207 protein-coding genes, 1 tRNA gene and 2 pseudogenes (2 of these 210 running past the window's edge) are annotated in these 226022 nt (G+C 65.9%); 90 read left to right on the top strand and 120 right to left on the bottom strand.

What is annotated here, in order from left to right; genetic code table 11:
* From ABRP34_RS19770 to ABRP34_RS19740, 7 genes are all read left to right on the top strand, one after another.
* Positions 1–796, top strand: partial view of an ADP-ribosylglycohydrolase family protein gene (locus ABRP34_RS19770; RefSeq protein WP_353711472.1) — the 3' portion only. It extends 680 nt beyond the left edge of the window; 796 of the gene's 1476 nt are visible here — the last part of the coding sequence; its start codon lies off the left edge, out of view; it ends in the stop codon at positions 794–796.
* Positions 797–873: 77 nt separating this feature from the next.
* The gene (locus ABRP34_RS19765; RefSeq protein WP_353711471.1) at positions 874–1875 is read left to right on the top strand and encodes a sigma factor-like helix-turn-helix DNA-binding protein; all 1002 of its coding nucleotides are present in this window, start codon (positions 874–876) and stop codon (positions 1873–1875) included.
* A gap of 10 nt (positions 1876–1885) precedes the next feature.
* The gene (locus tag ABRP34_RS19760; RefSeq protein ID WP_353711470.1) at positions 1886–3451 is read left to right on the top strand and encodes a hypothetical protein; all 1566 of its coding nucleotides are present in this window, start codon (positions 1886–1888) and stop codon (positions 3449–3451) included.
* 134 nt (positions 3452–3585) lie between these two features.
* Positions 3586–5274, top strand: a complete 1689-nt coding sequence (locus ABRP34_RS19755; protein WP_353711469.1) for an NERD domain-containing protein — start codon at positions 3586–3588, stop codon at positions 5272–5274.
* A gap of 115 nt (positions 5275–5389) precedes the next feature.
* The gene (locus ABRP34_RS19750) at positions 5390–8092 is read left to right on the top strand and encodes a sigma-70 family RNA polymerase sigma factor (protein ID WP_353711468.1); all 2703 of its coding nucleotides are present in this window, start codon (positions 5390–5392) and stop codon (positions 8090–8092) included.
* Positions 8092–10728, top strand: coding sequence for a PD-(D/E)XK nuclease family protein (locus ABRP34_RS19745; protein ID WP_353711467.1), 2637 nt, complete (start codon positions 8092–8094; stop codon positions 10726–10728). The genes ABRP34_RS19750 and ABRP34_RS19745 overlap by 1 nt, the downstream gene beginning before the upstream one ends.
* A complete protein-coding gene (locus ABRP34_RS19740) occupies positions 10725–13919 on the top strand; it encodes a UvrD-helicase domain-containing protein (RefSeq protein ID WP_353711466.1) in 3195 nt (1064 codons plus the stop codon). The genes ABRP34_RS19745 and ABRP34_RS19740 overlap by 4 nt, the downstream gene beginning before the upstream one ends.
* 71 nt (positions 13920–13990) lie before the next feature.
* Here ABRP34_RS19740 and ABRP34_RS19735 read toward each other — a convergent pair whose 3' ends face one another.
* The 3 genes from ABRP34_RS19735 to ABRP34_RS19725 all read right to left on the bottom strand — a co-directional run bounded on the left by ABRP34_RS19735 (position 13991) and on the right by ABRP34_RS19725 (position 15527).
* A complete protein-coding gene (locus ABRP34_RS19735) occupies positions 13991–14116 on the bottom strand; it encodes a hypothetical protein (protein ID WP_353711465.1) in 126 nt (41 codons plus the stop codon).
* A gap of 38 nt (positions 14117–14154) precedes the next feature.
* Complete coding sequence (locus tag ABRP34_RS19730; protein WP_353711464.1) at positions 14155–14931, bottom strand: DUF6308 family protein; 777 nt, start codon at positions 14929–14931, stop codon at positions 14155–14157.
* A gap of 113 nt (positions 14932–15044) precedes the next feature.
* Positions 15045–15527, bottom strand: a complete 483-nt coding sequence (locus ABRP34_RS19725; RefSeq protein ID WP_353711463.1) for a hypothetical protein — start codon at positions 15525–15527, stop codon at positions 15045–15047.
* A gap of 139 nt (positions 15528–15666) precedes the next feature.
* Here ABRP34_RS19725 and ABRP34_RS19720 point away from each other — a divergent pair, with 139 nt between their 5' ends.
* Complete coding sequence (locus tag ABRP34_RS19720) at positions 15667–16110, top strand: phosphohydrolase (protein ID WP_353711462.1); 444 nt, start codon at positions 15667–15669, stop codon at positions 16108–16110.
* Between the two features lie 675 nt (positions 16111–16785).
* Here ABRP34_RS19720 and ABRP34_RS19715 read toward each other — a convergent pair.
* Positions 16786–17034 carry a hypothetical protein gene (locus ABRP34_RS19715; RefSeq protein WP_353711461.1) on the bottom strand — a complete coding sequence of 83 codons (249 nt, stop codon included), beginning with the start codon at positions 17032–17034 and terminating at the stop codon, positions 16786–16788.
* Positions 17035–17713: 679 nt separating this feature from the next.
* Here ABRP34_RS19715 and ABRP34_RS19710 point away from each other — a divergent pair.
* The 4 genes from ABRP34_RS19710 to ABRP34_RS19695 all read left to right on the top strand — a co-directional run bounded on the left by ABRP34_RS19710 (position 17714) and on the right by ABRP34_RS19695 (position 21826).
* Positions 17714–18295, top strand: a complete 582-nt coding sequence (locus ABRP34_RS19710; protein ID WP_353711460.1) for a hypothetical protein — start codon at positions 17714–17716, stop codon at positions 18293–18295.
* Positions 18296–18579: 284 nt separating this feature from the next.
* Entirely contained in the window at positions 18580–20265 is a 1686-nt protein-coding gene (locus tag ABRP34_RS19705) for a LuxR C-terminal-related transcriptional regulator (RefSeq protein ID WP_353711459.1), read from the top strand.
* A 105-nt stretch (positions 20266–20370) separates the two neighbouring features.
* The gene (locus tag ABRP34_RS19700) at positions 20371–20691 is read left to right on the top strand and encodes a hypothetical protein (protein ID WP_353711458.1); all 321 of its coding nucleotides are present in this window, start codon (positions 20371–20373) and stop codon (positions 20689–20691) included.
* A complete protein-coding gene (locus ABRP34_RS19695) occupies positions 20669–21826 on the top strand; it encodes an NAD(P)-binding domain-containing protein (protein ID WP_353711457.1) in 1158 nt (385 codons plus the stop codon). The genes ABRP34_RS19700 and ABRP34_RS19695 overlap by 23 nt, the downstream gene beginning before the upstream one ends.
* 3 nt (positions 21827–21829) lie before the next feature.
* On the opposite strand, the gene ABRP34_RS19690 is transcribed toward ABRP34_RS19695, so the two are convergent.
* The 3 genes and pseudogenes from ABRP34_RS19690 to ABRP34_RS19680 form a co-directional block, all read right to left on the bottom strand.
* The gene (locus tag ABRP34_RS19690; protein WP_307100291.1) at positions 21830–22210 is read right to left on the bottom strand and encodes a VOC family protein; all 381 of its coding nucleotides are present in this window, start codon (positions 22208–22210) and stop codon (positions 21830–21832) included.
* A 53-nt stretch (positions 22211–22263) separates the two neighbouring features.
* Positions 22264–22584: a GYD domain-containing protein gene (locus ABRP34_RS19685; protein WP_353711456.1), complete on the bottom strand. Its 321-nt coding sequence runs from the start codon at positions 22582–22584 to the stop codon at positions 22264–22266.
* Between the two features lie 222 nt (positions 22585–22806).
* Positions 22807–23328 (bottom strand): annotated as a pseudogene (locus ABRP34_RS19680) (MFS transporter); the annotation flags it as partial.
* Positions 23329–23569: 241 nt separating this feature from the next.
* Between ABRP34_RS19680 and ABRP34_RS19675 the strand changes: the two are divergent.
* The gene (locus ABRP34_RS19675) at positions 23570–24595 is read left to right on the top strand and encodes a DUF808 domain-containing protein (RefSeq protein WP_353711455.1); all 1026 of its coding nucleotides are present in this window, start codon (positions 23570–23572) and stop codon (positions 24593–24595) included.
* Between the two features lie 54 nt (positions 24596–24649).
* Positions 24650–25606 carry a lipid kinase gene (locus ABRP34_RS19670; RefSeq protein WP_353713417.1) on the top strand — a complete coding sequence of 319 codons (957 nt, stop codon included), beginning with the start codon at positions 24650–24652 and terminating at the stop codon, positions 25604–25606.
* Positions 25607–25782: 176 nt separating this feature from the next.
* Here the strand turns inward: ABRP34_RS19670 and ABRP34_RS19665 are convergent, their stop codons facing one another.
* Positions 25783–27297, bottom strand: a complete 1515-nt coding sequence (locus ABRP34_RS19665) for an MFS transporter (RefSeq protein ID WP_353711454.1) — start codon at positions 27295–27297, stop codon at positions 25783–25785.
* A 194-nt stretch (positions 27298–27491) separates the two neighbouring features.
* Between ABRP34_RS19665 and ABRP34_RS19660 the strand changes: the two genes are divergently transcribed.
* Positions 27492–27806, top strand: coding sequence for a hypothetical protein (locus tag ABRP34_RS19660; protein WP_353711453.1), 315 nt, complete (start codon positions 27492–27494; stop codon positions 27804–27806).
* A 76-nt stretch (positions 27807–27882) separates the two neighbouring features.
* Entirely contained in the window at positions 27883–28284 is a 402-nt protein-coding gene (locus ABRP34_RS19655; RefSeq protein ID WP_353711452.1) for a hypothetical protein, read from the top strand.
* A 6-nt stretch (positions 28285–28290) separates the two neighbouring features.
* On the opposite strand, the gene ABRP34_RS19650 is transcribed toward ABRP34_RS19655, so the two are convergent.
* Positions 28291–28458 carry a hypothetical protein gene (locus tag ABRP34_RS19650; protein ID WP_353711451.1) on the bottom strand — a complete coding sequence of 56 codons (168 nt, stop codon included), beginning with the start codon at positions 28456–28458 and terminating at the stop codon, positions 28291–28293.
* Between the two features lie 689 nt (positions 28459–29147).
* Between ABRP34_RS19650 and ABRP34_RS19645 the strand changes: the two genes are divergently transcribed.
* Positions 29148–29471 (top strand): hypothetical protein, encoded by a 324-nt coding sequence (locus ABRP34_RS19645; protein WP_353711450.1) that lies wholly within the window; start codon positions 29148–29150, stop codon positions 29469–29471.
* Between the two features lie 7 nt (positions 29472–29478).
* On the opposite strand, the gene ABRP34_RS19640 is transcribed toward ABRP34_RS19645, so the two are convergent.
* Both ABRP34_RS19640 and ABRP34_RS19635 read right to left on the bottom strand, forming a co-directional pair.
* A complete protein-coding gene (locus ABRP34_RS19640) occupies positions 29479–29826 on the bottom strand; it encodes a DUF6176 family protein (protein WP_353711449.1) in 348 nt (115 codons plus the stop codon).
* Positions 29827–29933: 107 nt separating this feature from the next.
* A complete protein-coding gene (locus tag ABRP34_RS19635; protein ID WP_353711448.1) occupies positions 29934–30971 on the bottom strand; it encodes a helix-turn-helix transcriptional regulator in 1038 nt (345 codons plus the stop codon).
* A 120-nt stretch (positions 30972–31091) separates the two neighbouring features.
* Here ABRP34_RS19635 and ABRP34_RS19630 point away from each other — a divergent pair, with 120 nt between their 5' ends.
* A complete protein-coding gene (locus ABRP34_RS19630; RefSeq protein WP_353711447.1) occupies positions 31092–31490 on the top strand; it encodes a DUF1304 domain-containing protein in 399 nt (132 codons plus the stop codon).
* Positions 31491–31567: 77 nt separating this feature from the next.
* Here ABRP34_RS19630 and ABRP34_RS19625 read toward each other — a convergent pair whose 3' ends face one another.
* Complete coding sequence (locus ABRP34_RS19625; protein ID WP_353711446.1) at positions 31568–32227, bottom strand: response regulator transcription factor; 660 nt, start codon at positions 32225–32227, stop codon at positions 31568–31570.
* Positions 32224–33537 (bottom strand): sensor histidine kinase, encoded by a 1314-nt coding sequence (locus tag ABRP34_RS19620; RefSeq protein ID WP_353711445.1) that lies wholly within the window; start codon positions 33535–33537, stop codon positions 32224–32226. Before ABRP34_RS19620 ends, ABRP34_RS19625 begins: the two co-directional genes overlap by 4 nt.
* A gap of 175 nt (positions 33538–33712) precedes the next feature.
* Between ABRP34_RS19620 and ABRP34_RS19615 the strand changes: the two are divergent.
* Together ABRP34_RS19615 and ABRP34_RS19610 are read left to right on the top strand one after the other, a co-directional pair.
* Positions 33713–34827: pseudogene (locus ABRP34_RS19615) on the top strand (ABC transporter permease).
* 50 nt (positions 34828–34877) lie between these two features.
* Positions 34878–35624: an ABC transporter ATP-binding protein gene (locus tag ABRP34_RS19610; RefSeq protein ID WP_353711444.1), complete on the top strand. Its 747-nt coding sequence runs from the start codon at positions 34878–34880 to the stop codon at positions 35622–35624.
* Positions 35625–35682: 58 nt separating this feature from the next.
* On the opposite strand, the gene ABRP34_RS19605 is transcribed toward ABRP34_RS19610, so the two are convergent.
* Positions 35683–36171 (bottom strand): helix-turn-helix domain-containing protein, encoded by a 489-nt coding sequence (locus tag ABRP34_RS19605; RefSeq protein ID WP_353711443.1) that lies wholly within the window; start codon positions 36169–36171, stop codon positions 35683–35685.
* Positions 36172–36296: 125 nt separating this feature from the next.
* On the opposite strand from ABRP34_RS19605, the gene ABRP34_RS19600 reads away from it, so the two are divergent.
* From ABRP34_RS19600 to ABRP34_RS19580, 5 genes are all read left to right on the top strand, one after another.
* On the top strand, positions 36297–37013 hold the full coding sequence (locus tag ABRP34_RS19600) for an SDR family oxidoreductase (protein ID WP_353711442.1): 717 nt from the start codon (positions 36297–36299) through the stop codon (positions 37011–37013).
* Between the two features lie 41 nt (positions 37014–37054).
* Positions 37055–37579, top strand: a complete 525-nt coding sequence (locus tag ABRP34_RS19595; RefSeq protein ID WP_353711441.1) for a PaaI family thioesterase — start codon at positions 37055–37057, stop codon at positions 37577–37579.
* Positions 37576–38577 carry a TDT family transporter gene (locus tag ABRP34_RS19590; protein ID WP_353711440.1) on the top strand — a complete coding sequence of 334 codons (1002 nt, stop codon included), beginning with the start codon at positions 37576–37578 and terminating at the stop codon, positions 38575–38577. The genes ABRP34_RS19595 and ABRP34_RS19590 overlap by 4 nt, the downstream gene beginning before the upstream one ends.
* 116 nt (positions 38578–38693) lie before the next feature.
* Positions 38694–39017: a hypothetical protein gene (locus tag ABRP34_RS19585; protein WP_353711439.1), complete on the top strand. Its 324-nt coding sequence runs from the start codon at positions 38694–38696 to the stop codon at positions 39015–39017.
* 10 nt (positions 39018–39027) lie between these two features.
* Positions 39028–39417 carry a hypothetical protein gene (locus ABRP34_RS19580; RefSeq protein WP_353711438.1) on the top strand — a complete coding sequence of 130 codons (390 nt, stop codon included), beginning with the start codon at positions 39028–39030 and terminating at the stop codon, positions 39415–39417.
* Positions 39418–39454: 37 nt separating this feature from the next.
* Here the strand turns inward: ABRP34_RS19580 and ABRP34_RS19575 are convergent, their stop codons facing one another.
* Positions 39455–40819, bottom strand: coding sequence for an MFS transporter (locus ABRP34_RS19575; RefSeq protein WP_353711437.1), 1365 nt, complete (start codon positions 40817–40819; stop codon positions 39455–39457).
* A 233-nt stretch (positions 40820–41052) separates the two neighbouring features.
* On the opposite strand from ABRP34_RS19575, the gene ABRP34_RS19570 reads away from it, so the two are divergent.
* Both ABRP34_RS19570 and ABRP34_RS19565 read left to right on the top strand, forming a co-directional pair.
* Positions 41053–42750: an amidohydrolase gene (locus ABRP34_RS19570; protein WP_353711436.1), complete on the top strand. Its 1698-nt coding sequence runs from the start codon at positions 41053–41055 to the stop codon at positions 42748–42750.
* Positions 42751–42859: 109 nt separating this feature from the next.
* Positions 42860–44038: an MFS transporter gene (locus ABRP34_RS19565; protein WP_353711435.1), complete on the top strand. Its 1179-nt coding sequence runs from the start codon at positions 42860–42862 to the stop codon at positions 44036–44038.
* A 19-nt stretch (positions 44039–44057) separates the two neighbouring features.
* On the opposite strand, the gene dctP is transcribed toward ABRP34_RS19565, so the two are convergent.
* A complete protein-coding gene (gene dctP, locus ABRP34_RS19560; RefSeq protein ID WP_353711434.1) occupies positions 44058–45119 on the bottom strand; it encodes a TRAP transporter substrate-binding protein DctP in 1062 nt (353 codons plus the stop codon).
* A 479-nt stretch (positions 45120–45598) separates the two neighbouring features.
* On the opposite strand from dctP, the gene ABRP34_RS19555 reads away from it, so the two are divergent.
* A complete protein-coding gene (locus tag ABRP34_RS19555) occupies positions 45599–45823 on the top strand; it encodes a hypothetical protein (protein WP_353711433.1) in 225 nt (74 codons plus the stop codon).
* A 440-nt stretch (positions 45824–46263) separates the two neighbouring features.
* Here ABRP34_RS19555 and ABRP34_RS19550 read toward each other — a convergent pair whose 3' ends face one another.
* From ABRP34_RS19550 to ABRP34_RS19540, 3 genes are all read right to left on the bottom strand, one after another.
* On the bottom strand, positions 46264–47046 hold the full coding sequence (locus ABRP34_RS19550) for a carbon-nitrogen hydrolase family protein (protein ID WP_353711432.1): 783 nt from the start codon (positions 47044–47046) through the stop codon (positions 46264–46266).
* Positions 47047–47122: 76 nt separating this feature from the next.
* Entirely contained in the window at positions 47123–48475 is a 1353-nt protein-coding gene (locus tag ABRP34_RS19545; RefSeq protein ID WP_353711431.1) for an APC family permease, read from the bottom strand.
* 10 nt (positions 48476–48485) lie between these two features.
* A complete protein-coding gene (locus tag ABRP34_RS19540) occupies positions 48486–49364 on the bottom strand; it encodes a carbon-nitrogen hydrolase family protein (RefSeq protein ID WP_353711430.1) in 879 nt (292 codons plus the stop codon).
* A 96-nt stretch (positions 49365–49460) separates the two neighbouring features.
* Here ABRP34_RS19540 and ABRP34_RS19535 point away from each other — a divergent pair, with 96 nt between their 5' ends.
* On the top strand, positions 49461–50252 hold the full coding sequence (locus tag ABRP34_RS19535; protein WP_353711429.1) for an FCD domain-containing protein: 792 nt from the start codon (positions 49461–49463) through the stop codon (positions 50250–50252).
* 79 nt (positions 50253–50331) lie between these two features.
* Here the strand turns inward: ABRP34_RS19535 and ABRP34_RS19530 are convergent, their stop codons facing one another.
* Positions 50332–50652 carry a GYD domain-containing protein gene (locus ABRP34_RS19530; protein ID WP_353711428.1) on the bottom strand — a complete coding sequence of 107 codons (321 nt, stop codon included), beginning with the start codon at positions 50650–50652 and terminating at the stop codon, positions 50332–50334.
* A gap of 299 nt (positions 50653–50951) precedes the next feature.
* On the opposite strand from ABRP34_RS19530, the gene ABRP34_RS19525 reads away from it, so the two are divergent.
* Positions 50952–51620, top strand: a complete 669-nt coding sequence (locus ABRP34_RS19525; RefSeq protein WP_353711427.1) for an HNH endonuclease family protein — start codon at positions 50952–50954, stop codon at positions 51618–51620.
* A gap of 29 nt (positions 51621–51649) precedes the next feature.
* The gene (locus tag ABRP34_RS19520) at positions 51650–52744 is read left to right on the top strand and encodes a hypothetical protein (RefSeq protein ID WP_353711426.1); all 1095 of its coding nucleotides are present in this window, start codon (positions 51650–51652) and stop codon (positions 52742–52744) included.
* On the opposite strand, the gene ABRP34_RS19515 is transcribed toward ABRP34_RS19520, so the two are convergent.
* Positions 52727–53413, bottom strand: a complete 687-nt coding sequence (locus ABRP34_RS19515) for a GntR family transcriptional regulator (RefSeq protein WP_353711425.1) — start codon at positions 53411–53413, stop codon at positions 52727–52729. The genes ABRP34_RS19520 and ABRP34_RS19515 overlap by 18 nt on opposite strands.
* Positions 53414–53572: 159 nt before the next feature.
* On the opposite strand from ABRP34_RS19515, the gene ABRP34_RS19510 reads away from it, so the two are divergent.
* Together ABRP34_RS19510 and ABRP34_RS19505 are read left to right on the top strand one after the other, a co-directional pair.
* Positions 53573–55330 carry an L-lactate permease gene (locus ABRP34_RS19510; protein WP_353711424.1) on the top strand — a complete coding sequence of 586 codons (1758 nt, stop codon included), beginning with the start codon at positions 53573–53575 and terminating at the stop codon, positions 55328–55330.
* Positions 55330–58194, top strand: a complete 2865-nt coding sequence (locus ABRP34_RS19505; RefSeq protein ID WP_353711423.1) for an FAD-binding and (Fe-S)-binding domain-containing protein — start codon at positions 55330–55332, stop codon at positions 58192–58194. Before ABRP34_RS19510 ends, ABRP34_RS19505 begins: the two co-directional genes overlap by 1 nt.
* A gap of 36 nt (positions 58195–58230) precedes the next feature.
* Here ABRP34_RS19505 and ABRP34_RS19500 read toward each other — a convergent pair whose 3' ends face one another.
* Both ABRP34_RS19500 and ABRP34_RS19495 read right to left on the bottom strand, forming a co-directional pair.
* Entirely contained in the window at positions 58231–59013 is a 783-nt protein-coding gene (locus tag ABRP34_RS19500; RefSeq protein WP_353711422.1) for a DUF2182 domain-containing protein, read from the bottom strand.
* On the bottom strand, positions 59006–59623 hold the full coding sequence (locus ABRP34_RS19495) for a DUF1326 domain-containing protein (protein ID WP_353711421.1): 618 nt from the start codon (positions 59621–59623) through the stop codon (positions 59006–59008). The genes ABRP34_RS19500 and ABRP34_RS19495 overlap by 8 nt, the downstream gene beginning before the upstream one ends.
* Before the next feature lie 307 nt (positions 59624–59930).
* Between ABRP34_RS19495 and ABRP34_RS19490 the strand changes: the two genes are divergently transcribed.
* On the top strand, positions 59931–60821 hold the full coding sequence (locus ABRP34_RS19490) for a potassium channel family protein (protein ID WP_353711420.1): 891 nt from the start codon (positions 59931–59933) through the stop codon (positions 60819–60821).
* Between the two features lie 159 nt (positions 60822–60980).
* On the opposite strand, the gene ABRP34_RS19485 is transcribed toward ABRP34_RS19490, so the two are convergent.
* Complete coding sequence (locus ABRP34_RS19485; protein WP_353711419.1) at positions 60981–61478, bottom strand: hypothetical protein; 498 nt, start codon at positions 61476–61478, stop codon at positions 60981–60983.
* A 486-nt stretch (positions 61479–61964) separates the two neighbouring features.
* On the opposite strand from ABRP34_RS19485, the gene ABRP34_RS19480 reads away from it, so the two are divergent.
* Complete coding sequence (locus ABRP34_RS19480) at positions 61965–62828, top strand: sugar phosphate isomerase/epimerase family protein (RefSeq protein ID WP_353711418.1); 864 nt, start codon at positions 61965–61967, stop codon at positions 62826–62828.
* A gap of 90 nt (positions 62829–62918) precedes the next feature.
* Here the strand turns inward: ABRP34_RS19480 and mmuM are convergent, their stop codons facing one another.
* Entirely contained in the window at positions 62919–63878 is a 960-nt protein-coding gene (gene mmuM, locus ABRP34_RS19475) for a homocysteine S-methyltransferase (protein WP_353711417.1), read from the bottom strand.
* A gap of 173 nt (positions 63879–64051) precedes the next feature.
* Here mmuM and ABRP34_RS19470 point away from each other — a divergent pair, with 173 nt between their 5' ends.
* From ABRP34_RS19470 to ABRP34_RS19460, 3 genes are read left to right on the top strand one after another with little or no spacing between them, the layout of a single operon-like run.
* Entirely contained in the window at positions 64052–64501 is a 450-nt protein-coding gene (locus ABRP34_RS19470; RefSeq protein ID WP_353713416.1) for a hypothetical protein, read from the top strand.
* Positions 64498–65250: a cyclase family protein gene (locus tag ABRP34_RS19465; protein WP_353711416.1), complete on the top strand. Its 753-nt coding sequence runs from the start codon at positions 64498–64500 to the stop codon at positions 65248–65250. Before ABRP34_RS19470 ends, ABRP34_RS19465 begins: the two co-directional genes overlap by 4 nt.
* A gap of 32 nt (positions 65251–65282) precedes the next feature.
* Positions 65283–66059 carry an IclR family transcriptional regulator gene (locus ABRP34_RS19460; protein WP_353711415.1) on the top strand — a complete coding sequence of 259 codons (777 nt, stop codon included), beginning with the start codon at positions 65283–65285 and terminating at the stop codon, positions 66057–66059.
* On the opposite strand, the gene ABRP34_RS19455 is transcribed toward ABRP34_RS19460, so the two are convergent.
* Positions 66056–66856, bottom strand: coding sequence for an IclR family transcriptional regulator C-terminal domain-containing protein (locus ABRP34_RS19455; RefSeq protein WP_353711414.1), 801 nt, complete (start codon positions 66854–66856; stop codon positions 66056–66058). The two genes, ABRP34_RS19460 and ABRP34_RS19455, sit on opposite strands and share 4 nt — an antisense overlap.
* A 125-nt stretch (positions 66857–66981) precedes the next feature.
* Positions 66982–68421 (bottom strand): amino acid permease, encoded by a 1440-nt coding sequence (locus ABRP34_RS19450; protein ID WP_353711413.1) that lies wholly within the window; start codon positions 68419–68421, stop codon positions 66982–66984.
* 296 nt (positions 68422–68717) lie between these two features.
* Here ABRP34_RS19450 and ABRP34_RS19445 point away from each other — a divergent pair, with 296 nt between their 5' ends.
* Together ABRP34_RS19445 and ABRP34_RS19440 are read left to right on the top strand one after the other, a co-directional pair.
* Positions 68718–69770 (top strand): homoserine dehydrogenase, encoded by a 1053-nt coding sequence (locus ABRP34_RS19445; protein WP_353711412.1) that lies wholly within the window; start codon positions 68718–68720, stop codon positions 69768–69770.
* Entirely contained in the window at positions 69763–71175 is a 1413-nt protein-coding gene (locus tag ABRP34_RS19440) for an aldehyde dehydrogenase family protein (RefSeq protein WP_353711411.1), read from the top strand. The genes ABRP34_RS19445 and ABRP34_RS19440 overlap by 8 nt, the downstream gene beginning before the upstream one ends.
* 5 nt (positions 71176–71180) lie before the next feature.
* Here ABRP34_RS19440 and ABRP34_RS19435 read toward each other — a convergent pair whose 3' ends face one another.
* Positions 71181–71648 (bottom strand): Lrp/AsnC family transcriptional regulator, encoded by a 468-nt coding sequence (locus ABRP34_RS19435; protein ID WP_353711410.1) that lies wholly within the window; start codon positions 71646–71648, stop codon positions 71181–71183.
* Positions 71649–71722: 74 nt separating this feature from the next.
* On the opposite strand from ABRP34_RS19435, the gene ABRP34_RS19430 reads away from it, so the two are divergent.
* The 3 genes from ABRP34_RS19430 (at position 71723) to ABRP34_RS19420 (ending at position 73751) form a co-directional block, all read left to right on the top strand.
* On the top strand, positions 71723–72454 hold the full coding sequence (locus tag ABRP34_RS19430) for an HAD hydrolase-like protein (RefSeq protein ID WP_353711409.1): 732 nt from the start codon (positions 71723–71725) through the stop codon (positions 72452–72454).
* A 112-nt stretch (positions 72455–72566) separates the two neighbouring features.
* Positions 72567–72716, top strand: a complete 150-nt coding sequence (locus ABRP34_RS19425) for a hypothetical protein (protein ID WP_175305011.1) — start codon at positions 72567–72569, stop codon at positions 72714–72716.
* A gap of 57 nt (positions 72717–72773) precedes the next feature.
* On the top strand, positions 72774–73751 hold the full coding sequence (locus ABRP34_RS19420; RefSeq protein ID WP_353711408.1) for an SAM-dependent methyltransferase: 978 nt from the start codon (positions 72774–72776) through the stop codon (positions 73749–73751).
* Positions 73752–73773: 22 nt separating this feature from the next.
* Here the strand turns inward: ABRP34_RS19420 and ABRP34_RS19415 are convergent, their stop codons facing one another.
* The gene (locus ABRP34_RS19415; protein WP_353711407.1) at positions 73774–74319 is read right to left on the bottom strand and encodes a flavodoxin domain-containing protein; all 546 of its coding nucleotides are present in this window, start codon (positions 74317–74319) and stop codon (positions 73774–73776) included.
* 187 nt (positions 74320–74506) lie between these two features.
* Between ABRP34_RS19415 and ABRP34_RS19410 the strand changes: the two genes are divergently transcribed.
* The 3 genes from ABRP34_RS19410 to ABRP34_RS19400 all read left to right on the top strand — a co-directional run bounded on the left by ABRP34_RS19410 (position 74507) and on the right by ABRP34_RS19400 (position 76931).
* Positions 74507–75583 carry a glycerophosphodiester phosphodiesterase family protein gene (locus ABRP34_RS19410; protein ID WP_353711406.1) on the top strand — a complete coding sequence of 359 codons (1077 nt, stop codon included), beginning with the start codon at positions 74507–74509 and terminating at the stop codon, positions 75581–75583.
* A 193-nt stretch (positions 75584–75776) separates the two neighbouring features.
* Positions 75777–76205 carry a DUF3592 domain-containing protein gene (locus tag ABRP34_RS19405; RefSeq protein WP_353711405.1) on the top strand — a complete coding sequence of 143 codons (429 nt, stop codon included), beginning with the start codon at positions 75777–75779 and terminating at the stop codon, positions 76203–76205.
* 57 nt (positions 76206–76262) lie between these two features.
* Complete coding sequence (locus ABRP34_RS19400; RefSeq protein ID WP_353711404.1) at positions 76263–76931, top strand: hypothetical protein; 669 nt, start codon at positions 76263–76265, stop codon at positions 76929–76931.
* 102 nt (positions 76932–77033) lie between these two features.
* Here ABRP34_RS19400 and ABRP34_RS19395 read toward each other — a convergent pair whose 3' ends face one another.
* From ABRP34_RS19395 to ABRP34_RS19370, 6 genes are all read right to left on the bottom strand, one after another.
* Positions 77034–78350, bottom strand: a complete 1317-nt coding sequence (locus ABRP34_RS19395) for a hypothetical protein (protein ID WP_353711403.1) — start codon at positions 78348–78350, stop codon at positions 77034–77036.
* 258 nt (positions 78351–78608) lie between these two features.
* Complete coding sequence (locus ABRP34_RS19390) at positions 78609–79688, bottom strand: TM2 domain-containing protein (RefSeq protein WP_353711402.1); 1080 nt, start codon at positions 79686–79688, stop codon at positions 78609–78611.
* 415 nt (positions 79689–80103) lie between these two features.
* Entirely contained in the window at positions 80104–80520 is a 417-nt protein-coding gene (locus tag ABRP34_RS19385; protein WP_043419443.1) for an ester cyclase, read from the bottom strand.
* 65 nt (positions 80521–80585) lie between these two features.
* Positions 80586–81722: a low specificity L-threonine aldolase gene (locus tag ABRP34_RS19380; protein WP_353711401.1), complete on the bottom strand. Its 1137-nt coding sequence runs from the start codon at positions 81720–81722 to the stop codon at positions 80586–80588.
* Entirely contained in the window at positions 81719–82477 is a 759-nt protein-coding gene (locus tag ABRP34_RS19375; RefSeq protein ID WP_353711400.1) for an SDR family NAD(P)-dependent oxidoreductase, read from the bottom strand. Before ABRP34_RS19375 ends, ABRP34_RS19380 begins: the two co-directional genes overlap by 4 nt.
* The gene (locus tag ABRP34_RS19370; protein WP_353711399.1) at positions 82474–83877 is read right to left on the bottom strand and encodes a DUF6421 family protein; all 1404 of its coding nucleotides are present in this window, start codon (positions 83875–83877) and stop codon (positions 82474–82476) included. The genes ABRP34_RS19375 and ABRP34_RS19370 overlap by 4 nt, the downstream gene beginning before the upstream one ends.
* Before the next feature lie 720 nt (positions 83878–84597).
* On the opposite strand from ABRP34_RS19370, the gene ABRP34_RS19365 reads away from it, so the two are divergent.
* From ABRP34_RS19365 to ABRP34_RS19345, 5 genes are all read left to right on the top strand, one after another.
* Positions 84598–86160 (top strand): amino acid permease, encoded by a 1563-nt coding sequence (locus tag ABRP34_RS19365; protein ID WP_353711398.1) that lies wholly within the window; start codon positions 84598–84600, stop codon positions 86158–86160.
* 219 nt (positions 86161–86379) lie between these two features.
* Positions 86380–86670 carry a DUF1508 domain-containing protein gene (locus ABRP34_RS19360; protein ID WP_353711397.1) on the top strand — a complete coding sequence of 97 codons (291 nt, stop codon included), beginning with the start codon at positions 86380–86382 and terminating at the stop codon, positions 86668–86670.
* Between the two features lie 157 nt (positions 86671–86827).
* Positions 86828–88564 carry a RecQ family ATP-dependent DNA helicase gene (locus tag ABRP34_RS19355; protein WP_353711396.1) on the top strand — a complete coding sequence of 579 codons (1737 nt, stop codon included), beginning with the start codon at positions 86828–86830 and terminating at the stop codon, positions 88562–88564.
* A gap of 140 nt (positions 88565–88704) precedes the next feature.
* Positions 88705–89460 carry an SRPBCC domain-containing protein gene (locus tag ABRP34_RS19350; RefSeq protein WP_353713415.1) on the top strand — a complete coding sequence of 252 codons (756 nt, stop codon included), beginning with the start codon at positions 88705–88707 and terminating at the stop codon, positions 89458–89460.
* Between the two features lie 153 nt (positions 89461–89613).
* Positions 89614–90810, top strand: a complete 1197-nt coding sequence (locus ABRP34_RS19345) for a TerC family protein (RefSeq protein WP_353711395.1) — start codon at positions 89614–89616, stop codon at positions 90808–90810.
* 55 nt (positions 90811–90865) lie between these two features.
* On the opposite strand, the gene ABRP34_RS19340 is transcribed toward ABRP34_RS19345, so the two are convergent.
* The 7 genes from ABRP34_RS19340 to ABRP34_RS19310 all read right to left on the bottom strand — a co-directional run bounded on the left by ABRP34_RS19340 (position 90866) and on the right by ABRP34_RS19310 (position 98001).
* Positions 90866–91759 (bottom strand): serine hydrolase domain-containing protein, encoded by an 894-nt coding sequence (locus ABRP34_RS19340; RefSeq protein ID WP_353711394.1) that lies wholly within the window; start codon positions 91757–91759, stop codon positions 90866–90868.
* A gap of 125 nt (positions 91760–91884) precedes the next feature.
* Positions 91885–92082, bottom strand: a complete 198-nt coding sequence (locus ABRP34_RS19335) for a hypothetical protein (RefSeq protein ID WP_353711393.1) — start codon at positions 92080–92082, stop codon at positions 91885–91887.
* A 120-nt stretch (positions 92083–92202) separates the two neighbouring features.
* Positions 92203–92826, bottom strand: a complete 624-nt coding sequence (eda, locus tag ABRP34_RS19330) for a bifunctional 4-hydroxy-2-oxoglutarate aldolase/2-dehydro-3-deoxy-phosphogluconate aldolase (protein WP_353711392.1) — start codon at positions 92824–92826, stop codon at positions 92203–92205.
* A complete protein-coding gene (locus ABRP34_RS19325; protein WP_353711391.1) occupies positions 92819–94219 on the bottom strand; it encodes a mannitol dehydrogenase family protein in 1401 nt (466 codons plus the stop codon). Before ABRP34_RS19325 ends, eda begins: the two co-directional genes overlap by 8 nt.
* An 86-nt stretch (positions 94220–94305) precedes the next feature.
* On the bottom strand, positions 94306–95247 hold the full coding sequence (locus ABRP34_RS19320) for a sugar kinase (RefSeq protein WP_353713414.1): 942 nt from the start codon (positions 95245–95247) through the stop codon (positions 94306–94308).
* A 38-nt stretch (positions 95248–95285) separates the two neighbouring features.
* Positions 95286–96497, bottom strand: a complete 1212-nt coding sequence (manD, locus tag ABRP34_RS19315; RefSeq protein WP_353711390.1) for a D-mannonate dehydratase ManD — start codon at positions 96495–96497, stop codon at positions 95286–95288.
* Positions 96498–96591: 94 nt separating this feature from the next.
* Entirely contained in the window at positions 96592–98001 is a 1410-nt protein-coding gene (locus ABRP34_RS19310) for an MFS transporter (protein WP_353711389.1), read from the bottom strand.
* A gap of 196 nt (positions 98002–98197) precedes the next feature.
* Between ABRP34_RS19310 and ABRP34_RS19305 the strand changes: the two genes are divergently transcribed.
* On the top strand, positions 98198–98929 hold the full coding sequence (locus ABRP34_RS19305) for a GntR family transcriptional regulator (RefSeq protein ID WP_003804462.1): 732 nt from the start codon (positions 98198–98200) through the stop codon (positions 98927–98929).
* Between the two features lie 57 nt (positions 98930–98986).
* Here ABRP34_RS19305 and ABRP34_RS19300 read toward each other — a convergent pair whose 3' ends face one another.
* Complete coding sequence (locus ABRP34_RS19300) at positions 98987–99532, bottom strand: YceI family protein (RefSeq protein WP_003804464.1); 546 nt, start codon at positions 99530–99532, stop codon at positions 98987–98989.
* 360 nt (positions 99533–99892) lie between these two features.
* Between ABRP34_RS19300 and ABRP34_RS19295 the strand changes: the two genes are divergently transcribed.
* Positions 99893–100660 (top strand): HNH endonuclease family protein, encoded by a 768-nt coding sequence (locus ABRP34_RS19295; RefSeq protein ID WP_353711388.1) that lies wholly within the window; start codon positions 99893–99895, stop codon positions 100658–100660.
* Positions 100661–100714: 54 nt separating this feature from the next.
* Here ABRP34_RS19295 and ABRP34_RS19290 read toward each other — a convergent pair whose 3' ends face one another.
* Both ABRP34_RS19290 and fdhA read right to left on the bottom strand, forming a co-directional pair.
* The gene (locus ABRP34_RS19290; protein WP_353711387.1) at positions 100715–101014 is read right to left on the bottom strand and encodes a hypothetical protein; all 300 of its coding nucleotides are present in this window, start codon (positions 101012–101014) and stop codon (positions 100715–100717) included.
* Positions 101015–101142: 128 nt separating this feature from the next.
* Positions 101143–102354, bottom strand: a complete 1212-nt coding sequence (gene fdhA / locus ABRP34_RS19285) for a formaldehyde dehydrogenase, glutathione-independent (RefSeq protein WP_353711386.1) — start codon at positions 102352–102354, stop codon at positions 101143–101145.
* Positions 102355–102676: 322 nt separating this feature from the next.
* Here fdhA and ABRP34_RS19280 point away from each other — a divergent pair, with 322 nt between their 5' ends.
* Together ABRP34_RS19280 and ABRP34_RS19275 are read left to right on the top strand one after the other, a co-directional pair.
* Positions 102677–102979, top strand: a complete 303-nt coding sequence (locus ABRP34_RS19280; RefSeq protein ID WP_003804472.1) for a DUF1540 domain-containing protein — start codon at positions 102677–102679, stop codon at positions 102977–102979.
* 131 nt (positions 102980–103110) lie between these two features.
* On the top strand, positions 103111–106923 hold the full coding sequence (locus ABRP34_RS19275; RefSeq protein WP_353711385.1) for a TM0106 family RecB-like putative nuclease: 3813 nt from the start codon (positions 103111–103113) through the stop codon (positions 106921–106923).
* Here the strand turns inward: ABRP34_RS19275 and ABRP34_RS19270 are convergent.
* Both ABRP34_RS19270 and ABRP34_RS19265 read right to left on the bottom strand, forming a co-directional pair.
* Entirely contained in the window at positions 106898–107200 is a 303-nt protein-coding gene (locus ABRP34_RS19270) for an acylphosphatase (protein WP_003804475.1), read from the bottom strand. The two genes, ABRP34_RS19275 and ABRP34_RS19270, sit on opposite strands and share 26 nt — an antisense overlap.
* Before the next feature lie 104 nt (positions 107201–107304).
* Positions 107305–108180 (bottom strand): glycosidase, encoded by an 876-nt coding sequence (locus tag ABRP34_RS19265; protein ID WP_353711384.1) that lies wholly within the window; start codon positions 108178–108180, stop codon positions 107305–107307.
* A 237-nt stretch (positions 108181–108417) separates the two neighbouring features.
* On the opposite strand from ABRP34_RS19265, the gene ABRP34_RS19260 reads away from it, so the two are divergent.
* Positions 108418–108717: a hypothetical protein gene (locus ABRP34_RS19260; RefSeq protein ID WP_353711383.1), complete on the top strand. Its 300-nt coding sequence runs from the start codon at positions 108418–108420 to the stop codon at positions 108715–108717.
* A 71-nt stretch (positions 108718–108788) separates the two neighbouring features.
* On the opposite strand, the gene ABRP34_RS19255 is transcribed toward ABRP34_RS19260, so the two are convergent.
* Positions 108789–109073, bottom strand: a complete 285-nt coding sequence (locus ABRP34_RS19255; protein ID WP_353711382.1) for a DUF2630 family protein — start codon at positions 109071–109073, stop codon at positions 108789–108791.
* A 308-nt stretch (positions 109074–109381) separates the two neighbouring features.
* Here ABRP34_RS19255 and ABRP34_RS19250 point away from each other — a divergent pair, with 308 nt between their 5' ends.
* The 3 genes from ABRP34_RS19250 (at position 109382) to ABRP34_RS19240 (ending at position 111901) form a co-directional block, all read left to right on the top strand.
* Positions 109382–110275, top strand: coding sequence for a glucose 1-dehydrogenase (locus ABRP34_RS19250; protein ID WP_353711381.1), 894 nt, complete (start codon positions 109382–109384; stop codon positions 110273–110275).
* 224 nt (positions 110276–110499) lie between these two features.
* Positions 110500–111474 (top strand): aldo/keto reductase, encoded by a 975-nt coding sequence (locus tag ABRP34_RS19245; RefSeq protein WP_353711380.1) that lies wholly within the window; start codon positions 110500–110502, stop codon positions 111472–111474.
* A 64-nt stretch (positions 111475–111538) separates the two neighbouring features.
* Entirely contained in the window at positions 111539–111901 is a 363-nt protein-coding gene (locus ABRP34_RS19240; protein WP_353711379.1) for a DUF6457 domain-containing protein, read from the top strand.
* Between the two features lie 38 nt (positions 111902–111939).
* On the opposite strand, the gene ABRP34_RS19235 is transcribed toward ABRP34_RS19240, so the two are convergent.
* A complete protein-coding gene (locus ABRP34_RS19235; RefSeq protein WP_353711378.1) occupies positions 111940–114243 on the bottom strand; it encodes an FdhF/YdeP family oxidoreductase in 2304 nt (767 codons plus the stop codon).
* 214 nt (positions 114244–114457) lie between these two features.
* Between ABRP34_RS19235 and ABRP34_RS19230 the strand changes: the two genes are divergently transcribed.
* Together ABRP34_RS19230 and ABRP34_RS19225 are read left to right on the top strand one after the other, a co-directional pair.
* Positions 114458–115279, top strand: a complete 822-nt coding sequence (locus ABRP34_RS19230) for a CPBP family intramembrane glutamic endopeptidase (protein ID WP_353711377.1) — start codon at positions 114458–114460, stop codon at positions 115277–115279.
* A gap of 108 nt (positions 115280–115387) precedes the next feature.
* A complete protein-coding gene (locus tag ABRP34_RS19225) occupies positions 115388–116011 on the top strand; it encodes a hypothetical protein (protein WP_353711376.1) in 624 nt (207 codons plus the stop codon).
* On the opposite strand, the gene ABRP34_RS19220 is transcribed toward ABRP34_RS19225, so the two are convergent.
* A complete protein-coding gene (locus ABRP34_RS19220) occupies positions 116008–116976 on the bottom strand; it encodes an adenosine deaminase (protein ID WP_353713413.1) in 969 nt (322 codons plus the stop codon). The genes ABRP34_RS19225 and ABRP34_RS19220 overlap by 4 nt on opposite strands.
* Before the next feature lie 168 nt (positions 116977–117144).
* Here ABRP34_RS19220 and ABRP34_RS19215 point away from each other — a divergent pair, with 168 nt between their 5' ends.
* Complete coding sequence (locus ABRP34_RS19215) at positions 117145–119808, top strand: excinuclease ABC subunit UvrA (RefSeq protein WP_353711375.1); 2664 nt, start codon at positions 117145–117147, stop codon at positions 119806–119808.
* Between the two features lie 221 nt (positions 119809–120029).
* Positions 120030–120707, top strand: a complete 678-nt coding sequence (locus ABRP34_RS19210; RefSeq protein WP_353711374.1) for a transglycosylase family protein — start codon at positions 120030–120032, stop codon at positions 120705–120707.
* A 237-nt stretch (positions 120708–120944) separates the two neighbouring features.
* Here ABRP34_RS19210 and ABRP34_RS19205 read toward each other — a convergent pair whose 3' ends face one another.
* Positions 120945–121571: a hypothetical protein gene (locus ABRP34_RS19205; protein ID WP_353711373.1), complete on the bottom strand. Its 627-nt coding sequence runs from the start codon at positions 121569–121571 to the stop codon at positions 120945–120947.
* Between the two features lie 166 nt (positions 121572–121737).
* Between ABRP34_RS19205 and ABRP34_RS19200 the strand changes: the two genes are divergently transcribed.
* From ABRP34_RS19200 to ABRP34_RS19190, 3 genes are all read left to right on the top strand, one after another.
* Positions 121738–122718 carry an MSMEG_6728 family protein gene (locus ABRP34_RS19200; RefSeq protein ID WP_353711372.1) on the top strand — a complete coding sequence of 327 codons (981 nt, stop codon included), beginning with the start codon at positions 121738–121740 and terminating at the stop codon, positions 122716–122718.
* A 7-nt stretch (positions 122719–122725) separates the two neighbouring features.
* Complete coding sequence (locus tag ABRP34_RS19195; RefSeq protein ID WP_353711371.1) at positions 122726–123586, top strand: NAD-dependent epimerase/dehydratase family protein; 861 nt, start codon at positions 122726–122728, stop codon at positions 123584–123586.
* 133 nt (positions 123587–123719) lie between these two features.
* Positions 123720–125951, top strand: a complete 2232-nt coding sequence (locus ABRP34_RS19190) for a DUF222 domain-containing protein (protein ID WP_353711370.1) — start codon at positions 123720–123722, stop codon at positions 125949–125951.
* 97 nt (positions 125952–126048) lie between these two features.
* Here ABRP34_RS19190 and ABRP34_RS19185 read toward each other — a convergent pair whose 3' ends face one another.
* From ABRP34_RS19185 to ABRP34_RS19175, 3 genes are all read right to left on the bottom strand, one after another.
* Complete coding sequence (locus ABRP34_RS19185) at positions 126049–126369, bottom strand: hypothetical protein (protein WP_353711369.1); 321 nt, start codon at positions 126367–126369, stop codon at positions 126049–126051.
* A 110-nt stretch (positions 126370–126479) separates the two neighbouring features.
* Positions 126480–128339, bottom strand: coding sequence for a gamma-glutamyltransferase (locus tag ABRP34_RS19180; protein ID WP_353711368.1), 1860 nt, complete (start codon positions 128337–128339; stop codon positions 126480–126482).
* Positions 128340–128413: 74 nt separating this feature from the next.
* Positions 128414–130972: a Tex family protein gene (locus ABRP34_RS19175; protein WP_353713412.1), complete on the bottom strand. Its 2559-nt coding sequence runs from the start codon at positions 130970–130972 to the stop codon at positions 128414–128416.
* Between the two features lie 265 nt (positions 130973–131237).
* On the opposite strand from ABRP34_RS19175, the gene ABRP34_RS19170 reads away from it, so the two are divergent.
* Positions 131238–131534, top strand: coding sequence for a hypothetical protein (locus ABRP34_RS19170; RefSeq protein WP_003804518.1), 297 nt, complete (start codon positions 131238–131240; stop codon positions 131532–131534).
* 9 nt (positions 131535–131543) lie between these two features.
* Here the strand turns inward: ABRP34_RS19170 and ABRP34_RS19165 are convergent, their stop codons facing one another.
* The 16 genes from ABRP34_RS19165 to ABRP34_RS19090 form a co-directional block, all read right to left on the bottom strand.
* Positions 131544–132323, bottom strand: a complete 780-nt coding sequence (locus ABRP34_RS19165; RefSeq protein WP_353713411.1) for a triose-phosphate isomerase family protein — start codon at positions 132321–132323, stop codon at positions 131544–131546.
* Between the two features lie 131 nt (positions 132324–132454).
* The gene (locus tag ABRP34_RS19160) at positions 132455–133858 is read right to left on the bottom strand and encodes an MFS transporter (protein ID WP_353711367.1); all 1404 of its coding nucleotides are present in this window, start codon (positions 133856–133858) and stop codon (positions 132455–132457) included.
* Positions 133859–133910: 52 nt separating this feature from the next.
* The gene (locus ABRP34_RS19155) at positions 133911–134066 is read right to left on the bottom strand and encodes a hypothetical protein (RefSeq protein ID WP_003804521.1); all 156 of its coding nucleotides are present in this window, start codon (positions 134064–134066) and stop codon (positions 133911–133913) included.
* A gap of 12 nt (positions 134067–134078) precedes the next feature.
* Positions 134079–134846 carry an SDR family oxidoreductase gene (locus ABRP34_RS19150; protein ID WP_353711366.1) on the bottom strand — a complete coding sequence of 256 codons (768 nt, stop codon included), beginning with the start codon at positions 134844–134846 and terminating at the stop codon, positions 134079–134081.
* Positions 134847–134960: 114 nt separating this feature from the next.
* Positions 134961–135929, bottom strand: a complete 969-nt coding sequence (locus ABRP34_RS19145) for a 3-hydroxyacyl-CoA dehydrogenase family protein (RefSeq protein ID WP_353711365.1) — start codon at positions 135927–135929, stop codon at positions 134961–134963.
* Entirely contained in the window at positions 135926–136414 is a 489-nt protein-coding gene (locus ABRP34_RS19140) for a ribose-5-phosphate isomerase (RefSeq protein WP_353711364.1), read from the bottom strand. Before ABRP34_RS19140 ends, ABRP34_RS19145 begins: the two co-directional genes overlap by 4 nt.
* A complete protein-coding gene (dhaL, locus tag ABRP34_RS19135) occupies positions 136411–138186 on the bottom strand; it encodes a dihydroxyacetone kinase subunit DhaL (protein WP_353711363.1) in 1776 nt (591 codons plus the stop codon). The genes ABRP34_RS19140 and dhaL overlap by 4 nt, the downstream gene beginning before the upstream one ends.
* Positions 138187–138233: 47 nt before the next feature.
* The gene (locus tag ABRP34_RS19130; RefSeq protein ID WP_353711362.1) at positions 138234–139229 is read right to left on the bottom strand and encodes a sugar phosphate isomerase/epimerase family protein; all 996 of its coding nucleotides are present in this window, start codon (positions 139227–139229) and stop codon (positions 138234–138236) included.
* Positions 139230–139512: 283 nt separating this feature from the next.
* Positions 139513–140244 (bottom strand): GntR family transcriptional regulator, encoded by a 732-nt coding sequence (locus ABRP34_RS19125; RefSeq protein ID WP_353711361.1) that lies wholly within the window; start codon positions 140242–140244, stop codon positions 139513–139515.
* Positions 140245–140500: 256 nt separating this feature from the next.
* Positions 140501–140785, bottom strand: coding sequence for a hypothetical protein (locus tag ABRP34_RS19120; protein ID WP_353711360.1), 285 nt, complete (start codon positions 140783–140785; stop codon positions 140501–140503).
* Positions 140782–141453, bottom strand: coding sequence for a signal peptidase I (locus tag ABRP34_RS19115; protein WP_353711359.1), 672 nt, complete (start codon positions 141451–141453; stop codon positions 140782–140784). Before ABRP34_RS19115 ends, ABRP34_RS19120 begins: the two co-directional genes overlap by 4 nt.
* A complete protein-coding gene (locus ABRP34_RS19110; protein ID WP_353711358.1) occupies positions 141440–142045 on the bottom strand; it encodes a hypothetical protein in 606 nt (201 codons plus the stop codon). Before ABRP34_RS19110 ends, ABRP34_RS19115 begins: the two co-directional genes overlap by 14 nt.
* Before the next feature lie 75 nt (positions 142046–142120).
* A complete protein-coding gene (locus tag ABRP34_RS19105) occupies positions 142121–142666 on the bottom strand; it encodes an alternate-type signal peptide domain-containing protein (protein WP_353711357.1) in 546 nt (181 codons plus the stop codon).
* A 194-nt stretch (positions 142667–142860) separates the two neighbouring features.
* Positions 142861–143934: an alkene reductase gene (locus ABRP34_RS19100; RefSeq protein WP_353711356.1), complete on the bottom strand. Its 1074-nt coding sequence runs from the start codon at positions 143932–143934 to the stop codon at positions 142861–142863.
* Positions 143935–144100: 166 nt separating this feature from the next.
* Complete coding sequence (locus tag ABRP34_RS19095) at positions 144101–145156, bottom strand: 2,3-butanediol dehydrogenase (protein ID WP_353711355.1); 1056 nt, start codon at positions 145154–145156, stop codon at positions 144101–144103.
* Between the two features lie 12 nt (positions 145157–145168).
* Positions 145169–146959: an NAD(P)/FAD-dependent oxidoreductase gene (locus tag ABRP34_RS19090; RefSeq protein WP_353711354.1), complete on the bottom strand. Its 1791-nt coding sequence runs from the start codon at positions 146957–146959 to the stop codon at positions 145169–145171.
* Between the two features lie 191 nt (positions 146960–147150).
* Between ABRP34_RS19090 and ABRP34_RS19085 the strand changes: the two genes are divergently transcribed.
* Positions 147151–148476 carry a GAF domain-containing protein gene (locus tag ABRP34_RS19085; RefSeq protein WP_353711353.1) on the top strand — a complete coding sequence of 442 codons (1326 nt, stop codon included), beginning with the start codon at positions 147151–147153 and terminating at the stop codon, positions 148474–148476.
* 16 nt (positions 148477–148492) lie between these two features.
* Here ABRP34_RS19085 and ABRP34_RS19080 read toward each other — a convergent pair whose 3' ends face one another.
* The 3 genes from ABRP34_RS19080 to ABRP34_RS19070 form a co-directional block, all read right to left on the bottom strand.
* Positions 148493–149437: a hypothetical protein gene (locus ABRP34_RS19080; protein WP_353711352.1), complete on the bottom strand. Its 945-nt coding sequence runs from the start codon at positions 149435–149437 to the stop codon at positions 148493–148495.
* A 2-nt stretch (positions 149438–149439) separates the two neighbouring features.
* Positions 149440–150114: a DUF6318 family protein gene (locus tag ABRP34_RS19075; RefSeq protein WP_353711351.1), complete on the bottom strand. Its 675-nt coding sequence runs from the start codon at positions 150112–150114 to the stop codon at positions 149440–149442.
* Between the two features lie 219 nt (positions 150115–150333).
* Positions 150334–152196, bottom strand: coding sequence for a hypothetical protein (locus ABRP34_RS19070; RefSeq protein ID WP_353711350.1), 1863 nt, complete (start codon positions 152194–152196; stop codon positions 150334–150336).
* A 204-nt stretch (positions 152197–152400) separates the two neighbouring features.
* Here ABRP34_RS19070 and ABRP34_RS19065 point away from each other — a divergent pair, with 204 nt between their 5' ends.
* Together ABRP34_RS19065 and ABRP34_RS19060 are read left to right on the top strand one after the other, a co-directional pair.
* Positions 152401–152835, top strand: a complete 435-nt coding sequence (locus ABRP34_RS19065) for a pyridoxamine 5'-phosphate oxidase family protein (protein WP_353711349.1) — start codon at positions 152401–152403, stop codon at positions 152833–152835.
* A gap of 26 nt (positions 152836–152861) precedes the next feature.
* Positions 152862–153287, top strand: a complete 426-nt coding sequence (locus ABRP34_RS19060) for a very short patch repair endonuclease (RefSeq protein WP_003804540.1) — start codon at positions 152862–152864, stop codon at positions 153285–153287.
* 17 nt (positions 153288–153304) lie between these two features.
* Here the strand turns inward: ABRP34_RS19060 and ABRP34_RS19055 are convergent, their stop codons facing one another.
* A complete protein-coding gene (locus ABRP34_RS19055; RefSeq protein ID WP_003804541.1) occupies positions 153305–154060 on the bottom strand; it encodes a response regulator transcription factor in 756 nt (251 codons plus the stop codon).
* 101 nt (positions 154061–154161) lie between these two features.
* On the opposite strand from ABRP34_RS19055, the gene ABRP34_RS19050 reads away from it, so the two are divergent.
* Entirely contained in the window at positions 154162–155832 is a 1671-nt protein-coding gene (locus tag ABRP34_RS19050) for an ATP-binding protein (protein WP_353711348.1), read from the top strand.
* Between the two features lie 9 nt (positions 155833–155841).
* On the opposite strand, the gene ABRP34_RS19045 is transcribed toward ABRP34_RS19050, so the two are convergent.
* Positions 155842–156390: a helix-turn-helix domain-containing protein gene (locus ABRP34_RS19045; protein WP_353713410.1), complete on the bottom strand. Its 549-nt coding sequence runs from the start codon at positions 156388–156390 to the stop codon at positions 155842–155844.
* 299 nt (positions 156391–156689) lie between these two features.
* Here ABRP34_RS19045 and ABRP34_RS19040 point away from each other — a divergent pair, with 299 nt between their 5' ends.
* A complete protein-coding gene (locus tag ABRP34_RS19040; RefSeq protein ID WP_353711347.1) occupies positions 156690–156992 on the top strand; it encodes a hypothetical protein in 303 nt (100 codons plus the stop codon).
* Here ABRP34_RS19040 and ABRP34_RS19035 read toward each other — a convergent pair.
* The 11 genes from ABRP34_RS19035 to ABRP34_RS18985 form a co-directional block, all read right to left on the bottom strand.
* Positions 156989–158245: a restriction endonuclease gene (locus ABRP34_RS19035; RefSeq protein ID WP_353711346.1), complete on the bottom strand. Its 1257-nt coding sequence runs from the start codon at positions 158243–158245 to the stop codon at positions 156989–156991. The two genes, ABRP34_RS19040 and ABRP34_RS19035, sit on opposite strands and share 4 nt — an antisense overlap.
* A gap of 52 nt (positions 158246–158297) precedes the next feature.
* Entirely contained in the window at positions 158298–160529 is a 2232-nt protein-coding gene (locus ABRP34_RS19030) for an AAA family ATPase (protein WP_353711345.1), read from the bottom strand.
* Between the two features lie 54 nt (positions 160530–160583).
* Positions 160584–160859 carry a hypothetical protein gene (locus tag ABRP34_RS19025; protein ID WP_245531554.1) on the bottom strand — a complete coding sequence of 92 codons (276 nt, stop codon included), beginning with the start codon at positions 160857–160859 and terminating at the stop codon, positions 160584–160586.
* Between the two features lie 2 nt (positions 160860–160861).
* The gene (locus ABRP34_RS19020) at positions 160862–161290 is read right to left on the bottom strand and encodes a thioesterase family protein (protein ID WP_043419468.1); all 429 of its coding nucleotides are present in this window, start codon (positions 161288–161290) and stop codon (positions 160862–160864) included.
* 56 nt (positions 161291–161346) lie between these two features.
* Positions 161347–163416, bottom strand: a complete 2070-nt coding sequence (locus ABRP34_RS19015) for an ABC transporter ATP-binding protein (protein ID WP_353711344.1) — start codon at positions 163414–163416, stop codon at positions 161347–161349.
* Positions 163413–165146: an ABC transporter ATP-binding protein gene (locus ABRP34_RS19010; RefSeq protein ID WP_353711343.1), complete on the bottom strand. Its 1734-nt coding sequence runs from the start codon at positions 165144–165146 to the stop codon at positions 163413–163415. Before ABRP34_RS19010 ends, ABRP34_RS19015 begins: the two co-directional genes overlap by 4 nt.
* 290 nt (positions 165147–165436) lie before the next feature.
* Positions 165437–167413, bottom strand: coding sequence for an MDR family MFS transporter (locus tag ABRP34_RS19005; protein ID WP_353713409.1), 1977 nt, complete (start codon positions 167411–167413; stop codon positions 165437–165439).
* 61 nt (positions 167414–167474) lie between these two features.
* Positions 167475–167972 (bottom strand): MarR family transcriptional regulator, encoded by a 498-nt coding sequence (locus tag ABRP34_RS19000; protein ID WP_353711342.1) that lies wholly within the window; start codon positions 167970–167972, stop codon positions 167475–167477.
* A gap of 190 nt (positions 167973–168162) precedes the next feature.
* Positions 168163–169785: a thiamine pyrophosphate-binding protein gene (locus ABRP34_RS18995; protein WP_353713408.1), complete on the bottom strand. Its 1623-nt coding sequence runs from the start codon at positions 169783–169785 to the stop codon at positions 168163–168165.
* A gap of 110 nt (positions 169786–169895) precedes the next feature.
* Positions 169896–171008 carry an agmatinase gene (speB, locus tag ABRP34_RS18990; RefSeq protein ID WP_353711341.1) on the bottom strand — a complete coding sequence of 371 codons (1113 nt, stop codon included), beginning with the start codon at positions 171006–171008 and terminating at the stop codon, positions 169896–169898.
* A gap of 164 nt (positions 171009–171172) precedes the next feature.
* A complete protein-coding gene (locus ABRP34_RS18985) occupies positions 171173–171748 on the bottom strand; it encodes a cupin domain-containing protein (RefSeq protein ID WP_003804566.1) in 576 nt (191 codons plus the stop codon).
* A gap of 291 nt (positions 171749–172039) precedes the next feature.
* Between ABRP34_RS18985 and ABRP34_RS18980 the strand changes: the two genes are divergently transcribed.
* The gene (locus ABRP34_RS18980) at positions 172040–173563 is read left to right on the top strand and encodes a sodium:solute symporter (protein ID WP_353711340.1); all 1524 of its coding nucleotides are present in this window, start codon (positions 172040–172042) and stop codon (positions 173561–173563) included.
* A gap of 196 nt (positions 173564–173759) precedes the next feature.
* Here the strand turns inward: ABRP34_RS18980 and ABRP34_RS18975 are convergent, their stop codons facing one another.
* Positions 173760–173996: a hypothetical protein gene (locus ABRP34_RS18975; RefSeq protein ID WP_003804569.1), complete on the bottom strand. Its 237-nt coding sequence runs from the start codon at positions 173994–173996 to the stop codon at positions 173760–173762.
* A 247-nt stretch (positions 173997–174243) separates the two neighbouring features.
* Here ABRP34_RS18975 and ABRP34_RS18970 point away from each other — a divergent pair, with 247 nt between their 5' ends.
* Positions 174244–175431, top strand: coding sequence for a VIT1/CCC1 transporter family protein (locus ABRP34_RS18970; RefSeq protein WP_353711339.1), 1188 nt, complete (start codon positions 174244–174246; stop codon positions 175429–175431).
* A gap of 138 nt (positions 175432–175569) precedes the next feature.
* The gene (locus ABRP34_RS18965; RefSeq protein ID WP_353711338.1) at positions 175570–176586 is read left to right on the top strand and encodes a matrixin family metalloprotease; all 1017 of its coding nucleotides are present in this window, start codon (positions 175570–175572) and stop codon (positions 176584–176586) included.
* A 55-nt stretch (positions 176587–176641) separates the two neighbouring features.
* On the opposite strand, the gene ABRP34_RS18960 is transcribed toward ABRP34_RS18965, so the two are convergent.
* The 5 genes from ABRP34_RS18960 to ABRP34_RS18940 form a co-directional block, all read right to left on the bottom strand.
* Entirely contained in the window at positions 176642–177775 is a 1134-nt protein-coding gene (locus tag ABRP34_RS18960; protein ID WP_353711337.1) for a Rossmann fold nucleotide-binding protein, read from the bottom strand.
* A gap of 94 nt (positions 177776–177869) precedes the next feature.
* Positions 177870–178646 carry an SDR family NAD(P)-dependent oxidoreductase gene (locus ABRP34_RS18955; RefSeq protein WP_353711336.1) on the bottom strand — a complete coding sequence of 259 codons (777 nt, stop codon included), beginning with the start codon at positions 178644–178646 and terminating at the stop codon, positions 177870–177872.
* Positions 178647–178681: 35 nt separating this feature from the next.
* Positions 178682–180049, bottom strand: coding sequence for an MFS transporter (locus ABRP34_RS18950; protein ID WP_003804579.1), 1368 nt, complete (start codon positions 180047–180049; stop codon positions 178682–178684).
* Positions 180050–180346: 297 nt separating this feature from the next.
* Entirely contained in the window at positions 180347–181054 is a 708-nt protein-coding gene (locus tag ABRP34_RS18945; RefSeq protein WP_353713407.1) for a FadR/GntR family transcriptional regulator, read from the bottom strand.
* An 82-nt stretch (positions 181055–181136) separates the two neighbouring features.
* Positions 181137–181604, bottom strand: coding sequence for a polyketide cyclase / dehydrase and lipid transport (locus ABRP34_RS18940; protein WP_353711335.1), 468 nt, complete (start codon positions 181602–181604; stop codon positions 181137–181139).
* A gap of 42 nt (positions 181605–181646) precedes the next feature.
* Between ABRP34_RS18940 and ABRP34_RS18935 the strand changes: the two genes are divergently transcribed.
* The 3 genes from ABRP34_RS18935 (at position 181647) to iolB (ending at position 184554) form a co-directional block, all read left to right on the top strand.
* Positions 181647–182642 (top strand): gamma-glutamyl-gamma-aminobutyrate hydrolase family protein, encoded by a 996-nt coding sequence (locus tag ABRP34_RS18935; RefSeq protein ID WP_353711334.1) that lies wholly within the window; start codon positions 181647–181649, stop codon positions 182640–182642.
* Positions 182643–182787: 145 nt separating this feature from the next.
* Complete coding sequence (locus tag ABRP34_RS18930; protein WP_003804588.1) at positions 182788–183528, top strand: GntR family transcriptional regulator; 741 nt, start codon at positions 182788–182790, stop codon at positions 183526–183528.
* A 120-nt stretch (positions 183529–183648) separates the two neighbouring features.
* The gene (gene iolB, locus ABRP34_RS18925; protein ID WP_353711333.1) at positions 183649–184554 is read left to right on the top strand and encodes a 5-deoxy-glucuronate isomerase; all 906 of its coding nucleotides are present in this window, start codon (positions 183649–183651) and stop codon (positions 184552–184554) included.
* A gap of 80 nt (positions 184555–184634) precedes the next feature.
* On the opposite strand, the gene ABRP34_RS18920 is transcribed toward iolB, so the two are convergent.
* Positions 184635–185945 (bottom strand): MFS transporter, encoded by a 1311-nt coding sequence (locus ABRP34_RS18920; protein ID WP_353711332.1) that lies wholly within the window; start codon positions 185943–185945, stop codon positions 184635–184637.
* 172 nt (positions 185946–186117) lie between these two features.
* Here ABRP34_RS18920 and ABRP34_RS18915 point away from each other — a divergent pair, with 172 nt between their 5' ends.
* Positions 186118–186567, top strand: coding sequence for a MarR family transcriptional regulator (locus ABRP34_RS18915; RefSeq protein WP_003804596.1), 450 nt, complete (start codon positions 186118–186120; stop codon positions 186565–186567).
* 106 nt (positions 186568–186673) lie between these two features.
* Here the strand turns inward: ABRP34_RS18915 and ABRP34_RS18910 are convergent, their stop codons facing one another.
* From ABRP34_RS18910 to ABRP34_RS18835, 16 genes are all read right to left on the bottom strand, one after another.
* Complete coding sequence (locus ABRP34_RS18910; protein ID WP_353711331.1) at positions 186674–188116, bottom strand: sugar porter family MFS transporter; 1443 nt, start codon at positions 188114–188116, stop codon at positions 186674–186676.
* Positions 188113–188988: a sugar phosphate isomerase/epimerase gene (locus ABRP34_RS18905; protein WP_003804602.1), complete on the bottom strand. Its 876-nt coding sequence runs from the start codon at positions 188986–188988 to the stop codon at positions 188113–188115. Before ABRP34_RS18905 ends, ABRP34_RS18910 begins: the two co-directional genes overlap by 4 nt.
* A 112-nt stretch (positions 188989–189100) precedes the next feature.
* Positions 189101–190114, bottom strand: coding sequence for a Gfo/Idh/MocA family oxidoreductase (locus ABRP34_RS18900; protein WP_003804604.1), 1014 nt, complete (start codon positions 190112–190114; stop codon positions 189101–189103).
* Between the two features lie 37 nt (positions 190115–190151).
* On the bottom strand, positions 190152–191063 hold the full coding sequence (locus ABRP34_RS18895) for a sugar phosphate isomerase/epimerase (protein WP_353711330.1): 912 nt from the start codon (positions 191061–191063) through the stop codon (positions 190152–190154).
* A gap of 70 nt (positions 191064–191133) precedes the next feature.
* The gene (locus tag ABRP34_RS18890) at positions 191134–192645 is read right to left on the bottom strand and encodes a CoA-acylating methylmalonate-semialdehyde dehydrogenase (RefSeq protein ID WP_353711329.1); all 1512 of its coding nucleotides are present in this window, start codon (positions 192643–192645) and stop codon (positions 191134–191136) included.
* A gap of 53 nt (positions 192646–192698) precedes the next feature.
* On the bottom strand, positions 192699–194648 hold the full coding sequence (iolD, locus tag ABRP34_RS18885; protein ID WP_353711328.1) for a 3D-(3,5/4)-trihydroxycyclohexane-1,2-dione acylhydrolase (decyclizing): 1950 nt from the start codon (positions 194646–194648) through the stop codon (positions 192699–192701).
* Positions 194649–194651: 3 nt separating this feature from the next.
* Positions 194652–195602 carry a deoxyribose-phosphate aldolase gene (locus tag ABRP34_RS18880; RefSeq protein ID WP_353711327.1) on the bottom strand — a complete coding sequence of 317 codons (951 nt, stop codon included), beginning with the start codon at positions 195600–195602 and terminating at the stop codon, positions 194652–194654.
* Entirely contained in the window at positions 195599–196612 is a 1014-nt protein-coding gene (gene iolC, locus ABRP34_RS18875; RefSeq protein ID WP_353711326.1) for a 5-dehydro-2-deoxygluconokinase, read from the bottom strand. The genes ABRP34_RS18880 and iolC overlap by 4 nt, the downstream gene beginning before the upstream one ends.
* Positions 196613–196835: 223 nt before the next feature.
* On the bottom strand, positions 196836–197240 hold the full coding sequence (locus ABRP34_RS18870; protein ID WP_353711325.1) for a tautomerase family protein: 405 nt from the start codon (positions 197238–197240) through the stop codon (positions 196836–196838).
* 232 nt (positions 197241–197472) lie between these two features.
* Entirely contained in the window at positions 197473–197946 is a 474-nt protein-coding gene (locus tag ABRP34_RS18865; protein WP_353711324.1) for an SRPBCC family protein, read from the bottom strand.
* Positions 197943–198302 carry a metalloregulator ArsR/SmtB family transcription factor gene (locus tag ABRP34_RS18860; RefSeq protein ID WP_353711323.1) on the bottom strand — a complete coding sequence of 120 codons (360 nt, stop codon included), beginning with the start codon at positions 198300–198302 and terminating at the stop codon, positions 197943–197945. Before ABRP34_RS18860 ends, ABRP34_RS18865 begins: the two co-directional genes overlap by 4 nt.
* A gap of 184 nt (positions 198303–198486) precedes the next feature.
* Positions 198487–199389: a succinate--CoA ligase subunit alpha gene (sucD, locus tag ABRP34_RS18855; protein WP_003804619.1), complete on the bottom strand. Its 903-nt coding sequence runs from the start codon at positions 199387–199389 to the stop codon at positions 198487–198489.
* Positions 199390–199419: 30 nt separating this feature from the next.
* A complete protein-coding gene (sucC, locus tag ABRP34_RS18850) occupies positions 199420–200586 on the bottom strand; it encodes an ADP-forming succinate--CoA ligase subunit beta (RefSeq protein WP_003804621.1) in 1167 nt (388 codons plus the stop codon).
* 223 nt (positions 200587–200809) lie between these two features.
* Positions 200810–201496: a hypothetical protein gene (locus ABRP34_RS18845; RefSeq protein ID WP_353713406.1), complete on the bottom strand. Its 687-nt coding sequence runs from the start codon at positions 201494–201496 to the stop codon at positions 200810–200812.
* A 56-nt stretch (positions 201497–201552) separates the two neighbouring features.
* Complete coding sequence (gene pcrA / locus ABRP34_RS18840) at positions 201553–204096, bottom strand: DNA helicase PcrA (RefSeq protein ID WP_353711322.1); 2544 nt, start codon at positions 204094–204096, stop codon at positions 201553–201555.
* A 110-nt stretch (positions 204097–204206) separates the two neighbouring features.
* On the bottom strand, positions 204207–205055 hold the full coding sequence (locus ABRP34_RS18835; RefSeq protein WP_353711321.1) for an inositol monophosphatase family protein: 849 nt from the start codon (positions 205053–205055) through the stop codon (positions 204207–204209).
* A gap of 88 nt (positions 205056–205143) precedes the next feature.
* Between ABRP34_RS18835 and ABRP34_RS18830 the strand changes: the two genes are divergently transcribed.
* Positions 205144–205788 (top strand): hypothetical protein, encoded by a 645-nt coding sequence (locus ABRP34_RS18830; RefSeq protein ID WP_003804629.1) that lies wholly within the window; start codon positions 205144–205146, stop codon positions 205786–205788.
* On the opposite strand, the gene ABRP34_RS18825 is transcribed toward ABRP34_RS18830, so the two are convergent.
* Positions 205785–206681, bottom strand: a complete 897-nt coding sequence (locus tag ABRP34_RS18825; protein WP_353711320.1) for a hypothetical protein — start codon at positions 206679–206681, stop codon at positions 205785–205787. The two genes, ABRP34_RS18830 and ABRP34_RS18825, sit on opposite strands and share 4 nt — an antisense overlap.
* Between ABRP34_RS18825 and ABRP34_RS18820 the strand changes: the two genes are divergently transcribed.
* The 3 genes from ABRP34_RS18820 (at position 206655) to ABRP34_RS18810 (ending at position 207698) form a co-directional block, all read left to right on the top strand.
* Positions 206655–206727: transfer RNA gene (locus ABRP34_RS18820), tRNA-Arg, on the top strand. The genes ABRP34_RS18825 and ABRP34_RS18820 overlap by 27 nt on opposite strands.
* 1 nt (position 206728) lies before the next feature.
* The gene (locus ABRP34_RS18815; RefSeq protein ID WP_353711319.1) at positions 206729–207283 is read left to right on the top strand and encodes a DUF6314 family protein; all 555 of its coding nucleotides are present in this window, start codon (positions 206729–206731) and stop codon (positions 207281–207283) included.
* A 10-nt stretch (positions 207284–207293) separates the two neighbouring features.
* Positions 207294–207698 carry an NUDIX domain-containing protein gene (locus ABRP34_RS18810; RefSeq protein WP_003804634.1) on the top strand — a complete coding sequence of 135 codons (405 nt, stop codon included), beginning with the start codon at positions 207294–207296 and terminating at the stop codon, positions 207696–207698.
* A 43-nt stretch (positions 207699–207741) separates the two neighbouring features.
* Here the strand turns inward: ABRP34_RS18810 and ABRP34_RS18805 are convergent, their stop codons facing one another.
* Together ABRP34_RS18805 and ABRP34_RS18800 are read right to left on the bottom strand one after the other, a co-directional pair.
* A complete protein-coding gene (locus ABRP34_RS18805; RefSeq protein WP_003804636.1) occupies positions 207742–209655 on the bottom strand; it encodes an ABC transporter ATP-binding protein in 1914 nt (637 codons plus the stop codon).
* Positions 209652–211316, bottom strand: coding sequence for an ABC-F family ATP-binding cassette domain-containing protein (locus tag ABRP34_RS18800; protein WP_353711318.1), 1665 nt, complete (start codon positions 211314–211316; stop codon positions 209652–209654). The genes ABRP34_RS18805 and ABRP34_RS18800 overlap by 4 nt, the downstream gene beginning before the upstream one ends.
* 196 nt (positions 211317–211512) lie before the next feature.
* Between ABRP34_RS18800 and ABRP34_RS18795 the strand changes: the two genes are divergently transcribed.
* From ABRP34_RS18795 to ABRP34_RS18765, 7 genes are all read left to right on the top strand, one after another.
* Positions 211513–212262 (top strand): hypothetical protein, encoded by a 750-nt coding sequence (locus ABRP34_RS18795; protein ID WP_353711317.1) that lies wholly within the window; start codon positions 211513–211515, stop codon positions 212260–212262.
* Positions 212259–212993, top strand: a complete 735-nt coding sequence (locus ABRP34_RS18790; RefSeq protein ID WP_353711316.1) for a hypothetical protein — start codon at positions 212259–212261, stop codon at positions 212991–212993. Before ABRP34_RS18795 ends, ABRP34_RS18790 begins: the two co-directional genes overlap by 4 nt.
* Positions 212994–213028: 35 nt before the next feature.
* Positions 213029–213760, top strand: coding sequence for a hypothetical protein (locus tag ABRP34_RS18785; RefSeq protein WP_353711315.1), 732 nt, complete (start codon positions 213029–213031; stop codon positions 213758–213760).
* On the top strand, positions 213757–214494 hold the full coding sequence (locus ABRP34_RS18780; protein WP_353711314.1) for a hypothetical protein: 738 nt from the start codon (positions 213757–213759) through the stop codon (positions 214492–214494). The genes ABRP34_RS18785 and ABRP34_RS18780 overlap by 4 nt, the downstream gene beginning before the upstream one ends.
* A 309-nt stretch (positions 214495–214803) precedes the next feature.
* Positions 214804–215625: an amino acid ABC transporter substrate-binding protein gene (locus ABRP34_RS18775; protein WP_353711313.1), complete on the top strand. Its 822-nt coding sequence runs from the start codon at positions 214804–214806 to the stop codon at positions 215623–215625.
* A complete protein-coding gene (locus ABRP34_RS18770) occupies positions 215626–216291 on the top strand; it encodes an amino acid ABC transporter permease (RefSeq protein WP_175305015.1) in 666 nt (221 codons plus the stop codon).
* Positions 216278–217114, top strand: coding sequence for an amino acid ABC transporter ATP-binding protein (locus ABRP34_RS18765; RefSeq protein ID WP_003804651.1), 837 nt, complete (start codon positions 216278–216280; stop codon positions 217112–217114). The genes ABRP34_RS18770 and ABRP34_RS18765 overlap by 14 nt, the downstream gene beginning before the upstream one ends.
* A 67-nt stretch (positions 217115–217181) precedes the next feature.
* Here ABRP34_RS18765 and ABRP34_RS18760 read toward each other — a convergent pair whose 3' ends face one another.
* The 8 genes from ABRP34_RS18760 to ABRP34_RS18725 all read right to left on the bottom strand — a co-directional run.
* The gene (locus ABRP34_RS18760; protein WP_353711312.1) at positions 217182–220208 is read right to left on the bottom strand and encodes a glycoside hydrolase family 38 C-terminal domain-containing protein; all 3027 of its coding nucleotides are present in this window, start codon (positions 220206–220208) and stop codon (positions 217182–217184) included.
* A gap of 178 nt (positions 220209–220386) precedes the next feature.
* Positions 220387–221259: a formate dehydrogenase accessory sulfurtransferase FdhD gene (gene fdhD / locus ABRP34_RS18755; protein ID WP_353711311.1), complete on the bottom strand. Its 873-nt coding sequence runs from the start codon at positions 221257–221259 to the stop codon at positions 220387–220389.
* Between the two features lie 46 nt (positions 221260–221305).
* Complete coding sequence (locus tag ABRP34_RS18750) at positions 221306–222832, bottom strand: molybdopterin molybdotransferase MoeA (RefSeq protein ID WP_353711310.1); 1527 nt, start codon at positions 222830–222832, stop codon at positions 221306–221308.
* Positions 222829–223176 carry a DUF6457 domain-containing protein gene (locus ABRP34_RS18745; RefSeq protein ID WP_353711309.1) on the bottom strand — a complete coding sequence of 116 codons (348 nt, stop codon included), beginning with the start codon at positions 223174–223176 and terminating at the stop codon, positions 222829–222831. The genes ABRP34_RS18750 and ABRP34_RS18745 overlap by 4 nt, the downstream gene beginning before the upstream one ends.
* Positions 223177–223212: 36 nt before the next feature.
* Complete coding sequence (locus tag ABRP34_RS18740; protein ID WP_353711308.1) at positions 223213–223806, bottom strand: NTP transferase domain-containing protein; 594 nt, start codon at positions 223804–223806, stop codon at positions 223213–223215.
* Between the two features lie 34 nt (positions 223807–223840).
* On the bottom strand, positions 223841–224341 hold the full coding sequence (locus ABRP34_RS18735) for an HNH endonuclease (RefSeq protein WP_003804664.1): 501 nt from the start codon (positions 224339–224341) through the stop codon (positions 223841–223843).
* A 220-nt stretch (positions 224342–224561) separates the two neighbouring features.
* Positions 224562–225347, bottom strand: a complete 786-nt coding sequence (locus ABRP34_RS18730) for an NlpC/P60 family protein (RefSeq protein ID WP_353711307.1) — start codon at positions 225345–225347, stop codon at positions 224562–224564.
* Positions 225348–225447: 100 nt separating this feature from the next.
* Positions 225448–226022, bottom strand: partial view of a C40 family peptidase gene (locus tag ABRP34_RS18725; protein WP_353711306.1) — the 3' portion only. It continues 28 nt past the right edge of the window; only the last 575 of its 603 coding nucleotides appear in the window; the start codon falls outside the window, past its right edge; the stop codon is at positions 225448–225450.

Here is a 226022-nt window from a genome sequence, read left to right as displayed (position 1 = left end):
ACGGTCCCGGCCGCGGGACTTCGCCCGCAACGGCTGGGTGGTGGAGGCATTCCAGGGAGCGTGGAGCGCAATCCACCACACGTCCGATTCGGCTACCAGCCCCGCGCATCTCCGGGCGGCCCTGGAGGAGGCCGTCCGGGGCGGCCGCGACACGGATACGGTGGCCGCCATCGCCGGCGGCCTGCTCGGCGCCGCCTACGGCTACTCGGCCGTCCCGTTCGAGTGGCGCCGGCACTTGCACGGCTGGCCCGGGCTGCAGGCCCGCGACCTGATGGCACTCGGGATGGAGCTGGGCCGCGGCGAAGGCCGCCGTCTGGAGTCCTGGCCGCGGGCGGTGACCCAGGACTACAGCATGTGGGGCCGAACCGATGCGCTGGTCCAGCACCCGCACGACGACGGCGTATGGCTGGGCGGTGTTGCTTCCGTCGCCCGGGTGGCGGAGCTGGGGATCGACGCCGTGGTGTCGCTGTGTCGGCTGGGCATTGACGATGTGCCGGCTGTCGGTGCTGCCGACCACGCCACGTTCTGGGTGGTCGATTCCTTCGATACCGGGGACAACGCTCACCCTGACTTCGTGCTTCGGGAGGCGGCGGCCGCCGTCGAACGCTACCGCGCGGAGGGCAAGACCGTCCTGCTGCACTGTGTACGGGCGGAGTCCCGGACGCCCACGGTGGCGGCGCTGTACGGGGCTCGGGTGGCTGGCGTGACTCCCCGGCGAGCGCTGGAGGAGGTGCGGCGCGTTCTGCTCGGGGCACGGCCGAACCCGTTGTTCCTGAAGCTGCTGGACCGTCCCTAATCACCAGCCGGCGGCGCGGCAGATAATCCAGCATCACATTTGCGAAATTGTCCGAACCTACTGATAAGAATGTGACCATGACAACAACTCCTGAACTCAGTCGGGAGCAGCGAGACGCCGCGATGGTGGAGCGCTACTCGAACGGTGAGACCCTCGACGCCATCGGGCAGAGCTTCGGCATCACCCGCGAGCGCGTCCGCCAGATCATCGTCAAAGTCGGCGGTGCAAACGCTGAGGAATCCCGTCGGATGCGAATAGCGGCCAAGGAAGCCACACTTAAGGCTGCGCGTGAATCTTTCCTTGCCCAGTACTTCGACCTCGCTCGTCAGATGGCCAGGCGCGGTGTCACCCGGCCGGACGCGATCCTGAAACTGCAAGCCCTCTACCCTGAGATTGACGTCGACTTGGCCGAGGATGCCTTGAAGTCGTGCACAATCGTCTTCGACAAGTACCAGGCCGAGGATATCTTTTCCAAGGAAGTTATCGCTGCCGGCATCTGGTACCTCCTAGGTTCGGAGCTGGGCCTGCCTCCCAACTTTGCTTACGCTGCTGTTCACCTTGACCTTGAGGTTGTCACCGAACTGCGGGCCGTTCTCTCTTCTGCGGAGGTCTCTGCGAGGGACACCGCCACAATCCTTGGAATCATCGGTGCCGCCCAGGAGCATGTAGTGCAGAACCCGGGCGTCAGCATCACCCGCAAGCGGTATGACGCCCTGCGCGAGGAGCTCGTGGGCGCCTTCGGGCTCGTGTCCAGGCAAGGTGCGACACCCTGGCCGCCCACTCACCAGACTGTGATCAAACGCTTCCACGGCTGGAATGACGCCTTGGAGGCCATGGGAATCGGAACATCCTCGCTCGGCCGCAGCAAGGGTCTCCTAAAATTCACGGAAACCCAGTACGCCGACGCCGTCAGCGACTTCTGCGTGGAGATGAACAGCAAGGGTCTGAAGCCCACAGTCGAGCGATACGACGCTTGGGCCAAACTCGAGATCGCTGCTGGGCGCAACAGGCCATCCGGCGCCTCGGTGCGGAATATCTACGGGACATGGCTGGAAGCTATCCGGTCAGGTCAGAAGTAGAAGGGATGTCATGGAGGCAAAAAATTCAGGCCCTGTCATGAGTGGCATCATTCCTCCGCCCGGCTGGTTCGTTGATCCTGGCGCGTTGAGGAAGGCTTATCGGAGCGGCGACCCGTTTCGAACACTTGCGGCAGCTTTTGGCGGCAGCGTCAATGACATCTCCTACACGATTACGGACCAGTCAGATTCCGGAGACCACCTCGAGCGTTCAAGATCTATTCGACGGCGAAGCCTTGCCACCACCGGGGTGCTCGCTGGCCACGAAGACATGGTCGAAAGGCTGTTTGAAGCTGACATTTCAAGGGAAGACATACCGAAAGTTCTGTCAGCCCTCGGAATCGATGTGGATGTTGACATCGCCGTCGAACTGCTACACATTCCGGGTGTCCCTGGAGGGCAGCTTGAAGAACCCCTCCCCCCGCGACGGGTGGGCGACAAACTCAGCCTGCTCTACATCACAGGTAAATATCACGGAATCGAACCGGACTACGAGCTTGCGCTAGGCAAGATCTCGGTTACCGCCGTTACCAAGCTCAGGGAGCTCTTGCACCCGAACATCCCCTACCGGCGCCTCGCTGAAATCCTGGCAGTCATAGAGACAACGGCGCTCGCGATCCGAGCCCGAACGATCACGACTCTCGCCTACGCCGATTACGATGAGACAGTCCAAACGCTCTCCCGGCATCGGGTCACAACCACAAACGATCCGGCAGATCCATGGCCGGTTCCAGCATCTACCCTCCGACGACGGTTCGCTTATGGATTCTGGGAGGAAGCGCTGAGGACAGTGGGTCTGCACCTTGCCACCGGCGAGGACCGCTTCAGCGAGCTCGATTATTTTGAGGCCCTCGACCGCTTTACCGAAGAATGCATCGAATTCGGGTATGCGATGGACATCGAAATCTACGATCGTTGGGTCATTGCCGAAACGGCGATACGTCACGAATGCCCCTCAGCGGTGGAATTGATCCGCCGCTATGGGAGCTGGGCTGCAGCGCTGGAATCCGTCCTTCCGCCGGAGTGCCAAGAGGAAACTAGACCAGACGACGGGGAGCCTGAGTACGTCGACTACGATTCCGGCTGGGGAACGTTGGAGGAGCTGGAGGAATGGGAGGAAAACCTGGACAACGACTGGCGGGCCGCCGGGAAACTCATAGGCCAGCTCATTGAAGCTATGCCTGCCGATTCTTTCCTGCACATTCGGTACGCCGCCCCCGAAGGTCGACAGCCCGCTCCGTACGCACGTGCGACCACCGGGACCGACGGGGTGTACTGCGAAATTGTCTCGGATGCCGGTCTGACCCCGCACCAATGGCGCCTAAGCACGCATCGCCTATCCGATGACGGCTGGTCGGCTCCAAACGAAAATAACGCGAACTGGCACAAGGCAGGCGTGCCTCGTACGGAGGCCGCTGCACAAATCCTCAACGAAATCCGCTTCGGCCGCGTCCCGGTAGAGGCGAGCGAGCTGACGTGGAGCGTCGGACAGGTTCCGGATGGTTCCGGCCCCACCAGCGGCGTCACGCTGGACGCTGCGCTTCGAGGAGTGGTACAGAGCGTGCGAAATGCCAGCTAAGTAACCGGGGCATCAGGACCATAGTAGTTAGGGCCGGACCGATGGCCTAGTTGAATGGATTTGGTTCGGGGCAGCGCTCGAGCAGCGCCGATTGACGTTGAATCAGCGAATGACGGAAAGGACAATTCATCAGCATGGGGGCAGCAGTGAGGTGCATTCCGGAGAAACCGGAATTCGGTGACGGCCAGTCGGCCGAACGGGCTGTGTGGGAGGCACTGAAGAAGAGCCTGCCGGATGACTGCCTGCTGGCGCATTCCGTCCAGGTGCGGGATGGCCGGGCCGAGCATGAGATCGATCTTCTGGTGGTGTGGCCAGGCGTCGGCATGGCGGCCATCGAGGTCAAAGGCGGCAAGGTCGGCGTCGAAAACGGGCAGTGGTACCAGTCCGACAAGGGCGGCAAGCACAGGATCCAGAGCCCGGTGGCGCAGTCCCAGAACTCGCAGCATGCGTTCAAGAACTGGCTCGAGAGCCGGATGGGTTCCAAACTCACCAGCCGCTTCGCCTATCTGGTCAGCCTTCCCTATACGGACGTCCCCAAGGACTGGGAGATGGCCGGATGCCCCCGCGCACTGATCCTCGACCAGACGGACATGAAGTCGCCGGCGGACCTGATCCGGCACGCCATCGAGCACGAAGGCAGCGGAGCCACCACTTTGGCGCCAGCGTTCGTGGACCGCATGCTGCGGCACCTCAGCGGTGATCTGAACACGGACTCCGGTTCATCGGATCCGCAGGAAGCCGAGGACGCACAGGACCACCTCACCGAGCGGCAGGCTGTGCTCCTGCAGGCCACCAGGTCGCTAAAGCGCGTGAGGTTCACGGGAGGTGCGGGCAGTGGCAAGACCTGGCTCGCCCTTGAAAAGGCCCGGCGGCTCTGCCGCGAAGGCAAGCGCGTGGGGCTCTTCTGCTACAACAAGGGCCTTGGACAGTACCTGCAGGCGCAGGTATCCGGCTGGCGGCACAAACAGCCTGTCTTCACCGGCGAATTCCACGAGTACGTCCGCGGACTGGGGGTGGAGGACGGTACGGGACAGGACTACTTCGACGTCGAGATGCCCCGCATGCTCAAGGAGCTGGGAGCCGGGCTTGAGCCGCATGAGCGGCTGGACGCCGTCGTCATCGATGAAGCACAGGACTTTGCCCCGCTGTGGTGGGAGGCGCTGCTCGCTTGCACCACGGATCCCGCGGACAGCGAGGTTTACGCCTTCATGGACGACCGCCAGGACGTCTACAAAAGATGGGGAGGCACGACGGCGGACCTCACCTTTGGCCCGACGGCCACCTTTGTTCCCATCCACATCGACGAGAACCTGCGCAACACGCGGAAGATCGCCGAGACGTTCAAGTCGTTCGCCGGCGAGCACTTCACTCCCCGGGGCGGCACGGGTCTTCCGGTCCGGCGAGTCGAGTGCTTTACCGACGACGCCCTCGGTGCCGCGGACGACTGCATCGACGCGCTCATGGATGAGGGCTGGGCGAGCAACCAGATCGCCCTCCTGACCACCAAGTCTCGGCACCCGGTCCATCAGGAGCGCTTCGACAACGGGTCTATCGCTGAGTATTGGCTCGACTTCCACGCCAACAACGACGTGTTCTACGGCCACGTGCTGGGGTTCAAGGGGCTGGAGCGTTCCGTCGTGGTGCTCTGCGTCAACGGCTTCAAGGACATGGAACGCGCAGCGGAGCAGCTATACGTGGGCCTGTCCCGAGCGCGGAGCCTGTTGGTGGTGGTCGGCGAGAGCGAACTGCTGGAGGAAGCCGGTGGCCGGGAGCTGAAGCTGGCGCTGTCGAAGGCGGAGGCATGGCTGCCACCTGTGGAGTGATCTTCTGGGCCTGAGCGCGCTACCACAACCTCAGATGTTGCGGGCATCACGTTTTTGTCAGACCTGCCATACAGCCTGCTTTCACTAAGTTCCAAACCGTCCAATGGGGGATGAAATGCCAGAACTTGCCGACGACGCGTCGCACCCAAGTGCCACGCTCACCCGGGTGCCTGAAGCGGTGCCTGCTGCGTCTGTTCCCGCCGAGTACGACTATGCCTTCCTTTACACCTGGCAGCAGGAAGCGCTGAAGGCATGGCATTCGAATTCCCGTCACGGCGTCATCGAGGCTGTCACCGGCGCGGGTAAAACACGTGTCGGCATCGCTGCGGCATTCGAGGCAGTCCGGCAGGGCATCAAGGTCCTCATACTGGTGCCCACCGCCGAACTCCAAACCCAATGGCTGTCCTCGCTCCAGCGCGACCTGGCGAAGGCCCGGCGCGGCGCGCTCGGCAACGGGCGCTCTGAATCCCTCGACGACGTCGACATCCTCGTGGCGATTGTGCACTCGGCTTCCAACCGCGAGACCCTACGCAGCCACAAAGCCGGGCTGATCATCGCCGACGAATGCCACCGCTACGCAGCGCCCATGTTCACCGGGGCGCTGCAGGAGGGATACGCCTGGCGCCTCGGACTCACAGCGACCTACGAACGGGCCGACGGCGAGCACGAGAACCTCCTGACCCCCTACTTCGGTGGAGTCGTCTACAACCTCTGGTACGACCGCGCGCTCAAGGATGAAGTGATCGCGCCCTTCGATATTGCCCTCGTTGGTGTGGATCTGACCGCCTCGGAACAGTCCGACTACGACGAGTTCAGCAGCACGATGACTGAGACGGCCCGTCATCTGGAGTCCTACGCCGGCATCCCCCGCAAGCCTTTCCACCAGTTCATCGCGGCGGTCGGAACGCTCGCGGCATCGGAGTCACCGAGCCGGGAAGCAACACTGGCCCGCAAGTACATGAAGGCCATGGCCTCCCGGCTCACGCTGCTGGCGGAGGCACGGACGAAGTATTTTGCCTTGGCCGCGCTGAAGGAGACCGTCAATCAGTCCCACGGGACTCTTGTCTTCACCCAGACCCAGGAGTCGGCGCGCCGTGCCGAGCAGGTCTACACCGCGCTGGGTTGCAGGGCCTCTGCGCTGTACAGCGGCATGGCTAAGGACGACCGGAAGCAGGGCATGGAGGACTTCCGCATGGGCGCCTCCCAGATCCTTGCTGCTCCTCGGTTGCTCGACGAAGGCATCGACGTGCCGGAGGCGGACCTCGGCATCATTGTGGCGGCCAACCGGAGCCAGCGGCAGATGGTGCAGCGCCTGGGACGCGTCATTCGCAAAAAGGCGGACGGACGCGTCGGCCGGCTCGTGGTCCTCTACTCCAAGGGGACGGTCGAGGATCCGGACGTGCAGGGTGAGGAGTTCCTCGGCAAGGTGCTGCCTTTTGCGCGCGAGTTCGACTTCTTCGACATGAAGAGCGACCTCAGCAGGCTGCAGGAGTTCCTTCGCCAGGAGGAGGTAGAGGAGGAGGCTCCGGTGCCGGCGCCCAAACCTTCGCCTAAGCCACGGCCTACAGATAACGACGGCGTCCCGGCGGGGGAAGATGCCTCAGAAAACTCCGAGTTCGAGCCCGGCGAAGATGTCTTTGACGACCCCGGACTGGAGGACTATCTGCCGCCGACCGGCTACGACGGTGAGGACGGGTCCGCACCGACTTCGTTCGATCTCGAAGAGCCTGACTGGCCGGAAGAACTGGCCGGGATGGAAGGCTTCAGCGAGGACGCCGTGCGGGACTATCTTCGCCGCGCCGGCCGCGCGGAGTTGCTGACGGCAGAGCAGGAAGTTGAACTGGCACAGGAGATCGAAGCAGGGCTCTACGCCGCACACCTCCTGGGCGACGGCACTCCACGAGGCCGCAAGCACTCCCGGGAACTTCGAGCGATTGCACTCTTGGGTCAGCGGGCCGGCGACGCCCTGCTGGAAGCAAACCTGCGCCTCGTCGTGTCGATCGCCAAGCGCTACTTGAACCGCGGTTTGGACTTCCTGGACCTGATTCAGGAAGGAAACCTGGGTCTCCACCATGCAATCTGCAAGTTCGACTTCACCAAAGGGTTCAAGTTCTCGACGTATGCGACCTGGTGGATTCGCCAGTCGGTCACCCGCGCCTTGGCGGATCAGGGGCGCCTGATCCGGCTTCCCGTTCACATGGTGGAGCAGATTCACAAGGTCCTGGCTGTGCAGCGCAGCGCGGCCATGGAAGGCATCACCTGCACCATTGAAGAAGTAGCTCACCGCGCCGGTACCACCGCTTCAAAAGTCGAGTATCTCCTGAACCTGGATAGGTTGGTGTATTCACTCGACGTTCTTGTTCCTGATTGTAGAGGCGGACTCGAACCCCTGGCTGAGCAATTAGTGGATCCCCTCGATGTGGATGTAGTAGAAGGGATTGCCAAGGAACAGCTCACAGTGCAGATCCACACCATCCTCGATACCTTCACCGAGCGCGAGGCCGGCGTGATCGCCATGCGCTTCGGTCTCACAGATGGCGAGCACAAGACACTCGATGAGATCGGGAAAATCTACGGCGTCACCCGCGAGCGTATTCGCCAGATCGAGAAGAAGACTATGGACCTGCTCAAGGATCCGGGCGTGTCAGCACCGCTGCGCAGCTTTCATTTCGACGGCGAGGAAGTAGAGGCCGGCACGACGCCCGACGAGTCAATCCGGGATGGCCTGCCTGCCCCTGCCTCCACGGATGAGACACAGTTGTCAGAGCCTGCCGCTAGCGTGGTAGAAACGACCACCAGTCAATGCATGGGGGATTAATGAAGATCGAGTTCGGGTGGCACCTGGACCGTGCGCCGTGGGCCTACACTCAGCCGGGCCTCAACCACGTCCGAGTGGGACGCAAGAACTTTACGGCGCTGCTGCAAACACGCTTGGGTATCACTCGCCCGGACACTGGCCATGCCGAGCGCGTCAGCCAGTACTTGGAGCGGCTTCGGGCCATTGACTCCCCCGGCGACTGGTTCCACGAGTCCTTCGAGGTTGACCCTTGGTCCACGGCTCAGGAGCTGCTCGCTGCCCGCGACGATGCCGTTGCCAATGGCTGGGACGGGACGACGCTTCCGGAGCCTGAGCCCGGCGCATCAGAACCGTCTCCATTGCTGCGGACGCTGGCGGCAGCGGAGAAGGCGGCCAGCCCGCTTGCAGCCTCCTTGGCAGATGACATTGCCGAGCTGGTGACGGCGCTCGACTCGCCCCTGCCACTAGGCATCGACGAGCTGATACTCCAGCATCCCGAGCGCAGCTTCCCGAAAGTCTGGCAGCTCATAATCGGAAAACTCCGGGACCGCGGAACCCGAATCAGCGAAGCAGTGCCCGCGAACAGCCAGCCACGGCTCACGATTCTCACCGCCGAAACGGAATGGGAAGCGGCGGAACACAGCGCCCGCTGGCTCGCTGCCGGTGACAATCACAGCACCGCCGTGGTCTCCTCGGACAGCACTTCCCTCCTCGATCATTTCCTGGCTGGGTACGGTCTGTCGGCCATCGGCGTCGGCTCCCCCTCCGTCTGGCGTCCCCAGGACCAGCTGATTCCGCTCTTTTTCGAGGTCATCTGGTCGCCGCCGAACGTTCAGCTCCTCGGCGAGCTGCTCACCCTGCCCGGCTCGCCCGTGCGGCGGGCCGCCGCACGGCACATCCTTGAGGCCTTGAAACAAGAGCCTGGCACCGGAGGCGAAGCGTGGAAGGCGGCAATCTCCGCCATCGCCGCAGACCCTCAGCTCGGTTCCGAACTCGCCGCCACGCTGGACGGGCTCTTTTGCACCGGCGTGCTCGTTGAAGACGAGGACGTGAGCGGCGCTGAGCTTGCTGAACGGGCAGAATGGCTCGCCGGCCGGTTGCGTGCCCGCGCTTCCCAAGACGACGCTGCCAAGACAAGAGCGTCACTGCTGCAACGCATCCTGGCACTGGTGACGCCGCTTCCCAGTGTCTCCCGCCGGGATCTTCGCCGGATCATCTCGGCCGTCATCGTCCCTTCGTCGGACACGCTCGTGAGCGCTGAAGCCGCGCCATGGCTGCGGCTCGGACACCTGGCCGAGTTGGCCGACGACGTCGATCAGGCGCTGTGGTGGGGCTTCCAGAGCAGCCGCACCGCGTCCGTCCGTCGCTGGGACGCCCACGACAAGGAGGCCTTGTCTCGGGTTGGCGTTCACCTGCCAACGCCTGAAGAACTCAGCGCCCTCGAAGTCAGCCAGACTCTTGCTGCGGCCAGCCGGACCAGGAATCTGATCCTTGTCCAGATCGAGCAGCGCGACGGCGAACGGGTGGAAGGAAGTCCGGTGTTGGAGGCCCTCATCGCCGCTCAGCCTGGCCAGACGGAGGGGTCGCTTTCCGACCGTCTCGCTCTGCTCACACGTAGGCCTGAAGCGCTGATTGACTCCACCGGCCAATGGGCACTCGCAGACCGCCGCATGCAGCTCGTTGCTGTCCCTCAGCACCGCCCTGTCGCTCCGCCCGCCGTCCACGACTTGGGCCCGAATCCCGCTCTCGTCCCGGAACGACTCTCCTTCACCCAGCTTTCTACGCTCCTGGGCTGCTCTCTGGCGTGGGTGCTCAGGCACAAGTCGCACCTGAGCGTTCCCGCCGCCGCCAGCGTCCCGTCCGACAACCAGATGCTCGGAATCTTCGCTCACAAGGTGGTGGAGGTACTTCAGAACCAGCTTCGTGCGCAGCACCGGGCGGTTCCAGACCAGCAAGAGGTGCTGGCCGCCGTCGAACGTCTCTTGCCTCAGCTCGCCTCGGAGCTGCTCCTGCCCGGCCAAAAGAGCCGCCGTGCCGGGGTTCAGGCCACCATCGAAACAACCGTCATGACCTTCTTCGAGCAGCTGCAGCGGGGCGGCGTCGTTCTGCAGGAGATGGAGAAGGAGTTCGCCAAGGACCTGCACTTCACGGCCGGCGGAGACAGCTACACAGTCGAAGTAAAGGGCCGCGCCGACGCGGTGGGCATTGATGCTTCCGGTCGCACCGCCGTCGTGGATCTCAAGTGGTCCAACAATGACAAGTACCGCCGCGAGGAAGTCCAGCGCGGCGAAGCCCTGCAGCTGGCGCTGTACCAGTGGGCGTTCAGCCCCGGCGACTTGCCGCCCGACGCACCCACCGCCTACTACATGCTGAAGCAGGGCAGCTTCGCCTCGGCCCACCCGGAGTTCGGTTCCGCCATCCAGGCCAGCCAGGATCCGTCGCAGCTGTGGCAACAGGCGGTCCGGGCCATCGGATTCACCGTCGAGGAGGTGCTCGCCGGACGGATAACGGCAACGGAGCCGGCAGCAAAATCCCTGGCTGAGGGCGAACCCGGCGCCGACGCGCTTGCAGCAGCCAGTGGACGCCTGCACATGAAGCCGAACTGCAAATACTGCGACTTCGGCACGCTCTGCGGACTCAAGGGGGACTACTCGTGAACCTGCTGGATAACGTCACCATGGTGTCGGCGAGTGCCGGCACCGGAAAGACCTTCACGCTCACGGGCAAGATCGTCGATCAGATTGCCGCCGGCCTGCCGGCCGGCGCCGTAATGGCCACCACCTTCACCAAGAAGGCCGCCGGAGAATTGCGTGAACGGATCGCGGGCCGCCTCCTTGAGCAGGCGGACAAGGCCGACGACGCCGATTCCGCCGCCGCACTGCGGCTTGCCTCCCAGCAGTTGCCCGCGAGCCTCATCGGCACGGTCAACAGCGTATGCGGCCAGCTGCTGCAGGAGCACGCCATCGACGCAGGCCTCTCACCTGCACTCGAGGTTATCGGCGAGGAACACCTCGCCAGTATCTTCCACCTTGCCACGGACGAAGTCCTGGCCGAGCACGCTCCGAGAATCCTGCCCATCGCGCGGCGCATGGGGACAGACGGCAACGGGGCCAGGGACGCGAAAACCTGGCAGGAGACCGTGCGGTCGATCGTGGATGCTGCACGTACCAACCTGCTGGAAGCGGACGACTTGGCAGCCTGTGCGGATCGTTCTTGGACCGGACTGCGCGACCTGCTCGACGCACCGGCTACGGATGACCGGTCCCAGTGGCGGTCTGCTCTTCGCGCCACGGTGACCGATCTGGAGACCATGGCCAGGGACAGCAAGACCCCCGCCGGCAAGAAGGTGGATACGGGCTCAGCAACCTTTACGGAGCATGTGCCGAAGATCCTTCACAAGATTGCCACCATGGGCGCGGTGGAGGACATCCCTTGGGAGACATGGCGCGGCGTGGTGGGCTCGGCAGCGCCGGCCGCCGTCAAGGCGCTCTTCACTCCCGTCACCGGAGCCATCAAGGAAGGCCTGCTCTCCAACCCGGCCTTCCATGACGACCTCGAGCAGTACATCCGGTTCCTGTTCGCCTGCGCTGAAGAGTGCCTCACGGCCTACTCCGATTTCAAGCGGCTGCATGGCCTGATGGACTTTGTGGATCAGGAGACCTTGGTCCTGGGCCTTGCCCGAAACAACGATGCTTTCCGCCGCTCCTTCCCAGGGCGCATCCGATTCCTCGTCGTAGACGAGTTCCAAGACACGAGCCCTCTGCAGCTTGAACTCTTCCTGCAGCTCAGCCGGCTCGTAGACGAGGCCGTCTGGGTAGGGGATCCCAAGCAGGCCATCTACGAGTTCCGGGGCACCGACCCTGATCTCATGGAAGCTGTAGTCAGGGAGGTGCGCCACCGGGAGCAGCTGTCCAATACGTGGCGCTCCCACCAAGCAGTCGTCGATCTAAGCAACGCCGTCTTCGAGCCCGTCTTTGAACAGCACGGCATGCCGGCCGATACCGTGCACCTCGAGCTCCCGGCTGCACATTCGGATTGGTCGCCCGGCTCGCTCGAAGCCTGGACACGGCCGCAACCCAACGATGGCGAGCGGCTGAGGGCTACGGCAGCTGGCGTGGCTTCGCTGCTGGAACGCCGGCCAGACCTAAATGCCGGGAAGGTGGCACTGCTGGCGCGGTCGAACGCCGACGTCGAGTCACTGTCCGCTGCCCTCGACGCTCTGGGAATCCGCGCAAGCCGCAATCCCCGCAGGCTGTCAGACTCCCGTGAAGTACAACTGGCCCGCGCCGGACTGGCATTCGTCGCGGACGGGTACGACACGGTGGCCCTTGCCGAGATCGTCGCCATGCACCCCGGGCATTCCTCCAACGGAACCTGGCAGCAGGAGCTGCTGTCGGCGGCCGATCCTGCGCCCGTGCTCGAAAAGTGGAATTCGGACCCGATCTTCAAAGCCCTCAATGCCCTTCGGAGCCGGGCAACAGCGGCCACGCCTACCGAGGTTTTCGAAGCTGTGGTCGGCGCGCTCGGGCTGACCCGGCTGATTGCGGGATGGTCCTCCCCCGCCACCCGGCTGAGAAACCTGGACGCCGTCCGCGGTGTCATCAAGACGTACTACGAGCGCTGCCTCGCCTTGCGCTCGCCCGCTACTCTTCGTGGCTTCCTCACGTTCTTCGGTTCTGAGGAGCAGCGATCCGCGGACAACGCCGGAACTGACGTCGTCAACGTGCTCACGTATCACCAGGCAAAGGGTCTTGAGTGGCCCGTTGTTGTTTTGGAGGGCCTTGATAAGGACCTTCGCTTCGCTGCTTTCGGCGCGGCCGTGGAACAGGACGGGAGTTTCGACCTGGCGCAGCCTCTGGCTGGCCGCTGGATCCGTTTCTGGCCCAGTCCCTTCCCCTATGGCGGGTCTACCCTGGATGCACGGGGAAAGACGAGTGACGTAGCGCTCCGGGCCGAGGAACGCGAGCGCAGGAACATGGCCAGGCTGATGTACGTCGGCATGACCCGGGCCGTTGAAACAACCGTTCTGACAGGCAAGAAGCCTGCGCCTGAGCTTCTCAACAACCTGGGCATCTCCTCACTGGTGACGTGGAAATCCGGCCCCGACGACACCTCCGACGGTGCCATACATGTCGCCGACGGGCTCGAACTGCCGGCGCGAGTGGAGGAGCTGGAACCCCTAGCCGCTGAACTCTCGCCCTCGGACTGGGCGCAGCGGTTCTCCAATGTTCCTGCTGATCCGTCAGGCGTTGTCTTCCCTCCAGCTCGCTTCGCGGCCTCTTCACTGGACTCTGCCGGGCACGAAGCCTCAGTCCGTGCGGTAGCGGAGTTCGGTTCCCGGCTCGCGGAGCACGGATCCGACGACTGGGGCGCAGTGGGCAGTGCCGTGCACGCTTACCTCGGAACTGAATTCTCGGTGCTCGACGCCGCCCAACAGCAGCACCTGGCGGAGCGGATAGTTGCCCGCTGGCAGGTCGAGGGCACCATCGACTGTTCCCTGCTGCTCACTGCCGGGGAAAGACTCGAGTCCTATCTGGACCTGGAGTTCCCAGGCTGGAGTCGGTACCGGGAAGCTGCCATCGGCTGGCGGCCCGACAACCAGGTCATGGAAGGCTGGATCGACCTATTGCTGGAGGGGCCCGACGGATTCGTACTCGTTGACCACAAGACCTATCCCGGCAGTGATCCCGGAGGCCATGTGAGGGAGAAGTACCTTGGCCAGATGGCCGCGTACCGGAATGCTGTTCTCGCTGCTACCGGCAAGCCCGTGCTGCGGACGCTGATCCACTTCCCTGCGCTCGGGCAGGTCTACGAGATTGAGCCTGTAGTGCCCCGCATCCCAAGGTAGGAGGTGTTCAGTCAGGGGCATCGCCCGTTGCCGGTTTGAGGGTCGTGGACCGGGGGAACAGCGGCGTGTCGTCAGGCTGCCCCCCGGTCCACGAACGCACCGCTGGCCATCCAATCGAGGCTGGAGACGTACCGCTTGTCCTTCGACTCCTCGTGGATCTTGCGGAGCTCGCCTACGGTCGCGTCACGGCTCCACATCCTTGTCCTCCCGAAGCTGCGGATGCATGTAACGGTAGCTACGCGTCATCTGGCTTTTCGTTCAGTGCTTCCGGGTCTAAGCGCGCCGGTCGATATTCCTGCTCTCTGCGATCCAGCCAGGAGTTGGCTGGACTTCCCGTACGGGACATCCGGTCATCCTGAGATGTCCAGACAATGATGTCAAGCAGCCGAAGGTCTGTTGTCTCGCTGATATCCGGCACGGCACGGGACACTTGCTTTCGGACCTGGGTAAGTTCTGGCTCTTGATTGCTCAGAATCCTCCGGTACGCCAATAAGGTTTGATGAATTCGCTGCCAGCGTGGTTCCTTACCCGAGCGAAATCCATCCCGATTGAAACCCATAGCCATTGCTACATGGCCATCGAGAACTGGAATTGCGTCAGGTCTGTAAAGAGCGAGCATCTTCGTCATCTTGGGCGCCCATACCCCAGGGAAGCCGTAACGGCACAGCTGGCTAACAGTTCCGACTTCGTCATCGTCCATGCTGGCGAGGTCCTTGGCGGGTAGGGCTTGGAGCCGCTCCAGCACCTCTGAGCGGCGCTCATGCGTAAAGCCGGCAATGTCCGCTACCGAAATTCGTCCGGCCAGCGTGCTGGCCCACAAGAGGGACCATGGCGCGATCTCATCAAAATGCCCGCGGTGGCGAGCCGCGGCGCCCAGCCTGTCGTAGGTGTGCCACCCGCTCCACGGATGCGTACAGAAGGAGACCACCCGTGCCACAGCGTCTTGGAGTGGAATGTTCCCAATCCCTTTCGGCATACCGGGAGACAGATCCAGTTGGGTATTTGTGCTCATGGCATTCCTTTGATCGGTCCAAGTGGTTGAAACGGGTGCATGGGGCGCTGACTCTCTAGGACCCAGTTTCTCCCAGTAGCAGTCTCGAGCTGCAGGAACCATCGGCTCCAAGGTCAACTGTAAACATGGAGTGCCGCCCCGTAGCCTAGCGGGAGCCCGTGGCCGTTCAGCCAGGACACCATCACTTCGCAAGCCCCGGCCAGGCTCAGGTTCTGTGACGGAGCGACTCCTGTGTGTGGCGCGTTCCCCGCCTCATCTGCCAAAGGTCCCAGTCCGATGCGCCAGTTATTGGTGACCCCACCGCTGACTATTGCAACCTCTACGTGGTAACCGCTTCCCGTGCTCATGGCCTGGGCGTACCTCCCGTAGTGCGTCAAATCGACGTGCCTAGTCTGCACAACCAGCCAGTCGCCGTCGTGGGAGACCCCTTGGATAAGGGCAACCAGATGGGAGGATGACTCCACGTCGTGCCAGCCCGTGTCCCACGTCCCCACCTGGGCTTTCCATTCCAACGCTCCCTCGGGCTGAAGCTCCAGCATTAGCTGCAGTGAGGACTCGGGAAGTGCGATCGTATCCAGCATGTCGGTGCCTTTCATCTATAACCCATGCCCTCATTGTCAGCGGCCCCACTGACATTTCTTCTGGCTGCGAGACAGCTCTGAATGTCGGCCCCGATTGATAGCCTGCGAGTGAAGAAGGATACGGGGCCAATGGCCCGGACTTGGGGGGGTTCCAATGGGAAATCAAGAAAGTAACCCAGAGGTGGCTGCGGCGAAAGCGATTGCAACCATCGCGCACCGCTTTCAAGTGGACAAGGTCGGCGTGCCATACATTGAACATCCGTGCCGGGTGGCAGCCCAGTTGGACGACCCGAAGCATGTTGCGGCGGCATGGCTGCACGACGTCATCGAGGACTGCGGGATCACAGCCAAGGATTTGGCGGCCGCCGGTATCAGCAACGAGGTGATTGACGCCGTCGTCCTGCTCACCCGCACCGAGGACAACAGCGGCAACGGATACTACAAAGCCATTCGCGAGAATCCCATTGCCCTAGCTGTAAAACTGGCTGACGTCGCGGACAATACCAATCCAGAGCGGACGGCGCGTCTGGAACCCGAAGTCCGGCGGCGGCTTGCAGGTAAGTACGAGAACGCGAAGAAGCTGCTCGGCCATGAATAGCTTGGCCGATATTGCCGCTTGCTGTCGCGCCCGTTGAGCATCGAAGCCGCTCCAGCAAGGCAAATCTGCTGTAGAAGCCTATAGGGTTGGCGGATGGCAGTACATGGGGGAATTCGTTGGTCGCGGGTAATCGCGCTGTTGCTGGTTTTGGCCAGTTCCGGAATCGCGCTTAGTGCCTGCGAATACTAGGACGCCAGCCCGGCTTCGCCTGATACGGCGGCCGCGACCTCCCCGCCAGCGCCAATCTCCCGGCCGGCGCCCCCGCCCGTGCCAAAGGCCGACCCCACTATTGCCCAAGTCCAGGCGAGAAACGGGACACAACTGGACAGGCGCCTGGGCCCTCCGCCTGACGGTCTTGTCTTGGGTGGATCAGGCGGACTGGGCAACGACGGGTTCCGATTGTCAGCCCCTGGAATACCAAAGGGAAGCTACACACTTACTGCCGAATGCGTGGGAATGCTCAAAGCATCGCTCGCTGTCTTCCAGTCCGACCGACGAGGAGGAACGACGCATGAAGTGTCCCTCGACTGCGGGACCACAGCGCATGCGAAACTGGATCTTGACGCAGGGCCCGTTTCCGTCCACATCACTCGCATGACCACCGAACCGGGCCGCACCGCCGTCGCCGGATTCTGGATGGCCCCGGCAGTCTGATGGGAAACGCTCCGCCAGCCATCACCACCAGCGGTGCCGGCACTCCGGGTTCTGGCATGCCCACTTAGGTACGCCAGATTCAACTTTGCCGGTGGCCGGATAGATCCGCACTTCCTCAGTCAGGCAGCAGCCGGCAAACTCCATCTTCGGGTTCTCGGCCATGACCTCTGGCATCACCATGCCGTAGGCGATCCGCCAGGCTTCCTGGCCGCAAACAGGGCATCTGCGGACACTCTCATGTTTCTTTGCGGGCTTCACATCGTTGGCCATGGGTGCAATGTATCCCCAGGCAGCGACAACTGCCGCAGTTACAAAAAGCGCTTAGCGGCTAAGCAATTTTTGTAACGGCAGCAGGCGGATGGGTCCTTGCGGCCGCGGAGACGCTATGGACTTTAGCTCGACAAAGTCAGACTCGGGCCGGACCGTTCTCGAAGCTCGGAGATGGTCGCCTTCTCGGGCGAGTTGACGGCACCATCCACAGTCGCCACGCAGTCTGCAACGTCGAGAATGTCGCTCAGATCCCCCGGTTCGGCAGGGTAACCCGGCGACCAGCACATCTGTTGACGGTGCCCCGTTGAGTTAAAACGCCCGCGTGTCAGTGTGTCAAGCGTTCTGGCCCCTCGGACGTGGGGGGCCAGAAGTGACGTCAAGCCCTGCTGCCCGTCCAACGGATGCACCCAGTCGCGGACGACGACTGCCCTAGCCCTGAAGCGTGCTATCGTTCACCGGCGGCAGGGAACCGGCTGCCCCATGTCAGCCCGACGCTTCGCGGCAACGGGCTGAGACTCGCTACACCTGCGGGAACCACCCGTTGCTGGCACATGCCGACTGCAAGAGCCTGCGCCGGTAACTGCAGCGACATAGCCGGGGTGGCTGGATAGGTTCCTGGGAACAAAAAGCATTGACTTCAACTGTAAGGGGCGGGAATTCCTTGGATCCATTGAGCGGCATGAGCCGTGACGAACTCAGCATCTTTTCTTGGGTTGCGGCCACCGTCTTCGCGCTTGCGGTCGGCGTTTGGCGTCCTCGCAGGCTTCATTGGACTGTGCTGGGATCGGTCCTGCTCTTCGCGGCCCTCAACGCCGGCGCCGGGATCTACGTCCTGAACCATGTCGGTGATCCGCGCTGGTCAGCGGGGGAACCGCCGCTGAGTGCTCCCTCGTTTTCCGGGACGCCCATGGTGGGGCAGTTTCTCGGCCCCCTAGACGACTCTCTAAACGCAGTGGTCGGCGGGGTGAACGCATTCCTGGCATTCAAACAGGCACTGCCCATAGCGCTGGGCTTCCTTGGAACGTCCGGCTGGGCCCTGCTGGTCTCGTTCCCGCTTGGCATCCTCGCCACCGTCATCAGCTACATCCTGGAGAGACGCCGAAAGGCGGACTTCGAGAAATACCGGGCCACCGTTGACCAGCTCAAGGTTGAGCTCGAGCAGGTCAAGCGGCAGATCTCGTCAGGGAATTCCTTGGACACCGCACTCCCTGCAGGGGACGAAGTCACCGATGTGCGCCCCGAACTGTTGCGCAGAGGATGATTCAGGTGGGTGCTGGAGGTGGCGTTCCTCCAGTTAGTCCCAGTTGGGCGACCCGGCGCGCAGTCGCGCCGTGATGGGAGAACGCCGGTGCTGATCCGCGGCAGCTGGGGCCAAGACAGACGGGCAAAACGACCAAACGGCAGGTCTCCCCCGCACCTTGCCGCCCTCTAAACCCCGGCGGTAGCCTGAAAAGCAGATGACGGGCCGCGCCCACCACCGGATCCGAGGGTGCCGGGCCCGGCAGCGCCCCAGGCTCGGACCCGCCACCGGGAACGGGAGACGCGATGTCTTCACTCGCAGAGGGCCGGGAAGCCTATGCCGAACGGCGCTGGCCGGACGCCGTCGGGCAGTACACCGATGCAGACCGCGACGCCGAACTGCCGGCCGGCGACCTGGAACAGCTGGCCACCTCCGTCATCCTCACCGGGCGCGCTTCGGAGGGAGTGGACATCCTGGCCCGGGCGCACCTGAAGTACCTTGCCGATGGCGACTACCCGGCCGCCGGCCGCTGCGCCGCCTGGACCGGGATGAACCTCATGCTGCTGGGCGAACCGGCCCGCGGCGCCGGCTGGCTGGCCCGCGCCCGCCGGATCGTCGAGGACCTGCCTGAGCCCTGCCCGTTCGAGGGCCTGCTGTCCGTCCCTGCCGGGCTGGGCGCCCTCTACCAGGGCGACGGCGCCGCCGCCGCGGAAGCCTTCACCCGGGCCGCCGACCTCGGCCGGGAACGGGGCGACGCCGACTCGGCGGCCCTCGGCACCCTGGGCCTTGGGCAGGCAAGAATCCTGCTGGGCCAGCTCGACGACGGCCTTGCCCTGCTCGACGAAGCCATGGTGGCCATCACCGTCGGGGAGATCTCCCCGGTCCCCGCCGGGATCATCTACTGCGCGGTGATCGAAACCTGCCACCTGGCCTTCGACCTGCACCGCGCCCACGAGTGGACCCGGGCGCTGGACCGGTGGTGTGACGCGCAGCAAAACCTGGTGTTCTTCAGCGGCCAGTGCCAGATGCACCGGGCCGAGCTGTACCGGCTGCACGGCGCCTGGGCCGAGGCGCTCGACGCGGCCAAGACCGCGCAGGACCTCGCCTTCCAGGGCGACCGGATGGCCACCTACGGCGGCTTCTACCAGGAGGGCGAAATCCACCGGCTCCGGGGCGACTTCGCCGCCGCCGAGACCGCCTACCTGAAAGCCCAGGAGACCGGCTTCCCGCCGCAGCCCGGGCTGGCGCTCCTCCGCCTGGCCCAGGGCAGGCCGGACCAGGCCCGGACCCTGCTCCGGCAGGCCATGGACGGCGCCGGCCCCGACTACCGGCGCCTGATGCTCGCCGCCGACGTGGAGATCGAACTGGCCGCAGGGGACGCACCGGCGGCACGGTCCGCCATGGAGGAGCTGGGCTCGCTCCGCGCCTCGATCGACATGCCCATGCTGCACGCCCTCGCCGAGCAGTCCGAAGCGGCCGTCCTGTTCCACGACGGCGACCCGCAGGCTGCCCTGATCCTGCTGCGCCGCGCATGGTCCCGCTGGCTCGGCCTCGACGCACCGTTCGAAGCGGCCCGCTGCCGTGCCCTTCTGGCCAGCCTCTGCGCGGCGCTCGGCGACGAGGAATCCGCCCACCTGGAACGTGAGGCGGCCAAGGCAGTGTTTGCCGAGCTGGGCGCCGTGCCGGCGCTCTCGGCGCTGGAACAGTCGGTGTCTGAGCAATCAGTTCCGGACGCTCCGGGGGCCCGGACAGTCCCGGTGCCAGCCGCCAAGTACGACGCCGGCCACTCCCCCGAAGCCGGGCCGCTCACCGCCCGCGAAACCGAGGTGATCCGGCTTGTCGCCGACGGACTGAGCAACCGCGACATCGCCGTCGAGCTGTTCATCAGTGAAAAAACCGTGGCCCGGCACCTGAGCAATATCTTCACCAAGCTGGGCCTGACCTCCCGCTCTGCGGCCACGGCCTACGCCTACCGGCACGGACTCGCCTGACCTCCCCTCTGCATAAAAGTACCCATCCTCCGCCGCCGGATTCCGCTCCGGAAATGGGTGATTCGCCCGATTCGCCGCGCCCCGGCGGAAAATAGCGTTAGTGGCATGAACGTTTCAGTGCTCGCAGGAATGGTGTCCACCGTCCTCTTCGCGATGAGCTACCTGCCCATGCTGCTCAAGGCCCTGCACACCAGGGACCTCGACTCCTACAGCCTCGGCTACCTCACGCTGAGCAACGTCGCCAACGCAGTCCACTCCGTCTACGTCTTCAGCCTCCCGCCGGGGCCGATCTGGCTGCTGCACTGCTTCTACGTCGCCGCCTCCGCGCTGCTGCTCATCTGGTACCTGCGCTTCAGCGTTCGCAACAACCCAACCGCACCTGCATCACCGAGGAGGCACCACCATGAACACCACCCCAGCAACTGACGCCGGCGGCACCGCCGGAACTGCCGCCGTCGACACCATCATCATCGGCGCCGGACAGGCCGGCCTGGCGCTGGGCTACTACCTGGCACAGCAGCACCGGAACTTTGTGATTCTCGACGCCGGCACCCGGGTTGGCGACGGGTGGCGGAACCGCTGGGACTCGCTGCGCCTGTTCACCCCCGCCAAGTACAACGGCCTGCCCGGCCGGCCCTTCCCCGGCGACCGCCTCGCCTTCACCACCAAGGACGAGCAGGCGGACTACCTGGAGGACTATGCCTCCCGCTTCCGTCTGCCGGTCCGGCCCAGCACGGCCGTCACCCGGCTGACCCACGACGGCCAGCGGTTCCACGTCACGGCCGGGGCGCAGCGCTGGACGGCGGCGAACGTGGTCCTCGCCACCGGCGCCTGCCACCTGCCCAAGACACCGGGCTTTGCGGCGGAACTGCCGTCCGGCGTCGTCCAGCTCCACTCCCACCACTACAGGAACCCCGCCCAGCTCCAGCCCGGCCCGGTCCTGCTGGTGGGGGCGGGCAACTCCGGGGCGGAGATCGCCCTGGAAACCAGCCGCACGCACGAAACTTGGCTGGCCGGCAGGCCAACTGGCGAGATCCCGTTCCGGCACGGCCGGACCGCGGCCCGGTTCCTCATCCCGGTGGTCCGCTTCGCCGGGATGCACGTGCTGAACACCAACACGCCGGTAGGGCGCAAGGTGCTGCCCAAGCTGGCCGGCATGGGCAGGCCGCTGATCCGCACCAAGACCGCGGACCTCCGCGCCGCCGGCGTCCAGCTGGTGCCGCGGGTCGCCGGAGTCCGGAACGGCGAAATAATGCTCGACGACGGCCGGAGCCTTCCGGTGGCAAACGTCATCTGGTGCACCGGCTTCACCGAGGCCTACCCCTGGATGGACATCCCGGCGCTGCCCGCGGACTGGCGGAAGCAGCAGCACCGCGGCATTGTGGATGCACTGCCGGGCCTGTACCTGCTGGGGCAGGACCTCCTCTTCGCGGCAGCATCGGAAACCCTCCCCGGCGTGTGCCGGGACGCCAGGTACCTGGCCAAGTGGCTGGCCGCCACCCGGGTTCCGGAGGACGAAGGGGAGGTCCAGCGGGGCCGAGTTGCCCCGCTCGGGAGTTAGCCGTTACGCACGCTGGGAGATGTTGAGGATGTTCCCTTCGCTGTCCAGGAACCAGGCGGCCTTGCCCCATTCATCCGTGGCAACGCCGTTCTCCGTCTTCAACCCGGGCTGGTCGTACTCTTCAAAGACGACTCCGCGGCCCCGCAACTCCTCCATTTCGCGTTCCAGGTTGTCCGTCACCCAGCCCATCTGGGTGTTCTTCGCCGTCCCCGCATTCTCTGTCTGATACACGAGGAAGCCCGTTCCGTGGCCGCCTCGGTACACCAGGCTGCCGTCCTCCGGGGACTCCGCAGGCTCCAGCCCCAGCTTGTCCCGGTAAAAGTCCTTCGCCCTGTTGATGTCCCTCGCGGGAAGGACAGCCATGATGTCTGAATCGGTGAGCATGATGATTTCCTTTGTGCGTTGTTCTGGTGGTGATGGCGATGCCCTCGCCAGCGCTACTGGCCCGGGGCGCGGTATGACGGTGTCTTTTTGACCGCTTCGTCGATGTCTTCCGGCGTCATGAGCGGCTTCAGCCGCACGTTCACGCTGCCGCTCGAATTGACGATTAGGGACAGGGCTGCGGCGCTGGCCTGGTCGGGGATATCAAAGACGCCCAGGACGTCGGTGTCCCCGAAGGCGTAGTAAAAGCTTTCCAGCGATCCGCCCACGGAATTGAGGGCGTCCACCAGGGCGGCACGCCGTTTGGTGCCGCCTTCGCGCATGAGTCCCTTGATTCCCTCACCCACGTAGTTCGCTTCAAACAGATATTTGGTCATGGTCTTTCCTGTTCCGTGATGGTCCAGGACGCGGGCACCAAGGGCGTGCCTGACACCCGTGACGGTGGGTCCTGGAGCGGTCCCCGGAGGGGGTCGTGCGCACAGCGTAGGCCTACTTCCGCGCGCTAACAACGGCTGTCTGCTAACTCGCGGACGGGAGTCCGCCACAGCCTGACTACACCGCCCGGGCGCTGTGCTCGACGTCGTCGCGACGCGCTTTTGTCACATCACCGTCGGCCTGTCAGGCCGGTCCCCATGCGAGGCCCGCGCCTCCTCGTAGCTGCTGTCGAACGGGAGCGTGTCCACCTCCAGCAGCGGGTTGTCATCCTGCGTCGCTACCAGTTCGCGGGCGGCTTCATCCGAGTCCCCGCTGGGCATGGAACCGGGCAGGTGCCGCTGGGCGGACTCCGGCAGGAAGTAGATGGCGACCGCCGCGATGGCCGAAGTCGCCATCAGGTAGAACGCCGGCATCAGGTCGTTACCTGTTGCCTGGATGAGCGCGGCGATGATGAACGGCGCGGTTCCGCCGAAGATCGCCACGGCAAAGTTGTAGGCGATGCCCATCGCGGAGTAGCGATGGGCCGTGGGGAACAGTGCAGGCAGCGCCGACGCGAGAATGGCGACGAAAAATGCCACGGGAAACGCGGGAAACGCCAGCACCACCGTACTGACGGCTCCAATCCAGAGCACAGGCCGCCGCCCGATCCTGTCCGAGAGGCGGCCGGTCAGCGGGATGCACAGGGACGAGGCTCCTGGGCGACGCGACGGTCATTGTCCGAGACCTTCACGCAGGGTTCGACCGCCTGCCATTCTCCGAGCCATCAGCGTCTGCTGAGCGAATGGATGCAGGCCTCGCAGGCCGCAGAGGCGGCGGTAACGGGCTAGCGAATGCCCGCCGTCGATATACTCCAAACATGCCAATCACACGCCTCGACATAGGCAGCCACATCCAGCCGTCCACCCTTGATCAGTACGGGGGCGATCTGTGAGCGGCGGTCTCGTCGCCCTGCTGGATGACGTCGCAGCCTTGGCCCGTATAGCGGCCGCCTCGGTGGACGACGTCGCTGCCGGGGCGGCCAAGGCGGGGGCCAAGGCAGCCGGCGTGGTAATCGATGACGCCGCCGTCACCCCGCAGTACGTGTCCGGCGCGGACCCGTCACGCGAACTGCCGATGATCAAGAAGATCTTCTGGGGATCGCTCCGGAACAAGCTGCTGATCATCCTGCCGGCCCTGCTGCTCGTCAGCGCCTTCGTGCCATGGGCCATCCCGTTCATCCTCATGCTGGGCGGCACCTACCTTTGCTACGAGGGTGCCGAGAAGGTCTGGCACAAGCTCCGTGGCCACCACACTGCGGAGGAAGATGCGCCGGCGGTTGAACGCGGCCCGGAGGCCGAGGCCAAGGTCGTCAAGGGCGCCATCACCACCGACTTCATCCTGTCCTGCGAGATCATGGTCATCTCGATGAACGAGGTGGCACAGGATTCCTTGCTGTCACGGGCGATCATCCTGGTGGTCGTGGCCCTCGTGATCACGGTGGCCGTGTACGGTGCCGTCGCTCTCATCGTCAAGATGGACGACATCGGGATGCACCTGGCCGCTAAAGATTCCGCAGGCTCCAAGCGCTTCGGCGAGCTGCTCGTCAAAGGGATGCCCGCCGTGCTGGCCGGGATAACCTTCATCGGAACGATCGCAATGCTGTGGGTTGGCGGCCACATCATGCTGCAGGGGGCCTATGACCTCGGCTGGCACGGTCCGTATGACCTGGTCCATGTCCTTGAGCACCCCTTCGAGGGGATCGCGGTGGTGGGCGGCTTCCTGGCCTGGCTCGTGAACACGTTGTGCTCGGCAGTCATCGGACTCGCCTGGGGCATCGTCGTCATGGCTATCGTGCATCCGCTGCTCAAAGTGCTGCCGTTCGGCAAGAAGAAGGGCGGGCACGAGGAGGGCGACATCCGCGCCGAACTTGCCGGCTACCGGCCGACGAAACGTGACGCCGATCCCGACGCTTAGCCAGCGGCCCGCGGGCTAGGAGAATTCACAGGTCCGGCACCTAACATGTCCCACATGAAGGCTGCTCGGGACGCCCGCTCTGCCGCCGTGGTGATCAACGCCGGATCACGCCGAGGGGCGGCGCACGAACTTGCGGTGGACACGATGCGCAAGGCAGGCGTGCCGATCTCCTCCGTGCACCACGTGCTGTCCGGCGGCGATCTGGCCGGGACGCTTGATCGAGTGATTGCGGACGGGCACGACCTGGTGGTTGTCGGCGGCGGCGACGGGACCGTGTCCTACGCCGCGGGGCGAGTTGCCGGCACCAACGTTGTGCTCGGCGTTCTTCCGCTGGGCACCGCCAACGACTTCGCCCGCACGCTGGAGATACCCAACAATCTGTCCGAGGCCTGCGCTGCCGTCGCGGACGGGAAGGTGGTGGACATCGACCTGGGCCGGGCGAACGGTGAGCCATTCCTCAACGTCGCGTCCGTGGGCCTGTCGGTGGCTGTTACCGAAGCCCTCAGCCCACGCCTGAAGCGGTACATCGGACCGCTGGCCTACGGCATTGCCACCCTGCGGGCTTATGCCGGGCACAAGGCGTTCCGGGCCCGTCTCGAGTTTCCCGAGGGGGACCACGAGCCGATGGAGCTCGAAAACCTGCTTCAGGTGGCCGTCGGCAATGGCCGGCATTACGGCGGCGGCAACACGGTCTCACCCACCGCAGGGATAGACGATCACACTCTTGACATCTACGCCATCCTGGCGGCGCCGCTCCGGGAGCACGTGAAGATCGCACGGTTGCTCAAGGACGGAAGCTTCATCGAACACGACCGGGTGTACCACCTGACCAGCCGACATGTCCGGCTTGTCACCGAGCAGCCGCTGGGCGTGAACCTCGACGGCGAGATCGCCACCAGCACGCCGGCCGATTTCACCGTCCAGCGCAACGCCGTCCACGTGGTGGTCCCCCGGAGCAGCACCAGCGCGTTGTTCGACGGACCTGGCGCCGCGGACTGGCCGTCCAGTTGAAAGCCAGCACGATGCTGCGCTAGTGGTCCCTGAAAATCCCCACCGGGCCGACAGAGCGGAACACGTGGCTGGTCTCGTGAGCCGCAGGAGCTCTGACTCTGGAACGAGATATCCACTCTAGATGTTCAACTGAAACAGAATTGCTAATGCCGATTTGGGTCTGATGAGTCGTCTGCTCACATCACCGTCGGCCTGTCAGGCCGGTCCCCATGGGACGCCCGGGCTGCCTCGTAGCTGCTGTCGAACGGGAGCGTGTCCATCTCCAGCAGCGGGTTGTGGTCCTGGGTCTCCACGAGCTCGCGTGCGGCTTCGTCCGAGTCCACGCTGGGCATGGAGCCGGGCAGGTGCCGCTGCGCGGATTCGGGGAGGAAGTAGATCGCGACGGCTGCGATGGCCGACGTCGCCATGAGGTAGAACGCCGGCATCAGGTCGTTGCCGGTTGCCTGGATGAGCGCGGCGATGATGAACGGGGCGGTGCCGCCGAAGATCGCCACGGCAAAGTTGTAGGCGATGCCCATGGCAGAGTAGCGGTGGGCCGTGGGAAACAGCGCAGGCAGCGCCGACGCGAGAATGGCCACGAAAAATGCCACGGGAAACGCGACCAGTGCAAGGCCGGCGAGCGTGGCCGGTACAGTTCCGATCGAGATCAGAAGAAACGCGGGAAGTGAAAACACCACCGTGCTGATAGCCCCGATCCAGAGCACAGGTCGCCGCCCGATCCTGTCTGAGAGGCGGCCCGTCAGCGGGATGCACAGGGACATGACCACCAACACCGGAACGGTCAGCAGCGTTCCGTGGATCTCGTCGTAGCCCTTGTTGGTGGTGAGATACGTGGGCATGTAGGACGTGAGGGCGTAGCCCACGGTGTTTCCGGCGGCCACGAGGATCATGGCCAGCAGGATGCGGCGCCAGTGGTCCTTGAAGATTCCCACCGGGCCCACGGGACGGAGGTCGTCGTCGGTCTCGTGGTGCTTGGCGGCCACGGCTTCGGCTTCCTGCGTGGCCTTAAAGGCGGGCGACTCCTCGATCTTCATGCGGAAATAGATGGCCACGATGCCCAGGGGCCCTGCGATCAGGAACGGGATGCGCCAGCCCCACGCCTCCATTTGGCCCTGACCCAGGATCAGCTGGAGGGCGGACACGAGCGCGGCACCGAGCGCAAAGCCGAGGTAGCTGCCCATGTCGAGGAAGCTGACGAAGAAGCCACGACGGTGGTCCGGCGAGTGCTCGCAGACGAAGGTGGTGGCACCCGAGTACTCGCCGCCGGTGGAAAAGCCCTGCACCAGCTTGGTGACGACCAGCAGAACGGCAGCCCAGATGCCCAGCACCGCATACCCGGGAAGCAGGCCGACGGCGAACGTCGCCGCGGCCATCATCATCAGCGTCATGGCCAGCACCTTCTGCCGGCCGATCTTGTCGCCCAGCCAGCCGAAGAAGATGCCGCCCAATGGCCGGGCGATAAACGTGGCGCCGAAGGTTCCCAGCAGGAACAGGTTCTGCACGGCCCTGTCCGCCTCGGGCAAAAACACCGGCCCCATCGTGGTGATCAGGTAACCGAACACCCCGACGTCGTACCACTCCATCGTGTTGCCGACGATGGTGCCGCCGAGCGCTTTCCGCAGCGTCCGGTGGTTGACGACGTTGACGTCGGACACGCGCAGCCGCCGCTGCTGCAGATGGTGCTCTGTCATGGCTCGGTCACCGTCCCTGTCTCTTGGACTGGACACGCGCCGCCGTTCTGCCGGCACCCCCAATAAGTGCCCAACTCTCCGACCATCTTCCCACTGGCCTTCTGACACAACAACGAAAACCGCAGCGTATTCACACGAGCGGGCCTCCGCCGTCGTCCGCTTCCGCGGGTTGCTGGCCCCTGTTCAGGCGACAGGTGACTCCTGTTGGCGTCGCCACCGCTATTGTGGCCAGCATGGGGTATGAGGAGAAGTGGTTCAGGGTCGTCGAGCAGAAGCGGTCCGGCCTCTTCGGCATGGGACGCAAGTCGACTTATCAGCTGCTCGGGGATGATCGGCGGTTCACCACACTTGGGCTGCTGGCTGAACTTCTCGGTCCGAACCAAGATGCGCGGCGGGATGCGTTCGAGTGTATCGACCGGGCAATTAACATCTTCCCGAACGGGCGGGGTGAGTGGGTGGGGTATCCATCCGGTGCAAGGCGGACCGATCCGAGTGTTTCGATACCCTAGCGTTTCGAGGCACGTAGGTTTCGAGAAACACGGAGATGAGGGATGGGGTACGCCCGCACTAGGGAAGACTAGCCCCATGACTCGACGCCTTCGCCTGCCTTTCGTCGCCCTTATCCTTGCAAGTGCCGCCCTCTCGCTGTCGGGTTGCGGCTACGAAGAAAAGGCCGCCTCCATCGAAGCAGCGCTAATCGAGGATGTTGAGCCCATCCCAGGTGTCATCACCGTCGATCCGCACGTCAACGCCAATCCCTCGGGGACGTTCATTACGCTGTCGGTCACGGCCGACAGCTACGACGAGGATGAAATCAAGCGTGTGGCAAGGGAAGCCCTCAAGGTGATTCTGAACGATCCTCGAATCGGATACGGGTCGTTCTCGATGGGTGTCTTCAGCCCCGATAAAACGATCAACATCGGCCCCTCCGATGTGGGATGTCATGGGACGGGAACCACGGACAGCCTCCGGGGGTGCGTCCTGTAACTGGACCTACCAACGCTGCTGGACGGCCAGCCTGTCCACCGATTTTGACGGCTTGTATTCCTGGCTTGCACGGATGCCGGGCCCACCCGGGATCAGATACCGTCCGGCGACGGGCCGGGGCCACTTTGCATCGGGTTCGGAGTCGAGTATCGCCAGGTAGCTAGGAATCCTCATTGGCGCCACCAGTACCACCGTAGCGGCATCCCCTGCCCTAGTCACCGGCTCTACTCCCTCCAGTTCCGGGTAGTCGAGGGCGAACTTCGACTCGGCCTCCTTCGGCGAAAGCAGGGGTCTGGTGAATGGTGTCCCGGCCGCCGCTGAATATGGTCGTACTGCCGTCTGGGTTGCGCGATGACGGTGCCTCCCGGAAAATCCACGTCCACCGAGTTCCCCCGTCTTATGGGAATAGCTGATCTGATGATCAATGCCCTAATTCCAGGAACGGACACCCGCCATTCACCGCTGACACAAAAACGCCTATTGCCGCTGCGATTCACATGTGGGGGTGTCGGACATGCTCGTATGCCCTGCCTCACTGCTCGTCCCGCATATGGCCGCCAAACGGAGCAACTGGCGGGTCTCATAACCCTTGGGATATGAACCGTCTCACCGGCCGAACGACCGCTTTGCCCTAATTTGCGTGGAGTCGCGCGAGTTCGTCCGCGACCCGTGACTCGTAACTATGTCTCATAACCCTCTGGTTGAATCGCCGCCGTGTACACCGTTAGTTACGAGACACATCGCAGCACTCCTGAGGAAGGGCGCCTCGATGCGTACGATGCGCGTGCCTGACGAGGGGCCGGTCGACCCCAGTAGGGGCCTGGGCAGTGAGCAAGCGCCCCGGCGCGCGGGATAATGGAAGCATGACCGATCGGGATCACGACGAGGATCTGTGGCAGGAGTTTGACCGGCTCCAGCCCGCAGGGCCCGACCGCGTTCAGGGACTGCCCGGCGGACTACCGCAGGGGTTTGGCTTCCGCACGGGCGTGCGCAGCGCAAAGGTGGCCCTCGGGTTCGCGGTCTACGCCCTGATCCTGGGAAGCGTGCTGGTCCTCACCGGCGCCGTCGTGTTCAGCACCCAGGGGCACTGGCTGATGCTCGGGCTGATGGTGCTGATCGAGGTGGTCTTCCTTCTTGCGTTCAGCCGGCTGGTGCGGCTGGCCCGTATCCGGCGCCTGGGGCACTAAGCGTGGCTTAGCCCTCGTCGCTGTGATAGTCGACGGCGACGATCGCCGGCGGGGGTGCCTGCAGCATTTCCGGTGTTAGTCCATGGAGCTCCATAATCTGGTCCCGAAACCACACGTCGTAGGGATCGTCCGATTGGGCGAGCACCTGGAAGGCCCTGGCGAGATCCTTGGCCTCTTGAAAGATGCAAGCGAAGTCCCCGCCCGGCGTTTGCATCAGTGATACAACTTCCCGGACTATTCCCATGCGCTTTCGCTGCCGGTCATAGTCGTCCCCCGTCTTTGTGCCCTCGGCGAATGCCTTCCAAGCCTCCAGCTTGCCGGGCAGAATCGGTGCGGACCACACGATGCACTCCATGGCAGTCTCCTTCGGTGCCGTAATTACGGCCCGATCCTATTTCTTTCGGGGGACGCGGTAAATGGTGTTTTGCCCTTCTCGGGTTTCGACGGCTCAACCACAAAAGGCTAAACCAGCAGCTTCGCCACCAATTCCCCGCGGCTGCCAACGCCCACTTTTCCGTAGAGAGCCTTCAGGTGGTCGTGCACCGTGTGCGGGGAGATGAATAGGTTCCGGGCGATGTCCGCCGACGGACTCCCGGAGAGGACCTCCAGGCAGACATCCCGCTCCCGGGCGGAAACCCCGTAGGCCGCCAGCAGAAGGCTGACCACGTCGTGCGAGCCGGCCGGCTCCACGGTGACCACCATCTGCTCCGGATCGTCGCCCGCGATCAGACGGCTGGCCTGCAGCACCACCCAGTTGCCGCCGGCGTCACGCATCCTGGCCCGGGCCGTGCCGGAGACGGAGGCGTGGGCCTGCGCCACCACGGAATACAGCACCATGGTGAAACCGCCCGGCGCCGCATCCTCCACCTCCGCCAGCCACCGGACCGCAGCGGGGGTGGCCGCCCGCAGCTCGCCATGGATCCCGGCGATCACGATCACCGGGCCACCCGCCGCCGGCCGCGCCCCGCGCTGCACCCGCACCGCCACCCGGGTGGCAGCAGCCAACGTGGCGGTGACGGCATCCAGGAATTCCACCTCACGGTCCGAGAAGTCCTGCCCGGCCTCCCGGAAGATGCTGCCCACACCCCAGCACGCCTCGTCCACCCGGAACGCCGCGCGCAGCTCATGATGCAAACCCTGGGGAGCCAGCAGGTCGTTGATCCGGACGCTGCGGACCACGTCCCGGTGCGGGGCGTCAGAAATCCTGGCCACGGGCCGCGGCCGCCGCAGCAGCTCCCTGAACGTGTTCGGCTCGGCACCGGTGTACTCGGTCTCGGCGAAGCGGGCGGCATACTCGTCCGTCACCGGCCACGGCCGCCAATTGGTCACGGACGTCATCCCCAGCGTGTCCGGGTCGACGCCGGCCCAACAGCCCTGATCGAACGGCACCGACCGCCGCACCACCTCGAGCGCCGCGGCGTACAGCTCAGCCAGGTCCAGTCCGCCGCCGGCCAGGTCCGCGATCTCGCGGCGGGCACGCTCGGCGCGTTCCTCCCACATACGTCCAGTATCCGGCCGGTCGGCCGGACCGCAATCCCCCAAACCGGGGATTGAGGAAGTCTCCCGGAACCCCCGGTGAGGGGATCGCAGCGGCGCGCGCCGCCGTCGTACTCTTCCCCCATGAACGCCGTATCCCAGCTCTTCGCGGTGGTGGCCGCCCTGATCTACATCGTGGTGTTCCCGCTGGAAAGCTTCTTCCTGCGGCACCCGGCGGCGCAGAAATTCCTCAGCACCCCCGCGCAGAACGTGCCCGCCGTGATGATGTGGGCCATCCCCACCGGGTTCCGCAACCTCCTGATCGGGCTGGGGAACATCGCCGGCGTGGTCGCAGTGAACACGGGCCACGTGGTGGTGGGCTACACCCTGGTGGTGTACTGCTGCGCCAACATGGTGCTCAGCGGCGCCACCATGGGCCTCGCGGACTGGCTGGGCCACTACCCCCGGAAGGGCGACAGCATCCCCGGCACGCTCGGTTCGACCGTCCCTCCGCTGATAGCCCTGGTGGCGCTGCCGTTCTGAACGGGCTGGCTTTCTGAACGGGCTGCACCGCAGCCAGGTTCCAGCAGGCTCGGTTTCGACAGGCTCAACCACCGACGTCACCGCGAACCCCGTCCCCGGATGATCCGCCGCTCCGCCGCCACGGCGATCGCTGCCGTGCGGTTGTCCACGCCGAGCTTCTCGTAGATGTGCACCAGGTGGGTTTTCACCGTGGCCTCCGAAATGAACATCTCCTTGGCGATGGCACGGTTGGACAGCCCCGTGGCCAGCCGCTCGAGCAGCTGCACCTCCCGCGGCGTGAGAGCGGGGGCGGGGCTGCTGATCCGGCCCATCAGCAGCGCGGCGACCCTCGGGGCGAGGGCCGTCTGCCCCGCCGCGGCGGCGATCACCGCCTGCCGGATCTGCTCCGGCGGCGCGTCCTTCAGCATGTAGCCGCTGGCACCTGCCTCAACGGCAGCGAGGATATCGGCGTCCGTGTCGTAGGTGGTCAGAATGAGCACCGGCGGCGCCTTATCGAGCAGCCGGATCCTCGACGTCGCCGTCACGCCGTCCATGCCGGCGCCCATCTGCAAATCCATGAGCACCACGTCCACCCGCTCGCCGTGGGCGTGCAGGCGCGCGAGCTCCTTCAGCGCCACCTCGCCGTGGGCTGCCTCTGCTGCCACCGAGATCCCGTCGAACTCCGTGAGCATCGCCCGCAGGCCGGCGCGGACCACGGGATGGTCGTCCACCAGCAGCACCCGGATGTCACCCGTCATGCCGGCTCCTCCGAACCGTCCTGGGCAGCATCCAGCGGCAGCCGGACCGCCACGACAGTTCCCTCGCCCGGTGCCGACTCCAGGTCGAGCGAGCCGCCCAGCATGCCCACGCGTTCCCGCAGCGAGCGCAGCCCGAATCCGCGCCCATCCGGCCGCCCCTCCGGCCGCGCGTCCGGCCGGCTGCCTGTCCTCCCGTCCTGTGCTGGCTGCTTTTCCGCTGGGTCGAAGCCGACGCCGTCGTCAAAGATGTCCAGCGTGACTTCGTTGCCCAGGAACGCCAGGGTGACCACCGCGGTGCCCGCGTGGGCGTGCTCCCTCACGTTGGCCAGGCTCGCCTGCGCCGCCCGCAGCAGCGTTACCGTGTAGGGCTGCGGCAGCTCCGCCGGGACGTCCTCCACCTGCAGCCGGCATTGCAGTCCCGGGCCCCGGGCGGCGGCGAGCGCCTCGGTTTCGCTGCAGAGCCGGCGCAGTGCCTCCACCAAGGAGGATTCCTGCAGCTGCGGTGAGGCGAGGCCGCGGACGAAGTGGCGCGCCTCCGCCAGGTTCTCCGCAGCGGTCTGCTGCACCAAAGCCAGCCGGTCCCCGGCGGCGGGAGTGTCGCCGTCGCGCAATGACTTCTCGGCGGCGCGGGCCACCAGCAGGATGCTGGACAACCCCTGCGCCAGCGTGTCATGGATCTCCCGGGCGAGCCGTTCACGCTCAGCCAGCACACCGGCGTCGTGCTGGGTTTTGGCCAGGTCCGCGCGGGTGCGCCGCAGCTCATCGGCGACGCGGCGCTGGTTCTCCGCATCCCGGTACAGCGCGCGGTACGCCAGCCCCGTCACCACGGAGAAGGCCGCACCGACCACCGGCCCCAGCACCATGGCCACGTGCGGGGCGGCCTGGCCGCTCGCCGCCCACTGGGATGCAATCACCGCCGCCGTCAGCAGCGCGATGGTCACCAGTGCAACAGGCCGCGGCAGAACGTGCAGGTGCAGGAAGAACAGCGGGAACGCGAGCCAGGAGAAGTCCGCGCTGCCGGCCAGCAGCACCACCCACAGCACCGTGACGATCCCCAGCCACAGCACCGCGTACCGCCGGGGGTCGAAGCCCGACCTGCCGGCGGCGAAGCGCTTCTCCAGCAGGGTGCCAGCCAGGTAAACCCCCGCCAGCACTGCGGCGGCTGCCGTCCACCCATACCGGCTGCCGCCCGGACCGCCGCCGCCCGCCAGCAGCCCCAGGGTGGCCACCCCGAGCAGGACGGCGAAGCCGACGTGGAGGGTCACCCGCAGGAAGAGCAGGATCGCGGTACCGGACGGCGGGGCAGACATTGTTTCAGCATATGCCGCGGCCTACCGGGCCGGATCAACCGATCGGTTGACTCCGGAATCAACCGCCCGTCACGCGCGGATCATCCTTCTCCCCCATGCCGGCGGGCGGCCCACACCGGAAAGTGGAGACAGCAGCCTCTTCTCCCGCTGCCGCCCGCCGAAAGAAAGAGTCACCGTGTTCCTCGCCCTCCGCGACATCCGCTTTGCCAAGGGCCGCTTCGCCCTCATGGGCGGCGTCGTCGCCCTGATTACGCTGCTCCTGGTCATGCTCTCCGGGCTCACTGCCGGGCTGGGCGACCAGTCGACGTCGGCCATCGCCAAACTGGGTGCCGGCACCGGCGGCGTATCCAAGCCGGTGGACACCATCGTTTTCGGCGCCCCCGGCGCCGGCGAACCCAAGGCGTCCTACACCGAGAGCGCGGTCACCGCGGCGCAGCTGGACGTGTGGAAGCGCGTCCCCGGCGTGGACGCCGCCGAGGCGGTCGGGATCAGCCAGGCCCGTCTGCAGGCCGGCGGCACCGGGTCCGCCGTGGGCGGCACCGCGAACGTCGCAGTGTTCGGCGTGAATCCCGACGGCGGGCTGGCGCCGGCCGCCGCCGCGCCCGGCACCGTGGTGGTCGGCAGTACCGTGGCCCGGGACCTTGAACTCACCGTGGGCGACACGGCCAGCGTCGGCGGCAGCGATCTGACCGTCAGCGGCGTGGTTGAGGACCAGTGGTATTCCCACACCAGCGTGGTGTGGACGGCCCTTCCCGACTGGTCCCGCCTGGCGCACATTACGGACCCGCAGCAGCTGGGCACGGTCCTCGCCGTCAGCTACCGGGACGGCAGCAGCGTCGACGAGTCCGCGGCGAACGCCGCAGCCCGCACGGTCACCGCATCACGCACGGACTCCTTCCAGGCGCTGGGCTCCTTCAAGAGCGAGAACGGCTCACTGATGCTGATGCAGGCCTTCCTCTACGGCATCTCCGCGCTGGTCATCGTGGCCTTCCTGACCGTCTGGACCGTCCAGCGCACCCGCGACGTCGCGGTCCTGAAGGCTCCGGTTCCTACGTCCTGCGGGACGCTCTCACGCAGGCGGCCATCGTCCTGCTGGCCGGCGCCGGCGCCGGCGGCGCGCTCGGCATCCTGGGCGGTTCCTTCGCAGCCCAGGCCGCGCCGTTCCTGCTGACTCCCGCCACGACGCTGCTCCCGGTGCTCGGCATCATCGTCCTCGGCCTGGCCGGCGCCGCACTGGCCGTCCGGCGCGTCACCAAGGTGGATGCGCTGATCGCCCTCGGTGGCAACTAGCGCGCCTTGCCCCAGTCCCTTCCCGCACACTCGACAAAGGAAACCACAGCATGACCTTCACGTCCCCCGGCCAGCCGGCCGCCGCCGTCGTACCTTCCGCTTCCCGTCCCCTCCCCCTGAACCTGGTCAGCGTCACGCTTGAGTACCCCGACGGCGACGGCACGGTCAGAGCCCTCGACTCCGTCAGCCTCGCGGTGCAGGCCGGCCAGATGGTCTCGCTGGTGGGACCGTCCGGGTCCGGCAAGTCGAGCCTGCTGGCCGTCGCCGCCACACTGACCCGTCCCACGGACGGCCTCGTGGCCATCGGCGGCACCGATGTTGCCGGGTTGCCGGACAGGGAACTCACGGCGCTGCGCCGCGACAGGGTGGGCATCATCTTCCAGCAGCCGAACCTGCTGGCGTCCCTGACCGCCGCCGAGCAGCTCATCATCGGCGACCACCTGCGCCGGAAACCCCTCAGGGCCGCGCGCCGGAAAGCGGCCGAGCTGCTCGACGTCGTCGGGCTCGCCGCGAGCGCGGACAAGCGCCCGCACCAGCTGTCCGGCGGCCAGCGCCAGCGGGTCAACATCGCGCGCGCCCTGATGGGCGATCCCAGTGTGCTGCTGGTGGATGAGCCGACGGCGGCCCTGGACCACGAGCGCAGCGAATCGGTCGTCCGGCTCCTGCGCCGGGTCACGGACGAATTCCGGGTGGCGACGGTCATGGTCACCCACGACACCGAGTTCGTGCCCCTCACCGACGCCGTCGCCACGATGCGGGACGGCAGGCTGAGTGCTCCTGTGGTGCCGGTGGGGTGAGCGGGCTGCGGCGGTCGACGGCGGGACGTAACGCCGTCGTCCTCTGTCTGTTCTCTGGTTACTGGGCGGCGGACGCCGGGTCCGTGCCGGCCGTTGACATAAGCGGTCCCAGCATCAAACTTCCCGGCTTGAACTCCTCACCGCATTCCGCGCACAAGACCAGCGGTTTCAGGTCAGCCCCGCAACTGTGCTTGTAGGAGGCACGGGGCGTCTCGTCGCGCATCCATGTACTGCTCCACGCCGCGAGTGAAATGAGAATGGGCGCGACTTCGGCTCCGGAAGTTGTGAGGTGGTATTCGTAGCGCGCGGGGCGCTCGGAGTACTGGACGCGCTCGATCACGCCGCGGCTTTCGAGTGTGCGGAGCCGGCCCGTCAGGATGTCGCGGGACGCGCCTGTATTGCGCGCGATCTGATCGAACCGGTGAACACCCAACGACATTTCGCGAAGCGCCAGCAGCGCCCACCGCTCCCCCAACACGTCCAGGCCCGCCGCGATGAAACACGCCCTCGGCGCATCTAGTGCCTTATCCGTCGGCCGATCCATCATTCACCTGCTTTCGCTGCTCTTCCCCAAGTATACAGGTCAGTTGGAAAATCCAACCGACTCGGCTAATCTGATGCTCTGAGGCCGCGACAACCGCGTCGCCGCCCGATCCGACATCAGGAGAATCCATGCCACTGCTATCTGGCGCCGTAGTCCTCGTCACCGGCGCGAACGGAGGCCTGGGCCGCGAGCTCGTGGAACAGGCCCTGGCCCGGGGTGCTGCGAAGGTGTACGCGACAGCCCGCCGCCCGCAAGAGTGGAACGACTCCCGGATCGTCCCCCTCGCCCTCGACATCACCAACCCAGACTCGATTCGGGCCGCCGTTGCCCGGGCCCAGGACGTCACGGTGCTGATCAATAACGCCGGCACGAGCGTCGAATCGGACGCTTTCCTGTCGCTCTCCGACGATCAGTTCCGTGAGGTCATGGAGACCAATTTCTTCGGACCGGTCGCCCTGACCAGGGCGTTCGCGCCGGTGCTCGCCGCCAGCGGGACATCAGCGGTCCTCAACATCCACTCGGTGCTCAGCTGGATCGCGCTCACCGGCGCATACAGCGCATCCAAGGCCGCGCTGTGGTCGGCCACCAACTCCTTCCGCGTGGAACTGGCCCCGCAGGGCACACAGGTCACGGGTGTGCACGTCGGCTACATGGACACCGCCATGGCCAAGGGCGTCGATGCCCCGAAGGCCTCCCCCAAGGAAGTGGCACGGAAGTCGTTCGACGGCCTCGAGCAGGGTGATTACGAGGTCATCGTGGACGACATCAGCGCCGGCGTGAAGCTCGGTCTGTCCGGCCCGATCGCGGATCTGTACCCGGCCCTGGCATCCAATGCCCGGGCATGACGGCGACGAACCCTTGCAGAGAGCCTGAGGAGGAAACACCGGTGTCAACCAACGCCTCGGCGGAACGCTCGGAAACCTTTACCTGGATGGATCCGGCAATCGCGCTCGAACAGCTGCCACGGCTGTCGGGGCTGGACTACTTTTCCGGCCTCCGCGACGGCAGCATCCCGCCCCCGCCGATCGCTTCCCTGATGAATTTCGATCTCGTCGATGCGAAATACGGACACGTCGAGTTCCAGTGCTCGCCGGGAGAAGCCCACTACAACCCCCTCGGAATGGTGCACGGCGGCCTGGCCTGCACACTCCTCGACACGGTACTCGGCTGCGCAGCACATACCACTTTGGAAGCAGGGGTCGGATACACCTCCATCGACCTGGCGGTCAGGTACCTGCGGCCCATCACGCTCCGGACGGGCTCTCTTCGCGCGGAGGGGTCCGTCGTGAAAGCCGGCTCGCGCGCGGTCTTCACCGAAGGCCGCCTCAGCACCGCCAGCGGAGAACTCCTCGCCACCGCGACGAGCACGCTGCTCATCTTCACCCACCAACAGAGCGGACCGACAACATGACTGATACCGCCACCCCTGTTGCCTTGACGCCTGCCGCCCAGGACCGCACCTTGCCCCCGGCCGCACCTTCGGGAATGCCGGCGCTGAGCCGCTTCGGCGTTCCCCTGGGGCTGGCCGGCCTCGGCGGCGGCTGGTCCGCCGCGAGGAGCACACTCGGATCCCCGGCGTGGCCGGAGGAGATCCTGTACGGAGCGGCCGGCTCTCTGTGGCTGATCATGACCGCCGTCTACGTGTTCCGGGGCCTTCGCCGGAAAGGAGCATTCCGGGCCGACCTGCGACACGAACTTGCAGGGCCCTTCGCGTCCTTCATCCCGTTAGTGGGCATCCTGCTTTCGGCGCACTACAGCCAGTACCTGCCGCCATGGGGCGCCTGGCTGTGCATGGCTTTCATTGCCGCCCTTGCTCTCGTCGCCGCGCAGCTCCTCGCCCACTGGGTCACCGGCGGCGTGTCCATGCAGTCCATTCATCCCGGCTACCTGCTGCCCGTCGTGGCCGGCTCTTTTGTTGCCAGCATCGGATTCTCCAGCATCCACGCCCACGATGCGGCCATCGCCGCGTTCGGCATTGGCGCGTTCTTCTGGCTGGTCGTAGGAACCGTCGTCACCGTCCGCCTGATGACCGGCGGCGAGCTGCCAGCAGCCGCCAAGACCGGACTGTCCGCCTATCTGGCTGCGCCCGCAACGGCCAACATCGCCTGGATGGTGTCACATCCAGGACCCATGGGGGCAGTCCAGCTGGGTCTGACAGGCGTGCTGCTGATCATGGTGCTGCTGCAGGTCATGCTCCTTCCCGAGTACCGCAAGCTTCCCTTCACGCAAATGTTTTGGGTGTTCACGTTTCCCGTCGGTGCAACCACGAACTATGCCATTCGCTGGCTTGCGGCGACCGACCTCCCCGGCCGGGAAATTTACGCCTGGACGGTTCTCGGCCTCGCCACAGCCTTCACCCTGGCCGTTGCCGCCCGCACCGCCACAACGGCCATAGCCGGCCCGAAGTAGCTGCTCGATGGGCACCGGGAGACAAGAGTCCTCATTGCGCCCACCCTCCGCATCGCCGACGGCGGCCCGCACTCCACGCCAGCAGGCGCCACCGGCGGCGCGCGGATAATGGAGGCATGACCGAAAGGGAACACGACTGGGATCTGTGGCAGGAGTTCGACCGGCTCCCGCCCGCAGGTCCTGACCGCGTCGCGGGACTGCCCGGCGGACAGCCAGAGGGCTTTGGCTTCCGCACCGGCGTACGCAGCGTGCGGGTGGCCTTCGGGTTCGCGGTATATGCCCTGATCCTGGGGAGCATTTTCGTCCTCACCGGCGCCGTGGTGTTCATCGCCCAGGGGCACTGGCTGATGCTCGGGGTGATGGTGCTGATCGAGGTGGTCTTCATCCTTGCGTTCAGCCGGCTGGCGCGGCTGGCCCGCATCCGGCGTCTGGGGCACTGAAGGGCCTGCCATGGACGACTTCATCGCCTATCTGGACACATCCGAGGTCCAGGCCGGAAAGCTTGAGGAGCTCAAGGTGGCCATGGCTGATCTGGCCGCGTTCGTAGAGCTGAATGAGCCGCGGATCCTCGCCTACCGCGTCTATTTCTCCGCGGATGGCTCGACGATGAGCGTCTTGCACTTTCATCCGGACGTGGCGTCACTGGAGTTTCACATGCAGGTGGCAGGGCCCAAATTCCCTCCCATTGCCCCGTTCGTCAAGATGCGGTCCATCGAAGTGTTTGGCCGCCCGACCGAGGATCTCGTTGCACAGCTTCAGGCCAAGGCCAGGCTCCTCGGCGACGCCACGGTCGTTGTCCGGGACCTTCACGCCGGGTTCGACCGCCTGCCGGATGACTAGATCGACGGGGCGAACGGTACCTGCCGCCGTCGTTCCCCTACGCCGCTTTCCGCTCACGCCACAGCAGCGACACCACGAACGTCACGGCGCAGAGTCCCAGCATCACCAGCACCATCCGGCCCCAGTTCTCCTGGGTGACGCCGGTGCCGTAGAAGATGCCGATCATCACCGTGGCGCTGATGGCGCCGACGTACCGGCAGGTCTGGAAGATCCCGGCGGCCACTCCCCTGTCCTCCGGCGCAGCCGAGAGGTACAGCCCCTGGTTGGAGGCGATGCTGACCGACCCATACGGCACACCCATCAGGGCCGTCAGCACCAGTACCAGCAGGACGGCGAATGACGCCGTCAGCAGCCACAGTGCCGCTGCCGCCACGGTCAGAAGTACGACGCCGGCAATCAGCACCCGCCGCACACCGAACCGGTCGATCGCCCGCACGGCGAGCGGCGTCACGACCACTGACATCGCCGCCAGGGGCAGCATCAGCACTCCCACCACACCCGGGTTGTAGCCCGCAGCCTCCTGCAGCAGCTGCGGCAGGCCGAAGAACGCGAAGTAGTAGACGCCGCTGAACACCGTGAAGCCCAGATAGACCATCAGCAGAGGGCGGTTCCTGCCGAGCAGCCGCAGGTCCAGGAACGGGCGGTCGAAGCGCAGCTCACGCCAGGCAAACAGCACTGCGAGCACCATGGCTCCTCCCAGCAGCCACCAGCGGGACCCGGGCAGTGCATTCAGCAGGCCCATGAGCAGCAGCACCATACCGCCCGTGAACGCGAGGATGCCGGGGATGTCGGAATCGCGCAGCAGGGTGGCGATTTTTCCCTGTTCCCTGCGCTCGTCCGGTGGGGCGGCCTTCCGCACGATGAGCAGTGCGGCCAGTGCGAGCGGGACGTTGATTAGGAACAGCGCCTGCCAGCCGACCAGGCTCACCAGCAGCCCGCCGACCACCGGGCCCACGGCAGCCCCGGAGGTGTTGGCCATCTGGATACGACCCAGCGGCCTTGTCGAAGTCGTGTCTGCCAGCTTGGCCAGCGTTCCGACCATGACGACGGCACTCGGGTACGCCGTCGCCGTCCCCAGCGCCATGAGCGCGCGGGCGATGCACACGAATACGAAGTTGGGCGAGAATGGCGCCAGCGCGCAGGACACCGCAACCAGCCCCATGCCCAGCATGAAGAGTTTCCGCGGCCCGAACCTGTCCGCGAGCCGCCCCATCAGCGGCTGGCCCGCGGCCGAGGTGATGTAGAAGGCGGTGATCACCCAGGTGACCGTGGCGACGTCCAAGCGGAAGTCCTCGCGCAGCACCACCAGGGCGACGGCGATCATCGACGAGTTCAGCGGGTTCAGCGACGTGCCCAGGCTGAGGCCTGCCACGGCAAGGCCGGTGTGGGGAGAGTTGCTCACGGCAACAGTCTTCCGCACACGGTGCTTGCGGAGCCAACTCGGGAAACGTCGGCCCCCCGAACACGGGTCGTGGCGGTCGCGCTGCCCATGCGTTTCGTCATGGGCCGCTCTGCTGTGTCTCCCAACGGGGCGGGCCTGCAGGATTCCGCAAGAGCCGTGCACGGATAGTCAAAACCCAGGAACTCCCCACACCCTAGTGTTGTGCCATCAACTCAGCGTTAGGGACTGATGCTATGAACAACCAGGCCGACCTTCTTTTGATCAACGGGGTTATCGACACACTGGACCATGCACATTCGCGCGTTGCCTCACTGGCGGTCAAAGCCGGCAAGGTGCACTCCTTTGGTGCGGCCGCTGAGGCCGCCGCCGGTCCGGGGACTACTGTCATCGACCTTGGCGGCGGCTACGTGATGCCGGGCCTGCTGGATGTGCACAACCACCACATGATTGCTGGCCAAATGGACTTGTTTGAACTGAACGAGCCCCCTACCAGGACACTCGAGGAGCTGCTGAGCGCCGTCGCGGACCAGGCGAAACGTCTGGCGCAGGACGAGTGGGTGGTCGGCGGAAGCTGGGGCTCGGGGCTCCTGGCCGAATTGAATTCCGCAGACGCTCTTGCCCGCTTTGATGCCGCCACCGGTGGACGGCCAGCGCTGCTGAAGGATGACAGCAAGCACAACCGGTGGGCCAACTCCCGGGCGCTGGAACTGGCCGGCATCGGCGACGGCACACCCGATCCCGAAGGCGGTCAAATCATGCGGGACGCATCGGGCCGCGTCACGGGTGTCCTGATCGAGGCCGGCGGGGTCTTGGTGGAGCAGACCTTGGCCCGGCTACGGCCAACGTCCACAAAGGATCTGGCGCGAGCGGCCGCGCGCGGAATCGAGATCCTCCACTCCTACGGGGTGACAGGTTTCCAGGACGCCGCAGCATCCCTGCAGCTAATGCAGGCGCTGAAGGAACTCGACGACGCGGGAAACCTGCAGGCCTGGGTGGTTACCTCCATGCAGGCCAACGACTTCATCTTCGGGACCAATCCGCTGGGCGAAGGCATCATTGAGCACCGGGACGGGTTGCGGTCCGAACACCACCGCCCGGACTTCATCAAGATCTTCCTGGACGGCGTACCCCCGGCAGGAACGGCCGCCTTCATCGAGCCGTACCTTTCAGGCGTCGGCTTTCCCGAGTGTCACTGCGGCGGCACCACCATGCCCCCGGCGGAACTCGAGCGGTGGCTGATGAGCACGGCTGAACGCGGCATCTCCGCCAAAATCCACTGCACCGGCGACGCGTCGGTCCGGCTCGTGCTGGATACCGTAGCTAAAGTCCGCTGTGCCGGACACACGGACGCGAAGTACCACATCGCTCACGGCCAGTTCGTCCATGAACAGGACATCGAACGTTTCGCCGAGCTGGATGTCACCGCCGACATCTCCCCCTCCCTGTGGTTTCCCGGGGTCATCGCCGAAGCCATCGCCACGGTACTTCCCGCCGACAGGGCCTCAAAGATGCAGCCCAACCGGTCCCTGCTCGACACCGGCGCCCGCATCGCCGGAGGCTCGGACTGGCCGGTCAGCGTATCCCCCAATGCCTGGGAAGGCATTTACGGGCTCGTGACCCGAAAGGACCCGACCGGAGAATTCCCGGGCACGCTCTGGCCTGAGCAGGCCATCACCCTGCCAGAAGCCATCAGGATCTACACCACCAATTGCGCCGAAGCCATGGGCGTGGACGACGTCACGGGGTCCCTGTCGCCAGGAAAATCCGCAGATTTCATTGTCCTGAGCGACAATCCGTACGAAATTGACATCGAGGACGTTCCGCACATAACCACGCGGCAGACCTGGTTCGCCGGCCGCAAAGTCTTCGACGCAGAGCGCTCGGAACACGCCACGGGCGCATCCGGACGGCTGGCCCCGCAGCGAGCCTGACCGCTTCGCCTGTCCCAGCGCTGAGGCTTGCGGACACGCAGGCATAATCACCTTTTCTCCCGCTGACGGCGGCACCGCGCCGCTTCGGCCTGCCCGAAAGAACATGACCATGACCACTGCCGTAAAAGCCGCTCCGGGGGTTACCGCCTCCGACAGGGGAACGTACACGTATATTGCCGTTTTCAGCGCCGTCCTTTACACCGTGCTGCTGATTGCCCCGGTGATCGCCGGCAAACTGATCCAACAGTTTGCCCTAACCCCGGTCCAGGTCGGGACGCTCTTTTCTCTGGAACTTGGCGCCTTCAGCCTGGCTACAGTACCGGCATATTTGTGGCTGCGCCGGATGAACCTGAGAACAGCCAGTTACCTATTCACCGCCGTCGTCATCGCAGGGAACCTCGTTTCAGGTCTATTGGACGATTTCGGGCTCCTGGTCGTCGCCCGGGTGGTGACCAGCCTCGCGGCCGGCTCTATCACCGTGATCATCCTGACTCTCAGCGGAAAGACATCGAACCCCAGCCGCGCGTTTGGGATTTTCGTCGTATTCCAGTTGGCCATGGGCGCACTGATTTTGGCCGTCTTCCCGTCATTGTTCGCCGGAGCAGGAGTCGCGGCGATCTACTGGACCCTTGCCGGTCTGGCCGTGTTGTGCCTCCTCGTGGTCAACCGGATCGACGGGGATGTGCTGCGGACATCGTCGCCGGCGGCAACGTCGTCGCCGGCGCGGGTGCCGATCCTCAAGGCAGCCGCGGGAATGGCCGCAGTCTTGCTGTTCTATGTCGCACTGAGCGGTGTCTGGTCATTCATGGCCCAGATTTCCGCCGGCTCCGGAATCGACCTTTCCGCCAGCAGCCTCATCCTTTCCCTCGCCACCGTCGCCGGGATCCTGTCAGCCCTCACGGCGACGGCCCTCGGGGACACTCCCCGGCGGAGGATCTACCTCATTGCCGGCTACGCCGGCATGGCGCTCAGTATCGGACTACTTTTCGGCTCACCAGCCATAATTCGCTTCACCATCGCCGCAGTGATCTTCAAGTTCGCCTGGACTTTCATCCTGCCCTACCTCCTGTCCACACTGTCCGACCTCTCAAACGGCGGACACCTCATGAACACCACCAACCTGATGATCGGCAGCGGCTTCTCCATCGGCCCGATCGTCAGCGGAGCACTGATCCAATCGGGCGCCGGTTCATTCACCGGCATGCTCGTCTTCGCTCTGACCGGGGTCCTGGCCTCAGGTGCATTCGTCATGGTTGCCCAGCGCCGAAACGTGGCTCCGCGCATCTGAGGGCAGATCCCACCCTGCTCTACCCTCCAGGGGTACAGGGTGGGATCTGTTTGTGCGGCGGGTCTGCGGCGGCTAACTCCCTGATCTTCGCGATACGGGCTTTTGTTTCAGGATCCGCCTCGAGCTTGCGGTAGACAGCGGCGCCTGCTGCTTTGAAGGCAGCGATGTCCGCCGCTGCCGCCGTGATGACGGTCCCGCCGTTTAGACAGAATGCGGCGGCGTCATCTGCTGTCGAGGTCATGGCTTCGCTTGCCCACGTGCGCGTGGCCGCCGCAGCTTCCGTCAGTAGCTGCCTCTGGGACTGACTTAGGCCCTGAAAAACATTGGCGTTGGCCACCAGGGAGTTCAGCTTTGAAAAAAGCACCAGGTTCGCGGCCGCGGTCGTGGGCGCAGGCAAGGACCTGGCTCCCACGAACGACGATTCTGCCGCGACAACTTTCCCGGCGGCAATGCCCTCCGGGAAGCGCTCGCCCACAAGGTCATCGGGTGTGGCCCCGAGCGCCTGCAACAGAGCATACGTAGCCTCCGAACGCGGAGCGCGTACGGTTTTGCCCGAAAGATCCGCTGGCTTCAGCACCGGTTTGCCAAAGGAGAAGAGCAGCCGCGTGCCTTCCGGGAAAAGGGCCAGCCCGGACACGCCGACCTTGTCCAGACCCGCCAGCATCTCGTCAGCAATGGCAGGTTCGGCGACCTTGGACAGCAGAGTATTCGAAGTAACGAGGAAGGGGGCGTGAAGTGCCGCAAAGGAATCCACCCCTTCGGTGTCCCATGCCCGCGCTGGGACCAGCGCCATGTCGAAGTCGCCGGCCACCACTCCACGTGCCACCGCTTGATCCCAGTCGTCTTTGTCCTCCCCCACGGCCTTCCATACCGGCTCAATCACGAGCTGGCCGCCGTAGCGTTCTGCAACCTGCCGGGCGAATTCCTCAATCTGGGCCGCAGCCGGGCGGCCAGGTTCGTCGTCGGTGGCGATGCGCAGAACGCGCGCTTGTTCCGTGGCTGGTGGGCTAGCTGTCGGCGCGGTGCACCCCGCCGCGCCGAGAATGGCAGTGAGGCCTAAACCGATTGAAGCCAGAAACACGTACGGATTCCTCATAGCAACGCGCCTTCCGAACGGTGAACCACTGATGCCGTGCTAGCGAAGAGACCGGTGAATGTGCCTGGGGTAGCGGTACGAAGAAGCGCGCGTACCCGTAACCTACTCGCCGGCCGGCCACCAGGCAATGGCAGGGGCCGCCAATAGCTCCTTCAGAATTTGCCGCACGAGGGCTAACTAGTGCTCCGTCTTGTGCATTCCCGGCCCCAGGACGAGCAGACCAGCAGCACCTGGATGCCGGCGTCGGCCAGTGACCAAACGTCGACTCCCCGAAGCCTTGCGCATCGCACGCGTGGATCTTTTGGTACGCAACCAGCCGCGCACAAGAAGGGCACGGGCGATCCCGGGAAAGCTGAACAAAACCTGCGCAGATTTGGCCTGTTGCTTGACCGATTCTTGAGCCCTGCCCGGCATAGTCTCCTATATCAGAGCCAAAGCTCAGGCCGCAGGGGAAGGACAGGGCAATGAACGCTAGGACGGTACTCACCAGTCAGCACACCGACAGCCATTGGACTGCTGATGAGCTTAGGGGAAAGCTCGGGCGGGAGCTGGAATCCGATCCGGGCTTGGCCGAATTCCTTGCCGCAGCCCCCGACATGGCGCGCGCCCTCAAGGCCGTCCTGAACCTGGACCTTGGCCAACTGGCCGAGCGGCTGGTCAAGGCCGAGATCAGCGCCATCTTGCATTAGTGAGGATGCGCAGCGGTATGGAAGTCTGCTCGGACCGGACACTTTCTTACCGCGAAGGGCTCACAGACGGCCGGTGCTGGTGCAGAGTTTCCTGATAGTCCTCGTCAGACCTTTCGTCCCGGGGTTCATCGTAAGGATAACCACCGGGAGGCGACCCTTTGGCAAGACCGCGCAGGACCAAGTGATGCATCGAGATTTGACCGTCAGCCATGACGGCGGACATAGTGGCCGATGTCGGACCATGAATTTTGGCGTTTGCCATCTGGTCAATGCCGGACGTGCTGGCCCCGCCCAGGAAAATGACTGCCAAAGCTGCTACTCCGGGCACAAAGGCCCTTCTCCAAAGCCCCATTGATTGATCATTTCCCACGAACATGAAGGCAGCGACAGAAGGCCCTTTGAACAGGCTGTGAGAACGCCCTCGCGCAGCGGCGTCCGCGCTACCCCAGCCGCCGCTGCCGGAACATCGGGAACTGTTCCCGCACCCGTGCCACCGTCCGCAGCGAAACCTCCACCGACCGCACCCCTGGCTCCAGCCCAAGATCCGCCTCGACGTACCCCATCGGATCCACCAGCAGGCTGCGCCCCACCGACACCGGCGGCGCCTGGCACACCCCGGCCACGTACACGCTGTTCTCGATGGCACGGGCCGCGTTCAGGGCCAGCCACTGCTCCGTCTTGTGAGTCCCCGGCACCCAGGAGGAGCAGACCAGCAGCACCTGGGCCCCGGCGTCGGCCAGGGACCTGGCCAGCTCCGGGAACCGGAGGTCGTAGCAGGTCATGAGGCCGAACACCGCTCCCCCGGCCTCGAACACCACCGGCTCCGTGGACGGGCCGGGCTTGATGTACGCCGACTCCCCGAAGCCCTGCGCGTCGAACAGGTGGATCTTCCGGTACACGGCCAGCCGTGCACCGGAAGGTCCGAAGGCCACCAGGGTGTTGTACGCCCGGTCCTCCTCGTCGGACGTTTCCACCACACCCGCCACGAGCGTAATCCCGTGGCGGGTGGCGGTGGCCGCGAGTTCCCGGCAGACGGGGCCGTCCAGCGGCTCGGCCACCGCCGGGAACGAGGCGTCCACGGTCTTCTTCTCGTACGTGGCGTACTCCGGGAAGGCCACCAGCGTGGCGCCGTCGGCGGCGGCGGAGGCGGCGAACCGGTCGATGGCGGCAAGGTTCGCCTGAATGTCCGTGCCGGACTCCAGCTGCCCCAGGGCAATCCTCACGCCCGTTCCCTCCGTCCCATTCAGTTCCGTCCCGTGCGTTTTCGTACCAGGCATCGTCGCCCAGAGCACCTCCGCCCTAGGCGGCGGCCTCCACGGTGGCCTTCTCCGTCGTCGTCATTTCCGGCGGTGCGGCCCGGAAGCCCCGCGTGATCAGCGCCAGGACCACGACGCCGAGCGCCAGCCAGGACAGTCCCAGCGTAATGGCGTTGCTGTCCAGCTGGGAGAGCAGGTAGGCGCAGACGATGGCGCCCACTGCCGGGACCACCACGTACGAGACGGCGTTCAGCTGCTCCCCCGCACGGCGCCGGCGCACGTAGTGGAACACCACGGAGGCGTTGACCAGCGTGAAGGCGGTGAAGGCGCCGAAGTTGATGAACGAGGTCGACGTGGCCACGTCCAGGAAGATCGCGATCAGGCCCACGATGCCGGTGACCACCAGGTTCACCACGGGCGTGTGGAACTTAGCATTGAGCCGGCCGAAGACCGCCTTAGGCAGCACCGAGTCACGGCCCATGGCGTAGATCAGGCGGGAGGCACTGGCCTGCGCGGCCAGGCCGGAGGCGAACTGCGCCACCACCAGCCCGGCGAGGAACACCGCGCCGAAGAGCTGACCGCCGATCTGCAGCGCGATGGCGCTGGCCGCCGACGCCGAGTCCTCGAACACGCCGCCCGGGTGCGCCAGCTGCGTGACGTAGGAGACGGCCACGAAGATGCCGCCGCCGATCAGTGCGATGAGCATGATGGCACGGGGCACGTTCCGGCGCGGGTCCACTGTTTCCTCGGTGAGGGTGGTGACGGCGTCGAACCCGAGGAAGGAGTACGCCGCGATGGCCGCGCCGGCGGAGATGGTGGCGAAGCTGGACGTGCTGTTGAAGAACGGCTCCGTACTGGCGAGCCCGCCGGCGCCGGAGGTGGACACCACGTTGCCGATGGCCAGCACCACGAAGAACACGATCACCAGCAGCTGGAACGCCATCAGCACATAATTCGCCTTGTCCGCCACCTTGATGCCCAGGATGTTCAGGACCGTGGTGATGAGGATGAACGCGACAATCCACAGCCACATCGGGACGCCCGGGAACTGCGCGCTCAGGTAGGAGGAGCCGATCAGCCAGATCACCATGGGCAGGAAGAGGTAGTCCAGCAGGATCGCCCAGCCCACCAGGAAGCCCACCCGGGGATCGATGGACCGACGCACGTATGTGTAGGCGGACCCGGCCACCGGGTACGCGACCGCCATCCGCCCGTAGCTGTGGGCGGTGAACAGCATGGCCACCATCGCGACGAGGTAGGCCGACGGCGCCGCCCCGCCCGTGGTCTCGGCGATGAGGCCGAAGATGGCCAGGACGATCAGCGGGGTCAGGTACGCCAGGCCGAACAGCACCAGCGAGGGCAGCTTCAGCGTGCGGGTCAGGGTTGGTGTGGTCACGTGGTTTTCCTTAGGCATTGAAAGTGGGGGGCGTCCAGGTCAGCGGATTGATCCGCCCCTGGTAGACGGGAAGTTCGACGGCGGCCTCGCCGTCGCGGAACTGCGACCAGGGCCGGTTGAGGTTCTCGGTCCCGTGGGTGCGGACGTGCCCGACGGCGGCCAGGTCCAGGTCCGCTGTCAGCAGCACCGGGGCGTCGCCGTCGGCCTCCGTAATGGTGTTGCCCTCGGGGTCGACGATGATGCTGTGGCCTTTGCCGGTGGGGCCGGCGCAGTTGACGCTGACCACGAACACCTGGTTCACGATGGCGTTCGCCCTGGCCAGCACCAGTTCCTGGCGGCGGTCCGGCGTGGTGGTCTTGACGACGTTGAGGATCACCTCGGCACCCATCCAGGCGAGCTGGCGGGAGACTTCCGGGTACCAGGCGTCGTAGCAGATGTTCAGGCCCACCCGGCCGATGCCGGCCAGGTCCACGGTGGTGAACCGGTCGCCGGGGTCGTACGGCTCGAACGGGCGCCAGGGGAAGATCTTCCGGTAGTAGCCAGCCAGCTCCCCTTCCGGGGACAGCACCAGCTGGGTGTTGAACAGCTGGCCTTCGGGGCCGCGCTCGCAGACGCTGCCCGGCACCATCCAGATGCCCAGGTCCGCGGCGAGCTGCTGCAGTTCTTTGACCCGCGGGCCGTCCAGCGGCTCGGCGGAGTCCTGCAGGGCTTCGGTGCGCTGCCGGTCGGGACTCCCGTCGCCGAAGAGGTGGAGCTCCGGGAAGACCACGAGTTTGCTGTCCGGCTTGGTTTCGAGGGCAGCTTTGACCTCGTCCGCGAAGGCCGATACGGGTTCGCCGATGAGCCGGGGCGCTGCCTGGGCGGCAATGAGGGGAAGGATGCGTTGCATGGGTTTGTCTCCGCGTTGGGGTGTGATCTGCCTTATATTAGATCAGAATGATCCAATAATGGGAAGGGGTTGCAGATGGGCCGTAAAGTAGCGGATATGACCCGTCAGTTGGAGGACACCGCCTCTCCCGCCGGCGCCTCAAGCAGTGGCGCATCGAGTACCGGCGCATCGCGCATTGGCGCCGGGGCGCTCGCCGGCATCGACCGCCGGAGCGCCATCGATGCCGTGCGGCTGCGCATCGGCATGGCCATTTCACTGGGACTGCTGAAGCCCGGCGAGCGCCTGCCGGACCAGGAGGACGTGGCACTGGGCCTGTCCGTCAGCCCGATCACTGCCCGCCGTGCGCTGGCGAGCCTGGCCGACCAGGGCGTGGTGGTCCGCCGCCGCGGCCGGGCCGGCGGCACCTTCGTGGCGGACGAGCCGCCCCGTCAGGTTCTGGCTGAACTGACGGCATCGCCGGCCGAGTCCCAGGCGGTGAACCGGCTGGTGGACCGGCGGCTGCTCTTCGAATGCGCTGTGACCCACTACGCAGCCATCAACGCCACCGCGGAACAGCTGGACGAGCTCGAGCGGCTGACCCGGGACATGGCTTCTTCCGCCAACTGGTCGGACTACCACCAGGCCGACGAGCAGTTCCACCAACTGGTGGGCACAGCGTCGGGGCTGGGGACCGCCGTCGAGGTTTACCACGAGACGCTCGCCGAGCTCTATGCCTACTTCATCCCCTACCCCATCGAGCTGCTGCACAAGTCAAACTGCGACCACGTCAAGCTGGTGGCTGCCCTGCGCGCCGGCGACGTTCCCGGCGCCGTCGAGGTGTCCCGCAAGCACGTGGACATCCTGCACCGCACGATGTTCATGGGCCTGGCAGCGCGAACGAACACTTAAGCCCCGCGGACGTGGGCCTCAAGTGTACGTTCGCGCTCCGGCCCACGGTCCTGCTGGACGGACCCTACTGACACTGGCCCTACTGCCCCGGAGCCCGGTACGACGGTGTCTTCTTGACCGCTTCGTCGATGTCTTCAGGCGTCATGAGGGGCTTCAGCCGCACGTTCACGTTGCCCGTCGAATTGATCATCAGCGACAGAGCTGCGGCACCGGCCTGGTCGGGGACATCAAAAACACCCAGGACGTCGGTCTCCCCGAAGGCGTAGTAGAAACTCTCGAGGGATCCGCCCACGGAATTGAGTGCCTCGGTCAGCGCGTCACGCCGCTTCGTGCCGCCCTCGCGCATGAGCCCCTTGATTCCCTCGCCCACGTAGTTGGCTTCAAATAGGTACTTGGTCATGGTCTTTTCCTGTTCCGTGATGTCCAGGACAGAGGCACCAGCGGGCGCGCCTGGCACCCTCGCCGGCAGGTCCTGGAACGGTCCCCCGAATGGGGCCGTGCGCACAGCGTAGGCCCACTTCAAAGCACTGACAACGGCCCGCGGAAAGTCCGGAGATGGCTGGGATTGACGGCCACATAAACTCCATGGAAATCATGCCATGCACCCATGAATAATGGCTGTCGCAGCCTGCTGTGGCGGAGTAGGATCCGGGCACAACCATGACGTGCAAAGGGTCGGGCACTGCGATGAAGCGAGCTGTGAAGCACTGCACAATGTTGGTGGCAGCCGGCCTTCTGGGCCTCTGCGGCAGCGGCGCTTCCAATCCGGCGGCGCAGTCACCCGCCTCAGCCGGAAGGTCCAGCCAAAGTGTGGCTTCGCCGACGGGTGGGTATCCATTCGAAGGTGACGCCACCGGCAAGGCGCTGCTGAACACCCTGGTCCGGCAGGCGCCGGGAGGTCCTGAATTCGACGAGTCCGCCTTCGAATACCCCATCGTCGGACCCGACGGGTGCACCACCCGTGAAACGGTCATAATCGCCGGCGCCAGCGAGCATACGCTCGGTTCGCCCTGCACCGCGCTCTATCCGCAGTGGGTGTCCGCCTGGGATGTCACCGTTCTGGTGGACCCGGCCGAGGTGGATGTTGCCCACATGGTCCCGCTGGAAGAGGCCTGGTACTCCGGAGCGTGGGCGTGGACCGCGAAGCAGCGCCGCGACTTCGCCAATGACCTGTCCAACAGCATTTCTTTGAGAGTCCTGACGGCCGCTACGAACGCGGAGCGGAGATCATCGGACCCGGCCCACTGGTGGCCGCCATACTCCGGAGCCCACTGCGGCTACGCCGCGGAGTGGGTGTGGGTTAAGACCCGCTGGAACCTGAGCGTCGCCGCGCCTCCGGGTTCGACAGCACCGGATCCGGCACCGTGACCGGATAGATTCCGTGGAGGTGGGCAGCGATGCTCGAGACTTCGCGTAACACCCGACCTGACGGTCGCCGGGACCTGGTCACCGAACTCCTGGGCCTGTGGTTGCTGCTGGCCGTTTTCCTCGACGGCTGGGCTCACATCAACCTGCCCGGTCTGGAGACGTTCTTCACTCCATGGCATGCCGCCCTCTACTCCGGCATGCTGGCGACGGCGGCGTGGACCGCCGTCGTGATCTGGCGCAACCGGACGCCCGGGCAGCCGCTGCTGCAGGCCGCTCCCCCGGGGTACCGCGGGACCGCCGTGGGCGTGGTCCTGTTCGCAGTCGCCGGCGGCCTGGACCTGCTGTGGCACGAGATCCTGGGCATTGAAGTCTCGCTGGATGCCCTGGTCAGCCCCACCCACCTGCTGCTCGGCTTCAGCCAATTCCTTATCCTGGGCACCGCTGTCCGCAGCGCCCGCGCAGCCGGCCACGGCTCCATCGGCCACGGCGCAGCCGGCCATCGCGCCGCCAGCCACGCCGGAAACCCCGAATTGACCCCAGCGGCGCTGTTCGCCGTCGTTCTCATGACCGGGCTGGGGGCGTTCTTCCTCATCTACGTCTCCGCGTTCGTTCGGCCGGGGCCGACGGCCCTCTTCACCCCGACCCCGGTGGGCACGCCCGGCCGCATCCAGGCCGAGCTGCCGGTGGTCATCACCCTGGCGAGCTACCTGCTGACCACCGCGCTGATCATCGCGCCGTTCCTCTTCACGCTCTCCGCGGCCGGACGGCCCGCCCGCGGAATCGTCACCATGCTGGTCGCGGCGGCGGCCTGGCTGCCGGTGGTGATGATCGGCTTGCGCCCCACGTCGATCGCCGGAGCCGCGGGGACGACGGTGGCCGCCATCGTCGTCGACCTGCTGCTGACCCGCGTGCCGGAAACCTGGCTGGGCAGGCGGCTGCCGGCGGTCACGGCAGGAATCGCCGCGCTGCTGTGGACGGGCCAGCTCGTGGCGTTCGCGGTGACGGACGCGATCCGCTGGCCGGTCTCGCTCTGGCTGGGCGCGGTGGTGCTCAGCGCGGCAGTGGCCGCGGGCCTCGCCCTCCTCAGCTCCTGGGGGCGCAGCCCCCTACCCCGTGAGCTTTGACGGCAGGTCCGCCTCCGGGCCCGCCTCGCCACCCATGGCGGCGACCAGGCGTTCCCGCGCGCGCCCGAGGTGTTCGTCCAGGAGCCGCGCGGCGGCCTCGCCCTTGCCCTCCCCGATCAGTTCGAGGAGCTTCTGGTGCTCCGCCTGGATGAGGTTTGTGTCCAGCAGATGCAGCGACTGCACCCGGGACATGCAGAGCCGCACCTCCCCCACCAGCGACAGGTACATCTTGCTGATGCGCTCGTTGCCCAGGGCGTCCACCAGGCTGGTGTGGAACCGCATGTCCGGCTCCACCACGTCCAGGGGCGCGCCCGTCTTCAGGGCAGCGATGTCCTTGTTGGCCCGCACGGCCTCGTCGGGCACGGTCCGGCCGGACGCCAGCCGCCGGAGCACTTCGCTCTCCAGGTAGGCCCGGGCAAGGTAGATGTCGCGCACGGACTCCGGGCCGAGGTCGGCCACGCGGGCGGTCTTGTGCACTCCCCTGACCAGCAGCCCTTCAGCCACGAGCTTCTCGATCGCGGCCTTGGCTGTGGGCCGGGCGACGTCGTAGGAGGATGCGACCTCGGTCTCCGTCAGCGCATGCAGCGCCGGGAGTTCGCCGGAAAACACCCGGGCACGAATGTCTGAGGCGATCGCCTCGACGATCGATACAGCTGAAACACGGCTCACGGCTCTCCGCTTCTCCACGTCTTCTACACATCGCTTGAGGGGCTGGCTTCCTTCATTTTGCCAGACAAGCCACCAAAGTAGTCTTGACCGACTTGTGTACTTGTTAGACAATCGAAGGGCGCCACGAAGCTGTGACGCCTCACACATCCTGGAGATCTCATGTTTCAGCAGATCCTTGACCCCATCGGCGGGTCGCTCATGCTCTCGGCCCTTTGCGCCGCGCTACCGCTCGTCCTGCTCTTTGTCCTTCTGGGCGTCTTCCGGGTCAAGGCACCCAAGGCCGCCATTGCCAGCCTCGCGGTGTCACTGATCCTGGCGATTATTGGCTGGCAGATGCCTCTCGGCCAGGCCCTCAGCGCCACCGCCGCCGGCATCTTCTACGGCCTCTTCCCGATCCTCTGGATCCTGGTCAACGCCCTGTGGATCTACAAGCTCACCGTCGCCACCCCTTGGTTCGAGGCCCTGGGCCGCACCATCCGCTCCATCTCCGACGACCTGCGCATCCTCTCGATCCTGATCGCCTTCTGCTTCGGCGCCCTGCTGGAATCCCTGGCCGGCTTCGGCGCCCCGGTGGCCATTTCCGCGGCCATGCTGATGGCCGCCGGGATGAAACCGCTGAAATCCGCCATCGTCTCGCTGCTGGCCAACACGGCGCCCGTCGCCTTCGGCGCCATGGCGGCCCCGATCATCGCGCTCAACGGCGTCACCGGCCTGCCGCTTCACGACCTCTCCTCGATGGCCGGGCGGCAGACCCCCTTCATCGCGCTGATCGTGCCGCTCCTGCTGGTGTTCATCGTGGACGGGCGCCGCGGCGTGAAGCAGGCCTGGCCCGTCGCGCTGGTGGCCGGCGTTGCCTTCGCCGTGTCCCAGTTCGTCACCTCCAACTACCTCGCCGTGGAACTGACGGACGTGGTGGCCGCCGTCGTCACCGTCGCCGCGGTCCTGGTGATGCTGCGCTTCTGGAAGCCGAAGGAAACCATCGGCATGGCCGGCGGCGTGACGTCCGGAGCAGCCCAGGCGGGCACCGGGGCCGTACCCGTCGAGGCGAACGTCTCCCGGGCCGCTGTTGGATCCGCGACAGGAACGACGCCGGCCTCCCGCGGTTCCGAAGGCACCGCGCCGGCAGGCACCGCGCCCGCCGACGCCGCTCTGCCAACGGACAGCACCCGCCCGGAACCGCGCCAGATCTGGATGGCCATTGCCCCCTACCTGATCATCATCACGGTGTTCTCCATTGCCCAGATCCCGGCCATCAAGTCCTGGCTGAACCAGGTGGGCACCGTGACGTTCCACTGGCCGGGCTTGGACGTCGCCGACTCTGCCGGCAAGCCGGTGGCGGCCACCAAGTTCAAGCTCGACCACCTCAAGGCCACCGGCACGCTGCTGCTGTTCTCCGGCCTGATCACCATGGCCCTCTACAGGATCACGGCCGGCCAGGCCTGGCGGATCTACCGCGAGACGCTCGTTCAGCTCCGCTGGACCATCGTCACCGTGACCTCCGTCCTCGCCCTGTCTTTCGTGATGAACCTGTCCGGCCAGACCACCACCCTGGGGTTCGCCCTGGCCTCCGCCGGCGGATTCTTCGCCGTGCTCTCCCCGCTGATCGGCTGGATCGGCGTGGCCCTGACCGGTTCCGACACCTCGTCCAACTCCCTGTTCGGTCAGATGCAGGCCACCGCGGCCCAGCAGACCGGGCTGTCCCCGGTCCTGATGGCGGCGTCCAACTCCTCCGCCGGCGTCATGGGCAAGATGCTCTCGCTGCAGAACCTCGCGGTGGCCTCCGCCGCCGTCGGACTGGACGGCTCCGAAGGGACCCTGTTCCGTAAGCTGATCGGATGGAGCGTCGGGCTGCTGGCCCTCATCACCGTCCTGATCCTCCTGCAGTCCACCCCCGTACTTGGCTGGATGGTTCCCTGATGACAACACTGCAACTTGCCGGGCTCCGTGAGGCCGTGGCCGATCCCGCCCAGGTGAAAACCCGGCCCATCGACCTGCACGCCAACGCGCACGACGCCTCCCATTTCCTGCTCATCCCGCAGGCAGTGGTGGTGGCCGGGAACGCTGACGAGGTGGGCCGCCTGCTCCGCGCCAGCGCCGCCCAGGGCGTTCCGCTGACCTTCCGCTCCGGCGGCACCAGCCTCAGCGGACAGGCCGTGTCCGACGGCGTCCTGGTGGACGTGCGCCGCAACTTCCGGAACATTGAGGTGCTCGACGGCGGTGCCCGGGTCCGTGTCCAGCCCGGCGTCACGGTGCGTGCGCTGAATGCCCGGCTGGCGCCCTACGGCCGCAAGTTCGGGCCGGATCCGGCCAGCGAATCGGCCTGCACCGTGGGCGGTGTGGTGGCGAACAACTCCTCGGGCATGAACTGCGGCACGGTGGACAATGCGTACCGCACGCTCGAGTCCCTCACCGTGGTACTGCCCTCGGGCACCGTGATCGACACGGGCGCGCCGGACGCGGACCACAAACTGCGCACGCTGGAACCCGATCTGTACGCCGGCCTGGCCGAGCTGGCGCGGCGGGTGCGCGGCAACAGCGATTCGGTGGGCAGGATCCGGCAGCAGTTCGCCATGAAGAACACCATGGGCTACGGCCTGAACTCCCTGCTGGACTATGACAGTCCGGTCGAAATGATGGCCCACCTGATCGTCGGCAGTGAGGGCACGCTCGGCTTTGTGGCGGAAGGGGTCTTCCGGACGATCCCCCGGCCGACCCACGCGGCCACCGGGCTGCTGGTGTTCCCCGACCTGCAGACAGCCAACGAGGCACTGCCCGCACTGGTGGAATCCGGGGCAGCCACGGTGGAGCTCATGGATGCCCTGGCCCTCAAGGTGGGCCAGACGCTCAAGGGGACTCCCGCCGTCGTACAGGACCTTGCGGTCCGGGACCATGCCGCACTGCTGGTGGAATACTCGGCCGAACGGCCGGACGAACTGGCTGCACTGCAGCAGGGCGGCGAGCGCATGCTCACGGGCCTGGGCTTGGCCGCCCCGGCGCAGTTCACCGGCGACGCCTCCGCCCGCTCCCAGCTGTGGCACCTGCGCAAGGGCCTGTACGCCTCGGTGGCCGGAGCCCGTCCGCAGGGAACCACGGCCCTGCTGGAGGACATCGTGGTTCCGGTGCCCGTGCTGGGCCGTACGTGCCGGGAGCTGATCGGGCTGTTCGACAAATACAGCTACGCCAACAGTGTCATTTTCGGCCACGCGAAGGACGGCAACGTCCACTTCATGCTCACCGACGGCTTCACCACCCAGCAGGAGCTGGACCGCTACAGCTCGTTCACGGAGGACATGGTGGACCTGGTCCTGGGTGAAGGCGGCTCGCTCAAGGCCGAACACGGCACCGGCCGGGTCATGGCACCCTACGTGCGGAGGCAGTACGGCGACGAGCTGTACGCGGTGATGCACCGGATCAAGGAGCTGTTCGACCCGTCGGGGATGCTCAACCCGGGCGTCCTGATGGACGACGACCCGCAGGCGCACCTGCGGCACATCAAGACGGCGCCGCCGGTGGCCGAGGAGGTGGACCGCTGCGTCTCCTGCGGCTACTGCGAGCCGGTGTGCCCCAGCAAGGACCTGACCCTGACGCCGCGGCAGCGCATTGTCACGCTGCGGGCCATCGAGCAGGCCCGGCTGGCGGGAGACACCGCGCTGGCCAGGCAACTCGAGAAGGATTACGACTACGAATCGGTGCAGACCTGCGCGGTGGACGGCATGTGCCAGACCGCCTGCCCCGTGGAGATCAACACCGGCCTGCTGGTGAAGCGGATCCGGCGGTCCGAGGCCGGGCCCGTGGAAAACGGCGTGTGGAACGCCGCGGCGAAGCACTGGGGCGGAGTCACGCGCGGGGCATCCCTGGCGCTCACCGTGGTGAACAAGCTTCCCGCCGCGGCGGTGGTCCCGCCCAACACGGCGGCCCGCGCGGTCCTCGGGACGGACACGGTTCCGCTGTACTCCTCGGAACTGCCGGGCGGCGGTTCCGCGCGGAAGCGGCCGACGCCGGATGGCGCACCGGACGCCGTCTACTTCCCTGCATGCGTGGGGACGATGTTCGGGCCGGCCGGGTCTGGCTCCGCCGGTTCCGGTGGCGCCGGTGGCGCCGGTGGCGGCGGCGCCGCGGGCCGCGGCGTCCAGTACAGCTTTGAGCAGCTCTGCGAGCGGGCCGGGGTGACACTGCTGGTGCCGGAGGGCATCGACGGGCTGTGCTGCGGAACGCCCTGGTCCTCCAAGGGCATGGCCGCCGGGCAGGCAACGATGCGCGAGAAAACCCTGGCGGCGCTGCGGCAGGCCACCCGCAACGGGGAACTCGCCATCGTCTGCGACGCGTCCTCGTGCACCGAGGGGCTGCGGCAGGCGGTGGAATCCGACACTCCGCTGCCCGGGCAGCGTGAGCTGCGGATCGTGGACGCCGTGGACTTCGCCGTCGAGCACATCCTGCCCAAGCTGCCGGAGCACGAGAAGCTGGATTCGCTGGCGCTGCACCCCACCTGTTCATCCACCCGCATGGGCATCAACAGTTCGCTGACAGCCGTTGCCCAGGCCGTGGCCGAGAAGGTGGAGGTGCCGGAGAACTGGGGCTGCTGCGCCTTCGCCGGGGACCGCGGCATGCTGCATCCCGAGCTCACGGCCTCCGCAACCCGGAAGCAGGGCAAGGAAGTTGCCGAAATGGGGGCGTCGGCGCACGCGTCCTGCAACCGCACCTGCGAACTCGGCATGACCCGGGCCACCGGAAAGGACTACCGTCACGTGCTGGAACTGCTGGAGGAAATGACGCGGAACTAGTGCTCTATGGCGGCTGGCCACTTGGTATTGGGGCGGCTACATCGGCATGCCTGGCGTCGCACCGGGCATCAGCGCGATTCCCACTGCGATCAGCACCAGCGCCGCCGAGACCGAGCGGTTGGCCAGCCGCTTCCAGGGCAGCATCTTCTCCACGGCGATGAAGGCGCCCACCAGCGCCATCCACCCGACGCTCATCACGCCCAGCGCAAACAGCGCCGCCATCAGCGCCCAGCAGCAGCCGACGCACCAGGCACCGTGCTCCATTCCCATCCGCAGCGCCCCGCGGTACCCGGTCCGCATACGGTGCAGGATGAAGTCCAGCGGCGTCCGGCACTTGGTGAGGCAGACGTTCTTGGCTGGCGTCAGCTGGTACACCGCGGCTGCCAGGATCACCCCGGCTGCCGCGTAGCGCCCGCCCGGTTCCGCCGCGAACGCTCCGGGGACCAGCTGGGCCACGGCCTCGTAGAGGGCGTACGCCACCAACCCGAAAGCTGTCCACGAAACCAGATACCCGGCAACGAACAGCGCGGTGGAACCCCGCGGGGCGTACCGCCCGGTTTCCCGACGCCGGCGGCTGATCTTGGCGTACGCCGTCACCATGGGCGCCACCGACGGAAACATCATGGCGGCGAGCATCACTACCCACGTGGTGAGGAAGAAGTCCAGCAGTCCCGGGTCCGTCCAGCCTCCCATGTCCATCCCGCTCATCCGCTCGGCGGTGAACACCCAGCCCACCGCCGCGAGGACGAGCAGTACGGCAATCAGCCCGGCCTCCCGCGCGTCGATGGCGCGCAGGGTGTGCTGCCGGGGTTCAGGCACGGCCTTTGGGTGCACCTTCAGCCATCTCGCTTGCGAAGGTGTAGTCCGCCGATTCAGCGTAGACCGACTGGTAGTCGAGGCCGAAGAAGTCCGAGCCGCCTTTGCCCTTGCCGATCACGAATTCCGGGGCGAAGCCGTACATCGCATTCTTGACGGTGGTGACTCCCCCGCCGGGACCGGGAAGTGGTTCGATCGCCAGGTTGATGCGCCCATCCACCGAAGCCGACGGGGCGTCGCCGCCGGAGAATGTGATGTTCCCGCGCTCGACGCCGAGCCACTCGCCGTAGAGGGCGGCGAAGTCAGCAAACGGTCCGCCCTCGTCGCCGTGGAGGATCCGCTCCAGGGCCTGCGCCTGGCCGTCGGATGCACCGCTGTCGACGACGATGCCAACCTTCCAGTTGCCTGCGGTGAGGTTCGACGGGAAGAAGTTGCAGAAGGCGAAATCAACACCGGAAAGGTCGGTGTCATCGAGCCGGCCGCTGGCAATGTGGAAGACCGCTGCACCCCGGCATTCCCCGTTCTTACCGGTGGGCGGGCCGTCCATCGCGCAGGCGCAGATCAACTGGCAGTCGCAGTTTGCGACATACTTACCTGAAATTTCCCATGACATTGAGGACTCTCCTTGGTGGCGCCGGTGCCAGGCGGGAGCGGCGAGGTCGCGCGCCGAAACTACTGGGAAACAGGGCGAAAGGGTCCTGATACCGCTGAGATTACTCCGGGCCGCATGCGTGTCAATACGCTGTATCTTCGGCCGAAACCGCTGGCGATCCACCTGCTCAGAACGCGCTCTCACAACGCCAAAGCGACCAGCGCTGTTCGGGAAGATGGGCGCGAGGGGCCGCGGGAATTTCGTGGCCAAACTGCCTGCGTGATGGGCGGCGGGTCCTGCCGGGACGGCCCTGATCCTAAGATGGGGCATGAACTTCTGGGACGTCCTGTGGACGGTGGTGGGAGCCGGGCTGATTTTGCTGATGCTCGTCGACGTCTTCCACACACTGCTTTACCCGCACGGTTCCGGCCCGGTATGCAGGACCATAATGCACGGGTGCTGGCGTCTCTCCCGGATATCCAGAGGAGGAGCCTCCTCCGTCGCGGCGCCTGTGGCCATGGCTGCCGTCATCTTCGCGTGGGCCGGCATGGCCATCCTGGGCTGGGCGCTGCTCTACCTCCCGCACCTGCCGGAGGGTTTCATCTACGGTGCGGGGGTCCCCCGGGAGGCGGATTTCCTCGAAGCCGTCTACCTCTCCATGGTCACTCTTTCCACTGTCGGGTTCGGGGAAGTCGTGGCGGGCTACCCCCTGCTGAGGCTCGTCTCGGCCGCCCAGGCCGTCACAGGATTCGGTCTGCTGACGGCCACGGTTTCTTGGATTCTTCAGATGTACCCTGCCCTGAACCGCCGTCGGGCGCTTGCCCACCAACTGAACCTGTTCCGGGAAGCGGCAACGCCTGGCGACCCGTTTTCAATGGACGCAAGCCATGCTGCCGCACTGCTCGAATCGCTGTCCGGCAGCGTCGCCGCCGTCAGCATCGACCTGCTCGCCTTCCACGAAACGTACTATTTCCAGGAAGTCGAGCAGAGGGGTTCCCTGCCGGCCACGGTCACCTATGCGCAGGAACTCGCGTCCGAAGCCAAGGCCAGCGATCACCCCGATCTCCAGTTTGCCGGGCGGATGCTGGAGGCCGCGTTGGAGGACCTCGCGAAAGTTCTCCGCGGCCGGTTCGGGCATGCCGGAACCACCTCCTCCGAGGTGTTCGAACACTATTCCACGCACCACAGGCACCGCCGGCCCCGTGAAGGGGCTGATTAGCGGGCGCCTGAGTCTTCACGCCAGCCAAGCCCTCTGGCGCGAGCATGGGTGGACCCCGGGCCTCGTTGCCGAATGGCGTGGGGGCTGGCAGGCCCCTCGCCCGTTGGGGCGGGGGGCCTCATCCTTGGCGGTTAGAAGTCCAGCAGAGCCTTCTCCGGATCAGTTGATCGGCGTGCCACTGCTAAAGGTCCCCGGAATCGCAAGGGTCGCACCGCTGTCTTCATCAGTGATGGAGATAGCCGTGTAGGACACCACCGTCAGGGTCGCCCTCTGGCCGGACGGGCAATCCAAAACAGTGGCGGCAGCCGGTGCGCTCAGCGTGAGCGATCCGGTGATATTGCCGTTCTTGTCGGCCTTGAATTCTCCGCTTGTGGATACCGCGGTGTTGATTGTTGTCTTCTTGGGGTCGTTCGGGTTCTTGCCGCCATTGTTGACACACTGGTAGGTCGCGCTCAGGGTTGCTGAAACCGTCACGGTTTCAGTGGCGCCGGACGGAAGACCCGCCTCCTTGAACTTGACCACCAGGCTCGTTCCCGAGAGGCTCGCGCTGGTCGCATTTTTGATGAAATGTGGATTTCCGGCCTGCGCGGGACTGGCGAGGACCAATAGAGCTGTGAAAAGGGCGGCGAAAAGGGCAAGAATACGCTTCGACATCATTGTCTCCAGATTCTGGGTAACGGTTTCAGATCACGGCCCATCGTCGAAGGGCTGGCGTCGCCAGCTTTTCGATGCGGGATGTCGGCCTGATGATCAGGACGACGGACTGGTTCCCCCAGTGGACCGGGCAGCGGGTCGGCGAGGGCTGCTTGTTATTCCAAGGCCGCCGACGCCTTAGTTTTTATGCGCGGGACCTTGTCAGGTTCCTGTGGACACGTGTCTTTTCAATGGACTAAACCCCTTCCTTGGGGAGAACCCACGGGTTAAAACCCCTCATTCGGGGGAAGAGCCCCTGCGTTAGACCCCCCATTCGAGGGGGAGACCCCTCTTGCTAAACCTCTTGTTTGAGAGGATTAGTGCCCATCTTTGGATCTGCAGACATTGACCGTCATCATATGTAATGACAAACTTACAAAGTTCCGCCCGATTCCTTCCCGGGTCGGGGCCCGCATGCTGCATAGGCAGCCGCCTTCCAGAGAGGAAAACATGAAGATCTCCATGAATTCGACGGCTGCGTTCCACGGAACCACCGTGCGGGACATCGCGGTGGCCAAGGCGGCCGGCTATGACGCCGTCGAATTGCAGACGCCCAAGCTGTTCCGGTTCCTTGACGCCGGCTATACGGGACACGACCTGGTGCCGCTGCTGGGCGGATTCCCGGTTTCCGGTGTGGGCGCCATCCAGGAAGCACCGGACGAGGAGTTCAAGCGTGATGCCGTCCGGCTCTCCGAGGTGGCAAGCATTGTGGGCGCGCCGTTCGTGCAGATGTGCACCGGACCGGTGGACGTACGGGTCGTCAAGGAGTTCCGCGCCGGTAGCCTCGGCGACAACGATCTGCGGTTCCGCGGCGCGCTTGGGCTCACCGACAAGGAGGCCCTGGCCGACACCGCGCGGCGGGTCGCGCTGGCAGCGGACATCGCCGCCGACCACGGGGTGAGCCTGTACCTCGAGCCGCTGGCCTGGTCCCCCATCAACCGAGTCAGCCAGGCGCTGCAGATCTTCGAGACTATCGACCGGCCCAACGCGAAGCTGTGCGTGGATTTCTGGCACTTCTGGGCCTCGGGCGACACCCCCGAAGACATCGCCGCCCTGCCCGCGGACCTGATCGCGGCGGTGCATGTCTGCGACGGCCTGCACGTGCCGCCGGGCGAGGTGCCCGACCAGTCGGTCTCACGGGACGTCTGGACCGGGGCGGGGAACATCCCGCTCCAGGAGTGGATCGACGCGTGTAAGTCCACGGGCTACGACGGCTGGTACTGCCCGGAAATCTTCTGCGACAAGGTGGCCGAGCTCGACGACGTCCTCGTCGCCTCCACGCTGCGCAACACGGTCCAGATGCTCCTCGCCTGACAGTTCTGCGGCAGGCCTGCGATGCCGTGTGGCGAGCTGAGCGGGAATCCCCTCTGACGTTTCTGACCGACGGGGGTTGAAGTCCGGCCGTTAGGGACTTTCTGTCAGCATGGCCACTGCGGCTATGTCCTCCGGGGTCGTTCGGCAGCACCCGCCAATGAGCCGGGCACCAAGTTCACGCCAAAGGGCGGTTCCTTCCGCAAGGCTTGCGGCGTGGTTACCACCAGGTCCCCCAATGGCCGTGGCCGGCCGCCATGTTTTACTGACGGCGTCATAGTTTTCGCCGGAATTTGGATACGCGATCAGGGGCGTGTCCGTGGCCTTGCGCAGGGCGCCCAGGGATGGGGCAACCAGCTCCAGCGGCACACAGTTCACGCCAATGGCCACGACGGACGTTTGCGCCCTGCTGAGCTTTGCCACCTGGGCAAGCGGCGTGCCGTCGCTGATGTGCCCTCCGTCCCGGAGTGTGAAGGAGAGCCAGCCTTCGACGTCGAACTCTTTCATGAGTTCCACCATGGCCTCGGCTTCCGGCAAGGACGGCAGCGTCTCACAGGCAAGAAAGTCCACTCCGGCGTCCACCAACCCGGCAATTCGTGGCCGGTGGAACTCCAGGAACTCGTTTCGGCTGAGGAAGTAGTTTCCCCGGTACTCCGACCCATCGGCCAGGTATGCGCCGTACGGACCGACCGATCCTGCAATCAGGAGGGGGCCTGCGCCCAGGTTTTCGGCCAGGTGCTCGCTGCGGGCCTCGTCGGCCAGACGCACACTCAATGCCACCAGTTCCAGGGCCTCTTCTTCGTCAATGCCTCGCCGCGCAAATCCCTGCGGTGTGGCCTGATAGCTCGCCGTGATCGCGACCGCGGCTCCCGCGCGGAAGTAATCGCGGTGCACATGCTTGACGAGCTGCGGCTGTTCCAGAAGGACTTTAGCCGACCATAAAGGGTCGTCCAGATGGCAGCCGTGCGCTTCCAGTTCGGTGGCAAGGGCGCCGTCCACGGTCAGGTTCGCTCCGGCATCAAGCATGCGGGAGAGCTTGGTGTTACTGGGCATCGTTTGGGCTCCAAGCGGTTCGTACATCCATGCCTGTCCGGCACGAGGCACCGTATGCACGTGTAATGCACGATGAATATGGTCATAATAAGCATCTTTCAATGCTTGTAATGATCATCACACCGTGCCACGATGGCATGCAAACACGTTACGAACTGATCTGGAGCCTTCCCTTGAAGATTGAAATGAAAGCAGTACGCAAGCTGCGTGTGCATTGGCCCGTAGCGTCGGAAACCTTCTCGCGCCTCGCCCGCGGCGACGCAGAAGCCTTCAAAGACGAGGCTGGCATTACGGCCCTGCTCGACGCTGTCGCTGCATCCCCGGACCTCGGGGACTTTGGCAGCTACCGGCATGTCTTCGAATCCGGCTTGGGCTTTGAGGGGTTCACCTGCGCTGAAGGCGCCAACCCTACGTTGGGGCAGGTTGGTCAGCAGACAATTTCGCCGACCCTGGTCTTGACGACGTATTTCGATGCTGCGCTCGACGACGCTGCCGTGGAACGCTTGCTGCAGCAGATCGTGGATATCCATCCTTGGGAGGTACCCGTCATTGAGCTGACAGGGCCAATCGGGGTTTCCAACACTGCCCTTCCGGCGTTGGTTGAAAGCCAGGCCACGTCATGACTCAAGTCACCACAACCGCCCTCTGGGACGGCCTGCAGACGCTGTTTGCCGGCAGATCATTCACCGACCTGACGCACGCCTTCCACCCCGGCCAACCACACTTCCCAGCCTTCCCCGACGAAATCAGAGAAGCGGTTTTCGACCTGGAGAAAGGTGACGGCTTCACCGCTCACCGCTACTCGATCATCGGACAATGGGGAACCCACGTTGATCCTCCCTCGCATTTCATCTCAGGAGGAAGGACCCTGGACCAGATTCCCGTGCAGGAGATGGTCCTTCCGCTGGTCGTCTTAGACATCACCGAGCGCGTCATCGCTAATGCGGACGCCACTCCCCGGATGGAGGACGTCCAGGCCTGGGAACGCCGCAATGGCGCCATCCCACCCGGGGCCTTTGTGGCATTGCGGACAGGCTGGAGTGGCCGTTGGCCTGACGCTGCCGCCATGGCAAACAGGGACGATCACGGTGTCAGCCACACACCGGGCTGGTCGCAGGAAGTCCTCTCCTTCCTGATTGAGGAACGGTCGGTTACCGCCGTCGGTCATGAGCAGACGGACACGGACCCGGGACTGGCCACATCCCGCCAGGATTTCACACTGGAGACCTACGTCCTGGCGCAGAACCGGTGGCAGATCGAGCTGATGGCGAACCTGGACGGACTTCCAGAAGCGGGCGCTGCCCTCATTGCCACCTGGCCCAAGCCACTGCGGGGCAGCGGTTTTCCTGCCCGGGTCTTCGCCATCCACTAGGAGGCGTTCCTCCAGTGACTAGAATCGGACCCATGCCTAAGACATCCAGCATGGGCCGGGGAATTATGGCTCTCCTAGCGGTGGGCTCCCGCAACGCAGAAGGCCTGCCTGGCGGAACGGTCGCTGACATAGCAACCGACCTGGGCAAGGACCGCAGCCAAATCGCGCGCAGCCTGCGGACGGCCCAGCAGGAGGGGTTTCTGCTCCGCAAAGACCACCGGACCTACGCCGTCGACTGGTCGCTCCTGACGGACGCGCAGCTGTTGTCCGAACAACGGTTGCAGACCGACGGCGCCACCGCGCTGGCCGGCTTGGCCCGTGAAACTGATGAAGGATGCTTCCTTGGAATTCTGAGCGGAGACAGCACCGTCACCATCGGTGAGCATGTTCCGGCAAGTAGCAACATGATCGGTTCGTGGCTGGGCCGGCCCTATCCGGCCTACTGCAGCGATGCCGGCCAGGCTCTGCTGTGGGAAGCGTCGGACGACGAGGTCCGGACCCTTTTCTCCGGTGTCGCTTTCGTGCGCCATGGCCCCAATACACCCGTTGACGCGGAGGACTTCCTGTCACGACTCCGCGCGGCCCGGGCACGGGGATACTCCATCGTCGACGAGGAAGCCGAACCCGGGCTGTATTCCGTGGCCGTTCCGATTCGGGACTTCAAGGGCGACGTGGTGGCAGCGCTGCAGGTCGTAGGCGCCAAGGCCCGCCTGCAGCCGAGGTTGGAGGCCTGCGCCACGGCCCTGGTGTCCTGGGGAAGGTGGCTTGAGTCAACGCTGGGTCAGGTCCTGCCGCAGAACGTGCCTTAGCTGGCAAGACCCTTCCGGCCAGCGTTGTTCCGCGTGCCGCCCTGGCAGGACCCCAGCCGTTGCCCTGCTTCCCACAGGGCCTTGGCTACGTCATCTGCGCCGGACGTGATCTCGGCCCGGCTGCCCAGGACGCTGAGCGCCGCAAGAATAGAACCCTTGGCGGTGCGTACCGGAACCGCCAGTTCGTAGACCCCATGCTCGAACTCTTCCTCCGCCACAATAAATCCCCGCGCCCGGTCGCGGTCCATCAATTCGACGACTTCGTGCGGCGAATGGGCCGCCCCCGGGCCGCCTACGCCAATGAAGTTGACGTCCGCAAGGAGGGCCTCAATGGCGGGCTGCTCCTCGTCCCACAGCAGGGCCCGGCCGGACCCGGTGCACCACGCGGGTGTCACCATGCCGGGTTTCACGAAGCTGCCGGGAACCGCGTCATTGCTGGAGGTCCGCAGGAGAATGACGCGGAAACCCTCCCGGACGGAAAGTCTGGATCTAAGGCCGAATGAGGCCACCAAAGCCTCAAGTTCGGTTTTTGATTCCCGGACCCAGCCGGTATTCAAAGCGGCAGCCAGGCCGAAAAAACGTGGCCCGGTCCGGAATGGCCCGCGTTCGACGCGTTCCAGCAGTCCCAGCTCACACAGTTCCTGAGTCAACCGGGAGACACGGCTTTGGTCCATCTCCAGCTCGGATGCGATCTGGGAAACGCCGAGTAGCCGCCTCCCCCGCTTCTCCCGGTCTGCGACCAGCCGAACTATCCGAAGGCCTTGGGCCATGGATGACGCTTCCGAGGAAGAATCCATGCTCCGTGCTCCTTCCGCCTGATAACTACGCCTATTCTCACATGCCCCCACAGAACGCCGAGCTTGGCGGCGGGCGACGAAACCCTCCCGCCGCCAAGCTACGTGGACGTTAGTTCGTGACGGCGTCAGGAGGGCTGGTTTGCGCGCGCCTTGCGTCCGTACTTGAAGTAGAAGAAGGCATAGCAGGCGCCAACGAAAGTGAACCCGAAGTAGAGCGCTGCCACCTGGTTCGGGTCATAGGCGATGCCGACGAGCGAGATGAGGCAGAGCGAGAAGGCCAGGATCGGCACCAGCGGGAACAGCGGGGCCTTGTAGGGAAGCGCAGCGACATCACCGCCGTTTTTGACAAAGGATCTCCTGTGGAAGAAATGCGAGGCGGTGATGGACATCCAGACCCCGACGACGGCGAAACCCGCCACCGATACGAGAGCCAGATATACCGTTTCAGGTGCGACGACGCTGCTGATGAGAGATGCCAGGCCACCGAGCATGCTGACGGAGAGTGCAATCATGGGAATACCGCGCCGGGTCAGCTTCTTCAGCGCCCGGGGCGCGTGCCCTTCGTCGGCAAGGGAGTAAAGCATCCGTGCGCAGGAGAAGAGGCCGCTGTTACCGGCTGAAAGGAGCGCGGTGATGATGACGAAGTTCATGATGTCGGCGGCGTAAGGAATGCCGATGGATGAGAAGACCGTCACGAACGGGCTCTCATCCAGCCCGACCTGCTCGAAGGGGATGGTGGCGGCAATGACAGCGATCGCCCCGACGAAGAAGATCAGCAGACGGATGACGGTGCTGCGCATCGCTTTGGGGATGCTGGTGGCCGGGTCAGCGGTTTCGCCCGCCGCTACACCGATGAGCTCTGAACCCGAGAAGGCGTAGAACACCGCAAGCGCAGTGACCAGGACACCCGTGAAGCCGTTGGGGAAGATACCGCCGGAAGTGTTGAAGTTCTCAAACATGCTGGGGTGGTTAGCCGCCTCGCTGAGCGGGTGGAAGCCGAACAGTGCCGCCCCGCCGAAAACGATGAGAACCACAATGGCGCCGACCTTGACGATGGCAAACCAGAACTCAGATTCGCCGAAGAATTTCGAAGAAACCGCATTGAAGCCGAAGAGGACCGAGGCGAAGATAAGGCACCAGACCCAGACGTCAACACCCGGGAACCAGCGCTGCATCAGGAGACCGGACGCCGTGAACTCCGATCCGATGGCCACCGCCCAGCAGAGCCAGTAGAGCCAGGCTGTGGTGAACCCGGTGGCCGGCCCGATCGACCTCGCCGCGTAGATGTGGAAGGCCCCCGAGACCGGATAAGCGATGGCAAGTTCACCGAGGCAGGCCATCACGAGGTACACAACAAAAGCGCCAATGAGATACGCGATGACTGCCCCGAGCGGCCCGGCCTGGGAAATGGTGTACCCCGAGCTCAGGAAAAGTCCGGAGCCGATCACCCCACCCATGGCGATCATGACCAGATGCCGTGCCCCCATGGACCGCCGGAGCCCCGAATCGGTCGACGGCGGAATTGTGGGCTGAGGTTCCAGCTGGACAGGTGGTGAGGGTTCCATGGTTTCTCCCAAGGTGAGTGGCGGTTCTGATGCGGGGATGCGCATGTGGCCCGGCGTGGGTCAAGGCGATTCGGGCTGCGCAATAGCGACAGTGATGAAAGTAACACGAATAGGCCGTTTTGGTCGTTAAAAACATCTTTGCATGCCTATGTTGAACGCAGGTTACGTTCCGGGTACATGACGAATCGGCAGGCGGATGGTCAGTTCGCCCTGCTTTTCGGTCACAATCACATGCCCTGACGGACATGGAATGCGGTCAGCATTAGAGGACCGATGTACCTGACTGAAGGAGCACCATGACCACCTACGACATTGCGTTGATCGGCTTCGGCGGCGTCAACAGGACGCTGGCCGAACTGATCAATACCCGTGGTGAGAAACTTCGTTCCGAACTTGGCTTCGGCCTGCGGGTCGTGGCCATCACCGACCTGCGTCTCGGATCCCTGGTCCAGCCTGAAGGCGTGGACCTCTCCGTTGCCCTCAAACTGGGCGGCGACAATGAAACCTTTGCAGCGTACGGCGGATCCGCAGACACCAACAACGAAGCCGTGATCCGCAACTGCACCGCGGACATTATCTGCGAGGCCACCTTCACTAATCCCGACGACGGCGAGCCGGCAGTTTCACATGTGCGCTGGGCACTCGAATCCGGCAAGAGCGTCTGCACCACAAACAAGGGCCCGGTCGCCCTCCGCGGCGCCGAACTGAGCTCCCTTGCCGAACAGAACGGTGTGCACTTCGAGTTCGAGGGGGCCGTCATGAGCGGCACTCCCGTCATCCGCCTGGCCAAGAAGCTGTTCGCCGGGCTGAAACTGAACGGCTTCGAAGGCATCCTCAACGGCACCAGTAACTACGTGCTCGGGCGGATGGAAGACGGACTGGACTTCGACGCTGCCATCAAGGAGGCGCAGGAACTCGGCTACGCCGAAGCAAACCCCGCAGCCGACATCGAGGGCTACGACGTTCAGCTCAAGGTCCTCATCCTTGCCAACGAACTGCTGGACGCCGGCATAGAGCTCAAGGACGTTCATCGGCAGGGAATTTCGAGCATGGCGCCGGAAGATCTTAGGAAGGCAGCCCGCGCTGGGCGCCGCTGGAAGCTCGTCGGCGCGGCACGACGGAATCCGGACGGGTCCGTGACTGCAGGCGTATCCCCTGTGGCGCTCCCCCTTGATCATGGGCTGGCCGGGGTTTCCGGCGCGACCAATGCCGTGTCCTTCGAGACCGATCTTCTGGGCGCCGTAACCATCTCCGGACCGGGTGCCGGGCGCGTGGAGACCGCCTACGCGCTGCTCTCTGACATCATCGCCATGCACGCAGCCAGGACGGAGGTAGCCGCAAATGCCTGAGTCCATGCTGTGTTCGACAGAAACCCCGCTGCCACAGTTCCGTGACGTGACGAGCCCCTACGACGGCAGGGTGGTCGGCGCGGTTTCGCTGACCGGAGCCACCGCCGGCAACGCCGTGATCGAAACGGCCCGCGTCGGCGCCCGGAAGGCACGGACCCTGTCCCGCGCCGCACGCGGGAAGATCCTGGATGGTGCCGCAACGGAGATCGAACAGCGCAGCGAGGAGTTCGCGCTAACGATATCGTCCGAGGCCGGGAAAACGATCCGCCAGGCACGGAAGGAAGTGCTGCGCGCGGTCAACACGCTCCGCCTGTCCGCTGCCGAAGCGCGCCGGAACGCAGGCGAAGTCATCCCCTTCGACTCCTATGAAGGCTCAGAGGACCGCACCGGGTGGTATTCACGCGAACCACTGGGCATCATTGCCGCGATCACCCCGTTCAACGACCCCCTCAACCTGGTGGCGCACAAGATCGGCCCGGCAATCGCCGGAGGAAACGCCGTGATCCTCAAACCCTCTGCGCTGACGCCGCTGTCAGCCCAGCTGCTCGCGGACGCCCTCCTGAGCTCAGGGCTCCCGCCGGAGGCCCTCACACTTGTCCACGGCGGCCGGGAAATGGCCGAAACAATCATCGGGTCGCGGGACGTACGAATGGTGTCCTTCACCGGGGGGTTCTCCACGGGTGAAAGCATCGCCCGCACGGCGGGCCTGAAGAAGCTGTCCATGGATCTCGGCGGAAACGCTCCCGTGATCGTCCTGGACGATGCCGACATCGAAGACGCAGTGGAATCCTGCGTCTCCGGAGCATTTTGGGCCGCCGGCCAGAACTGCGTGGGGGTGCAGCGGATTCTCGTAGCCGCCCCGGTGTACGACGCGTTCCGCCGGCACTTCCTGGAGGCGACGGCCAGGTTGGTTGCCGGAGATCCTTTAGATGAACGGACGGACGTCGGGCCCATGATCAGCCAAGCTGCGCTGCAGGAGCTCCAAACCAAGTTGGACGAGGCCCTCGGCGCCGGCGCTGTCCTTCTTGCAGGCAATGTCACGGACGGCAATGTGCTCCACCCGACCGTCCTGGAAGGGGTCCCGACGGACAGCCGGCTGTGGCGGGAGGAGGTTTTCGGGCCTGTGGTCATGTTCCGCCAGTTCAGCACGTTCGAAGAGGCCATCGAAGTCGCCAACGCCATCGAGTTCAGCCTTCATGCGGGCATCTTCACCGACTCCCTGGCCAGGGCCATGGACGCGGCCCAACAGCTCGAAGCAGGCGGCGTCATGATCAACGACTCCTCTGATTACCGCTTCGACGGCATGCCGTTCGGTGGGGCCAAGTACGGAAGCATGGGCAGGGAGGGCGTCCATTTCGCGTATGAGGAGATGACCCAGCCAAAGGTCATCTGCATCAGGAACTGATCGCTTCACTCGGTGGCGCGGGCACCTCCGGGGGCCCGCCTGATGTAACTGGACAGCGTCATGGCCGTCACCGTGTCCGTGACACCGGGAATGGCCGCAATCTGCTCCCAGATCTCCTGAACCCTCTCCAGCGACCGGGCCTCGACCCTCACCAGCAGATCAAAGTCACCGCTCACGACATCACACAAAACCACTTCCGGAATCGACCGCAGTACCGCGATGACGTCCGACCCCCGCACCCGGTCCTTCCTGTAAACCATGAGGAAGGCGGACACCGGCCCCTGCCCCGGCGGGCCGGCAACGATCGTGTACCCCTGGATATACCCTTGCCGTTCCATCCGTTCGATCCGTTGGCGCACGGCATTCCTAGATAGCAGGACTTTGGTCGCCAGCTCCGCGTGGCTCATCCGAGCGTTCTTCGTTAGCTCCGCAAGAATCCTCTGGTCTATCTGGTCAAGACTCACTCGATCCATGCCTACCCTTCACACCACAATTTCCCGGGCACACCCGGAACCGAACCAGCTCCACGACCGAAAGCACTCAAAAAATGACACGTCTGCAGCAAGATCGCCCACCTCTCACCGGCATTAGCTGCGTCCTGTTCGACATGGACGGAACGCTGCTGGATTCAGCACCCGGCGTTACGGCAAGTGCTGCCCGGGCCCTGGCAGCCGTAGGCGCGCCAGTCCCCGCGATGGACACACTGCGCCAATTCGTCGGCCCGCCGATGATCGAGTCCTTCAGAACAGTCTCACAGTTGGACGAGATAACCGCCCAAAGGGCCCTCCAACACTACCGCAAGGCATACGCCGACCACGGCGCTGAACAGTCCAGCCCATACGACGGGATCATCAAACTGCTTGACCACCTGCACTCGGCCGGCGTGCCGATGGCTGTCGCCACATCCAAGGTGGAAGATCAAGCGGTAAGACTCGCGCGGAGGTTTGGAATCGAAGGCCACTTCATCAACATCTGCGGGGCGTCCGACCGCGACGGAAGAGCGAGCAAGGCAGAGGTCGTCGCCGAATTGCTGCTCCGCCTTCAAGCCGAAGGCGTAGACATCTCCAGTCCCGTAATGATCGGAGACCGGAGCTACGACATCGCCGGAGCCGCCCAATACGGAATCCCGACAATATTCGCGCTCTGGGGCTACGGGGACGCTGGGGAAGCGTCGCAGGCGGCAGCCGTTGTCACGTCCGCCGCAGATCTGCTGCCACTCATCGTGAGCAATCGCCGCCTGTCGGACAGGTATACGAAGACGTCCTGCGCTGCGATGTGAGCACACGGATACAAGAACGAAACGTTGAATCGATGCGCTGAAACATACCGTGGCTACGCTAATTCCTACCTGAAAGAGGGTCGTCCGCACCCTCGATTGAAAGGAAATAGCCATGCTTTGGAATACCTTGAACCTGTTCTTCACCACGCGCGCTGACGGGAACTCCCAATTCGGCGAGTCCGCATCGAATACCGATTTTCCCAAGGGTCAGCTCACGTCCGCCGCTTGGGAAGGCTGGTGGGACAGCGCCGCGCAGGTCTGACAGGTCTCACCCGGGGTAGGCTCACCGAAAGGGAACCAGTGAGCGGGAGGGTATGGCGTGACCGAACAAGGACGCAGTACCGAACTTGAGGACCAGGGGCTGCCACTGACGGCCCTGGCCGTGGCCGCGGGCCGCGCCGTCGAGACCTCGCGGGCCGACCAGCTCGTGGCGGATCCCTTCGCCTCGGCCCTGGTGGTGGCCGCCCGCTCCCACCTGGACCTGCCGACGGTGTGGCCCGCTCAACCGGCGGAGGCCCCTCCGCTGCAGCAGCCACTCCTGCTGGCCTCCATCTACATCGGCATGCGGACCAGGTTCATCGACGACTTCCTGCAGTCCGCCCCTGCCACCACGCAGACAGTGGTTCTCGGCGCGGGGCTCGACACCCGGGCCTTCCGGCTGCCGTGGCCAGCCGGGGCCAGGGTCATTGAGGTCGACAGCGCCAACGTCCTGGAGTTCAAGGCCCATGTGCTGAGCCGGCTGTCCGCGGAGCCGCGGTGCGAGCTGGTCACCCTGGCCGCAGACCTTTCCCTGCCCTGGCGGGAGGGGCTCCTCGCTGCCGGTTTCGACCCGGCGCAGCCCACCACCTGGGTCCTCGAAGGCCTGCTGCCGTACCTCGATCCTGCGGCCCAGCACGCAGTGCTGAACGAAGTTGCGGTGTTGTCGGCGCCAGGATCGCGGGCGGTCATTGAGCGGGCAGTTGCCCTGCCCAAAACTGACGACATCGAGGCCAAGCTGCGCGAGTTCAGCGAGCAGACGGGCCTGCCCATGAGCGAACTGCTCGCTCGGGCCGATCCGCCGGACCCAATCGAGCTGCTCGAAGCAGCGGGCTGGCGCTGCACAGGACACACCGTTGAGGAGCTGTGTTCGACCTATGGCCGCGTCCTGTCGCTGGCCGCTCCCAACGCGGCCGCTCCTGACAAGCCAGGGCCCGGCGTTCCCGGGCCAGACCTGACCCGATCAGGCGGGCCGGCACCGGAGCAGCAGCCGACCCCCGACCAGTCCCGGGGCGGCTTCGTCACCGCGTGGATGCCGTAGGCCCGCGGCCAATCCTCCAAAACTATTCCGGGTCAGCGCCCGACGGTGCGGACGAAGCAGGCTTCGCGAGTTCCGCTGTCACCTGATCCGTCCAGGCGTCGACGGCGGCCCAGTCTCGCAAGTCTCCGAAGCGGCCGCCGGCGAGCCGGAACAGCCCCCGGAGCGGCGCCGATAACTGGCTGGCCTCGTAGACCCCGGAAAAGACAGTGTGGCCGCGAAGCTGAACTTCCTGGAACTGCGTTTCTTCCAGACGTTGCTGTTGCAGTGCCGCACCCCGTTCGCGGAACAGCTTTGGCAGGCCGTCGGACATCCCCACGCTGAAGGCCCAGACGGGCCGCTTGGCGAGCTCGGGCGCATGCTGTGTGAGGAACTCCAAAGCCGGGGGCAGCCACGCCTGATTATGGATGGCGCTGCCGATCACCACAGCCTCGTAGCCGAAAACGGATTCGACCTCCTCCACAGACCGGCACTCGACCTCGCCGAGGTCTACTGCCATTCGTGAGGCCACATGTTGGGCTATCTCCCTGGTGGAACCCAGAGCACTCGCATAGGCAACAAGGACAGTCATGGTGGAGCCTCCCGTCTTTCCTTTCTCCATTCTGATGGAAGATGTCCCGGCTGGAACCTGGCGTACGCCCGGCGCTGCCGTTAACCTCACCGCCACCTGCCCGCATGCCGCTCGCCACCTGGCCTCCCTAGGGTGAACGGGTCGGCGGCTCAGCGCCGGCCACAGCCATCCGGGAGGAACCAAAACCATGCGCAAAGTCCTGACCGCAGCAGCCGCCGTCGCGCTTTTCACCACAGCGATTGCCTCAACGGCGGGCACCGCCGTTGCCGCCCCGACGGCGGACGCCGGCTCGCCGTCGTCGAACGCGGCAGGAACTGCCAGCTCCCCCGTAAAGACGAACGAGCGCAACGGCTCCTTCGACCTGCAGTCGCACCGCGGCGGCCGCGGCGAGTGGACCGAAGAATCCCTGGCCGCTTTCGCGAACTCGCTGAAGCTGGGCGTGAGCACGCTCGAGCTGGACACCCACCTGACCCAGGACGGCAAGGTCATCGTCTGGCACGACGACACGATCCAGGCCAACAAGTGCGTGGACACCTCTCCCGCCACGCCGGGTGACGCCGAGTTCCCGTACGTCGGCGACCGCGTGGCCGACCTGTCGCTGGCGCAGATCAAGACCCTGGACTGCGGTTTCAAGCAGCTGCCCGGCTACCCGGAGCAGGACGTCATCGAGGGCAACCGCATCGCCGAGCTCAAGGACGTGTTCCAGCTGGTCCGCGACTACGGCGCCAAGAAGGTCCGCTTCAACGTGGAAACCAAGGTGGAGGATGGCCAGGCCGGCGGCGAGGGCTCGGTGGCGCTGACCAAGGCCGTGGTCACTGAGATCTACATGGCGGGCATGTCCGGCCGCACCACCGTGCAGTCCTTTGACTGGTCCACGCTGAACTACACGAAAAAGATCGCCCCGCAGCTGCCGACAGTGGCTCTCTCGAGTGGCGACGCGTGGCTGCAGGTGGGCAGGCCCGGCGCGGCGCCCGAGCTCGGCGGCATCGACATCGACGACTACGACGGCTCCCTCGCCAAGGCAGCCAGGGCCCAGGGCTACGATGTCATCTCCCCCGCTTTCGCCTCCGTCACACCGAAGATGATCGCCGAAGCACACGAATTCGGCCTGCCCGTCATCCCGTGGACCGTGAACACCACCGCGGACATGGCGCGCCTGATCGACCTCGGCGTGGACGGCATCATCACCGACTACCCCACCCGCCTGCGCACCCTCATGAACGGGCGCGGCCTGAAGCTCCCGCAGGCTTACGGCAAACTCTGATCGAGCCTGGGCCCACGCCAGGCGGGTTCCCTGAGCAAGTTTGCAAGCTTAGGGTGCTGGTGGGGAGCGAGATCAAACTTTCGACAGTCGACCACCAGGACGTACGACGGCGGGCCGCGGGCATCCGCTGGCGCGGCAGGATGCCCTAAGCAAGGCAAGCTGGCATACTGCTTGGTGAGCCTTGGGGGATCACTTGAAAATCGTGCTGTACGTCGTCTGGGCGCTGTTCGTTGCCGGCGCCATCTACTCCGTCATCCACGCGGCCAGGAAGACCAGGCGGCACGAACAGCTGACAGCCGGTTGGCCACGCGTGCAGGCCACGGTGACCGGGAGCCGCGCCGGCTGGAGCGGAGGTACCGGCAACATGACGAGAAACCGGCGCTTCTGGCCCACGTACCGGTTCACCGACCCGCACGGAACGCTGTTTGTGGGCGAGTCCGAGGTCTCGTCTGCCGAAAAGCCCTTGCCCGGATCGCCGATAAACATTGCCTACAACCCGGCCAACCCGAACGAGTCTTTCCAGCCCTCCTCCGAAACGAGAGCCGCGCTGGGCTGCCTGATACCGTTCTTCGCCGTCTTTGCCGCCGCCCTGTTCTGGTTCATCGGCGTCTTCCCGCTCTGACCTGGCATCAAAAGCCGGGCAGTGGAAATTTCAGTCAAACAACAACAGGGGGACTGTGTGAATATCGTGGGACTGCGTAAGCCCGGGCAAAATCTGGCCGCACCCCGGCCGGGAGGCGGGACCGTCGCCGCCGCTCTGCTGACGGTCGGCCTGCTCCTGACCGGATGCACTGTGACCAGTGGGCCGGGGACGCCGACAACCACCGCCACCCTTGCCCCCGGCGCCTTCTCCACCCTCGATGACGCCGGCGTAGAACAGATCAAGGCGAGCCGGACCGCCAGGCTGGACATGAGTTCCGGCACCCTGGAAAAGGCCGCCGTCAACGTCGAGGCCAGCGCAAATTTCGGTCCTGAGATCAATACCCGAGGCGACGGGAAGATCAATCTCACGATCGTTGGCCCGACCGGGGATGTCACCGGAAAGACGGACAGGATCCGCTTCAATTCAGGAAAGACCCGGACCGACTTCAGCGAAGTCACGTACTTCCTCACCACGGATTCCAGGGAGGAGTTCTACGGGCTCATCCGCGATGGCGTGGAGCGCTACGGCATCGACAAGGAATCCGCCGAGAACTGGATCAGTTCCACGGAGAGCGATCCCGGAGACAGGAGCGACTTCTCCATTACCTCGGGCTACGCCACCGGCCTCGGGGTGAACTACGACCTGCGCTACGACGGCTCCAAAACCACCCAGGTCATCATCGTCCATGTCAGTCCCGCCGCCTGAGCCCGACGGCGGGGCAGCCGCCTTCATTCCCCATGCGCCGACGACGGCGGCGACTGCCGCCGTCGTAGCCGGCTGTGGGGGTGCATCTCACCGGCGGAACGCTCAGGCCACCTTGTAGCTCAGCCGGTACTTGGCGCCGTCTTTCGTGAACTCCATGATCCCGTCCTTGGCGCCGGGTTTGAGGATCTGCTGACCGAGATAGTCGTCGCCCTCGACGTCGTTTTCATAGAGCTTCACCGACGCGTTGCCGGTGAACTGGACCGTCTTGTCGATTTTCTTCTTATCGCCCTCGCTGATCTTCACGGACTTCCCCAGGTTCTGGTCCTCGACCCGGATCCGGATCTCGTCATCGCCGACGAAGTCCTCCTGCTCAGCGCAGTGCAGGGTTCCGAGGTAGAGCTTGCCTCCGGGCAGGGAGGTCAGCGTGCTGAGTCTGGCCCGGTGCACACCCTTGATCACGTTGATCGCCGGGTTCCCGCTGGCACCGTTGTACTTGTACGAACCTGATTCGAACAGCAGGTACGCCTCGCCGTTCGGTGTGGTGGTGATTCCTTCGGCCATGCTCGGCGCGCGGAAGCAGCGCACGGACGCCCGGTCCAGATTCGTTTCGCCCTTGTTGGTGACGTAGAGGTTGCTGCGGTACTTGCGCCCGCTTGACGTGCTGAAGAGGAAGCGCCCGTCCGCGGCCGCAACGCCCTGCATCCACTGGGGCACCTCCCAGCGCAAGCCGTTCCCGTCTGCTTTCCTGTCCAGGGTCAGGGATCCGTCACCGGCGATCGTATAGCTGTACATCCAGTCACGGTGCTTGTTGCTGAACTTGCCCGCGTACAGATGACTGCCGTCTATGGTCAAGAATGACGCGCCGTAGACCTTGCGGTCTCCGCCCGCCGGGCTAACGGATCCGCTTTTCGCCGTCATGGCGGCCCTGAGATCGGACAGGCTGTACTTGGGGATCGTGTGCCAGCCACTGGTTTTTGGCCCGTCCACGAAGGCCCACTTCTCGTTCACTGCGATGGCACCGGCGTGGGTCTGCTGCGTGTCGTCGCCCCTCGGCTCGCTGTCGACGGTCCCCACAGTTTTGTCCCCGGCCTTGGGATCAAGGCCGACGATGTGTGCCCTGCCCTTGCCGTAGGTCGAGACCAGCAGAAGATTGTTGCCTTTGCCGTCCCAGTTCTTCCACCACGCCACACCCTGCGGCGTGTGGTCGCTGAGTTCTTTGCTGGTCAGGTCCGGCCCCGGTTTGAAGCGCGCGTCGTACATGTACGAGGCGGACTTGCCGTCGTACAGAGGTGCCGTCCCGCCCGTGGCCGCTTCCTCGCATTTGGGCTCCGGTGGCTTTGCTTCCTGCGCTCCCGCGACACCCGCCGTCGTCAGAAGCAGAAGCGGCGCGCTGAGCGCCGCGAGTGTGGTTCTCCGCATGTGCATGGTGATCAGACCCCCAGTCTGTCCGATTGGTCTTTGCCCGTTCCCGGTTAGAAGATCCGGCCGAACTATCACGCCTATCACGTGAAAGCTGGGGTGTGCATGTCACACCGTGGCTGGCCCTGATGTGGGAAAGTCGACGACGGCGGGCGACGGCTCGGTTTCGACAGGCTCAAACAGCGGACGCAAAAAGGCCCCGCGGGACCGGGCGTGGTGCCGGGTCCCGCGGGGCCTCTTCGGTGAGAGCCAGGAACGCTACTTCGCCGTGATGGTCCAGTCGCCGTCGGAGTTGACCTGGACGAAGCCCGGCGTCAGCTGCACGGTGCCGCTGTAGTCGCCGATCTTGTTGACAGCCAGTTCGGGGACCTCGCTGCCGAAGCCCTGCACCACGAAGTTGCTTTCGCCCTTGTTGGTGATGGTTGCCTTGTCGCTGGCCACGTCCCAGTAGAGGACCTTGTCGCCGTGGCCGCTGACCTTGTCCGTGGAGGAGGGGACACTGTCGATGTCCTCGATTTTCAAGGTCCAGGCGGAGTCGGCGCTGACGTTGAACTCGGTGGTGGGCGCACCGGCGCTGGTGTCCACGAGGTGCGAACCGGCGTAGGCGCCTGTGGTGTTGACCAGCAGTATCTCGGCGCCGTTGGTTTCCAGGACGGTGTTGCCGCTGCAGGCTTTGCAGGTGAAGGTCACCACGGCCGGGAGTCCCTTGAGGTCAACCGTCTTGACGTCGTCGCCAGTCCCCGTCAGCGTCTGGGCCTCGAGGTGCGGCCGGTCTTCCCCGGCAGCTGCTTCCTCAGTGGTTGTCGGCTCCGCGGAGGAACTGGCGGCGCTCTCCTGCGTGACAGGTGCGGCCGAGATGATCGGCGGGGTGGCGGCCTGCCGGACAATAGTGGCAGCAGCAATTCCGCTGAACACGCCGATCACCAGGTTGACCACCAAAAGGACAACCGTGACCACAACGGCCACCTTCTTGTGCTGCGCATACCCTGCCAGCGGCCGCCGGTTCTTGTCCGTCTGCCTCCCCGCCAAGGTGACAATCAGGTCCACGAGCGACCAGATGCCCAGACCGCCCAGGGTCAGCAGCTTGGCGATGCCCGTGCCGATCCTGCCCAGGTAGAACCGGTCCACGCCCAGGCCGCCCAGGAGGAGCGAAAACAGCCAGGTGACCAGGAAGGACTTCTGCGGTTCCGCCCCGTACTGTCCCGGGAAGGCCCCGTACTGCCCCGGATACGCCTGCCCAGCGTTCTGCCCGTCCAACAACTGCCCGTTCGCATACTGCGGCGCGCCGTAGGTGGTGTAGTCGGAGGGCGGCGGCGGGGTTGGGCCGGGGTGGCTCATTGCGGTCCTTTCAGGGCAGGCGACGGCAGGGGTCGCCGAGGTGGCGGAGTCAGGAAAGAGGGTGGGCAGTGCGGAAAGGGAGCGGCGCGGAAGGGTGGGGTCGAGCGGGAAATCCACCTGCGGAAGGAATACCGCGTAAACGGAATCCTGTGGTGAATGACACGTCGCCTGACAGCGGGCACATGGCTTCAAAAAGCCCGTTTGCTTAAGGCTTTATGGCTTGCACATCTGCTGCTGTCCCCCAGTTTGACGCTTTGGCGTCACCGCCCCCAGAAGGGATATTACAGGGCTTCCGGAGGGCATGCGGGGACGCCACGGCGCGTCCCGGAAGACGCGCCGGAAAGACGTACGACGACGACGGTCCCCGCCCGCCGTCGTCGTACTTTTGCCCTCTATTGGGGTCGCTTTCCCGGCCCTACTTTGGCACTGCTCCGATCTGCTGCATGAGGCTCAGCGTGTCCGTCGATCCCCAGTGTTCGGCCACCTTGCCGTCCTCCACCCGGATGATGTCGATGCCCGAGAATTCCACCGACTTGCCGGTGGCCGGGACCCCGGCGAAGTCACCCTGGTGCGTCCCCGTGAGGACGGTGTGGACGGCCTCCAGGTTCCCGTCGGCGAGCGCCGGCTCGGACGTCTTCACCGCGAGGTCCGGAAACGCGGTCCGGATGGCGTTCACATAGAACTTCACACCCTCCTTGCCCGGGGGCTGGCCGGGGAAACCCTCCTCGTGGTCGACGACGTCGTCCGTCACCAACTCGTCGATGAGCGACAGATTGCCGCCCGTCAGTACCTCGTCGTAAAAGCGCTTGATCAATCCCTGTCCGCCAGCCATCTCGTGCTCCTTAGTGCTTGTGGCTGTGTATGGCAGTTGCATTGTCCTCCTGCCCGATTACCGCTTCAACGGTCAAATGCCTTCTCGGAATCCGACGGTTGTGAAGCTGGGGAGCCTACGGCAGCTTCAACGGCAGCCAGGAGAGATTGGACGTCGGTTTCGGTGGTGTCCCAGGAGCACATCCACCGGACTTCGCCGCGTGCCTGGTCCCAGTCATAGAAGCGGAAGGATTCCCGGACTTTCGCGGCTGCCCCGGGTGGGAGGACGGCAAAGACGCCATTGGACTGTGTTGCTTGCGTCAGGGAGACGCCGTTAATGGCCGAGATTCCTTCGCTGAGACGTTGAGCCATCTCGTTGGCGTGACTGGCGGACCGTAGCCATAACCCGTCCGTTAGCAGGGCGGCCATTTGCGCGGAGACGAAACGCATCTTTGAGGCAAGCTGCATGTTCATCTTGCGCAGGTAGCTCATGCCTGGGTCGGACTGTGGGTTGAGCCAGATAACGGCTTCGCCGAACAGCAGCCCGTTTTTGGTGCCGCCAAAGGACAAGACGTCGACGCCGACGTCGGTGGTGAATGCCTGCAAAGGAACCCCGAGATGTGCTGCAGCGTTGGCCAGCCGTGCTCCGTCCAGGTGCAGTTTCATTCCCTTCGCATGGACGTGTTCAGCGATCCGTTGGATTTCTTCCGGCGTGTAGCAGGTGCCGAGTTCCGTGGGCTGGGTGATCGATACGGCCAGCGGTTGCGCCCGGTGCTCGTCTCCCCATCCCCAGGCTTCGGCGTCGATCAATTCCGGGGTGAGTTTGCCATCCGGTGTGGGGATCGGGAGGAGCTTTATCCCACCAATCCGTTCCGGGGCGCCGTTTTCGTCGGTATTGATATGCGCTGTTGCTGCGCAGATGACAGCGCCCCAACGCGGGAGCAGGGCTTGCAGGGCAAGGACGTTGGCCCCTGTTCCATTGAAGACCGGATATGCCGTAGCAGTTGTCCCGAAGTGGGACCGGATGACCTCTTGAAGCGCCGCTGAGTAGACATCTTCGCCGTATGCGGTGACGTGGCCTTCGTTGGCTGCCTGAACTGCTTCGATGATTTCGGGGTGAGCCCCGGCGTAGTTATCCGAGGCGAAGCCCCGGTATGCCGGGTCGTGCAGGCGCCCCGCCAGTACCTGCGGGGCGCCTGCCTTGGCATCAACGCTGACGCTCATGCCGGTGCGCCCACGAGGTGGCCGGCCGTGAGGGGCAAGCGCTGCCCGTTGATCTGTTCTGCATCCAGGCCGAAGATCCGCTGTACAGCGTCGGCAAGGACACCGACATCCGTGAAGCCCGGAAATTTCCGTTCCGGCTGGGCTGCGCGCATCCGGTCATCGACCAGAGCCTTGACGACGAAGACCAGGGCGGCTGTGTGCTGAGCGGAGAGGGGGCTTTCGTTTCCTCCCTGCAGGTGCCGGAATCCGTCGGCCACGGCCAGGGTCCACGCCTCGGCGGCGGACTTGACGGCGGCATAGGCGGCGCCGTCCGCTGTCGGCGAGGAAGCGGACTGTGCAGAAACAATGGCCAGGCGACCCACCGGGGAGGCAGTCAGGTCATCGTAAAACGCGCGGCTGGTGTTCCTCAGGGTGGTGAGGACACTGGTGTGCAGGAAGTCCCAGTCTTCATCCGCCTGGCCTTTAATGCCGGTACCGCCTCGCCACCCTCCCACAAGATGGATAAGGCCGTCCACGGGACCCAGATCGTTCCGGACAGACGCCGCCAAGTCCTCTACGGCTTGCAGGTCCGCGAGGTTGCAGACATAGCCCGTGACGTTGTCGTACGCCGCCGAGAGCTCCTGCACACGGTCCTCAAGGATGTCCACGGCGGCCACGCGTGCCCCTGCTTGCGAGAGGGTGCGGACTACCGCAGCGCCGGCAGCGCTTGTCGAACCGGCGACGACGACCGTACGTCCCGAGAGCTCCTGGCTCATGCGCCTGCCTCGCCCTCAGTCTTCAGCGGGCTCTTACCGGTGATCCCGGCAGTTGATTCAATGACCGAGGACATCTTCTTCTCCAGTGCCTCGTAGAACATCGACAGGGGGAATTCGTCATCAAGGACCTGGTCCGTCAGTCCCCGGGGAGGGCCGTCGAGCGGAAGGGCCGCCGGTCCCTTGGCCCACACGGAGGCCGGGTGGGGGGTGAGGGTTTCCGAGACGAGCTCGTAAGCAGCCAGCCAGTGTGCGGTCTTCGGCCTGTCGATTGAACGCCAGTAGAGTTCCTCTATGCGGAGACCCAGCTCGACGACCACGCCGGCGACGTCCTTCCAGTCGATGCTCAACTTTCCATCGGTCCAATGCAGAACCCGGTGCTGGTGCATCCAGGCGAACAGCAATTGGCCGCCCACGGCGTCGTAGTTCCGGACCCGGTTCCCGGTAATCGCGAAGCGGAAAATGCGGTCGAAGATCACGGCGTACTGGACCAGCTTGGCGTGCTTGCGGGCGTCCTCGGAAGCCGTTTCGTCCCGCTCGATGAGGACTGATTCGCGGAAGGCGGTCAGGTCACAGCGGAGCTCCTCCAGGGAGTACAGGAAATACGGCATCCGCTGCTTGATCATGAACGGGTCAAAGGGCAGGTCACCGCGCATGTGGGTCCGGTCATGGATCAGATCCCACATCACGAAGGTCTTCTCCGTGAGGTGCTGGTCGTCGATGAATTCCGCGGCGTCAGCGGGCAGGTCCAGGGATGTGATGTCGGCAGCAGCTTTGAGGACGCGACGGAACCGGGCAGCTTCGCGGTCCGCGAAAATGCCTCCCCACGTGAAGGACGGGGTGCTCCGGACCGCCACGCTCTCGGGGAAGAGAACCGCGGAGTTCGTGTCATAGCCGGGCGTGAAATCGACGAAGCTGATGGGGACGAACAGCTTGTTGGAGTAGCTTCCTGCCTCCAGTTCAGCGACGAAGGAAGGCCAGATGACCTCGATGAGGACGGCCTCGAAGTAGCGGTTGGTGCTGCCGTTCTGCGTGTACATGGGGAACAGAACAAGGTGCGGCAGCCCATCGATGCGCCACTGCTCGGGGTGGAAGGCCACCAATGAGTCAAGGAAATCCGGTACGACGAAGCCCTCGGACGCCCACCGCTGGAAGTCCTGCACGAGCAGTTCAAGGTAGTCCGTGTCATGAGGGAGGTGGGGGCGCAGGTCGTTTATTGAGTCAGTGATGATGCCGACATTCTGGCGGGCCTGGTCATGGTCTGCGGGTTCCGGAACGGAACCGTCCTGCACCTGAACCTGCTGCAGCCCGATGACGGCTGCCTTCAGGGCTTGCCATGCCGGGAGCGCCTTGAGGTCTTCTGCCCGGGTGATTGTCACTTCCGGGTTTGCGATTACAGACATGCTGGTTCCTTCCGTTGAGGGGATTCCTGAAGAAGCTAGCAGTGCGTAAGCATGCGTGAAGCACAATTCGCCTTTGCATAAGAAATGCTTTTGCTAAGGCGCCCCTCCCGACTGCTTTGCCTGCGCCCGAACTTAAGGTCGGGTGCAATTGGGACGCCTCTCGTAACCCCCCTGCGCTTGACGAGAGACTCCGAGACCTCTCGTGCATTTTTATCCCCGGCCCCATTCGCCCAACGCTCGCGGCTGATATAGCAGATCGTCAGAGCTGCTTACTCACTGGAAGCAACCAAATCAGCAAGTCTTACGCTCAGATCGGGTAACCGACGCCCATTCGTAAGGACTTCACCCGTCGGACGTGCAACATTCGCCACGCCAAAAGCCGCTTCCTTCACCTGTGTTAGCTTGATCACCATCCTTCCCGGCCCGGGGGCGCCGGAAGGCCTAAATCCACCGCAGCTACCTTTTCGGAGGCACCATGGGACTTGGCTCCCACACGCAAAAAAGTGACCGGGCTATTGCTCCCGGCACCCCTGAAACCGGTCTTCGCTCCGGCTCAGGACTGTTTCTTAGCTCGGGGTCTACCACCGCGCACGCAGGACCACGCGGGAAAGTGATGGCCTACCTGTTCGACCCAGCAGTCGCAGAAGCCTGCACCGGTCGAGCCGCTGGTGGCACCCAGAACCCGACCCGGCTCGCATTGATACCCCTTGGTGGTGTTGCATGACACCAATGAGCGGAATTTCCACAGACGTCAAACCCGATGAAACAGCACAGCAGGCGTCCTCCCTTGCGATAGGGGCAGATCGCGCTTCCGGCGAAACCACCAACGAACTCAAGCGCGGGCTAAACAGCCGCCACCTGCAGATGATCGCTATCGGCGGGGCGATCGGTACCGGGCTGTTCGTGGCCTCGGGCAGCACCATTTCCCAGGCGGGTCCCGGCGGTGCGTTGGTCGCCTACGCGCTGGTGGGGCTGATGGTATTCCTGTTAATGCAGTCACTGGGCGAGATGTCGGCCAAAATTCCCGTCGCCGGGTCTTTCCAGTCCTTTGCCACCCGTTTCGTCTCCCCTTCCTTTGGCTTCGCGATCGGCTGGAACTACTGGTTCAACTGGGCCATCACGGTAGCCGCCGAGCTGGTCGCAGCCGGAATCATCATGGACTTCTGGTTCCCGGGGGTCCCGGGATGGGTGTGGGCCGGGATCTTCCTGCTGGTGCTGACCGGGCTCAATGCCCTCTCGGCGAAGTCCTTTGGTGAGTCGGAGTTCTGGCTCTCCCTGATCAAGGTCAGCGCAGTGGTGCTCTTCCTGATCGCCGGCGTGCTGATGATTTTCGGCATCCTCGGGGATGACGCTCCGGGACTGAGCAACTGGGAAAACCGAGATGACGTCTTCCACGGCGGCTGGATCTCGATCATCTCGGTCTTCATGGTTGCCGGGTTCTCCTTCCAGGGCACCGAGCTCGTGGGGGTCGCCGCAGGCGAAGCCAAGAACCCGCGGCGCGAAGTGCCGAAGGCTATCCGCACTGTCTTCTGGCGCATCATGCTTTTCTACATTGGCGCCATCTTTATCATCGGCTGCCTGATCCCGTTCACCGATCCGAGCCTGCTGGCCTCCGGCGAGTCCGATGTTGCAGCATCGCCGTTTGCCCTGGTCTTCTCGCGCGCCGGAATCGCCTTCGCAGCGGCCTTGATGAACGCCGTGATCCTGACCGCAATCCTGTCCGCGGGCAACTCCGGACTATATGCCTCCACCCGGATGCTTTACGCCATGGCCCATGACGGCATGGCCCCGAAGATCTTTGGCCGAACCAATGCGCGTGGCGTGCCGATCGCGGCGTTGCTGGCGACCGCGGCCGTGGGACTCTTCGGGTTCCTCTCCGCGATCGTCGGCCAGGGTGCAGCCTACTCCTGGCTGCTTAACATGTCAGGCCTATGCGGCTTCATCGTCTGGGCGGGAATTGCGGTCTCCCACTACCGTTTCAGGCGCGGCTTCCTGGCCCAGGGAAACAAAGTCAGCGACCTGCCCTACAAGGCATCCCTGTTCCCCATTGGCCCGCTGCTGGCCTTCGCCCTGCTGATACTGGTGATCGCCGGACAGAACTACGAGGCTGTTCTTGCCGGACGGACCATGGAGGTCCTTTCCTCCTACATCGGGTTGCCGGTCTTCATCGCTCTATGGCTGGCTCACCGCTTCATCACCAGGTCCAAGGTGGTGCCGCTGCTCGAGATGGATCTCGCGGCACCCAAGGACCTCGACGACGAACCTAGGGGCGGCACCCAGTAGTCATGTTGCCCGGCTACCCCACCCATTGCGGGGCCCGGTGGTGGCCGAGGGCCAGGAGGGCTAGATCGCGGAATCTGGCCCAGACAGAGGGAAGCCGTGTGAGAATTGCGCCCGGCTTCCCTCTTCGCCCAGGTCAATAGCCTTCCTTCCGGGCAGGAAAGGTCCAGAATGTTCCTAGGGGACATGCCAGGAAACGCAGCACGAACGGAGGGAATTATCATGGCCGGACACTTCGAAATCATCGACGCTCCGGACGGCGGCTTCCGCGTCAGGCTTCTGGATGGCACAGGAACCCTGGTGGCGACCTCGGTGAAATACCCCACCAAGCAGGCTGCTGTTGCCGGGATCTCCTACACCAGGGAAATCGCCGGGACAGGCCTCATCCGCGACATGAGCCGTGGGGGCCACGGTGAAATCATCATCCCCAAGTCCAGGCACGGCCACGCAACCGTCAGAATCAACTCCCACACGCGGTTCCCGGCCGCCGATCGGCAGGCCCATTCCCGCTGACCTGTCGAACGTGACCCGGCGGGCCCGTCGGGCGGCATGACGTCGGGGCAGCGGGCTGAACCGCCAGGTGGCATGACGTCGGGGCGTGCCCGGGACTAGGGTGGATTCACGGCTGAAGACACCCGGCCCCTGGAACGCCCCCTACGGAGCTGCCATCATGACCGAAGCCGCCACCACCGACAGAGCCGACGAGTCCACCCTCCGCCGCATCGCCGCCGACAGACTCGGCCTCCCCCACCTCCGCGACGGCCAGCTCGCCGGCATGCGCGCCCTCGCCGCCGGCCGGGATGTCCTGGCCGTGATGCCCACCGGCTACGGCAAGTCGGCCATCTACCAGGCGGCCGCCTTATTCATCCACGGCGGCCACGGCAGAGTGAAGCACCCCGACGGCACCGCCGCCAACAGCGCACGGCGAGGTCCCGCCGTCGTCGTTTCCCCGTTGATTGCACTGCAGGAGGACCAGCTCGACGGACTGCTGGAGGACCTGGGCGGGGAGTCCGCCGTCGCCATCAACTCCGGCCGGAAGGACTCCGAGGTGGAGGGCGCCTGGGAGGCCGCCGAGCGGGGCGAGGCAGCATTCCTCTTCCTGGCCCCCGAGCAGCTGGCCAAGGCTGAGACTGTGGAGCGGCTGGCTGCCATGAACGTCGCTCTGTTCGTGGTGGACGAGGCCCACTGTGTCTCCTCCTGGGGCCACGACTTCCGCCCGGACTACCTCCGCCTCGGCGAGGTCCGGGGGCAGCTGGGCAATCCGCCCGTCGCCGCCCTCACCGCTACCGCTTCTCCCCCGGTGCGCGACGAAATCCAGCAACGCCTGCACATGTTGGACCCACTGGTGCTGGTTCACGGCTTCGACCGCCCCAACATCCGGCTCGACGTCGTCCGCCACCTCGAGGACAGGGACAAGGAGCGCGCCGTCGTGGAGCAGGCGGCCGAACTCCACGCCGGACTCAACGGCCCCGGTCTGCTCTACGCCGCCACCCGCAAGGACACCGAAACCTATGCCGCCGAGCTCGCCGGGCACGGGCTCCGCGCCGCGGCGTACCACGCCGGCCGGAAGCAGAGCGAGCGGGATGAGGTCCACGAGCAGTTCCTTGACGACGAATTGGACGTCGTGGTGGCGACCACCGCCTTTGGCATGGGCATCGACAAGCCCAACGTCCGCTTCGTGATCCATGCCGACATCCCCGAGTCCCTGGACGCCTACTACCAGGAGATCGGACGCTCCGGCCGCGACGGGCAGGCCGCGTCCGCTGTCCTGCACTACCGGCCCGAGGACCTCGGACTGCGCAAGTTCTTCGGCACCCACAAGCCGGACGAGGACGCGCTGCTCGCCGTCCTCACAGCCCTGCGCGCCGCCGACGGCCCGGTCACCCAAAAGACGCTTGCCGAGCAGACCGGCATTCCCGGCCGCCGGCTCACCGGGCTCCTGAATGAGCTGCAGGAGACCCGGTCGGTGAAGACCGGCAAGCGCGGTGTCCGGTTGGACGCCGGCGCCAAACTGCCCATGGTGGTGGAACACGCCGTCGAACTCGCCGAAGCGCGGCAGCGCGTGGACCGATCCCGGATCGAGATGGCGCGCGGCTACGCGGAGACGGACGCCTGCCGCCGCCAGTTCCTGCTTGGTTACTTCGGCGAGGACCTGCGCGAGCCGTGCGGCAACTGTGACAACTGTGCCGACGGATCCGCTTACGAAGAGGATTACGACGGCGCCGCGGCCGCCGCGGGCGGGGAACCGTTCCCGCTCCAGGCCGCCGTGGTGCACAAGCAGTGGGGCTCGGGCATCGTGATGCGGCACGAGGAGGACGTGATCACCGTGCTCTTCGAGCAGGAGGGCTACAAGACCCTCTCCCGCCAGGCCGTGACCGACGGAAAGCTGCTGACTTTGGCAACGTGACGCCGTCGCGCCCCACCCAGGTAGGTAGCAGCACAGGGCGTTCTCAGCGCTGGGAACGCCCTGAACTGCTACCTACTTGGGCAAACCCGGGAACCCATGGACCGTTGACATGTGACCAAATGGTCACCTATCCTGACCGTGTGGACGCCGTATTCAAGGCCCTCGCCGACCCCATTCGCAGGGACCTGCTGGACGCGCTCTTCAGCGAGGACGGCCAGACCCTCAGCGCACTGGAGGCACGGTTCGAGATCACCCGTTTCGGCGTCATGAAGCACCTGAAGATCCTGGAAGAGGCCGGCCTCGTGGTGACCCGGCGCCGCGGCCGCGAGAAACTGCACTTCCTCAATCCGGTGCCCATCAGGCTCGTCCACAACCGCTGGGTGAGCAAATATGCAGAACCATGGGCCGCTGCGCTCAGCGACCTCAAAACCCGATTGGAAAGTCCCATGGAAAAGATCTTCGAAATCTACATCAAGACCACTCCGGAACGGCTCTGGGAAGCCATCACGGACAGTGACATCCGCAGCAAGTACCAGTTCGGGAACACGCTGACGTCGGACTGGACGCCGGGCTCCCGTTTCGAGATGGGCAACCCCAAGGCCGGGGCACTCCTGGGTGAGGGCGAAAACCTGGAGGTCGATCCCCCGCGGCGGCTGGTCCAGACCATGCGCGCGCTCTGGGGCGAGGACGTCAAAGCCGAGGGCACCTCCCGCGTCACCTGGAAAATCGAGCCGGTCGGCGACGACTCCTGCCACCTCACCGTCACGCACGACCAGCTCCGCGAAGGCGCAAATGAACAGCTCTACGGCGGCTGGCCCATGATCCTCTCCGGCCTGAAGACCTGGCTCGAGACCGGCGAAAAACTCACCACGCCGGGCTCGCTGATGTACGGCTAGACGCAGCCCCCGGTTCGGCCCCTCCCGCCCAACTGACTGGCAGTAGTTGTCGTCCTGCGCGCTCAGAACGACAACAACTGCCAGCCAGTCGGGAAGGCTGGGTAGGGTAGATTCCAAGCGCTCCGCCCGAATCGCATTCAGGAAAGAGGCACCATGGAAGTTCCCCCTATCGTCTGGATCCTCACGGTCGCCGGGATCATCGCGCTCCTGGTCTTCGACTTCTTCTTCCACGTCCGCAAGGCCCACACCCCGTCCCTGAAGGAATCCGCCACCTGGTCGGCCATCTACGTGGGCATGGCCCTCGTCTTCGGCCTCGGCGTATGGCTCTTCGGCGGCTCCAAGATGGGCACCGAGTACTTCGCCGGCTACGTGACGGAGAAGGCACTGTCCGTGGACAACCTCTTCGTCTTCCTCATCATCATGTCCAGCTTCAAGGTGCCGCGTGCCGACCAGCAGAAGGTGCTCCTGTTCGGCATCGTCTTCTCGCTGCTCGCCCGGACCGGCTTCATCTTCCTCGGCGCCGCGCTGATCAACAGCTTCGCCTGGGTGTTCTACATCTTCGGGCTGATCCTGCTCATCACCGCCGGCAACCTGCTCAAGCCGGACAACCACGACGACGACAGCGACACACTCGTGGTCCAGCTCGCCAAGAAGTTCCTGCCCGCCTCCGAGCATTTCGACGGCGACAAGCTCTTCACCGAGGTGGACGGCAAGAGGGTCCTCACCCCGATGCTCCTGGTGATGGTGGCCATCGGCGCCACGGACATTCTCTTTGCGCTGGACTCCATCCCGGCCATCTTCGGCCTGACGCAGAACGTGTTCATCGTCTTCACGGCCACGGCATTCTCCCTCATGGGCCTGCGGCAGCTGTTCTTCCTGATCGATGAGCTCCTCGACCGGCTCATCTACCTCTCCTACGGCCTCGCCGCCATCCTCGGCTTCATCGGCGTGAAGCTGATCCTGCACGCCCTGCACGAGAACAACCTGCCGTTCATCAACGACGGCGAACACGTGAACGTCATCGAAATCAGCACCGGCACCTCGCTCAGCGTCATCCTCGGCGTCCTGGCCGTCACCATCATCGGCTCCGTCCTCAGCCCCAAGGGCAAGGCCAAGAGCATGGTCTCGGGCGCCAAGCGGCACGCCACCACGTACGTCGACCTCAACTACGAGACGGACATTGCTGAGCGCGAGCGGATCTTCGACAAGCTGGTCCACGAGGAGCAGGAACTGAAGAAGCTCCCGGAGAAGTACAAGCGGCTCATCCGGAACGAGACCGAGTTCATGAAGCTGATCCGCCAGGCCCACGCCGAGCACGACCAGGCACTCGAGCGCGCCGGCGAGAAATAGTCCGCAACAGCAACGGGGCCCACACCCGCAGGGTTCCCTGGCCGAGCTTGCGAGGTTAGGGCGCGGGTGGGGAGGTTCCCGTCACGTCCGCAATCTCCGCCAGGAGCCGGAAGCCGTGGCGGTCCACGGGTGCCGCTGTCGCGGTCAGAAGTACGACGGCGGCCCCCGCCTTCCGGTCCAGCCCCACCCAGGAGCGGAAACCGCCGGTGCCGCCGTTGTGCCAAGTGACCTCGCGGCCCTTGGCATCCAGGGTCATCCACCCGGCGCCGATGCGGGCGGCCGGCCCGGCGAAGTTCGCCACCGGGTCCAGCGCGGCCAGGCCCGGGGCCCAGCCGTCCAGCAGGGCCTGCACCAGCCGAGCCATGTCGCTGATGGAGGCGCGGATTCCGCCGGCGGGGGCAAGCGCCTCACCGGTCCACGGCTGCATCACTTTGCCCGAGCGGCTCCGGCCGGTGACCGCCGTCGGACGCGCTTCAGCGGGAGTGGCTGGCGCGTACGTAGAACCGAGCCCGAGTGGACGTGCGAGCCGTTGCTGGAGAAGCTCCCGGAAGTTCAGCCCGGCACCGGCCGCGACGGCATGGCCGAGGAGCTCGAAGCCGAAGTTGGAGTAGCGCGGCCGCGGGGCTCCCGGCCGCGCCGAGCGGGCCTGCTCGAGCAGTTCCGCCAGGGTTTCGCCGTAGGGATTGGTGCCGCGCAGCATCAGTTCCAGGGTTCGGCGAAGTGTGCCCGCCTGCCGGGGCAGCCGCGGCAACCCTGAGGAGTGGCGGCTCAGGGACGCCAGCGTCACGCCCGCCGCGGGGCAGTCGCCAAGCGGCAGCCGCTGCCCCAGCGTGGTGCCCGGACTGAGCTCGCCCCGGCCCAGGGCGTCGGCATAGAGGAGCCCGGTGATGCCCTTGGAGACCGAGCCGATTTCGAAATCAGCGGCAAGGGAGGCACCGTGGCTCGCCACGGCGACCTCCCCTGCGGAAACAGTGGCCGCAGCAAACACCGGATGGTTGCGGCCAAGGAGTTGTTGTAGTTGTTCTGACAGCCGTGCGTCGCCCTGGACGCCAGGACCCGGCAGGCGCTCCAGTGTCAGTGCCTGTGAAGCATGTGGCGGATCTTGTCTCCAAGTCCTCCGGCGGTGCGGCCGCGGCCCATGGCTGAGGGCCGTCCCGTGGTGTGGGGCTTGGTGCCCCGCGTGTATCCCCTGGTGTATCCACCGGTTGTTCCGGGCGTGGTCCGTCCGGAAATACGTCCTGCGGCATTCCTGATCATGTTGCCCAAGTTCATTGTGAACTCCTTAGGTTGTGCGTCTGTTCAGGCTGCGACCGGTTTTAGGACCGGTCTTTCCCGACTCTACGCGCGTCCCGAAGGCAGATCTACGGTCAAGTAGATTCGGGGCAACTTTCCTCAGGCCAGGGCTGCCGCTTCCCGGGCCAGTTCGGTGATCTGCTGCCAGTCCCCGCTTTCGACGGCGGCACGCGGCGTGAGCCAGCTTCCTCCGACGCACCTGACGTTGGGCAGTTTGAGGTAGTCCGGCGCCGTGGCCAGGCTGATGCCGCCGGTCGGGCAGAACGTCACCTGCGGGACGGGTGCCCCGATGGCTGCCAGGTACGACGGGCCACCGGCAGGGCCGGCCGGGAAGAACTTCATGGTGTCCAGCCCGCGCTCCAGCACCGCCATCACCTCGCCCACCGTGGCCACGCCCGGAAGCACCGGCACCTCGAGGGAGAGCATGTGGTCCAGCAGTGACGGCGTCACGCCGGGGCTGACCAGGAACTGCGCACCCGCGGCCACGGCGGCGTCGGCCTGGCCGGGTGTGAGGATGGTGCCGGCGCCCACGAGGATGTCCGGAACCTCGTTGGCGATGGCCTTCAGCGAGGTGAGTGCCGTGTCCGTCCGCAGGGTGAGCTCGATGATCCGGACGCCGCCGTCGGCCAGGGCCCGGGCAACCGGAACCGCATGCTGCGGGTCCTCGATGGTCACCACGGGGATGACCGGGGAAACATCCAAAACGCTGGTGGTGTTAGCCATGGTTGATCTCTTTTCTCAGGCCTTCGAGCCCGTGCGTGTCGATGATGCTGTACCAGTGGATGAGGAGGTCTGCGAACCCCTGGTTCCGGGCGAGTTCGGCGTCGAAGATGCTGCGGCAGCCCAGCAGCGCGGGAACCACATCGGCCGCGGCCCCCGACGCCGGCAGCGCCGCATGGAGTTCGGCGGCCAGCGGATCGTTGAGCTGGTCCGCATGCGTGGTGGCCACGTGCCGCATCCAGGCCGCGAGGGCGAGCGCAGCCCACCGTGGCTCCCGCCCGGCGTCGAGGTTTCCGCGTATGGTGCTGAGCAGGCGCAGGCCGATCTTCTGCGAACCGTCGCTGCCCACCTTCGCCGTGGTGTGGCCCAGGGCGGGGTTGGCGAACCGTGTCAGGACTTGTTCGCAGTATTCGTCCGCGTCGAGCCCGTGCGGCAGCGTGATGGTGGGCAGGACGTCCTCGGCCATCATTCGCCGGGCGGCAGTGAAGAACGCCTCCTCGGCCACGGCGTCGCTGATGGTCTCCTTGCCGGCGGCGAGGCCGAGATAGGCCAGCAGCGAGTGGCTCGCATTCAGCAGCCGCAGCTTCGCCGCTTCCCATGCGGCGACGTCGCTGCTGAACAGCGCTCCGGCGTCCTCCCACCGCGGGCGACCCGCGGCAAAGTTGTCCTCGATGACCCACTGCATGAACGGCTCGGCCACCACGGCGGCCTCGTCCCGCAGTCCAAGTTCATGTTCGACGGCGTCCAGGTCACCCGCCGTCGTGGCCGGCACCATCCGGTCCACCATGGTGCTGGGGAACGTGACGTGGGCGTCGAGCCAGGCGGTCAGCGGTTCGGCCTCCGCGGGCGGCAGTGCGGCGGCGAAGGCGTGCACCAGCGTCCTGGTCAGTTCGCCGTTCGCGGGAAGGTTGTCGCACGAAACCACGGTGAGCGGACCAGTGCCGGTACGCGACCGCTGCTGCAGGCCTCGGGTGATTTGACCAATGGCCGTGAGCGGCGCGCGCCCCTCAAGGTCTGCGCGGACCTCCGCATCCTCCAGGTTGAGGGATCCGGTTAGCGGGTCGATCCGGTACCCCTTCTCCGTGATGGTCAGTGTGAGCACCAGCGTTTCCGGCGCGGCGATCCGGTCCACCACGGCGGCCGGGTTGTCCCGTCCGGAGATGTCATCCACGATGCTGGACACCACCCTCAGCGGCGCAGCACCCTCGCCCCGTTCGGCCACGGTGAAGAGTCCGTCCTGTGGTGCGAGCTGCCGGGCCACGGTGTCCGAGCGCTGGGTGACACCGGTGATCCCCCAGCCGGTTTCTCCGCTGGCCAGCATGGCATTCTCGGTAAAGACAGCGGTGTGGGCGCGGGCGAAGGCGCCGAGGCCCAGGTGCACGATGCCGGGCTTCAATCCGCTGGCCCGCAGCGCGGCGCCCGGGAATTCGGCCGCGTTTCCAGCGGTGCCGCTCAGGTTGGCGCTACTCAGGTTGGCGCTGCTCAGGCGTGCGATGACAGCTCTCCTTCGGGCGTCCCCAGCGGCTGTGCTCCCAGGGCGTGGGCGCGCGTCTGCTCGAAGCTCGGGATGAAGCCGGTGCCGCCTTTTCCGCCCACCACGAGGGAGGCCGCCGCTGCCCCATACCGGACGGCGGCGGCGAGGCTGTCGCCGAGCAACAGACGCGCGGTCAGCGTGCCCACGAAGGCGTCGCCGGCCCCGGTCTGGTCCACGACGGCAGGTGCAGGAATGGCTTCGATCCAGGCCGACTCGGAGTCGCTCTCCAGCTGGATTCCCTCAGCCCCGCAGGTCACGGCAACGTTGGCGGTGCCCAGCGAGCGCAGCCTCGCGGCGGCCTCCTGCGGCGAGGACGTGCCCAGCAGGGCGGACGTCTCCCCCGGGAAGGAAGGCGTCACCAGGAAGGCCTGTGGTGCCAGCTCGAACACGGCCGCCGTCGCGTCCTCCACGGAGGTGAGCCGCGGCCGGTAGTTCGGGTCAAAGACAAAGCGGCTGGCAACCTCGGCGGCCTTGTAGACGGCGGCCCGGGACGAAGCCGAGATGGCGCACGCGATGCCCCCGGCAATCACAGCGCCGGCTGTGGCAAACACGTTCGGGTCGACGTCGTCAGGTCCCAGCGTGGAGCCCACGCTGCCGCTGCGCGCGTAGGAGAACTCGCGCTGCCCGTCCGGGTCGCAGTGCACCAAATACACGCCCTGCTGGCCCGGACGGAACTTCAGGAGCTCGGTGGAAATGCCGAGCTCGGCGATCCGGGCGGCGACCGCCTGGCCGAGGTCGTCGTCGGGCAGTACTGCCAGCAGCGCGGTGCGGGAACCGGCCGCGGCGGCGGCCGCGGCGACGTTCAGGGCATCGCCGGAGATGCCCAGCTGCGCCGGAACGCCGTGCCCGAACGGGACGTCGGTGGCCACCTCGAGGAGGATCTCCCCCATGGCGACGACGTCGAACGGCTGTGCTTCAGTCGGGTTACTCACCAGTCATGCACCGACCCGTCGAGCCGCCGGTTGATGGGCAGGTACTTGGGGTCGAACGGGAACGCGGCGGCCGCTTCCTCGTCGAACTGAACGCCGAGGCCCGGGGCGTCGCCGGGGTGCATGTAGCCGTCGGTGAACGTGTAGGAAGTCTTGAACACTTCGTTGGCGGGGTCGCGGTGGCCCATGTATTCCTGGACGCCGAAGTTGGGGATGCTCATGTCCACGTGCAGCGCCGCGGCGAAGGACACCGGCGAGAGGTCACCCGCGCCGTGCGAGCCTGAGCGGACGCCGTACAGGTCCGCAAGCGAGAAGATGCGGCGCAGGTGCGTGATGCCGCCGGCGTGCGAGACGGACGTGCGGATGTAGTCGATCAGGCGTTCGGTGATCAGCTGCTGGCAGTCCCAGATCGAGTTGAACACCTCGCCCACGGCGATCGGCGTGGTGGTGTGCTGGCGGATCAGGCGGAACGCGGACTGGTCCTCGGCCGGCGTCGGGTCCTCGATCCAGAAAGGGCGGAACGGTTCCAGCGAAGCGCCCAGCCGGCCAGCTTCGATGGGCGTCAGCCGGTGGTGGACGTCATGCAGGACGTGCACGCCAAAGCCGAACTGTTCACGCACGTGTGCCAACATCTTCGGCGCGAAGTCCAGGTACGCCGTCGTCTCCCACAGGTCCTCCTGCGGAATGTTGCCGCTGGCAGGCTCGTAGGTCTTGCCGTCCACCGGCCCGATCCCGTACGTCTTCTCCAGCCCCGGCACCGCGGCCTGGGCGCGGATGGCCTTGTAGCCGAGATCCAGGTGGTGCTGGAAGTCGGCACTGAGGTCCTCCAGCGAGGAGCCGCTGGCGTGGCCGTAGACCATGACGCCCTCGCGGGCGGCGCCGCCCAGCAGCTCGTACACCGGCATGCCGGCGGCCTTGCCCTTGATGTCCCACAGTGCGACGTCGATCGCGGCGATCGCGGTCATGGTCACCGGGCCGCGGCGCCAGTAGGCACCCTTGTAGAAGTACTGCCAGGCGTCCTCGATGCGGCGGGCGTCGCGGCCGATCAGCAGCGGGCAGAGGTGCTCGGACAGGTAGGACGCCACAGCGAGTTCACGTCCGTTAAGGGTGGCGTCGCCGATGCCGGTAATCCCGTCCTCGGTTTCGATAACGAGCGTGACGTAATTCCGTCCTGGCGACGAAACCACTACGCGTGCGTCGGTGATCTTCACTGGTGGGATCCTTTTGTGTGTCGGGTTTTGCAAGTAGGTCGCAGCTGATGGCGTTATGAGCCCTCAGAACGCCATCTGCTGCTACTCAGTTGGGTCAGGAGAGAGACGCGCGGTGGGTCGTGCCCACGCTGCCGTCGTCGGAGGGCTGCGAATCCAGTCCCCAATCCGCATATTCCTTGCCTCCGAGCCTGCCCGGGGCGGTCTCGGGCAGGAATGCGAGACAGACGACGCTGACAAGGATCAGCGCTGAGACGTAGATGGCGACGCCCGTCACCGAGCCGCCTCCGGCGGCGAGCAGAGCAGTGGCAACGACGGTGAAGGGTCCGCTGGCGATCATGGCGCCGAACTGCCACACGATGGAGACACCGGTGTAACGGCCGCGGACCGGGAAGAGCTCGGGGTAGTAGGAAGCCTGAGGCGCGTAGGTTCCGGCGTGTCCCAAAGCCAGACCGGCGATGAGGATCGCAATAATGGGGAGAGGATCGCCGCTGGCAATGGCGTTGAAGGCAGGCCAGATCAAGAAGAGGTTCAGCACGGCAACGCCCAGGAAGATCTTCTTGCGCCCGAACCGGTCAGTCAGATGCCCCCAGACTGGGATCATGATGAGTTCGGCGATGATGGCGATGATGATGGCCTGGAGGACGAATGCCGAGTCATTGCCGAGGTGCTTGGAGTAGGCGACCAGGAAGACGGTGTAGAACGGGAACACCGCGGCCTCGACGAACTTGGAACCCATGCCCAAAAGGACTTCACGGCGGCTCGTCTTGAAGATCACCTTTATCGGGGCCTGCTGTGAGGCAGCATTTTCCTTCACCGCTTTGAACGTCTCCGACTCATCAACGCGCAACCGGATGTACAGGCCGACAGCGACCACAACGATGCTGAGCAGGAACGGCACGCGCCAGCCCCAGAGGAGGAACTGCTCCTGGGACAGCTGGGTGGTCAGGAAAGCGAATAGGGCGGAGGGAACCAAATACGCCGCGGGAGATCCGAGCTGGACAAGGCTGGCGAAGAAACCCCTGCGGTTTGGTGGGGCAGCCTCAGCGGTAAGCAGTACCGCACCGCCCTGCTCGCCACCGACGCCAAACCCCTGCAGAAGACGCACGACAACAAGGATCACTGCCGCCCAAAGGCCAATGGTTTCGTAGGTCGGCAGGAGACCTATGGCAAAAGTGCCAAGACCCGTGATGAGCAACGTGTAGACGAGGGCCTTCTTCCGGCCGATCCGGTCGCCGATGATGCCCCAGACGATCCCGCCCAAGGGCCGGGCGAAGAACCCGACGGCGTAGGTCGAAAAGGCGGCGAGTGTTCCCAAAAGAGGGTCAATTTCAGGAAAGAAAATCTTGTTGAAGACGAGCGCCGACGCTGTTCCGTAGATGAAGAAGTCGTAGTACTCAGCCATCGTTCCGATGAATGACGCGGCTGCTGTGCGGCGGACCTTCTTCAGATCATGCGTGGGGGCCGCGGCGGGGGTGTTTGCCGCCGACGCTGTTGGGTCGTGCATTGCCAGTCCTTCTTCCTTGGAGGTTCTGATGGCCAGGAGGCCTTATAGGCGCCGCTTCGGCGCCAGCCTGAAAAGCGGGGAAACCCGATCACGCGACTTCAGTGCATTCGGGGGGAATCTGCTTCCTCCTCGCACTTTGCTGACTACCATACAAGCACTACCATTCTAGTTTGTCAACGATGGCTACACTGGATGCATGGCAACCGGCAAACCCGAAAAAGGGCAGTCTCCGCGGCTCTCCGTGCGGGACCAGACACTGGATACGCTCCGGCGTCGCATCATCTCCCTGCAGCTCCCTCCCGGCGAGCCGCTGTCCGAGAACGAGCTCGCCCAGGAACTGGGTGTCAGCCGGACGCCCGTGCGGGAGAGCCTCATCCTGCTGCGTGAGGAAGGGCTGGTGCAGGTCTTCCCGCAGATCGGTTCGTTCGTCTCGCTCGTGGATCTGGGACGGGTTGCAGAGGCCCAGTTTGTGCGCGAGGCCATCGAGTGTGCCTCCCTGAAGGATGCCGTCGTTGACGCCGCAGGGCTTGCCGGGCTGCGGGAAATTTTGGCTGCCCAGCGGGACGCGGAATCCGCCGGCGACGTCGAGGAGTTCTTCCGGCTCGACGAGGACTTCCACCGCGAGCTGCTCCGGCTGGCGGGGCACGAGTCGGCGTGGACAGCGGTCAACTCGGCCAAGGCGCACCTGGACCGCGCGCGCCGGCTCAGCCTGATCGACACCCGGCCCGTGTCCACGCTGATTGAGCAGCACACCGCCGTGGTGGACGCGCTCGAAGCCAACAATCGCCCCGAAGCGGACAGCTCCCTGCGGGTCCACCTGCGCGGCGTCTTCGAGGACGTCAAGCGCATCCAGGCATCGTCGCCCGAGCTCTTCTCGGACGGCACAGCATCACGCCCGGTCCGCCGCAGCATCGCCCGGCTTTCCTAAGCCCGTTCGGCCCGTCGGTCCGCTGGTTGAGCTTGTCGAAACCCGACGGGCCGCTTGCTACTGCTGCTTCACCAGGGCCGCTTCAAGGTTGATCTTCACCTTGTCGCTGACCAGGAGTCCGCCTGCTTCCAGGGCGGCGTTCCAGGTCAGGCCGAACTCCTTGCGGCTGATGTCGGCCTCGGCCGAAAAGCCTGCGCGGGTGGCTCCGAAGGGGTCGACGGCCACGCCGGTGAACTCGACCTCCAGTTCAACCGGCTTGGTGATGCCCTTGATGGTGAGGTCGCCCGTCAGCGTGTAGTCCTCGCCGTCGCCGTCAATGTGCGTGCCCGTGAAAGTCATCTCCGGGTACTTCCCGACGTCGAAGAAATCCTCCCCCTTCACGTGCGCGTCACGGTTGGCGTCGCCGGAATCGAAGCTTGCGGTGCTGACGGTGGCATGCAGCGAAGAATCGGCCAGGGAGTCCCGCACGTGGGCTTCGCCGGTTGCTTCCCGGAACCGCCCGCGGACCTTGCTGATCCCGGCGTGCCGTACGCTGAAGCCGATCTCACTGTGGGACATATCGAGTGTCCAAATACCGGGAGTCAGGCCTGCGGGAAGAGTCATGACGCATCTCCTTTGAAGGAAAAACCTGCTGGTCAGTGCGATTTCAACACTGGTTTAGCCCGGCGGTGAAGTCAAGGACGAGTAGCTTCATCGGGAGCGCATTCGAGCGGCAAGCGAACCCACCGGGAAGAACACATTCCTAGCCAATTGTCAGGAAACTTCTCTAGCCTAGGAACAGGCCCACCGCGTATCCCCCATCCGGGGTGGTCCTGCCGCTAGGAGAAGCCCCGCAAAGCCGTCAGGCAGTGCGGGGCTCTCTGCGTTTCGGGCACGTCTCCCGCGTGGCACCGCCAGCTCCGTCGCGCCGGCCAGTACGATCGACCGTTGAATCGACGACCAGCGCCACGGGAGTAAACCGCCTTGCATCAAGCACCACCCCGCAAAAGAAACTGGTTTGCCGCCGGCGCCCTTGCCGCCGTCATCCTGGCCACCACCGCCTGCGGCGGGGTTATCAGCGCAACCCGGCAGCCGTCGTCGGACGCTGTCCCCGGCGGGTCAACCGGAAACGCACCGGGGTATGCCGTCAAGGCAGCCGACCTCCTCGCCACCCTGCCCGTCAAAGGCCGCGCCCCGAAAACCGGCTACGACCGGGAGGAGTTCGGTCCGGCGTGGTCGGACACGGACCACAACGGCTGCGACACCCGCAACGACATCCTGGCCCGGGACCTCACCAAGACCACGTTCAAGCCCGGAACGAAGAACTGCATCGTCCTGACCGGCACCCTCGCGGATCCGTACACCGCCACCACCATCGCCTTCACCCGCGGCAGCAAAACCAGCAGCGCAGTCCAGATCGACCACGTCGTTGCCCTCAGCGATGCGTGGCAAAAGGGCGCCCAGCGCCTCAGCAAGGCACAGCGGACCGCGTTCGCCAACGATCCCCTCAACCTGCTCGCCGCTTCCGGACCCGCCAACCAGCAGAAGTCCGACGGCGACGCCGCCACCTGGCTGCCCGGCAGCCGTGCCTACCGCTGCCCGTACGTCGCGCGGCAGATTTCGGTCAAGGCGAAGTACAAGCTGTGGGTGACGCAGGCCGAACGCACCGCGATGGCCTCGGTCCTGGCCCAGTGCGGCGGCACTGTAGCTGGAGGTACAGCGGCTGGAGGAACGGCGGCTGGAACCAAGTAACTGGAACCGTGTAGCCGGACCCGCCGCCCGGCGCCCGGCCAGACGGGCCGCTCCTCAGCCCTGCTCCGGCTCCACCTCCCCGGCGAACGGGTAGTCGTCCTCGTCGCTGCCAGGCGTGCCCGCGGCCTGCTCAATGGCGTCGGCCTCGGCCGCTTCCTCGGCGGAGAGATCCGGCGCCGCCGGCGGGCCGTTGGACCGCAGCGGGGTCCGCTGCTCCAGGGCGTCCGCCTCGGGAACGTCCTCGGGCAGCGGCCGCTGTTCCTCCTCCCCGGATTCCCCGCCCGCCGACTGGCGCTGCTCAAACGCGTCGACTTCCGGGACTTCGAGAGGTGTTTCGTCAGGCTGGCTGTTCATGGATCCTCCTGCGGCTGGGTCGGTTGTTCCACGAGTCTGGCCCTACTCTACGACGACGGCAATGGGGGCCGCGTGCTGCCCAACCCCTATGTGGAAAACTGCACGCGGCCCCGCATTGCTGCCCTACGTCAGCTGAGGTATCCGTTCGGGTTCAGCACGTACTTGGTGGCGGCGCCGGCGTCGAACTCGGCGTAGCCCTTGGGTGCGTCCTCCAGCAGGATCGGCTTCGCGTTGACGTTCTTGGCGATTTGCACGCGGTCGTTGAGGATGGCCATCATCAGCTGCCGGTTGTACTTCATCACCGGGCACTGTCCTGTAGTGAAGCTCAGTGACTTCGCCCAGCCCGTGCCGAGGCTCAGGCTCAGCGATCCCTTCTTGGCGGCCTCGTCGATGCCGCCCGGGTCACCCGTGACATACAGTCCCGGGATGCCCAACGCCCCGCCGGCGGCAGTGATGTCCATCAGCGAGTTCAGCACCGTGGCCGGCGCCTCCTTGGCACCCTCGCCATGCCCTTTCGCCTCAAACCCCACAGCGTCCACGGCGCAGTCCACCTCGGGGACCCCCAGGATCTGCTCGATCTGCTCCGCCGGGCCGCCCTTGGTCAGGTCGACGGTTTCGCAGCCGAAGCTGTGGGCCTGCGCCAGGCGGTCGCCGTTCATGTCGCCCACAATTACGACGGCGGCACCCAGCAGATGCGCGCTGGTCGCCGCTGCCAGTCCAACCGGACCGGCCCCCGCGATGTATACGGTGGAGCCGACGCCGACCCCCGCCGTCACAGCACCGTGGAAGCCCGTGGGGAAGATGTCCGAGAGCATGGCGAGGTCCAGGATCTTCTCCATGGCCTTGTCCTTGTCCGGGAACTTGAGCAGGTTCCAGTCTGCGTACGGCACCAGGACATAGTTGGCCTGGCCGCCCACCCAGCCGCCCATGTCCACATAGCCATAGGCGCTCCCCGGCCGGTCAGGGTTCACGTTGAGGCAGATGCCGGTCTTGCGCTCCTTGCAGTTCCGGCACCGGCCGCACGAAATATTGAACGGCACGGAGCAGATGTCCCCGACCTTGATGAATTCGACGCCGGGCCCCACCTCCACCACTTCACCGGTGATTTCGTGGCCCAGCACCAGGTCCGGCGGAGCCGTGGTCCGGCCGCGGACCATATGCTGGTCCGAACCGCAGATGTTGGTGGCCACAGTTTTTACAATTGCTCCGTGGGGAACCTGGCGCCCCACGTTGGCCGGATTTACGCCCGGCCCGTCCTTGAGTTCAAAAGTGGGGTAGTCGATGTCGATGACTTCCACCTTGCCGGGTCCCTTGTAGGCAACGGCTTTGTTCCCTTCCATCTCTTTCCTCCTGGCGTCACGGACCCTTCCCGATGAAGGGTCGGCGGTGAATTCCTGAGTGATGTGATGCGCCCTCCAGGGCATTCCCCTGAAAGGCCGGACGGCGCCGTCGGGCCCTAAAGGTGGAGGGTCCTGCCAGTCTAGAACGGTGCCCGCAAAGGGTCCATGGGGCCCTGCTAAGCCATGCCGGGCGACTACGGGGCAGATCCTGCAATTACGATAATTACGCAACACAATTGGGTCTTTTTGATCCGGCGCATCGGGCCTACGTTGGGAACAGCGAGCCGCCCAGCCAGGGCGTCCGGAACCGTGGAGGAATCCCATGAGCACGCATGTAGCCGATTGCAGCGTCACCAACTGCTCCTTCAACGACCACTCTGAATGCAACGCCGAGGCCATCACAGTTGGCGGCACCACAGACCACGCTTCGTGCGCCACCTTCATTGATACGGGCACTCACGGCGGCCTTCCGAAGGTCCTTGCCGGTGTCGGAGCATGCCAACGGGCCGAATGCGTCCATAACAACCATCTGATGTGCAGCGCACCGGAAGTCCACGTCGGCCCCGGCCCGGACAACGCCGACTGCCTCACCTACTCCCACAACGGCAAGCAGCCCGTCACCTAACCGGCAGGCACATAGGGTCCCCCATTGGTGCAGTCCCAGGCCGATGCGGCTTGATTGTCACAGCCTCTTGCTAGATTCGAATCAGCGCACCGGGAACCGTCCCGGAGCGAGGCTGCCAATGGGGAGGCCCCATGTTCCTGCTCGACCCAACCACGCCGGGAGCCCCGGCTGATCTGGTCTTTTCAGCCAGCGACCTCGTGGCCGCCAGCGAATGCGAGTACCGCACGCTCCGGATCCTGGACGAGAAGCTGGGCCGCTCCCCCAAAGCCGACTTCCCCGCCGATGAGATGCAGGCACGGGCGGGCAAGCTCGGCGACCTCCACGAGCACAAGGTGCTCGCTTCACTCGTCGACCGCCATGGCACGTGGGATTCCTCGCGCGGAAGCGGCGTCTACTGCATAGAACGTGGAACTCCGGACCGGGCCAGCCTGACGGACAAGGCGCGCGAAACCGCCACTGTGCTCCGCGCCGGGGCCGACGTCGTCTTCCAGGCCACCTTCTTCGACGGCGAGTTCCTCGGCTACGCGGACTTCCTCGTGCGTGAGGAGCCTGCCTTGCCTGATGGAGTGCATGAAGCGCAGCGGTACGCGGTCTGGGACACCAAGCTGGCGCGCCACGCCAAGGTAGGGGCCCTGCTGCAGCTCGCCGCCTACGGCGACCAGTTGATCGGCCTCGGACTGGAACCGGCCCCGCGCGTCACCCTGGTGCTGGGAAACATGGAGCGCAGCTCGCACTCACTGGACGATCTGCTGCCGGTGTACCGCGAGCGCCGGGCGCGCTTCCGGGAGCTCACTGCTAGGCATCGTCGCGGGGAGACCGCCGTGGCGTGGCAGCAGCCGGGTGTCAGCTACTGCGGCAGATGCGACTACTGCGCCGAGCAGGTGGCCAGGCACCGGGACCTGTTGATGGTGGCCGGCATGACGTCCGTCCAGCGGAAGAAGCTCGTCGCGGATGGCATCACCACCATCGACGCCCTCGCCGAACTGCCGCCGAACCTGGCCACCGGTTCGCGGCGGCGCCTGCGTGACCAGGCCAGGATGCAGACCGGGCTGGAGGCGGCCGACGGCTCACGCACCTTCGTGAAGGAGGGCCAGCCGCACACCGTCACGTACAGGGTGCTGGCGGACAACGCGCTGGCCGGCATTCCTGCCCCGAGTGACGGCGACATCTTCTTCGACTTCGAGGGCGACCCGCTCTGGCAGGATCCCGCTGGCCAGTGGGGCCTGGAGTACCTCTTCGGCGTGATTGAGGCCGCGCGGCCCACCGACCCGCCAGGCCAGGAACCGGTCTTCCGTCCGTTCTGGGCTCACTCCCGAGCGGACGAACGGCGGGCGTTCCTGGACTTCCTCGCCTACGTGGAGGAGCGCCGCGCGCAGTATCCGGACATGCACGTCTACCACTACGCGCCCTACGAAAAAACGGCCCTGCGCAACCTCTCGCTGAACCACGTTGCCGGCGAGGATGTGGTGGACTCGTGGCTGCGTGACGGGCTCCTCGTGGACCTCTACGCCACGGTCCGGCATTCACTCCGGATTTCCGAAGCCTCGTACTCCATCAAGAAGCTCGAGCCCCTGTATATGGGGGACAATCTGCGCTCCGGGGACGTCAAAGACGCCGGAGCCTCGGTGGTGGCCTACGCCGCTTACTGCGAGGCACGCGACGCCGGCCCCGACACGCAGGCGGAGGCGGCCGCCATTCTGGCCTCCATTTCCGACTACAACCAGTACGACTGCCTGTCCACGCTGCGCCTGCGGGACTGGCTGCTGCAGCTGCGTGGCGGTGCGCCTGCCGCTCCTGGCGAGGCGGGCGTGGCGGACGCCGGCGCGGGAATGCCCGGGGTGGACGCAGTCCCGGGGATGCCCGGTGCGGATGCAGCTCCGGACGCGGAACCTTCGCCGGAGGAAGCAAGCCTGCGCGCCTTCCTGGACGCCATTCCGGAGCACCGCGAGCTGGGGCCGGACGAGCAGGCCGTGGCCATGGTCGCGGCGGCCACCGGCTATCACCGGCGGGAGCGCAAGCAGTTCTGGTGGGAGCACTTCGACCGCCTCGAATCCGAGGTCGACAGGTGGCGGGACCAGAGCAACGTCTTCATCGTGGAAGCGGCCGAGGTGGTCTCGGACTGGGCGCCGCCCACCTCCCGGGCCCGGACTGAGTCCCGCACCTTGCAGCTCACCGGGATCATGAGCGAGGGCTCGGAATTCAAGCCGGGCTCCACCTGGTTCCGGATGTTCGAGGCCCCCCTGCCCGACGGGCTGGGGGAGGTCGACGGCGGGCGGACGCCGAGGCGTGCGGGGACCGGCCAATCTGCGGGCGCGGGCACAGCGGCCGGGGGCAGCGTGGCAAGCACGGACCCGGGCACGGTTGCGGCCGGCTCGTCGGCAGGCGCGGAGTCAGCACGCCATGAAGCCGCCATGCCGCCCTCCCGTGACGGCATCTTCGGCACGCTCGTGGTGGCCGTCGAAGACCATCCTGATCAGCCCGGCCGGACCGTCATCACCATCACGGAGAAGTCCACGGGCAAGGTGCCGCCATACTTTCAGCTACCCATGGCACTGACGGACGACCGCCCCATTCCCACCGTCAGCATCGAGGCAGCCCTGACAGAGCTCGCGCAGCTTGTCGGCTTCACGCTGCCGGAACTCCCCAAGCATCCCGGAGTGGACATCCTGCGGCGCACAGCACCCAGGCTGGCCGGCCTCCCGAATCTGCCTGCGGTCGGCAATGATGAAGCGGGGCACGCCGACTACGTCTCAGCCATTACCCAGGCACTGAAGCACCTGGACCGGTCCTACCTCGCTGTGCAGGGACCTCCGGGGACCGGCAAGACGTTCGTCGGCTCCCACGTTATTGCCCGGCTCGTGGAAGCCGGCTGGAAGGTTGGTGTGGTCGCCCAGTCCCACGCCGTCGTCGAGAACATGCTCTGCACGGCCATTACGAAGGCCGGGGTGGATCCTGCAGCCGTGGCCAAAAGGCTGGCGCAACCGCACGACGTTCCGTGGACCTGCGTCGCCGATGAGGATATCGCGAGGCTCTTGAACGCCGACGGCGGCTGCCTGGTTGGCGGAACCGCCTGGACCATGACGGGCAAATGCGTCCCGGCAGGGTCGCTGGATCTGCTGGTCATTGACGAGGCCGGCCAGTATTCGCTGGCCAACACCCTGGCTGTGGCCCGGTCCGCGAAGCGGCTTCTGCTGCTCGGCGACCCGCAACAGCTTCCGCAGGTCACCCAGGGCTCCCATCCGGAGCCGGTCGATGAATCGGCACTCGGCTGGCTGTCGGCCGGGCATGCCACGTTGCCTGCAGAGCTGGGCTATTTCCTCGCCGATTCCTGGCGGATGCATCCCGAGCTGTGCCGCAAGGTGTCAGTGCTCAGTTACGACGGCAGGCTGGAGTCCGCGCCGGCGGCATCCCTGCGCCATCTCGACGGGGTGCCGCCGGGCGTCGAAACCGTCCTGGTGCCGCATGCCGGCCACACCACGAGTTCGGCGGAAGAGGCAGCCGCGATCGTCGGACTGGCACGCGAACATATCGGGCTCAAGTGGACGCCGGGCAAGGACGAGCCGATCCGGCGGCTGGAAGCCAGGGACATCCTGGTGGTGGCTGCCTACAACGCCCAGGTCCAGACCATCCGGCATGCCTTGGATCAGGATGGCCTGCCGGGCGTGCGGGTGGGTACCGTGGACAAGTTTCAAGGGCAGGAAGCTCCCATAGTGCTCGTGTCCATGGCATGCTCGGCCATTGCCGAGGCACCCCGGGGAGCCGAATTCCTGCTGAACCGCAACCGGATCAACGTGGCTGTGTCGCGGGGCCAGTGGCGGGCCGTGATCGTCCGCTCCCCCGAGCTCACGAACTACATGCCCTCGCGCCCCTTCGCACTTGAGGAGCTCGGGGCCTTCCTGGGCCTCAGCCCCGGTGAGCTCAGCCGACGACCTGAAAGCTCCTGAATCCGCCCTCAGCCGGGGAAACTTTCTCATCGACGTGAGCCACCCTGCCCGGCGCCTGGGATGAACCAAGCCAACGCCTGAATTCGACGATGTCGGGCTGCGGGCCCTCCGCGACGACGGCGACCGAACCGTCGTCGTCGTTCCGGACCGAACCGGTCAGCCCCAGCTCGTCGGCCTTCCGCGCGGTCCAGTAGCGGAAGCCGACACCCTGGACCATTCCCGTGACGCGTGCGGTGAGGCGGACGCTGTCCGGGTCTGCTGCCTTCGAGTCAGTCATGGAACCAATGTAGCGCCGGCGGCTTGGGTCTCGACAGGCTCGACCAACGCACAGCGAAGCCCCGCTGCAGCGTGGTGCTGCAGCGGGGCTTCGGCCGGATGGGGTCAGTTGACGGTGATGTCCCGGGTCCGGTGGTCGTAGCGGATGGTGAGCAGTCCGCCGGAGTGGTGCAGTTCGTGGTTGGCTCCATCGAACGCGCCGAACGCGCCGTAGTTCTCATCCCAGGAACGGTTGAGGGCGATCTTAAAGGTGTAGTAGCCAGCCGGGACTTCAGCCGAAAGCTTCCACAGCTGGTCCAGCTCGTCCAGCTTCATCTGCGCTTCGTCGTACTGCGGCGCCCAGTTCTCCGGGGCTCCCAGCAGGGTGTTGAAGTCGCCGGCCACAGCTACGGCGGCGGGCTGGTCGATGGCTTCCGCGGAGTTTTCGACGGCGGGAGCCTGCGCTTCAGCGTCGGCCTCTGCCTTCTTCAGGACAGCCTTGGCCACGGGAGCGACGGCATCCTCGATCAGCTTGGCGGCCTTGTCGACAACCTTCGCTGCCTTGGACGGAGCCTTCTCTGCCTTGGCTGCGGCGGCCTTCGCGGGCGCTTTCTTGGCTGCCGGCTTGGCAGGTGCGGCCACCGGAAGGGGCGTGTCGGCAGGGACCGGGGTACCGGCGTCGAGCGCTGCCGAGAAGCTGGCTGCGTCCGGGAAAGCAACCGTAGCGCGCTGCCCGTCCTCGGTGATGGTCCAGCCGGAGCGTCCCTTGACCAGCCAGCCGGCCTTGACCAGCTTGGCCGTGGCGGTGGTCAGCGATTTGTGGCCGCGGGGAATCCCGCCGCTGAGGAGTTCAGCTTCGTAGGCGTTCAGCGGAACCCGGACGAGGGCTTCAGCCAGCACGGCGCCGGCGTTCTGCGACTCACCGGACAACACCCCCTCTGCCAGAACGTCCAGCACGGCCTTAAGGCGGATGTTGGTGTTTTCGGCGGCAGTCTTGCGCATGGTTCCCCTTACAGAGCGATTGTTCCCCCAGTAGTTTGCCAAGTACTGGGCAAATCTGGCGACTTTGTTCGGTAAACATTGTGTGTCGTGACCGACTATGACGGGGATTACACCGGAACTGAGCCGGAAATCTCGGTTTCTGGAGATTTGCGGGGACTAGCTTACCCCTCGAAAATTTTCTGGCGGCGGAAATAGAAAGTAGGCTTACGATACAGAGTGAGGCACTAGTCGGAAGGGATGAATTCAGTGAGTGAACACAGCAGCAAGGCAGACGGCTTTATCGTTCCGAACCCCTCGAAGCTCCGGGACGACGTTCCCGGCGATGCGGGTGATGACGCCAACGCCATCCGCTTCAGCGAGGAGCAGGCGCTCATCGAGGAACAGTCACACGGCATCCGCCCGCAGCGCTACAGCGTCCCGTCCGGCGGCCCCACCATGGAGGAAGCCCGCGGCAACATGGACCTGTCCGACGACACCGGCGACGCGGCCTCCTCAGACAGCAGCGACGACGGACTGCACAGCGGCCAGGAACAGTAAGCACTGACCGCGGATCAGCGACACGGAAGGGCGGCTGCCAGCGGCGGCCGCCCTTCCGCATTACCGGCGACTTACTGCACGTAGCCTTCCACCTCATTGACGGGCCGGGCATCCGCCTCGTTGGGATCTTCGCCGGCCTTCGCCTTCGCGCGCCGCTGTCGCAGCAAATCCCAGCACTGGTCCAGCGCCTCCTCTACCTGCCGCAGCCGCGCGCGGCGTTCACCCCGATCCTCCTCATCCCCGTCGGAACCGTCCCCGCCGGAGCCGCCGGCCGGGCCCGACGCCGCCGGCTCACGGAGCTGGTGTTCTTCGTCAACCAGCGCCTGAATGCGCTGCAGAATGTCTTGGTCTTCCATCGCCTTCACTCCTTGGTTACCGCGTGCTGGTCACCGCATGCCGGATTCACTCATGAGGACCGCCACCGGCGCGTCGCTCGCCCGTGCTGGGACTGCCAGCCTAATGAGGTGCTGCAGCCCGCGGAAGAGACTGCCGGATGCCCTTCGCAGCGGGAGCCCGCGCCTCGCATTCCGAACTGCGGCACCACTGGCGGCGCCGCCGTCATCTCGTTAGGGTAGACGGTAAGCATGCTTAGCATTATCCCGATGCCAGCACCGCCCGGAGCACGATGATCCTGTCCGCGTTCAACACCATCTGGAGGAGAACCATGACCGACCAGTACACGTTCAAGAATCCTGTCACCGCTTACGAGCACATCCAACCGCCCAAGCAGCACCAGCCCGAGCCCGGCCTGGACGCCAAACTTGAACCCAAGGCCGACCTGGGCGAGGACACCTACCGCGGCACCGGACGCCTCGACGGCAGGAAGGCAATCGTCACTGGCGCGGACTCAGGCATCGGCGCAGCGACGGCGATCGCTTTCGCCCGGGAAGGGGCCGACGTCGTACTTTCCTACCTGCCGGAGGAGGAGGAAGACGCCGCAAAGATCGCGAACCTGATTGAGAAGGCCGGCCGCAAAGCCGTGAAGGTGCCCGGAGACCTCAAGGACGCCGCAATCTGCCAGAAGCTGGTGGACACCGCACTGCAGGAACTGGGCGGACTGGACCTCCTCGTGAACAACGCAGGAAAGCAGGTGGCGCAGGAGGACATCGGCGACATCACCGACGAGCAGTTCGACCACACGCAGAAGACCAACGTGTACGCCATGTTCTGGCTCACCAGGGCCGCGGTTCCACACCTTCCCGCTGGCTCCACAATCATCAACACCACGTCGCTCCAGGCCTACAACCCGTCGCCGACACTCCTGGACTACGCCACCACGAAGGCGAGCATCAACAACTTCACCAAGGGACTGGCCCAGCAGCTGGCACCGAAGGGCATCCGTGTGAACGCCGTGGCTCCCGGGCCGATCTGGACGCCCCTGCAGGTCAGCAGCGGCCAGCCCAAGGAAGCGCTGCCCGAGTTCGGCAAGGACACTCCCCTGGGCCGCGCCGGACAGCCCGCCGAACTCGCCCCGGCCTACGTGTTCCTGGCCTCGGCGGAATCGAGCTTCGTTGTCGGCGAGACCCTGAACGTCAACGGCGGCAGCCCCACGCCATAGCTGTCGCCCCGCTCCGCGCGTCAGGTTGCAGCGCATATCCGCACCACTTCAGGTAGCAGCACCGCCGCCAGCCACCGGGAAAACCGCGCCGGCATGCGGCAGACCCGGGGCCGGCGGCATTTCGGCGCCACGAAAGTGGAGCAAAATTGCCGCGAATCGACTTATAGTGGCGACTACACCGCACCTCCCTGAGCCACTCCCGCAACCTACCTGAGGAGAGCCCCATGGAATCCCGCACACTTGGTCCACTTTCCGTCTCCAGCCTGGGCCTCGGCTACATGGGCATGAGCGAGTTCTACGGAACCGGCGATGACAGCGAGTCCATCGCCACCATCCACGCCTTCCTGGACGCCGGCGGAACCCTGCTTGACACCGCAGACATGTACGGCCCGTTCACGAACGAGTTGCTGGTGGGCAGGGCCATCGCGGGCCGGCGCTCCGACGTGGTCCTGGCCACGAACTTCGGAGATGAGCGGCGGGAGGACGGTTCCTGGGTGGGCATCAACGGCCGCCCCGACTACGTCCGCGCCGCCTGCGACGCCAGCCTGCAGCGGCTCGGAGTGGACCACATCGACCTCTACTACCAGCACCGGGTGGACAAGACCATTCCGATCGAGGACACCGTCGGGGCGATGGCGGAGCTCGTCGAGGCCGGCAAAGTCCGTCATCTGGGGCTGTCCGAAGCCAGCGCTGACACCATCCGCCGGGCGCATGCCGTCCATCCAATCACCGCGCTGCAGACCGAGTATTCACTCTGGGAGCGGGAGCCGGAGACGAAGGTCTTCCCCGTGCTGGCCGAACTGGGAATCGGTTTCGTGCCCTACAGCCCCCTGGGCCGGGGCTTCCTCACCGGCCAGCTGCGCCGCCCCGACGACTTTGCTGCGGATGACTTCCGGCGGCACTCCCCCCGTTTCCAGGGCGAAAACTTCACCCGGAACCTGCAGCTTGTGGACCGGGTCAAGGAACTCGCAGATGAGAAGCAGTGCACTCCGGCGCAGCTCGCTCTGGCCTGGCTGCTCGCGCAGGGCGATCACATCGTCCCCATTCCCGGCACCAAAAAGCGCGAACGCCTGGCCGAAAACCTGGGCGCGGCCGCCGTCGAGCTTTCAGCCGGGGACCTTGCCCGCCTTGATGAGCTTGCCCCGGCGGGCGCTGCCGCAGGAGCGCGCTACCCGCACATGGCCTCGATAGATACTTAGAACCCGGCGCATCCGCCGGGATCACCGCATCAACGAGTTAGAGACGAGCAGGAAAGGTAGTCCAATGACAGGCAACACCGAAGGCGACGGCGGCACCGCCTCTGCCGGAGCGTCCGGCACCGGCGACACTGACCAGGACCTCGCAGACTGGAGCCATCGGCTCATCCAGGCGCTGCAGATCCTGGATCTGAAGGTGGACCAGCAGCTGGTCGCTCGCCTGGCCGACGAGTCTTCCCGCGCGGTGAACGGACGTGCCGCTCCTGTCACCGCGCTGCTGGTCGGCTACGCCGCCGGACTCCGGGCACACGGCAGCAGCGCGTCGCCGCAGGAGGCGGTGCAATCGGCGGCCGACGTCGCCCTGCGGCTGTGTGAGCACGGCACCGAGGGCGGCCCGGACAGCGAAGGCTGGTCACGCACCGCCCAGTAAGGGCGATGCGTGACGGGGCGGTCAGGAAGCGCCGGGAGCTAAACAGGCTCCGCGGTGGGCTCCAACCGCACGAGCACAGCTTTGGACGCCGGCGTGTTGCTTCCCTCCGCGACGCTGTCCAGGGGCACCAGCACGTTGGCCTCCGGGTAGTAGGTGGCCGCGCAGCCGCTGGCCGTGGGATACGAAACGACGCGCAGCTTCCGCATCACCCGCTCCACGTTGTCCTCGTATACGCCGTGGATATCCACGAACTGGCCGTCGCTGAGGCCAAGTTCGGCGATGTCCTCGGGGCTCACGAACACCACGTCGCGGCCCTTTTTGATGCCGCGGTAGCGGTCGTTGTGCCCGTAGATGGTGGTGTTGAACTGGTCGTGCGAGCGGACGGACTGCAGGATCAGCGTGCCGGCTGGCCGCTCGATGCTCTCCAAATGATTGACCGTCAGTATGGCCTTGCCCGTGGGCGTGGGGAAGGTCCGCGAATCGCGCGGGCCGTTGGGCAGGACGAAGCCGCCTTCCTGCCGGATCTTGTCGTTGTAGTTCTCGCAGCCGGCAACCACGTGGGAAATGTGCTCGCGGATGAGGTCGTAGTTCTTCTCAAACCCTGCCCAGTCCGCGCTGGACTTCCCCGCCACCGTCTCCCGCGCGATCCGGCAGACGATCGCCACCTCCGACAGCAGGTTCGGCGCAACGGGCTGCACCCGCCCTGCCGAGGGATGAACGGCGCAAACGGTGTCCTCCACGGAAACGAACTGCGGACCGGACTCCTGGAGGTCGATTTCCGTGCGCCCCATGGTGGGCAGAATGAGGGCTTCCCTGCCCGTCACCGTGTGCGAGCGGTTCAGCTTCGTGGAGATTTGGACGGTGATGTCGGTGTTCTCCATTGCCGCTTCGGCGGCGTGCGTGTCCGAAATGGCGGCCACGAGGTTTCCGCCCAAGGCCACGAAAACCTTGATCCCGCCGTCGCGCATTCTTCGGATGGTTTCCACGGCATCAGCGCCGTGCTCGCGCGGCGGGTCGAAGCTGAACTCCTTGCCGAGCGCGTCGAGGAAGGCGGGCGGCATCTGCTCCCAGATGCCCATGGTCCGGTCCCCCTGCACATTGCTGTGCCCGCGGATCGGCGAGGCGCCGGCCCCCGGCTTGCCGATGTTTCCACGCAGCAGGAGAAGGTTGATGATCTCCTTGATGGTGGCCACACCCTTCTTGTGCTGGGTGATTCCCATGGCCCAGGTGATGATGACCCGGTCGGCTTTCAGATACCGGGCGGCCAGCTCATCGATCTCGTCGCAGCGGAGTCCTGTGGCGGCCAGGACGGTCTCGTCGTCAAGACCCTCTAGATGTGCTTTGAGGTCGTCCAGCCCCTCACAGTGCTCCTCGAGGAATCGATGGTCCAGCACGGTCCCCGGGTTCTTCGCCTCGGCGTCGAGGACCCGCTTCGAAATGGCCTGCAGCAGCGCCATGTCGCCGCCCACGCGGATCTGCAGAAACTGGTCCGCGAGGTCGGTGCCGTGGCCGATGATGCCTTTGACCTTTTGCGGGTTCTTGTACCGCAGCAGCCCGGCTTCCGGCAGCGGGTTGACGGCCACAATCTCCGCGCCCGCCTCCTTGGCCTCCTCGAGGGCCGTGAGCATGCGCGGATGGTTGGTGCCCGGGTTCTGCCCCATGATGATGATGAGCTGCGCCTTGGCGAAGTCGTCGTAGGTGATGGTGGCCTTGCCGATGCCGATGGTCTGGCCCATAGCCCAGCCAGACGATTCGTGGCACATGTTGGAGCAGTCCGGCAGGTTGTTGGTGCCGAAGGCCCGCACGAACAGCTGGTAGATGAAGGCGGCCTCGTTCGACGTCCGGCCGCTCGTGTAGAAGGCGGCCTCGTCCGGGCTGGCCAGTCCGTTGAGCTTCCGGCCCAGAATCCCGAATGCCTCGTCCCAGCTCACGGGACGGTAACGGTCTTCGCCTGCCGGCTTGTACACCGGCTCCGTCAGGCGGCCCTGCATCCCGAGCCAGTACTCAGTCCGCTGGCGCAGCTCACTGACAGGGTGCTCCGCCCAGAAGTCCGACTCAATCACCACAGGTGTAGCTTCCCAGGTGACAGCCTTGGCCCCGTTTTCGCAGAACTCAAAAGTCTTCCGGTGGTCCGGGTCCGGCCAGGCGCAGCTCATGCAGTCGAAACCGTGCTTCTGGTTCAGGGCCAGCAGCGTCTTCTCCGTCCTGCCCAGGCCCATGTGTTTGATGGCCGGCTGCATCGAGTGCAGGACGCCCGGGATGCCGGCGGCCCACTCCTTCGGCTTGCCTACCTCGAGGTCCTTCTCGTCCGCCTCTTCAACGTCTGGGTTCTTGCGCGGCATGCTGCACACTCCTTGACTCGGCATGGTCCAAGTACTGCTGTCCGCGGCTCCGTCGCCGCCGTTTGCCTCCCTCACAGGACTAGCAGTTATGGAAGGCGCCTGCAAGCATTCGGCCAGCTGCCGGGCCGGACGGTCCTGCCTGGGTCCTGCCTGCTGGCGCGTCGAAGCAAACGGGGCGGACAATTGGAGCACCTGCAGACCGTTTGGAGCCGCAATGGGCCGTTCAATGGGCTGGCTAAAGCACCACAGGCTTCTGGCTTTCTTTATCGTCGCCTACGCAATTTCCTGGGCCTCCTGGCCGTTCTTCGCGGCCGGGCTGTTGCCGCGAATGGAATTCCTGCCGGTTGGTCCGCTTGCCGCGGCAGTCGTCGTCATGGCCCTGACCGAGGGACGTCCCGGGTTCCGTGCCTGGGGACGGCGGTTGATCCGGTGGCGCGTCGGGTGGATCTGGTACGCCGTTGCACTCCTTCTCCCCGCAGCACTCGTCCTGGTTACCGGCTTGGTGACCATGGCACTCGGCGCCGCCGCCCCGGGCCTGGAACGGCTGACGTGGAGCGGCCTGCTGACCGTGTTCGCGGTCAGGCTGGTGAATCCGATGGACGGACCACTTGGCGAAGAGCCCGGTTTCCGCGGCTACGCCCTGCCCCTGCTCCAGGCATCGCGTCTGCCGCTGCTGTCCGCGGCGATCCTCGGTGTGCTCGTAGCGCTGTGGCACCTGCCGCTGATCCTCTTCGGTGGGCTAAGCCCGATCGGTCTGCCGACGACGTTCGCTATCACGTTCCTCTACGTGTGGCTTTTCAACCGCACCGGCGGCAGCGTCCTCTTGACGCTTCTGTTCCACAACAGCCAGGGCACCTTCACGGTTGGTTCCTTCGGCTTCAGCACCGCCGCCGCTGGCCGCGCCGAGCTGATTTACTTCCTGGTGGTGGTCCTGGCAGTTCTTGCAACCGTGGTACTGGACCGCCAGGCGTGGCGCAAGGCACCCCACTCGGCCACCGCCGTCGGGCGTTTCCCGCTTGGCATGCGTCCCAAGTGAACGACGGCGGGTGATTGCGCCGGATGATCGGCGCTGGGTGATCGGTACCGTGCGAACGGCGCCGGCGCTCCCATTCAGGAACCGGTAACCCATACCCCAGGAGGAAAGATGTCCTCACCGTTAGCTAGATCCGCCGGTCCCATCGCGCTGGTGTCCGGCCTTGTCTTTGCCGCAGCGGACGTGGCGCGCCTGCTCGCTGCCGACCTGAGCCTGGACCGGATCGAGATGATGCGGCAGGCGCCCTTCCAGATCACGAACGCCCTGTACTGGGTGGTCTTCATCGGCCTCACCCTCGCTCTGGCATCCGTCTACTTCAGGCTCGGTGGCAGGGCAGGCGGACTGGGCGCCGTCGGCTTCTGCTTCGCGCTGGTGGGCACCCTGGACATGGCCGGCAACATGTGGTTCGACGGTTTCGCCGCCCCCTGGATCGCAGACGTCGCCCCGGGCGCGATCCTCGCCGGAGGGTCCGGAATGCTGGCGGTCGGAGGTCTCTCCAGCTACGTACTTTTCGCTCTGGGCTGGATGGTCTTCGGCATCACCGGCTGGCGCTCAGGCATGTTCCCTTGGTGGCTTGGTGTGGCCTTCGTCGTCGCCGGCTTCCTCGGCTACAACGCCGGACTGCCGCCCTACGGGATCCCCGTCGGGCTGGTCATGGCGGCGCTGGGCTGGTGGATCATCCGGACGGGCGCGCCGGCGGTTACCAAGCCGCTGAGCACCCCTCCCGATTCCTAGCCCGACAGTTCGGCCAGCAGCTCCTGCTTCCGCTCCTCGCTGGCGAAGGACGACCTGATCGAGTTGGCGGCCAGCCTGACCCGGTCGAATTCGGACAGGCCCAGAACCGACTCGAGCTGGGCAAAGTTGCTGTCCACGTAGCCGCCAAAGTACGCCGGGTCGTCCGAGTTCACGCTGACGTTGAGCCCGGCGGCCAGCATCGCCGGCAGCGGATGGGCGGCCAGCATGTCCACGGCGCGGAGCCGGACGTTCGACAGCGGACAGACCGTCAGCGGCACCCTGTCATTGACCAGCCGTTCCACGAGCTCGGGATCCTCCATGCACCGGATTCCGTGGTCGATCCGCTCCACGGCCAGGACATCCAGCGCCTCCACAATGTACGACGGCGGGCCCTCCTCCCCCGCGTGCGCAATCTTCCGCAGGCCTGCTTCGCCGGCCCGGGCAAACAGCCGGGTGAATTTCGACGGCGGGTTGCCCACCTCTGCGGAATCCAGACCGATGCCGGCGATCGGCGCGTTCATCGCAAGAAGCCCCTCCAGGACCTCGAGCGCCGAGTCCTCGGAGAGGTCGCGCAGGAAGGCGGCAATCAGTAGCGTGGAAATGCCGAACTCCTCCTCAGAGGTGGCGAGCACCGACGCCACGCCGTTGACGCACGTCTCCAGGGAAACCCCGCGCGAGAGGTGCGCCTGCGGATCCATCATGATTTCCGCGTGCCGCACCCCGGCCGCCGCAGCCCGCGCCAGGTAAGCCCGGGTCATGTCCGCGAAGTCCTGCTCCGTCCGCAGCACAGCCATGTTGGCGTAGTACAGGTCGAGGAAGGACTGAAGGTCGGTGAACTCGTAACGGCTCCGCAGCTCGTCCAGGTTCGCGTACGGCAGCTCGATCCCGTTCCGTTCAGCGAGCGCAAAAATCAGTTCCGGTTCCAGCGTTCCCTCGATGTGAAGGTGGAGCTCAGCCAAAGGCATCGGCGACGCGGCCGCCACCAGCTCCTCTTCACCAGAAATCGCAGTTTGATCTGAAGGCACAGTTTGACCTGAAGGAGCAGTGGGATCGATCGGTTCGGCGGCGGCGTCGTAAGTGTTCACCCCGACAGAATAGTCCCCGGACCGGCTATGACCGCTAGAGTCGAACAGATGCGGACTGAAGAGTATGCTGCCCCCTTGGCCGATCTGGACTGGAGCCTGGAAGCCGGCCCCGGAGCCGCCCACTCCATCGGTGCCCACCATTCCGCGGACGGCTTCGTCCGCGTGCGCGGTGCCCGCGAGAACAATCTTCGCAACGTGGACGTGGCTGTGCCGCGCGACGCGATCGTTGCGTTTACCGGCGTCTCGGGATCGGGCAAGTCCTCGCTGGCATTCGGCACGATCTACGCTGAAGCCCAGCGCCGGTACTTCGAGTCCGTGGCGCCGTACGCCCGGCGCCTCATCCAGCAGGGCCACAATCCCAAGGTGGAAATGATTACCGGGCTGCCTCCCGCCGTCGCGCTTCAACAGCGCCGCGGGACACCGAGCAGCCGTTCCACGGTGGGGACGGTGACCACGCTGTCCAACTCGATCCGCATGCTGTTCTCGCGCGCCGGCAGCTACCCTGCCGGTGCCGGCACCCTGGACTCGGACGCCTTCTCTCCCAACACGGCCGCCGGGGCCTGCCCCGAGTGCCACGGCCTCGGCGTTGCGCACACCGTGAGCGAAGCCTCCCTGGTCCCGGACCCGTCCCTGAGCATCCGGGACGGGGCCATCGCCGCCTGGCCGACGGCGTGGCAGGGCAAGAACCTGCGCGACATCCTCACCCACCTGGGCTACGACGTCGACACCCCCTGGCAAGAGCTGCCCAGGAAGGACCGCGACTGGATCCTTTTCACCGAAGAGCAACCGGTCGTGGAAATCACCCCTCAGCGCGACCGCGTAGCAAAGCCGTACAAGGGCCAGTTCTGGAGCGCCAAGAGCCACGTGCTGCACACGCTCGCGGACTCCAAGAGCACCACGATGCGCGAACGGGTGCTCCGCTTCATGGAAACCGGCCCCTGCCGGCGGTGCAGCGGCAGCGGCCTCACGCCGGAGGCCCTGGCCGTGACCTTCGCCGGAAAGACCATCGCCGAACTCAACGCAGTGCCGATGGCCGAACTGGCGGACATCATCCGCCCGACGACCGAGCTGAAGGACGCCGGAACCGCCTCCCGCAAGCTGTCCTCCGGCGAAAGCAACGAGGTGGCCGTGGCCATCACGCGCGACCTCCTGCAGCGGATCACCGTCCTGCTGGATCTGGGGCTCGGCTACCTCGCCCTCGGCCGGTCGACACCCACCCTCTCCCCCGGCGAAATGCAGCGCCTCCGGATCGCCACCCAGCTCCGCTCGGGTCTGTTCGGCGTCGTGTACGTGCTGGACGAGCCGTCGGCCGGGCTGCACCCCGCCGACGCCGAGCCCCTGCTCGCTGTGCTGGAGCAGCTCAAGTCGTCGGGCAACTCCGTGTTCGTGGTGGAACACAACATGGACATCGTGCGCCGCGCCGACTGGCTCGTGGACGTGGGTCCGAGGGCTGGAGAGGGCGGCGGTGAAGTACTGTACAGCGGCCCGGTTGCCGGCCTCGCCGCGGTGGAGGCCTCCGTCACGCGTCCGTTCCTCGTGCCGGATGCCCCCAGCGGCGGCGCGCCGGGCACCGACTTGCCCGGCACCCGTGCCACCGGCGCCGGCGAGCCCGGCAGCAGCGAGCCAACCGGCCGCCGTCGGGAACCTGGTGCTTGGCTGGAACTGAACGACATCACACGCCACAACCTCCGCAGCCTCGACGCGTCCTTCCCGCTGCAGGTCCTGACCGCCGTTACCGGAGTCTCCGGCTCGGGCAAGTCGACGCTGGTCAGCCACGTTCTCGCCGAGGTGGTGGGATCGGAACTGCACGGCGACGCGGGCGCGGGCGGCCCGGATTCCGCCGGCGAGGACCAGCCCCTAGACGCCGTCGAAACGGGCACCCCGCTGAGTGTCGGAACGGTGGCAGGCCTGCACCACGTGGACCGGCTGGTGACGGTGGACCAAAAACCGATCGGCCGCACGCCCCGGTCCAACCTGGCCACCTACACCGGACTGTTCGACGCCGTGCGCAAGGAGTTCGCTGCCACGGACGAAGCCCGGTCCCGCGGATACGGCGCCGGACGTTTCTCCTTCAACGTGGCCGGCGGACGCTGCGAGACCTGCCAGGGCGAGGGATTCGTCGCCGTCGAACTGCTGTTCCTGCCCGGCAGCTACGGCCCCTGCCCGGAATGCGGCGGTTCCCGCTACAACCCGGAAACCCTCGAGGTCACCTACCGCGGCAAGAACGTGGCCGACGTCCTGGGAATGACCGTGGACGCCGCCGCTGAATTCCTGCAGGACGTTCCCTCAGCCGCGCGCAGCCTGCAGACGCTGCGGGAAGTCGGGCTGGGCTACCTGCGGCTCGGACAGCCCGCCACCGAACTCTCCGGCGGTGAGGCCCAGCGCATCAAACTCGCCACCGAACTGCAGCGGGCCCGCCGCGGCCACACCCTGTACCTGCTGGACGAGCCCACCACCGGGCTGCATCCGGCCGACGTCCGGCTCCTCATGGCCCAGCTGCACCGCCTCGTCGACGCGGGAAACACGGTGGTCGTGGTGGAGCACGAAATGGACGTGGTGGCAGAAGCGGACTGGGTGATCGACCTCGGACCGGCCGGCGGGGACGCCGGCGGAAAGATCATTGCCTCCGGAACGCCCGCCGCAGTCGCCGGTTCACCCGACAGTCGGACAGCGCAGTACCTGGCTTCCGCGCTCGGCCGGAGTGCCCCATAACCACTCGACTGTCAATAAAGATCTCGATTTGATAACGGCGCGCAACACCTCTAGGGTGGGACACATGCCCGCGCACGCGGGCCCATGAATGCCCGGTACCGCCACCACCAGTTACTGCCCGGCCGGCGGATACCGAATTGACCTCTAGTTCGTCAGGGGCGGGCAGTAGCGCGACAACGTCCGGGGACGGACCGAGCGCGGGTGGCCTCAGGAGCATCCCAATGAAGAAGTCCACTCTTAGTACTGCCGCGCGCCGTGGAGTCACCCTGGCCGCCGTTTCCGCCGCAACTCTGGCGCTTTCCGCCACTGCCGCCAACGCTGCAACGCCCACCGCCACGAGCGGCTCCACCTGGGATGCCCTCGCCCAGTGCGAGAGCGGCGGCAACTGGTCCACCAACACCGGCAACGGTTTCTCGGGCGGCCTGCAGTTCACCCCGCAGACCTGGGCCGCTTTCGGCGGAACCGGCTCACCCCAGAACGCTTCCCGCGCCCAGCAGATCGCCGTGGCCGAAAAGGTCCAGGCCAGCCAGGGTTGGGGCGCTTGGCCCGCCTGCTCCGCCAAGCTGGGCCTGAACGGTGGCGGTGGCGCTCCTGCACCGCAGATCCTGCCGCAGAGCGCACCGGTCCAGGCCGCACCGGTCCAGGCTCCCGTCCAGACCGCTCCCGTTGCCCAGGCCCCCGTGGCCGAAGTAGCCCAGGCTCCCGTCCAGGCCCGTCACGCCGCCGCCATCGCGGTGAGCGGCGAGACCTACACCGTCCAGGATGGCGACACCCTGAGCAAGATCGCCGACAAGCTTGGCATCCACGGCGGCTGGCAGCACCTCGCCGACGCCAACGCTGACACCATCAGCAACCCGAACCTGGTGTTCGTGGGCCAGGTTCTGCAGCTCCCTGCCTAATCTGCTTGGTCAGGCCGCTTAGCGGCGCTGCCTTAAAGCACGACGCCGGGCGGTCCCTTTTGAGGGGCCGCCCGGCGTTGTCGTGTCCCGGCCGTTGTGTCCGGCGTCGTTGTTTCCGGCTTCGCTGCGTCTGTCTTTCTTTAGAGATAACGACGCCGGGCGCCCCCCAGAGTGGGGACGCCCGGCGTCGTAATTTATTCACTACAGCGTGACGGCTGGAAGCGTCAGTGTTTGGCCTTAAGCCGCGGCGGGAAGTTCCCGGACGATGCGCACCTTCCAAGCGGCGTCGTCGCTGGTGTCCAGAAGGGCAACGGTGCCGGACGCGAGGTGCAGGGCAACCCGCTTAGCGTGCAGCAGCTCGAGGTAGAGGTGCTCGTTGACGCGGGCCGGGCTGTCGACGACGAACTTCACGGCGTCGCGCACCTTACGGTAGTTGTCGCTGCGTTCGCGGTGCAGGTGCAGCTCGAGTTCGTGGCGCTGCTTGACGCGCGGCTCGTGCTTGTTCAGCCAGTTCACGGCGGCGTGGACACCGATCACCAGTGCCAGGGACACGGCGTAGATCCACCAGCCCGTGGACATCAGGAAGAGCGGCAGGTTGGCGACCGCCACCACTGCGATGAAAACGCGCAGAGCCACAAGGCGGCGCAGGGTAAGCGCAACGGATGCAAGCGCGGTGCGGAAACGGTGCTGGTCCTTGCGCGCAGCCGCCGGGTCCAGAGTAAACTCATCGAGAACGAGGATCCCGTTCGCGTCGGCGCCCAGCATTTGGCCGTACTTCGGAACGAACAGCTGGGGCTCCTGTGGCGCATGTGAATTGGTCTCCGCGGGGGCGGAGGACAAGGGTGCGGGAGAGGTAAGAGTCATGAGTCGGCTTCCAGACGCTGGTGAGGTTTCGGATATCTTAGTGGATTAATCAACCTTCCGTATGCATGGGTCCACTATGTGAACACCGGACCGTCCATTTTGGCCGCTGGCTGTGCCGTCCGGCACTTCAATTGGCACAGGGCGCCAGGGACGGCAGACTGAAGGGATGCAAACATTCCTTCCCTATCCCGATTTCCGGCAAAGCGCGGCCGCGCTGGACACCCCCCGGCTCGGCAAGCAGCGCGTAGAAGCGCTGCAGACACTCCGTGCGCTGGTCATCCCGGAATACGGGTGGCAGTCACACCCCGCTATCCGCATGTGGATGGGGCACGTGCCTGCGCTCACCATGTACGGCCTGGCCATGGTGGACGAATGGACCAAGCGCGGCTTCGACGACACCACCCGGGACAACATCCGAGAGTTCGCACCCCAGGCCGCGCACCCAGACTATGCCGCCAAGATCCTGCTTCCGCCGTGGCTCGGAGACCCCGACTTCCACCTGAGCCACCGCTCCAACCTGATCCGCAAGGACCCGCACTTCTACGAACAGGTGTTCCCCGGCACCGAGCACGGGCTGGAGTACGTCTGGCCGGAGCCCAGGCACGAGTTCCTGCCGGAGGATCCAGAGGGTGACGTGCTGTGGATTCTCCGCGAGCACGTCGGCCACGGCGACCCCGAGAAGCTGGTCAAGGTCGGTCTTCCTGCCGTGGGGCGGGCGGCGCAGGGTTCCGCCGTTGCTTCGGGCGGCGGGGCCGCTGGGTCTGGGGCCGGGGCCGGTTCGGGCGCCGGCGGGGACTCCGCGGACTCCGGGGACGACTACCAGTTCGTCTACGCTGAGGAAACATCGCGCCGTCCCGCCAAGGTCGCCCGGAAGGCCGCCCCCAAGCCGCTGGTCAAGAAGCCGTCCCGGAAACGGCAGCGCCAGGAGGCAGCCTTCTCAACACTTCCGGGCAAGTCCCCGGTAGCCGTGCCTTTCGACGGCGGCAGCAGGTTCGCCGTCGGAATGGTCGTGGGCCGTCCCATCACGCTCGACGACGGGCGCTTCGGCCGCAACTTCCAGCTCACGGACATCATCGACCGGTCGGAATTCGACTACCCGGCGCTGCTGCAGGACCCCCGCGTCTTCTTCCCCGTACCGGCGCTCTGAACCGCAGATGACTATCCTTCTGGCCGGCTGCGGCGATCTGGGCACCGAGGCGGGTTTGCGGTTCGCCGCAGCGGGGCACCGGGTGGTGGGCTGGCGCCGCTCGCCGGACAAGCTGCCGCCTGCGATTGAGGGCGCCGCCGCGAACCTAAGCACCGCAGAACTGCCGCCTGTCCCGGCGGACACCACCGCCGTCGTCATAGCGGTGGCAGCGGACGCGTCCACCGAAGAGGCCTACCGAAGCGCGTACCTGGACGGCGTGGCGCATGTGCTCGACGCTCTTGATCGAGACCGCGTTACCCCCGAACGCGTCCTTTTCGTCTCCTCCACGGCCGTGTACGGCGACGCCGGCGGCGGATGGGTCGATGAGAGCACGACGCCGGAACCCGGCGGATTCTCGGGCCGCATCATGCGTGAGGCTGAGGAGCACCTGCTCAAGCGGCTCCATGGAACCGGAACCACACCTGTCGTGCTCAGGCTTGGCGGAATTTACGGGCCGGGCCGCACGCGCCTCATCGACCAGGTTCGAACTGGCGCCGCCGTCATTCCTGACCAGCCCCGTTACACCAACCGCATCCACCGCGACGACGCCGCGGGTGCCATCGTGCATTTGTGCACCATGAACGCTGTGCCGTCGCCGGCCTATCTGGGGGTGGACAACGATCCAGCCGAGTTGGGCGACGTTCTGCGCTTCCTGGCGGCCGAATTGGGGTTGGACGTACCGCCGACGGATTCTCTGGGCAGCGGGCGGGGTGGCAACAAGCGGTGCAGCAACGCGCTGCTTCGGGATACAGGGTTTTCATTCAAGTACCCATCCTTTCGCGAGGGGTACCGCGACATTCTGGCCGGCGTCGGAGTTCGCCACCCATGAGTACACGCGTCGCCCAGGTGGAGATGCCGGTCAAATGACCGGGCCGAAAAAATTTTCAAAAGTTTTTCACGTTTAGTCCGAAGTGACGCTCCTCAGCCCTAAAAATGTCAGACCCCGCTGAGAGAGTTTCTCTATGGAAGCTATTGGGGAGCATGGAGCGCATAGCTCGGCGGGGACGAATGTCTCGGGCCTGGGTTCCGCGGCCCTGCTGCCTGGCCGCCGGCTGCGCAGCGTCCCTGCAGCTCCCCTTTCTGACGCACCGGCCAAGGACGTGTCCGACGGCGGTGCTGCCGCCGGCTTTGCAGCTGGCTCCGGCCCTGCCACTCCACACCTCGGCACGGACGGCCCGGAGTCAGCGGCCCTGTTGACCGCTGAACTGGCGCTGGCAACGACTGATCTGAACGCGTCACTGGCGCTGCTGGAGTCCGCCACCAGCTCGGCGCCGGAGGAGCTCGCCGCGGCCAACTTCCTTCAGGCGGCCGATTTCGCGGAACTGACCGAGAAGCTCTCCCGCCGCGTCGAACACCTGCAAGTACTCGCCGCCGCGGCAGTGGACCGGACACGGACCGAGGCGATCAACGACGCCGCGACCGCCAGCCGCACCGCCGGCTGGACCACAGGCTGGTGCACCGAACCCGGGCCTGTCCCGGATCCTGGCGCTCAGCCCTCCGAGCCGGCCGCCACCACGGCTGGAGCCTCTGGCTCCTCCTTAGCCGCTGCCGCCGCCCCCGCTCCAACCCCGGCGGCCTCTGCCTCTGCGGTGGCCTGGTCCCCGGCCGATGACGGAGCCCGAAACACCGCCGAGTTCCTCCGCACCCGGCTCCGGATCAGCACCCCCGAAGCACGCCGCCGCCTCGCCCTCGCCAACGCCACCCTCCCCCGCACCGGACTCGCCGGCCGGCCCATGCCACCAGAACGCGAAGAAACCGCAGCAGCCCTCACCACCGGAATCATCTCCTCCCGCGCCGGAACCACCATCACCACCGCCCTGGACAAAGTCCGCCACATCCCCCACCCCGCCCTGATCACCGAAATGGAACACAACCTCACCCAAACCGCGATCGAAAACGACCACGACTTCCTCACCCGCATCGCCCACCGCTGGATCGACGCCCTCGACCAGGACGGCACCGAACCCTCCGAAGAAAACCTCCGCCACCGCCAAGGCGTCTTCCTCCACCACAAACGCGGCGGCCTCCACCACCTCGAAATCCGCGCCACCACCGACCAATACGAAGTCCTCACCACCGTCATGAACACCGCCACCAACCCCCGCACCACCACCCCCAACACCACCTGCGGGAATACCGACAACGGCACCAGCGGTCATGGCGGTACCAGCAGTGACGGCTGTACCAGCAGCGCCGGCAGCGCCGGCAGCGGTGACGGCGGTACCGGCGCTGCTGGTACCGGCAGCGACGACGGTATCAGCGCCGCCGCTGCCGACCCCGACGCGGCCTTCACCGCCCCCACCCCGGAACCGGACCTGGACCGCCGCACCCTCGCCCAGCAACGCCTCGACGGCCTCGTCGGCGCGTCCAAGGCAGCCCTCGCCGCCGGCGCCCTGCCCACCACCGGAGGACTCCGCCCCCAAGTCATGGTCACCATCGGCTACCGGGACCTCCTCAACAGCATCCAAACCACCGCCAACCGCGGCCCCCGCTACGCCCCGAACACAAACGGCCCCGGTACCCGGCGAACAGACAGCCCCCGGCCAACACCCACCCCCTGGCAGGCCACCATCAATCCGCCAACAGGCCCGGACATCTGGCAAACCAGCGAATCCCAACCCGAGCCAGGCACCGACCCGACCAACTGGCAGACCAGCGAACCCGACACCCTGACAGGCAAACAGCCCGTCACCACGCTCCCCGGCATCAACTGGTCCGGCACTGACCTCTTCGCCACACCCCCCTTTAACGCACCCGCAAGCACACCACCCACCGGCAGCGGAACGTTCAACTACACCGGCCCCGTCACCGCTTCCACCATCCGCAAAATCGCCTGCGACGCCGACATCATCCCCGTCCTCCTCGGCAGCCAAGGACGGATCCTCGACATCGGCCGCACCGCCCGCATCTTCCCGCCCCACATCCGCAAAGCCCTCAACGCCCGAGACCAAGGCTGCGCCTTCCCCAACTGCACCATCCCCGCATCCTGGTGCGAAGCCCACCACATCACCTACTGGTCCCGCCACGGACCCACCAGCACCGACAACGGCGTCCTCCTCTGCACCCATCACCACCACTTAATTCACAAGGAACAGTGGAAAATCCACGTCAAAAACGGGGTCCCGTGGTTTATCCCACCGCCCCACATCGACCCCCGACAACAACCCCGACAAAACCACCACCACAAAACATGACTCTGCGGACAAGCGGTAGCCGGACCACCAAAAACAGAAGCGCCCAGCCCCCTAAACAAGGAGCCAGGCGCTTCGGTGAAACGATCCTTTGCAGCCGCTATGCGTCCTGCCAGCCACTGACTTCCGTGAAGGTAGCTACGAGAGTGCCCACGCCTGCCTGAAGCGAATTCGAGGGGTCCTCATACAGGGACGCCTCCGTCGCCCGGCTGTGGGTGATCAGCTGCTCGGCTTCGAGCTTCGCTTCGGGCACGGTGGCACCGATGATGCCGGTACGGGCGGGGAGCTCGGGGGTGTGCACTACGTCGGCATTGGTCTCCGAGAGCGGGATGGTGGTCCCGGGTCGAATCTCGTCGTGCGGGAACTCGAATTCGGCGTTGTCGGGGGCAGCGGGAATCGTGTACTCCAGGAAGTAGTTCATGCCCTCAGCCTTGCAGATAACCGCCACGCCAGAAACCCCGCCCCGCGGCCCGCGGGCACGTATATTCGCTGCCCACCCAACGAGAACGTGAGCGGAAAGGGATTCCGCTCCTACCGGCCCGCCGCGTATCCCTGAGCGCCCCGCGGGTTCGCTGCCGCCTGCAGCACGCCGGTCCTGGGATCGCGTACGACGGCGGACAGCCGTCCCAGCGTCCAGTCACCTGCCCTGGTGATCCGGTGTCCCCGCCGCCCGAGTGCGGCGATAACGTCGTCGCCCAGTCGATCCTCGACGACGGCACCGCCGGGTTCCCATGTGCGCGGCCAGAAAGACCCGGGCATGGACGTCGTGTGGAACGCCGGCGCATCGATGGCCTGCTGTGGGGTGTACCCGCCGACGATGGTCCGCAGCAGGTACAGCAACTGCCACTGGTCCTGCTGGTCTCCCCCTGGCGAGCCGAGCGCGGAGACAGCAGCGCCATCGCGCAACACCAGCGTCGGCGTCAGCGTGGTCCGCGGCCGCTTCCCCGGCGTCAGCGTGGACGGCGTTCCGGGCTCAAGCCACGTCATCTGCAGCCGCGTGCCCAGGCAAAATCCGAGCTCAGGGATCGCGGGCGACGACTGCAGCCAACCCCCGGACGGTGTGGCCGAAACCATGTTGCCCCACCGGTCCACAACGTCGATATGGCACGTGTCGCCGCGGGTTTCCCCGTTGGCCGCCACGCTGTGTTCGCCGGGCGCGGGTTCACCGATCGTCGGTTCACCAACCGCTGCGTCGCCATCCGACAGCGCCGCCGCGACATACTCGGTGCGAAGTGCGGGCACATACGGCTCACGCCCGGGCACGGAGCCCGGACGAAACTCGAGCGACGCATTTTCGGTGATCAGCTCCCGGCGCGACGCCGCATACTCATCTGACAGCAGGTAATCGAGCGGGACATCCGCGTCGCCGTAGTAAGCCTCACGGTCCGCCAGTGCGAGCTTCTGGGCCTCCAAGATGGTGTGTGCCCCGAGCTCGGTGGACGGGTCGAGGCGGTCGTCGTCGAAGCCGGCCAGGATCGCGAGCGTCTGCAGCAGGGCCGGCCCCTGCCCCCACGGCCCGGTCTTGGCGATGGTCTGCCCGCGGAACTCGAGGGTGGCCGCTTCCTCGTACGACGCGCGGAATCCGGCCATGTCGGCCATCGTCATGACACCGCGGTGGTTGGTGCCGGATGAGTGCCGGTGCGGTATGCGGACGCTTTCGGCCACGGCCCGGGCCACGAAGCCCTCGCCCCATTCCCTGCGGGCGGCGTCGATACGCTCCTCGCGGGTATGCGCCGGCTCCGCGGCGAATGCCTCGCCGAGGCCGGCACCGGCCTGGACCAGTTTCTGGAGCGTGCGGGCAAGCGCGGGATTCCGGACCAGTTCGCCCTCCACCGGGATATGTCCCTCCGGCATCCACAGTGCGGCAGAAGTGGGCCAGTGCTCGCGGAACAACTCCGCAACTGCCGAAATGGTGCTGCAGACGCGTGCCAGCACCGGGTGGCCATCGCGCGCATAGCGAATGGCGAAATCCAGGACTTCGGCCAGTTCCCACGTTCCGTGGTCCCGCAGCAGCAGGAGCCAGGCATCGACGGCGCCGGGAACCGCAGCGGCCAGCGCACCTGAGCCGGGCACCAGTTCCAGGCCCTCGGCGCGGAAGCGTTGGACCGTCGCGCCCGCGGGAGCCGGGCCCTGGCCCATCAGGACCACCGGTTTCCCGGGTTCCTCCGCCGTGCAGAAGACACCGGTCATGTCACCGCCCGGCCCGTAGAGGTGAGGTTCCACCACATGCAGCACGAAGGCGGCGGCCGTGGCCGCGTCGAACGCGTTGCCGCCCCGCTCCAGCACCGCCTGCGCAGTGCCTGTAGCAAGCCAATGGGTCGTGGCGGACATGCCGAACGTGCCCTGCAGCGTAGGACGGGTGGTAAAAGACTCCGGCCTCGTAAAACTCATAGGGGCTACTGTAGTCACCGGCGTCCACCCAGCCCGGGATACGGCCAGCGACACGGCTGCCCGCGAGCGGGAGCCTACTTACCCAGACCGGCCCGGCGCAGGGCTTCGGCCATGGCTGTATCCGCAGGAGCTGGCCGCTGGCCGGACTGCTTCGGCTGTCGCTTTGCGCTGTTGCGCTCTGCCGCAGCCTGGCCTGAATCACTCCCCTGGCGCGCCCCGGGCTTTCCGGCAGCCTGGCCGGGAGTACCCGTCCTGGTCCGGCCGCCGTCGCGGTTGCCGCCTGCTGAACGTTCGGCGGCGCGGCCGCCTTCCCGGTCCCGGTCGCCTCCGCCGCGTCCCCCAGCCGGGCGTCCCCCAGCCGGGCGTCCCCCGGCTGGGCGGCCGCCGGAAGGGGCCGGTTCGTCGTCGAGCCTTAGCGTGAGGGAGATGCGCTTCCGCTCCGGATCGGCCTCAAGCACCTTCACCCGAACCACCTGTCCGGACTTCACCACCTCGCGCGGATCGGCAACGAACCGGTTCGCGAGCGCCGACACGTGAACCAGCCCGTCCTGGTGGACCCCCAGATCCACGAACGCGCCGAAGGCAGCCACGTTGGTGACGGTTCCTTCGAGGACCATGCCAGGTTTCAGGTCGGAGATCTTTTCGATGCCCTCGGAGAACGACGCGGCCTTGAACGCCGGACGCGGATCGCGGCCCGGCTTCTCAAGTTCGGCAATGATGTCGCGCACGGTGGGGAGCCCGAACGTTCCATCGACAAAATCGGCAGGGTCCAGCCGTCCGGCGTCGGCCAGCGGAGCAAGACGGGCGGTGCCGCCGGAAGCGCCGGAAGTGCCGGACCCGCGAGAGGCGCCGGCGGCAGTCAGGATTTTGCGGGCCACCGAGTACGCCTCGGGGTGCACACTGGAGGCGTCCAGCGGCTCCGCTCCCCCGGTGATCCGCAGGAATCCGGCACACTGTTCGAAGGCCTTCGCTCCGAGCCGTGGCACCTTCTTCAGCTCGCTGCGCTTGGCGAACGGTCCGTGCTCGTTGCGGTACGCCACGATGTTCTCGCTCAGCAGCGGCCCGACGCCGGCCACCCGGCTCAGGAGCGCCGGCGACGCCGTGTTCACGTCCACGCCCACGGCGTTCACGCAGTCCTCCACCACGGCGTCCAGGCTGCGGTCCAGCTTCGCGGCCGTGACATCGTGCTGGTACTGCCCCACGCCGATCGATTTCGGATCGATCTTGACCAGCTCAGCCAGCGGATCCTGCAGGCGGCGGGCAATGGACACCGCGCCGCGCAGGGATACGTCCATGCCGGGGAGTTCGGCCGCGGCCAGGGCGGACGCCGAGTACACGGACGCACCTGCCTCGGATACCACCAGCTTCTGCGGCGCTACGGCCGCCCCGGAAGCGCTACCGGTGCCGGCACCTGCGGACAACTGCTTGATCAGTTCGGCCGCGAGCTTGTCCGTTTCGCGCGACGCCGTTCCGTTGCCGATGGCCACGAGTTCGACGGCGTGCTGCCGGGCCAGGCGGGTCAGCGTGGCCAGGGCTTCGTCCCACTTGCGCGCCGGTGCGTGCGGGTAGACGGTGTCCGTGGCCACCACTTTGCCGGTCTTGTCGACCACTGCCACCTTCACGCCCGTCCGCAGCCCGGGGTCCAGGCCAAGGGTGGAACGGTTTCCGGCCGGCGCCGCCAGCAGCACGTCGCGCAGGTTGGCGGCGAAAACGCGCACGGCTTCGTCTTCCGCGGCGGCGAACATCCGTCCCCGCAGGTCGGCCGTCAGCCGGGCAAGCACCCGGGAGCGCCATGCCACCTGGGCGGTTTGGAGCAGCCACGAGTCGGCGGGCCGGCCGCGGTCGGCAACCCCGAGGAACCGCGCCACGGCGGATTCGTAACGGTTGCGCGCGGCGGCGAGGGCGTCGTCGTCGGCAGGGTCCGCTTCGGTGAGGTCCAGCTCGAGCACCCCGTCCTTCTCACCGCGCAGCAGCGCCAGCACGCGGTGCGACGGCATTCCCGACGGTGCCTGCGAAAACTCGAAGTAGTCCGCGAACTTCTGCCCCTCGGATTCCTTGCCCTTCTTCACCCGGGACACCATCCGGCCCTGCGTCCATAGCCGCTCGCGCAGGTTCTCGGCAAGGTCGGCGTCCTGGGCCACGCGCTCCACGATGATGGCGCGGGCGCCGGCGAGCGCCGCAGCGGCGTCGTCGACGGCGTGGTCCGCGTTCAGGTACTTGGCCGCCTCGCGTTCGGGATCAAGTTCCGGGCGCTTGAGCAGGGCGTCCGCGAGCGGTTCCAGCCCGGCTTCGCGGGCGATCTGCGCCTTCGTGCGCCGCTTGGACTTGAAAGGCAGATAGATGTCCTCAAGCCGCGACTTCGTGTCCGCGGCCACGACGGCGGCCTGCAGTTCCGGGGTCAGCTTCCCCTGCGCGGCAATCGCCTCCAGGACTGTCCGACGGCGGTCCTCCAGTTCGCGGAGGTAGCGCAGGCGCTCATCGAGCTCGCGGAGCTGGCCGTCGTCGAGCGTCCCGGTGGCTTCCTTGCGGTAGCGGGCGATAAAGGGAACCGTCGACCCGCCGTCGAGCAGTTCCACAGCCGCCTTCACCTGCCACGCCTTCACGCTCAGCTCGGCGGCGATCTGTTCCGCTATTCGGGCTGCGACATCGTCCGTGCCCTGGCCGCCAGCCGGCGCGGGTGCGGGAGTGTCCTTCGGCTTTGTCCCGGCGGCGGAGGCAGGGCTGGGCGTGGGCGTGGCGGGGTGCTGCGGCTGTTGGGTCACCAGAACATTTTGCCCTACGCACCCGGATCGGGAGCGTTCAGGCGTCTGAGGGCCGACTAAACCGCACTACCCACAACGGCCCTTAAGTGGTGTAGTGACTTTATGCAGCGGAGGTCATCGACTTAGGCGGCGCATCATGCAGGAACTGCTCATCATTCTTCAGGACGGCTTCAACGATGATGAAGTCGCCATCACGGTCAACGGCAAGGAGGCCCGGTACGACCGCGAAGTCACCACCCGGGAGCTTTTGGGCATGGCCGAGGAAGTCTCCGTTGAACTGCCGGCAAAAGGCGCAACGGTGGGGGTTGAGGTCACCAGCCGCAATCTCAGTGCGGAAATGAAGCTCCACGGCAGGCCACGGAGCCTCCTGGTCTCCATTGAGGACGGGGAGCTCGTGCTCAGCGAAGGGACGGGCCGGGAGGCATTCCTTTAGTGCTCGCTGTCAGGAGCGCTCCGCGCCCGCCAGCGACAGCGCTTCGTCCAGCACTTTTCCGAAGTTCGCGGCGTCGTGCGCGAACCGGCCCAGGAACAGCCCCGACACCCCGTCCAGGGAGGGCAGCAGGCCTGGTTTCGCGGAGCCGCCATATATGACGGGCAATCCCTGCAGTCCGTGGGCACCAAGCAGCTCCCGCAGAATACGCACGACGGCGGACACGTACCCCGCGCTGGCGGGCTCGGCTGCTCCGATGGCCCAGACGGGTTCATAGGCGATGACCAGCCGGGCGGCGAGCCCCCAGTCGCCGCCGACCGCGGCCTCGATCTGTCCGCAGACAAACCGGGCGGCGCCTTCCGCGCCCGCCGTACTGTCGGCCTCGGCTGCTCCGGTACTTGGGGTGGTCTCCGTGCCGCGCGACTCCTCCCCCACGCACAGCAGCGGGGTGACGCCGGCGCCGTCGGCCGCCCTGACCTTGAGCGCGATCATGGCGTCGTCCTCGCCGAAGTGCCGCCGCCGTTCGGCGTGCCCGATCTCCACGAGTCCCACGCCCAGCTCGGCAAGCAGCGACGGCGAGAGCTCACCCGTCCACGGGCCGTCGGCCCAGCCGCAGTTCTGGGCACCCAGGACCAGCGGCGACCCGGCAATGATGTCCCCGGCCGCCGGAAGCATGGGGAAGGAGGGAATCACGAACGGAACCACCCGCCCGGCCGCGAGGGCCGGGCGGGTGTCCACCTGTTGGCGCAGTTCATCCAGCCAGCGCAGGCTGTCCCGGTAGCCCAGGTACATCTTGGTGCTGACGCCGACGAAAGTCGTGCCGGGGTCCTTGCTAGCCTGGCTGAGCTGGGTCACGGGGTTTCCTGCCTTCGCTGGAGGTACTGAGCGCCGGGGTTACTGCGCTTCTGTGCTTTTGCTGCTGACTACTTTTCCAGCAGTACTTCTTCTTGGGCAGTGCCTGCCTTCCCGGTGGCGCTGGTTTCGAGCAGGTCGTCGGCCTTGTTCTTGAACTTCCGCGTGCCGATCATCATCACCGCGGCGAGGAACGGCAGCACACCGAGTGCGTACACCCCCATGGTGCCGGTGTCCGAGGCGGTGACCTGGTTGACGGTGGTCCGCAGGATCGGAGCCACGAAGCCGCCCAGGTTGCCCAGCGAGTTGATGAGCCCAATGCCCGCCGCTGCGGCAGTTCCGGTGAGGAACGCCGTCGGATACGACCAGGCGATGGGGCCGATGGAGAGGAAGCTGCACACCGCGAGGGTGATGAACACGATGCCCAGCGCAGGCAGGTGGTTGGCGCCGGCCCAGGCGGAGCCGAAGATGCACAGGCCGGTGGAGATGAACAGGCCGGTTCCCCAGACGCGGCGGCGGATCACGGTGTTGGCGGCCTTGCCGATGAAATAGCAGGCGAAGATGCCGAAGAACCACGGGATGGCAGCCATGAGTCCGACGGCGAGGCCCACCTTCTGGCCGGTCAGCTGGGCGACCTGCTGGGGCAGGTAGAAGGTCACGCCGTACACGGCGATCTGGAGGCAGAAGTAGATGACCGTGAAGTACCAGACGCGGCCGTTCTTCATGGCTGCCAGGACACCGCGGGGGCCGGACTCTTCCTTGACGTTGTCCTCAAGGGCCATGACGTCCTGCAGCGCCTTCTTCTCGTCCTTGTTGAGGAACTTGGCGTCCTGCGGGCTGTTGATCAGGAAGAAGAAGGCGGCGATGCCCGCCAGCACGGCGAGCATGCCCTCAACGAAGAACATGACCTGCCAGCCCTGGACACCGGGAACCTGGTCGCCGATGTTGATCAGCCAGCCGGACAGCGGGGCGCCCATCATCTGGGAGAACGGCTGCGCCAGGTAGAAGATCGCGAACATCTTGACGCGGACCTTGTTCGGGAACCAGGCCGCGAGGAACATGATGACGCCGGGGAAGAGGCCGGCCTCAGTCACGCCCAGCAGGAACCTCAGGATCACAAAGGAGGTCTCGTCCTGCACGAAGGCGAAGCAGGCGGAGACGATGCCCCAGGTGACGGCGATACGTGCCAGCCACACCTTGGCGCCGAACTTGGTCAGGAGCAGGTTGCTGGGGATTTCGAAGAGTGCGTAGCCGATGAAGAAGATGCCGGCACCCAGCGCGTAGGCACCCGCGCTGACGCCCTTGTCGGCTTCGAGTGCGGCCTCGGCGAAGCCCACGTTGGTGCGGTCCAGGAAGGCCACGACGTACAGGATGACGAGCATCGGCATGAGCCGGAAGGACGCCTTGGAAATGGCCGATTTGAGAACCGGCGAGTCCAGCAGCTCCTTCGTGGTGGATGGGTTGGTGACAGTCATTCAAACTCCTCTTTGAGTAAAAGTGAGCAAATCAGGTGCCTGCGGGAAAACCTCAGAGTGAAAAGGCGATGAGCAGTACGCCCGCCAGGCTGGCGAGGACGCCGATGGCCAGGTAGATCTTGCGTTCTCTGGTCCACGAACTGATGCCCGCGGGGACCGCCTGTGCGGTTGCTCGCCGGGTGGAATTGGTGTTCCGGTTGGAAGCCATGGCCGGTCCTTTCTAGTGCATGTAGAGGCCGCCATCCACATTCAGCGTCTGGCCGGAGATGTATCCGGCGTCCTCGCTGATGAGGAAGGCGATGGCTGCTGCGATGTCGCGGGTGGAACCGACCCTGTTGACCACGAGGTCCTTGACCAGTTCGTCCTTGCGTTCCTGGCTCAGGGTGCCGCCCATGATGTCGGTGTCGATGGGGCCGGGTGAGATGGCGTTGACGGTGATGTCGTACTCCCCGAGTTCACGGGCCGTGGCGCGGGTCAGGCCGATCACGCCGGCCTTCGCCACGGAGTACGGGGTCTTGGAGAACGTCCCGCCGCCGCGCTGCGCGGAGACGGAGGAGATGTTCACGATGCGGCCGATCCGGTGCTTGGCCATGGATTCGGCGACGCGGCGGGTGGCGTAGTGGACGCCGTTGAGGTTGATGTTGAGCACGCGGTCCCATTCGGCGGCGTCGAGTTCCAGGTACGGGACGGGAGAGCTGACGCCGGCAACGTTGGCCAGGGCCACGATCTGGGGCAGCTCCGCCTCGATGGAGTCGATCGCTGCGCGGACCGATGCCTCGTCCGCGACGTTCGCGCCCACGCCGTGGGCCTTGACGCCGTACTGGCTGGCGATCTCCTTGGCCGTGGCCTGGCAGAGGGCGTCATCGAGGTCGATGATGCCGATGTTCCAGCCTAGTTCTGCCAGGTAGTTGGCGGTGGCCCGGCCGATGCCGCGCTCCGAGACCGCGCCGGTGACGATGGCTGTGCGCTCGGACGGAAAAGTACTCATGGATGTGCTCCTAAGTCGTGGGTGAAATGGGCAGCACAACAGAAGGGCAGCTGCCCGGGGCAGCGCCCAACTGCTGTGGTGCTCGGTTGATCAGTGCTTAGTTAGATGGCGCGCCTAGTTGATCGGCGCCGGGCCGAGTTCCTCGATGAGCTTCTGCATGGCGACGTAGGCCTTGTTGCGGTACGCGATCAGCTGGGGAGTGCGCTCGGCCGGGACGTTCAGGAAGCCTGCGCCAGTCTTGGTGCCGAGCTTGCCTGCCTCCACGAGGTCCGTGAGGATCTTCGGTGTGGCGAAGCGCTCCGGGAAGTCGGTCTGCAGCGACTTGTAGCAGAAGTTGTAGACGTCCAGGCCGGCCATGTCGGCGATGGCGAAGGGGCCGAAGAACGGCAGCCGGAAGCCGAAGGTGGTGCGGACCAGGGTGTCCACGTCCTCCGCCGTCGCGATGCCCTGCTCCACCAGCTGTGCGGCCTCGTGGAAGAGCGCGTACTGCAGGCGGTTCAGCACGAAGCCGGTGACGTCCTTGACCACGGCCGTCTGCTTGTTGGCGGAGTGGACCAGGTCGCGGACAGCGGCAACGGTCTCGGTGGAGGTGCCCTCGTGCGGGATGATCTCGACGCCGGGGATGAACGGCGACGGGTTGGAGAAGTGCACGCCGAGGAAGCGCTCCGGGTTGGCGACCGGCTGGGAGAGTTCGGCGATGGAGATCGTGGAGGTGTTGGAGCCGATGACGGCCTCCGGCCGGGCGGCGGCGCTGATGCGGGCCAGCGTCTCGTGCTTGATGCCGATGACCTCGGGCACCGCCTCCTCGATGAAGTCGGCGTCTGCCACGGCTTCCTCGATGTCCTTCGCGGCCCAGAGGTTCTGCTTGAGGATCTCGGTGGATCCCTCGGGGAACAGCCCGTCCGCCACGAACTGGTCGGACTCGGTGAGCAGGCGCTCGTAGTTCTTCTGTGCCACCTCGGCGGATACGTCGGCGAGGGCAACGCGGGCCCCGCCGAGGGCGAGGACCTGGGCGATGCCGCCGCCCATGTAGCCGGATCCGACGACGGCGAACTTGCGTGAGCTGGTGGGTGTTTCGGTCATGTTCGGTCGGCCTTCGTGTAGTCGGGTTCGTAGGAGCAGATGGCGTCCACCTTGGCGGCGGAGGAGGAGTTTTCGTCGAAGCGGTGCTCCAGCCATTCGCCCACGAGCTTCTTGGCAAGTTCCAGCCCAATGACGCGCTGGCCCATGGTGAGGACCTGGGCGTTGTTGCTGAGGACGGAGCGTTCCACGGAGTAGCTGTCGTGCGCCGTGACGGCGCGGATGCCGGGGACCTTGTTGGCGGCGATGGCCACGCCAAGGCCGGTGCCGCAGATCAGGAGTGCGCGGTCCGCTTCGCCTTCGGCCACCTTGCGGGCGGCTGCCACAGCCAGGTGCGGGTACGCGGTGGAGTCGTTGGCCGCGACGCCAATGTCCTCGACGGAGGCAACGCGGGGGTCCGCCTCCAGCAGGGCCTTCAGTGCTTCCTTGTATTCAACGCCGGCCTCATCGTTGCCGATGACAATGCGCCAGCCTTCTGTGTTGCTCATTCCGTTGCTCCGTTTCCGGCCGTCGAGGCCATGTGGGATGCGGCCGGTGTGGAATCGGCCGCATCAGATGCGAGGTAGGTGGCTACGCGTTCGGCGATCAGTCCGAAGGAGACTGCGCCGGGGTCCGGGTGGCCAAGGCTCTTTTCAGCCAGCGGGCGGGCGCGGCCCTTGAGCGGGCGCAGGTCCGCGGTCCGGCGGGCTGCTTCGTTCGCCGCGGCAGCGGCGGTGGTGAGGGCACCGGTGAGGGAGGCACCGCCGTCGAACGCGTCTTTGAACGCGTCCCGGAACGGCAGGAGGGCGTCAACCATGGTCTTGTCCCCCGGCTCTGCCTTGCCGAGTTCGGTGATGGCGTTGCTGAAGGCGGACACGGCGGCGGACGCGTCCCCGGCGGCATACGAATCCCGGTTGCCCAGCGCGAGGCCGGCGGCCATCACGGCCGTACCCCACAGCGCCCCCGACGTTCCGCCGGCGCGTTCGCTCCACGCCTCGCCGGCGGCGGTGAGCACGCGTTCAACCGAGGTTCCGGCTGCTGCATTCTGCTCGCCGGCCGCGGCAGCCGCATCAACGCCGCGGCGCATGCCGATGCCGTGGTCGCCGTCGCCGGCGATCGCGTCCAGGTCGCCAAGCTCCGCTTCATGCTCGACGACGACGTCCCGCACCTGGGCGAGGACGGCGGCTGCCAGCCGGCCCAGGTCAGCGGACGCCGGGGTGGCCTTTTCGGTCTCCTCGGCGGCTGTGTCTTCGGCGCTGGAGAGTTCGCGGCGGGCGCGCGGCGCGGTGTTGCCCTTGCGGAAGGCAGGGGTGTCGGCCGGCGCGGCCCAGAACTGTTCGAGTTCGTCGTCGAGCCACAGCAGGGTGAGCGAGAGTCCGGACATGTCCAGGCTGGTGACGAGTTCGCCGCACTCCGGTTCCACGACGGTCAGGTTGGCGGCGATGAGGAGCTTTTCGATCTTGCCGAAGAGGAGGAACAGCTCGTCATACTTGACCGTGCCCAGTCCGTTGACGATGGCAACCACGCGGTCACCGGCGTCGTCGGGTTTGTCCTCGAGAAGCCGGGAGACCAGCAACTCGGCGAGCTCGGACGCCGTGGGCATGGGGTGCTCGGAGATGCCCGGTTCGCCGTGGATGCCCAGGCCCAGCGACATCTGCCCGGCCGGGACGTGGAACAGCGGCTCGGACGCGCCGGGAAGGGTGCAGCCGTCAAAGGCGACGCCCAGCGAACGCGTGCGGTGGTTCGTCTTGATGGCGAGACGCTCCACCTCGTCCAAGCTCAGACCGGCCTCGGCCGCGGCGCCTGCGATCTTGAAGACCGTCAGGTCGCCGGCGATGCCGCGGCGCTTCTCGATCTGGTCCAGCGGCGCGCTGGCGATGTCGTCCGTGACCAGCACCGTGCGCGTCTCGATGCCTTCGGCGTTGAGCCGCAGCTGTGCCTGGCCGAAGTGCAGGACGTCCCCGGCGTAATTGCCGTAGCTCAGCAGCACGCCGCCACCCGCGTTTGCCGCCTTGGCCACGCGGTAGACCTGTCCGGCGGCCGGCGAGGCGAACATGTTGCCACACGCGGACCCGGCGGCCAGGCCAGGCCCGACCAGGCCGGCGAAGGCGGGGTAGTGTCCGGAGCCGCCGCCCACCACGAGGGCCACCTGGCCGGCGGGGATCTCGGTGGAGCGGACGACGCCGCCGTCCACGCGGGCAACGTATCCGCGGTTGGCGGCCACGAAGCCGTCCAGCGCCTCGTCTGCGAAATCAGCGGGATTGTCGAAGATCTGGGTCATGGTTCCTCATTGAATCCGGGTTGGTTGGTCGGTTCTGCTGCGCTGTCCTAATGTGCGACGGCGGCGGGCTGCTGACGGCCCTGCGCCACCTGGCTCTGGCCGAGGGCGTAGCCTTCCTTCTTGGGCAGCACGTGGCGGCGCAGGTAATCCTGGTTGCTGGCCGTCACGGAGAGGCCGTCGCCGCCGTAGTGCTCGGTGCAGAGGATGCCCTGGAAGCCCACAGAGAGGGCCACCTTAAACGCCTCGCGGTAGTTGATCAGGCCGCTTTCCATGGGGGCAGGCATGGCAACATACATGTCGCGTGCCACGTCCTCGTCACGGATGTAGTTCTTCATGTGCCAGTAGTTGGAGTACGGCAGGGTCTTGGCAACCATTTCCCGCCAGTCCTCGATCGGCCGGTGCAGGCGGATCAGGTTGCCCAGATCGGGGTTGAGGCCGACGTTGGACAGGCCGATGTCCTGGACGAACTGCACGGAGGAGTCCGCGGTGCCGATGTAGGTGTCCTCGTACATCTCGAGCGAGAGCAGGACGCCCACCTCTGCCGCGTGGCGGCCAAGTTCCTGGAAACGGGCGACGGCGTTATTCCAGGCGTCCTTGTCGCCGACCGGGTCCTTGTAGCCTTCGACGGTCCAGAACCAGAGCTGCTTCTGCTGTTCCGGGGTGATGGCCTGGTGCAGGCCGAAGGAAACCACTTCGCAGCCGAGTTCAGCGGCGGCGTCGATCGTGCGGTGGCTGTAGGCCAGGTTGTCCTCCCACTTGCCCTCCTGGATCACGCTCTGGCGGATGGCGGAGATGACCGGGATGCCGATGCCGACGCTGTCCGCGGTCTGCTTGAACTCGGCGAGGCGCTGCTTGCTGAGGTCGCCGGGACGGACCCAGCTGTCGGTGAGGTCGGCGTTGGCGAAGCCGGCTTCCTTGACCTCTGTGAAGACCTCCGCCCAGGCGGAGGCGTCAGCGTCGTTGATGTGGGTGCCTTGGGCGTCAACGCCCGGGAACTGCAGCAGTGCCGCGGTGATGGGCCAGTTGTCGGCGGTGTAAGCCATGGTGTTCACTCCTCGTGGATCCTGTTTCCTATAGGATTTACTATCTAGTAGGAGTTGTCAAGGTCACACCCACTTCCACTGCCAGCCACGATTGTTGGCCATCGAAGATCCTATAGGGGGGATGTCCGCGTGTGAAGGGCCCTCACTCTCGAGGCCCGATAGTCGTTGCACCTTCCACGCTACGCCTCACCCAACTAAGTAGCAGCAGAGGGCCTTCCCACGGCTGGGAACGCCCTCTGCTGCTACTTACTTGGGGTGTGTTGTCGCTACTGCGCGGGTGCCGCTACTCCTCCGGGGCGTCCGCCATGGCGCGCTCGCGGACCTTCTGGATGTGGGCCGCCATGGCGGCTTCGGCCTTCTCGGGGTCGCCGCTGGACAAAGCGTCCAGGACGGACTGGTGCTCGGCGATGGCATTCTCGGCGTCGGTGATCCCCACTCCCCCGAAAAGTCGGAAGCGTTGGACCTGTCCCCCGAGTGCAGCATAAGCGCCGACGAGGAACTGGTTGTCCGTCTGCTGGGCAATCAGCTGGTGGAATCGCTCGTCGGCCTCGAGGTAGTCCTTGTACTCGGCAAAGGACGGGCCGCGCGGCGCCGACTTCAGGTCGGTGACCGTTTGCTCAAGCTCGGCGAGACGATGCGGGTTCAGGCGCGCGCAGGCAAGCCGGGCGTTGACCGGCTCGATCGCGAGGCGGGCCTCCATGAGATCCGCAAAGTCCTCCCGGGTGAAAACCGGCGCCACGCGGTAACCCTTGAGCGCCACCCTGCGCACCATGCCGGTGTGTTCCAGCCGGGCCAATGCTTCGCGGACGGGGGTCGGGGAAACGTCCAGTTCGCGGGCAGTTCCGTCGATGCTGACGGCCGCCCCTGGTTCCAGCCGGCCGTCCATGAGCGAGGCCAGCAGCTCCTCGTAGACGTGGTCGGCCAGGACCTGGCGGCTGACAGTCCGGCCCGCTTTGCGCCCGGTCGGATCCTCGGGCCGGCTGCCGGCGCGGGTGCCGTTGGACGCTTTTTGCATGATCAGATCCTATAGGGACGCCTCAGGGAAGCATGGCACGCTTAGGCAGACGTTACGGCGCACACTTGACCTTGCCGCCGCTGCTGACGATGCCCAGGGTCCATTCTGCGGTGGCTTTCTGACCGTCCAAGAAGGTAGCGGTCACGCGAACTGTTATTGGGTTTGCGCCGGCGTTGGCAATGACGATGGGCGAGGTCTCGGTCAGCGTGAACGTCTGCGCGGTGAGGTCGGCGAGGTACTCGATGGCGACTGGGCTTTAGGTCCCGTTGGTCTGCCGGGCAATACTGAGCAGCGTGGGCGTCTGGGTAGAACTTACCGCGAGGGTCGCAGTCTTTTCGTTCGTGCTGGGCGTGCAGGCCAACGTTATTGTCGGGGAACCCCAGTTGGCAGCAGCGGAGACCGACGTCGTCGCCGTTGCTGACTGTTGCCACAGTGCGACGGCGGCCGCGCCGCCAATGCCCAGCAGCACCGTCAGCATGCAGGCGAAAAGCGCCAGCATGGCGCCGGGAACCTTGGCATGAACGACGTCGGGGGTTTTCATGCCGCTGCACCTGCTTCGCGGCGCCGGCTGCGGATGTGCCGGAAGATGAGCAGGGCACCGTAGCCGATGAGGCCGGCAGCACCCACCGACATCCAGAGGCCGCGGTCTGAGTTCCCCAGCGCGTTGGCCACGTAGCCCACATACGGGACGGCGTAGAAGAGCTTGCCCTTCACCTGCGGCTCGCGGACAGGATCGGGATCGGTGATGTCGTTGTTGTCACCCTTGGTGATGAGGGTCTTCTCCCCTGTTTGCGTGGTTCCAAAGCCAATGATGCGGTGAGACTCCACTGCAGGTTTTCCCGACTCCAGCTGGAACGTGATGACATCCCCGGACTTCAGTTCGCTGAAAGCGGCGGGCTTGACCACCAGGTAGGTGCCCGGCGAGTACTTGGGCGCCATCGAGTTCGTCAGCACCGCGTAGGTCTGGGAGCCTGTGGCCTTGGGTACCAGGATGAGCACCAGAGCAGCAAAAACCGCGACTATCAGCAGCACGAAGTTGACGGTTCTGCCTGCGGCCGCGAGCCACTGGACAGCTCGGCGGCCGCCGCGGAGGGAACTCTTGGAACCACCAGCCGCCGAACCGGCCCGGCCGGCCTCGCCGGAATCCGGACCGTCAGCCCGACCGGCAACTGCCAGGTCCGCCGTCGAAAGAATACTAGGCGCAGCCACTGGGCACCCCGCAGAGCTGCGTGGCGGAGAGGGGAATCGTGATGGTCACGGACTGTCCTTTCACGGTGGCTGGAGCGTTGGAGGCGAGCTTGACTTCAAAACACAGCGTTGTGCTGGCCAGTTTTGTGACGGCCACCGGCGCTAGTCCGGAAGCAGCGATGTTGGTGTAAGCCGTTGTGCCGCAGGCGGCGGCATTTGCCGCGAACTTAGCGCTGACAGTGAGATATTGCGCCAAATCCCCCGGCGCAACATTGCTCTTTGCGGCCGGGCCCGTGGCGACGTTGAGGTTGAACTGGCCTCCGGCGTCGGAACTGTTGGTAACTGCAACGTTGGAGTAGACAGCGCTTCCCGGCGTCAGCGAACCGGACGGATTTACTGACACGATTGCCGACTGTCCCCCTGCCAGGGTCATGTTGGTCGACGGCGTTGAGGGTCCCGAGAGGTTCACGTCGAACGAGGCTGATGTCACGGTTCCGGGTGCCGCGGAGGCAGCAGCAGACCAGAGTGCGTAGCTGCCCTGAACGGTCAGGAGGCCCAGGAGCACTGCCGCGGCGACAACTGCCGCGGCCCGCAGGTGGCGCGGGATGCCCATGGTTCCTCCTGACCCTCATTCGATAACTGCCGACGTTTGGACTTCCGGCCGCCCCAAGCGACGGCCGGAAGCGGCTTAGGACAGACCCGTCTGAGTGATCTGGTTTAGGGTGAAGGAAACCTCATTGAAGTCGTATTCCGCAGTCACGTCGTCGCGGTCTGCTGTGGCCCACTTGAATTCGAAGGTAATTTTGGCGGTGACCTTCTGGCTGGTCTTCAACGGGTTCGTAACCTCCGTACCCAAACCCGTTTCACCAACGGTCAGGACCGGGTCGGTGACAGCGACGTTGGCTTCGGTAAAGCCGTTATCCGGTGTAGCTCCCTCGGCGGCAACCTCGGCGGCCATCTTGTCGCCGGTCAGGGTCACGTCCAGAACCTGGGTGTAGGTGAGCTTGTCGCCGGGGACAACCTTGTAGTTGGCGATGTTGGTGATCGTGGCGCCGTTGTGGTCCGTCCAGACTCCTGTATTTGCCACGACGACGTTCAGGTCACCGGCGACGACGGTGCCAGGGGTGGCGGATTGGGATGCGTTCCAGGAGGCCAGGGTGCCGCCGCCGCCCAGGAGCAGTGCAGCGCCAACGGCGATGGCGGCGGTTCCCTTGATCAGTGCGCTGTTCTTCACGATGAGACCCTTCGGGGTAAATGCTGAGTGGATTTCCTGCTGGACAAAACAATGCAGGGGCTAACTCAGGACTCCATGCGATAAAGGGTCAAGTTTCACTCAAGAAAAAACGCCTGGTTAAGCCACAGGAACCGCCCGGCGAACGGGCGGTTCCTGTGGCTTCTTACGAAGGCTCGAGCTGGAGCAGTACGAGCTTAGGCCGGCTGGTACACCGGGTAGTCGGTGTAACCCTGCGCGCCCTCGCCGTAGAACGTGGACTGGTCCGGTTCGTTCAGCGGCAGGCCTTCACGCCAGCGGCGGGCAAGGTCCGGGTTGGCGATGGCGGGGCGGCCCACGACGACGGCGTCCGCGTGGCCGTCAGCCACGAGCGCCAGAGCTTCCTCGCGTGTGGTGATGACGCCGAAGCCGGTGTTGACCAGGAACGTGCCGTTGAAGCGCGACCGCAGGTCCTGCACCAGATCGCCGGTCGGGTCGGCGTGCAGGATGCTCAGGTAGGCCAGGTCCAGCGGGGCGATGGAGTTGACCAGCACCTCGTAAGTTGCCCGGACGTCGGCGGCGTTGGTCTCTTCGATGCCCTGGACGTTGTGTTCGGGCGAGATGCGGATTCCGACGCGGTTGGCGCCGAGCGCCTCCACGACGGCGTTCACCGTCTCAATGACGAAGCGGGCGCGGTTCTCGGGCGAACCGCCGTAGCTGTCGGTGCGGACATTGGTGTTGGGCGCCAGGAACTCGTGGAGAAGGTAACCGTTGGCGGAGTGCAGCTCCACGCCGTCGAACCCTGCCTCAATAGCGTTGCGCGACGCCGTGACGATCTCCTCCCGGACAATAGGCAGCTCGTCAATGGAGAGCTCGTGCGGGACGGGGTGCGCCTGCTTGCCTTTGTAGGTCCGCGTTTCACCTTCGACGGCAATGGCGCTGGGGGCCACGACGCGGTGGCCGCCGTTGATGTCCTCATGCGAGACGCGGCCACCGTGCATGATCTGGGCGAATATACGGCCACCCTCGGCGTGGACGGCGTCGGTGACCTTCTTCCAGCCGGCGATCTGCTCGGGGGTCACCAGCCCGGGCTGTCCCGGGTAGGAGCGGCCGGCCTGGCTGGGGTAGGTTCCCTCGCTGACGATCAGGCCGAGCGAGGCACGCTGGCGGTAATGCTCCGCCACCAGGGGGCCGGGGACGCCTTCCACGCCGTTGCGAAGACGGGTCAGCGGGGCCATGACGAGGCGGTTGGAAAGTTCGAGCTCGCCGAGTGTCAGCGGGGAAAACAGCATGCGGAGTTCCTTTCAGAATGCATCAGGTTCACCAGCTCTAACTGCCTAGCGCGTGCAACTATTCCGGGTGTGTCCGAGTTCACCGTCCCAAGCACCTCAGGCATGGCGACGGCGGCACCGCAGTTGGGTGCCGCCGTCGGACATTTCTGCTGATTGGCCCGTTCCCCTAGGGGTGAACGATGATTTTGACCGCGGTGTCGTTGTGGTTGATCAGGGTGTCGAATCCCTTGTCCACGAGGTCGTCCAATGCTATTCGTCCCGTGATGAAGGGTTTCAGATCCACCTTTCCGTCCTGGACCAGTTTGATGGCTGCGGCATGATCCCCCTTGTAAGCGATGGTGCCGCGAAGATCGATTTCCTTGAGCACCACCTTCTGCATGTCCACGGTGGCTGGGCGGCCCCAGATGGAAACGTTGACTACAACCCCCGCTGGCCTCACCACGTCGAGCATGCTGTCCAGCACCGCATTGACGCCGGCACACTCGAAGGCGGCGTCGGCTCCTTCCCCGGCGGTCAGTTCCAGCACCCGTGCTTTCACGTCCTCTTGGCTCGGATCGATGACATGGTGTGCGACGCCCGATGAGGCCGCTTTGTCCTTGCGGGCGGCGGACAGTTCCGTGACGATCGTTGTGATGCCGAGGCCCTTCAGGACGGCGGCCGTCAGTAGGCCGATGGGCCCGGCACCGCCGACGACGGCGACGCTCCCGGCAGTTAGGCCGCTGCGGCTGACTGCGTGGTACGCCACGGCCAAGGGCTCGATCAGCGCAGCTTCCTCCAGCGGAATGGAGCCCACGGGATGGACCCAGCGCGAGTCGACCACGATTATTTCGCTGAGGCCACCCCCGCCGCCGCCCAGGCCGATGAACCCCATGCGGGTACAGAGGTTGTAGTTTCCGGCCCGGCAGGGCCCGCATTCATCACAGACGAAGTAGGGCTCAACCACCACGCTGTCGCCAACCGACAGCCCGGACACCCCCTCCCCCAGTTGCGCGACGGTTCCCGAGAACTCATGGCCCATGGTGACGGGCGCCGCTTCACCCGTGAGCGGATGCGGATGTCCGGGCGACGGGATGAAGATGGGGCCCTCAAGGAATTCATGCAGGTCGGTGCCGCAGATGCCGCACCAGGCGACGGCGATTTTGACCGCGCCTGGGCGCAGCTCCGGCTCCGGAATGTCCTCGATCCGAATGTCGCGCTGGCCGTGAAAACGTGCCGCTTTCATGACGTGCTCCTTTTAGCGGGTGTGGTGGGAGGGCTGCAGCTCGTACACCGGGGTGGGCAAGCCTTCCATGCGCGCCTTGAGCTGCAGCGCCAGATAGCTGGAGTAGTGCCGGCTTTGGTGCAGGTTTCCGCCGTGGATCCAGAGGTTTTCGACGTTGGTGGGCTTCCACATGTTGCGCAGTTCCCCTTCCCATGGACCCGGATCCTTGGGGGTGTCAGACCCGAAGCCCCAGCATTTTCCGACCGTGTCTGCCACCTCGGGCGACACCAGGTCGGCAAGCCAACCGTTCATCGAACCGTAGCCGGTGGCGTAGATGATCACGTCAGCTTCCAGCTCCGTGCCGTTGTCCATGACGACGGCGTTGCCCGTGATTTTGCTGACCTGGCCGTTGGCGAGTTTCACCCTGCCGTCGATGATCAGCTGCGAGGCGCCGACGTCGATGTAGTAGCCGGAGCCACGCCGCAAGTATTTCAGGAAGAGGCCTGAGCCGTCCACGCCAAAATCAAGGTCGAAGCCGGCCGCCTCGAGCTGGGAGTAGAACTCGGCATCGCGCGTTGCCATCTCCTGGTAGACGGGGATCTGGGCTTCCGGCAGGATCCGGTACGGCAGCGAGGCGAACAGCAGGTCGGCTTTCTCGGTCGTGACGCCGTTGGCGAGCGCCTTCTCCGAGTAAAGGTCGCCGAGTGCAAGGTCCATGAGCGACTCGCTGCGGGCGATGTGTGTGGAGGAGCGCTGGACCATGGTGACGTCGGCGCCGTGTTCCCAGAGGTCGGCGCAGATGTCGTGGGCCGAGTTGTTGGACCCGATCACCACAGCTTTCTTGCCCGTCCAGTCCCCGCCGCCCGGGTGCTTGGAGGAGTGGTACTGCTCCCCCAGGAACGTCTCGGCGCCGTCGAACTTTGGAACGTTCGGGTAGCCGGAAACGCCCAGCGCGAAGACGAGCTGCTTCGGGCGCAGGATGACCGGTTCGCCGTCGCGGATCACGCTGACTTCCCACTCGCTCCGGTCCTCGTTCCAGCGTGCGTTGGTGCATTCGGTGCTGGACCAGTAGTTAAGCTCCATGATCCGGGTGTAGTACTCCAGCCAGTCGCCGATCTTGTCCTTGGCGGCGAAGACGGGCCAGTCGTCGGGGAACTTCAGGTACGGCAGGTGGTCGTACCAGACGGGGTCGTGCAGGTGCAGGGACTTGTAGCGGTTCCGCCACGAGTCACCCGGCCGCGCGTTCTTCTCGATGACGATAGTGGGAACGCCAAGCCGGCGCAGCCGTGCCCCAAGTCCGATGCCGCCCTGGCCGCCGCCGATGATAACGGTGTAGGGCTGCTCCTCGTGGCCAAGCTTGGCAGCCTGCTCCTCCTTCAGCTCAAGCCAGGACCGTCGGCCTTTTTCGATGCTGTGGGCCACGCCCTGCTCACGGTTGGGGCCTTTCTTCTCCTCGAATCCCTTGAGTTCCTGCATCGTGGTGAGCAGGGTCCAGCACTTGCCGTTGCGAAGCCGCAGATGGGCGTAGCCGCGGGCCTGCGCAGTCTCGAATGTCACCCAGGCCTCGGTGCTGGCAGCGTCGCCGGTGGCGTCCTCGGCGAGCGCCCAGTTATGCGGCCCGACGTCGTCGAGGGTCGCATCGAGCATTCGCCTGATGCTGTCCTTGCCTTCCATGGTCTTGAGGTTCCAGGTGAAGGACACGAAGTCGCGCCAATACGATTCTTCGTCGAACAACTCGAGCGCGGCGTCGGTGTCCTTCGTGCGCAGCGCCTCGTCGAACTGCTCCAGCCAGCCGGCGACGATGCCGTTTGGTGTCTCGGGCATGATTCCTCTTTCCTTTGATGACCCGGCCGTGTATTGGCCTGGTGCCACGTTGCTGATGCCGGGGCAGCCACACCGCCGCCTCCGTGACCCGCATCACAAGTAGAAGCCGCGGAGGGTTACAATCGGGTTGCACGTTTTTCGTCCTGTGATGGGGGCAGGGCACGATTCAATGGCGAGTTGAGAGGACGGGTATGCCGAAGTCCGATGCTGCCGCCCAGGCGCGCGACCTCCGCTTTACTTCACCCCTCGAGTACGCCCGGGCGCTGCGGCAGGCCCATGAAGCCACCATTTCCGGACGCCCGGATCCGTACATCGCTCCGTCACTCGTGAGCGCTTGGCAGCGGTCCCTGGCGCTGGGCATTGATCCAGACCGGCACCGCCCTGTCCACCGCCACGACGTCAGCGAAGCCCGTCGGCTGGGCGCCGACCACCGCCTGGCAGCTGTGATTCCGGCACTGTCCCAGTTGATTGCCGACGAGACGACGGATGGGCGGCATCTCCTCATTGTCACGGACCACCTCGGCGAGGTTCTTTGGCGAATCGGCAGCCGGCGCGCTCTTCGGCAGGCGGATTCCTTGGAGTTCGTGGAGGGCGCCGACTGGTCTGAGTCCGGAGTGGGAACCAACGCCATCAGCGAGGCCCTGGTCACCGGCACCCCGGCCCAGCTGTTCTCCGCGGGACACCTCGTTCGCACGCACCATGACTGGGCCTGCACCGCGGCACCGATCCGGGATCCGTTCACGGGCGACGTCCTGGGCGTCCTGGATGTCTCCGGCCCGATCGAATCCGTGACGCCGGACAGCCTGCGCATGGTGCGGTGCGGTGTCCGGCTGGCCGAAGAACTGCTGAAGTCTACGGGCGCGCCAGCGATCGGTGCAGTGCCCGGGCGGAGAGGCCTGGTTCCGGCAGCACAAGCCAACCGCACGCCCCATACGTTGACCCTGCGGATACTGGGTGACAGGCCCACTGCAGAGGTCGACGGCGGTGCGTCGCGTGCGCTGACACTACGCCGTGCCGAAATCCTGGCGATGCTCGCCTCCCGGTCCAGTGGCTGGAGCGCTGAAGAACTGGCGTACGAGCTGTATGGCGAGGACGGTGCCGCCGCATCGGTGCGGACTGAGATGCACCGGATTCGCGGGCTACTTGGGAACGTTGTTGAACCCAATCCGTACCGGTTCACTGCGGAGGTGAACGTTGAGACCGACGCGTCGATCGTTACCGCCCACCTGCGTGCGGGGCGCGTGGCCGATGCGTTGGCGTTGTATCCAGCGAAGCTCCTGACCCGTTCGGCCAACTTCGCCATTGAACTTATGCGCGATGAACTCAACGAGGCCGTCGGTGCCTCGGTGCGCGCCAGCGGTGAAGCCGATCTGGTCCTGCAGTGGTGCTCCACGGACATGGGTGCCGCCGATTCCGCCGCTGCTGCGGTGGTTGAGCAAGTGGTCGGTGCGGCTGATCCGCGCTTGCAATTGCTGCGGGCCAGGACGGCACGGTTGGACCGGGAACTGCGGGCGTAAGGCCGGCGGCGCTGTTCTAACGGTTCCCCGGAGCACCCCCTGGACAGCCTTCACCTTGCGGGTTGGTGTTGCAGTCGTCGGCATAATTGCGGGTGACCGAACGCCACACGCTCACAGTCTGGGGCGGAGAACTGAACTGACCCTGGTTGGGGATTGGCAGGTTCGGCCCGCCGTTCACGGAGTAGGTGCCCTGGAAGTACGTGGTGAGGACGACGTTGAAGTCGCCGGTCGCAGCGTAGGCGTGGCTGGTCCGGGTCTTCTCACCCCAGCGGTCCTGCGGGAGCGGGCCGCCCATGGTGGTCGTGGGGCCGAGCGACGTGCCGTCGCCGTAGTCCCACCGGTACTGGACGGGCTTGGCGATGATGTGAATTTTCTGGGCCAGGATGGTGATGTCGAACGGCTGCTCTGCGGCTTTGGCGTAGAAGTTGGTCTCGGCACCACGGAGAGTGTGCGGACTGGGCTGCGCGGTTAGGGTTCCCGGGACGACGGGAAGCCTATCGAACGCCCTCTGGATAAGAGCGGCGATCCGGGGCAGAAGGTCCTCGGGATTCCTGTCATAGAGGCACGTCGGACCGCCGCCATTGCCTTGCCAGTCCGTCCAAGTAGGATTCTCTAACTCCCTTGGGGCAACCTTCCAAATCACCGGAACGCCGGGCTTACCATCGGCTCTCGGGGGACACACGCGTTGCTTCGCCAAGCAGTCAATTGCCAAGTTGCCGTCGTCCACTTGGCACTGCGGAAAGGCGTTGTATTGGTTGGGGTCGTTGTTGACGTAGCCGGGTGGGGCGGGAACAAACTCTCCGGAATCCTCGTCGCGGACCCAGTTGGTTGCGTTGACATCAATGCCAGTATCTTCGAACCCGACGATCGGAGTTCCATGAGCGTAGGCCGCGGCACCGATGTGAGTCAGAGCCACGAGCAACAGAAACGCGGCCAGACAGTTCCGCCTCACGAGCCTCATCGTCAGCGAATCAGACCGAGATCAATCACGGTCCAACCCGACGAATCGAATCTAACCACGGCCAGCGATCCGGTATTCGTTTGCTTGGTCACGTCAGGGAAGGGCTTCCCATCCGTTTTGTAGATCGTGATCTCCTGTTGAATTACTTGAACTGTCGCTTGCTGCGACGTCGCGCCTTCTTTGTATAACCCCCTCACTGACGGAGTCTGGATTTTTCCTCCAACGATCCATTGTTTGCCTTGCCACGCATTTTTAATGTTGTCCCGGAGCCCATTGCAAAACCGGCAGTCAGGTCTACTCCTTGCTTCCATCAACTTCGTATTGCCAGTCTCATAGGCGTAGGAGAGGGCTTGAAACCAATACTTCGTAAACGCCTCCAGCCCCTCTTTCGTGTTCTTATCGGCCAGAGCTGGCTTCATCGGCACCGGAACATTCTGCGCTCTCCCCTTCGCGTCGGCCGGCTTGTAAGCCGGCGTCGGCTTGGGAGAGGGAGTGGCGCTTGGCTTGGCGGATGCCGAACCGGAACCAGACGCGGCTGGCGAGGCGACGGCAGTGGCAGTTGGACCGGTCTGGGGATCTCCGCCATCGCTGCAGCCGGCGAGCGCAAGGACGGACACAGCGACCGCGGAAATGACAGGCAGACGGAGGCGTTCAGAAATGCAGGTACGAGAAGTCATGCGCTAATCCCCCCGGATAGGTTTCAAGACATCTGTGTCCAAACAATGATTAAAGGGTAACCGAGGTCACACGTTTCGGCTCAAAGTTATCCACAGCCAAAATTCCGAAAGCACAAGGCACTACGACCACACAAAGCGGGCCCGGTGAGAATCTCACCGGGCCCGCTTCAGTCCCCCATCACGGCGCCGTCATCATGGCGCCGGCCATGCCCTACAGCGCTACCCCCGGGGCTTCGCCGGAAGGAGGGGCTGCCCCGGAAGGAGGTGCTGCCCAGGACGGAGTGGCTGCCCCGGAAGGGGCAGCTGCGCCGGCAGTACCAGCTCCCCCGTCTTATCCGTCGACAAGGCGAGCGACGAGACATACTGGGGTTCGCCGTCGGGCCCGTCCTGGGCGGAGCGCACCATGTCCGGGCGTTCGAACTCAATCCCGGTCACGTGGCAGAGCAGCTTTGCGTCGCTGGGGTTCCCGTCGGCGTCGAACATCGGCAGGTCAATGCCGTCGTCCGTGCGGCGCAGGTAGTACTTGCCCTTGGTCAGGACCGCCAGAACCGGCGGCAGGACGAGCGCCAGGCCCACTGCGAATATCGGTGAGTACGGCTGGATTCCGGAACCAAAAGCACCGAAGAACACCGCGATGGACACCCCGGCAGAAACCAGCATGGATACAAACCCAACCGGGTTCACGGCGTGCAGCATGCCCCGCCGGAATTCGGGGGTCTTGGGTGAGATCTTCAGCAGGTATTTGTTGATGGCGATGTCCGAGGCCACCGTGACCACCCAGGCCATGGCGCAGTTGGCATAGAAGCCCAGAATCGTGTTGAGGAAGTCGAACATATTGGCTTCCATCAGGACCAGCGCAATCAACAGGTTCACCGCAACGAACACCATGCGACCCGGGTATGTCTTGGTCACGCGGGTGAAGCTGTTGGTCCACGCCAGCGAGCCGGAATAGGCGTTAGTGACGTTGATCTTGATCTGGGAAATAACCACCAGCACCACGGCCAGGCTCATCGCCAGCCACGCCGGCATCATCTCCTCGTAGACGCCCAGGAACTGGTGCACCGGCTCATTCGCCGTGGCCGAGGCCGCCGGATCCAGCTTGGCGATCAGGTAGACGGCGATGAACATGCCCACGATCTGCTTGACCGCACCGAACAGCACCCAGCCCGGCCCGGCGAGAATCACGGCGCGCCACCACGCGCCCTTGTTGTCGGCAGTCTTGGGCGGCATGAACCGCAGGTAGTCGATCTGCTCCGCGATCTGCGCCATCAGCGACAGGCAGACGCCGGCGGCAAGCATGACCGAGGCCAAATTGGTTCCCCCACCACCGGAATTTCCGGTGTAGGCGAAGAAGTCATCGATGCTGCCGGGGTGGGATACCAGCAGATAGCCGACCGGAACCACCATGAGGAGCAGCCACAGCGGCGTAGTCCAGACCTGGAGTTTGGCCAGCGTGTTCATCCCGTAAATGACCAGCGGAATGATGATGACCGTGGACGCCGCGTAACCCAGCCATTGCGGAATTCCCAGCCCCAGCTCGAGGCCCTGCGCCATGATCGAGCCCTCGAGCGCAAAGAAGATAAACGTGAAGGTCGCAAAGATCACGTTTGTCACCACGGATCCGTAATAGCCGAATCCGGAGCCGCGGGTAATCAGGTCCAAATCGATGTTGTACCGGGCTGCGTAATAGGCAAGCGGAAAACCCGTGGCGAAAATAATCACGGCGGCCACCACAATTCCGAGGATCGCATTCACCGTGCCGTAGGCAATCCCGATATTCGCTCCGATCGAAAAATCAGCCAGGTAGGCAATGCCTCCCAGCGCACTCGTCGCCACCACGCCCGCGCTCCACTTGCGGTAGGAACGCGGTGCGAACCTGAGCGTGTAATCCTCCAGGCTTTCCTTCGTGGCGCTCAAGGCGTCCGCGTTACCGGCCGCCTGTTTATCGCCCGCCGGGTTACCGCCCGCCCGTGCCCGCTTGGTTTCCGGCCCAGCGCCGGAACCTTCGACGGCGGCACGTTCGACGGCGGCACCGCCGCCCGGGCTATCCAACAGTTCGCTGTCCTTCAGGTCATTCGTCATTAGGCATCCGCTTTCGTCACCGGTTTGTCCTTGCCGACGCTAGTCACACCGTGCGACAGCACGGTTCCGGCGGTATTACAGCGATGTAAAGTGTCCTACCTGCCCGTCAAACGCTGCCATGCCCCGTGGCGCAACTCCGCACTTATTGGGAAAATCTGTCCATACCCCTATCGTTTTTCTACAAGCTGTAGAAGAATGGAGCACATGATGTTCAACCATGCCGACGGCGATCCCATCCTGGTCCTCGACGAAGAGCAGTGCTGGCAGCTTCTTGAGGGCACCACGCACGGCCGCCTGGTGGTCACCGTGGCGGGCGAGCCGGACATCTTCCCCGTCAACTACGTGACGAGCCGGAGGAAGCTGTACTTCCGCACAGCGCCGGGCAACAAGCTCGCCCAGGTGACCATCAACGACAGGGTCCTGTTCGAGACCGACGGGATCATGTCGGACCAGGCGTGGTCGGTGGTGCTCCGCGGCACGGCCCGCGTCCTGAGCAAGTCAGCGGAGATTGCCGAAGCCGAAGAGCTGGGGCTCGCGTCCTGGGTGCCCACACTGAAGGACTTCTATGTGGAGATCGATCCCGGTTCCGTGAGCGGCCGGCACTTCCAGTTTGGCGAGCAGCCGGAGCGCGCTTTCTAGCAGGGCCGCCGGCCTAGACTGGAAATATGGCGGACCGGCTGACACCTGAGCAGCGCAGCTGGAACATGTCCCGGATCCGGGGCAAGAACACCAAGCCCGAACTGCTGGTGCGCAGCCTCCTGCATGCCAAAGGCTACCGGTACCGCCTGCACGGCGCCTCGCGCGGCATCAAGCTGCCCGGCAACCCGGATCTCGTCTTCGCCGGACGGCGCAAGGTCATCTTCGTCAACGGCTGCTTCTGGCATTTCCACGACTGCAAAGTGGGCCAGCACGCGCCCAAAGCCAACGCCGAATTTTGGGAAACGAAACGCGCCCGCACCCGGGACCGCGATGCCAGCCAGCGCAGGCAGCTGGAAAACGACGGATGGGAGGTACTTACCGTCTGGGAGTGCGAACTCAAGGACATGTCCGCCGTCGAGAAACAGCTGGAGCTGTTCCTCACAGCGGGCTGACCCCGATCAGGCGTGGCTCAGTTCTCAGCCGGAGCCAGCCGGTATCCCACGCCGCGGACAGTCTGCAGCCACCGCGGGTTCTGTGCCGAATCACCGAGTTTCTTGCGCAGGTTGCCCATGTGCACCTCAACAGACCGCTCGTCCGCCTCGCTGATGTAGCTTCCGACGTCGTACGGTTCGTCCCGCAGTCGGCGCACCAGGTCCGCTTTGGTACGGACCATGCGGCCCGCCTCCAGCAGGGCATGGAGCAGGTCGAATTCGGTGCGGGTCAGGCTCAACTCCTGGCCGTCAACCGCCACGGTCCGGGAGTCATAGCTCAGGTCAAGGCCGTTGTGGGTGTACTTACGCCCCTCGTTCGCGGCGGCGGCAGGTGAGCCGCCCTCCTCGGCGAGATCCGGCGTCGAACGCGGACGCCGCATCATGGCCGCAACACGGGCACGCAGCTCACGCGGTCGGAACGGCTTGGTGAGGTAATCGTCGGCGCCCGACTCAAGGCCGATCAGGGTATCCAGCTCTTCCGCACGGGCAGTGAGCATGACGATGTAGGCATCGGAGAACTGGCGGATCTGCCGGGCCACCTCGAAGCCGTCGATGTCCGGCAGTCCGAGGTCGAGCGTGATGACCGCCGGATCCAGTTCCTTGGCGGCCAGAACGCCCTCGGCTCCGCTGCTCGCGGCGCGCACCTCAAAACCGGCCTGCGTCAGAACAACACGAACCAATTCGCGAATATCGTGATCATCCTCGATGACCAGTCCCACGCGTGTATCACCCATCGCAGCCCCCTCAGCCCGCTACATCCCGTCTGCAGTATAGCTCCCGGCGGATATCCTGCTCCTATGCGTTTCTCACGCCCCGTCCAGATGGACCATCGCCCATGAGCAGTATCGCCTGGAAAGGTTCCTCGGGCCGGATCCTGCTTTTCCGGCGCCCCTTCCACGAATACTCCCTGCGGGGCAGGGTAATGCTGAGCCAAATGCCGCTTTCCGTGACGGCAGGAATCACAGCTTTTCTTATTCTGGCGTTCTTCCCTGAAACGCTGCTCAATCCCCTTTTCATCAGTTTTCTGCTGTCACAGGCAGTAATCCTGATCCTTTGCTTGGCCGTGCCGTGGCACCGGTTGCCCTATCCCTCTTTCCTGGTAATACCCCTCCTGGACCTGGTGTCGATCTGCCTGGGCAGGGAAGGCGGCCAGGACAGCCTGACAGGGCTCAGCCTCATGGCCGTATTTCCGGTCATCTGGCTGTGCGCCTCCGGGCTATTCCCCAAGGCCGCAGTGGCGATCTCCTTCTTCGGCCCCTTGGCAATCATCTGGGTGCCACTCTTTCTCCGCGGCGCCGTCTCCGGCCAGGACCTGGCGCGCTCCTTCCTGCTGCCGGTGATGATGCTGGGCATCGGCGTTACCGTGTCCGTCATGACGCTCAGCATGGTCCGGCAGCAACGGGACCTCGAAGAAAAGGACTCCCAGCTCCGCGTTGTCCTGACCGGAAGCAAACGCCAGGAACGGCTACTGAACACGGTTTTGGACACGGTGCATTTGGGCGTCCTCGCCGTGGATGCGGAGGGCCATGACATCCTGATGAACCGCAAGCAGCGCAAGCATCACCAGCTGGCTTCGCCACCGACCATCGAGGATCCCAACGAGTCGCAGCTGCTGGTGTTTGCCGCCGACCGGACCACACTGGTCCCCACCGACCAGCGGCCGGTCCGGCGCGCGGTCCTCGGCGAGGAATTCACCGATTACCTGGTGTGGCTCGGAGCGGGAGCCGAACAGCGCGCGATCTCCACCAGCGCGAGGCCCATGACGGACCAGGACGGGAATTTCGCCGGCTCCGTCATCGTGTTCGGCGACGTCACCGAGCTGGTGAACGCCCTGGCCGCCAAGGACGATTTCGTCTCCAACGTCTCCCACGAATTCCGTACCCCGCTCACGTCGATTCTTGGTTACGTCGAGCTTCTCTTGGACGACGACGACGATCTCACCGACTCCCAGCGTGGCCCCCTGGAAATCATCCGGCGGAACTCGGAGCGGCTGCTCACGCTGGTCTCGGACCTGCTGTCCAGCCGCAACGGCCAGCTGCTCGTCACGCCCGAGGCCGTGAATGTGGCAGAGCTTGTGCGCACCAGCGTCACCGCCGCCCTGCCGCGCGCTGCGGAATCCGGCATCCACCTGCGAGCCGATGCCCCGGACCGCTTGGAGGCCCACATCGACGCCGCGCGTATCTCCCAGGTGCTGGACAACCTCGTCTCCAATGCCATCAAGTACTCGCCCGATGGCGGCGACGTGGTGGTGTCGCTGCGGTCCGAGGGCGGCCACATGGTGTGCAGCGTGAGCGATACAGGCATGGGGATGAGCCAGCAGGACCAGGAGGAGGTCTTTGCCAAGTTCTTCCGGGCCGCAGCCGTCCGCAATTCAACGATTCCCGGCGTCGGGCTGGGGCTGTCCATCAGCAAGGCCATCGTGGAAGCCCACGGGGGCCGCGTCTCACTCCGCAGCGAGGTGGGGAAAGGCACAACGTTCACGTTCGCCGTGCCGGTGCAGAACTGAGTTGCCGGCCTACACCCGGTGGTGCTCGATCAGCCAGCCGGCCAGCCGGCGGGCCCGATGGGCTGCCTCAAGATCCCCCTCCGCCGCGGAGATGATCGAGCCCTTCATCAGGATGTGCCAGGAGCGGGAGAAATCGTCGGTCCGCTGCAGCCCTGCCTCGTCCGCGAGCTGCTTGACGTGACCGCGGATCCTGGCGAGGTAATCAATGCTGGCCCGTCCCAGCGGATGCGAGGCGCCCATCTCCAGCAGCACGTTGATGAAGGAACAGGCCTCAAAGTCGGTGCGGTGGAACCAGTCGGAGAAGACATCGAAGATGGCCAGTAGCTGCTGCTCGGCAGTGTCCGCCCGGCGCCGCGCCTCCCCCATGATGGCGTTGACCGTCCACACTTGGTCGCGCTTCTCCAGGAACGCCAGCACGAGCTCGTCCTTGGAAGCGAAATGGCGGTAGAACGTGGCCTTTGCGACCCCGGAATAGCTGATGAGTTCGTTGATGCCGACGTCCCGGACACCACGGCTGGCGAAAAGGTCATAGGAGGCGTCAACGATCCGTTCGCGCATTCCGGCAGCACCGGATGCCGCAATTTCCTCGCCGCGCAACGGGTTCCCCGGTCTCAGGGGATCACCCGGCGTGGCGGCCGGCTGCGGTCCAGTCTGAAGCCCTCCGGAAGGCACTCTCCCGGCGCTCCACGGCTTGGAGCTGGGTACCTCTGCCATTACAGACAGTCTATCCCAAACTGCGAGACAGACCTGTCTGTCTTGGGATATTGTTCTCACAGGTCAGTGCATATTCTGCTGGCCGAAACCTTGGCCCATGCAGAGGCCTGGATATAGCGGAAGTCGATTATCGAGCGGTCGCCATGACGGACTACATACGGTTGGAAGCGCCCAACTCCCCACACCCTGACCCACGGCAGGGCGGCACGGCCGGCCTTGCAGCGGAGGCGTTGCGGGGACAGGTCTTAGGGGTTATTTCGTCGGTACTCGAGGACACTGACCCGGAATGCGCCGGCGCCAGGAGCCAGCTCCGGCATTTCCTAGTCCACAATGCTGGGTCTCCGGAGAAGGCCCTCCTCGAGCACCTGCTCCACCTGCACGGTTCGGAGCTGTGCGGTTCCGAGCTGGACGGTGATCAGGAGGAGCCGGAGGAGCCGCAGGACTAGCGCCCGAGGCTCGCTTGGCGCACCACTTCTCCCCAGGACTGTTCCGCCAGGTCGGCGACGGCGGCCAGGATCTCCGACGGCGGCCGGGAAAGGTCCAGCGGAAACTCCACGATGTCGATATCCGTGTTCAGGATCCGCCTCAGCTTCACCTCACCCGCCCCGGCGTAGACCAGCCAGGCCGTGGGCACGCGCAAAGCCGTGCAGTAGGCCAGCATCTGGAAGTGGTCCGCCGAAAGCGACGCGCCTTGGTCGGTACCGGCCCGGTACTGCGCGTCGTACACCACCACCGGCCGGCCGCCCAGCAGGTGCACGGCATCGGGGCGGACGGTCAGCCGGTCCGAATCCCGCACTGCCTCGTTCAGCATCGCGTTGTACTGCAGCCTCATCTCGCCGGGGAAGGCCGCCATGGCCCGGCGCAAGGCCGCGCCGACGAAGTCCTCAAAGACCTTGCCCATATCGACGACGAAAGACGCCGTCTGCTGTTTGCCCTCCCCTGCCTCGGCGGAGGCATTGCGCAGGACCACCTCGGAGAGCCGCAAAGCACCGTGGTAGCGGAGGTTCATCCGGCTGGCCCGCCACGGCGGAAGCGGAGCGCCGGTGTGGAGGCGGGTGACGCCGTCGAGCTTTCCCTTCAGCTGCCGCAGGCGGCTCAGCACATCGGGGCGCACTCCCGGGACGCGCGACATGCGGTCCAGCGCGGCACGCAGGATCCGGTTTTCCGGGATGTCCTCGGTGAACTCGTCGTACGACACCTCGAGGGGCACCAGCATCACGGGCCGGCGCGATATCTGGTCGGAAATGCGTATGCGGCCCTTGACCGTCCGGAGCGAATCGTCGACAGTGACGTAGCCCTGCAGGACGCCGCGCTGCAGTGCCCGTTCGGCGAGCTGCACCAGTGACGCCGCCAGGGCGCTCCACAGCTCGGCATCTTCGTCGGCCGCCACGGTGTCGTCGCGGAAGCCCTGGTCCCCGGCGTAGCTCAGCAGGAAAAGCAGCCGGCTCAGCCCGAGCCGGTCCTTGGGCCGCACGTCCAGTTGCACCAGCGGAGTGCGCACCGACCCCACCATGCCAACGGGTTCGATCCGAAAGAGTCCCATGCCCATCGGCGTCGCCTTGGCCAGGCCGCTGGAGTTCAGGAAGGCGGCGCTGTCCGGGTCGAGCTTCTCCACAGTGCCGCCGGAGAGCTCGTCCAGAACGATGTGCCGCCGCGCCGGCGCGGAGCCCGCCGGGCGGCGCGCGGAGCCGGACGCCACAGCGGCGCCGGGTGCCTTAGCGGTCCCCGCGGCCGCAGTCGAGCCCGCGGGGCTAGCGAGCCGCAAGGCGTCCCAGCAGCTGGTCCAGCCCGAAGCGTTCTTCCAGCTGGGCCCGGTTCAGCTGCCCGTGGTAGTGCTCTTCCAGCAGCGGCATGAGCTCGTACTTCCAGATCCGGCGCAGGCCGGCGGGGGTCTGGGCGGCCTTCTTCATGAAGTAGGACGGCCCGATCATGAGGTCGCGGTCCCACTCGTCGATGGCCTGGTTGAGCGCATCCAGCAACAACGCGGGCGTGGTGTCCAAGCGCCGCGCCTCCAGGAATCTCAGCAGCGACCCCCTCACCGGCTCGGTCTGGGGGTGCAGCTCGATGAACGCGAAACGGCGGCGGATGGCGGCGTCCATCATCGCGATGGATCGGTCCGCGGTGTTCATGGTGCCGATGATGTACAGGTTGTCCGGGAGCGTAAACGGCTCGTTGGGGCTGTACTGAAGGTAGATCCGGTCATCGCGGTATTCCAGCAGGAAATACAGCTCACCGAACACCTTGGCGAGGTTGGCGCGGTTCATCTCGTCGATGATCAGGAAGTACGGCTTGGACTCGTTGCCCGGTTTCGCTGCCTCCTCCGCCAGCCGGCGCAGCGGCCCGGCGACGAGCTTGAAGGAGACCTGCCCCTCGTCCGTCTTGTCCGGCCGGTACCCCTCGAAGAAGTCCTCGTAGGCATAGGACGGGTGGAACTGGACGAGCTTCACCCGCTCGTCGGTGCTGTCCTGCGCAAGTTCCGCCGCGAGGTGCTTGGCGAGGTAGGTCTTGCCGGTTCCCGGCGGGCCGTACAGCACCAGCTGCCGGTTCTCTTCGAGCAAGTCGGCGATCTCCTGCAGCGGCTCCACCTCCATGTGGAGGGAATCCGCGAACTCCTGCGTCACCGGGCGGAAGCCGCCCAGCACGGGCAGGGCGACGGTGGACGGCGACGTGTCGGCGTCGGGTTCGGTCTCCGCCTCGGCGGGCAGCAGCGCCTGCAGCGCCTGCACCACCCGTGTGACGTCGACGACGATGCCCGGGGTGGCCAGCTGGCGCTGGATGTGCCGCGGCAGGTCGGTCACGGCGTGGGCCTCGTCGAACCAGCGCACCTTGCGGCGCATCCGCCGGCTGTCTCCGTTGTGGTCGGGCTCGCCCAGCACGACGCCGATCCGAACGGCTCCGGCGTTCTGGTACAGCGCGAGGTCCCCCGGCTTCATGACGGTCAGGAAGGCGAAGACGGCGGTCTTGGTGTCCTCCCGCTCCACGTAGCCGAGGTGCTTGTAGTCCTCATCGACGGCGTGCTGGACCAGCCCGGCGGTAACGCCGGCGTCGAGCAGGCGGAGGTGTTCGACGTCGAGCGTCACCTTCTCCTCTGCCTGCCAGGCTGCCAGGAGTTCGGCGTTATCGCGGTGGGTGCGCAGCAGCCAGGCACGGCGGCCCGGGTCCCCGACCTTCCGCCACTGGCTCACCAGCTGCCGGGCGTACCAGTCGATGCGCTGGCCGGCCTGCTCATCGAGGTGCAGGCGGATGCGGCGGATGTCAGCGGTGATTTCAACCTCGCTGTCCCCCTTCGCCCCGCCAACCAGGGAGGCGAAGGCGTCCCTGATCTCCTGCCGTTCGATGTCCGCCACCACAGGCTCGAAGTAGCTGGGCCAGGCAAGGTATTCGATGCTGCGGCGGATGGCCGGCTGGTCATCGGGCGTTCCCGCCGCGAGCAGGTGGAAAGCCAGCGGATCCTTCAGTGCCTTGCCGATTTCCGCCGTGGACTGCCGGTCGACATGCTGAACGAACCGGCAGAGCCATTTCAGGTGGTCCCAGATGGTCCAGTTGAACTCGGCGGTCCGGTCGCGGATGACGCCATGGTCGGTCATGCCCTGGTACAGCTCCTCCGGGAGCTCCAGCGGCGGCTCCAGCCAGGACGCCGCCTCGGCGACGCGGGCGCGCTTGACCTTGAGCGACTTCACCTCGTGCGCCAGCGGCAGGGACTGCAGGAAGAGGAGCTCCACGGCCAGTTGTTTCGCCGAAGGGGACGCGTCCGCCAGGTTGTGCCGCAGGTTGGTCATCATGGGCGCCTTGACGTCCGCGACTCCCCGGTCAAGCCGTTCCAGCAGTTCCGCCGCGGCCTCCGCCGTCCATGTCTGCGTGCGGCCGTCCAGCGCCGACGGTCTGCCCTGCAGCCCGGCGCCGAGCACGAACCACGCCGCGTCCTCGATCTCCTTGGAGATTCCGAGGGCGCGGGGCATGGCAGGCTTTGGGGCGGGGGTCATGCGTTCAAATTTACAGGGTTAACCTGAACGCCAGCACCATGGCCGGCCCGAAAGCTACCTCCGGGTAACAGCTGGCAGCCCCTTCCGGCCGAAGGCAAAATAGCAGCCCGGGCCGATGAAGTTGACCAGGGTGGCCAGCCGCCAGAACATCTTGGAGCCGCGGATCTGCTCGGCGGGGCGGCGCGAAAGGTCCCGCTGGGCCGCGGTGAGGAAAGCGAGCTGCGCGGCTCCGATCACGATGGTGCCGATCCGGGCAGCGGGCGGAAGTTCCTTCCAGGACTTGTTTTTCTTCCAGTCCGCTTTTTTCGTTTTCAGGTTCCTGGTTCCCACGGTCAATGCTCCTTGCGCTCTTGGAAGGGCTCCAGCAGCTGCTTCTGCTCCGGAGTCAGCCGCAGTACCCTTCCGGTGGCTTCATCGACGAAGGCCAAATGGCTTGAGGCCTTCACACAATCGTCGCCAGTTACGGGGTCCTGCACAAGGTAGTGAATGTCGAAGCTCGCACCCTTGACGGCGCCGACCCACACCTGGACGGCCGCCGGAACGTTGCGGTATTCGAGGGTCTTCACATACCGGATGCGGTGGTCCACCACCAGCGCCATCGTCCCTTGGGGAACGTCGTTGAACAGCGACACGTGGGGGTCGATCCCGGGGAGCCCGGCACCGGCGGGCGGGCCGAAGGCGGCGATGCGCGCCTCCTCCAGCATGCGGACGATCTCCACGTTGTTGATGTGCCCGTAGGCGTCCATGTCCCCCCAGCGCATGGGCACGAGTACCTCAATGCGCCGGGGGGCGGGCTGGCCTCCGGGGTTCGCGCCGGTCAGCTGTGCACCGCCGTCGAATCGTCCACGGGCGTTTCCTCCGCATCCGCGCCGGCGAACTGCGACATGTACAGCCGGTAGTAGGCGCCTTCTGCGGCAAGGAGGGTCTGGTGGTTGCCCTGCTCCACGATCTTGCCGTTCTCCATGACCAGGATGGTGTCGGCGTCGCGGATCGTCGACAGGCGGTGCGCGATGACGAAGCTGGTCCTGTCCGTGCGCAGCGCAGCCATGGCCTTCTGCACCAGGAGTTCGGTGCGGGTGTCCACCGAGCTGGTGGCCTCGTCCAGGATGAGCAGCGACGGGTTGGCCACGAAGGCGCGGGCGATGGTGATGAGCTGCTTTTCACCGGCGCTGACGTTGTTGCCCTCTTCGTCGATGACGGTGTCGTACCCGTCGGGCAGCGCCCGGACGAAGCGGTCCACGAACGTGGCCTTGGCCGCCGCCATCACCTGGTCTTCGGTGGCGTCCAGCTTGCCGTACCGGATGTTGTCGTAGATGGTGCCGCCGAAGAGCCAGGCGTCCTGCAGCACCATGCCCACCTTGGAGCGCAGCTCGGCCCGGCTCAGCTGGGTGACGTCCACGCCGTCGAGCGTGATGGAACCGGAGTTGAGCTCGTAGAAGCGCATGACCAGGTTCACCAGCGTGGTCTTGCCCGCGCCGGTGGGTCCGACGATGGCCACGGTGTGCCCCGGCTCCGCGGTGAAGGACAGGTTTTCGATCAGCGGCTTGTCCGGTGTGTAGCTGAACGTGACGTCCTGGAACTCCACGTGGCCGTCGGTCTTGGCGGGCAGGTGCTGCGTGGCGGTCTCTGCGTCCTGCTCATCCGCGTCCAGGAACTCGAACACGCGCTCGGCGGATGCCACGCCGGACTGCAGCATGTTGGCCATGCCTGCCATCTGGCCCAGAGGCTGGGTGAACTCGCGCGAGTACTGGATGAATGCGGTGGCGTCGCCCAGGCTCATGCTGCCCGAGGCTACCCGGAGGCCGCCCACCACCGCGATGCCGACGTAGCTGAGGTAGGAGACGAACTGCATCACGGGGAAGATGATGCCGGACACGAACTGCGCGCCGAAGCTGGCCTTGTACAGGGCCTCGTTGCGTTCCTCGAAGCGTTCCAGCATGTCGGCGTCGCGGCCGAAAACCCGCACCAGGTCATGCCCGGAGAAGGACTCCTCGATCTGGCCGTTCAGCTCACCGGTGTTCTTCCACTGCGCTGCGAACAGCTTCTGGCTGCGTGCGCCGATCATGCCGGCGGCCACGCCGGACAACGGCAGGGCGATCAGGGCGATCAGGGCCAGCTGCCACGAGACGATGAACATCATGATGACAATGCCGAGGACCGTGAGCACCGAGCTGATCAGCTGGGCGAAGGCCTGCTGCAGCGCCTGCTGGACGTTGTCGACGTCGTTCGTCACCCGGGAGAGCACGTCGCCGCGCTGGCGGGTGTCGAAGTAGTTCAGCGGAAGCCGGTTGAGCTTCTTTTCGGTGTCGTCGCGGAGCTGGCGGATCACCTTCATGACGATCCTGTTGAGGACGTAGCCCTGGAGCCACAGGAAGATGTTGGCCACGAAGTACATCAGCAGCACGGCCGAAATCAGGACGGTCAGCTTCTGGAAGTCGATGCCGGTTCCGGGCACCAGCTCCATCCGGGAGACCATGTCCGCGAAGTTGTTCTGGCCCTGGGCCCGCAACCCCTCGACGAATTGGTCTTTGCTGACGCCGGAGGGCAACTGTTTGCCCACCACGCCGCCGAAGATGACGTCCATGGCCTGGCCCAGCACCTTGGGCGCAATGACGTTGAGGACCACGGAGACGATCACCATGCCGACGACGACGTAGATGCCGGCGGCTTCCGGTTTCAGCAGGCCCATGAGCCGCTTGGCGGACGGCCAGAAATGCTGGGCCTTCTTGGCGGGCATCGCACCGAACATGCCGCCGTCGGCCTCGCCCGGCTTGTATTCCTCCTCGACGAAGTCGTCGTCCTCGAGGACGGCGGCTTCGTTTGCTGCCTGAGCACGCACGGAGCTCTCAGCGGGGTTCTGGCTGGTGCCTTTCTTGTCGGCGCTCATGCCACTTCCTCCACGCTCAGCTGGGACTCAACAATTTCCTGGTAGGTGGGCGACGTTTCGAGGAGCTCCTCATGCGTTCCGCGGTCCACGATCCTGCCGTTGTCCAGCACCAGGATCTGGTCCGCTTCCGTGATGGTGGAGATGCGCTGCGCGACGATGATGACGGTGGCGTCTGAGGTGGTGCGTTTGAGCGCCGCACGCAGCCGGGCGTCGGTGGCGACGTCCAGCGCCGAGAAGGAGTCGTCGAACAGGTAGACCTTGGGCCTGGTGACCAGGGCGCGGGCGATGCACAGCCGCTGGCGCTGGCCGCCGGAGACGTTGGTGCCGCCCTGGGCGATGCGGGACGCGAGCCCGTTTTTCTTGTCCTTCACGAAACCGTCACCCTGGGCCACATGCAGCGCGTCCCAGAGTTCGTCGTCGGTAGCCTCCGGCTTTCCGAAGCGGAGGTTGTGCTCAATGGTTCCGGAGAACAGGTAGGGCCGCTGCGGAACCAGGGCAATGCGCCTGGTGATTTCCGCCCGGTCCAGTTGGCTGACGGGAACGCCGTCGAGGAGCACTTCGCCGTCGGCCACGTCGTAGAGGCGCGGCAGCAGCGACAGCAGGGACGTCTTGCCGGCACCGGTGGAGCCGATGATGGCCACGGTCTCCCCCGGCCTGGCGGTGAAGCTGATGTTGCTCAGGACCGGGGCTTCGGCTCCGGGGTAGGCGAACGTGACGTTGCGGTACTCCACGACGCCCTCCAGCTGTCCCGGGGTGACCGGCCGCTCGGGGTCATGGATGGACGGTTCGACGTCGAGCACCTCGCCGATGCGGTCCGCGCAGACGGACGCGCGCGGAATCATCATGGCCATGAAGGTGCCCATCATCACCGCGATGAGGATCTGGAGCAGGTACTGCAGGAACGCCGTCAGGGAGCCCACCTGCATATCGCCGGAGTCCACCCGCTGGCCGCCGAACCAGAGCACGGCGGCGGTGGACAGGTGCAGGATCATGCCGATGGCAGGAAACATCAGGACGAACAGCGCGCCGATCTTCAGCGACACGTCCGTCAGTTCCTTGTTGGCCTGGCCGAAGCGCTCCGTTTCGTACGGTTCCCGCACAAAGGCGCGGACCACCCGGATGCCGATGATCTGCTCGCGCAGGACCTCGTTGATGCGGTCGATCTTCGTCTGCATGGAGCGGAACAGCGGCATGAGGCGCACCACGATGTATCCGACCACCACGATGAGGATGGGGACCGAGACCCAGACCAGCCAGGACAGGCTGATGTCCTCGCGCAGGGCCATGATGATGCCGCCGATGCACATGATCGGCGTGGACACCATGAAGTTCAGGCCCATCAGCACCAGCATCTGGACCTGCTGGACGTCGTTCGTGCCGCGGGTGATCAAGGTGGGCGCACCGAACGCGTTGACGTCCTTGGCCGAGAAGCTGGTCACCTTGCGGAAAACGCCGCGGCGGAGGTCGCGGCCCACCGCCATGGCAGTCTTCGATCCGAAGTAGACGCCGGCAATGGCGGTGCCCACCTGGAGGAAGGCCACGAGGAGCATGACGGCCCCCGTGCGCCAGATGAAGTCGGTGTCGCCGCGGGAGACGCCCTCGTCAATGATCTGGGCGTTGAGGCTGGGCAGGTAGAGCGCCGCAATGGTGGATGCCAGCTGGAAGGCGATGACAGCCAGGATGTACGGCAAGTACGGTCTGGAGTAACGCCGTATAAGGGTGACGAGCATGCTCACGGATCCTTCGGGAGAGCGCGAATGAGTTAAGAGAAGACGGGTCTGACAGCCCAAGCCATCCAACTCTACGAAATCTGTTGCCCATGCGAAACGTCGCGGGCGAAGATCATCCCAACGGACGACGCCGGCCCACCCAAGCCCGAGCGCGAACGGACATTTAAGCCCCAAGCCAATCGCCGGCGTCGTACACGCTCCCCGCTCAACTGGAGTTTTTGTACAGATACTGGCCTCTGGCCGGGGGTTTTGCGGCCATTATCTGTGCAAAAACTCCAGTCGCGGTACGGCTATTCGCCGCGGTGCTTGCCGTGCGAGGCGATGTAGTGTGCGGCGGCGCTCTGGAGCTTCCGTTCCTTGGCCAGCTGCCGGCTCAGTGCCTTCAGTTCCGCGCTCACCCGGGCCTGCTCCTGCGCGATGATCCGCTGCTGCTCGGCCTGCCGGGCGACGGCGTTCAGTGCCGTGGCCAGCTGAAGCTGCTGTTCCGCGAGTAGCCCCTGCGTTTCCTGGATGATCGGCACCAGGTCAGCGGGCTTGTTGTGCATCTCAGCCAGCATGGTCCGGGCCCGCGCCGGCGGTTCGTTCATCGGCAGGACGGGTTCCGCCGGCCGCTGCCTGCCGAGGTAGGCGCCCTTCGCGTCGTCGGCCAGTTGGCGGGTCAGCACTTCGGCGAACTCACGCTCGAGGTCGTCGTCGGAATACTCACCGCCGTTTGTAGGCTCAGCGGCGGGCAGTCCGGAGGCAGGTGCGGAGTCGGGAGCAGCATCCGGCCGGATATCAACGGTCCGGCGCAGCGGCTGTTCCTTGATCAGGAGCACGGCGATGAGGGCAACAACCGCGATGGCGCCGGCAATCAGGAAGATCTCTGCGGTGGCATCGCCGTAGGCCGCCCGCATGATGTCCCGGACCGGGGCGGGCATATCGGCCAGGTCCAGGCTGGCACCGGACGCGCCGGAGCCTGCCTGGATGCCGGCGTCGGCCAGCCCCTGGGTGGCCAGTTCCTTGACCCGGTTGCTCATGACCGCTCCCAGCACGGACACGCCGATGGCGCCGCCCACGGAGCGGAAGAACGCCACAGAAGCACTGGCCGTGCCGATGTCGCTGGCGCTGACAGTGTTCTGCACGGCCAGGACGAGGTTCTGCATAAGCATGCCGAGCCCGAGGCCCAGGATCGCCGTGAAGACGCCGGACTGCCACAGTTCCGTCGTGTGGTCCATGGTGCCGGCGAGGCCCAGCCCGCCGATCAGCAGGACCGACCCGGCGATCAGGTAGCGCTTCCACTTGCCGGTGCGGCTGATCAGCTGGCCGGAAAACACGGAGCCGACCAGGTTGCCGGCGATCATGGGCAGGGTCAAAAGGCCCGCCTCGGTGGGGGTCGCCCCGCGTGCCACCTGGAAATACTGGCCCAGGAAGGTCGAGGACCCGAACATCGCCACGCCCACGGCGACGGAGGCCCAGATGGCAAGGGCGGTGGTGCGCTCAGAGATGATCTTCAGCGGAATGATGGGCTGCGAAACCTTGGATTCCACCACGACGAGCAGCGCCAGCAGCACGACGCCGCCGCCCACCATGAGTGCCGACTGCCAGGACCACCAGTCATAGTAGTCGGGGTTGCCGGCGAACGACACCCAGATGAGGAGGAGGCTGACGCCGGTGGTGAGGAGGATGGAGCCGAGCCAGTCGATCTTTGCAGGACGCTTGACGTGCTGGATCTTGAGGGTGATCTGCAGCAGGATGAGGGCGACGACGGCGAGCGGCACGCAGACGAAGAACGTCCAGCGCCAGCCCAGCGGGCTGTCCACGATGAAACCGCCAAGCAGCGGCCCGCCGGCCGTGCCGACGGCCATGACCGCGCCCATGTAGCCGGAGTACTTTCCGCGGTCGCGCGGCGGGATCATGGAGCCGATGATCGCCTGGGCCAGGGCAGTCAGGCCGCCCATGGCGATGCCCTGGACAACGCGGGCCGTCAGCAGCAGCGGGATGGTCTGGGACAGGCCGGCCATTACCGATCCGGCCACGAAGATCACGATGCTCAGCTGGACCAGGACCTTCTTGTCGAACAGGTCAGCGAGCTTGCCCCAGATCGGGGTGGTGGCCGCGTTGGCCAGCAGTGCTGCGGTGATGACCCACGCGAAGTCCGTCTGCGTGCCCTTGAGCTCGGACATGATGGTGGGCAGGGCGTTGGCCACGATGGTGCTGCTGAGGATCGCGGTGAAGAAGGCAGCCAGGAGCCCGGTCAGGGCCTCCATGATCTGCCGGTGTGTCATGGGAGCCTGGGCCTGGTGGGCCGAAGGGCGTGACGTGGCCGTCACGGGGACGGCAGCATGGCTAGCCAATGAACTGCTCCTTGCGTTGGGTAGTGGCGGTGATGGTGCCGGCCGTCGTTGCCCGGGCGGATTCCCGAAGGGATTCCGCAAGTTTGGAGAGTACTTTCGCCGTCTCCTCGGCGTCCTGCTGGCTCCAGCCCTGCAGGAATTCCTGCAGCGTGGCCACGCGGTGCTCCTCGATCTCGATGAGCTTCGCGCGGCCGGCGTCGGTGAGTGCCACCAGTTGCGCGCGGCCGTCGTCGGGATCGGGTCTGCGGTGGACCAGGCCGAGTTCCTCAAGCTCTGCAATGTGCCGGCTGAGGACGGGCGCGCTGACGCCCAGCCGCGCGGCCAGGTGCGTGGCGCGGGATTCCCTCTCCCCCACGAAGCGCAGGACGCCCTGCAGCGCAACTCCCGCCTCAAGGCCGCGCGAGTTGGAGACGGCCACGCACCGCACGACGCGCTGGAGGTCGAAGATCTGCCGCACGAGTTCAGCTGCCGTGTTTGGCTCAACTGCCATGATGGAAAAACCCCTTATTGCTTGCCTTAGGCAACTATAGCAATAAAAGGTTGCTTTAGGAAACTAAGCATTCGGGTTCGGTTAAATGGCAACAGCGCGAACGAAGACTTGAGGCCCCAATTCCGGATGGAAACGGGGCCTCAAGTGTGCGTTCGCGCTGGAAGGATGGGGCTTAACTGTGCGTTCGCGCTTAGCTGTCCAGGTGGGTCGGGGCGAACATTTTGAGCAGCGTTTCGACGACGACGACGTTCGGGCCGTCCGCGGCAAAGCCCGCCTTGAGCGCGTCCCCCACGTTTTCCGGGGCCACCCGGGTGGCGGGAACACCGAACGACTCGGCCAGCTTCACGAAGTCCGGCCGGGCGAGTTCGGTGGCTGTGGCCTTGCCGAACGCGCCCACCATGTATTCGCGCAGGATGCCGTAGCCGCCGTCGTCCACGATCAGCCAGGTGACGGGCACGTTGTGCTGCTTCGCGGTGGCGAGTTCGGCGATGGAGTACATGGCCGAACCGTCACCGGAGACAGCGAGCACGCGGGCCGAAGCCGCGGACCTGCCCACGGTCTCCAGGCCCACGGCCCCGCCGATCGCTGCCGGGAAGCCGTAGCCCAGGCCGCCGGCACCCTGCGCCGAGTGGAACTGCCCTTCACGGGCGTCCCAGCAGCTCCAGCCCCAGTACGCCGAGATGGTCATGTCCCAGAACGTCTGCATGTCCGCCGGCACGGCCTCCCGGATGTCGGCCATGAACTGCAGTTCCTTGGCCAGGTCCTGCGACTCCAGCCGGTCCTTCACCTTGCGCAGCGACTCCCGCACAAGGTCCTCCGGCGAGGTTCCGTGCCAGTCGGGCCGGGTATCGGCGGGCACCGTCAGCGAGGCGTCGAGGGCCGCGAGTGCCTGGCCGGCGTCGGCGCGGATCCCGAGGCCGGGCCGGTTGGATTCCAGCACGCGCGGTTCGGCGTCGATCTGGATGATCCTGCCGCGCGGTTCAAACGTGAAGTAATTGGAGGTGACCTCGCCCAGTGACGAGCCGATGACCACCAGGACGTCAGCGTCCTCGAGGAGGTCCGTCATGTGCCGGTCTTCGATCCACGACTGCAGCGACAGTTCGTGGTTCCACGGGAAAGCCCCGTTGCCGCCGGGCGTGCAGATGACAGGAGCCCGGAGCTTTTCCGCTATCGACAGCAGCGACTTTTCCGCCCTGCCCCGGCGGGTCCCGCCTCCGGCGATGATGGCGGGACGCTTCGCCGCCGACAGCCATTTCACGGCTTCCCGGACAAGCTCGACGCGCGGCGGGTTGTCCGCCGCTTCGGCGAGCGCATCTTCCACGGGCGGCACCATGATCGGGTCCAGCAGCACGTTCTGCGGGACCTCGAGCCAGACCGGGCCCTGCGGCGAGGAAATCGCCTCGGTCCAGGCGTCCTGGATGGCGGACGGAATACCGGACGCGTGCTGGATCAGGCGCTGGCTCTTGGTGACATTCGCGGCCGACGCCTTCTGGTCATCCAGCTGGTGCAGCATGCCTTTCCGGCGGGCGCCCAGGCCCTCGAGCGGGATCTGGCTGGCAACCACCACCATGGGCACCCCCGTGGCGTAGGCTTCCTGCAGCCCGGCAAGCGACGTCAGCGCACCCGGCCCGGTAGACAGGAACAGTACGCCCACCTCCCCCGTGGCCCGCGAGTATCCGTCGGCGGCGAAGGCACTGTTGTTCTCCACGCGGGAGGACACGAACTTCAGGTTGCCCCGGCCCATCGCGTCGAAGAGGCCCAGCGCGTGCTGGCCGGGGATGCCGAACACCGTCTTCGCACCCAGCGCCTCCAGGGTCTCGACGACGAGGTCCCCGCCGTTGCGGACACCGGTCCCGGCGCCCGCCCCTGCGGGACCGGCGTCTGCTTCTGCTGGTGCAGACGTCGCGCCGGACTCGACGGCGGTCACTTGGAGTACTCCCCCACAGCGGCATGGACGGCGCCATTGCCTGCCGGTGCCGGCGAGGCTGCCGCGAACCCTGCCGGACGGCGGGCTTCCCGGCCCAGCGCCTGGGCGGCGTAGCCGGTCTCGGCACCGAAGCGGTCGCCCGCGACGGTGTTGTCCGCCATCAGGGTGACGAGTTCGTAGGCAACGTGGCTGGCGGCCACGCCGGTGATCTCGGCGTGGTCGTAGGCCGGGGCCACTTCAACGACGTCGGCGCCGACGAGGTTCATGCCGCGGAAGCCGCGGATAATCTCCAGCAGCTCTCGGCTGGTGATGCCGCCGGCTTCCGGCGTGCCGGTTCCGGGCGCGTGCGCGGGGTCCAAAACGTCGATGTCCACAGAGATGTAGAGGGGACGGTCACCGATCCGGTCCCGGACCTTGGCCACAGTCTCAAGGACGCCCTGGTAGTAAACGTCCGCGGAGGTGACGATGCCGAACCCGAAGCGGTGGTCGTCGTCGAGGTCCTTCTTCCCGTACAGCGGGCCGCGCGTCCCGATGTGGCTGATGGCCTCCGTATCCAGGATGCCCTCCTCCACGGCGCGGCGGAACGGCGTGCCGTGCGTGTACTCCGCGCCGAAGTAGGTGTCCCAGGTGTCCAGGTGGGCGTCGAAGTGCAGCATGGCGATCGGACCGCCGGCGCGTTCGGCTGCTGCGCGCAGGAGCGGCAGCGCGATGGTGTGGTCACCGCCGAGCGTGAGCAGCTTGCTGCCGCCCGCCGTCAGGTCGAGAGCGTTCTGCTGGATCGTCTCGATGGCCTCGTTGATGTTGAACGGGTTCACGGCCATGTCGCCGGCGTCGGCCACCTGGCAGTTCTCGAACGGGCTGACGTCCCAGGCCGGGTTGTACGGGCGGAGCAGCCGGCTGGCCTCACGGACGTGATTGGCGCCGAAGCGGGCACCGGGGCGGTACGAGACGCCGGAATCAAAGGGCACGCCCACCACGGTGATGTCGGACTTGGCCACCTGGTCCAGGCGCGGCAGGCGGGCATAGGTTGCCGCCCCGGCGTAGCGGGGAATACGGGATGAATCGATGGGGCCAAGGTTGCCGTTGGCCTCGATGCGCAGCTCTTCCAAAGGAACGCCTCTCCTTCGAGGATGGTTTGTCGAGGGTGGGTTGTGACAGCCATCATACACTCGAAGTTGCCCAATGTGCACCGACTGTTTACAAGAAATAGCCAGCGAGCGCAGAAAAAAGCCCGGGCCGCCCAACAGGCGGCCCGGGCCGGTTTCGCGGAGCACTACCGGCTGGCAGCCGGCACCAGGACCCAGAGAACCTCGACGGGCTCATCGGTCGGATTGACCCAGGTGTGGGGTTCCCGGCCAGGGAAGGTGACGGTGTCGCCGGTGGTTAGTTCATATTCCTCGTTGGTGAGGATGAGCTTGATGGTCCCCTTGATCACATGCAGGACATCGACGTCGCAGTCAACGGCATACAGTTCCGATTCGCCGCGACCCCGCGGATCGATGACGGCCTGGATGATCTGGACGCGCCGCTCGGACCGCGCGGTCAGCAGCCGCTCCACGATCCCCTCACCGCCGAGGGAGATGCGGGGACCGGCGTCCCGCTTGGTCAGGTGGGTCTCCGGAGCGGCGAACAGGTCGCCAATGGAGATCGACAGAACCTGGCACAGGGTGACGAGGGACGCCACGGACGGCGAGGTCAGGTCCCGTTCCACGCGGCTGAGGAAACCCTTGGTCAATCCGGTGGCGTCGGCCACCTGCTCGATGGTTAGCCGCTGGGACTGGCGCGCGGCACGGATTCTTGAACCGATGGCAACCGGAACATTGCTCGGCTCAACTGGTAGTGCCTTCATTTACGAACCTTTCACGGCCGGCCGCCCGGCCCCATCATTGGAGACATATTATCGGCCCGGCCCTTCTGTGACGCGGGGCAAACCGCCCCGCGGAGCTTTGCGTCTTGACTGTTACTCGAATCACAGCCTACGCTTTCATGCAACAAGTGTTGCTTGTGAAACAACTCCCACGAGGAGCCGTCAGCAAGGAACCCAGCGTTCCCCCCGATTTTCCGTTAATGCAGCACCCTCCGGGCAGCCAGTTCCCCGGATAGGCCCCCAAGCTGCCAAAGCTCCAAGGATCCCCAAATCATGGACGCAAGTTTCGTCAATATCGCCATCGTGGTGGTCTACCTGGCCGCCATGCTGGCCTTCGGCTGGTGGGGCAAGTCCCGCACCAAGAACAACAGCGACTTCCTCGTGGCCGGCCGCCGCCTGGGGCCGTTCCTCTACACCGGAACCATGGCCGCCGTCGTCCTGGGCGGCGCCTCCACCGTTGGCGGCGTCGGCTTGGGCTACAAGTTCGGCATCTCCGGCATGTGGCTCGTGGTGGCCATCGGTGCCGGCGTCCTGCTGCTGAGCCTTCTCTTCGCCGGCACCATCCAGAAGCTGAAGATCTACACCGTCTCCCAGATGCTGTCCCTGCGCTACGGCAGCCAGGCCACGCGGACCTCCGGCATCATCATGCTCGCCTACACCCTGATGCTGTGCGCCACCTCCACCGGCGCCTACGCCACCATCTTCGTGGTGCTGTTCGGCTGGGACCGCGCGCTCGCCATCGCCATCGGCGGCGCCATCGTGCTGGTGTACTCGACCATCGGCGGCATGTGGTCCATCACCCTCGCCGACCAGGTCCAGTTCGTCATCAAGACCGTGGGCATCTTCATCCTCATGCTGCCCTTCACGCTCAACGCAGCCGGCGGCCTGGACGGCATCCGCAGCCGCGTGGACGCCAGCTTCTTCCAGATCGACGGCATCGGCGTCCAGACGATCATCACCTACTTCGTCGTCTACACCCTGGGCCTGCTGATCGGCCAGGACATCTGGCAGCGCGTGTTCACCGCCAAGACGCCCCGGGTTGCCCGCTGGGGAGGTGCCACCGCCGGCATCTACTGCATCCTCTACGGCGCGGCCGGCGCACTGATCGGCCTCGGCGCGAGGGTGGCGCTGCCGAACATCGACGTCGCCACCGAAGGCAAGGACGTTGTCTACGCCGAGGTGGCCCAGAACCTGCTGCCCATCGGCATCGGCGGCCTGGTGCTCGCCGCCGCCGTGGCGGCCATGATGTCCACCGCGTCCGGCGCCCTGATCGCCGCCGCCACCGTGGCCCGCGCTGATGTGCTGCCGTTCGTCGCCGGCTGGTTCGGCAAGACCATCAACACCGACGACTCCGACAACCCCGAGCACGACGTCAAGGCCAACCGCATGTGGGTTCTCGGGCTGGGCATCGTGGCCATCCTGATCGCCATCATCACCAAGGACGTCGTTGCGGCACTCACCATCGCCTACGACATCCTGGTGGGCGGCCTCCTCGTGGCCATCCTCGGCGGTCTCGTCTGGAAGCGCGGCACCGGCATCGCGGCCGCGGCGTCCATGGCCGTGGGTTCCGTGGTGACGCTCGGCACCATGATCGTCCTGGAGATCAACGCCAAGGAACCGCTGGAGGGCATCTTTGCGAACGAGCCGATCTACTACGGCCTGATCGCCTCCGCAGTGGTCTACGTCGTAGTATCGCTCCTGACCAAGCCCACGGACCCAGCGGTCATGGGCCGCTGGTACCGCCGGGTGGCCGGCCGGGAAACCGAGGAAGTGCCGGTTTCCGCCCCGGCCCGGTGACCTTGAGTCCACTGGCCTGCCCGGCCACCTGCCGCCGGCAGGTTTAGCAAAAAGCGCACGACGACGGCGGTGCCTCCCAGCGCGGGGAGGCACCGCCGTCGTGGTTTTAAAAGAGTTGGGCTGGTGTTGAAGAGCGGGCTAGAGCGGGAGCGACTGGTCCAGGGACGAAACGCACGTCCGCGCCGGAACGGACGCCTTAATCTTCGTAGCCTTCGTCCGCACGGAACTCGTCGTCCGCATCCCGCGGAACCACCCTTTCGTCACCGTCCACTGCCTCGTGGCTGGCGGGAACCACCCTTTCCTCGGAATCAAGGAATTCGTCCTCCGCATCCCAGTCTTCGTCCACCGGCGCGTCCTCGGCAAAGTCGTAGGCGGGATCGGACTCAATGGTGTGGCGGGTGTCCGGCTCGGGGCGCGATCCGTTGGTGTTCATCAGGCAGACCTCCGTGTGGTTGGACTTCCGTACCCGCCGGCGGCGGGGCACATTTTCATCAGATCACCGCGGGTGCAGGCGGTCAAGGGCGTTTGGGCGGGCCGGCGGCTTGGCCCCGTCCGGGCGCAGTCATTGAGGTTTCCCTAAACTTTCGACTAAGGGTCACCGGCCGAAAAACCCCGGAATTACGCGGTAAAGTGGGCGATGCAATGGGGCCGCATCACGTCCCATCTACCCAGGAGTTCCCGTGTCTCAGCACGCAAAATCTGACCCCCACACCGCCGGCAACGCGTCCGGCCCAACCAACGGTTCCGCAGCCGGCGCCGCGGCGGCCGGCGGCGGCGCACCCCGCCCGGAACCCAGCGCAGCGGACATCAAGCGCTGGCGCCAGTACCTGGCCGACGAGCGGGCAGAGGCCGCCGTCTACCGCGACCTCGCCCAGAACCGCTCCGGCGAAGAGCGCGCCATTCTCCTGGCCCTCGCCGAGGCCGAAGGCCGCCACGAGGCGCACTGGCTGAAGCTCCTCGGCGAACACGCGGGCAAGCCCCGGCACGCTTCCCTGCGCAGCCGCCTTCTGGGCTTTCTCGCCCGGCACTTCGGGTCCGTGTTTGTGCTGGCGCTGGCGCAGCGGGCCGAGGGCCGCTCCCCCTACATCAGGGAGCCGTCGGCCACTCCGGCCATGGCGGCCGACGAGCAGATCCATGAGGAAGTGGTCCGCGGCCTGGCAACACGCGGCCGCAACCGGCTGGCCGGCACGTTCCGCGCCGCCGTCTTCGGCGCTAACGACGGACTGGTCAGCAATCTCGCGCTGGTCATGGGCATGGCCGCCACCGGCGTTGGCAGCGGCGTGGTCCTGCTCAGCGGGATTTCCGGACTCCTGGCCGGAGCGTTCTCCATGGGCGCCGGCGAATTCGTGTCGGTCCGTTCGCAGCGTGAACTCCTGGACGCCACACGCCCCACGCAGGTGACGCTGGTGGCGGCACCCCAGCTGGACATCGAACACAACGAGCTTCTGCTGGTCTACCTGGCCCGCGGCATGTCCCGCGAGGCGGCCGAACACCGGGTGGCCGAGCGCATGGGCCTCTTCACGTGCGACTGCGACCCAAGTCTCTCGCTCCATCCCGAACTGCCCGAGACTGAGGACGAGCACGAAGCCGTGGGCACCGCCTGGGGCGCCGCGCTCTCCAGCTTCTGCTTCTTCGCCTCCGGCGCCATCGTGCCCATCATTCCCTTCCTTTTCGGCATGACCGGAATCGGCGCCCTCATCGTGGCGGCCGTCCTGGTGGGCATCGCGCTGCTGGCCACCGGCGGCACCGTCGGCCTGCTGTCCGGCACCTCACCGCTGACCCGCGGACTGCGGCAGCTCGCCATCGGTCTGGGAGCGGCCGGCGTCACGTACCTCCTGGGCATGGCGTTTGGTGCTGTCATCGCCTGATTAGCGGCTATCGCCCGGCAGGTTTCATGGGCCGGTGAGCTGAACTGTAAAGTAGGCCTGTTTGCCTGGTGCTTGAGTGCCTGGCCTGATTCGCCGGCAGAGGGGACGCGGCAGCGGTATGCCGTGAAAGGGGGTGCAGTGGAGGGTCAAGACCCCGGTCACAGTCAGCGCCGGCACCAGCCGCGCCACTCAGGTCCGGCTACCGCGGCGGCGAGGTTTATCCGCCGCCTGATCGTACTCGCTGCCCTTGGTTGCGCAGCCTTCCTCGCTGCCGGAATGGCGTACGGGGACCCGCGCTTTGCGGGCGTGCTGAACTTCCGCCTCGGGTCCGGTGACCAGTCCGCGTCCCGGCAGGGTGATTCCGGGCAGGACCCGGCCGGGCAGCATTCCGGGCAAGATCCGACCGGGCAGGCGGGGCAACCCGGGCCGGACCGACGGTCCGGTGGGGCTCAGGCCGGTGCGTCTGCTGGCCCGGACGGTACCGTGGGCGCACCGCCGCCGGGGCGCGAGGAGGCAGGCACTCCCCTGGGCAACCCGGAGCCACCTGCGGAGCCCAGCACCTCGTACAAGTTTCTCGCCGTGAACAGTGACGGCGCCCCCGTGGGCTACTCGCCGTGCCGTCCGTTGCATTACGTGGTGAATGCCAGCCTTGCGCCGGAGGGGGCAGCAGGCCTGGTTCCCCTGGCAATCCAGGCCATCTCCAAGGCCACCGGCATCCAGTTTGTTGACGACGGCGCCACAGATGAGCAGCCCTCGGACCAGCGCGCCCCCTACCAGCCGGAGACGTACGGCGAGCGCTGGGCACCCCTGCTCATCAGCTGGACCACGCCGGACGTGACCCCCAAGCTGGGCGGCAAGGTCATCGGCACCGGCGGCAGCACGTATTACAGCTACGGGACCGGGCCCAAGAGCTATGTCACCGGTAGCCTGGAGCTGGATGCCCCGCAAATGGCGACAGAACTGGAACGCCCCGACGGCACCGCCTACGCCACCGCAGTCATCCTCCATGAACTGGGCCACGTGATGGGGCTCGAGCACGTCAACGACCCCGTGCAGCTCATGTATCCGGAAATCGGCGCCCCCGACGGCCTCGCGGCCGGCGACCTGAACGGCCTCTACCAGCTCGGCAGGACACCCTGCCGCGCTGACCTGTAGGCACCCGGCGCGTTCAGCCGGGGCGTTCAGCCGACGCGTTCATCCACCGCTGCGTTCATCCTCCAAGGACCGCGAGCGCCTCCTCCACGCTGTCCACCAGGAAGATCCGCTGTTCCATGGCCCGCCCCGCGGCGAGGCTTTGCAGCATCGGCCAGGCCGGGAACCGCTGCTCCCAGTGCTCCCTGCCGACCAGCACCATGGGGGTCATGGTCTCCGGGGCACCGTAGTAGTTCTCGCAGGCATCCTGGAAGATCTCCTGCACCGTACCCGCCGCACCCGGCAGGAACACGATCCCTCCGTTGCAGACCTCCAGGAGGATGGCCTCGCGGACCGCGTTGGCAAAGTACTTGGCAATGTGGGTGGCGAAGTAGTTGGGCGGTTCGTGGCCGTAAAACCAGGTGGGAATGCCGAGGGACGCGGTTCCGCCGGGAAAGCGTTCGACGGCGGCTGCCGCAGCACGTGCCCACGCGGACACCGAGGGGCGGAAGCCGGGGACGGCTGTGAGCTCTCGAAGCACACCGTGGAAATCGTCGTCGTCGGCCGTGCTGAGGTAGGCACCCAGGTTCGCGGCCTCCATGGCACCGGGGCCTCCGCCGGTGGCCACCAGGTGGCCGTGGCGGGCCAGGAGCCGGCCCAGTGTGGCGGCGGCGGCAAAGCCGCCGGTCCCCCGCTGCAGGGCATGGCCGCCCATGACCCCGACGATGGAACGGCCTCCGCTGTTCAGGGTACGGACGAATTCCTCCAGGGCATCGCCGACGGCGTGATCGTGCAGGGCTGCCGCGAGGGTGGAGTCGAGGCGGTGCCGCTGGCCCGGCCGCATGCTCCATTGGTAGACCAAACCGTCGGGTGTTTTCTCGTACGGTCCATCGACGATGCCTGCGTACAGTTCCTGCGGGGTGTAGAGCCCTGCCCGGTAAGGATTGAAGGGAACGCCGGTGAGCCGCGGGAAGATCAGCGCGCCCCGGCTGCGGAGTGACGCCTCCACGCCCGGGTCGAAGGTGCAGCCCAGGAAAACCGCGCCCTCGGCGTCCAGGGCTGCCAGGGCGGCACCCCGGCCGCGAAGGTCAAGCGACTGTGCGTGCCAGCCGTGCATCGCCCGGGCCCCGGCGCTTACCAGCCGGTCGAACCTGGCGATGCTGTCCACCTCAAGGGTGCGCGGGCTGGGGTTCAGGCTGCCGGAGGGGTTCATGCTGCCCAGCCTAATGCGGTGTTCTGCCGGAAGTGCCCCGCCGGGAATCCCGGCGGGGCACTTCGGATAAATCAGGAACGGCTCAGGAACCGGGTTAGGAAACCTGGAGGCCGCCGTTGATGTCGTAGGTAGCGGCCGTGATGTAGCCCGAGTCCGCACCCAGCAGGAAGGAGATCAGCGCAGCCACTTCTTCGCGGGTACCGACGCGCCCCATCATGATGCCCTCGGACATCTGGGCCTTGCGCTCCTCGGTCAGCGTCCCGCCCATGATGTCGGTGTCGATCGGACCCGGGGCGATGGCGTTCACGGTCACGCCGAACTCGCCCACTTCACGGGCCAGGGCCCGGGTGAAGCCGATGATGCCGGCCTTGGAGGCGCTGTAGGCCACCTTGGAGTAGGTGCCGCCGCCGCGCTGGGCGGAGATGGAGGAGATGCTCACGATGCGGCCGAGCTTGCGTTCGATCATGCCCTTGAGCACCCGCTGGGAAACAACGAACGTGCCGCGCATGTTGATGGCGAAGACCTTGTCCCACTCGGCAACCGTGGTTTCCATGAAGGGGGTCGGGGAGCTGATGCCGGCCAGGTTGGCAAGTGCCACGATCGGCGGCAGGGACGCTTCGATCTCGCTGATCGCCCGGTCGACGGAAGCTTCGTCGGAGACGTCGGCGCCGACACCGATAGCCTTCACGGCACGGTTGGACCCGATCTCCGCGGCGGCGGCCTTCGCGTCCTCGGCATTGATGTCCACGATCGCGATGGACCAGCCTTCGCTGGCCATGCGGTCAGCTGCTGCGCGGCCGATGCCGCGGGCGGACGCAGCGCCGGTCAGCACCACGGTGCGCTCTGCGGGGAAAGGGGTGATTGAGCTCATTGCGAGTATTCCTTCGGGTGTTCTCGGATGGGTCTTTAGTGGCTGGCCGGGGCGTCTGCGGCGGCCTTGACTGCGGGGTCCAGGGCAGCGTCGCCTTCGGGGCGCTTGCGGGCGTAGAGGTAGGTGGCCACGGCTGTGACACACAGGCAGAAGGAGAGGAACAGGAGGCCGCTCTGGTTGCTGCCCGTGGCGTCGTTGAACAGTCCGACGGCGTAGGGGGCAACGAAGCCGCCGAGGTTACCCAGCGAGTTCACCATGGCAAGGCCGGAGGCTGCTGCTGCGCCGGTCAGCGCTGCGGACGGCATGGACAGGAACGGGGCGATGGCTCCGTAGATACCCATTGCCGCTGCCGTGAGGGCCACCAGGGCCAGGACGGGGTTGACCTGGAGCAGGTAGCCAGCGGACAGCAGACCCACACCCGCGAGCACCATGCTGACCGAACTGTGCCAGGCACGCTTGCCCGTCTTGTCGGCACGCTTGCTCCAGAAGTAGACGAAGACTGCTGCAATGGCGTACGGAATGAGGACGATGAAGCCGACCTGGGCGGTGGAGAACTTGCCGAGGGCAGCAACGATCGTGGGCATCCAGAGGCCCAGGCCGTAGATGCCGCAGACCAGGCCAAAGTACAGGGCCGAGTAGACGATGGTGCGCTTGTCCTTGAGGCCGGCCAGGAAGTTGTGGCTGCCGCCCTTGGACTTGGCTGCCAGTTCGGCGTCCATGGTGGTGGCAAGCCATTCGCGCTCGTCGGCGTCGAGCCACTTGGCGTCCCGCGGGCGGTCCGTCATGAGGATCGGGGTCAGCACGCCTAGGAGGATGGCGGGGATGCCTTCGATGATGTACAGCCACTGCCACCCCTGCAGTCCAAGGATGCCGTCCATCTGGAGCAGCAGGCCTGAGACGGGCGCGCCCAGGGCGTTGGAGATGGGCTGGGCCAGGATGAAGATGCCCAGCACGGTGACGCGCTGTGCGGCCGGGAACCACAGGGTCAGGTAGAAGAGGATGGCCGGGAAGAAGCCGGCCTCCGCAGCGCCGAGCAGGAACCGGATGATGTAGTACGTGGTCTCGCCGTTCACCAGGGCCATCGCGGTGGCGAAGAGACCCCAGGTGATTAGAATGCGGGCCAGCCACTTGCGGGCGCCGAACTTGTACATGCCGGCGTTGCTGGGCACCTCCAGGAGGGCGTAGCCCAGGAAGAAGATTCCTGCGCCAAGACCGTAGGCCGCAGCCGTCAGGCCGATGTCCTCGCTCATGGTCAGCTTGGCGAACCCTACGTTGTTGCGGTCAAGGTACGCGACGAAGTAGAGGAGAACGATCAGCGGCATGACGCGGCGGCGGACTTTGCGGAGCGTGCGGTCGCCAAGCTCGCCGAGTCCGAAGGACTTTGTGGTTAATGAAGTCATCATCGACCTTCTGTCTGGCGGTTCCCTGCCCTGCGGCTTCGCGGGGGGGAATCCGCTGCTTGTCTGTGTGGGGGTTCTGTCCGGTTTTCAGTGACTACGTCTTACTTATCTGATGTCAGACATCTGACGGAAGAACATGACCAAAAGCATAGGAGGGTGACGAGCATTACGTCAAGATGAAAAAGGCGGACGCGAGGAAAAGAAAACGCGGGCTAAGAAACCGGCGCAGCTACGGGCAAGCCAGGGCCCGGCTAAAAGTCAGGACCCAGCAGAAAGTCAGGACCCGGAAACAGTCGGAGCCTAGGAGCGCTGGCCGTGGACGTAACGTTCGTAGTCCTCGAACGTCTGGTCCATGTGCTCGTCCATGGCCTTGCGGGCCAGCTCGGCGTCGCCGGTGAGGATGCTCTCCAGCACGCGCTGATGGAAGGCGATGGCGTGGCGCTGGATCTCCTCGATGGCCGACGTCTCGCGGCGGGCGCGGTAGAGGGACTGGCCCAGCTGGGCCAGGAGGGCACGGACAAACGGGTTGCCGGAAGCCTTCAGCACGGTGTCGTGGAAGGCGATGTCCGCCGCCACGAACCCGTCAAGGTCTCCGGCCTGGTGATACCGCTTCATGTCCGCGATGGACGCCCGCATCTCCTCGGCATGCTCGGGGGTGTGGCGTTTGGCCGCGAGCGCGGCGGCGCCGGTTTCCACCATGCGCCGGACCTCGATCAGTCCACGGGAAACTTGGTCGTCCGCGTTGCCGTGCGAGGCCGCCTTGATGATGGCGTCGAGACCGGTCCAGTTGTCCGCCGGATTCACGAACGTCCCGCGGCCTGCTTTGACGTAAAGGATGTTCTGCGCCCGGAGTGCCTTCAGCGCTTCCCGGGCGGTCAGCCTGCTGACGTCATAGGCTTTGGCGATGTCGGCTTCCGGCGGCAATGCATCATGCGGTTTCAGCCTGCCGCCGAGTATGTCGTCCAGCAGACCGTCAACGAGGTCGTCAACAAGTGTCCTGCGCCCCACCGACTGCCCTACTTTCGCCTTGCCTCTTGCTGCCAACACTACCGAAACCGGGCCAGCCGCAGTAAAAACGGTACAAAGTGCGTCAGCTTGTGGCCTGGGCGCCCGTAACGTAGGAGTCCAGCCTGGCGAGCGTCCGGTCAATATTCTCCGGGTGGCGGCCAAGATAGCCGGCAAGCCGAAGCAGGAACTTGCCGCGGACATGGCGGGCATCCCACTGTTCGGTCACGAGCGTTCCGGGCACGCCGCCGCTGTCCGTGGACGGTTCCAGCAGGTACCGCCACACATGCCCGTAGAAGTGGCGCCAGGCGATCAGGCGGCCCTCCTCGAACTCCGTGACGGTGTTGAGGATGCGGTAATTCAGTCTGATCTTCATTTCCATCCCGAAGTTGGCGCCCGGGCCGAGGCGCCGCGGGCCCCTCGGCTGGGCGCCTTTGACGGTGCCTGAACCGTCGATTTCGCTGTGCAGCGCGGGAGTGGCCAGGACCTCGAAGATGCGGTCCGGTGCTGCGGCGATGAAACGGTCCCGGGACACCAAATAGCGGTTGTTCATCGGCCCAGCCTAAACCGCCCGGATATGGGGCAGAATTTGAGGATGCAGAATTCAACGCGGAATTCAGGACCGGTGCAGACACCGGACTCGACCCTGAGTGCGGTGCCGGGCGATGTGCGCCGGCCGCGGATCGGCATTCCCGTCCGGCTGAGCAGCTCGGCGGATCCGGACCCGCGGGTGGCAAAGGCCAACAGCCTCTTCGGCTGCATCGTCAGCCTCATCCGTGATGTCGGCGGGGAGCCGGTACTGCTCACCCCCGCGTCGCTGGAGCGCGGCCTGGCCGGCCCACCCTCGAGCGGAACGACGGTCAGTGCCGTACCCGGCAGCGGCACACCCAAAAGCGGAACGGCCGACGACGGCACTTCCGACGGCGGGAAGGTGCCGGACGCGCCCGAGGCGCTGGACGGCGTCGTACTTCCCGGCGGCGGTGACGTTGACCCGCGCCTCTACGGCGAGGAACCTGGACCCTCCCTCTATGACGTCAACACGGAGCAGGACCGGCTGGACATCGCGGTGGCGCGGCGCGCGCTCGATGCCGGCATGCCGGTACTGGGAATCTGCCGCGGGCACCAGCTGCTCAATGTCCTGTACGGCGGGACGTTGGTCCAGGACATGACGCCGGGTACGGTGCCGCACCGCCAGATCCCGGCAGCGGCCAACCGGCCCTGGGTCTGGCACGAGGTGACAATCACCCCGGGATCCAAGGTGGCGAAGATGTACGCCGCCGTCCAGAATCCGGACGCCGGCGGGACGGAGTCCGCCGGCGCAGGTGAGGCCCCGGGTGATGAAGCGGCGGCCGCACCAGACCCGGCGGCCCCCGTCGAGGTCAAGATCGCTTCCGGCCACCATCAGGCTGTGGACCGCGTGGCGCCGGGTCTGCTGGTGACCGCCGTGGCTGATGACGGCACGGTGGAGGCGCTGGAGGACCCCGATCGGTGGGTCGCGTCGGTGCAGTGGCATCCGGAGGCCCTGGAACTGACCGAAGAGCAACGGCTTGCCCCGTTCCGGGTGTTCGTGGAGGCCTGCCGGACCCCCTGACTCACCGGCTTTGCTGACCGACCGCGCTCCTTGACTGCCGGCGGCTCCCTGCTATGATCAAAATCAGAGTATGTCCTAACAAACGGACATGCCCTGACATACAGGACTCTGGACGCAGGACCCTGCAGCACAAAGGGAGCACTCAATGGCGAACCAACTACACCTCAGCATCGACCGCTCGTCGCCGGTGCCGCTGTACCATCAGGTCGTCCAGGGCATCGAAGCCGCCATCCACACCGGCCTGCTGGAACCCGGCAGCCGGCTGGAGAACGAGATCGATCTCGCTGCCCAGCTGAACCTCTCGCGCCCCACCATGCGCAAGGCCATGGACGAACTGGTCCGCTCGGGGCTCCTTGTCCGCAAGCGCGGCGTCGGCACGCAGGTGGTGTCGAGCCAGGTCCGCCGCCCGCTCGAGCTGTCCAGCCTGTACGACGACCTGACCAACAACGGCAGCAAGCCCACCACCGAGGTGCTCACCTTTGCGCACGTCGAGGCCGACGCCGCCACCCGGGAGGCTCTGCACCTCGCCGCCGGGGCCAAGGTCTACCATTTCACCAGGCTCCGGAAGGTGGGCGGCAAGCCGCTGGCCCTGATGGAGAACTGGGTGCGCGACGACATCACGCATATCGACGAGGACCTGCTTAAGACGCAGGGCCTGTACAGCATCCTGCGCAGCGGCGGCGTCAACTTCCGCCTGGCCACACAGCGGATCGGCGCGATGGTGGCCAACGACTACCAGGCTCCGCTCCTGGAGACCGAGCCCGGCTCAGCCCTGGTCACCATGGAACGCACCGCCGTCGACGACACGGGGCGGAACGTCGAGACCGGCCACCACGTCTACCGCGGTGACTCCTACAGCTTTGAAATGACACTGGTCCAGCGCTAGGGCAGTTCGGCGCTGAGCCCGCAAAGGCTCCGTCAGCGCGGTGGCGGCGTCATGCCTGCCCTTGCGCCCGGCTGCCGCGCCCCGGACCGACCACCACACATCCGAAAGGAACATGAACTTATGGCCGAATGGGTTTACCCCCTGGGCAGTGCAGCCGAAGGTTGCTGGGACGTTTCATTGGGAACGTCGGACTCGAAAGTTGCCGTGAAGGGCTGGGAACACACGGGACTGAAGGTGGCCACGCTGGCGCCGGGCGCCGCCGTCGAACTTCCGCCTGCGGCTGAGGAACGAATCGTCATCCCGCTCAGCGGGGCGTTCACCGCCTCCGTGGACGGGCTGGACTACCCCCTTGCCGGGCGGGCCAGCGTCTTCAGTGGCCCCACCGACGTGCTGTACTCGGGGACGGACAAGGCGGTCACGGTCACGTCGTCCGACGGCGGCCGTGTTGCCATTGCGACGGCGCCCGCCAAGGTCCAGTACCCCACCCGCCTGATCACCTCGGCGGAGACGCCGGTGGAACTGCGCGGAGCCGGAAACTGCTCGCGCCAGGTCCACAACTTCGGCACCCCCGCTGCGCTGGAAGCCGACCGCTTCATCGTCTGCGAGGTCCTCACACCCGCCGGCAACTGGTCGTCCTACCCTCCGCACAAGCATGACGAGGAGAAGGAGGGTGAGACCCGGCTCGAGGAGATCTACTACTTCGAGACGCGGGTGGCCGACGTTCCCGGCTCCACCGGACCGGGCGAGAATGCTGACGCCATTGGCTACCAGCGGGTCTACGCCTCCGACCACCGCCCCATCGATGTTGCCGCCGAAGTCCGTACCGGCGACGTGGTACTGGTCCCCTACGGCTGGCACGGTCCGGCCATGGCCGCGCCCGGCTACGACATGTACTACCTCAACGTCATGGCCGGACCCGGCCGCGTGCGCGACTGGCTCATCAGCGATGACCCCCACCACGGCTGGGTCCGCCAGACCTGGGACAGCCAGAACCTGGACCCCCGGCTGCCGTTCGGGGCGAAGTAGGCGGGCCTACCCGGATTGCCGCCGCTTGCCGCCGTGCGCCCCGCGCATCACGGGGCGCACGGACGGCGCGGCACGGACGGCTAACGGACGGAAACGGGTCCGACGTCGGCCGTTTCAGCCTGGCCTGAACCGGCCGCTTCCGTCCCCAGGCCCGTTGGGGACGCAGCAGTCGGGGACGCAGCAGTCGGGGACGCAACAGCCGCGGACGCGGCGGTCATGTCCGGAGCCGGAACCCTGCGGGCCGTTGCCTTGGCCCGGGCGGCAGCACCCGCCATCACCGCCAGGCCCAGCAGGGTAATCGCAGCCCCTGCCCAGATGGGCGAGGTGTACCCGAGGCCCGCGGTGATTGTCACGCCGCCGAGCCAGGCGCCCAGGGCGTTGCCCACATTGAACGCGCCGATGTTGGCTCCGGACGCCAGCGTGGGTGCTTTGGCTGCGTACTTCATGACGCGCATCTGCAGGCCGGGCACAGTGGCGAACCCGAATCCGCCCAGGAGCAGCAACGAGGCGACGGTGAGCACCTGGTTGCCCGCACTCAGGGCGAAAACCACCAGCACCACGACGAGGACCGATAGCACGGCAAGCAGGGTGCGGTCGACGTCGCGGTCGGCAGCCCTGCCGCCGAGGGTGTTGCCGATAAAGAGGCCGACGCCGAAGACGATCAGCAGCCATGGCACGGTGGAGGCGGCGAATCCGGAAACCTCCGTGAGGGTGAAGGCGATGTACGTGAACGCGCCGAACATTCCGCCGTAGCCGAGGATGGTCACCAGGATGGACAGCCACACCTGCCCGGAGCGGAAGGCGCGCAACTCGCCGCGAAGGCTGCCGCTTGCAGTGTCATCGTTCCCCGCCTTGGGCACCATGGCCAGGATGCCGGCGAGCGCAAGCACTCCGATGCCGGTGATGGCCCAGAAGGTGGATCGCCACCCTGCCGCCTGGCCCAGGAGCGTGCCGAGCGGAACGCCCAGGACATTGGCTGCCGTGAGGCCGGTGAACATGATGGCGATGGCGGCGGCCTTCTTCGTCGCCGGGACCATGCCGGCAGCCACCACCGCCCCGATACCGAAGAAGGCGCCGTGCGCGAGGGCGGCAACCACCCGGCCGGCCATCATCGCCCAGTAGTCAGAGGCAACGGCGGATATCAGGTTGCCGGCGATGAAAAGCACCAGCAGCATGGCCAGCACGGGCTTGCGCCGGAAGCGGGAGACTGCAGCGGTGAGTCCCAGCGCTCCCACCACGACGGCGAGGGCATAGCCGGAAATGAACCAGCCGGCGGAGGCTTCACTCACCCGGAAGTCCGCGGCCACTTCGGGAAGCAGGCCCATGATGACGAATTCGGTGAGTCCAATGCCGAACCCGCCGAGGGCTAGGGCTATCAGGCCAACAGGCATGGATGTGCTCCTTCGGAACTGTACTGAATGGGGAGCGCAACGTAAGCTAATAGTTGCAAGCGCGCTATATTTTGTTGCATAAGCAAATATTGCACAGAAAGATATAGCGCGCAAGCAACTATTTGCCGCGCTCTGTCCCGAGTGAGCCGGAGAACTGAAGGAGGAGAGACCCATGGGCATCAAGGACGACGCCGTGGAGGTGCGCGCCCAGGGGTGGCGCACCCTGGCGGCCCTGCACGGGCTGATCGAGGCGGAGCTGGAACGGTCTCTGCAGGGGCAGGCCCGGCTCTCCGTCGTCGAATACACCGTGCTGGACGCGCTAAGCCGGCAGGACGGGTGGCACATGCGCATGCAGCAGTTGGCGCGGGCCACGGCCCTCAGTGCCAGCGCGACCACCCGCCTGGTGAACCGGCTGGAGGACCGCGGCCTGCTGACCCGTATCCTGTGCGCGGACGACCGCCGCGGCATCTACACCGAGCTCACGGACAGCGGGAGCAAGCTGCTGGCAGAAGCGCGGCCCGTCCACGACGCCGCGCTGGAGCGGACCCTGGCCGAGGCGCAGCAGGTGCCGGAGCTGGCGCCACTGGTGGACGCCCTCCCCCGCCTCCACGCCGGCGTCTAGCTTTAAGCTCCAGGAACCCTCCCGGCGCTGGTGGGTTTACAGATAATGCCCCCTCGAAGGCCTCGAGAGGGCATTATCTGTACAACAACTCCGGCGCAGGGCGGGCTTAGCGGAGCGGGGTTCCCGCTTCGGCAGGGGCCTTTGCTTCGGTAACGACACCGGCCTGGTGCTTGAAGTAATGCTCCACGTCCTCAAGGCTCTTGTCCTTGGTCTCCGGGACGTACTTTGCGGCGAACAGAATCGCCCCGACACCCAGGACGGCGAATACGAAGAACGTGTTGGAGATGCCGATGGCCGCGAGCAGCTGCGGAAAGCCGAAGCCGATCAGGAAGTTCACGATCCAAAGCACGAACGCCGATGCGCCCATGCCCAGGCCGCGTAGTTTCAAGGGAAAGATCTCTGAGAGCATGAGCCAGGTGACCGGTGAAATGGCCCCTTGTTGGAAGGCGAGGAACGTGACGGTCAGCGCCAGGATCACGTAGCCGCGGCCGGTGCCCTCGGGCAGGACCAGCGAGAACAGGCCGATCAGCAGCAGCGCCGAGGTGGTTCCGATCTGGCCGGTGATGAGCATCCGCCGTCGACCCACCTTGCCGAGGAGCCAGATTCCCGCGAACGTGGCCAGCACGGAGATGACACCGTTGGCAATGTTGGCGCTCAGTGCCGCTTCCCGGCCGAAGCCGGCATCCGCGAGGATCTGCGTGCCGTAGTACATGATCGAGTTCACGCCGGTGATTTGCTGGATCACCGCCAGGCCGACGCCGACGAAAAAGATCCGCCGCAGCCAGGGCACCTGCAGGTCCTTCCAGGACCCCATCTTGGACTTGTAGTCCTCCACGGCCATGGCCTTGACTTCTTCAAATTCTGCCGTGGCCTCGGCTTTGGAGCGGATGCGCTGAAGCACGCCGAGCGCCTCCCCGAAGCTGCCCATGGAGGCAAGCCAGCGGGGGCTTTCGGGCATGAAGGCCATGCCGATCCACAGGGCGACGGCCGGCAGTGTGGCGATCACCAGCATCCAGCGCCAGATGCCCCCGGCCTCGCCGAAGGTGTTGCCGAGGTAGGCGTTGAAGATGAAGGCGAGCAGCTGGCCGGTGACGATCATGAGCTCGTTCTGCGTCACGATCCGTCCGCGCCTAGCCGACGGCGACACCTCCGCGAGGTACACCGGCACCGTCACGGACGCGCCACCCACGGCCAGGCCCAGGATGAACCGGGCCGCCACCATGAACTCGGTGCTGGGGGCCAGCGTGCAGGACAGCGTGCCGACCAGGAAGATCACGGCCAGGACCATGATCATCTTGCGGCGGCCGTTCCGGTCCGCCAGCCGGCCGCCGAACAGGGCACCGAAGGCGGCACCGAACAGCAGCGACGACGTCACCATGCCCTCGGCCAGCGGGGTCAGGCCCAGGTCCTCCTGCATGTAGGGCAGGGCACCGTTGATGACACCCGTGTCGTAGCCGAAGAGCAGGCCGCCGAAGGTGGAGATGATGGTGACGGTGCGCAGCGCCCTGTTGTGTTTTAAGTCAGCCTTCCCAGAAGGCGCCGCCGTCATACGCTGACCTTCTGCACGTACTGCTTCATGGTGTCCAGCTGGAAGCGGGAAACCTCCTCGGCGTTCTCGTTTTCGGCGAACACGCTGGACACCATCACGGTGTCGTCCCGGTCCAGGAACCCGATTTCCTTCAGGCCGCCGAAGAACTCATCCCAGTTCACGTCGCCGTCGCCGATCTTCAGGTGCTGGTGCACGCGGACGGCGTTGCCCGGCGGGTTGGTGATGTAGCGCAGTCCGTGCGAGGCGTGGTGGTCCATGGTGTCGGCGACGTGGACCAGGCGGAGCCTATCCCCCGCCGCGCGCATGATGTCCAGCGGCGAGTTCTTCATGTGGAAGCTGTGGGAGGCCACGTAGACCATGCCGACGTTCTTCGAGTTCAGTCCGCGGATGACGCGGATCGCGGCGAGGCCTTCTTCCACGAAGTCGTCCGGGTGCGGGTCGATGAGCAGGTCGATGCCTTCGCGCTCGATGATGGGGAGCAGTTCCTCCATGGAGCGGTAGAACGCGCGCTCGGATTCCTCGGCCAGTTCCGGCCGGCCGCTGAACTCGGTGTTCATGGTGCTGACGCCCAGGTCAACGGCGATCTGGATGGCGCGCTTCCAGTAGCGCACGGCTGCCTCACGGGCGTCCTCATCCGGGCCGGACCAGCGGAGCACCGGCAGGATGGACGCGATTTCGATTCCGGCGTCGGTGCACGCCTTCTTCAGCTGGCCCACCAGGTCGTCGTCGGCCTTGGGGTGGTTGTAGAAGGGAATGAAATCCGGATGCGGCGTCATCTGCATGTACTTGTAGCCGAGGTCCGCCACCACCTTGGGGAACTCCAGCAGGCTGTGGCTGTGGTGGAAGGGGGTGGGATCGAGGGCGATTTTCACGAGGAACACTCCATTGTGGAAAGAGTCGGGTAACGAACGGAGTTTTGTCCGGATAATGCAACCTTGCGGGCCTCGAAGGCGCATTATCTGGACAAAACTCCAAGGGCGGGGCCTAGCTGTAGAGGGCCGGCTTGGCGTTCAGCTTCACGGCCACCTTCTCGCCGTTCTTCTGCGCCTCCACGCCGGCCTCGCAGCATGCCGCCGTGGCGTAGCCGTCCCAGGCGCTCGGTCCGCCGATTTCGCCGCGGAGCGCGGCGTCAACCCAGGCCTGGATTTCGACGTCGTACGCGGCGCCGAAGCGCTCTTCGAAGCCGGGGGTGACCTTGCCGCCCCAGCGGCCGTTGCTGCGGACGTACGGGCCGCTGTCACCGCCGATGCTGACGATGCCGTCCTCGAAGGAAGCCTGGGTGGCCACTTCGTAGCCGAACTTCGCGTTCACATAGATTTCGACGTCGGCCAGGACACCGGACTCGGTTTCGATCAGGACATGCTGGGGGTCGTGCTGGCCGGCCGGGGCGTTCTTCGTGGCCTTGCCCAGGCGGACCTGGACGGAGGTGATCTCTTCGCCGGTGAAGAACCGGATGGCATCGAATTCGTGGACCACGGAGTCGTTGATGAGCATCTCGTTGGTGAAGCCCGCCGGGGTGGTGGGGTTGCGGTGCTGGTGGTGCAGCATCAGGAGCTCGCCGAGTTCGCCGTCGCGGATGACCTGGCCCAGGGCGGAGTATTCGGCGTCGAAGCGCCGCATGAAACCTACCTGGATGCGCTTGCGGCCCAGCTTCTCCTCGGCCTGGACGATCTTCCAGGACGACTCGGCATCCGGCGTCAGCGGCTTCTCGCACAGGATGGGAATGTCCTTGGCAATAGCCTTGAGCAGGATCTCCTCGTGCAGGAAGCCGGGTGTGGCGATGAGGACGGCATTGACGTCGCCGTTGTTCAGCGCCTCTTCGGCGTCGGCCAGGGCAACGGCCCCGGGGATGCCCTCGATCGCGGCCTGGGCGCGGGCGAGGTCAACGTCGACGACGGCGGCTACTTCAGCGCCGTGGATGCGCTTGCTGAGGCGCTGGATGTGGTCCGCGCCCATGCGGCCGGCGCCGATAACGGCGACGCGAAGGGTTTCAGTCATTGTTCTTTCCTTAGGTTTGGATTGCGGGGGCGGGAGGTCAGCTGACCGCAGTGCGGGAGCCGCAGGACAGCAGGTAGTTGCGGGTGCGCTTGGCGATGGGCATCGGAACGTCGAATGCCACCGGGTACATGTCCTGCTCCACGATGCCGAAGATCGGCCGGTCCAGGGCCTCCACTGCTTCGATGACCGCGCGCAGGTCCGGCAGGCCGTTGGGCGGTTCGGTCATGACGCCGGCCAGGTTTGCCGCTGCCCAGGTCATGTTTTCCTCGTTGACCTTCTTGAGGACGTCCGGGTTGATCTGCTTCAGGTGCAGGTACCCGATCCGGTCCGGGTAATTCTTGATGAGCTCAAGGCTGGAGGCGCCGCAGTATTCCGCGTGGCCGGTGTCCAGGCAGAGGTTGAGGTACTTCGGATCCGTGGCTCCAAGGAGCGTCTCAATGTCTTCCTGGGCTCCGACGTGGGAATCAGCGTGCGAGTGGAACTGCTGCTTCAGGCCGAAGTCCTCCAGCAGGGTCTTGCCCAGCCGGTTGTGGCCGGCGAACAGGTCGCTCCAGGCCTTTTCCGTGAGCTGGCCGCTTTCGACGGCCTCACCGGTGACATCGTCGCGCCACATGGCGGGGATGACCACGATGTGCTCGCCGCCCATGGCTGCTGTCAGTTCGGCGACCTTGCGGGCCGGCTCCCAGGCCGTCTCCCACTGGTCCAGGCCGCGGTGGAACGCGGTGAAGACCGTTCCCGCGCAGACCTTCAGATCACGCTGCTTGAGCTCCTCGGCGAGGCGGGTGGGGTCGTTGGGCAGGTAGCCGTAGGGGCCGAGCTCGATCCACTTGTAGCCGGATTCGGCTACCTCGTCCAGGAAGCGCTCCCACGGGGTCTGCTTGGGGTCATCCGCAAACCACACACCCCAGGAGTCGGGCGCGGTGCCGATGATCAGCTTGTTCTCAGTCATTGCTCAATCCTTCCGGTTTCGACGGGCTCAACCACCGGTGGTTGAGCCCGTCGAAACCGATGGTGCCGGGTTAGTTGGACGGGAAGTTGTAGGAGGCGCCGGAGGCGTGGGTGGGTTCGGGCCAGCGGGAGGTGATGACTTTCCCGCGGGTGTAGAAGGAGGCACCTTCGGGGCCGTAGATGTGCTTGTCGCCGAAGAGGGAGGCCTTCCAGCCGCCGAAGGAGTGGTAGGCCACCGGGACGGGCAGGGGCACGTTGATGCCGATCATGCCGACGGTGACGGCGCGCTGGAACTTGCGGGCTGCGGCGCCGGAGGAGGTGAAGATCGCGGTGCCGTTGCCGTAGGGGTTGGAGTTGATCAGCTTGATGCCGTCCTCGAGGGTATCGACGCGGACGACGACGAGGACGGGTCCGAAGATCTCCTCCTGGTAGGCGGTCATTTCGGTCTTGACGTGGTCGATCACGGTGGGCCCGACCCAGAAGCCTTCCTCGTGGCCGGGAACGACGAGGTCACGGCCGTCCACGACCATCGCGGCGCCGGCTGCTTCGGCTTCGGTGACGATCTTCACGATGCGTTCCTTGGAGGCGGGGGTGATGACCGGGCCCATTTCCGCGCCGGGGACGGTGCCGTTGTTGACCTTGACGGCGACGGCGCGTTCTTCGACCTTCTTGACCAGCAGGTCCGCGGCGTCGCCGACGGCGACGGCGACCGAGATGGCCATGCAGCGCTCACCGGCGGAGCCGAACGCTGCGGCGGCGAGGTGGTCCGCGGCGTTGTCCAGGTCGGCGTCGGGCAGGATGATGGCGTGGTTCTTCGCCCCGCCCAAAGCCTGGACGCGCTTGCCGTGGGCGGTGGCGGTCTCGTGGACGTACTTGGCGATCGGGGTGGAGCCGACGAACGAGATGCCGTCCACGTCCGGGTGGGTCAGCAGCCCGTCAACGGTTTCCTTGTCGCCGTGCAGGACCTGGAACACGCCATCGGGCAGCCCGGCGTCCTTCCACAGCTTGGCCAGCAGCAGGGACGCGGAGGGGTCGCGCTCGGAGGGCTTGAGGATGAAGGCATTGCCGGTGGCGACCGCCATCGGGGCCATCCACAGCGGCACCATGACGGGGAAGTTGAACGGGGTGATGCCGGCGACGACGCCGAGGGGCTCGCGGAAGGAGAAGACGTCGATGCCGGTGGAGACCTGGTCGGAGTAGTCGCCCTTGAGCAGGGACGGGATGCCGCAGGCGAACTCGATGACCTCCAAGCCGCGTCCGATCTCACCCTTGGCGTCGGAGAGGACCTTGCCGTGCTCGGCGGTGATCAGCTCGGCCAGCTCATCGATGTGCTCGGCGACGAGCTCACGGAACTTGAACAGCACGGCGGTGCGCTTGGCCAGGGAGATGTCGCCCCAGGAGTCGGCAGCCTTGCGGGCGGCGGCGACGGTGGTGTCCAGGTCGGCACGGTTGGCCAGGCGCAGCTCGGCGGTGACCTGGCCGGTGGCCGGGTTGTAGACGGGCTGGGTGCGGTCGCTTTCGCCGGCGGTCTCGGCACCGTTGATGAAGTGGTTGATGGTGGTGGTGACGGTCGTCGTTGACATAGAGATGACTTCCTTGGTCTGGCTGTTCGGAAACTGAGGCTTTGGAGGGAGGGTTAGCCGAGCAGCTTGCGCTGGCGGTTCTTGTGGCCGGTGTAGGTCTGGTAGGCCTGCTGGGTGGATTCGAGTTCGGAAACGGCGGAGACGGGCACGTCCCACCAGGATTCGGAGCTCGGCGCGTCCAGCAGCGGGTCGGATTCGACGTGGATCACGATCGGGCCGCCGCGCTCCGGGGCGGCCTTGGCGTCGCGGATGGCCTGCTCGAGCTCGGCGATGGCCTTCTCCCCCGGCTCGATCCGGATCACCTTCACGCCCAGGGATTCGGCGTTCAGGGCCAGGTCCACCGGGAGGGTTTCGCCCTCGTCGAAGCTGTGGTGCTCCTCGTCCAGTACGCGGTACTGGGTGCCGAAGCGCTGCGAGCCGAGCGATTCGGACAGCGATCCGATGGAGGCGTAGCCGTGGTTCTGGATCAGGACCACGATCAGTTTGATCCGTTCGGCAACGGCGGTGACCAGTTCGGTGTGCATCATCAGGTAGGAGCCGTCCCCCACCATGACGACGACGTCGCGCTGGGTCCCGCCCTTGGCGGCCTCGGCCAGCGCTGCGCGCTTGACGCCCAGCCCGCCGGGGATTTCGTAGCCCATGCAGGAGTACGCGTATTCGACGTGGTAGCCGAACGGGTCGCGGACGCGCCACATCTTGTGCAGGTCACCCGGCAGGGAACCGGCGGCACAGATGACCACGTCGGTGGCGTCCATGGCCCGGTTGGTGGCGCCGATAATCTCGTTCTGTGCCGGCAGCGGGCTGAACCGGGTGTCGAAGGCCGTATCCACCGTGGTGTTCCAGCGCTGTTTCTCGGCGGCGATCTTCTGCTCCAGGTCGGCGCCCACGCGGTAGCCGCCCAGGGCCTGGTTGAGCTTAACCAATGCCTTGCGGGCGTCGGCGACGATCGGCAGCGAGGTGCCGTGCTTATACGCGTCGATCGGTGCGACGTTAATGTTGATGAACTTCAGGTCCGGGTTCTGGAACGCGGTCCGGGACGCGGTGGTGAAGTCCTCGTAGCGGGTGCCGATGCCGATGATCAGGTCCGCTTCGGCGGCCAGTGCGTTGGCCGCCGTCGTGCCCGTGGAACCGATGGCACCGAGGGAGAACTGGTGGTCCCACGGCAGGACGCCGACACCGGCCTGGGTGTTGCCCACCGGGATGCCCGTCAGTTCGGCGAACTCCGCCAGTTCCTCATTGGCGTAGGCGTACAGGACACCGCCGCCGGCGATGATCAGGGGACGCTTCGCGGCCCTGATGGCTTCGGCGGCGCGGCGGATGTCGTCGTCGTCCGCTTCGGGGCGGCGGATCCGCCACTCACGCTCGGCGAGGAATTCCTCGGGCACGTCGAAGGCCTCGGCCTGGACGTCCTGGGGCAGCGAGATGGTCACCGCGCCGGTCTCGGCCGGGTCGGTCAGGACCCGCAGGCCGTGGTGGAACGCGGAGAACAGCTGCTCCGGGCGGGTGACGCGGTCGAAGAACTTGGACAGCGGCCGGAACGCGTCGTTGACCGTGAGGTCGTAGGCGTAGGGCTGTTCGAGCTGCTGCAGGACCGGGTCCGCCGCCCGAGTCGCGAAGGTGTCGGACGGCAGCAGCAGGACCGGCAGCCGGTTGGTGGTGGCCAGGGCGGCGCCGGTGAGCAGGTTGGACGAGCCCGGGCCGATGGAGGTGCTGATCGCGAAGGTCTGGCGGCGGCGGGTGTGCCGGGCGTAGCCCACGGCCTGGTGCGCCTGGGCCTGTTCGTTGCGGCCCTGGTAGTACGGCATGATGCGCGGGTCCGCGGCCTGGTACTGCTTCAGGGCCTGGCCCACACCGGCCACGTTGCCGTGCCCGAAAATACCGAACGTGCCCGGGATCAGCCGCTCGCGGAAATCGACCCCGCCAACGGAATCAACGGTGTACTGCTTGGAAAGGTATTCGACCACGGCCTGCGCCACGGTCATCCGGCGGGTTCCTGTTCCCATCGTTTACTCCGATACTTCTGCTGTGTGGGCTGATGCGGTGTGGTGGAGGAGCGAAGCGGCCGCGGCGACAGCGCCGGCAACATCGCCGTCCTGCGGGTACAGCAGGGTCCGGCCGACGGTGAGTCCCTGCACGCCAGGGAGGGCGAGGGCGGCTCCCCAGGTGGCGAAAACCTCATCCTGGGTGCCCGCCGGGTCTCCGCCCAGCAGCACGGTGGGCATGGTGGTGGCGGCCATGACGCGTTCCATCTCGGCCACAACGGGCAGCTTCATCCAGGTGTAGGCGCTGGTGGACCCCAGACCCTCGGCGATGGCAATCGACTTGATGACGGCGTCCGGGGACAGGTCGTTGCGGACCCGGCCGTTCTCCCGAACCGACAGGAAGGGCTCCACCATGGCGATGAGCCTGCGCTCGGCCAGCGAATCGATCGCCTTCGCCGTAGCCTCCAGCAGCGAGACGGTGTCCGGGTCACCGAGGCAAATGCGGGTCAGCATCTTGCCGCCGTCCGCGCCCAGCTCTTCCAGTGCCGCGGCGGTGTGACCGGTGAAACGGTCGTCGAATTCGTTGACCAGGCCGGTGAGGCCGCCGCGGTTCATCGAACCGAACACGAGCTTGCCCTCCAGCGCCCCCAGGAGCAGCAGGTCGTCCATGATGTCCGGGGACGCCAGGACGCCGTCCACTGCCGGGTTGGCCAGTGCAATCTGCAGCCGGTCCAACAGCTGGCGGCGGTCGGCCATGGCCACGGGGTCGTTGCCGACGGCGAGGGCTCCGCGGGCCGGGTGGTCGGCGGCGACGATGAAGTTCTGCCTGCCGTACTTCAGGCCGGGGTGGCGGCGGCGGGCCTTGGCTGCCCGGGCCACGGCGTCCGGGTCTTCGAGCCGGATGCTACTCAGGTGCTCGTAGCGGCGGGGGTTGTCATCCACCGCGAGGGTCGTGGTGCCGGGGTTGAGGCTCACAGGGCCGCTCCTTCGGGGATGGGGGTGCCGGGAACAGCACCGGGAACAAGCCGTCCGCGCTCGGCGAGCAGGGAGGTGACCTCAGCCGGGGTGGGCATGGCATCCGCGCAGGACAGCCGGGAGGCAACAATGGCGCCGGCAGCGTTCGCGTAGTCCAGGACCTGGGCCAGCGGCCAGCCGGAGAGCAGGCCATGCACGAAGGCGCCGCCAAAGGAGTCGCCGGCACCCAGACCGTTGACGGTCTCCACCGGGACGGGGGCGGAGACCACGCGCTCGGTGCGGGTCTTGGCCATCACGCCTTCCGGGCCGAGCTTGACGACGGCGATTTCCACGCCGGCGTCCAGCAGGCGGTCCGCCTGTTCATCCGGGCTGCCCGGGCCAACGGCCACGGAACATTCCTGGTCGTTGCCGATCGCGACAGTGACGTGCGGCAGGATGCGGGCCACCTGCTCCCGGGCTTCCTCCTCGGAGGCCCAGAACATGGGGCGGTAGTCGAGGTCCAGGACGGTGTACTGGCCTTCCGCCAGGCCGGTGCGGGGCCGTGCTTCGTGGGCCTTGATGTGTGCTTCGCGGCTCGGCTCCTGGCACAGCCCGGTGACCGTGGACCAGAAGATCCCGGCGTTGCGGATGGCGTCCGTATCGAGCTCGTCGGCCTTGATCTGCAGGTCAGGCGCCGTCGGGAAACGGCCGTAGAAGTACAGCGGGAAATCATGCGGCGGCTGGATGGCGCAGAACGTGGCGGGCGTCTGGAGCCCCGGGACCGGGCTGACGAAGGAGTCGTCGACGCCGAACTTCTCCAGTTCGCGGTGCAGGTACTGCCCGAACGGGTCATCGCCGGTACGGGTGATGACCCCGGTCCGGCGGCCATGGCGGGCGGCTGCAACAGCAACGTTCGATGGCGAGCCGCCGAGGTACTTGCCGAAGGACGTGACATCCTCCAGCCCCACCCCGATGTCATTCGGGTAGATATCAACGCTGATTCGCCCGATCGTGAGCAGTTCGTGGGTCACGGTGATCGTGGACCTTTCTTTTGGATCTCAACCTCTAAGCAGCCGAACGGCCAAGGCTCCGGCGTTCCGCGGCCCCGTGAGCGGGACCACATGAACTACTGTGCCCTAGAATTTATGTCCTGTCAAAAGTTTGTACTGACATACTTACAACAAGCAGAACTCGCTCCAAAACCGCGCGTTGCGGAGCTGCCGACACGGGTCGACAGGGGTGCTATTTCCGCACTTATTTCTTCGGGACGGCGAGCTCGCCGGTAACGTACTGGGCGCGGCCGAACCCGAAGGACCAGTCTCCCGCCGTGTTCTCGACGTATCCGATGAAAACGTCCTCGCCGGCGACCCCCAGCCCCGCCAGCTTCGCCGCCACTGCCGCAAAGAGGCTCTGCTTCGCCTCCTGACTGCGCCCACCCTGGGTGAAGATCTGGATCATGATGACGTCGCGGGTGCGCTCAAATCCGAGGCCCGCATCCTGCGCCACAATCTGGCCCGGCGCATGTTCGGTGACAATGTGGAAGTAGTCGCGCTCCGGGATGCCATACTCGGCCAGGATGGCATCATGGATGCCCTGGCTGAGGCGGTTGAGTTCGTCCTGGCTGCGCCCAGAGTGAACGTCGATTCGTACGAGTGGCATATGCCCTCCTTTGATAGTTTGTCCTGACATACTATCAAAGCATCGGCGGCGCGCAAGGTTTTCGTGTTCGTCCGCCCAAGCAGGTAGCAGCAGATGGCGTTCTGAGCGCTCAAAACGCCATCTGCTGCTACATACTCGGGCGCGGGCCCGGCTTAAACGGCCGACGGCGGCCGGTGACCTTCAGGGTGAAGGTCACCGGCCGCCGTCGGACGATGTGGTTGCGGTGCAGGCCCTACCTGGCCAGCACCTCCTCGAGCCGCTCGTAGCCGTCGCTCAGGCCGCTTTCCATGCCTGATTGGGCCATGCCGTCGCGGGCCTCCATGGTGGGATAGACCGAGTGGCCGCGGAGCCTGCATCGGCCGCCGCCGAGATCCTCGAAGTTCATGAATTCGATGCTGACGATGTCCGGGTAGCCGCTGAACTCAAAAGTCTGGATGGCAAACTCATTTTCCCGGACAGTGTGGAAGATGCCGCTGAACGCGTAGGACACGCCATCGGGGCCAGTGTGGTTGTACAGGTAGCTGCCGCCGCTGCGGAAGTCATAGTGGTCGATGTCCACATTGGTCCCACGCGGCCCCAGCCACTGGGTGATCAGCTCCGGTTCTTTGTGGGCACGGAACACCTCGGCGACCGGGAAATCGAACTCACGCTCGAAATCGATGAACGGGACGCCGTCGGGAACGGTGAGTTTCAGCGCGTTGCTCATTGTCTGTCCTTTTGACTACTGCCGTGTGGGGCGGTGTTGGTGCGGAGTACGGCATCGAGACTGCGGAACTGCGCCTCGCGGACCAGCCGGTACTGGTCGATCCACGCGGTAAGTGCTTCGAGCCGTGCGGGGTTCAGGTGCACGGGCCGGCGCTGCGCGTCACGGCTTCGCGTGACCAGCTGCGCCTGCTCGAGGACCTGGATGTGCTTCGAGACCGCCTGCTTGGAGATCGCGAAGGGCTCGGCCAGTTCATTGACGGTGGCAGGCCCCCGGCTAAGCCGGGAGATAAGCTGGCGGCGCACCGGATCCGACAGGGCCAGGAAGGCCGCATCCAATAGGTCGTCGTCATTGCTCATGTCCACTGTCATTGCCCTGGCTCTATAATCAACCTAATTGTTTATCAACCATCTGGTTGATAAACACCATAGACCTCGCCTCGCTGACAGACAAGGGGTTAAACGAAGAAACGCGGGGTCACCCTGCGCCCAATCCGGGGGGTGGATTGGGCTGGGAGCGACCCCGCGTTGCCTGGGGTGGTGCTTAGAGCGCTGCGTAGACTTCGCGCAGCAGCTTGGCGGTCTCGGACGGCGTCTTGCCGACCTTCACGCCTGCAGCCTCGAGGGCTTCCTTCTTCGCCTGGGCGGTACCGGCGGAACCGGAGACGATGGCGCCTGCGTGGCCCATGGTCTTGCCTTCCGGCGCGGTGAAGCCAGCCACGTAGCCGACAACCGGCTTGGTGACGTTGGCCTTGATGAAGTCGGCGGCACGCTCTTCGGCGTCGCCACCGATTTCGCCGATCATCACGATGGCCTTGGTCTCCGGGTCAGCCTCGAACGCAGCCAGGGCGTCAATGTGGGTGGTGCCAATGATGGGGTCACCGCCGATGCCGATGGCCGTGGAGAAGCCGAGGTCGCGCAGTTCGTACATCATCTGGTAGGTCAGCGTGCCGGACTTGGACACCAGGCCGATGGGGCCCTTGCCGGTGATGTTTGCCGGGGTGATGCCAACGAGAGCCTCGCCCGGGGTGATGATGCCGGGGCAGTTCGGTCCGATGATGCGCGTGACCTGGTTGCCGTCGGCGTCGACCTTGGACTGTGCCAGTGCCCAGAACTCGGCGGAGTCCTGAACCGGCACGCCTTCGGTGATGACGACGACCAGGCCGATGCCGGCCTCGATGGCTTCAACGACAGCGTTCTTGGTGAATGCCGGCGGGACGAAGACGATGGAGACGTCGGCGCCGGTCTCTGCCATGGCTTCCTTGACGGTGCCGAAAACGGTGATCTCGTTTTCGCCGTGCAGGACGGTGGTGCCGGCCTTGCGGGCGTTAACGCCGCCCACAATGTTGGTGCCGGCCTTGAGCATGAGGGCGGTGTGCTTGGTGCCCTCGCCGCCCGTGATGCCCTGGACGATGACCTTGGAGTCCTTGTTCAGATAAATAGACATGTTTTCTTTCCTAGATCTCGACAGGCTCGATCAGCGGGCGTTGGCGAGCTCGGCGGCCTTGTCGGCGCCCTCGTCCATGGTGGCGGCCAGGGTAACCAGCGGGTGGTTGGCCTCGGCGAGGATGCGGCGGCCCTCTTCGACGTTGTTGCCGTCGAGGCGGACAACCAGCGGCTTGTTGGCGGAGTGGCCCAGCTCGGCCAGCGCGCCCACGATGCCCTTGGCAACAGCGTCACAGGCGGTGATGCCGCCGAAGACGTTGACGAACACGGACTTGACCTGCTCGTCGCCCAGGATGACGTCCAGGCCTGCGGCCATGACCTCGGCGGAGGCTCCGCCGCCGATGTCCAGGAAGTTGGCGGGCTTGACGTTGCCGTGGTTCTCGCCGGCGTAGGCGACGACGTCCAGGGTGGACATGACGAGGCCAGCACCGTTACCGATGATGCCGACTTCACCGTCCAGCTTGACGTAGTTCAGGTCCTGCGCCTTGGCCTTGGCCTCCAGCGGATCTGCGGACTCCTTGTCCTCAAGCTGGGCGTGCTTGGGGTGGCGGAATTCGGCGTTCTCGTCGAGGGTGACCTTGCCGTCGAGGGCAACGATCTCGCCCGCACCGGTCTTGACCAGCGGGTTGACCTCCACGAGGGTGGCGTCTTCCTTCTTGAAGACGTCCCAGAGCTTCAGAATGACGCCGGCGACCTTGCCGCGCAGTTCTTCAGCGAAGCCGGCGGCTGCGACGATTTCATCAGCCTTGGCCTGGTCGATGCCCACGGCGGGGTCGATGGCTACCTTGGCCAGGGCCTCGGGCCGCTCAACGGCGAGCTGCTCGATCTCCATGCCGCCTTCTACCGAGCACATGGCCAGGTAGTTGCGGTTGGCCCGGTCCAGAAGGACGGAGAAGTAGTATTCCTCGGCGATGTCCGCACCCTGGGCGATCATCACCTTGTTGACGGTGTGGCCCTTGATGTCCATGCCCAGGATGTTGGTGGAGTGCTCAAGTGCCTCGTCGGCGGACTTGGCAACCTTGACGCCGCCAGCCTTGCCGCGGCCACCGACCTTAACCTGTGCCTTGACGACAGTTACGCCGCCGATCTTCTCGGCAGCTGCCTTTGCTTCTTCAGGGGTGTGCGCCACGATGCCGGCGAGCACGGGTACACCGTGCGCTTCGAACATATCGCGCGCCTGATATTCAAACAGGTCCACGGTTTGTGTCCTTCTACGTCGAAGTAGTTTCTGTACAGCCGGACAACACCAAAAGGTGCGGACCGGGCTGCGGAATTAAGGCGCCCTGCGGCAGGTCCGGAAACGAGCCACGCGGCGCAATGCTCCTGTGGGAACTCTAGTCCTTTGGAGGGACCGGCCCGTTCCAGACTACCTGTTCTGTGAGTAAGGACACTATTCTATGGAGCGTAGAAAAACCCCGGGATTACGGGGTTTTTGAGGCCTCGGCGGGCGCCGTTTGGACGTTTTTGCCGCTCGCGGAGATGAGTTCGTAATGATCCCGGCTGATAAAGAAGCCGACGCCGCCTGAGACGTTTCCGCAGGCCACTCCGGAGCGGTATGCGGAGCACCGCAGGCCGTTCCGTTCGAGGTTGCCGCCCTCGGGCAGAACGGGAAGCTTGGAGATGGGCCCGTTGCGCGTGCCCATCGGCCCGTATTCGGCCTCCATCTGGGTGACGCCGGACCGGCATTCACCGTACCCGGCCCGGCTTGGCGTCAGGAGGGCAGCACCGCCCAGATATCCGAGTCCGGTGCCCGAGCAGTCGTCACCGATGTCCGCTGGTGCCGGCGCGGGATACACGGCGAGCTCGCAGTGCGCCACGGGCACAGTCGCCAGTTTTTGGTTGTCGGAGTCGCTGAAGCTGTTGGTTTCGTAGGGCAGATTCAGATGGGGTCCGCGGGCCGAGGTGAGGGCGCACACCACGTTCCGGTCCGCGGTGACGAACGCCAGCACGTCTTCCCCTGCGGCGAACCCCGCCGGGTCTGTGAGCGGTGCCTGTTTGAGCTGTTCCAGGGAAGGCAGCGGCGGCGGAGCGGTGTACTCCGGATCCGCCACGGTTACCGAACAGCCGGCCAGGGTCATCGACAACAGGGCCACCGGGACCAGGGCCATCGAGACCAGCAGACCCCGGCCCGCAGCAACGCGAGCCAGGCGCCGCACCGCCACGCTCAGGCGTCGATCTTGGTCAGCGGCGCGTAACGGAGCAGCAGCCGCTTCTCACCGACGTCGAACTTCACCTTCGCTACGGTCTTGTCCCCGGCGCCTTCGACGGCGAGCACAGTGCCGTTGCCGAAGCTGGTGTGGTTGACCTTGTCCCCCACGCTGACCGCAATGACTTCTTTCTGAGGCTGCACCCGGTTTTTCGCGACGGCGGCCGGGACGTCGGCGTTGAAGCCCGCGGAGGAATCAGCCCTGGTGCCGCGGGGCGATCCGGCGCCCCAGAAGGATCCGCTGTACCGGTTGGATCCGATGGCGGCGCCGCTCCCCCAGCCGCCGGCCTGCCGGCTGGTGCCTTCGCGCTTCCATTCGACGAGTTCGGAGGGGATTTCCTCCAGGAACTGGCTGGCCGGGTTGTACTGGCTTTGCCCCCACATGTTGCGGACCTCGGAACGCGTGACGTACAGGCGCTTCCGGGCGCGCGTCAGTCCCACATAGGCGAGCCGGCGCTCCTCCGCCAGTTCCTTGGGGTCCGTTGCGGAACGCTGGTGCGGGAAGAGCCCGTGCTCCATGCCGGTCAGGAACACCACGGGGAATTCGAGGCCCTTGGCCGTGTGCAGCGTCATGAGCGTGACCACGCCCAGCCGCTTGGCTTCAGCCACCGCGGCGTCGATGTCCGCGCCGGGGGCGTCCGGGATCTGGTCGGCGTCGGCCACCAGGGACACCTGCTCGAGGAAGGCGCCCAGGGATCCTTCGGGATTGTCGCGCTCGTATTCACGGACGACGGCGACAAGCTCGGCGAGGTTCTCCACCCGGGATTGGTCCTGCGGATCGTTGCTGGAGCGCAGCGTGGCGAGGTAGCCGGTCTGTTCCAGCACCGCCTCGAGCGCGGCCGCGGCGCCGGAACCTGCGGCGACCTCGGCGAGGTCGTCCAGAAGCTTCACGAAGCCGAGCACCGCGTTGACGGAGCGGGTGGCCATGCCGGGCGCCTGGTCGGCGCGGCGGGCCGCAGCCATGAAAGACGTGCGCTCCCGCTCGGCGAGGGCCGCCACGGCACCCTCGGCCCGGTCCCCGATCCCGCGCTTGGGTTCGTTGAGGACACGGCGGAGGTTGACGTCGTCGTCCGGGTTGACCAGCACGCGCAGGTACGCCAGGGCGTCCTTGATTTCCTTGCGTTCGTAGAACCTGGTGCCGCCCACCACTTTGTACGGCAACCCGACGCGCACCAGGACGTCCTCGATGGAACGGGACTGGGCGTTGGTGCGGTAGAAGATGGCGACGTCGCCGGGGCGGAGGTTGTCCTCGTCCTGGAGCCGGTCGATTTCCTTGGCAATGAACTGGGCTTCGTCGTGCTCGTTCTCGCCCACATAGCCGATGATCTTGTGGCCTTCGCCCTCGGCCGTCCACAGCCTCTTCTCGGGGCGGTTGGGGTTGCGGGAGATCACGGAGTTGGCCGCGCTCAGGATGTTCTGGGTGGAGCGGTAGTTCTGCTCCAGCTTGATGGTGCGGGCGGCGGGGTAGTCCTTCTCGAACTCCACGATGTTCCGGATGTCCGCGCCGCGGAACGCGTAGATCGACTGGTCCGAGTCGCCGACGACGGTCAGTTCCGCCGCCCCCGTCCCCTCGCCGACGATTTCCCGGACCAGCGCATACTGCGCGTGGTTGGTGTCCTGGTATTCGTCCACCAGGACGTGCCGGAACCGGCGCCGGTAGGAATCCGCGAGTGCCGGGAACGCCCGGAACATGTAGACGGTCTGCGCGATCAGGTCATCGAAGTCCATGGCGTTGGCCTGGCGCAGCCGCTGGGTGTAGCCCTTGAAGACATCTGCCACGGCGCTTTCGAACGGGTCGCTGTGGTTGGCAGCGGACGCGAAGGAGTCGTCGTCGATCAGTTCGTTCTTGAGCGCGGAAATCTTGTGCTGGATGGCTTTGGGCGCGAACTTCTTGGGATCCAGGTCCAGGTTTTTGGCCACCAGCGTGATCAGCCGCAGGGAGTCGGCGGAGTCGTAGATGGAGAAGTTGGAGTTCAGGCCGACGTTGGCGGCCTCGCGCCGCAGGATCCGCACGCAGGACGAGTGGAACGTGGAGATCCACATGGCCTTGGCCCTGGCGCCCACGAGGGCCTCGATGCGTTCACGCATTTCCGCGGCGGCCTTGTTGGTGAACGTGATGGCCAGGATCTCGCCGTGGTGCGCCCGCTTGGTGGCAATCAGGTAGGCGATCCGGTTACTGAGGACACGGGTCTTGCCGGAGCCTGCACCGGCCACGATCAGCAGCGCGCTGCCGGAGTGTTTGACCGCTTCCTCCTGCTGCGGGTTCAGGCCGGCAAGCAGCGCCCCGGCATCAGGGAGCTGGTGCCGGGCGTGCTCCTCTCCCGGGCTCCCGCCAGCCGGTCCGGCCGCGGGGCCAGCTGCCGGGCGGGGCGCGGATTCACCCGGGCCGCCGCCGAACGCGGGCGTCATCAGCCCTGTTTCGGGGCGCGACTTGGTGATGGCACCGGCGTGGGAACCAGCCTTGAACGGACCGTCAGCGTAGGGGTCAAACAACATATCCATGGTGACTACAAGTCTAGGCGGTGGGGCTGACACCGGATTCCGCCCTGTGGATAACCCGGTGCGGGCAGGTCCGCGGGGAGTTCCGGACGTCAGATCCAGCCGGAGGAAATCTAGTCGACAGAGCCCGACTCGAGGGCGGCACGCAGCTGGTGCACCGCCGTCGTTCCTCCCGCCATGAACCATTCCAGGCCGTTGACGTGGACGCTGCAGGCGACGCCGCCGGCGGCCGTCACGATCGCTTTCCCGGGAAGCCAGTCCCATTCGGGGCAGCTGTGCTGGAACCAGCAGCCAAGCTGCCCGTCAGCGACGCGGCCGAGGTCGCACGACCCGGACCCGAGCATCCGCAGCGTCGCGGCCGACGTCGCGGCGGCGTGCCACGGCATGGCGCACATCGGGTCGGAGAGCCAGCGCGGGTGGATATAGGTGGCGGCGCCGAGGTGGGACAGGTCGGCGGCGTTGCGGTTGGTTCCGTCCTCCCTGAAGGTGGTGACGGGATCGCCGTTGAGGGTGGTGGCGCGCTGCTTGCCGCCGATCCAGAGTTTGTCCTCCTCCGGCTGGAATATGGCGCCGAGCAGCACATCGGATTCGTCCTTGAGGGCGATGGCGGAGCACCAGTAGGTGGAGCCCTGCAGGAAGTTGTAGGTGCCGTCCACCGGGTCGATGACCCAGGTCCGCCCGCTGCTGCCGCGCACCGCTGCGCCTTCTTCGCCCAGGACGCCGTCGTCCGGGCGGCAGCGCTGCAGCTGCTCCAGCACATACGCTTCGGCCGCATGGTCTGCGGCGGTGACGACGTCGGAGATTGAGGTCTTGCGCTGGGCGTCCAGGCCGCCCTGCCGCATCAGCAGCGCCAGTTGCCCGGCCTCGCGGACCAGTTCGGCCGCCAGCTGATAGTCGTCGAGCTCGGGGCTCAGGTTGGTGGCGCTGTGTCTGCCCAGTTTGTGTTTGCCCAGTTCCGTCACGGTTCCCACCCTATCGGCGCCGGGCACGCCCTGCACAGCAGGCGGCGGTGCACAGCGGGCCTGGTGTGCTCTGGGCGATAATGGGCACATGGCCAAAACACCTGCACAGCGGATCAAGAAGCACGGCGCGAGGGCCGCAGTACCCCAGCACCACCTGCCGCCGGTGATCAACCCCGGCACGGACCGGACTCCCGCGAAGGCGCAGAACAACGCCAGCCTGATTGTCATCGCCGGCGTGGTGGCCAGCCTCTTCCTGTTCTGGTACGTCCACCTGCTGACCCTGAACCAGCTCACCCAGCTGTCCGGCGGGCTGGCCATGCCCGATTCCCTGGTCGGCGGCTTCGACACCGGCTACGCCGAGCAGCTCCGCCGCGCCCTGGACGCCGACGGCCGCGGCCAGCTCAATTACGTCCACAAGACGGCGGGCACCCTGTTTCCGCTGATCTTCGGCTTCACCTGGCTGCTGCTGATCGGCACCAACGTGGCCCGGAAGGCGCTGCGATGGGCGCTGTGGGCGCTGCCGCTGCTGTTCGTGGTGGTCCGGCTGTGGGGCAACGTCACCATTGATTCCATGATCGCGGCGGTAAACCTCGACGCCGGCCAGGTCGCCTTGGCGTCGGGCCTCACCGTGGCCGGCTGGGTACTGTTCGTGGCCAGCCTTATCGCCGGCGGCGCCGCCGTTCTCCTGGGGCGCCGGTCCTCGAAGAAACCGGCGGCGCAGCAGGAAGCCTAGGCGCTCCGGGCAGCCCGGGCCCGGGCGAGCGCCCTGCGCACCTGCCGTTCCTGCCGGACGCGCTGGGCGATGACCAGGCCGGCGGTGGCGAGGCCGATGGTGATCGGATAGCCCATCAGCCGTTCCAGGGTTCCCGGCTCGGGGACGTCCAGGCCGGTGACGGCCGCCGCGACGAGCGCGGCCGCGGACACCCCGCCGGAGGCCAGAACGAACCAGCCCAGCGGCGACTGGCGGAACCACAAGGCGCCGAGCAGCAGCAGCGCCAGGGAGCCGGCGATGAAGTACATCACGGCCCCGGCGTAGTGCCAGCCCGATTCCAGGTCCTCCGGGACCAGCCCCACAATGATCGTGCCTGTGCCTGCGGCACCGGTGAGGATCCGCGCCGCCACCGCCGAGTACCAGGGCACTTCACCGGAGTGGCTTGCCGCCACCCGCACGCCGGCCCGGGCAGCCACCCGCAGCAGCGCCGAGCTCAGCAGCAGCGCGCCCAGCAGCATGCCCAGGCCCTGCACCACGAAGGAGGAATTCATCAGTACGTGCAGAGGCGAACAGATGCTGCGGCCGTCAAAGACGCCGCAGCTCACGGCGCCCAAGTCGCTGATGAGGCCGGTCCGACGGCTGTAGGGGTCGGGTCCGGCCCAGGCGCCGATGACCGCCGCCTCCGCCACGAAATACTGGACCACGCTGAGCACCGCCCATGCCCCGATGTACTGCCGCGTGGAGGCGGTGTCTGGCAGGAACGTTGCCCGGGCGAAAGGGACTTGAGCTGCGGCGGCCATGCCAAGAGCGTAGTACGCGCCGTCACCTTGTATGCTTGTAAGCGTGCCCGAACGGGCCGGTCCAAAACCCGGCAGCGGCGGGCGCCCGCCCTCGTAGCTCAGTGGATAGAGCACGGCTCTCCTAAAGCCGGTGTCGTTGGTTCGATTCCAATCGAGGGCACTTGAATCTGCAGCACCCGCCCGGACTCCGCGACTATCTGCTGGGCACAACGCCGGCTGACCCCGCATCCCCCGGCCGTGCCCAGACAGGGCATTGGTCCGTGGAACGGACCCTGCTGGACCGGGCCGCCGGCACCCGCGGCACCTTCACCGGCGTCGTGATCTTTTCCCCCGACGGCGACGGCGGGCTCCACTTCCACGAGGAAGGGACCGTGGTCTGGCCCTCAGTGAAGTGGCCCGCCGGGGACTTGCCGGCAGAGCAAGGCGACACCTTCACCGGCCCGGCCACCCGCGACTACCTGCTCAGGCCCGCCGACACGCCGGACGCCATGGACATGCTGTTTCCCGACGGGCGCCCCTTCCACCGGATGAGCTTCTCGCCGGAGGCCAGCCAGGACCGGCACTGGTGCGATCCGGACACCTACCGCGTCACCTACGTGTGCCACGGCGAGAACGAGTTCAGCTACGTCTGGGATGTCACCGGCCCGCGCAAGGACCTGCTGCTGGAGTCAGTCCTGCGGCGGCTGCCAGAACCGCCGCGGCCGCAGACGGGCTAGGCTCGAAACCGTGAATCCGCGCATCATCGTTTCCGCCGTGTGTGTCTACGACGCCGCTGGCCGGCTCCTCACCGTCCGCAAGCGCGGCACGGACAAGTTCATGCATCCCGGCGGCAAGCCCGAACCCGGCGAGACCGCGGTGCAGGCCGCCGCGCGGGAGCTCCAGGAGGAAGTCGGCATCATTGTAGATCCGCGGGAACTGACCCTCATGGGCGTCTGGCTGGCCGATGCCGCCAACGAGGCAGCCACGGAAATCGAAGCCACCGTCTTCACCGCGCCGGGGACCTGGGTGGCCCACCCTTCCGCGGAGATCGCCGAGATCCGGTGGCTGGACCTCACGGCGGAACTGCCCGGGGACCTGGCACCGCTGCTCACGGACCACATCCTTCCGGCGCTCGCGGAATCCGGGCGCTGACGCTTTGGGCGCTGACACGGCGCCCCGGCCACCGGGCAACGACTCAGTATTCCGGAACGGCTTCCTCTGCCACTGCCGTGGCCTCGGCGAACTGGGTCCGGTACAGCTCGGCATAGCGGCCATCCGCGGCCAGCAGCTCGGTATGGGTGCCGCGCTCCACAATTTGCCCGTCCTCCACCACAAGGATGGCGTCGGCCGCGCGGATCGTCGAGAGCCGGTGGGCAATAACGACGGCGGTGCGGCCTTCCAGCGCAGCGCCCAGCGCCGCCTGCACGGCGGCTTCGTTCGTGGAGTCCAGCGCGGCGGTCGCTTCGTCGAGGATGACCACGCGGGGCTGGGCGATCAGCAGCCGGGCAATCGTGAGCCGCTGGCGTTCACCGCCGGAGAGCCGGTAGCCGCGCTCCCCCACCACGGTTTCCAGGCCGTCGGGAAGGGACCGGATCATGGTTTCGAGCCGGGCCTGGCGCAGCACCGACCACATGTCCTCGTCGGTGGCCTCCGGGCGGGCCAGCCTGAGGTTGGAGGCGATGGTTTCGTGGAACAGGTGCCCGTCCTGGGTGACCATGCCCAGCGTGGCTCGGATGGAGTCGAAGGTCAGGTCGCGCACGTCCAGGCCGGAGGCCGGGCCGGTGCCGCCGAGGCGCACGGCGCCGGAGTCGACGTCGTACAGCCGGGACAGCAACTGGGCCACGGTGGACTTGCCGGCGCCGGAGGAGCCCACCAGGGCGACGGTCTGCCCCGGTTCCACCCGGAAGCTGATACCGTGCAGCACCTCCTCGCCGCCGCGGGTGTCCAGCGTGGAGACCTCCTCCAGTGAGGCCAGCGAGACCTTGTCCGCGGAAGGGTAGGAGAACCGCACGTCGTCGAACTCCACTGCCACGGGCCCGGGCGGGACTGCCAGCGCGCCGGGCTTTTCCTGGATGAGGGGCTTGAGGTCCAGGATTTCGAAGACCCGTTCAAAGCTGACCAGGGCGCTCATGATTTCCACGCGGGCGTTGGACAGCGCGGTGAGCGGCGCGTACAGCCGGGTAAGCAGCAGCGCCAACACCACGACGTCGCCCGGGGCGAGCTGGCCGCCGATAGCCAGCCAGCCGCCTAGGCCGTAGACCAGGGCGAGGGCCAGGGCGGAGACGAGCGTCAGCGCCGTCACGAATGTGAACTGCAGCATGGCCGTCCGCACACCGATGTCCCGGACCCGGCCGGCACGCAGCGCGAACTCGCGGGATTCGTCGTCGGGCCGTCCGAAAAGCTTCACCAGGGTGGCACCGGGGGCGGAGAAGCGCTCCGTCATCTGGGTGCCCATGGCCGCGTTGTGCTCGGCTGCCTCGCGCCGCAGGTCAGCCAGCCGGGAGCCCATCCGCCGGGCGGGGATGAGGAAAATCGGCAGCAGGATCATGGCCAGCACGGTGACCAGCCATGAGGTATTGAGCATCACCACGAGGGTGAGGATGAGGGCCACCACGTTGCTGACCACTCCGGACAGGGTTCCGGCGAAGGCGGACTGCGCGCCGATGACGTCGTTGTTGAGGCGGCTGACCAGCGCGCCGGTGCGGGTCCGGGTGAAGAACGCGATGGGCATTCTCTGGACATGGTCGAACACCCTGGTGCGGAGATCCACGATGACGCCCTCGCCGATGGTGGAGGACAGCCAGCGGCTCACCATGCCCAGGGCTGCTTCGGCCACCGCCACGCCGGCGATCAGGGCCGCCAGCCGGATCACTTCGCCGGAATCGGCGCGGGCAACGATCGTGTTGACCACCTGGCCAGCGAGCACCGGCGTGGCCACCGCCAGGAAGGCCATGGCGACGGACACGGCCACGAACGCGATCAGCCTGCCGCGGTGCGGCCGGGCAAAGCCGAGAACGCGCTTGAGGGTCTCCTTGGAGAACGGCCGGGAGCCGCTCTTGGCCCGGGTGATGTTGTAAAGCGAGCGCCAGGCGACGCCGTCCATGCTCATCTGTTCTGCTCCATCTTGCCTGCCGCCAGTTCGGTGACGACGCCGTTGTCCACGTTCCAGCGCACGTCCAGGCGGACGTTTTCCAGCAGCCGCCGGTCGTGGGTGACCAGCAGCAGGGCGCCGTCGTAGCTTTCCAATGCTTCTTCCAGCTGCTCGATGGCCGGGAGGTCCAGGTGGTTGGTGGGCTCGTCCAGGACCAGCAGGTTCACTCCCCGGGCCTGCAGCAGGGCCAGTGCGGCGCGGGTCCGCTCCCCCGGCGACAGCGAGTCCACCGTGCGCGCGGTGTGGTCGGCCTTGAGACCGAACTTCGCCAGCAGCGTGCGGACCTCGGCGGACGTGTAATCCGTCAGGACGGCTTCGACGGCGTCAGCCAGCAACAGTTGCCCGGCCAGCAGCCCGCGGGCCTGGTCGATCTCGCCGACGGCCACCGACACACCGCGGGAAGCGTCGCCGGAGTCCGGTTCCTGTGCCCCCAGCAGCAGCCGGAGCAGCGTCGACTTGCCGGCCCCGTTCGGCCCGGTGATGCCGATCCGCTCGCCGGCGTTCAGCTGCAGGTTCACCGGGCCCAGGGTGAAGCTGCCCTGCCGGACCACGGCATCGCGCAGCGTTGCCACTACAGAACTGGACCGCGGCGCCTGACCGATAGTGAACTGCAGCTGCCACTCCTTGCGCGGTTCTTCCACCACGTCCAGGCGGGCGATGCGCGATTCCATCTGCCGGACCTTCTGGGCCTGCTTCTCGGACGATTCGGTGCTGGCCGCGCGGCGGATCTTGTCGTTGTCCGGGCTTTTCCGCATCGCGTTCCGGACGCCCTGTGAGCTCCATTCCCGCTGGGTCCTGGCCCGGGACACCAGATCGGCTTTGGTCGCGGCGAATTCCTCGTACCGTTCGCGGGCGTGCCGGCGCGCGACGGCCCGTTCCTCCAGGAAGGCCTCATAGCCGCCGTCGTACACGGCCACCGAGTTCTGGGCGAGGTCCAGTTCCACGATGGAGGTCACGCAGCGGGCGAGGAACTCGCGGTCGTGGGAGACCAGCACCACGCCGCCGCGAAGGCCCTGCACGAAGGCTTCCAGCTTGGCTAGGCCGTCCAGGTCCAGATCGTTGGTGGGCTCGTCCAGGAGCACGACGTCGAAGCGGCTCAGCAGCAGGGCGGCGAGGGCCACGCGCGCAGCCTGGCCGCCGGACAGCCCGGTCATATCGGCGTCGGGACCGACGTCCAGGCCAAGGTCCGCGAGGACGGGGGCTATCCGTTCGTCCAGGTCCGCGGCGCCTGAGGCCATCCACCGGTCAAAGGCCACCGAGTAGGCGTCGTCGGATCCGGGGGCTCCCGACCCCAGGGCCTCGGCCGTGGATTCCATCTCAGCGGTGGCTTGGGCGCAGCCGGTGCGGCGGGCGATGTAGGCGGCGACCGTTTCGCCGGCCTTGCGTTCGTGTTCCTGTGGGAGCCAGCCCACGAAGGCGTCGGCCGGCGCGAGGCTGACGGTGCCGTCCTGCGCCTGGTCCACGCCGGCAAGGAGCCGCAGCAGCGTGGACTTGCCGGCACCGTTGGCGCCGACCACGCCCACAACGTCCCCGGGAGCCACTGTGAGGGACAGCCCGGAGAAGAGGGTGCGGTGATCATGACCGCCCGAAAGGTCCTTCGCAACAAGGGTTGCAGTCATCAATCCATCCTCTCACCGCTGCCCGTTTTTACCCGAAAATTCAGGCGGGCATGAAAGAACCCGCTGGTCCGGACTTGGGGGGTGTACGGACCAGCGGGTTCGACCATCTAGCATAGTTGAAGCGGCGCGCTACGTAAAATCGAGGCCGGCGGGCCGCGTCTCCGCACCACCCCCGCCCGTCAGCAGAGAGCGTTCCATGCCCCTATCCGCCAAGGCCTTCCAGCGCTGGCTGCACGGCGTCGCGCCGGACGCCAGCGTTGCTGATGTGGCCAGGGCGTCCGGGGTCAAGCGCACCACCCTGGCCCAGCAGCTGGTCCGCGGCAAGGTGGCCGAGGCAACCGTTGTGGGGATCAGCCGGGCCTTCAATATCAACCCGGTGGCAGCGCTGGGCTCGTTTGAGTCTTATCAGGATCTGGGACAACCGCCGGTCCCGCCGACACTGCAGGAACTGGTCAGCCAGATCGCCACGGCGGACCTGCTGCACGCCATCATTGCCCGCACCGAGATCATTGCCCGGACCGATCCGGACACCGGCACAGGCGCTGGTCCGCCCGAACTTAGCCCGCCGCCGCACGCCACCTCCGTGAAGAACTGGGTGGACGCCATCGACGACGGAGAACTCCGCCACCGGGTCTCCGCCGCCACCGGCGTCGCCCCGCAGAACTACTCCGCCCAGCTGACCGCCAACCGGCTCGCCCCGGAACTGGCCGTCGCCACCTCCCGCGCCGCCGGCGTCGGACTCGCAGGCGGACTCGTCGCCGCCGGGCTGGTGACCGAAGCCGAGGCCGGCTGGCCGCCCGGCGCACGGCAGGCGGCCCTCGATCTGCTGACCGACGGCGAACTGGCCGTTCTGGCCGGCGAGCGCCTCCACGCGCTCGGCAAGGCCCTGCGCCGGCAGGAACACGACCAACGACAAACCGAAACGATCTGGGAGAACCTCGGATGATTGAAATCCTGCAATGGACCACCCTGATCGCGTCCGGCGCCGCCGCGCTGAGCCGGATCCCGAACCTGGTCCGCCGGAAAAACAGGTCCATCTTCTATGCCCTGGCGCTCCTGACGCTGGCCATCCTGCTGAGCATCCGCGGTCCCTACCTGGCGATCGATACCCTGCTGGGCGGCACAAACGTGGCCAACCTCCTGCTGCGTTTCATCATCTTCGGGGCCATCTTCTTCCTTGCCCTGCGGATTGTGGCCGGGTTTGGGGACAGCCGTGGCGTCCAGCTGATCCGGGGCCGCGCCGGCATGCTTGCCCTGGGACTGATTTCTGCCGTGCTGGTGGTGTGCTTCGTCCTGATGGACACATCGGGCTCATCGGCGGGGCTCGTGGACGTGGCAGCCAAGAATCAGAAGAACGCCCTCCTCGTCGAGTACTACGGCGCCGCGGGCCGGGCCTACCCGGCTTATGTGTGCCTGGCGATCCTGCCGGGGATGCTGCGGGCCGTCAGGAGCCCGCTGCCCGCCATGCTCCGGATGAGCGCGGCGCTTCTGGCCGTGGGCAGCATCGCGATCCCCCTTTCGTTGCTGTTCCCTGTCGTGCCGCCTGGGCTCGGATTCTTGCGCTTCGTTGTCAATTACACAGCCATCCTGTGCTTTGTGGCAGGCCTGGTTCTCATCTGGGTAGCCAGCGGCCGGGCCGGCCGGAAGCACGGGCGTGTGTCCGCCCAACGCCGTTAGTATGGGTCAAACATTCGTTCAGCAGAGAGCGTTTCATGCCCCTCCCCGCCAAAGCATTCCAGCGCTGGCTTAGTGGCGTAGCACCGGATACCAGCACGGCCGATATTTGCAGGATCTCGGGAGTCAAGCGCACCACCCTCGCCCAGCAGATGGTGAGGGGGAAGGTTGCCGAGACCACAGTCGTGAGCATCAGCCGGGCCTACAACATCAATCCGGTTGCCGCACTGGCCACGTTCGACACATACAGCGGACTCGCCAGTTCTTCCCTCCCGCCCACCGAGAAGGAACTGGTCAGCCAAATCGCCACCGTCGATTTGCTGCGGGCGGTCATTGTCCGCACCGCGCCCGAAGGTTCCACCGGCCCGGGCCAGCCTGGACTCAGTCCGACTCCGCATGCCACCTCCGTGAAGAACTGGGTGGACGCCATCGACGACGGCGAACTCCGCCACCGGGTCTCCGCCGCCACCGGCGTCGCCCCGCAAAACTACTCCGCCCAGCTGACCGCCAACCGGCTCGCCCCTGAGCTGGCCGTCGCCACCTCCCGCGCCGCCGGCGTCGGGCTGGCCAGCGGACTCGTGGCCACCGGACTAGTCACCGAAACCGAGGCCGGCTGGCCACCCGGCGCCCGGCAAGCGGCCCTCGACCGGCTCAGCGACGGCGACCTCACCGCCCTGGCCGGCGAGCGACTCCAGGCGATGGGCAGGACCCTGCGGCGGCAGGAACAGGACCAGGAGCAGACCGAACGAATCTGGGAGAACCTGGTGTGAGCGAGATTCTCCCGTGGGTAACACTGGTGGTTTGCAGCGCTGCCGCCCTGGCCCGGATCCCGAGCACCATGCGTGGAGTCAATCCGGCCCTGTTCTTCATTTTCCTGCTGGCGACGGCCGCCGCGGTCCTGAGCATCGAACAGTTCTATGTGGCCATCGACGGGGCCCTGGGCGGCCTGAACATTGCCCACGTCCTGCTGCGCCTGATTGTCTTCGCCACGATCTACCTCATCGCAGTCCGCGTCACCAAGGGGTTTGGTGCCCCCGATGCCCACCGCATGATCGCCGGCCCTCCCGGTCTGGCCGTGCTCGCGATTTTCTCCGTGGCCCTGGTCGCGGTCTTCCTCATGATGGCCCCCGCCGCGTCGTCGGTCCGCTTCCAGGACGCCGGGGCGGCAAGCCCGCGGAATGAGGCCCTGCTGCCCTTTTACTGGGCCGCGGCCCGGGGCTACCTGGCGTATGTCTCCCTCGCACTGCTGCCCGCCCTGCTCCGCAGCGTCAAGGAACGCCTGCCCCTGCCGGTCAGGACCGGGGCTGCCCTGATGGCGGCCGGAGCAGCTGCCACCGTCGCCGGTCTCTGCCTTGAGTTTTCGCCCGCGCAACTGCTCCCCATAGCGCCGGCGGTGAACAACGGGGCGGTGGTTTTCTACACATCCGGCCTCGTCATGGTCTGGCTGGCACGGGTAAAAGCCGCCCAGCGCAGGAGTCACGGAACGTCATCTACCGAAAGGTAGCAAACCGGGATTCACAAAATCATTAGACCGTGAGAGAATCATGAATGTGTGAAAGCAGTTGCTGCCTGGCTCACAAGCTGTGGCGCCTGCCGGATCGCACATTGGGGGGATGAGTGGTGGCGGCCGTTGGGGACCGCCCCCACTCAGCCTTTTTAAGGACCCTCCCTAGGGGATCCTCCGGCCCCGTATGACACCCCCGTATGATGGCGAAATAAAACGTCTTTTCAAATGCGTTGCAGGCAGTAGCGTCGCAGGTGGATCCGCCCGCCGCTCCCGCACCGCCGCCGCCTGAAGAAGAAGGTATTCGCCATGAACCGTGTCACCTCCCGCCGCTCCGCCCTTGCTGCCACCCTCGCCGGACTGGCCCTGGCTCTGACGGCCTGCGGTGGCGGCGGTTCCCAGACACCGGCCGCCAGCAGTTCCGACACCTCGCTTAGCGACGTGAAGTCCAAAGGCGAAATCGTCGTCGCCACCGAGGGCACGTACAAGCCCTTCTCCTTCCACGCCGAAGGAGCCGGCGACCTGACGGGCTACGACGTGGAGATCGCCCGCGCAGTTGCCGAGAAGCTGGGCGTGAAGGCCACCTTCCAGGAGACCCAGTTCGACGGCATCTTCGCCGGCCTCGACGCCAAGCGCTTCGACACCATCGCGAACCAGATCTCCATCAACGACGAACGCAAGGCCAAGTACGACTTCTCCAAGCCGTACACCGTCTCCACGGGCGTGATCGTGACGAAGGCGGACAACAACAGCATTACCGGCTTTGACAGCCTCAAGGGCAAGACCACAGCCCAGTCGCTCACCAGCAACTTCTACAAGATGGCCGTCGACGCCGGCGCCAACGTCCAGTCCGTGGAGGGCTGGGCCCAGGGTGTGGCACTGGTCCGGCAGGGACGCGTGGACGCTATCGTCAACGACAAGCTCACCTACCTCGACTACGCCAAGACAAACCCGGACGCCGGGCTGAAGATTGCTGCCGAAACCACGGAGAAGTCCGAAAGCGCCTTTGTGTTCCGCAAGGGTTCCACGGAGCTCACCAAAGCGGTGGACAAGGCGCTGGACGACCTCCGCACCGACGGGACGCTGGCCAAGATCTCAGAAAAGTACTTCGGCACGGACGTCACCAAGTAGATGCCGTTGAACTGGGATCTCATCTGGAGCTCCTTCGGCCCTATTGTCACGGGTGCCATCACCGGCACCATCCCGCTGACGCTGGCGTCGTTCGTGATCGGCCTTGCCCTGGCCCTGCTGGTGGCGCTGATGCGGCTGAGCCGGAACGCCGTGGTGTCCGGCGTGGCGCGGTTCTACGTTTCGGTGATCCGCGGCACGCCGCTGCTGGTGCAGCTGTTTGTGATCTTCTACGGCCTGCCCAGCCTGGGCGTGAAGCTTGATCCCTGGCCCAGCGCCATCATCGCCTTTTCGCTCAACGTTGGCGGCTATGCCGCCGAGGTCATCCGCGCCGCAATCCTCTCGGTGCCCAAGGGGCAGTGGGAAGCCGGCCACACCATCGGCATGTCCCGTGGCCAGTCGCTGCGCCGCATCATCCTGCCACAGGCCGCGAGGGTATCTGTGCCGCCGCTCTCCAACACCTTCATTTCGCTGGTCAAGGACACGTCCCTGGCCTCGCTGATCCTGGTCACGGAGCTCTTCCGCAACGCCCAGCAGATCGCGGCCTTCAGCCAGGAGTTCATGGCGCTCTACCTCGAGGCTGCCCTGGTTTACTGGGTGATCTGCCTGGCACTCTCCTCCGGGCAGTCCGTCCTTGAAAGGAGATTGGACCGCTATGTCGCCCACTGACGGAGCAGCTCATTCGGGAGCCCACGGAGCCACATCACAGGCCCGGCCCGTGCTGTCGGTCCGGAACCTCGCGAAGGCATTCGGCAGCAATGTGGTGCTGCGGGACATCGACCTCGACGTGCGCCGGGGCAACGTGGTGGCCCTGATCGGGCCGTCAGGTTCCGGCAAGACCACCGTGCTGCGCTCACTCAACGGACTGGAAACGCCCGACGCCGGGACTGTCACCTTTGCGGGGCCGGGCACCTCCGCAGGCCCGGGCACCGATCTGGCGCTGGATTTCTCCGCCAGAGTCTCCAAGAAGGAGATTTCAGATCTGCGGGACCGCAGTGCCATGGTCTTCCAGCACTACAACCTGTTCCCGCACATGACCGTCCTGCAGAACGTCATCGAAGGACCAGTCCAGGTGCAGAAGCGCAAGCGGGCCGAGGCGGTGGCCGAGGCCGAGAAGCTGCTCGCCCGAGTGGGACTGGCGGACAAGCGTGACGCCTACCCGTTCGAGCTCTCCGGAGGCCAGCAGCAGCGGGTAGGGATCGTGCGTGCCCTGGCCCTGAAGCCCCAGCTGCTGCTGTTCGACGAGCCCACCTCGGCGCTGGACCCGGAACTCGTGGGCGACGTCCTGGCCGTCATCCAGGAGCTGGCCGACGAGGGATGGACCATGGTCATCGTCACCCACGAGCTTGCCTTCGCCCGCCAGGTGGCGGACGAGGTCATCTTCATGGACGGCGGCCTCGTGGTGGAGCGCGGACCGGCCGCCGAAGTTCTCCGCGCGCCGCGGCAGGAACGCACCCGGCAGTTCGTCCGGCGCCTGCTGCATGAGTTCTGAGCGCGGTTCCGGCGGCGCCTGACGTGTCGGGCGCCGCCGGAAGAACCAGCTCAACAAACAACAGCGCTTAGCGGACGATCCTCAGGGTCACCAGCTGAAACGGCCGCAGGGTGAGCTCGGCGGAGTCCGCCCCAGCCACTACGCCCGTCGCCTCAACCGGACGCTCGAGCAGGTCCACGGTCTGGATTCCCGTGGCCGGGAAGTTGGCTGTGAGCCGTCCGGCCGAACGCTGGCCGAGCGATTCGTACAGCCGGACGATGACGTCGCCGGAGCCGTCTTCGGCCAGCTTTACGGCCTCAATTACCAGGGCCGGGTTGTCCACCGCAACCAGCCCTTCGGCTGGGTGTGCGCCCCGCACCGTCCTCGGGGCGAGGTTGGCGCGGTAGCCCTCCTCCACTGCCTCCGCGATTCCTGCCGCCGGGCGGAGCCAGACGTCAAGCACGTGCCGGCCGCGGTCGGCCTGGGGGTCGGGGAACTTTGCTGCCCGCAGCAGCGAGAGCCGTACGGTAGTGGTGGTCCCGCCGTCGTCCCGGACAGACCGGGCGACGTCGTGCCCATAGGTGGAAGCGTTGGCGATGGCCACGCCGTACCCGGGTTCGGCGACGTGGATCCAGCGGTGCGCGCAGATCTCGAACTTCGCCGCCTCCCATGAGGTGTTCACGTGGGTCGGCCGGAAGACGTGGCCGAACTGGGTCTCCGCCGCCGAGCGGTCGGCCCTCAGGTCGAGCGGGAATCCCAGCTTGAGCAGCTTCTCGCGTTCCTGCCAGTCGACTTCGGTGGAGATTCCCAGGGACGGGCTGCCCGCCGCCAGCGTGATGCGCTGGGTGATGCGGGAGGAACCGGTGAGCCGTTCCACCACGACGACGGCGTCCCCGCCGTGCCGCTGCAGCGTAACCTCCGCGGCGTCGGTAAGGCTGGTGACGTTCCGCCGGTAGAACTCGTCGATGTCCCAGGCGTCCCATTCGTTGGGGGTGTCGCGGTGCAGTTCCAGGTGGTTTCCGAACTGGCCGGGGGCGATGGCTTCGCGGCCTGTCCCGTAATCCCGCAGGGAGGTCAGGAGCCCGTTGTCATCCAGCACGGCACGGATCACGCCGTTGTCCAGGACAAAGCCGCCGTCCAGCGGCGTGGCCTGGACTCCGTCTTGGGTTGACACGGGCACTCCGGCCGCGAGCGCCGGGACCCCCAGGCGGCCATGGGGGCTGGCATTGAGCAGGAACTCCTGTGCCCCTTCGCCGAGGAGTGCCGCGGCAGCCTCGCTGATGAGTGCTTCCAACCCCCTGGCCACGGCTGCGTAGTTCCGTTCGGCGTCCTGGTGCACCCAGGCGATGGCGCTGCCGGGCAGGATGTCGTGGAACTGCTGCAGCAGGACCAGCTGCCACAGCCGCTTCAGCTCGGCCGCGGGGTACGTGTACTCCGCTCCGCAGCGGACGGCGGCGGTGGCGCACCACAGCTCCGCCTCGCGGAGGAGGTGCTCGGACCGGCGGTTGCCCTGCTTGGTCCTGGCCTGGCTTGTATAGGTGCCGCGGTGCAGCTCCAGGTACATCTCCCCCACCCAGACCGGCAACGCTTTGTACTCGGCCTCGGCCTGTTCAAAGAAGGTGCCAGGCGTTCCGATCCGGACTTTCGGCGAGCCTTCCAGGTCGGCCGCGCGGTGCGCGGCAGCGACCATCTCCCGCGTCGGTCCGCCGCCGCCGTCGCCATAGCCGAAGGGAACGAGCGAGATGGTGCCGTGTCCGTGGTCCCGGTAGTTGCGCTCGGCGTGCGCCAGATCCCGTCCGCTAAGTTCGGAGTTGTACGTGTCCACCGGCGGGAAGTGCGTGAAGAGGCGGGTGCCGTCGATGCCTTCCCAGTTGAAGGTATGGTGCGGCATCCGGTTGATCTGGTTCCAGGAGATCTTCTGGGTCAGGAACCAGCGGCTGCCGGCGGCCTTGACGATCTGCGGCAGGGCTGCGGAGTACCCGAAGGAGTCCGGCAGCCAGGCTTCCCTGCACTCGACGTCGAATTCCTTGAGGAAGAAGCTCTTGCCTTCCACGAACTGACGGGCCATGGCTTCCCCGCCCGGCATGTTGGTGTCGGATTCCACCCACATGCCGCCCACGGGAATGAACTGGCCTGACTTCACCTTTTCCCGGATGCGTCCGAAGAGCTCCGGGTAGTATTCCTTGATCCAGGCCAGCTGCTGGGCCGAGGAGCAGGAGAACACGAAGTCCGGGTCCTCGTCCATGAGGGCAACCACGTTGGAAAAGGTCCGGGCGCACTTGCGCATGGTTTCCCGCACCGGCCACAGCCAGGCCGAGTCGATGTGCGCGTGCCCGGTGGCGAGCAGCCGGTGGGCGGACGCGTAGGCAGGCCTGGCCAGCACCTCGGCCAGCGTTTCCCGTCCGGCCGCCGCAGTGCCCGCGACGTCGTCGGGGTCCATGGTGTCCATCATGCGCTCGAGGGCGCGGAGGATCTCGTGCCGGCGTGGCAGTTCCGTGGGCAGCTCGTGCATGAGGCCGCTGAGCGTCAGCACGTCCTGCTGGAGCTCCCACACGGCGCGGTTCAGTTCGGCTATGGCGATGCTGCCAAGACGGTACTGTGGTTCGGTTCCGGCGGTGGCCTTGTCCCCGTACGGCGTCGCCGCGAAGCTCCAGCCCTGGGCAACGTCGGGGTTGGCTGCTGCCTCCACGTAGAAGTCCACGGCCAGGCCGCTGCCCAGAAGCTTCAGCGGGATGTGCTGGTTGCGGGGCGAGATGGCTTTGATGATGGTGCCGTCCGGGCGCCACGCGATCCCCTCGCACTGGAAGCCGGGAATTTCCGTGGTGAAGCCAAGGTCCACCACGATCTCCACCTCGGTATCCGGCGCGGTACCCCAGGCATCCGGCACCTCCCCCTGGAGCCGCAGCCATTTTGTGCTCCACGGACGTCCCCAGGCGGCACCGTGTTCCTGCGGCGTGAACTCCTGGCGCAACGCCTCCAGAACCGGGACAGGTTCATCCGGAACGTCCCAGCTGCTGAGCTCCAGCGGCACGCTGCGACCGTAGATGGCGGGTCCAATCCGTTCGCGGAGAAAGCGGTCCAGGCGGACTTCCGTGATCCGGCGGTCGTCGTGCAATGTGTACCTCTTTAGTACGTGAAAGCAGAAGCGGAGTGTGCTGGCTTTCGTGCGGGCATGGGGGGGTCGCGGTCCGCTTGGGTCCTGGCAGTTCAGCTGCCGTCTGAGCAGATCAACGCTTCCATTCGATGGATAAAATCTACCGCTTTGGCATCCGGCCGCCAAGGCCCCACGCCCGCTACCGCGGCATCGGCGCAGGCGTCGAAATGCGGCCGGAACCCGCGTAGACATTCAGGCTGGTCCCCCGGCTGAACCCGGCCAGGGTGACACCGGTGGACTCGGCCAGCTCCACTGCCAGGCTCGAGGGCGCGCTGACCGCGGTGAGTACAGGGATACCGGCCAGTGCGGCCTTCTGGACGAGTTCGAAGGATGCCCGCCCCGACACCTGGAGCACGGTGTTGGTAAGCGGCAGTCGGCGTTCACGAAGGGCCCAGCCAACTACCTTGTCCACCGCGTTGTGCCGGCCCACGTCCTCCCGCAGGCACAGCAGCTCTGCACCGCCGTCGTCGTCGATCCTGAACAGTCCGGCAGCGTGCACTCCCCCGGTCACTTCGAAGACTGCCTGCGCCTCCCGCAGCCGGTCCGGCAGGGAGGCGAGCGTTTCGACCGGAACGGTGAGCCTGTCGGCGGCGGGGTTGAAGTGCGAAGACTTGGTGACCGATTCAATGGAGTCCGTGCCGCAGATCCCGCACGAGCTGGAAGTATATACGTGCCGGCCGGTGTCCGGCAGGGGCACATCGGGCCGCAACTGGGCTTCGACCACATTGAATGTCTGGACCCCGTTTTCGTCCTCACCGGCGCAGAACCTGAGCGAGATCAGCTGGTCTGCGTCCCAGATGACGCCTTCGGAGACGAGGAAACCTGCCACCAGGTCGAAGTCGTCCCCGGGTGTGCGCATGGTGACCGAGAAGGACAGGTTGCCCAACCGGATTTCAAGCGGTTCCTCCACGGCGAGCACGTCCTCGCGGTGCCTGACGGGGAACTCCAATGCCGCGGCCGAGCCGTCCAGGACATAGCGGTGCACTTTGCGTCGTTGCGTTACGCGGCCCATGGGAGACTCCGCGCTGAGTGGCTGTTCATGCCTCCATCATTGCATCTCAGTCGAGCAGGGCACTCCAGTCCACGGGCCCGCTTTGGGCTGCCTGCTTGGCGGAGGTGCGGGAGGAGGACTTCCGCGCCGGGTTCTTGGGCTTGGATTCGGCGCTCTTGGGTTCGGGAATGGCCGGACCCCAGGGCAGGGCGAAAGCCGGCACCATCTCGCCCAGTTGCACGCCGTGCGGCGGAACCACCAGGACGCCGTCGGCGGACGCCAGTCCACGCATCATGCCGGGGCCGGTGTGCTGCGCGGGCGATGCCATGCCATAGAGGAGCCGAAAGGGCATAAGCCGGGTGCGGCCGGGGTCGGGTTCGATCATGGTTCCGGAGGGGACTTCCCGGACCGGCGGCAGCTGGCCATGTCCGAGGGCGGCCAGGAGCGGTGCGCCCACCGTGGAAAGTGCCATCATGGCGGCCAGGGGGTTGCCCGGCAGCCCCAGCACAAAGCGCCCGTCGGGCAGTTCGGCGAGGACGGCCGGGTGTCCCGGCCGCATTGCCACGCCGTCAATGATCAGCCGTCCGCCCAGTTCAGCCACGGCTCGCCTGAAATGGTCGGTGCCGGACCGGCCGGTTCCGCCGGTGGTGATGACGACGTCGGCAGGCAAGTTTTGTGCCTCGGCGATGCCTGAGTCCTCGAGGCCCTCCAGCCATTCCGCGTAGCCGTCGCCGATCCGGACCTGTTCCCGGCACAGGCCACCCAGCATTTCCACCACGGTGGCCAGCTGCGGTCCGAAGGTGTCACGCACCCGCCCGGGCTGGGGCACTCCCTGCTCCACCACTTCGGAGCCTGTCAGCAGCAGTTTCACCACCGGTTTGCCTAGGACCTCCACCTCGTCGTACCCGGCGAGGGCTGCAAGGGCCACATGGGCGGGGTTAAGCACGACGCCGGCCCTGACCAGCACGTCCCCGGCGGTCGCCTCTTCTGCCGCCTTGCGGATGTGCTGGCCGTTCCTTGGTTCGCCGGGCCTGGCGGTGCCGCCCAGTGTCAGGACTGGCAGCCCGTCGTCGTCCGTGGAGATCACGCCGCTTTCGGTGCGCAGCACCGCCTTGGCACCGGGGGGAATCAGTCCGCCCGTAACGATCACGCTCGCCTGGTGCGGTGCCAGACGCTGCCCCGGCTCGGCCAGGATCCACGGACCTGTTCCGTTGACGGCCCAGCCGTCCATGGCGGACGACGCGTAGTGCGGCAGGTCCTGGTGGGCGGTGATGTTCACGGCCAAGGTCCGGCCCACGGCGTCGCGCAAGGGAACGGGTGCCGCGGGTATCGGCGCAGCACAGTCGAAAGCGGCCTGCCGGGCCTCCTCCCAGGTGTGCGCCAGGTGCTTGGCGGGCGCGTCCGGCTCCCCCGCGTCGGAAGCGGGTGCTGCGTCGGAAGCGGGTCCGGCGTCGGGACCGGGTTCGACGTCAGAAGAGGGTACGGCGTCGGGGACGGAAGCAGTGCCGCCGCCAGCAGCAGTCGCGCCACTGGCAGGCGTTGCCTCCACGGCGGAGTAGGGGTCGTCAGAGCGGTGCTCGGGCGCGGCTGTCATTCCCCCGGAGTCCCGCTGGGCCCCGAAGTGCCGGCGGAACCCACGGCCGGGGTACCTGTCACAGCCTGCGCCTCATCGGCCGCATAGGCCTTGGCAACGGCACGGGCCACCTCCATGGCGCTTTGCATCGCCTGGACATCAGGCGCCTGGCCCGAAGCGCAGTCGAGGCCGGCGGCGAGCCCGGCTATGAAGGTTGTCAGCGGCGCCGCTGGACGCACCACGGAGTGCGCAGCCACTCCCGCGACGGACAACACCTCGTTGATGTCCACGTCCACGTCCTCGAGCTCAAAGGCCCGCAGCAGCAGACGGCACCATTCCTCGAGCGTCTCGTCCTGGCTTTTCATGCCTGCCTCCAAATTCACGGCGGTCCGGTATGCGGGTCATTGCTCCCGGACAGCTACTCCCAACGCGGCGGCATCATCCCACGTGTCCACGTCGTCCGTGGAGCCGGCGGGGACAACCACAGCCTGCACGTCAAGACTAGCAAGGAGGGCGAAGACTGACCCGTGAACCAGGGCGTTGCGTGCGGCGGCAGCCTGCACGGCGCGTTCTAGCGCAGCTGTGCTATAAAAACCCGCCAGCGGTTGCAGCCGCCCGTCGGACGATGCCGCCATGACGCCGTCAGCCCCGGCGCCGGGGAGGGCGTCAAAGAGAGCGCGGACCGCCTCGCCGACGCGGGGCATGTCGCATGCGAGGACCAGGACCAGGTCTGCGGGGTCTGCACCCCTGAGCGCATCGAGGCCGGCGGCGATGGCCGCGGCTGGACCTGCAAAGGGCGGGTCCTCACGCGAGGCGAGAACACCACCGGGAAGGCCCGCCGCCTCAGGTCCCACCACAACGGTGTGCCGGGCACCCGCGGCCGCCGCGAGCGAGCGCTCAAGCAGGGTGGCGCCGTCGAACATCAGGGCAGACTTGGGTGAGCCGCCCAGCCGCGAGGAGCGGCCGCCGGCCAGGATTACTGCGTCAAAGTCCACACACCCAGCTTAAGGCTGCGGGCCCAGACCAGCGTCAGGCTGCTCTTTCCGGGAGCAGGAACGGATCCCACGCCGGTGTGGGCTTCTCCAGTTCCTTGATCTGCCACATGGTGCCCACCGGTGGAGCCGGATCGAACCGGAGCTTCCAGCCCATTTCACTGGGGGTGTGGTCACCCTTGACGTTGTTGCAGCGGAGGCAGGCTGCGACGAGGTTTTCCCAGGAGTCCGCACCGCCCCTGGATTTGGGCTGGACATGGTCTATTGTGTGGGCTGCCTTGCCGCAGTAGGCGCACCGGTGGCCGTCGCGGCGAAGCACACCGCGCCTGCTTACCGCGGTGATCATGTTGTACCGGGGGCGGATGTAGCGATTAAGGAGAATCACGGACGGACGGCCCATGATGTCCTGCGGCCCGACGACAGGATCGTCGCCTTCGGCCACCACGCTTGCCTTTCCGGTGAGCACAAGGACCAGCGCCCGGCGGAATGTCACTACCGCCAGCGGTTCATATCCAGCATTCAGAACGAGTGTGCGCATGCACATACCTCTTCACGGCCGCACCCGGCAGAGGCGCGAGGGCCGGCTGCCCTCTGCATGTCCGGGCTATGGATCGACACCATAAGAGTAAACACTCACTAGGCAGATGAGCGAATCGAACACAAGCATCGTCAGGGTGTGTCCCCAAAATTCATGCGGACGCAAGGCAAAAAAGGACCCCCGCCAACTGGCGGGGGTCCTTTTGAAGGCTTTGGATGTCTTAGCCGCCGACGCGGATGAAGACCGGGCCGGAGCCGACGTTCACGCTGAACAGGGCCGTGGTTCCGCCGTTCCAGCCGCCGTGGACGGCCTGGCCGTTGCCGACGTACACAGCGATGTGGGCCAGGCCCATGCCGCCGTTCTGGTAGTAGGCGAGGTCGCCCGGCCGGGCTTCAGCAGCACTGACGGTGCGGCCGAGTGACAGGTAGCCGGCCGGCCAGCCGTGGTAGTGGACGCCTACGGCGGCGAGTGCGTTGGTAGCCAGCGCGGTGCAGTCCTGGGAGACACCCAGCTGGGCGTAGGCCGCAGCAGCGATTGCAGCGCCCTTGCCGCTGGCGGCAGTGGTCTTCGGCGCTGCCGGGGCAGCGGTCTCGACGGCGGCGGCGGCTTGGACGGCCGGGGCGGCGTCGGCAACCGGGGCCTCAACGGCGGGAGCGGCTTCCTGGACCTTGACAACAGGCTTGGGGGCCTCGACGACGGGAGCCGGCGTGGTGGAGACAGCAGGCTTCTCGTAGGAGATGGCGATGCTGGAAGCAGCGGAGATGTTGGCCGGTGCAGCGGACTGGACTTCCAGCGTGGAGGCCGCGGCGGATTCGCGCTGAACGTTGGTCTCAGCGGCGTTGGCGGCGATGCCGCTGGTCAGGACAAGACCGGACGCAGCAGCGATAACTGCAGCCTGGCGGCCCACGCCACCGGCGTTGTCGCCGACGGCCTTGGCAATGACAGCCAGCGAGTTGGTCTTGGTGACCTCGGCGCGGTGCCGTGCAATGGTCGCACGTGTAGTCATTAATTTCTCTCTTTCGTGTTCCACGGACCGCGGTAGCAGGCCATGGGTTATCGACGCGCCGGCATCTTGGGGGTAAGCCGGCCCGCCTCGAATCGGATTCTTAGCGAAGGGTGTAAAAAGCGGACGTGCCCGTTGCGGACACCGCGTGCAGGAGAGTGCCCTGCGAGGGGTTCAGCGCGCTGATCATCATGCCGTTGCCGACGTAGATGCCCACGTGGGCGCCGCCGTTCTGCATGACCAGGTCGCCGGGAGCAGGCGTTGAAGTGGGCTTCATGGCGTTCCACGCGTTGACGCGGGGAATGCTGATGCCTGCCTGAGCGTAAACCCACTGGGTAAAGCCGGAGCAGTCCCAGCCGCTGGGCGTGGTACCGCCCCAGACGTAGGGGCTGCCAATGCCGGTGTACGCGATTGCAGCCAGCCCGGAAGCTGCGGCGGAGGCCGCACCATCGGTGGACTTGGCGGTGACGGCCAGGGCCGCACCTGCGATCTCGCTGCCGGCCTGGCTTGCGTCGGCCGTCTGGCTCTCATCGTTCGACTGGGGAGCGATGGTTTCGGCGACCGGGGCTGCCACCGTGGTGACGGCAGGGCGCTCGAAGGAGACAGTGGCGGTGGGTGCGGCGGTCACAGCAAGCTGCGATGCCTGGGAACCGGTCTCCGAGGAGGCGGAAACACCAA

This window comes from Arthrobacter sp. K5, assembly GCF_040448525.1.
Taxonomy (GTDB): domain Bacteria; phylum Actinomycetota; class Actinomycetes; order Actinomycetales; family Micrococcaceae; genus Arthrobacter; species Arthrobacter globiformis.
Note: the sequence above shows the minus strand (reverse complement) of the source record. Positions and strands in the feature narration are given on the sequence as shown.

What these genes read in the sequence shown, in the direction of transcription:
- ABRP34_RS19765 (WP_353711471.1), top strand. Translation starts at nt 874, where the DNA reads ATGACAACAACTCCTGAACTCAGTCGGGAGCAGCGAGACGCCGCGATG.
- ABRP34_RS19760 (WP_353711470.1), top strand. Translation starts at nt 1,886, where the DNA reads ATGGAGGCAAAAAATTCAGGCCCTGTCATGAGTGGCATCATTCCTCCG.
- ABRP34_RS19755 (WP_353711469.1), top strand. Translation starts at nt 3,586, where the DNA reads ATGGGGGCAGCAGTGAGGTGCATTCCGGAGAAACCGGAATTCGGTGAC.
- ABRP34_RS19750 (WP_353711468.1), top strand. Translation starts at nt 5,390, where the DNA reads ATGCCAGAACTTGCCGACGACGCGTCGCACCCAAGTGCCACGCTCACC.
- ABRP34_RS19745 (WP_353711467.1), top strand. Translation starts at nt 8,092, where the DNA reads ATGAAGATCGAGTTCGGGTGGCACCTGGACCGTGCGCCGTGGGCCTAC.
- ABRP34_RS19735 (WP_353711465.1), bottom strand. Translation starts at nt 14,116, where the DNA reads ATGTGGAGCCGTGACGCGACCGTAGGCGAGCTCCGCAAGATCCACGAG.
- ABRP34_RS19730 (WP_353711464.1), bottom strand. Translation starts at nt 14,931, where the DNA reads ATGAGCACAAATACCCAACTGGATCTGTCTCCCGGTATGCCGAAAGGG.
- ABRP34_RS19725 (WP_353711463.1), bottom strand. Translation starts at nt 15,527, where the DNA reads ATGAAAGGCACCGACATGCTGGATACGATCGCACTTCCCGAGTCCTCA.
- ABRP34_RS19720 (WP_353711462.1), top strand. Translation starts at nt 15,667, where the DNA reads ATGGGAAATCAAGAAAGTAACCCAGAGGTGGCTGCGGCGAAAGCGATT.
- ABRP34_RS19715 (WP_353711461.1), bottom strand. Translation starts at nt 17,034, where the DNA reads ATGGCCAACGATGTGAAGCCCGCAAAGAAACATGAGAGTGTCCGCAGA.
- ABRP34_RS19710 (WP_353711460.1), top strand. Translation starts at nt 17,714, where the DNA reads ATGAGCCGTGACGAACTCAGCATCTTTTCTTGGGTTGCGGCCACCGTC.
- ABRP34_RS19705 (WP_353711459.1), top strand. Translation starts at nt 18,580, where the DNA reads ATGTCTTCACTCGCAGAGGGCCGGGAAGCCTATGCCGAACGGCGCTGG.
- ABRP34_RS19700 (WP_353711458.1), top strand. Translation starts at nt 20,371, where the DNA reads ATGAACGTTTCAGTGCTCGCAGGAATGGTGTCCACCGTCCTCTTCGCG.
- ABRP34_RS19695 (WP_353711457.1), top strand. Translation starts at nt 20,669, where the DNA reads ATGAACACCACCCCAGCAACTGACGCCGGCGGCACCGCCGGAACTGCC.
- ABRP34_RS19690 (WP_307100291.1), bottom strand. Translation starts at nt 22,210, where the DNA reads ATGCTCACCGATTCAGACATCATGGCTGTCCTTCCCGCGAGGGACATC.
- ABRP34_RS19685 (WP_353711456.1), bottom strand. Translation starts at nt 22,584, where the DNA reads ATGACCAAATATCTGTTTGAAGCGAACTACGTGGGTGAGGGAATCAAG.
- ABRP34_RS19670 (WP_353713417.1), top strand. Translation starts at nt 24,650, where the DNA reads ATGAAGGCTGCTCGGGACGCCCGCTCTGCCGCCGTGGTGATCAACGCC.
- ABRP34_RS19665 (WP_353711454.1), bottom strand. Translation starts at nt 27,297, where the DNA reads ATGACAGAGCACCATCTGCAGCAGCGGCGGCTGCGCGTGTCCGACGTC.
- ABRP34_RS19655 (WP_353711452.1), top strand. Translation starts at nt 27,883, where the DNA reads ATGACTCGACGCCTTCGCCTGCCTTTCGTCGCCCTTATCCTTGCAAGT.
- ABRP34_RS19650 (WP_353711451.1), bottom strand. Translation starts at nt 28,458, where the DNA reads ATGAGGATTCCTAGCTACCTGGCGATACTCGACTCCGAACCCGATGCA.
- ABRP34_RS19645 (WP_353711450.1), top strand. Translation starts at nt 29,148, where the DNA reads ATGACCGATCGGGATCACGACGAGGATCTGTGGCAGGAGTTTGACCGG.
- ABRP34_RS19640 (WP_353711449.1), bottom strand. Translation starts at nt 29,826, where the DNA reads ATGGAGTGCATCGTGTGGTCCGCACCGATTCTGCCCGGCAAGCTGGAG.
- ABRP34_RS19635 (WP_353711448.1), bottom strand. Translation starts at nt 30,971, where the DNA reads ATGTGGGAGGAACGCGCCGAGCGTGCCCGCCGCGAGATCGCGGACCTG.
- ABRP34_RS19630 (WP_353711447.1), top strand. Translation starts at nt 31,092, where the DNA reads ATGAACGCCGTATCCCAGCTCTTCGCGGTGGTGGCCGCCCTGATCTAC.
- ABRP34_RS19625 (WP_353711446.1), bottom strand. Translation starts at nt 32,227, where the DNA reads ATGACGGGTGACATCCGGGTGCTGCTGGTGGACGACCATCCCGTGGTC.
- ABRP34_RS19620 (WP_353711445.1), bottom strand. Translation starts at nt 33,537, where the DNA reads ATGTCTGCCCCGCCGTCCGGTACCGCGATCCTGCTCTTCCTGCGGGTG.
- ABRP34_RS19610 (WP_353711444.1), top strand. Translation starts at nt 34,878, where the DNA reads ATGACCTTCACGTCCCCCGGCCAGCCGGCCGCCGCCGTCGTACCTTCC.
- ABRP34_RS19605 (WP_353711443.1), bottom strand. Translation starts at nt 36,171, where the DNA reads ATGATGGATCGGCCGACGGATAAGGCACTAGATGCGCCGAGGGCGTGT.
- ABRP34_RS19600 (WP_353711442.1), top strand. Translation starts at nt 36,297, where the DNA reads ATGCCACTGCTATCTGGCGCCGTAGTCCTCGTCACCGGCGCGAACGGA.
- ABRP34_RS19590 (WP_353711440.1), top strand. Translation starts at nt 37,576, where the DNA reads ATGACTGATACCGCCACCCCTGTTGCCTTGACGCCTGCCGCCCAGGAC.
- ABRP34_RS19585 (WP_353711439.1), top strand. Translation starts at nt 38,694, where the DNA reads ATGACCGAAAGGGAACACGACTGGGATCTGTGGCAGGAGTTCGACCGG.
- ABRP34_RS19580 (WP_353711438.1), top strand. Translation starts at nt 39,028, where the DNA reads ATGGACGACTTCATCGCCTATCTGGACACATCCGAGGTCCAGGCCGGA.
- ABRP34_RS19570 (WP_353711436.1), top strand. Translation starts at nt 41,053, where the DNA reads ATGAACAACCAGGCCGACCTTCTTTTGATCAACGGGGTTATCGACACA.
- ABRP34_RS19565 (WP_353711435.1), top strand. Translation starts at nt 42,860, where the DNA reads ATGACCACTGCCGTAAAAGCCGCTCCGGGGGTTACCGCCTCCGACAGG.
- ABRP34_RS19555 (WP_353711433.1), top strand. Translation starts at nt 45,599, where the DNA reads ATGAACGCTAGGACGGTACTCACCAGTCAGCACACCGACAGCCATTGG.
- ABRP34_RS19540 (WP_353711430.1), bottom strand. Translation starts at nt 49,364, where the DNA reads ATGCAACGCATCCTTCCCCTCATTGCCGCCCAGGCAGCGCCCCGGCTC.
- ABRP34_RS19535 (WP_353711429.1), top strand. Translation starts at nt 49,461, where the DNA reads ATGACCCGTCAGTTGGAGGACACCGCCTCTCCCGCCGGCGCCTCAAGC.
- ABRP34_RS19530 (WP_353711428.1), bottom strand. Translation starts at nt 50,652, where the DNA reads ATGACCAAGTACCTATTTGAAGCCAACTACGTGGGCGAGGGAATCAAG.
- ABRP34_RS19520 (WP_353711426.1), top strand. Translation starts at nt 51,650, where the DNA reads ATGCTCGAGACTTCGCGTAACACCCGACCTGACGGTCGCCGGGACCTG.
- ABRP34_RS19510 (WP_353711424.1), top strand. Translation starts at nt 53,573, where the DNA reads ATGTTTCAGCAGATCCTTGACCCCATCGGCGGGTCGCTCATGCTCTCG.
- ABRP34_RS19505 (WP_353711423.1), top strand. Translation starts at nt 55,330, where the DNA reads ATGACAACACTGCAACTTGCCGGGCTCCGTGAGGCCGTGGCCGATCCC.
- ABRP34_RS19495 (WP_353711421.1), bottom strand. Translation starts at nt 59,623, where the DNA reads ATGTCATGGGAAATTTCAGGTAAGTATGTCGCAAACTGCGACTGCCAG.
- ABRP34_RS19490 (WP_353711420.1), top strand. Translation starts at nt 59,931, where the DNA reads ATGAACTTCTGGGACGTCCTGTGGACGGTGGTGGGAGCCGGGCTGATT.
- ABRP34_RS19485 (WP_353711419.1), bottom strand. Translation starts at nt 61,478, where the DNA reads ATGATGTCGAAGCGTATTCTTGCCCTTTTCGCCGCCCTTTTCACAGCT.
- ABRP34_RS19480 (WP_353711418.1), top strand. Translation starts at nt 61,965, where the DNA reads ATGAAGATCTCCATGAATTCGACGGCTGCGTTCCACGGAACCACCGTG.
- mmuM (WP_353711417.1), bottom strand. Translation starts at nt 63,878, where the DNA reads ATGCCCAGTAACACCAAGCTCTCCCGCATGCTTGATGCCGGAGCGAAC.
- ABRP34_RS19465 (WP_353711416.1), top strand. Translation starts at nt 64,498, where the DNA reads ATGACTCAAGTCACCACAACCGCCCTCTGGGACGGCCTGCAGACGCTG.
- ABRP34_RS19460 (WP_353711415.1), top strand. Translation starts at nt 65,283, where the DNA reads ATGCCTAAGACATCCAGCATGGGCCGGGGAATTATGGCTCTCCTAGCG.
- ABRP34_RS19455 (WP_353711414.1), bottom strand. Translation starts at nt 66,856, where the DNA reads ATGGATTCTTCCTCGGAAGCGTCATCCATGGCCCAAGGCCTTCGGATA.
- ABRP34_RS19450 (WP_353711413.1), bottom strand. Translation starts at nt 68,421, where the DNA reads ATGGAACCCTCACCACCTGTCCAGCTGGAACCTCAGCCCACAATTCCG.
- ABRP34_RS19445 (WP_353711412.1), top strand. Translation starts at nt 68,718, where the DNA reads ATGACCACCTACGACATTGCGTTGATCGGCTTCGGCGGCGTCAACAGG.
- ABRP34_RS19440 (WP_353711411.1), top strand. Translation starts at nt 69,763, where the DNA reads ATGCCTGAGTCCATGCTGTGTTCGACAGAAACCCCGCTGCCACAGTTC.
- ABRP34_RS19435 (WP_353711410.1), bottom strand. Translation starts at nt 71,648, where the DNA reads ATGGATCGAGTGAGTCTTGACCAGATAGACCAGAGGATTCTTGCGGAG.
- ABRP34_RS19430 (WP_353711409.1), top strand. Translation starts at nt 71,723, where the DNA reads ATGACACGTCTGCAGCAAGATCGCCCACCTCTCACCGGCATTAGCTGC.
- ABRP34_RS19425 (WP_175305011.1), top strand. Translation starts at nt 72,567, where the DNA reads ATGCTTTGGAATACCTTGAACCTGTTCTTCACCACGCGCGCTGACGGG.
- ABRP34_RS19415 (WP_353711407.1), bottom strand. Translation starts at nt 74,319, where the DNA reads ATGACTGTCCTTGTTGCCTATGCGAGTGCTCTGGGTTCCACCAGGGAG.
- ABRP34_RS19410 (WP_353711406.1), top strand. Translation starts at nt 74,507, where the DNA reads ATGCGCAAAGTCCTGACCGCAGCAGCCGCCGTCGCGCTTTTCACCACA.
- ABRP34_RS19395 (WP_353711403.1), bottom strand. Translation starts at nt 78,350, where the DNA reads ATGCGGAGAACCACACTCGCGGCGCTCAGCGCGCCGCTTCTGCTTCTG.
- ABRP34_RS19390 (WP_353711402.1), bottom strand. Translation starts at nt 79,688, where the DNA reads ATGAGCCACCCCGGCCCAACCCCGCCGCCGCCCTCCGACTACACCACC.
- ABRP34_RS19385 (WP_043419443.1), bottom strand. Translation starts at nt 80,520, where the DNA reads ATGGCTGGCGGACAGGGATTGATCAAGCGCTTTTACGACGAGGTACTG.
- ABRP34_RS19380 (WP_353711401.1), bottom strand. Translation starts at nt 81,722, where the DNA reads ATGAGCGTCAGCGTTGATGCCAAGGCAGGCGCCCCGCAGGTACTGGCG.
- ABRP34_RS19375 (WP_353711400.1), bottom strand. Translation starts at nt 82,477, where the DNA reads ATGAGCCAGGAGCTCTCGGGACGTACGGTCGTCGTCGCCGGTTCGACA.
- ABRP34_RS19370 (WP_353711399.1), bottom strand. Translation starts at nt 83,877, where the DNA reads ATGTCTGTAATCGCAAACCCGGAAGTGACAATCACCCGGGCAGAAGAC.
- ABRP34_RS19365 (WP_353711398.1), top strand. Translation starts at nt 84,598, where the DNA reads ATGACACCAATGAGCGGAATTTCCACAGACGTCAAACCCGATGAAACA.
- ABRP34_RS19360 (WP_353711397.1), top strand. Translation starts at nt 86,380, where the DNA reads ATGGCCGGACACTTCGAAATCATCGACGCTCCGGACGGCGGCTTCCGC.
- ABRP34_RS19355 (WP_353711396.1), top strand. Translation starts at nt 86,828, where the DNA reads ATGACCGAAGCCGCCACCACCGACAGAGCCGACGAGTCCACCCTCCGC.
- ABRP34_RS19345 (WP_353711395.1), top strand. Translation starts at nt 89,614, where the DNA reads ATGGAAGTTCCCCCTATCGTCTGGATCCTCACGGTCGCCGGGATCATC.
- ABRP34_RS19335 (WP_353711393.1), bottom strand. Translation starts at nt 92,082, where the DNA reads ATGAACTTGGGCAACATGATCAGGAATGCCGCAGGACGTATTTCCGGA.
- eda (WP_353711392.1), bottom strand. Translation starts at nt 92,826, where the DNA reads ATGGCTAACACCACCAGCGTTTTGGATGTTTCCCCGGTCATCCCCGTG.
- ABRP34_RS19320 (WP_353713414.1), bottom strand. Translation starts at nt 95,247, where the DNA reads ATGGGGGAGATCCTCCTCGAGGTGGCCACCGACGTCCCGTTCGGGCAC.
- ABRP34_RS19310 (WP_353711389.1), bottom strand. Translation starts at nt 98,001, where the DNA reads ATGCACGACCCAACAGCGTCGGCGGCAAACACCCCCGCCGCGGCCCCC.
- ABRP34_RS19305 (WP_003804462.1), top strand. Translation starts at nt 98,198, where the DNA reads ATGGCAACCGGCAAACCCGAAAAAGGGCAGTCTCCGCGGCTCTCCGTG.
- ABRP34_RS19300 (WP_003804464.1), bottom strand. Translation starts at nt 99,532, where the DNA reads ATGACTCTTCCCGCAGGCCTGACTCCCGGTATTTGGACACTCGATATG.
- ABRP34_RS19290 (WP_353711387.1), bottom strand. Translation starts at nt 101,014, where the DNA reads ATGAACAGCCAGCCTGACGAAACACCTCTCGAAGTCCCGGAAGTCGAC.
- fdhA (WP_353711386.1), bottom strand. Translation starts at nt 102,354, where the DNA reads ATGGAAGGGAACAAAGCCGTTGCCTACAAGGGACCCGGCAAGGTGGAA.
- ABRP34_RS19280 (WP_003804472.1), top strand. Translation starts at nt 102,677, where the DNA reads ATGAGCACGCATGTAGCCGATTGCAGCGTCACCAACTGCTCCTTCAAC.
- ABRP34_RS19275 (WP_353711385.1), top strand. Translation starts at nt 103,111, where the DNA reads ATGTTCCTGCTCGACCCAACCACGCCGGGAGCCCCGGCTGATCTGGTC.
- ABRP34_RS19270 (WP_003804475.1), bottom strand. Translation starts at nt 107,200, where the DNA reads ATGACTGACTCGAAGGCAGCAGACCCGGACAGCGTCCGCCTCACCGCA.
- ABRP34_RS19265 (WP_353711384.1), bottom strand. Translation starts at nt 108,180, where the DNA reads ATGCGCAAGACTGCCGCCGAAAACACCAACATCCGCCTTAAGGCCGTG.
- ABRP34_RS19260 (WP_353711383.1), top strand. Translation starts at nt 108,418, where the DNA reads ATGAATTCAGTGAGTGAACACAGCAGCAAGGCAGACGGCTTTATCGTT.
- ABRP34_RS19255 (WP_353711382.1), bottom strand. Translation starts at nt 109,073, where the DNA reads ATGGAAGACCAAGACATTCTGCAGCGCATTCAGGCGCTGGTTGACGAA.
- ABRP34_RS19250 (WP_353711381.1), top strand. Translation starts at nt 109,382, where the DNA reads ATGACCGACCAGTACACGTTCAAGAATCCTGTCACCGCTTACGAGCAC.
- ABRP34_RS19245 (WP_353711380.1), top strand. Translation starts at nt 110,500, where the DNA reads ATGGAATCCCGCACACTTGGTCCACTTTCCGTCTCCAGCCTGGGCCTC.
- ABRP34_RS19240 (WP_353711379.1), top strand. Translation starts at nt 111,539, where the DNA reads ATGACAGGCAACACCGAAGGCGACGGCGGCACCGCCTCTGCCGGAGCG.
- ABRP34_RS19235 (WP_353711378.1), bottom strand. Translation starts at nt 114,243, where the DNA reads ATGCCGCGCAAGAACCCAGACGTTGAAGAGGCGGACGAGAAGGACCTC.
- ABRP34_RS19230 (WP_353711377.1), top strand. Translation starts at nt 114,458, where the DNA reads ATGGGCCGTTCAATGGGCTGGCTAAAGCACCACAGGCTTCTGGCTTTC.
- ABRP34_RS19225 (WP_353711376.1), top strand. Translation starts at nt 115,388, where the DNA reads ATGTCCTCACCGTTAGCTAGATCCGCCGGTCCCATCGCGCTGGTGTCC.
- ABRP34_RS19220 (WP_353713413.1), bottom strand. Translation starts at nt 116,976, where the DNA reads ATGCCTTTGGCTGAGCTCCACCTTCACATCGAGGGAACGCTGGAACCG.
- ABRP34_RS19215 (WP_353711375.1), top strand. Translation starts at nt 117,145, where the DNA reads ATGCGGACTGAAGAGTATGCTGCCCCCTTGGCCGATCTGGACTGGAGC.
- ABRP34_RS19210 (WP_353711374.1), top strand. Translation starts at nt 120,030, where the DNA reads ATGAAGAAGTCCACTCTTAGTACTGCCGCGCGCCGTGGAGTCACCCTG.
- ABRP34_RS19205 (WP_353711373.1), bottom strand. Translation starts at nt 121,571, where the DNA reads ATGACTCTTACCTCTCCCGCACCCTTGTCCTCCGCCCCCGCGGAGACC.
- ABRP34_RS19200 (WP_353711372.1), top strand. Translation starts at nt 121,738, where the DNA reads ATGCAAACATTCCTTCCCTATCCCGATTTCCGGCAAAGCGCGGCCGCG.
- ABRP34_RS19195 (WP_353711371.1), top strand. Translation starts at nt 122,726, where the DNA reads ATGACTATCCTTCTGGCCGGCTGCGGCGATCTGGGCACCGAGGCGGGT.
- ABRP34_RS19190 (WP_353711370.1), top strand. Translation starts at nt 123,720, where the DNA reads ATGGAAGCTATTGGGGAGCATGGAGCGCATAGCTCGGCGGGGACGAAT.
- ABRP34_RS19185 (WP_353711369.1), bottom strand. Translation starts at nt 126,369, where the DNA reads ATGAACTACTTCCTGGAGTACACGATTCCCGCTGCCCCCGACAACGCC.
- ABRP34_RS19180 (WP_353711368.1), bottom strand. Translation starts at nt 128,339, where the DNA reads ATGAGTTTTACGAGGCCGGAGTCTTTTACCACCCGTCCTACGCTGCAG.
- ABRP34_RS19170 (WP_003804518.1), top strand. Translation starts at nt 131,238, where the DNA reads ATGCAGGAACTGCTCATCATTCTTCAGGACGGCTTCAACGATGATGAA.
- ABRP34_RS19165 (WP_353713411.1), bottom strand. Translation starts at nt 132,323, where the DNA reads ATGTACCTGGGCTACCGGGACAGCCTGCGCTGGCTGGATGAACTGCGC.
- ABRP34_RS19160 (WP_353711367.1), bottom strand. Translation starts at nt 133,858, where the DNA reads ATGACTGTCACCAACCCATCCACCACGAAGGAGCTGCTGGACTCGCCG.
- ABRP34_RS19155 (WP_003804521.1), bottom strand. Translation starts at nt 134,066, where the DNA reads ATGGCTTCCAACCGGAACACCAATTCCACCCGGCGAGCAACCGCACAG.
- ABRP34_RS19150 (WP_353711366.1), bottom strand. Translation starts at nt 134,846, where the DNA reads ATGAGTACTTTTCCGTCCGAGCGCACAGCCATCGTCACCGGCGCGGTC.
- ABRP34_RS19145 (WP_353711365.1), bottom strand. Translation starts at nt 135,929, where the DNA reads ATGACCGAAACACCCACCAGCTCACGCAAGTTCGCCGTCGTCGGATCC.
- ABRP34_RS19140 (WP_353711364.1), bottom strand. Translation starts at nt 136,414, where the DNA reads ATGAGCAACACAGAAGGCTGGCGCATTGTCATCGGCAACGATGAGGCC.
- dhaL (WP_353711363.1), bottom strand. Translation starts at nt 138,186, where the DNA reads ATGACCCAGATCTTCGACAATCCCGCTGATTTCGCAGACGAGGCGCTG.
- ABRP34_RS19130 (WP_353711362.1), bottom strand. Translation starts at nt 139,229, where the DNA reads ATGGCTTACACCGCCGACAACTGGCCCATCACCGCGGCACTGCTGCAG.
- ABRP34_RS19125 (WP_353711361.1), bottom strand. Translation starts at nt 140,244, where the DNA reads ATGCAAAAAGCGTCCAACGGCACCCGCGCCGGCAGCCGGCCCGAGGAT.
- ABRP34_RS19120 (WP_353711360.1), bottom strand. Translation starts at nt 140,785, where the DNA reads ATGAAAACCCCCGACGTCGTTCATGCCAAGGTTCCCGGCGCCATGCTG.
- ABRP34_RS19110 (WP_353711358.1), bottom strand. Translation starts at nt 142,045, where the DNA reads ATGGGCATCCCGCGCCACCTGCGGGCCGCGGCAGTTGTCGCCGCGGCA.
- ABRP34_RS19100 (WP_353711356.1), bottom strand. Translation starts at nt 143,934, where the DNA reads ATGCTGTTTTCCCCGCTGACACTCGGCGAGCTCGAACTTTCCAACCGC.
- ABRP34_RS19095 (WP_353711355.1), bottom strand. Translation starts at nt 145,156, where the DNA reads ATGAAAGCGGCACGTTTTCACGGCCAGCGCGACATTCGGATCGAGGAC.
- ABRP34_RS19090 (WP_353711354.1), bottom strand. Translation starts at nt 146,959, where the DNA reads ATGCCCGAGACACCAAACGGCATCGTCGCCGGCTGGCTGGAGCAGTTC.
- ABRP34_RS19085 (WP_353711353.1), top strand. Translation starts at nt 147,151, where the DNA reads ATGCCGAAGTCCGATGCTGCCGCCCAGGCGCGCGACCTCCGCTTTACT.
- ABRP34_RS19080 (WP_353711352.1), bottom strand. Translation starts at nt 149,437, where the DNA reads ATGAGGCTCGTGAGGCGGAACTGTCTGGCCGCGTTTCTGTTGCTCGTG.
- ABRP34_RS19075 (WP_353711351.1), bottom strand. Translation starts at nt 150,114, where the DNA reads ATGACTTCTCGTACCTGCATTTCTGAACGCCTCCGTCTGCCTGTCATT.
- ABRP34_RS19070 (WP_353711350.1), bottom strand. Translation starts at nt 152,196, where the DNA reads ATGACGAATGACCTGAAGGACAGCGAACTGTTGGATAGCCCGGGCGGC.
- ABRP34_RS19065 (WP_353711349.1), top strand. Translation starts at nt 152,401, where the DNA reads ATGATGTTCAACCATGCCGACGGCGATCCCATCCTGGTCCTCGACGAA.
- ABRP34_RS19060 (WP_003804540.1), top strand. Translation starts at nt 152,862, where the DNA reads ATGGCGGACCGGCTGACACCTGAGCAGCGCAGCTGGAACATGTCCCGG.
- ABRP34_RS19055 (WP_003804541.1), bottom strand. Translation starts at nt 154,060, where the DNA reads ATGGGTGATACACGCGTGGGACTGGTCATCGAGGATGATCACGATATT.
- ABRP34_RS19050 (WP_353711348.1), top strand. Translation starts at nt 154,162, where the DNA reads ATGAGCAGTATCGCCTGGAAAGGTTCCTCGGGCCGGATCCTGCTTTTC.
- ABRP34_RS19045 (WP_353713410.1), bottom strand. Translation starts at nt 156,390, where the DNA reads ATGCGCGAACGGATCGTTGACGCCTCCTATGACCTTTTCGCCAGCCGT.
- ABRP34_RS19040 (WP_353711347.1), top strand. Translation starts at nt 156,690, where the DNA reads ATGACGGACTACATACGGTTGGAAGCGCCCAACTCCCCACACCCTGAC.
- ABRP34_RS19030 (WP_353711345.1), bottom strand. Translation starts at nt 160,529, where the DNA reads ATGACCCCCGCCCCAAAGCCTGCCATGCCCCGCGCCCTCGGAATCTCC.
- ABRP34_RS19020 (WP_043419468.1), bottom strand. Translation starts at nt 161,290, where the DNA reads ATGCGCTGGGGGGACATGGACGCCTACGGGCACATCAACAACGTGGAG.
- ABRP34_RS19015 (WP_353711344.1), bottom strand. Translation starts at nt 163,416, where the DNA reads ATGAGCGCCGACAAGAAAGGCACCAGCCAGAACCCCGCTGAGAGCTCC.
- ABRP34_RS19010 (WP_353711343.1), bottom strand. Translation starts at nt 165,146, where the DNA reads ATGCTCGTCACCCTTATACGGCGTTACTCCAGACCGTACTTGCCGTAC.
- ABRP34_RS19005 (WP_353713409.1), bottom strand. Translation starts at nt 167,413, where the DNA reads ATGACACACCGGCAGATCATGGAGGCCCTGACCGGGCTCCTGGCTGCC.
- ABRP34_RS19000 (WP_353711342.1), bottom strand. Translation starts at nt 167,972, where the DNA reads ATGGCAGTTGAGCCAAACACGGCAGCTGAACTCGTGCGGCAGATCTTC.
- ABRP34_RS18985 (WP_003804566.1), bottom strand. Translation starts at nt 171,748, where the DNA reads ATGAAGGCACTACCAGTTGAGCCGAGCAATGTTCCGGTTGCCATCGGT.
- ABRP34_RS18980 (WP_353711340.1), top strand. Translation starts at nt 172,040, where the DNA reads ATGGACGCAAGTTTCGTCAATATCGCCATCGTGGTGGTCTACCTGGCC.
- ABRP34_RS18975 (WP_003804569.1), bottom strand. Translation starts at nt 173,996, where the DNA reads ATGAACACCAACGGATCGCGCCCCGAGCCGGACACCCGCCACACCATT.
- ABRP34_RS18960 (WP_353711337.1), bottom strand. Translation starts at nt 177,775, where the DNA reads ATGAACCCCTCCGGCAGCCTGAACCCCAGCCCGCGCACCCTTGAGGTG.
- ABRP34_RS18955 (WP_353711336.1), bottom strand. Translation starts at nt 178,646, where the DNA reads ATGAGCTCAATCACCCCTTTCCCCGCAGAGCGCACCGTGGTGCTGACC.
- ABRP34_RS18950 (WP_003804579.1), bottom strand. Translation starts at nt 180,049, where the DNA reads ATGATGACTTCATTAACCACAAAGTCCTTCGGACTCGGCGAGCTTGGC.
- ABRP34_RS18940 (WP_353711335.1), bottom strand. Translation starts at nt 181,604, where the DNA reads ATGAACAACCGCTATTTGGTGTCCCGGGACCGTTTCATCGCCGCAGCA.
- ABRP34_RS18935 (WP_353711334.1), top strand. Translation starts at nt 181,647, where the DNA reads ATGCAGAATTCAACGCGGAATTCAGGACCGGTGCAGACACCGGACTCG.
- ABRP34_RS18930 (WP_003804588.1), top strand. Translation starts at nt 182,788, where the DNA reads ATGGCGAACCAACTACACCTCAGCATCGACCGCTCGTCGCCGGTGCCG.
- iolB (WP_353711333.1), top strand. Translation starts at nt 183,649, where the DNA reads ATGGCCGAATGGGTTTACCCCCTGGGCAGTGCAGCCGAAGGTTGCTGG.
- ABRP34_RS18920 (WP_353711332.1), bottom strand. Translation starts at nt 185,945, where the DNA reads ATGCCTGTTGGCCTGATAGCCCTAGCCCTCGGCGGGTTCGGCATTGGA.
- ABRP34_RS18915 (WP_003804596.1), top strand. Translation starts at nt 186,118, where the DNA reads ATGGGCATCAAGGACGACGCCGTGGAGGTGCGCGCCCAGGGGTGGCGC.
- ABRP34_RS18910 (WP_353711331.1), bottom strand. Translation starts at nt 188,116, where the DNA reads ATGACGGCGGCGCCTTCTGGGAAGGCTGACTTAAAACACAACAGGGCG.
- ABRP34_RS18900 (WP_003804604.1), bottom strand. Translation starts at nt 190,114, where the DNA reads ATGACTGAAACCCTTCGCGTCGCCGTTATCGGCGCCGGCCGCATGGGC.
- ABRP34_RS18895 (WP_353711330.1), bottom strand. Translation starts at nt 191,063, where the DNA reads ATGACTGAGAACAAGCTGATCATCGGCACCGCGCCCGACTCCTGGGGT.
- ABRP34_RS18890 (WP_353711329.1), bottom strand. Translation starts at nt 192,645, where the DNA reads ATGTCAACGACGACCGTCACCACCACCATCAACCACTTCATCAACGGT.
- iolD (WP_353711328.1), bottom strand. Translation starts at nt 194,648, where the DNA reads ATGGGAACAGGAACCCGCCGGATGACCGTGGCGCAGGCCGTGGTCGAA.
- ABRP34_RS18870 (WP_353711325.1), bottom strand. Translation starts at nt 197,240, where the DNA reads ATGCCACTCGTACGAATCGACGTTCACTCTGGGCGCAGCCAGGACGAA.
- ABRP34_RS18865 (WP_353711324.1), bottom strand. Translation starts at nt 197,946, where the DNA reads ATGAGCAACGCGCTGAAACTCACCGTTCCCGACGGCGTCCCGTTCATC.
- ABRP34_RS18860 (WP_353711323.1), bottom strand. Translation starts at nt 198,302, where the DNA reads ATGAGCAATGACGACGACCTATTGGATGCGGCCTTCCTGGCCCTGTCG.
- sucD (WP_003804619.1), bottom strand. Translation starts at nt 199,389, where the DNA reads ATGTCTATTTATCTGAACAAGGACTCCAAGGTCATCGTCCAGGGCATC.
- ABRP34_RS18845 (WP_353713406.1), bottom strand. Translation starts at nt 201,496, where the DNA reads ATGGCCCTGGTCCCGGTGGCCCTGTTGTCGATGACCCTGGCCGGCTGT.
- pcrA (WP_353711322.1), bottom strand. Translation starts at nt 204,096, where the DNA reads ATGGATATGTTGTTTGACCCCTACGCTGACGGTCCGTTCAAGGCTGGT.
- ABRP34_RS18830 (WP_003804629.1), top strand. Translation starts at nt 205,144, where the DNA reads ATGGCCAAAACACCTGCACAGCGGATCAAGAAGCACGGCGCGAGGGCC.
- ABRP34_RS18805 (WP_003804636.1), bottom strand. Translation starts at nt 209,655, where the DNA reads ATGAGCATGGACGGCGTCGCCTGGCGCTCGCTTTACAACATCACCCGG.
- ABRP34_RS18800 (WP_353711318.1), bottom strand. Translation starts at nt 211,316, where the DNA reads ATGACTGCAACCCTTGTTGCGAAGGACCTTTCGGGCGGTCATGATCAC.
- ABRP34_RS18795 (WP_353711317.1), top strand. Translation starts at nt 211,513, where the DNA reads ATGCCCCTATCCGCCAAGGCCTTCCAGCGCTGGCTGCACGGCGTCGCG.
- ABRP34_RS18790 (WP_353711316.1), top strand. Translation starts at nt 212,259, where the DNA reads ATGATTGAAATCCTGCAATGGACCACCCTGATCGCGTCCGGCGCCGCC.
- ABRP34_RS18785 (WP_353711315.1), top strand. Translation starts at nt 213,029, where the DNA reads ATGCCCCTCCCCGCCAAAGCATTCCAGCGCTGGCTTAGTGGCGTAGCA.
- ABRP34_RS18775 (WP_353711313.1), top strand. Translation starts at nt 214,804, where the DNA reads ATGAACCGTGTCACCTCCCGCCGCTCCGCCCTTGCTGCCACCCTCGCC.
- ABRP34_RS18770 (WP_175305015.1), top strand. Translation starts at nt 215,626, where the DNA reads ATGCCGTTGAACTGGGATCTCATCTGGAGCTCCTTCGGCCCTATTGTC.
- ABRP34_RS18765 (WP_003804651.1), top strand. Translation starts at nt 216,278, where the DNA reads ATGTCGCCCACTGACGGAGCAGCTCATTCGGGAGCCCACGGAGCCACA.
- fdhD (WP_353711311.1), bottom strand. Translation starts at nt 221,259, where the DNA reads ATGGGCCGCGTAACGCAACGACGCAAAGTGCACCGCTATGTCCTGGAC.
- ABRP34_RS18750 (WP_353711310.1), bottom strand. Translation starts at nt 222,832, where the DNA reads ATGACAGCCGCGCCCGAGCACCGCTCTGACGACCCCTACTCCGCCGTG.
- ABRP34_RS18745 (WP_353711309.1), bottom strand. Translation starts at nt 223,176, where the DNA reads ATGAAAAGCCAGGACGAGACGCTCGAGGAATGGTGCCGTCTGCTGCTG.
- ABRP34_RS18735 (WP_003804664.1), bottom strand. Translation starts at nt 224,341, where the DNA reads ATGCGCACACTCGTTCTGAATGCTGGATATGAACCGCTGGCGGTAGTG.
- ABRP34_RS18730 (WP_353711307.1), bottom strand. Translation starts at nt 225,347, where the DNA reads ATGACTACACGTGCGACCATTGCACGGCACCGCGCCGAGGTCACCAAG.